At 64.5% G+C, this 194,720-nt stretch carries 183 protein-coding genes, 3 tRNA genes and 2 other RNA genes (1 of these 188 running past the window's edge); 72 read left to right on the plus strand and 116 right to left on the minus strand.

Annotated features, from left to right (window positions below; all coding sequences use genetic code 11):
- The 13 genes from murC to rsmI all read right to left on the minus strand — a co-directional run.
- On the minus strand, positions 1-68 hold the beginning of the coding sequence (gene murC / locus ACYVGS_RS04235) for a UDP-N-acetylmuramate--L-alanine ligase (protein WP_460587390.1). The gene continues 1,366 nt to the left of window position 1, outside the view; 68 of the gene's 1,434 nt are visible here — the first part of the coding sequence; its start codon is at positions 66-68; the stop codon falls past the left edge of the window.
- A complete protein-coding gene (gene murG, locus ACYVGS_RS04240) occupies positions 61-1,158 on the minus strand; it encodes a UDP-N-acetylglucosamine--N-acetylmuramyl-(pentapeptide) pyrophosphoryl-undecaprenol N-acetylglucosamine transferase (RefSeq protein ID WP_460587391.1) in 1,098 nt (365 codons plus the stop codon). Before murG ends, murC begins: the two co-directional genes overlap by 8 nt.
- Positions 1,155-2,303, minus strand: coding sequence for a peptidoglycan glycosyltransferase FtsW (gene ftsW, locus ACYVGS_RS04245; protein ID WP_460587392.1), 1,149 nt, complete (start codon positions 2,301-2,303; stop codon positions 1,155-1,157). The genes murG and ftsW overlap by 4 nt, the downstream gene beginning before the upstream one ends.
- On the minus strand, positions 2,300-3,658 hold the full coding sequence (gene murD / locus ACYVGS_RS04250; protein ID WP_460587393.1) for a Mur ligase family protein: 1,359 nt from the start codon (positions 3,656-3,658) through the stop codon (positions 2,300-2,302). The genes ftsW and murD overlap by 4 nt, the downstream gene beginning before the upstream one ends.
- A gap of 16 nt (positions 3,659-3,674) precedes the next feature.
- Positions 3,675-4,757: an MraY family glycosyltransferase gene (mraY, locus tag ACYVGS_RS04255; RefSeq protein ID WP_460587394.1), complete on the minus strand. Its 1,083-nt coding sequence runs from the start codon at positions 4,755-4,757 to the stop codon at positions 3,675-3,677.
- A gap of 1 nt (position 4,758) precedes the next feature.
- A complete protein-coding gene (locus ACYVGS_RS04260; protein ID WP_460587395.1) occupies positions 4,759-6,126 on the minus strand; it encodes a UDP-N-acetylmuramoyl-tripeptide--D-alanyl-D-alanine ligase in 1,368 nt (455 codons plus the stop codon).
- On the minus strand, positions 6,123-7,601 hold the full coding sequence (locus ACYVGS_RS04265; protein WP_460587396.1) for a Mur ligase family protein: 1,479 nt from the start codon (positions 7,599-7,601) through the stop codon (positions 6,123-6,125). Before ACYVGS_RS04265 ends, ACYVGS_RS04260 begins: the two co-directional genes overlap by 4 nt.
- The gene (locus tag ACYVGS_RS04270; RefSeq protein ID WP_460587397.1) at positions 7,598-9,337 is read right to left on the minus strand and encodes a peptidoglycan D,D-transpeptidase FtsI family protein; all 1,740 of its coding nucleotides are present in this window, start codon (positions 9,335-9,337) and stop codon (positions 7,598-7,600) included. The genes ACYVGS_RS04265 and ACYVGS_RS04270 overlap by 4 nt, the downstream gene beginning before the upstream one ends.
- A complete protein-coding gene (ftsL, locus tag ACYVGS_RS04275; RefSeq protein ID WP_460587398.1) occupies positions 9,334-9,633 on the minus strand; it encodes a cell division protein FtsL in 300 nt (99 codons plus the stop codon). The genes ACYVGS_RS04270 and ftsL overlap by 4 nt, the downstream gene beginning before the upstream one ends.
- 1 nt (position 9,634) lies before the next feature.
- Positions 9,635-10,561 carry a 16S rRNA (cytosine(1402)-N(4))-methyltransferase RsmH gene (rsmH, locus tag ACYVGS_RS04280; protein ID WP_460587399.1) on the minus strand — a complete coding sequence of 309 codons (927 nt, stop codon included), beginning with the start codon at positions 10,559-10,561 and terminating at the stop codon, positions 9,635-9,637.
- A complete protein-coding gene (mraZ, locus tag ACYVGS_RS04285; RefSeq protein WP_460587400.1) occupies positions 10,562-11,017 on the minus strand; it encodes a division/cell wall cluster transcriptional repressor MraZ in 456 nt (151 codons plus the stop codon).
- Positions 11,018-11,368: 351 nt separating this feature from the next.
- Positions 11,369-11,713, minus strand: an RNA gene (gene rnpB / locus ACYVGS_RS04290) — RNase P RNA component class A.
- Positions 11,714-11,775: 62 nt separating this feature from the next.
- The gene (gene rsmI / locus ACYVGS_RS04295) at positions 11,776-12,612 is read right to left on the minus strand and encodes a 16S rRNA (cytidine(1402)-2'-O)-methyltransferase (RefSeq protein WP_460587401.1); all 837 of its coding nucleotides are present in this window, start codon (positions 12,610-12,612) and stop codon (positions 11,776-11,778) included.
- Positions 12,613-12,690: 78 nt separating this feature from the next.
- Here rsmI and ACYVGS_RS04300 point away from each other — a divergent pair, with 78 nt between their 5' ends.
- The 4 genes from ACYVGS_RS04300 to ACYVGS_RS04315 are packed head-to-tail and all read left to right on the plus strand — an operon-like array spanning position 12,691 to position 16,142.
- Entirely contained in the window at positions 12,691-14,505 is a 1,815-nt protein-coding gene (locus tag ACYVGS_RS04300) for a penicillin-binding protein activator (protein ID WP_460587402.1), read from the plus strand.
- Between the two features lie 42 nt (positions 14,506-14,547).
- On the plus strand, positions 14,548-14,910 hold the full coding sequence (locus tag ACYVGS_RS04305; protein ID WP_460587403.1) for a YraN family protein: 363 nt from the start codon (positions 14,548-14,550) through the stop codon (positions 14,908-14,910).
- A 54-nt stretch (positions 14,911-14,964) separates the two neighbouring features.
- Complete coding sequence (locus tag ACYVGS_RS04310) at positions 14,965-15,567, plus strand: D-sedoheptulose-7-phosphate isomerase (protein ID WP_460587404.1); 603 nt, start codon at positions 14,965-14,967, stop codon at positions 15,565-15,567.
- A 2-nt stretch (positions 15,568-15,569) separates the two neighbouring features.
- Entirely contained in the window at positions 15,570-16,142 is a 573-nt protein-coding gene (locus tag ACYVGS_RS04315) for a BON domain-containing protein (RefSeq protein WP_460587405.1), read from the plus strand.
- A gap of 68 nt (positions 16,143-16,210) precedes the next feature.
- Here ACYVGS_RS04315 and ACYVGS_RS04320 read toward each other — a convergent pair whose 3' ends face one another.
- The 7 genes from ACYVGS_RS04320 to zapE all read right to left on the minus strand — a co-directional run bounded on the left by ACYVGS_RS04320 (position 16,211) and on the right by zapE (position 22,274).
- Positions 16,211-16,621 carry a ClpXP protease specificity-enhancing factor gene (locus ACYVGS_RS04320; protein WP_460587591.1) on the minus strand — a complete coding sequence of 137 codons (411 nt, stop codon included), beginning with the start codon at positions 16,619-16,621 and terminating at the stop codon, positions 16,211-16,213.
- A 31-nt stretch (positions 16,622-16,652) separates the two neighbouring features.
- Positions 16,653-17,285: a glutathione S-transferase N-terminal domain-containing protein gene (locus tag ACYVGS_RS04325; RefSeq protein WP_460587592.1), complete on the minus strand. Its 633-nt coding sequence runs from the start codon at positions 17,283-17,285 to the stop codon at positions 16,653-16,655.
- A gap of 86 nt (positions 17,286-17,371) precedes the next feature.
- The gene (locus ACYVGS_RS04330; protein ID WP_460587406.1) at positions 17,372-19,411 is read right to left on the minus strand and encodes a ubiquinol-cytochrome c reductase; all 2,040 of its coding nucleotides are present in this window, start codon (positions 19,409-19,411) and stop codon (positions 17,372-17,374) included.
- Entirely contained in the window at positions 19,411-20,007 is a 597-nt protein-coding gene (petA, locus tag ACYVGS_RS04335) for a ubiquinol-cytochrome c reductase iron-sulfur subunit (protein ID WP_460587407.1), read from the minus strand. Before petA ends, ACYVGS_RS04330 begins: the two co-directional genes overlap by 1 nt.
- Before the next feature lie 241 nt (positions 20,008-20,248).
- Positions 20,249-20,641: a 30S ribosomal protein S9 gene (gene rpsI / locus ACYVGS_RS04340; protein WP_460587408.1), complete on the minus strand. Its 393-nt coding sequence runs from the start codon at positions 20,639-20,641 to the stop codon at positions 20,249-20,251.
- A gap of 12 nt (positions 20,642-20,653) precedes the next feature.
- Positions 20,654-21,082 (minus strand): large ribosomal subunit protein uL13, encoded by a 429-nt coding sequence (gene rplM / locus ACYVGS_RS04345; RefSeq protein WP_460587409.1) that lies wholly within the window; start codon positions 21,080-21,082, stop codon positions 20,654-20,656.
- A 91-nt stretch (positions 21,083-21,173) separates the two neighbouring features.
- Positions 21,174-22,274, minus strand: coding sequence for an AFG1/ZapE family ATPase (gene zapE, locus ACYVGS_RS04350; RefSeq protein ID WP_460587410.1), 1,101 nt, complete (start codon positions 22,272-22,274; stop codon positions 21,174-21,176).
- Between the two features lie 143 nt (positions 22,275-22,417).
- Here zapE and ACYVGS_RS04355 point away from each other — a divergent pair, with 143 nt between their 5' ends.
- A complete protein-coding gene (locus ACYVGS_RS04355; RefSeq protein WP_460587411.1) occupies positions 22,418-22,888 on the plus strand; it encodes a Z-ring associated ZapG family protein in 471 nt (156 codons plus the stop codon).
- Positions 22,889-22,919: 31 nt separating this feature from the next.
- On the opposite strand, the gene ACYVGS_RS04360 is transcribed toward ACYVGS_RS04355, so the two are convergent.
- Positions 22,920-23,681 carry a Nif3-like dinuclear metal center hexameric protein gene (locus tag ACYVGS_RS04360; protein WP_460587412.1) on the minus strand — a complete coding sequence of 254 codons (762 nt, stop codon included), beginning with the start codon at positions 23,679-23,681 and terminating at the stop codon, positions 22,920-22,922.
- A gap of 80 nt (positions 23,682-23,761) precedes the next feature.
- Between ACYVGS_RS04360 and ACYVGS_RS04365 the strand changes: the two genes are divergently transcribed.
- Positions 23,762-24,883, plus strand: a complete 1,122-nt coding sequence (locus tag ACYVGS_RS04365) for a S1C family serine protease (protein WP_460587413.1) — start codon at positions 23,762-23,764, stop codon at positions 24,881-24,883.
- Positions 24,884-24,896: 13 nt separating this feature from the next.
- Here ACYVGS_RS04365 and hisD read toward each other — a convergent pair whose 3' ends face one another.
- The 5 genes from hisD to ACYVGS_RS04390 form a co-directional block, all read right to left on the minus strand.
- Positions 24,897-26,198, minus strand: coding sequence for a histidinol dehydrogenase (gene hisD / locus ACYVGS_RS04370; protein WP_460587415.1), 1,302 nt, complete (start codon positions 26,196-26,198; stop codon positions 24,897-24,899).
- Position 26,199: 1 nt separating this feature from the next.
- Positions 26,200-26,835 carry an ATP phosphoribosyltransferase gene (gene hisG / locus ACYVGS_RS04375; protein ID WP_460587416.1) on the minus strand — a complete coding sequence of 212 codons (636 nt, stop codon included), beginning with the start codon at positions 26,833-26,835 and terminating at the stop codon, positions 26,200-26,202.
- A gap of 5 nt (positions 26,836-26,840) precedes the next feature.
- Positions 26,841-28,103 carry a UDP-N-acetylglucosamine 1-carboxyvinyltransferase gene (gene murA / locus ACYVGS_RS04380; RefSeq protein WP_460587417.1) on the minus strand — a complete coding sequence of 421 codons (1,263 nt, stop codon included), beginning with the start codon at positions 28,101-28,103 and terminating at the stop codon, positions 26,841-26,843.
- 49 nt (positions 28,104-28,152) lie between these two features.
- Positions 28,153-28,392 (minus strand): BolA family protein, encoded by a 240-nt coding sequence (locus ACYVGS_RS04385; RefSeq protein WP_460587418.1) that lies wholly within the window; start codon positions 28,390-28,392, stop codon positions 28,153-28,155.
- A gap of 103 nt (positions 28,393-28,495) precedes the next feature.
- Positions 28,496-29,173: an MlaC/ttg2D family ABC transporter substrate-binding protein gene (locus ACYVGS_RS04390; protein ID WP_460587419.1), complete on the minus strand. Its 678-nt coding sequence runs from the start codon at positions 29,171-29,173 to the stop codon at positions 28,496-28,498.
- Between the two features lie 224 nt (positions 29,174-29,397).
- Here ACYVGS_RS04390 and ACYVGS_RS04395 point away from each other — a divergent pair, with 224 nt between their 5' ends.
- The 11 genes from ACYVGS_RS04395 to yjgA all read left to right on the plus strand — a co-directional run bounded on the left by ACYVGS_RS04395 (position 29,398) and on the right by yjgA (position 36,809).
- Positions 29,398-30,378 (plus strand): KpsF/GutQ family sugar-phosphate isomerase, encoded by a 981-nt coding sequence (locus ACYVGS_RS04395; protein WP_460587420.1) that lies wholly within the window; start codon positions 29,398-29,400, stop codon positions 30,376-30,378.
- On the plus strand, positions 30,379-30,906 hold the full coding sequence (locus ACYVGS_RS04400; RefSeq protein WP_460587422.1) for a KdsC family phosphatase: 528 nt from the start codon (positions 30,379-30,381) through the stop codon (positions 30,904-30,906).
- On the plus strand, positions 30,906-31,457 hold the full coding sequence (lptC, locus tag ACYVGS_RS04405) for an LPS export ABC transporter periplasmic protein LptC (protein ID WP_460587423.1): 552 nt from the start codon (positions 30,906-30,908) through the stop codon (positions 31,455-31,457). The genes ACYVGS_RS04400 and lptC overlap by 1 nt, the downstream gene beginning before the upstream one ends.
- Complete coding sequence (gene lptA / locus ACYVGS_RS04410) at positions 31,438-32,076, plus strand: lipopolysaccharide transport periplasmic protein LptA (protein WP_460587424.1); 639 nt, start codon at positions 31,438-31,440, stop codon at positions 32,074-32,076. The genes lptC and lptA overlap by 20 nt, the downstream gene beginning before the upstream one ends.
- Positions 32,054-32,779 carry an LPS export ABC transporter ATP-binding protein gene (gene lptB / locus ACYVGS_RS04415; protein WP_460587425.1) on the plus strand — a complete coding sequence of 242 codons (726 nt, stop codon included), beginning with the start codon at positions 32,054-32,056 and terminating at the stop codon, positions 32,777-32,779. The genes lptA and lptB overlap by 23 nt, the downstream gene beginning before the upstream one ends.
- A gap of 159 nt (positions 32,780-32,938) precedes the next feature.
- Positions 32,939-34,444 (plus strand): RNA polymerase factor sigma-54, encoded by a 1,506-nt coding sequence (locus tag ACYVGS_RS04420; RefSeq protein ID WP_460587426.1) that lies wholly within the window; start codon positions 32,939-32,941, stop codon positions 34,442-34,444.
- 72 nt (positions 34,445-34,516) lie between these two features.
- A complete protein-coding gene (gene hpf, locus ACYVGS_RS04425; RefSeq protein ID WP_460587427.1) occupies positions 34,517-34,804 on the plus strand; it encodes an HPF/RaiA family ribosome-associated protein in 288 nt (95 codons plus the stop codon).
- Between the two features lie 11 nt (positions 34,805-34,815).
- Positions 34,816-35,280 (plus strand): PTS sugar transporter subunit IIA, encoded by a 465-nt coding sequence (gene ptsN, locus ACYVGS_RS04430; protein ID WP_460587428.1) that lies wholly within the window; start codon positions 34,816-34,818, stop codon positions 35,278-35,280.
- Positions 35,281-35,286: 6 nt separating this feature from the next.
- Positions 35,287-36,141 carry a RapZ family nucleotide-binding protein gene (gene rapZ, locus ACYVGS_RS04435; protein ID WP_460587429.1) on the plus strand — a complete coding sequence of 285 codons (855 nt, stop codon included), beginning with the start codon at positions 35,287-35,289 and terminating at the stop codon, positions 36,139-36,141.
- Between the two features lie 11 nt (positions 36,142-36,152).
- Positions 36,153-36,422 carry an HPr family phosphocarrier protein gene (locus ACYVGS_RS04440; RefSeq protein WP_460587430.1) on the plus strand — a complete coding sequence of 90 codons (270 nt, stop codon included), beginning with the start codon at positions 36,153-36,155 and terminating at the stop codon, positions 36,420-36,422.
- Positions 36,423-36,425: 3 nt separating this feature from the next.
- Positions 36,426-36,809 carry a DarP family protein gene (yjgA, locus tag ACYVGS_RS04445; RefSeq protein WP_460587431.1) on the plus strand — a complete coding sequence of 128 codons (384 nt, stop codon included), beginning with the start codon at positions 36,426-36,428 and terminating at the stop codon, positions 36,807-36,809.
- On the opposite strand, the gene ACYVGS_RS04450 is transcribed toward yjgA, so the two are convergent.
- The 6 genes from ACYVGS_RS04450 to ACYVGS_RS04475 are packed head-to-tail and all read right to left on the minus strand — an operon-like array spanning position 36,749 to position 45,218.
- On the minus strand, positions 36,749-40,681 hold the full coding sequence (locus tag ACYVGS_RS04450) for a YhdP family protein (RefSeq protein ID WP_460587432.1): 3,933 nt from the start codon (positions 40,679-40,681) through the stop codon (positions 36,749-36,751). The two genes, yjgA and ACYVGS_RS04450, sit on opposite strands and share 61 nt — an antisense overlap.
- A gap of 15 nt (positions 40,682-40,696) precedes the next feature.
- On the minus strand, positions 40,697-42,163 hold the full coding sequence (gene rng, locus ACYVGS_RS04455) for an Rne/Rng family ribonuclease (RefSeq protein ID WP_460587433.1): 1,467 nt from the start codon (positions 42,161-42,163) through the stop codon (positions 40,697-40,699).
- Complete coding sequence (locus tag ACYVGS_RS04460) at positions 42,156-42,749, minus strand: Maf family protein (RefSeq protein WP_460587434.1); 594 nt, start codon at positions 42,747-42,749, stop codon at positions 42,156-42,158. Before ACYVGS_RS04460 ends, rng begins: the two co-directional genes overlap by 8 nt.
- 3 nt (positions 42,750-42,752) lie before the next feature.
- Positions 42,753-43,235, minus strand: coding sequence for a rod shape-determining protein MreD (gene mreD / locus ACYVGS_RS04465; RefSeq protein ID WP_460587435.1), 483 nt, complete (start codon positions 43,233-43,235; stop codon positions 42,753-42,755).
- A gap of 2 nt (positions 43,236-43,237) precedes the next feature.
- Positions 43,238-44,137 carry a rod shape-determining protein MreC gene (gene mreC / locus ACYVGS_RS04470; RefSeq protein ID WP_460587593.1) on the minus strand — a complete coding sequence of 300 codons (900 nt, stop codon included), beginning with the start codon at positions 44,135-44,137 and terminating at the stop codon, positions 43,238-43,240.
- 43 nt (positions 44,138-44,180) lie between these two features.
- Positions 44,181-45,218 (minus strand): rod shape-determining protein, encoded by a 1,038-nt coding sequence (locus ACYVGS_RS04475; RefSeq protein WP_460587436.1) that lies wholly within the window; start codon positions 45,216-45,218, stop codon positions 44,181-44,183.
- A 219-nt stretch (positions 45,219-45,437) separates the two neighbouring features.
- Between ACYVGS_RS04475 and gatC the strand changes: the two genes are divergently transcribed.
- The 4 genes from gatC to ACYVGS_RS04495 are packed head-to-tail and all read left to right on the plus strand — an operon-like array spanning position 45,438 to position 48,993.
- The gene (gatC, locus tag ACYVGS_RS04480; protein WP_460587437.1) at positions 45,438-45,725 is read left to right on the plus strand and encodes an Asp-tRNA(Asn)/Glu-tRNA(Gln) amidotransferase subunit GatC; all 288 of its coding nucleotides are present in this window, start codon (positions 45,438-45,440) and stop codon (positions 45,723-45,725) included.
- Positions 45,726-45,752: 27 nt separating this feature from the next.
- Positions 45,753-47,225 carry an amidase gene (gene gatA, locus ACYVGS_RS04485; RefSeq protein ID WP_460587438.1) on the plus strand — a complete coding sequence of 491 codons (1,473 nt, stop codon included), beginning with the start codon at positions 45,753-45,755 and terminating at the stop codon, positions 47,223-47,225.
- Entirely contained in the window at positions 47,222-48,673 is a 1,452-nt protein-coding gene (gene gatB, locus ACYVGS_RS04490) for an Asp-tRNA(Asn)/Glu-tRNA(Gln) amidotransferase subunit GatB (RefSeq protein WP_460587439.1), read from the plus strand. Before gatA ends, gatB begins: the two co-directional genes overlap by 4 nt.
- Before the next feature lie 5 nt (positions 48,674-48,678).
- A complete protein-coding gene (locus tag ACYVGS_RS04495) occupies positions 48,679-48,993 on the plus strand; it encodes a PA4642 family protein (protein WP_460587440.1) in 315 nt (104 codons plus the stop codon).
- 26 nt (positions 48,994-49,019) lie between these two features.
- Here ACYVGS_RS04495 and smrA read toward each other — a convergent pair whose 3' ends face one another.
- Positions 49,020-49,631, minus strand: coding sequence for a Smr/MutS family protein (gene smrA, locus ACYVGS_RS04500; protein ID WP_460587441.1), 612 nt, complete (start codon positions 49,629-49,631; stop codon positions 49,020-49,022).
- A 40-nt stretch (positions 49,632-49,671) separates the two neighbouring features.
- Between smrA and ACYVGS_RS04505 the strand changes: the two genes are divergently transcribed.
- Together ACYVGS_RS04505 and cysZ are read left to right on the plus strand one after the other, a co-directional pair.
- Positions 49,672-49,896, plus strand: coding sequence for a cysteine-rich CWC family protein (locus ACYVGS_RS04505; protein WP_460587442.1), 225 nt, complete (start codon positions 49,672-49,674; stop codon positions 49,894-49,896).
- Positions 49,883-50,617 (plus strand): sulfate transporter CysZ, encoded by a 735-nt coding sequence (cysZ, locus tag ACYVGS_RS04510; RefSeq protein WP_460587443.1) that lies wholly within the window; start codon positions 49,883-49,885, stop codon positions 50,615-50,617. The genes ACYVGS_RS04505 and cysZ overlap by 14 nt, the downstream gene beginning before the upstream one ends.
- Before the next feature lie 57 nt (positions 50,618-50,674).
- Here cysZ and rhlB read toward each other — a convergent pair whose 3' ends face one another.
- The 5 genes from rhlB to hemA are packed head-to-tail and all read right to left on the minus strand — an operon-like array spanning position 50,675 to position 56,184.
- The gene (gene rhlB, locus ACYVGS_RS04515) at positions 50,675-52,075 is read right to left on the minus strand and encodes a DEAD/DEAH box helicase family protein (protein ID WP_460587444.1); all 1,401 of its coding nucleotides are present in this window, start codon (positions 52,073-52,075) and stop codon (positions 50,675-50,677) included.
- 33 nt (positions 52,076-52,108) lie between these two features.
- The gene (locus ACYVGS_RS04520; RefSeq protein WP_460587445.1) at positions 52,109-52,897 is read right to left on the minus strand and encodes a HesA/MoeB/ThiF family protein; all 789 of its coding nucleotides are present in this window, start codon (positions 52,895-52,897) and stop codon (positions 52,109-52,111) included.
- Positions 52,887-53,714: a peptide chain release factor N(5)-glutamine methyltransferase gene (gene prmC, locus ACYVGS_RS04525; protein WP_460587446.1), complete on the minus strand. Its 828-nt coding sequence runs from the start codon at positions 53,712-53,714 to the stop codon at positions 52,887-52,889. Before prmC ends, ACYVGS_RS04520 begins: the two co-directional genes overlap by 11 nt.
- A complete protein-coding gene (gene prfA / locus ACYVGS_RS04530; RefSeq protein ID WP_460587447.1) occupies positions 53,714-54,802 on the minus strand; it encodes a peptide chain release factor 1 in 1,089 nt (362 codons plus the stop codon). Before prfA ends, prmC begins: the two co-directional genes overlap by 1 nt.
- Complete coding sequence (hemA, locus tag ACYVGS_RS04535) at positions 54,799-56,184, minus strand: glutamyl-tRNA reductase (RefSeq protein ID WP_460587448.1); 1,386 nt, start codon at positions 56,182-56,184, stop codon at positions 54,799-54,801. The genes prfA and hemA overlap by 4 nt, the downstream gene beginning before the upstream one ends.
- A gap of 192 nt (positions 56,185-56,376) precedes the next feature.
- On the opposite strand from hemA, the gene ACYVGS_RS04540 reads away from it, so the two are divergent.
- The 11 genes from ACYVGS_RS04540 (at position 56,377) to ACYVGS_RS04590 (ending at position 65,406) form a co-directional block, all read left to right on the plus strand.
- Positions 56,377-58,137, plus strand: coding sequence for a tetratricopeptide repeat protein (locus ACYVGS_RS04540; RefSeq protein WP_460587449.1), 1,761 nt, complete (start codon positions 56,377-56,379; stop codon positions 58,135-58,137).
- Position 58,138: 1 nt separating this feature from the next.
- A complete protein-coding gene (gene lolB, locus ACYVGS_RS04545; RefSeq protein ID WP_460587450.1) occupies positions 58,139-58,720 on the plus strand; it encodes an outer membrane lipoprotein LolB in 582 nt (193 codons plus the stop codon).
- On the plus strand, positions 58,717-59,574 hold the full coding sequence (ispE, locus tag ACYVGS_RS04550) for a 4-(cytidine 5'-diphospho)-2-C-methyl-D-erythritol kinase (protein ID WP_460587451.1): 858 nt from the start codon (positions 58,717-58,719) through the stop codon (positions 59,572-59,574). The genes lolB and ispE overlap by 4 nt, the downstream gene beginning before the upstream one ends.
- 10 nt (positions 59,575-59,584) lie before the next feature.
- A tRNA-Gln gene (locus tag ACYVGS_RS04555) sits at positions 59,585-59,659 on the plus strand.
- Between the two features lie 155 nt (positions 59,660-59,814).
- Positions 59,815-60,747, plus strand: a complete 933-nt coding sequence (locus ACYVGS_RS04560) for a ribose-phosphate pyrophosphokinase (protein ID WP_460587594.1) — start codon at positions 59,815-59,817, stop codon at positions 60,745-60,747.
- 68 nt (positions 60,748-60,815) lie between these two features.
- Entirely contained in the window at positions 60,816-61,469 is a 654-nt protein-coding gene (locus tag ACYVGS_RS04565; protein ID WP_460587452.1) for a 50S ribosomal protein L25/general stress protein Ctc, read from the plus strand.
- A 26-nt stretch (positions 61,470-61,495) separates the two neighbouring features.
- On the plus strand, positions 61,496-62,089 hold the full coding sequence (gene pth, locus ACYVGS_RS04570; protein WP_460587453.1) for an aminoacyl-tRNA hydrolase: 594 nt from the start codon (positions 61,496-61,498) through the stop codon (positions 62,087-62,089).
- Positions 62,090-62,120: 31 nt separating this feature from the next.
- On the plus strand, positions 62,121-63,215 hold the full coding sequence (gene ychF, locus ACYVGS_RS04575) for a redox-regulated ATPase YchF (protein ID WP_460587454.1): 1,095 nt from the start codon (positions 62,121-62,123) through the stop codon (positions 63,213-63,215).
- A gap of 42 nt (positions 63,216-63,257) precedes the next feature.
- Positions 63,258-64,136, plus strand: a complete 879-nt coding sequence (gene aguB / locus ACYVGS_RS04580; protein ID WP_460587455.1) for an N-carbamoylputrescine amidase — start codon at positions 63,258-63,260, stop codon at positions 64,134-64,136.
- On the plus strand, positions 64,133-65,218 hold the full coding sequence (gene aguA / locus ACYVGS_RS04585; protein WP_460587456.1) for an agmatine deiminase: 1,086 nt from the start codon (positions 64,133-64,135) through the stop codon (positions 65,216-65,218). The genes aguB and aguA overlap by 4 nt, the downstream gene beginning before the upstream one ends.
- A gap of 111 nt (positions 65,219-65,329) precedes the next feature.
- A tRNA-Met gene (locus ACYVGS_RS04590) sits at positions 65,330-65,406 on the plus strand.
- 179 nt (positions 65,407-65,585) lie between these two features.
- On the opposite strand, the gene ACYVGS_RS04595 is transcribed toward ACYVGS_RS04590, so the two are convergent.
- Positions 65,586-66,041 carry a DUF4112 domain-containing protein gene (locus ACYVGS_RS04595; protein ID WP_460587457.1) on the minus strand — a complete coding sequence of 152 codons (456 nt, stop codon included), beginning with the start codon at positions 66,039-66,041 and terminating at the stop codon, positions 65,586-65,588.
- Positions 66,042-66,050: 9 nt separating this feature from the next.
- Entirely contained in the window at positions 66,051-66,209 is a 159-nt protein-coding gene (locus ACYVGS_RS04600) for a YqaE/Pmp3 family membrane protein (RefSeq protein WP_460587458.1), read from the minus strand.
- Positions 66,210-66,414: 205 nt separating this feature from the next.
- Between ACYVGS_RS04600 and ACYVGS_RS04605 the strand changes: the two genes are divergently transcribed.
- Together ACYVGS_RS04605 and ACYVGS_RS04610 are read left to right on the plus strand one after the other, a co-directional pair.
- Positions 66,415-67,473, plus strand: coding sequence for an amidohydrolase family protein (locus ACYVGS_RS04605; protein ID WP_460587459.1), 1,059 nt, complete (start codon positions 66,415-66,417; stop codon positions 67,471-67,473).
- 111 nt (positions 67,474-67,584) lie between these two features.
- Positions 67,585-69,003: a sodium/proline symporter gene (locus ACYVGS_RS04610; RefSeq protein ID WP_460587460.1), complete on the plus strand. Its 1,419-nt coding sequence runs from the start codon at positions 67,585-67,587 to the stop codon at positions 69,001-69,003.
- A 125-nt stretch (positions 69,004-69,128) separates the two neighbouring features.
- Here ACYVGS_RS04610 and ACYVGS_RS04615 read toward each other — a convergent pair whose 3' ends face one another.
- Positions 69,129-71,207 (minus strand): TonB-dependent receptor domain-containing protein, encoded by a 2,079-nt coding sequence (locus ACYVGS_RS04615; protein WP_460587461.1) that lies wholly within the window; start codon positions 71,205-71,207, stop codon positions 69,129-69,131.
- A 143-nt stretch (positions 71,208-71,350) separates the two neighbouring features.
- On the opposite strand from ACYVGS_RS04615, the gene ACYVGS_RS04620 reads away from it, so the two are divergent.
- On the plus strand, positions 71,351-72,250 hold the full coding sequence (locus ACYVGS_RS04620) for a LysR family transcriptional regulator (RefSeq protein ID WP_460587462.1): 900 nt from the start codon (positions 71,351-71,353) through the stop codon (positions 72,248-72,250).
- A 13-nt stretch (positions 72,251-72,263) separates the two neighbouring features.
- Here ACYVGS_RS04620 and ACYVGS_RS04625 read toward each other — a convergent pair whose 3' ends face one another.
- Together ACYVGS_RS04625 and ACYVGS_RS04630 are read right to left on the minus strand one after the other, a co-directional pair.
- A complete protein-coding gene (locus ACYVGS_RS04625) occupies positions 72,264-73,379 on the minus strand; it encodes a PilT/PilU family type 4a pilus ATPase (RefSeq protein ID WP_460587463.1) in 1,116 nt (371 codons plus the stop codon).
- Between the two features lie 83 nt (positions 73,380-73,462).
- Complete coding sequence (locus ACYVGS_RS04630; protein WP_460587464.1) at positions 73,463-74,266, minus strand: glycerophosphodiester phosphodiesterase; 804 nt, start codon at positions 74,264-74,266, stop codon at positions 73,463-73,465.
- 123 nt (positions 74,267-74,389) lie between these two features.
- Here ACYVGS_RS04630 and ACYVGS_RS04635 point away from each other — a divergent pair, with 123 nt between their 5' ends.
- Complete coding sequence (locus ACYVGS_RS04635; protein WP_460587465.1) at positions 74,390-75,442, plus strand: hypothetical protein; 1,053 nt, start codon at positions 74,390-74,392, stop codon at positions 75,440-75,442.
- Here ACYVGS_RS04635 and yghU read toward each other — a convergent pair.
- Positions 75,439-76,293 carry a thiol:disulfide oxidoreductase gene (gene yghU, locus ACYVGS_RS04640; RefSeq protein ID WP_460587466.1) on the minus strand — a complete coding sequence of 285 codons (855 nt, stop codon included), beginning with the start codon at positions 76,291-76,293 and terminating at the stop codon, positions 75,439-75,441. The genes ACYVGS_RS04635 and yghU overlap by 4 nt on opposite strands.
- Positions 76,294-76,425: 132 nt before the next feature.
- Here yghU and ACYVGS_RS04645 point away from each other — a divergent pair, with 132 nt between their 5' ends.
- From ACYVGS_RS04645 to ACYVGS_RS04680, 8 genes are all read left to right on the plus strand, one after another.
- Entirely contained in the window at positions 76,426-77,763 is a 1,338-nt protein-coding gene (locus tag ACYVGS_RS04645) for an aspartate kinase (protein ID WP_460587467.1), read from the plus strand.
- A gap of 121 nt (positions 77,764-77,884) precedes the next feature.
- Entirely contained in the window at positions 77,885-78,928 is a 1,044-nt protein-coding gene (locus ACYVGS_RS04650; RefSeq protein WP_460587468.1) for a DUF2235 domain-containing protein, read from the plus strand.
- A 103-nt stretch (positions 78,929-79,031) separates the two neighbouring features.
- Complete coding sequence (locus ACYVGS_RS04655; protein ID WP_460587469.1) at positions 79,032-80,255, plus strand: cytochrome P450 family protein; 1,224 nt, start codon at positions 79,032-79,034, stop codon at positions 80,253-80,255.
- A gap of 26 nt (positions 80,256-80,281) precedes the next feature.
- Positions 80,282-81,793: an amidase gene (locus tag ACYVGS_RS04660; RefSeq protein ID WP_460587470.1), complete on the plus strand. Its 1,512-nt coding sequence runs from the start codon at positions 80,282-80,284 to the stop codon at positions 81,791-81,793.
- Positions 81,794-81,918: 125 nt separating this feature from the next.
- Positions 81,919-82,701 carry an SDR family NAD(P)-dependent oxidoreductase gene (locus ACYVGS_RS04665; RefSeq protein ID WP_460587471.1) on the plus strand — a complete coding sequence of 261 codons (783 nt, stop codon included), beginning with the start codon at positions 81,919-81,921 and terminating at the stop codon, positions 82,699-82,701.
- Positions 82,698-84,812, plus strand: a complete 2,115-nt coding sequence (locus tag ACYVGS_RS04670) for an outer membrane protein assembly factor BamB family protein (RefSeq protein ID WP_460587472.1) — start codon at positions 82,698-82,700, stop codon at positions 84,810-84,812. Before ACYVGS_RS04665 ends, ACYVGS_RS04670 begins: the two co-directional genes overlap by 4 nt.
- Before the next feature lie 123 nt (positions 84,813-84,935).
- Complete coding sequence (locus ACYVGS_RS04675; protein ID WP_460587473.1) at positions 84,936-85,397, plus strand: cupin domain-containing protein; 462 nt, start codon at positions 84,936-84,938, stop codon at positions 85,395-85,397.
- 47 nt (positions 85,398-85,444) lie between these two features.
- Positions 85,445-85,903 carry a cupin domain-containing protein gene (locus tag ACYVGS_RS04680; RefSeq protein WP_460587474.1) on the plus strand — a complete coding sequence of 153 codons (459 nt, stop codon included), beginning with the start codon at positions 85,445-85,447 and terminating at the stop codon, positions 85,901-85,903.
- 119 nt (positions 85,904-86,022) lie between these two features.
- Here ACYVGS_RS04680 and ACYVGS_RS04685 read toward each other — a convergent pair whose 3' ends face one another.
- The 22 genes from ACYVGS_RS04685 to ACYVGS_RS04790 all read right to left on the minus strand — a co-directional run bounded on the left by ACYVGS_RS04685 (position 86,023) and on the right by ACYVGS_RS04790 (position 114,673).
- Positions 86,023-87,255 (minus strand): cytochrome P450 family protein, encoded by a 1,233-nt coding sequence (locus ACYVGS_RS04685; protein WP_460587475.1) that lies wholly within the window; start codon positions 87,253-87,255, stop codon positions 86,023-86,025.
- A 48-nt stretch (positions 87,256-87,303) separates the two neighbouring features.
- The gene (lpdA, locus tag ACYVGS_RS04690) at positions 87,304-88,707 is read right to left on the minus strand and encodes a dihydrolipoyl dehydrogenase (protein ID WP_460587476.1); all 1,404 of its coding nucleotides are present in this window, start codon (positions 88,705-88,707) and stop codon (positions 87,304-87,306) included.
- A gap of 11 nt (positions 88,708-88,718) precedes the next feature.
- Complete coding sequence (locus ACYVGS_RS04695) at positions 88,719-90,260, minus strand: 2-oxo acid dehydrogenase subunit E2 (protein WP_460587477.1); 1,542 nt, start codon at positions 90,258-90,260, stop codon at positions 88,719-88,721.
- Positions 90,261-90,327: 67 nt separating this feature from the next.
- A complete protein-coding gene (locus ACYVGS_RS04700; RefSeq protein WP_460587478.1) occupies positions 90,328-92,208 on the minus strand; it encodes an outer membrane protein assembly factor BamB family protein in 1,881 nt (626 codons plus the stop codon).
- Entirely contained in the window at positions 92,209-94,761 is a 2,553-nt protein-coding gene (locus tag ACYVGS_RS04705) for a TonB-dependent receptor (protein WP_460587479.1), read from the minus strand.
- A gap of 87 nt (positions 94,762-94,848) precedes the next feature.
- The gene (locus ACYVGS_RS04710; RefSeq protein WP_460587480.1) at positions 94,849-95,862 is read right to left on the minus strand and encodes an alpha-ketoacid dehydrogenase subunit beta; all 1,014 of its coding nucleotides are present in this window, start codon (positions 95,860-95,862) and stop codon (positions 94,849-94,851) included.
- A gap of 10 nt (positions 95,863-95,872) precedes the next feature.
- Positions 95,873-96,868, minus strand: a complete 996-nt coding sequence (locus tag ACYVGS_RS04715; RefSeq protein ID WP_460587481.1) for a thiamine pyrophosphate-dependent dehydrogenase E1 component subunit alpha — start codon at positions 96,866-96,868, stop codon at positions 95,873-95,875.
- Positions 96,869-96,928: 60 nt separating this feature from the next.
- Positions 96,929-98,773, minus strand: coding sequence for an outer membrane protein assembly factor BamB family protein (locus tag ACYVGS_RS04720; protein ID WP_460587482.1), 1,845 nt, complete (start codon positions 98,771-98,773; stop codon positions 96,929-96,931).
- 179 nt (positions 98,774-98,952) lie between these two features.
- Positions 98,953-99,795 carry a Rossmann-fold NAD(P)-binding domain-containing protein gene (locus tag ACYVGS_RS04725; protein ID WP_460587483.1) on the minus strand — a complete coding sequence of 281 codons (843 nt, stop codon included), beginning with the start codon at positions 99,793-99,795 and terminating at the stop codon, positions 98,953-98,955.
- A 36-nt stretch (positions 99,796-99,831) separates the two neighbouring features.
- Positions 99,832-100,416 carry a nuclear transport factor 2 family protein gene (locus tag ACYVGS_RS04730; protein WP_460587484.1) on the minus strand — a complete coding sequence of 195 codons (585 nt, stop codon included), beginning with the start codon at positions 100,414-100,416 and terminating at the stop codon, positions 99,832-99,834.
- Between the two features lie 3 nt (positions 100,417-100,419).
- Positions 100,420-102,675 (minus strand): TonB-dependent receptor, encoded by a 2,256-nt coding sequence (locus tag ACYVGS_RS04735; RefSeq protein ID WP_460587485.1) that lies wholly within the window; start codon positions 102,673-102,675, stop codon positions 100,420-100,422.
- A gap of 89 nt (positions 102,676-102,764) precedes the next feature.
- Positions 102,765-103,250, minus strand: coding sequence for a nuclear transport factor 2 family protein (locus ACYVGS_RS04740; protein ID WP_460587486.1), 486 nt, complete (start codon positions 103,248-103,250; stop codon positions 102,765-102,767).
- Positions 103,251-103,388: 138 nt separating this feature from the next.
- Entirely contained in the window at positions 103,389-105,233 is a 1,845-nt protein-coding gene (locus ACYVGS_RS04745) for an outer membrane protein assembly factor BamB family protein (RefSeq protein WP_460587487.1), read from the minus strand.
- On the minus strand, positions 105,233-106,144 hold the full coding sequence (locus ACYVGS_RS04750; protein WP_460587488.1) for a glutathione S-transferase family protein: 912 nt from the start codon (positions 106,142-106,144) through the stop codon (positions 105,233-105,235). Before ACYVGS_RS04750 ends, ACYVGS_RS04745 begins: the two co-directional genes overlap by 1 nt.
- A 73-nt stretch (positions 106,145-106,217) precedes the next feature.
- Positions 106,218-108,683, minus strand: coding sequence for a TonB-dependent receptor (locus tag ACYVGS_RS04755; RefSeq protein WP_460587489.1), 2,466 nt, complete (start codon positions 108,681-108,683; stop codon positions 106,218-106,220).
- A 102-nt stretch (positions 108,684-108,785) separates the two neighbouring features.
- Complete coding sequence (locus ACYVGS_RS04760) at positions 108,786-110,138, minus strand: aromatic ring-hydroxylating oxygenase subunit alpha (protein ID WP_460587490.1); 1,353 nt, start codon at positions 110,136-110,138, stop codon at positions 108,786-108,788.
- A 66-nt stretch (positions 110,139-110,204) separates the two neighbouring features.
- Positions 110,205-110,600, minus strand: a complete 396-nt coding sequence (locus tag ACYVGS_RS04765; RefSeq protein ID WP_460587491.1) for a Zn-ribbon domain-containing OB-fold protein — start codon at positions 110,598-110,600, stop codon at positions 110,205-110,207.
- A 1-nt stretch (position 110,601) separates the two neighbouring features.
- A complete protein-coding gene (locus ACYVGS_RS04770; protein ID WP_460587492.1) occupies positions 110,602-111,774 on the minus strand; it encodes a thiolase C-terminal domain-containing protein in 1,173 nt (390 codons plus the stop codon).
- A gap of 12 nt (positions 111,775-111,786) precedes the next feature.
- The gene (locus tag ACYVGS_RS04775; protein ID WP_460587493.1) at positions 111,787-112,221 is read right to left on the minus strand and encodes a hotdog family protein; all 435 of its coding nucleotides are present in this window, start codon (positions 112,219-112,221) and stop codon (positions 111,787-111,789) included.
- Positions 112,222-112,226: 5 nt separating this feature from the next.
- Positions 112,227-112,682, minus strand: a complete 456-nt coding sequence (locus tag ACYVGS_RS04780; protein WP_460587494.1) for an HTD2 family dehydratase — start codon at positions 112,680-112,682, stop codon at positions 112,227-112,229.
- Entirely contained in the window at positions 112,679-114,232 is a 1,554-nt protein-coding gene (locus tag ACYVGS_RS04785) for an acyl-CoA synthetase family protein (protein WP_460587495.1), read from the minus strand. Before ACYVGS_RS04785 ends, ACYVGS_RS04780 begins: the two co-directional genes overlap by 4 nt.
- Before the next feature lie 12 nt (positions 114,233-114,244).
- On the minus strand, positions 114,245-114,673 hold the full coding sequence (locus ACYVGS_RS04790) for a nuclear transport factor 2 family protein (RefSeq protein ID WP_460587496.1): 429 nt from the start codon (positions 114,671-114,673) through the stop codon (positions 114,245-114,247).
- A gap of 177 nt (positions 114,674-114,850) precedes the next feature.
- Between ACYVGS_RS04790 and ACYVGS_RS04795 the strand changes: the two genes are divergently transcribed.
- Positions 114,851-115,525 (plus strand): TetR/AcrR family transcriptional regulator, encoded by a 675-nt coding sequence (locus ACYVGS_RS04795; protein WP_460587497.1) that lies wholly within the window; start codon positions 114,851-114,853, stop codon positions 115,523-115,525.
- Here ACYVGS_RS04795 and ACYVGS_RS04800 read toward each other — a convergent pair.
- The 6 genes from ACYVGS_RS04800 to ACYVGS_RS04825 form a co-directional block, all read right to left on the minus strand.
- Positions 115,510-116,520 carry an LLM class flavin-dependent oxidoreductase gene (locus ACYVGS_RS04800; protein WP_460587498.1) on the minus strand — a complete coding sequence of 337 codons (1,011 nt, stop codon included), beginning with the start codon at positions 116,518-116,520 and terminating at the stop codon, positions 115,510-115,512. The two genes, ACYVGS_RS04795 and ACYVGS_RS04800, sit on opposite strands and share 16 nt — an antisense overlap.
- Positions 116,521-116,537: 17 nt before the next feature.
- Positions 116,538-117,344: an alpha/beta fold hydrolase gene (locus ACYVGS_RS04805; protein WP_460587499.1), complete on the minus strand. Its 807-nt coding sequence runs from the start codon at positions 117,342-117,344 to the stop codon at positions 116,538-116,540.
- A gap of 7 nt (positions 117,345-117,351) precedes the next feature.
- Positions 117,352-117,966 (minus strand): TetR/AcrR family transcriptional regulator, encoded by a 615-nt coding sequence (locus ACYVGS_RS04810; protein ID WP_460587500.1) that lies wholly within the window; start codon positions 117,964-117,966, stop codon positions 117,352-117,354.
- A 67-nt stretch (positions 117,967-118,033) separates the two neighbouring features.
- The gene (locus tag ACYVGS_RS04815; RefSeq protein WP_460587501.1) at positions 118,034-119,656 is read right to left on the minus strand and encodes a long-chain fatty acid--CoA ligase; all 1,623 of its coding nucleotides are present in this window, start codon (positions 119,654-119,656) and stop codon (positions 118,034-118,036) included.
- Between the two features lie 10 nt (positions 119,657-119,666).
- Entirely contained in the window at positions 119,667-120,695 is a 1,029-nt protein-coding gene (locus ACYVGS_RS04820) for a phosphotransferase family protein (RefSeq protein ID WP_460587502.1), read from the minus strand.
- A complete protein-coding gene (locus ACYVGS_RS04825) occupies positions 120,692-121,423 on the minus strand; it encodes an SDR family NAD(P)-dependent oxidoreductase (protein ID WP_460587503.1) in 732 nt (243 codons plus the stop codon). The genes ACYVGS_RS04820 and ACYVGS_RS04825 overlap by 4 nt, the downstream gene beginning before the upstream one ends.
- A 157-nt stretch (positions 121,424-121,580) precedes the next feature.
- On the opposite strand from ACYVGS_RS04825, the gene ACYVGS_RS04830 reads away from it, so the two are divergent.
- Positions 121,581-122,882, plus strand: coding sequence for an acyl-CoA dehydrogenase family protein (locus ACYVGS_RS04830; protein WP_460587504.1), 1,302 nt, complete (start codon positions 121,581-121,583; stop codon positions 122,880-122,882).
- Here the strand turns inward: ACYVGS_RS04830 and ACYVGS_RS04835 are convergent.
- The 3 genes from ACYVGS_RS04835 to ACYVGS_RS04845 form a co-directional block, all read right to left on the minus strand.
- On the minus strand, positions 122,879-123,400 hold the full coding sequence (locus ACYVGS_RS04835) for a carboxymuconolactone decarboxylase family protein (RefSeq protein WP_460587505.1): 522 nt from the start codon (positions 123,398-123,400) through the stop codon (positions 122,879-122,881). The two genes, ACYVGS_RS04830 and ACYVGS_RS04835, sit on opposite strands and share 4 nt — an antisense overlap.
- 1 nt (position 123,401) lies before the next feature.
- On the minus strand, positions 123,402-123,851 hold the full coding sequence (locus ACYVGS_RS04840) for a carboxymuconolactone decarboxylase family protein (RefSeq protein ID WP_460587506.1): 450 nt from the start codon (positions 123,849-123,851) through the stop codon (positions 123,402-123,404).
- Between the two features lie 69 nt (positions 123,852-123,920).
- A complete protein-coding gene (locus ACYVGS_RS04845) occupies positions 123,921-124,340 on the minus strand; it encodes a DUF1330 domain-containing protein (RefSeq protein ID WP_460587507.1) in 420 nt (139 codons plus the stop codon).
- A gap of 168 nt (positions 124,341-124,508) precedes the next feature.
- Here ACYVGS_RS04845 and ACYVGS_RS04850 point away from each other — a divergent pair, with 168 nt between their 5' ends.
- Positions 124,509-125,417 carry an NAD-dependent epimerase/dehydratase family protein gene (locus ACYVGS_RS04850; protein ID WP_460587508.1) on the plus strand — a complete coding sequence of 303 codons (909 nt, stop codon included), beginning with the start codon at positions 124,509-124,511 and terminating at the stop codon, positions 125,415-125,417.
- A 51-nt stretch (positions 125,418-125,468) separates the two neighbouring features.
- Here the strand turns inward: ACYVGS_RS04850 and ACYVGS_RS04855 are convergent, their stop codons facing one another.
- Positions 125,469-126,752: an acetyl-CoA hydrolase/transferase family protein gene (locus ACYVGS_RS04855; RefSeq protein ID WP_460587509.1), complete on the minus strand. Its 1,284-nt coding sequence runs from the start codon at positions 126,750-126,752 to the stop codon at positions 125,469-125,471.
- Positions 126,753-126,799: 47 nt separating this feature from the next.
- On the opposite strand from ACYVGS_RS04855, the gene ACYVGS_RS04860 reads away from it, so the two are divergent.
- Together ACYVGS_RS04860 and ACYVGS_RS04865 are read left to right on the plus strand one after the other, a co-directional pair.
- A complete protein-coding gene (locus ACYVGS_RS04860; RefSeq protein WP_460587510.1) occupies positions 126,800-127,216 on the plus strand; it encodes a hemerythrin family protein in 417 nt (138 codons plus the stop codon).
- 25 nt (positions 127,217-127,241) lie between these two features.
- Positions 127,242-127,658 carry a hypothetical protein gene (locus ACYVGS_RS04865; RefSeq protein ID WP_460587511.1) on the plus strand — a complete coding sequence of 139 codons (417 nt, stop codon included), beginning with the start codon at positions 127,242-127,244 and terminating at the stop codon, positions 127,656-127,658.
- On the opposite strand, the gene ACYVGS_RS04870 is transcribed toward ACYVGS_RS04865, so the two are convergent.
- The 4 genes from ACYVGS_RS04870 to ACYVGS_RS04885 form a co-directional block, all read right to left on the minus strand.
- Positions 127,645-129,570, minus strand: a complete 1,926-nt coding sequence (locus tag ACYVGS_RS04870; RefSeq protein ID WP_460587512.1) for a nitric oxide reductase activation protein NorD — start codon at positions 129,568-129,570, stop codon at positions 127,645-127,647. The genes ACYVGS_RS04865 and ACYVGS_RS04870 overlap by 14 nt on opposite strands.
- Before the next feature lie 6 nt (positions 129,571-129,576).
- A complete protein-coding gene (locus ACYVGS_RS04875; protein WP_460587513.1) occupies positions 129,577-130,392 on the minus strand; it encodes a CbbQ/NirQ/NorQ/GpvN family protein in 816 nt (271 codons plus the stop codon).
- Positions 130,393-130,458: 66 nt separating this feature from the next.
- The gene (locus tag ACYVGS_RS04880; RefSeq protein WP_460587514.1) at positions 130,459-131,805 is read right to left on the minus strand and encodes a cbb3-type cytochrome c oxidase subunit I; all 1,347 of its coding nucleotides are present in this window, start codon (positions 131,803-131,805) and stop codon (positions 130,459-130,461) included.
- Between the two features lie 38 nt (positions 131,806-131,843).
- Positions 131,844-132,296 (minus strand): c-type cytochrome, encoded by a 453-nt coding sequence (locus tag ACYVGS_RS04885; protein WP_460587515.1) that lies wholly within the window; start codon positions 132,294-132,296, stop codon positions 131,844-131,846.
- Between the two features lie 181 nt (positions 132,297-132,477).
- Between ACYVGS_RS04885 and ACYVGS_RS04890 the strand changes: the two genes are divergently transcribed.
- Both ACYVGS_RS04890 and ACYVGS_RS04895 read left to right on the plus strand, forming a co-directional pair.
- A complete protein-coding gene (locus ACYVGS_RS04890; protein WP_460587516.1) occupies positions 132,478-133,638 on the plus strand; it encodes an NnrS family protein in 1,161 nt (386 codons plus the stop codon).
- Complete coding sequence (locus ACYVGS_RS04895; RefSeq protein ID WP_460587517.1) at positions 133,638-134,090, plus strand: RrF2 family transcriptional regulator; 453 nt, start codon at positions 133,638-133,640, stop codon at positions 134,088-134,090. Before ACYVGS_RS04890 ends, ACYVGS_RS04895 begins: the two co-directional genes overlap by 1 nt.
- An 8-nt stretch (positions 134,091-134,098) precedes the next feature.
- Here ACYVGS_RS04895 and ACYVGS_RS04900 read toward each other — a convergent pair whose 3' ends face one another.
- Positions 134,099-134,737, minus strand: coding sequence for a GGDEF domain-containing protein (locus ACYVGS_RS04900; RefSeq protein WP_460587518.1), 639 nt, complete (start codon positions 134,735-134,737; stop codon positions 134,099-134,101).
- Between the two features lie 574 nt (positions 134,738-135,311).
- Here ACYVGS_RS04900 and ACYVGS_RS04905 point away from each other — a divergent pair.
- A complete protein-coding gene (locus ACYVGS_RS04905) occupies positions 135,312-136,562 on the plus strand; it encodes a succinylglutamate desuccinylase/aspartoacylase family protein (protein WP_460587519.1) in 1,251 nt (416 codons plus the stop codon).
- 39 nt (positions 136,563-136,601) lie between these two features.
- Here the strand turns inward: ACYVGS_RS04905 and ACYVGS_RS04910 are convergent, their stop codons facing one another.
- Genes ACYVGS_RS04910 through ACYVGS_RS04930 form a run of 5 tightly spaced genes read right to left on the minus strand, consistent with a single transcriptional unit; the run spans position 136,602 to position 145,394 of the window.
- The gene (locus ACYVGS_RS04910; RefSeq protein WP_460587520.1) at positions 136,602-137,816 is read right to left on the minus strand and encodes an MFS transporter; all 1,215 of its coding nucleotides are present in this window, start codon (positions 137,814-137,816) and stop codon (positions 136,602-136,604) included.
- 4 nt (positions 137,817-137,820) lie between these two features.
- Positions 137,821-139,128 (minus strand): HlyD family type I secretion periplasmic adaptor subunit, encoded by a 1,308-nt coding sequence (locus ACYVGS_RS04915; RefSeq protein WP_460587521.1) that lies wholly within the window; start codon positions 139,126-139,128, stop codon positions 137,821-137,823.
- Entirely contained in the window at positions 139,125-140,855 is a 1,731-nt protein-coding gene (locus ACYVGS_RS04920; protein ID WP_460587522.1) for a type I secretion system permease/ATPase, read from the minus strand. The genes ACYVGS_RS04915 and ACYVGS_RS04920 overlap by 4 nt, the downstream gene beginning before the upstream one ends.
- Positions 140,856-140,871: 16 nt before the next feature.
- Complete coding sequence (locus tag ACYVGS_RS04925) at positions 140,872-142,824, minus strand: hypothetical protein (RefSeq protein ID WP_460587523.1); 1,953 nt, start codon at positions 142,822-142,824, stop codon at positions 140,872-140,874.
- Between the two features lie 41 nt (positions 142,825-142,865).
- Positions 142,866-145,394, minus strand: coding sequence for an autotransporter family protein (locus tag ACYVGS_RS04930; protein WP_460587524.1), 2,529 nt, complete (start codon positions 145,392-145,394; stop codon positions 142,866-142,868).
- Between the two features lie 191 nt (positions 145,395-145,585).
- Here ACYVGS_RS04930 and ACYVGS_RS04935 point away from each other — a divergent pair, with 191 nt between their 5' ends.
- Positions 145,586-148,660: a ligand-binding sensor domain-containing protein gene (locus tag ACYVGS_RS04935; protein WP_460587525.1), complete on the plus strand. Its 3,075-nt coding sequence runs from the start codon at positions 145,586-145,588 to the stop codon at positions 148,658-148,660.
- 2 nt (positions 148,661-148,662) lie between these two features.
- On the opposite strand, the gene ACYVGS_RS04940 is transcribed toward ACYVGS_RS04935, so the two are convergent.
- Positions 148,663-149,421, minus strand: a complete 759-nt coding sequence (locus tag ACYVGS_RS04940; RefSeq protein WP_460587526.1) for an enoyl-CoA hydratase/isomerase family protein — start codon at positions 149,419-149,421, stop codon at positions 148,663-148,665.
- A 173-nt stretch (positions 149,422-149,594) separates the two neighbouring features.
- Between ACYVGS_RS04940 and ACYVGS_RS04945 the strand changes: the two genes are divergently transcribed.
- From ACYVGS_RS04945 to ACYVGS_RS04955, 3 genes are all read left to right on the plus strand, one after another.
- Positions 149,595-150,167, plus strand: a complete 573-nt coding sequence (locus tag ACYVGS_RS04945; protein WP_460587527.1) for a DNA-3-methyladenine glycosylase I — start codon at positions 149,595-149,597, stop codon at positions 150,165-150,167.
- Between the two features lie 123 nt (positions 150,168-150,290).
- Positions 150,291-151,589, plus strand: a complete 1,299-nt coding sequence (locus ACYVGS_RS04950) for a TetR/AcrR family transcriptional regulator (protein WP_460587528.1) — start codon at positions 150,291-150,293, stop codon at positions 151,587-151,589.
- Positions 151,582-152,451: an acyl-CoA thioesterase gene (locus ACYVGS_RS04955; RefSeq protein WP_460587529.1), complete on the plus strand. Its 870-nt coding sequence runs from the start codon at positions 151,582-151,584 to the stop codon at positions 152,449-152,451. Before ACYVGS_RS04950 ends, ACYVGS_RS04955 begins: the two co-directional genes overlap by 8 nt.
- 345 nt (positions 152,452-152,796) lie before the next feature.
- Here the strand turns inward: ACYVGS_RS04955 and ACYVGS_RS04960 are convergent, their stop codons facing one another.
- The 11 genes from ACYVGS_RS04960 to hrcA form a co-directional block, all read right to left on the minus strand.
- Positions 152,797-153,504: a histidine phosphatase family protein gene (locus tag ACYVGS_RS04960; RefSeq protein WP_460587530.1), complete on the minus strand. Its 708-nt coding sequence runs from the start codon at positions 153,502-153,504 to the stop codon at positions 152,797-152,799.
- 43 nt (positions 153,505-153,547) lie between these two features.
- Positions 153,548-154,339, minus strand: coding sequence for an SDR family oxidoreductase (locus tag ACYVGS_RS04965; RefSeq protein ID WP_460587531.1), 792 nt, complete (start codon positions 154,337-154,339; stop codon positions 153,548-153,550).
- Complete coding sequence (locus tag ACYVGS_RS04970; RefSeq protein ID WP_460587532.1) at positions 154,339-155,379, minus strand: LLM class oxidoreductase; 1,041 nt, start codon at positions 155,377-155,379, stop codon at positions 154,339-154,341. Before ACYVGS_RS04970 ends, ACYVGS_RS04965 begins: the two co-directional genes overlap by 1 nt.
- Positions 155,376-156,536 carry an acyl-CoA dehydrogenase family protein gene (locus ACYVGS_RS04975; RefSeq protein WP_460587533.1) on the minus strand — a complete coding sequence of 387 codons (1,161 nt, stop codon included), beginning with the start codon at positions 156,534-156,536 and terminating at the stop codon, positions 155,376-155,378. The genes ACYVGS_RS04970 and ACYVGS_RS04975 overlap by 4 nt, the downstream gene beginning before the upstream one ends.
- A 24-nt stretch (positions 156,537-156,560) precedes the next feature.
- Entirely contained in the window at positions 156,561-157,739 is a 1,179-nt protein-coding gene (locus ACYVGS_RS04980) for an acyl-CoA dehydrogenase family protein (RefSeq protein WP_460587534.1), read from the minus strand.
- A 257-nt stretch (positions 157,740-157,996) separates the two neighbouring features.
- Positions 157,997-158,851, minus strand: coding sequence for a thioredoxin (gene trxA / locus ACYVGS_RS04985; RefSeq protein ID WP_460587535.1), 855 nt, complete (start codon positions 158,849-158,851; stop codon positions 157,997-157,999).
- Positions 158,848-159,666: a 4-hydroxy-tetrahydrodipicolinate reductase gene (dapB, locus tag ACYVGS_RS04990; protein ID WP_460587536.1), complete on the minus strand. Its 819-nt coding sequence runs from the start codon at positions 159,664-159,666 to the stop codon at positions 158,848-158,850. The genes trxA and dapB overlap by 4 nt, the downstream gene beginning before the upstream one ends.
- A complete protein-coding gene (gene dnaJ, locus ACYVGS_RS04995) occupies positions 159,663-160,793 on the minus strand; it encodes a molecular chaperone DnaJ (protein ID WP_460587537.1) in 1,131 nt (376 codons plus the stop codon). Before dnaJ ends, dapB begins: the two co-directional genes overlap by 4 nt.
- Before the next feature lie 100 nt (positions 160,794-160,893).
- On the minus strand, positions 160,894-162,825 hold the full coding sequence (gene dnaK, locus ACYVGS_RS05000) for an Hsp70 family protein (protein ID WP_460587538.1): 1,932 nt from the start codon (positions 162,823-162,825) through the stop codon (positions 160,894-160,896).
- 105 nt (positions 162,826-162,930) lie between these two features.
- On the minus strand, positions 162,931-163,527 hold the full coding sequence (gene grpE / locus ACYVGS_RS05005) for a nucleotide exchange factor GrpE (RefSeq protein WP_460587539.1): 597 nt from the start codon (positions 163,525-163,527) through the stop codon (positions 162,931-162,933).
- Positions 163,528-163,632: 105 nt separating this feature from the next.
- Positions 163,633-164,670, minus strand: coding sequence for an HrcA family transcriptional regulator (gene hrcA, locus ACYVGS_RS05010; RefSeq protein WP_460587540.1), 1,038 nt, complete (start codon positions 164,668-164,670; stop codon positions 163,633-163,635).
- Positions 164,671-164,805: 135 nt separating this feature from the next.
- On the opposite strand from hrcA, the gene recN reads away from it, so the two are divergent.
- Positions 164,806-166,473, plus strand: coding sequence for a DNA repair protein RecN (recN, locus tag ACYVGS_RS05015; protein WP_460587541.1), 1,668 nt, complete (start codon positions 164,806-164,808; stop codon positions 166,471-166,473).
- A 43-nt stretch (positions 166,474-166,516) separates the two neighbouring features.
- Here the strand turns inward: recN and fur are convergent, their stop codons facing one another.
- The gene (gene fur, locus ACYVGS_RS05020; protein WP_460587542.1) at positions 166,517-166,939 is read right to left on the minus strand and encodes a ferric iron uptake transcriptional regulator; all 423 of its coding nucleotides are present in this window, start codon (positions 166,937-166,939) and stop codon (positions 166,517-166,519) included.
- A gap of 74 nt (positions 166,940-167,013) precedes the next feature.
- Here fur and ACYVGS_RS05025 point away from each other — a divergent pair, with 74 nt between their 5' ends.
- Complete coding sequence (locus ACYVGS_RS05025; RefSeq protein ID WP_460587543.1) at positions 167,014-167,355, plus strand: outer membrane protein assembly factor BamE; 342 nt, start codon at positions 167,014-167,016, stop codon at positions 167,353-167,355.
- Between the two features lie 37 nt (positions 167,356-167,392).
- Here the strand turns inward: ACYVGS_RS05025 and ACYVGS_RS05030 are convergent, their stop codons facing one another.
- From ACYVGS_RS05030 to ACYVGS_RS05040, 3 genes are read right to left on the minus strand one after another with little or no spacing between them, the layout of a single operon-like run.
- On the minus strand, positions 167,393-167,728 hold the full coding sequence (locus ACYVGS_RS05030; RefSeq protein ID WP_460587595.1) for an RnfH family protein: 336 nt from the start codon (positions 167,726-167,728) through the stop codon (positions 167,393-167,395).
- A 41-nt stretch (positions 167,729-167,769) separates the two neighbouring features.
- Positions 167,770-168,201 carry a type II toxin-antitoxin system RatA family toxin gene (locus ACYVGS_RS05035; protein ID WP_460587544.1) on the minus strand — a complete coding sequence of 144 codons (432 nt, stop codon included), beginning with the start codon at positions 168,199-168,201 and terminating at the stop codon, positions 167,770-167,772.
- A gap of 13 nt (positions 168,202-168,214) precedes the next feature.
- Positions 168,215-169,576 carry an SLC5/6 family protein gene (locus tag ACYVGS_RS05040; RefSeq protein ID WP_460587546.1) on the minus strand — a complete coding sequence of 454 codons (1,362 nt, stop codon included), beginning with the start codon at positions 169,574-169,576 and terminating at the stop codon, positions 168,215-168,217.
- A gap of 95 nt (positions 169,577-169,671) precedes the next feature.
- Here ACYVGS_RS05040 and smpB point away from each other — a divergent pair, with 95 nt between their 5' ends.
- Complete coding sequence (gene smpB / locus ACYVGS_RS05045; RefSeq protein WP_460587547.1) at positions 169,672-170,139, plus strand: SsrA-binding protein; 468 nt, start codon at positions 169,672-169,674, stop codon at positions 170,137-170,139.
- Positions 170,140-170,171: 32 nt separating this feature from the next.
- Here the strand turns inward: smpB and ACYVGS_RS05050 are convergent, their stop codons facing one another.
- Together ACYVGS_RS05050 and ACYVGS_RS05055 are read right to left on the minus strand one after the other, a co-directional pair.
- Entirely contained in the window at positions 170,172-170,927 is a 756-nt protein-coding gene (locus tag ACYVGS_RS05050; RefSeq protein ID WP_460587548.1) for a sulfite exporter TauE/SafE family protein, read from the minus strand.
- A gap of 37 nt (positions 170,928-170,964) precedes the next feature.
- Complete coding sequence (locus ACYVGS_RS05055) at positions 170,965-172,035, minus strand: Ldh family oxidoreductase (protein WP_460587549.1); 1,071 nt, start codon at positions 172,033-172,035, stop codon at positions 170,965-170,967.
- Between the two features lie 161 nt (positions 172,036-172,196).
- Here ACYVGS_RS05055 and ssrA point away from each other — a divergent pair.
- The 4 genes from ssrA to ACYVGS_RS05075 all read left to right on the plus strand — a co-directional run bounded on the left by ssrA (position 172,197) and on the right by ACYVGS_RS05075 (position 174,606).
- Positions 172,197-172,553, plus strand: a transfer-messenger RNA (tmRNA) gene (gene ssrA / locus ACYVGS_RS05060).
- Positions 172,554-172,775: 222 nt separating this feature from the next.
- Complete coding sequence (locus tag ACYVGS_RS05065) at positions 172,776-173,558, plus strand: hypothetical protein (RefSeq protein WP_460587550.1); 783 nt, start codon at positions 172,776-172,778, stop codon at positions 173,556-173,558.
- A gap of 8 nt (positions 173,559-173,566) precedes the next feature.
- The gene (locus tag ACYVGS_RS05070; RefSeq protein WP_460587551.1) at positions 173,567-174,124 is read left to right on the plus strand and encodes a gamma-glutamylcyclotransferase; all 558 of its coding nucleotides are present in this window, start codon (positions 173,567-173,569) and stop codon (positions 174,122-174,124) included.
- 155 nt (positions 174,125-174,279) lie between these two features.
- Positions 174,280-174,606 (plus strand): DUF6482 family protein, encoded by a 327-nt coding sequence (locus ACYVGS_RS05075; RefSeq protein ID WP_460587552.1) that lies wholly within the window; start codon positions 174,280-174,282, stop codon positions 174,604-174,606.
- A 14-nt stretch (positions 174,607-174,620) separates the two neighbouring features.
- On the opposite strand, the gene ACYVGS_RS05080 is transcribed toward ACYVGS_RS05075, so the two are convergent.
- Both ACYVGS_RS05080 and ACYVGS_RS05085 read right to left on the minus strand, forming a co-directional pair.
- On the minus strand, positions 174,621-174,770 hold the full coding sequence (locus ACYVGS_RS05080; RefSeq protein WP_460587553.1) for a DUF2256 domain-containing protein: 150 nt from the start codon (positions 174,768-174,770) through the stop codon (positions 174,621-174,623).
- Positions 174,771-174,793: 23 nt separating this feature from the next.
- Positions 174,794-174,883: transfer RNA gene (locus ACYVGS_RS05085), tRNA-Ser, on the minus strand.
- 162 nt (positions 174,884-175,045) lie between these two features.
- Between ACYVGS_RS05085 and ACYVGS_RS05090 the strand changes: the two genes are divergently transcribed.
- The 3 genes from ACYVGS_RS05090 (at position 175,046) to ACYVGS_RS05100 (ending at position 177,469) form a co-directional block, all read left to right on the plus strand.
- Positions 175,046-175,321: a PepSY domain-containing protein gene (locus ACYVGS_RS05090; RefSeq protein WP_460587554.1), complete on the plus strand. Its 276-nt coding sequence runs from the start codon at positions 175,046-175,048 to the stop codon at positions 175,319-175,321.
- Between the two features lie 4 nt (positions 175,322-175,325).
- On the plus strand, positions 175,326-175,886 hold the full coding sequence (locus tag ACYVGS_RS05095; protein ID WP_460587555.1) for a cytochrome b/b6 domain-containing protein: 561 nt from the start codon (positions 175,326-175,328) through the stop codon (positions 175,884-175,886).
- 251 nt (positions 175,887-176,137) lie between these two features.
- A complete protein-coding gene (locus ACYVGS_RS05100) occupies positions 176,138-177,469 on the plus strand; it encodes a KamA family radical SAM protein (protein WP_460587556.1) in 1,332 nt (443 codons plus the stop codon).
- Between the two features lie 87 nt (positions 177,470-177,556).
- Here ACYVGS_RS05100 and ACYVGS_RS05105 read toward each other — a convergent pair whose 3' ends face one another.
- The 7 genes from ACYVGS_RS05105 to ACYVGS_RS05135 all read right to left on the minus strand — a co-directional run bounded on the left by ACYVGS_RS05105 (position 177,557) and on the right by ACYVGS_RS05135 (position 182,458).
- A complete protein-coding gene (locus ACYVGS_RS05105) occupies positions 177,557-177,913 on the minus strand; it encodes a c-type cytochrome (protein WP_460587557.1) in 357 nt (118 codons plus the stop codon).
- A 64-nt stretch (positions 177,914-177,977) separates the two neighbouring features.
- Entirely contained in the window at positions 177,978-178,460 is a 483-nt protein-coding gene (locus ACYVGS_RS05110) for a YbhB/YbcL family Raf kinase inhibitor-like protein (protein WP_460587558.1), read from the minus strand.
- A gap of 156 nt (positions 178,461-178,616) precedes the next feature.
- Entirely contained in the window at positions 178,617-180,062 is a 1,446-nt protein-coding gene (locus tag ACYVGS_RS05115; RefSeq protein ID WP_460587559.1) for a DNA recombination protein RmuC, read from the minus strand.
- Positions 180,063-180,173: 111 nt separating this feature from the next.
- Positions 180,174-180,716, minus strand: coding sequence for a C39 family peptidase (locus ACYVGS_RS05120; RefSeq protein WP_460587560.1), 543 nt, complete (start codon positions 180,714-180,716; stop codon positions 180,174-180,176).
- 103 nt (positions 180,717-180,819) lie between these two features.
- Positions 180,820-181,116 (minus strand): hypothetical protein, encoded by a 297-nt coding sequence (locus ACYVGS_RS05125; protein ID WP_460587561.1) that lies wholly within the window; start codon positions 181,114-181,116, stop codon positions 180,820-180,822.
- A 97-nt stretch (positions 181,117-181,213) separates the two neighbouring features.
- Positions 181,214-181,546, minus strand: a complete 333-nt coding sequence (locus ACYVGS_RS05130; RefSeq protein WP_460587562.1) for a hypothetical protein — start codon at positions 181,544-181,546, stop codon at positions 181,214-181,216.
- A gap of 75 nt (positions 181,547-181,621) precedes the next feature.
- The gene (locus ACYVGS_RS05135) at positions 181,622-182,458 is read right to left on the minus strand and encodes a hypothetical protein (protein ID WP_460587563.1); all 837 of its coding nucleotides are present in this window, start codon (positions 182,456-182,458) and stop codon (positions 181,622-181,624) included.
- Between the two features lie 448 nt (positions 182,459-182,906).
- Here ACYVGS_RS05135 and ACYVGS_RS05140 point away from each other — a divergent pair, with 448 nt between their 5' ends.
- Together ACYVGS_RS05140 and ACYVGS_RS05145 are read left to right on the plus strand one after the other, a co-directional pair.
- Entirely contained in the window at positions 182,907-183,215 is a 309-nt protein-coding gene (locus ACYVGS_RS05140) for a hypothetical protein (RefSeq protein WP_460587564.1), read from the plus strand.
- 240 nt (positions 183,216-183,455) lie between these two features.
- On the plus strand, positions 183,456-185,936 hold the full coding sequence (locus ACYVGS_RS05145) for a TonB-dependent receptor (protein WP_460587565.1): 2,481 nt from the start codon (positions 183,456-183,458) through the stop codon (positions 185,934-185,936).
- A gap of 148 nt (positions 185,937-186,084) precedes the next feature.
- On the opposite strand, the gene ACYVGS_RS05150 is transcribed toward ACYVGS_RS05145, so the two are convergent.
- Complete coding sequence (locus ACYVGS_RS05150; protein ID WP_460587566.1) at positions 186,085-187,893, minus strand: TolC family outer membrane protein; 1,809 nt, start codon at positions 187,891-187,893, stop codon at positions 186,085-186,087.
- A gap of 301 nt (positions 187,894-188,194) precedes the next feature.
- Between ACYVGS_RS05150 and ACYVGS_RS05155 the strand changes: the two genes are divergently transcribed.
- Together ACYVGS_RS05155 and ACYVGS_RS05160 are read left to right on the plus strand one after the other, a co-directional pair.
- Positions 188,195-188,914: a transglutaminase-like cysteine peptidase gene (locus ACYVGS_RS05155; RefSeq protein WP_460587567.1), complete on the plus strand. Its 720-nt coding sequence runs from the start codon at positions 188,195-188,197 to the stop codon at positions 188,912-188,914.
- Positions 188,915-188,920: 6 nt separating this feature from the next.
- Positions 188,921-190,855 (plus strand): bifunctional diguanylate cyclase/phosphodiesterase, encoded by a 1,935-nt coding sequence (locus ACYVGS_RS05160; RefSeq protein WP_460587568.1) that lies wholly within the window; start codon positions 188,921-188,923, stop codon positions 190,853-190,855.
- A gap of 51 nt (positions 190,856-190,906) precedes the next feature.
- Here ACYVGS_RS05160 and ACYVGS_RS05165 read toward each other — a convergent pair whose 3' ends face one another.
- Both ACYVGS_RS05165 and ACYVGS_RS05170 read right to left on the minus strand, forming a co-directional pair.
- Positions 190,907-191,221 carry a hypothetical protein gene (locus ACYVGS_RS05165; RefSeq protein WP_460587569.1) on the minus strand — a complete coding sequence of 105 codons (315 nt, stop codon included), beginning with the start codon at positions 191,219-191,221 and terminating at the stop codon, positions 190,907-190,909.
- Between the two features lie 68 nt (positions 191,222-191,289).
- Positions 191,290-194,720, minus strand: a 3,431-nt coding sequence (locus ACYVGS_RS05170) for a type I secretion C-terminal target domain-containing protein (RefSeq protein ID WP_460587570.1), incomplete at its 5' end; no start/stop codon positions are given.

Here is a 194,720-nt window from a genome sequence, read left to right on the forward strand (position 1 = left end):
ATGCCTATCATGTGGATCCGGCGGATACGGCGCATCTCGGGCACACTGTAGACGTTGCGCTCACTCATGGTTCAGCAGCTCCTGGACGCAATCGGCAACGTCCGCGGTGGCCCGGGGGCTCGCCGCCGCGGCAGCCGCCGCGGCCATGGCGGCCAGGCGCCGGGGGTTATCGATATAGCCCTTGAGTGCCGCGGCCACACGCTCGGCGCTCAGTTCGGACTGACGCAGCAGTAACGCGCCGCCGCGTTCAGAGAGGCTGCGCGCGTTGGCGGTCTGGTGGTCGTCGATGGCATGGGGCAGCGGCACCAGCAACGCAGGACGCCCCATCACGGCCAGCTCCGCCACGGTCAGCGCGCCGGCACGGCAGAGCACCACATCGGCCCAGGCATAGGCCTCTGCCATATCCTCGATAAAGGGGCTGACACGAACGCCCTGGCCCAGCAGGGCGCCATAGTCCTTCTCCAGACCCGCCGCATGGGCCTCGCCGGCCTGGTGCCAGACCTCTACGGCGCCCGCGCCCGCGCGCTGGCTCAGCTGCCGGACCACTTCCGGCAGCAGCTGGTTGATCGGCTGTGCACCCAGGCTGCCGCCGAGAACCAGCAGGTGCAGTGGGCGCTGACCGTGATAGTCCCAATGGTGCTCCCGCGCCGCCTCTACCAGGGACTCGCGTACCGGGTTGCCCAGTAAGCGCGGCTGCATCGCGTCCCGGAAAGCGCCAGGGAAGCCCGCCACCACGGTGCGCGCCAGGGGCGCCAGCAGCCGGTTGGTGGTTCCGGCAACCGCATTCTGTTCGTGGATCAGCAAAGGCCGGCGCAGCAGCCAGGCCGCCAGGCCCGCGGGGCCAGCCACGTAGCCCCCCATGCCCACCACACAATCCGGCTTCAGACGCCAGACCAGGGACAGGGCCTGTAGCAGTGACCACAGCAGGCGCAGGCCACCCACCAGGGTATGCCAGGGGGTCTTGCCGCGAAGCCCGCGCACCGCGAGGGTGTGCAGGGGGATACCCGCCGCTGGCACCACCCGCGCCTCCAGCCCGCGCTGGGTACCCACCCAGTCGACCTGCCAGTCGCGGGCCTGCAGCACCTGGGCCAGGGCCAGTGCCGGGAAGACATGCCCGCCGGTGCCCCCCGCCATGATCAATACCCGCGGCCGGCTCATGGGCTTGCCTCCCGCGTGGCGGCACCCGCCGGGGCGGGACACTCCATGGCAACACGCAGCACCAGGGCCAGCATGCAGCAGGACACGATCAGGCTGGAACCGCCGTAACTCACGAAAGGCAGCGTCAGCCCCTTGGTCGGCAGCAAACCCGCGCTCACGCCCATGTTGACGAAAGCCTGGCCGGCATACACCAGCGCCACGCCATAGCAGAGATTGGCGCCGAACTCGTGCCCCCCGAGTTGGGCCAGACGCCCCACCTGGAGCACTCGCCAGATCAAGGCGACGAACAGCCCGATCAGCGCCAGGGCCCCGATGAAGCCGGTTTCCTCGGCCCAGATGGAGAACACGAAGTCGGTGTGGGCTTCCGGCAGATAAAACAGTTTCTGCACACTGTTGCCCAGGCCGACCCCAAACCACTCGCCGCGACCGAAGGCAATCAGTGACTGAATCAGCTGGAAGCCACTGCCGTAGGGATCCGCCCAGGGATCGGTGTAGGCGGTCAGTCGCTGCATCCGGTAGGGCGCCGCCAGGACCAGCAGTACCAGCCCGCCCAGGGCCAGGCCAAGCACAGTCAGGAAAGGCGCCAGTCGCGCCCCCGCCAGGAACAGCATGCCCATGACCATGCCACCGATGATGACAGTCGCGCCGAAGTCGGGCTCGGCAAGCAGCAGGAGAGCAACCAGGCCCAGCACACCCGCCGGCTTGATGAAGCCGCTCCACTCCTGGCGCACCTCCCGCGCCTGTCGCACCAGGTAGCCCGCCAGGTAAATCAGGATGGCCAGCTTGGCAAACTCGGAGGGCTGCAGGCTGAACGGCCCGATGGCCAGCCAGCGCTGCGCCCCGTAGACCTCTTTGCCGATACCCGGCAGCAACACGACGACCAGCGCGGCGAGCCCTACCAGCAACCACGCCCAGCCGGTTCTCAGCCAGAAACCCAGGGGCAGGAGCAGAACCAGGCTGGCGGCCGCCAGGGCCACCAGCAAGTACATCAGGTGTCGATGGGTGTGATGCCAGGCGTCCTGGAAGTGCCAGTCCGCGTACTCCACCGAGGCCGAACTGATGGCGACCAGACCGGTGAGCAGCAGCGCCAACCCCAGTCCGAACAGGACGGGCTCAACCCGCAAGTCGCGCCAGGGGCCAATCATTCCCGACCCTCCCGCAGCGCCGCCACGGCGGCCACGAAAGCCTCACCGCGGGCCGCATAGCCGGTGAACATGTCGAAGCTGGCGCAGGCGGGGGACAGCAGAACCACATCCCCGGGCGCAGACAGCTGGGCCGCTGTCGACACCGCCTCCGGCATGTCGGCAACCCGGTGTACCGGGCAGAGGTCGCCCAGGGCACCGGCGAGCTCCTCCGCCGCTTCCCCGAGCAGGAGCAGCGCCTTGCAGTGGCGCTGTACCACGCCGCGCAGAGTGCGAAAATCCGCACCCTTGCCAATACCGCCAGCGACCAGCAGGACATTGCCTTGCCCACCGACACCGCTCAGGGCCGCCTCGGTGGCGCCAATATTGGTGCCCTTGGAGTCGTTGACATAGCGCACGCCATCCACACTGCCGACGTTCTGGCAGCGGTGGGGAAGCCCCTGGAACTGGCGCGCCGCGCGCAGCATGGCCTCCATCGGCAGGCCCGCGGCGTAGCCCAGGGCCAGCGCCGCCAGGGCGTTGCCGAGGTTGTGGCGACCGACCAGACCGAGGTCGCTGGCGGGCATCAGGGGTGTCAGCCCGCGGCAGAGCCAGTCGACGCCGTCCTCGCTGCGCACCCCGAAACCATTCAGGTCCGGCTCGCCCAGTCGCCAGCTGGTCACCGGCACTCCGGGCTCCAGCAAGGGCTGGGTCAGGGGATCGTCGCGATTGACCACCGCGTGGCCGCAGCCGCGGAAGATGCGGTGCTTGGCCTGATGGTACTGCTGAAGAGAGCCGTGGCGGTCCAGGTGGTCCGCGGAAATATTGAGTACCGTGGCCACGGCGAGCGCCAGTCGTCCAGCCCGCTCCAGCTGGAAGCTGGAGAGCTCCAGCACGTACAGTTCACGCCCGGGTGCCAGCAGGTCCAGCGCCGGCACGCCTAGGTTGCCCCCGACACCGACATTGACCCCCGCGGCCTCGGCCATGCAACCGAGCAGGGAGGTCACCGTGGATTTGGCATTGGAACCGGTAATACCCACAACCGGTGCCTCTGCGGCCGCGACAAACAGGTCGATATCGCCGAGAACGCGGGCTCCCGCGGCCATCGCGCGCACGACCAGCGGATCGTCCAGGGCAATGCCCGGGCTCACCACCCAGTCGCCGCCGCTCTCTACCAGGGCGTCTGGCGCGCTGCCCGCGAAGACCGGCACCTCGGGAAACTCGCTGCGCAGTGCAGCCAGTCCCGGCGGGTCTTCGCGAGTGTCGATCACCGCACAGCGATCACCGCGGCGGCGCAGGTAGCGCACGCAGGACAGCCCGGTCACACCCAGGCCGTAGACAACGGTTTGCGCACTGCTGGCAATCAGACTATCGGTCACGGTGCCCCTGTACTCCTTATCGCAGCTTCAATGTCGCCAGCCCGAACAGGACCAGCATCACGGTAATAATCCAGAAGCGCACGATCACGCGCGGCTCCGGCCACCCCTTCAGCTCGAAGTGGTGGTGAATCGGCGCCATGCGGAAGATGCGCCTGCCTGTCAGCTTGAAGGAGGCGACCTGCAGGATGACCGAGACGGTCTCCAGCACGAAAATCCCCCCCATGATGAAGAACACGATCTCGTGGCGGGTAATCACCGCCACGGTTCCCAGAGCAGCGCCCAGTGCCAGTGCCCCCACGTCGCCCATAAACACCTGCGCCGGATAGGTGTTGAACCAGAGGAAGCCCAGCCCGGCCCCGGCAATCGCACCGCAGAACACCGCCAGTTCACCGCTGCCCGCGACGTAGGGAATATGCAGGTAACTGGCAAAATCCACGTGGCCGGTGAGATAGGCGATGACGCCCAGCGCGGTGCCCACCATCACCGTGGGCAAAATGGCGAGGCCGTCGAGGCCATCGGTCAAATTGACCGCGTTACTGGCGCCGACAATCACGAAGTAGGTGAGCAGGATGAACAGCGGGCCCATGCTCCAGGCAAAGTCCTTGAAAAAGGGCACGAAGAGCTGCGTCGTCACCGGTGTGTCAAAGGCGACATAGAGATAGATGGCCGCCGCGAGCCCCGCCACCGACTGCCAGAAATATTTCCAACGTGCGGGCAAGCCACGGGAGTCTTTCTCCACCACTTTGCGGTAATCGTCGACCCAACCCACGGCACCGAACACCGCGGTGACCCCCAGCGCAATCCAGATGTAGGGGCTGCGCAGGTCGGCCCACAGCAGGCTCGCCACGGCGATGGCCACCAGGATCAGCGCACCCCCCATGGTGGGTGTGCCGGATTTGCTCAGATGGCTCTGGGGCCCGTCGCTGCGCACCGACTGGCCGACCTGGTACTGGTTCAGCCAGCGAATCATTGCCGGCCCAACCAGCAGCGAAATCGCCAGCGCCGTACCCGCCGAGAGGATGCTCCGCAGCGTCAGGTACTGAAAGACCTGAAAAGCCCCCTCAAATCGCGTCAGATATTCGGCCAGCAGCAATAGCATCTCAGTCTCCCGCCTCGCTTGAGTCTTCGGCCAGCGCCGTCAGCAGGCGCTCCATGGCGCTGCCGCGGGAGCCCTTGATGACGAGGGTATCCCCCGCCTGTAATTGATCGCGCAGCGCCACCGCCGCGCTGCCGCAGTCGGCGAACCACTGCCCTCCGTCGCCGAAAACGTCGACCGCTCCGCGCAGCGCCTCACCCACCCCGACAAAGGCCTCCAGCCCCTGCTCCCGGGCATATTCGCCAATCTCGCGATGCATGCGCTCACTCTCGGAACCCAGCTCCAGCATGGCACCCAGGGCCAGCCAGCGACGGGGCGCGCAGTCCGTCAGCAGATCGATCGCGGCGCGCACCGAACCGGGGTTGGCGTTGTAGGTGTCATCCACCAGGGTGCAGCCCCGCGGGCCACGGGACAGGGCCCCGCGGCCCGTCACCGGCCTGACCTCGGCGAGACCTGCGGTTATCTCGGCAAGGCCCAGGCCGCAGGCCAGACCGATGGCCATCGCCGCCAGCGCATTGGAAACGTTGTGTCGACCGGGCAAGGCCAAACGCACGGGTGTGTCCCCCGCGGGCGTCGAGGCGATAAAACTGGAGCCGGCCATACCCCGGGAGCGAATATCCCGGGCCCGAATCGCCGCGGTTCCCTCCAGGGCATAATCCAGGATTCGCGCGCCCTGGGCCCGGGCACGCCAGCGAGCCGCCCAGGGCTGGTCGGCGTTGATAATGGCCGTGCCCTGACCGCGCAACCCCTGGTAAATCTCGCCCTTGGCCTCGACCACGTCCTCGAGGGTGCCGAAGCCCTCCAGGTGCGCCGGCATGGCATTCAACAGCAGCGCGACATCCGGCCGCGCAAAATCACACAGCCAGCCGATATCCCCGCGTCGGCCGGCACCCATTTCCACCACCGCAAACCGATGGGACGGCTTGAGCCGCAACAGGGTGAGCGGGACACCGATCTCGTTGTTCAGGTTGCCCTCGGTGGCCAGGGTTTCGCCGCCGCGTGAGAGCACCGCTGCGACCAGGGTCTTGGCCGTGGTTTTGCCACTGCTGCCGGTAATGCCCACCAGGGTTCCGCGGTAGGCCCGGCGATTGTGGGCGGCGAGGTCTGCCAGCGCCTGGCGCGTATCGCCCACCCGAATGATCGGCAATGTTGTCTCCACGTCGCGGCTGACCACCGCGGCGACAGAGCCTGCCGCCGCAACCGCATCGAGGAAGTCATGGCCATCCACGCGTGCACCCGGCAATGCCACGAACAGGTCACCGGGCTCAACCCTCCGGCTGTCGATGGTGACACCCCGCACCGAGGCGTCACCGCCCCGCAACTCGCCCTTCACCGCCTGCGCCAGTTCGCCCAAGGTAAATTCACGCATCATGCCGTCTGCCCTCCCGACAGGGCATCCCGGGCGCAGGCCCGGTCACTGAACGGCACCCGCCGATCACCCAGAATCTGATAATCCTCGTGCCCCTTGCCGGCAATCACGACACAGTCACCCGGTCGCGCCCCGGCGAGCGCCCGGTGAATGGCCCGGGCACGGTCGGGCTCCCGCACAACCGGCCGCTCACAGCCGGCTTCAATGGCATCCAGAATGGCCTCGGGGTCCTCGCCGCGGGGGTTGTCGGAGGTCAGCAGCACCTGGTCGGCGAGCCGACAGGCAACCTCACCCATCAACGGGCGCTTGCCCGGGTCGCGATCGCCACCGCAACCGAATACGACATGCAACTCTCCCTCGACGTGGGGACGCAGCGCGGCCAGGACCTGCGCCAGCGCATCGGGTGTGTGCGCGTAGTCGATGACCACCTGTAGCTGCCGTGTGTTGGCCACCAGCTCCATCCGCCCCGGTACCGGCTGCAGCGCGCTGACGGCCGCCAACACCGACGCGAGCGGGGCGCCGAGACATACCGCGGCGGCGATGGCCGCGGTGACATTGGCCAGGTTGAAATCTCCCGGCAGGGGACTGTCGAAGCTGCCCTCCCCCCAGGGAGTCAGCACGTCGGCGCGCACACCACCGCTGTGGAAGTCGGCGCGAAGCACACGGATGTCCGCCTCCGCACGCCCCGTTGGCGAGTAGGTCCAGGGGCGAACAGCCGCCGGCAGATTCGCCAGCAGCGTCGCCGAGAAAGCATCGTCCAGGTTGATCACCGCGTCGCCCAGCTGCGGGGAAAGGAACAGTTTCATCTTGCTCTGCCCGTAAGCCGCCATACTGCCGTGGTAGTCGAGGTGGTCACGGGACAGGTTGGTAAACAACGCCACGCGAAAGGCCAGACCATCCACGCGCCCCTGGTCGAGGGCATGGGAGGACACCTCCATGGCGACACTGTCCACCCCCGCCTCGCACCAGTCCGCCAGCTGTCGTTGCAGGGCGATGGCATCGGGGGTGGTATTGAGGGCCGCAGCAATATCGTCACCCAGGGTCGCACCGAGTGTGCCGATGACGCCGCAGCGCTGACCGCAGCGACGCAGCAGCTGGGCCACCAGGCGCGTACAAGTGGTCTTGCCGTTGGTACCGGTGACACCGAGCACGGCCAGGGCCTTGGCGGGGTCGCCGAAAAAGCGCGCGGCCAGGCCACCCAGGCGGCGTGCCAGGCCCTCGATGGAAACGACCGGAACGGACCCCGTATCCAGACCCGCCGGGAGCGGGGGCTCGGCAATGACTGCCGCCGCGCCGCCGGCGACCGCCTCGCGAATGAAGTCCCGCCCGTCGTGATGCTGCCCGGGCAGGGCAACAAACAGCTGACCGGGCGCAATCCGGCGACTGTCCAGCTGCAGATCAAAGACACGGACGTCCGGCACCGCCGGAATCAGACCGTCCAGCAGCTCGGGCAGTGACATGCCGCGCGCGCTACTCATCCCTCTACCCCCCGCCGAGCGGTGGTGTCCGCCTGGGCCAGTACGGCCTCGGGCTGATCCGGCGCCACATTCAGCAGACGCAGGGTACCCGCCGCGACCCGCGCGAAGACCGGCGCTGCCGCCGCGCCGCCGCCATAGGCCTCGCCCTGGGGCTCGTCAATCACCACTACCGTCACGAAGCGCGGATTGTCGATGGGGGCCATGCCGGCGAACAGGGCCAGGTATTTCTTGTCCTGGTAACCGCCCGGGCCGACCTTGTGCACCGTACCGGTCTTGCCCCCGACATCGTAGCCATCCACCCTCGCCCGGCGCGCAGTGCCGTGCTCACCGGTCACCCGGTGCAACACGTCACGCACTTCCCTCGCCAGGTCGGCGCTCACTACCGGCACAGCCGTATCCGCGGCGTCGGCATCGGCGACCCGAAGCAGGGATACCTGGGGCAACTGCCCATCGTTGGCAAATGCGCTGTAGGCCCGCGCCAGCTGCAAAGGCGTGGCGGTCAACCCATACCCGAATGCCAGGGTCACCTTTTCAATCGCACTCCAGCGGTTGCGGCTGGGCAGAAAGCCCGCGCTCTCACCGGGGAAGCCGGTGACCATCGGCTGGCCGAAACCAAAGCGCGAGAAGACCTCCAGAATCGGTTCGTGCCCAAGATCCTGTGCCAGCTGCGTGACGCCAACCTGGCTCGACTTCTCGATCACCCGGGAGACACTGATTTCCCCATAGTTGCGCGGATCAGGCAGGGTCTTGCGCCCCACCCGGATATAACCCGGCGAGGTATCGATCATGCTTTCCGTACTCCAGCGACCGCTCTCGAGGGCGGCCACCAGCGTAAAGGTCTTCATCGTCGACCCGGGCTCATACATGTCGGTCATGGCCCGGTTGCGGGTGTGCGAGGGCTTCGGCGCGCTGGTCTGGTTGGGGTTGAAGACCGGGTGATTCACCATGGCCAGCACTTCGCCGGTGCGGGCATCCAGGGTCACGATGGTGCCGCCGCTGGCGCCGGTTACCGCCATCGCCCGCTGCAACTCCTGGTGGTGCTGGTATTGCAGGCGCAGGTCGATGCTGAGGGCCAGGTCGGCACCCGGCCGGGCGGGCTGATCCACGCCGATGTAGCGCACGGCATTGCCGCGCAGATCCTTGATGTAACGCTTCTTGCCCGGGACCCCGCGCAGCACGCTCTCGTATTGCAGCTCGAGACCCGCGATGCCCTCGCCATCGATATTGGTGAAGCCCAGAAGATGTGCGGTCACTTCCCCGGCCGGGTAGTAGCGCTGGTACTCGCGGAAGCCACCCACCCCGGGCACCCGCAAGTCGAGCACCTTGCGCGCCACCTCGGGTACCAGGTGGCGACGCAGATACATGAAACCCTTGCCCTCGAAGCGGTCCAGGCGCGCCTGCAGGTCAGTCAGGGGCATCTCCAGCGCCATCGCCAGGGGCTGGAGATCCTCAACCTCCACCAGCAGTCGCGGGTCGGCCCACAGGGAGATCACCGGGGTACTGACCGCCAGGGGCTCACCGCGCCGGTCTGTGATCAGGCCGCGGTAGGCAGGAATCTCGGCGACCCGCACCGTACGCTGATCGCCCTGTTGCTGCAGGAACTCGCGACCGTGTTCGGTATCCAGCACCTGCAGGGAGAGAATTCGTCCGAGGAGAAGAGCCAGCAATGCCAGCAGCGCCACCACCATCAGGTGAAAACGCCAGGCGGGAACGGCTCGCGTACGCTGCCGGCTCATGGTCGTACCACCCTGACACTACCGGGCGCCGGAGCCTGCATGTCCAGCTCACCGGTGGCAGTGCGCTCAACGCGATAGTGGGAGGCCCAGGTACTTTGCTCCAACAGCAGACGCCCGTAGTCCTCCTGCAGGGCCCACTGCTCGACTTCCAGGCGCTGCAGCTCGGTATGCAGCTCACGGCAGGCATGGGAGGCATGCACCACAGCCAGCGCCGAAGCAAGCAGCAACAGCGTCAGCAGTCCCGCCCACAGCGGTGCCTGCCGCGACCCGAACGAAACCCGGTGCGCCACCGCCATCTCAAGCCACCTTCTCGGCAACGCGCATGATGGCGCTGCGAGCCCTGGGGTTGGCGGCAACTTCCGACTCCCCCGCACGCACGGCCTTGCCGATCAGCCGCAGGCGTCGATTGAGGGCAGCATCCCGCACCGGCACGCCCGGTGGCAGCGCATCGCCCCGGGCCAGGTCGCGCATGTAGCGCTTCACCAGGCGGTCCTCGAGAGAGTGGAAACTGATGACAACCAGGCGCCCACCGATACAGAGTAGATCCAAGGCATCGGCCAGCAGCGCCGAGAGATCGGTGAGTTCGCCATTGACCTGGATGCGTATCGCCTGGAAGGCACGCGTGGCCGGGTGCTTGTGCTTTTCCCAGCGGGGATTGGCCTCGCTGACAATGCGGGAGAGCTGGCTGGTGCGCTCGATCGGGGCCTCGGCTCGGGCGCGAACGATGGCCCCGGCGATGCGACGCGCAAAACGTTCCTCGCCATACTCTTTGAGGACGCGGGCGATCTCCGCCTCGGCAGCGCTGGCGAGCCATTCTGCCGCTGTCGCGCCCCGGCTGGTGTCCATGCGCATGTCCAGCGGGCCGTCGTGCTGGAAACTGAAGCCGCGTTCAGCCTCGTCGAGCTGCGGGCTGGACACACCGAGATCCAGCAGGATGCCATTCACCGAGTCCACACCGCGTGCGGCGAGCGCCGCCGGCAGTTCGGCAAATGAGCCGTGCAGAAACTGAAAGCGGCCGTCGCCGGCCGCCAGATCCTCCGCCACCCGGGCAGCAGCAGGATCCTTGTCGACCGCGAGAAGTCGCCCCTCCTGGCCGAGGCACGAGAGCACCGCGCGGCTGTGTCCGCCGCGCCCGAAGGTGCCGTCCACGTAGAATCCACCGGGTGTTGTCACCAGGGCTTCCACCGCCTCTTGCAACAGGACTGTTTGATGCACGTCGCCCACCTACAGGGTCAGTGACATGAGTTCATCGGGCAGCTCGGCATCTGGCCCCGAGTCCAGCAGTGCCTGGTCACGCTCGGCAAACCACAGTGCCTCGGACCACAGCTCCAGCTTGTTGCCCTGCCCCACCAGTACCAGCTTCTTGTCCAGCTGGGCGTAATCCCGCAGTGGCTGGGGCAGCAGCATGCGACCGTTGCCGTCCAGCTCCATGTCGGTTGCGTAACCGAGCACCAGGCGCTGGAAGCGCTTGACCGCCGGCTTCAGGGCCGGCAGTGCCTGGATCTCGCGCTCGATTCGCTCCCACTCGGGGAGGGGATAGACCACCAGACAGTTGGACTGGGTATCGATGGTTACCACGATCTGGCCGCCGCACTGCGCCAACAATGGCTCGCGCTGACGGGCCGGCATTGCCAGCCGGCCCTTGGCGTCCATGTTGATGTGCTGTACCCCTCGAAACACGGCCCTGATTCTCCACCGGCCTGGCCTTTGCTTCCACAAAAAACCAGTTTTACCCACTTAGCACCACTTTTCGACACTATAGGTCTGCGCGGAACAGGGTGTCAAGCAATTAACCCGCGAAAAACACTGTAATTTCAGGCAATTAGCGGAACTTTGGCAGGTTGGGCAGCCGGTTTTTCGAGTGCAAGACAGGGGCAAAACATGACCCAAAACAGACCCGTGGCGGGACATGCTAAGGATTCACTTTAAGTTACAGTCCGTTTATTTCTTTTGGGAGGCTGTATTTATCAGAAAACAGTCTAAGGGCTGGATCCCGCGCCCCGACTGGACGGCGGCGCGGATCAGGGGGAATAAGTGAGTCGGTCGGTAAGCCGGGTTCTGTCGTGGACGATCATTCATCTGCGACCGGCGTCACCGCCGGCCTGTAGCGACCTACCCGAATCCGCTGTGGGCCACAGCCAATGGATTCCTATTTGGTCTTGCTCCGGGTGGGGTTTACCATCGCCGTGCCTGTTACCAGCCACGCGGTGCGCTCTTACCGCACCTTTTCACCCTTACCCGGCCGAGGCCGGGCGGTATCCTTTCTGTTGCACTTTCCGTAGGCTCACGCCCCCCAGGTGTTACCTGGCACCCTGCCCTGTGGAGCCCGGACTTTCCTCCCCCGGCAGAACCGGGAGCGATCGCCTGACCGACTCGGCGGCAAGACTACCCGCTGTGCGCCCGCACTGGCAAGCGAAACCCGCTGCCGCCCGCCTTTTTCAATCGGGGCGGTGCTGGACCAGGTAATCGTAAAGCACCTTCTTGCGCAGGCCGGTCATATCGGCGACCACGGCGGCGGCACGCTTGGCCGGCAACTCCTCGGCGAGACGCAGCAGCCAGCGCGCCAGCTCTTCGTCCAGCGCCCGCTCCACGGCGGCGGCACCAGCCACCACCAGGACGATCTCTCCGCGCTGCTGATTGGCGTCTACCGCCACCCACTCACGGAGAGCACCCAGGGTGTCGCGACGCACGGTCTCGAAGGTCTTGGTCAGCTCTCGCGCCAGCAGTGCTTCCCGCTCCTCGCCAAATTCGCGGCACAGGGCATCCAGGGTTTCGCTGATGCGGTGGGGCGCTTCGTAGAATACCAGCGTGGCGCTCTCGCCCCGCAGCGACTGCAACTGGCTCGCACGCGCCGCGGGACGCGCCGGCAGAAATCCGGCAAACAGGAAGCGATCGGTCGGCAGACCGGCCACGCTCAGGGCGGCGATGGCCGCACAGGCGCCCGGGATCGGCACCACGCGGTAGCCCGCATCCTGTACCGCCCGCACCAGACGATAGCCGGGGTCGGAGATCAGCGGCGTACCGGCGTCCGAGACCAGGGCGACCACGCCACCCTGCGCCAGCACCTCCAGAATGCGCTGCTGGGCCCGGGCGCCGCTGTGCTCGTGGTAGGCCTGCAGCGGAGCGCGCAAATTGAAATGCTGCAACAACCGCAGACTGTGCCGGGTATCCTCCGCGGCAACCAGCGTGGCGGCTTCCAGCACCTCGAGGGCGCGGCGGCTGAGATCCGCCAGGTTGCCGATGGGGGTCGCCACCACATAGAGTCCGGATTCCACTCGCCGCTCCTGCCCGTATAATGAGGATTGATGCCGGCCGTGACCCGGTCCACTCCCCGACAAACCCGGAAGCATACCATGACCCGCGACCCCCGCGTTCGCCAGCCACTGCCTTCGCTCCTGTGTCTGGCCCTGTTGATCGGCCTCGGCGGCTGCGGCAGCGCCCCGGAACAGCCTGCCCCGGATACGCAAGCCGCGCCGGTCGCGGTGCCCGGCGCCAAACCGGAAACGCCACCACGACCTGCCGCGCCGCCCTCACCCCACGCAGCGCTGCACGCCCGCGTCGAGAGCCTGCTGCTGGCCGGTGAATCGCCGCAGGCGCAGCTCGCCCTGCGGCAGCTTCCCGATGCACTTCCAGCGCCCGAGCAGGCCTGGCGGGATTACTACCTGGGCTGGTCGAAGTGGTTGCAGGGCGAGGTGGTCGACGCCGCATCGATACTCGATCGCGCCGCCACTACGGCAACGGCGCCGCGGCTGCAACAGCGCATCAGTAACCTCGCCCGGCAGATTGCCACCCGGCGCGGGGAGCACCTGAAAGCGGCACAACTGGCGGCCGCACAACTGGAACTCACCCGCTCGCCCGAAGCGCGACTGGCACTCATGCGCGAGACCTGGCGCTCGCTGCTGCGCATCCCCGCGCAAGACCGACAACAGGCCGAGGCTGCCGCCACCGGGCACTGGCGCGGCTGGCTGTCACTTGCCGCCCTGGACCGGCCCGACCGCTCCGGCCAGGCCCTGCAGAAGGGCCTGACAGCCTGGCTCGCACAACACCCGCAACACCCCGCGGCCGCGACACTTCCCGGCGGGCTCGGTTTTCTGCTCCAGCCGCACGCCGAGCCCCGGCAGGTGGCACTGCTGCTGCCGCTCAGCGGCGAGCTCGCCGCCGCCGCGCGGGCAATCCGCAACGGCTACCTGGCACAGCACTATCTCGCCACCACCGAGGGCGGCACGGCCACACGCGTCCGGATTATCGATACCGGCGACGTCAAGGACGTCGAAAGCGCCTACCGGCGGGCTGTGGCAGGTGGCGCGGAGCTGGTTATCGGCCCGCTGGATCGCGGCGCGGTAGACCGGCTTGCCGGGCTGAGCCAACGCCCGGTGCCGGTCATCGCGTTGAATCGCGCCAGCGAGCCACCGAACCAGGTGGGCGCAGCCTTCCTGCAACTCTCCCTGGCACCGGAAGATGAAATGCAGCAGCTGGCAGCCCAGGCCTTTGGCAGCGGCGCGCGGCGCGCCCTGCTGGTACGTGCCGCCGGCGAGCGCGGCGCACGCCTCAGCGAAGCGCTGACCGCGGCCTGGCGGGCAGAGGGCGGCGTGCTCGCTGACACCTTGACCTACAGCAGTCCCGAGGCCTGGTCCGAGGGACTGAAAACAGTCCTGCATCTGCAGGCCAGCGAACAGCGGGCCCGCGAGGTCCGCGCCATGCTGGCCACCGGCATCGAGTTCAGCCCCCGCCGTCGCCAGGACCTGGACAGCGTCTTCCTGCTGACCAGCAGCCCCCAGGAGGCGCGCTCACTGCGTCCCCTGCTGAGCTTCCACTACGCGGGCAACCTGCCAGTCTACGCGCCCTCCAGCGTCTACAGTGGCAGCCCCGACAATCGCGACCGGGATCTCGACGGCGTGCAGATTGCCGAGCTTCCCTGGTTGCTGGGGGCCAATCCCGCGGCAAGAGTGGCACTGACAGCGGGTAGCACCGGGGACGAGCACTATCCCCGGCTGCATGCACTGGGGGCCGATGCCTGGTTGCTGCAATCGCGCCTGGCGCAGCTGCAGGCCGGCCCGGATGCCCTGATCCGGGGCAATACCGGAATCCTCAGCATGGACCCCGAGCTGCGCGTGCTGCGCGAAGCCAGGCCGGCCACATTTGATGGCGGCGACCTGCAGCCACGCTAGGCTACACTGCGGCGACACGGCGCCAGTCAGTGGAGAGCAGGGATGCCCGATGGACGAGAGTACGAGGAGCGCGCGGCTCGCTGGCTGCTGGCCCGGGGCTGGCAAATCCTGTGCCGGAACTTTCTCTGCCGGGCGGGCGAGCTCGACCTGGTGGCGCTGGACGGGAGCTGCCTGGTCTTCGTCGAGGTCCGCGCCCGCAGCCATCCGGGTTACGGCGGCGCCGCGGCCTCCGTGGACCGGCGCAAGCAGCGCAAGCTGCAACGCGCGGCGGCGGTCTTCCTGCGCCGGCACCCGCACTACGCCAAGCTGGCCTGCCGATTTGACGTGATTGCCTGGGAACCGCGACAATTCGCGCCTGACGCGGCACCCCGGTGGATCCGCAATGCCTTTGGCAGCCAACCCTGAACGCAGCGCGCCCCCAGCGAGCGCGCGGCCCTACTATCGGCGATGGAACTCGAGATGGATGACGACTACCCGTTCCTGGCGCAGCGCTGCCAGGAGGCCATAGAGGGCATCGCGTTCGCCGTGGACGAACTCGCACCGCCCCTGGTCGAAGCCGCCGCCTGCATTACCCAGGCCTTCCTCCAGGAGGGCCGCCTGTTCACCTGCGGGAACGGCCCCGATGCCGCCCTCGCCCAGCTGATCGCCTCGCGGATGCTGGCAGGCTTTGAGCAGGAACGCCCCGCACTGCCCGCCATGGCGCTGGCCGCCGACAGCAGCAGCCTGGGCAGTCTGGCCAGCCGGCACGGCCTGGACGAGGTATTTGCCCAGTCTCTGCGTGCATTGGCGCACTCTGGTGATATCCTGCTGTGCATCTGCAGCGGCAGCGTGGGCGGCAATCTGCTGCGGGCGTTGGAAGTGGCCCGCGAGCGCGACATGACCATCGTCGTGCTCTCGTCGGCGCGCGACGGCTCCCTGGCGGACAAGGTCGAGCCGGGCGAAGTGTTGCTGCCCTGCGCCGGCAATACCCTGGCCCGGGTCACCGAGCTGCAGATTCTCGCGCTCCATCTGCTCTGCGAGCTGGTAGAGCGCAACCTGTTTGGACATTACCACGGAAACTGACCATGAAAGTGATAGCCCCTTTTGCCCTGCTGCTCTCCGCCCTCATGCTCACCGGCTGCGGCACCATGCTCGCCAGCGTCGAAGCCAACCCCATTGAAGACCAGCCGGACCGCCGCACCGTGGCCCAACAGGTCGAGGACGAAAGCATTGAAGTCAAGGCGGTGGTCAACATTCACGCCGCGGACAAACGCTTCGATCAATCCCACCTGGCGGTGGTCAGCTACAACGGTTTTGTGCTGCTGGCCGGGCAGGTAGCGACACCCGAACTGAAAACCCTGGCGGCCAACGAGCTGCGCGACATCACCGGTGTGCGACGCATCTACAATGAGCTCGAAGTGGGCGCACCGACCTCGGCACTGACCCGCACCAGCGACGCCTGGATCACAACCAAGATCAAGTCCTGGCTTCTGGGCAATTTCGATACTCCCGGCCTGCGCACCAAGGTGGTCACGGAAAACGGCGTGGTCTATCTGATGGGCCTGGTTACCCAGCGCGACGCCGACCGCATTGCCGATGTCGCGGCCTCGGTGGCAGGCGTCAAGCGCGTGGTTCAACTGTTCGAGATCATTTCCTGACCCCGCGACTCCCGGGCAGCCCCGCCAACGCGGGGCCACAGGGCCAGAGGGGAGCCGGCAGGCCGGGCTTACTTGACCACTTTCAGAGAGGGACGGCCACCGCGCGAACCGGGTCCGGGCCGCTCGTCGGGGCCGGAATCGGGGCTGTCGGGCCCGTCGGGTGAGGGCGGTTCTTCCGGCTCGAACACCATGCCCTGCCCGTTTTCGCGGGCATAGATGCCCACGACGGCACCCACCGGTACCAGAACATCGGTGGGCGTGCCGCCGAAGCGGCCATTGAAACTGATCCAGTCATTGCCGATCTGCAACTCGATCACGGCCGACGGGCTGATATTGAGTACGATTTGCCCGTCCTTGACGTACTGGACAGGCACCTCGACACCCGGCCGCTGCGCATCCACCAGCAGGTAGGGCGTGCAGCCGTTGTCGACGATCCAGTCGTAGAGCGCCCGCATGATGTAGGGGCGGCTGGAATTCATGGTCGGTGGAACAGGAGTCATGCCTCGCCCCTCAGGAGCGCATCTCCCGCTCACGCTCGGTGAGACTTTCCTGGAAGGATTCGCGATTGAACAGCTCGCTCATGTAATTCAGCAGCGGCTTGGTCTGCCGGGTCGACTTGATCTCCACGTCCAGGGAAGGCAGACGCCAGAGGATCGGCGCCAGGCAGCAATCCACCAGGGTAAACTCCTCGTTCATGAAGAACGGTTTCTCGGCGAAGATCGGAGCGATTGCGGTAAGCCCCTCGCGAAGCTCCTTGGTGGCCTTGGACACCACATTGTCGCTGCGGGAATTCTGGATGGAGTCCACCAGCGAACACCAATCCTTTTCGATGCGGTGCATGTACAGGCGGCTCTCGGCCCGGGCCACCGGGTACACCGGCAGCAACGGCGGGTGCGGGAAGCGCTCGTCCAGGTATTCCATGATCACCTTGGACTCCCACAGCACCAGGTCGCGATCCACCAGGGTCGGCAGCGACGCAGTGGGGTTCAGGTCTGCCAGCTCCTGCGGCGGGTGCGCGGCGTCCACATCGATCATGTCGGCGGTGACACCTTTCTCCGCCAGAACGATCCGCACGCGATGACTGTACTGGCTGGTACTGTCGGAGAAGCAGGTCATGGATGCCCGGCGGGCAACCACGCTCATGACATTTTCGTCAGCTCTTTTCATGGGTCGGCTCGGATCTCTTCAGGTGATCGGGGCCGCGCCCGCGGGCGCGGCTCCAGGGGGTCTCAGTGTACGTCTTTCCAGTACTCGCGGTTGAGCAGCCAGGCGAAGACGAAGAAGATGGCGATGAACAGCAGCGCGAACAGGCCAATGCGCTTGCGCTCGGAGGCCATCGGCTCGGCGGTGTAGGACAGGAAGTTGACCAGGTCGTACATCGCGGCATCGAACTCTTCGGGCTCCATACTGCCCTTTTCGGCGATGGTGAACTGACCGCAGGGCTCTTCCAGGATGTCCTCACCGGTCAACGGATCGCGCTTGACGCCACCGTTGTCGGCGCGGGCCGGCCCCATGGCACATTCCTGCATGCCCTGCAGCTCCAGCATCACGTGGGGCATGCCGACGTCCTTGAACACCCGGTTGTTGACGCCGTAGGGGCGACTGTCGTCCCGGTAGAAGTTACGCAGGTAGGTGTACAGCCACTCCGGCTGGCGGGCGCGGGCCACCAGGGTCAGGTCCGGGGGGTTGACCCCGTACCAGACCTTGGCCAGACGCTCGTCCATGGCGTTTTCCATCAGCTCACCGATCTGCACCTCGGGATCAAAGATCAGGTGCTCCTGCATCAGGTCCTCGGGGATCCCCAGGTCCTTGGCCACGCGGTTGTAGCGCGAGTACTGCAGCGAGTGGCAGCCCATGCAGTAGTTCATGTACAGCTGGGCACCGCTTTGCAATGAGGCCTTGTCGGAAGGATCCGCGGTGAACTCGTCACAGGGGATACTGCCACAGGCATGCGCCGACTCCGCACCCACTGCCTTCAGCGGAATGATGGTCAGGGCGGCGATCAGGGCCAGCGCGCCCATGCTGCCCCAGAACCCGATACCGCCGTTGGTGGTCACCCGCTCCGGCACCGGCTTCACCTTGTCCAGGGATGACCAGATGGGCATCAGCAGGAAGAAGGCGAAGTAGAACACCGAACAGATCTGCGCCAGCACCGTGCGCTCCGGAGTCGGCGACTTGACGCCGAGAACACCGAGGATCAGGAACGACGCGACAAACAGCACCAGCATGACCTTGTTCAGGTTGCCGCGGTAGCGCCAGGACTTCACCGGGCTGCGATCCAACCAGGGCAGCAGGAAGGGAATCGCCACCGAGGCGGCGAAGGCCACGAAGCCCCAGAACTTGTCGGGCACCGCGCGCAGCACCGAGTAGAAGGGGGTGAAGTACCAGACCGGCGCGATGTGGTCGGGCGTCTTCAGGGCATTGGCTTCCTCGAAGTTGGCGTACTCCAGGAAGAAACCGCCCATCTCGGGCATGAAGAACATCACCGCGCAGAAGATGAACAGGAAGACACCGATCGCCTGCAGATCGTGCACCGTGTAGTAGGGGTGGAAAGCCACGCCATCCAGGGGCACACCGTCGGGGCCCTTGTTCTTCTTGATCTCCACGCCGTCGGGGTTGTTGGAACCCACCTCGTGCAAGGCCAGCAGGTGCAGGACCACCAGGGCCAGCAGGACGATAGGCAGCGCGACCACGTGCAGAGCGAAGAAGCGGTTCAGCGTGATGCCGGAGATCAGGTAGTCACCGCGAATCCAGGTCACCAGGTCTTCGCCCACCACCGGGATGGCACCGAAGAGCGAAATGATCACCTGGGCACCCCAGTAGGACATCTGGCCCCAGGGCAGCACGTAGCCGACAAAGGCTTCCGCCATCAGCACCACGAAGATCAGCATGCCGAAGATCCAGATCAGCTCCCGGGGTTTCTTGTAGGAACCGTAGATCAGGGCACGGAACATGTGCAGGTAGACCACCACGAAGAAGGCCGAAGCCCCCGTGGAGTGCATGTAACGCAGGATCCAGCCGTACTGGACGTCGCGCATGATGTACTCGACCGAGGCAAAAGCCTGCTCCGCGCTCGGGGTGTAGTTCATGGTCAGCCAGATGCCGGTCAGCAGCTGGTTAACCAACACCAGCAGGGACAGCACCCCGAAGAAGTACCAGAAATTGAAGTTCTTGGGCGCGTAGTACTTGCCCATGTGGGTGTTCCACGCCCGCATGATCGGCAGGCGGTCATCGACCCAGTCGCGCAATCCGGTAAGCATGTTGATCATCAGGCTGCCTCCGCGTCCACGCCGATTACCACGACGGTGTCACTTTCATAGGAATAAGGGGGGACCACCAGGTTGGTCGAGGCAGGCACCCCGGAAAAAACCCGGCCCGCGAGATCGAACTTGGAGCCATGACAGGGGCAGAAAAAGCCGCCCAGCCAGCTGTCGCCACCCAGGTCGGCCGCGCCCACTTCGGGACGAAATTTCGGCGCACAGCCCAGGTGGGTGCAGAGGCCCTCGGCCACGAAGATTTCCGGACGCAGGGCGCGTGCCGCACCTTCGATATACTCGGGCTGCTGGGAAATGCTGGAATCCGGATCCTTGAGCACGTCGGTGAGCTTGTCCAGATTGTCGAGCATCTCCGGGCTGCGGCGCAGCACATAGACCGGCTTGCCCCGCCACTCCACCACGATCATCTGACCGGGCTCCAGCTTGCTGATATCGGCCTTGACCGGTGCACCGGCTGCCTTGGCCTTTTCCGACGGGCTCCAGGACCCGACGAAGGGCACGGCAATACCTACGGCGCCGGCAACGCCAACCGCACTGGTCGCGGCCGTCAGGAAACGTCTCCTGCCGGTGTTCACGCCATCGCTACTCATGCTTCTTTCTCCTGGTTGACGGCCCGGCGACTCGCGCTACCCGACCGAAGGGACCACACTGCAAAAAATGCTGCAAATAGTAATGACTTTGCCCTTTCCTGACAAGGAGAAGGGACATTTTTCACCGCGGACAGCGAATGCAAGCCACTGTTTCATATACAAAAAAAACGCCCGGCCTGAATATGCAGACCGGACGTTCTTCGAGTACGGCGCAGTCGGCACAGGGCCGGCCGCGACACAATCAGCGCTTGGAGTACTGCGGACGCTTGCGCGCCTTGCGCAGACCCACTTTCTTCCGCTCGACTTCACGGGCGTCGCGGGTCACGTAGCCTGCGCTGCGCAGGGAGCCGCGCAGGGCCTCATCGTAATCCATCAGCGCGCGCGCCAGACCGTGGCGAATCGCACCGGCCTGACCGAAGCTGCCACCGCCTTCAACCGTCACGTTGACGTCGAACTTGTCGACCATCTCCACCAGCTCGAGGGGCTGACGAACGATCATGCGCGCCACTTCGCGACCGAAGTACTGGTCGAGGGGACGCTTGTTGACGGTGATGTTGCCGCCACCGGACTTGAGGAACACCCGCGCCGTGGAGGTCTTGCGGCGGCCAGTGCCGTAGTATTGGGTCGCTGACATAGTAGGATTCCGTTAGATATTCAGTACTTGCGGCTGCTGGGCAGTATGGGGATGCTGGTCACCCGCATACACTTTGAGCTTCTTGAACATGGCCCGACCCAGGGGGTTGCGGGGCAGCATGCCCTTGACCGCACCCTGCAGGACACGCTCCGGCGCCTTGTCGATCAGCTTTTCGAACGACATGGACTTGAGACCACCCGGGTACCCGGTGTGGCGGTGGTACATCTTGTCGGTGGCCTTGGCGCCGGTCACGCGGACCTTCTCGGCGTTGATCACCACGATGTAGTCACCGGTGTCCACGTGGGGAGTGTATTCCGGCTTGTGCTTGCCGCGCAGCCGGTGCGCAATTTCGCTGGCCAGGCGACCGAGGGTCTTGCCATCAGCGTCCACGACGTACCAGTCGCGGCTCACCGACTCGGCTTTGGCACTGAAAGTTTTCATGAATAACCGCCTCTTGGAGGGCTCCAATTTCGAGAGCGCGAATACTACTGAAACGCCCTTGGCATTTCAAGCGCACCGGAGAAAGAAAAAATCAGGGCCTGTGTTCCCGCGCCAGGTACTCGTGGGACTGCATTTCCTGCAGCCTGGACACCGTTCTCTGGAACTCGAAGGCCAGACGGCTGCCATCATACAGGGACAGGAGCGGCCTGTCTGCTGCCATGACCAGTTTCACGTTGCGGTCGTAGAATTCATCCACCAGGTTGATGAAACGCCGCGCGGCATCGTCATTGCGCCCCCCCAGGGCAGGCACGCCCGACAACACCACGGCGTGGAACTCCCGGGACAGCTCGATATAGTCATTCTGGGAACGCGGGCCCTCGCACAGCTCGCGGAAGTCAAACCAGACCACGTCATCGGCCATGCGCCGGGGCCGCAGCAGGCGCCCGTTGATCTCCAGGGTCTCGCCCTCCTCGCCCGCGTGCAGGGCCAGGGCTTCAAAGCTGCGCCGCAGACTACGGTCCGCCTCGGCATCGAGGGGGCAGTGATAGAGCTCCGCCTGCTCCAGGGTGCGCAGCCGGTAGTCCACCCCGGCGTCGACATTGACCACGTCGGTGTACTTTTCCAGCAGGGCAATGGCCGGGAGAAAACGCTGGCGCTGCAGTCCGTTCTCGTAGAGCCGCGCGGGCACGATGTTCGAGGTCGCCACCAGGGTCACCCCCCGGGCGAAGAGGGCCTGCATCAGGTTACCCAGGATCATGGCGTCGGCGATGTCGGTGACAAAGAACTCGTCGAAGCAGATCACCCTCGCCTCCTCCGCCAGGCGGTCGGCGACCTTCTCCAGGGGGTTCTTCTCCCCGTCCAGGGCCCGCAGTTCGGCGTGCACGCGCTGCATGAAGCGGTGAAAGTGCACTCGGCTCTTGTCGGCGAAGGGCAGGCTGTCGTGGAAGGTGTCCACCAGATAGGTCTTGCCGCGACCCACTCCACCCCAGAAATACAGCCCCTGCTCGGGCTCCAGCGCCAGGCCGCGCCAGCGCTGCCACCAGCTGCGGCGCGGTCGCGGGCGCTCCACCAGACGCTCGTAGAGTGCCTGCAGCAGGCGTACGGCGTGCTCCTGGGCGGGGTCGTGAACAAAGTCCTCCCGCGCGAGGTCCGCCTGGTAACGCTGCCAGGGTGTCAGCGCCGACTCGGTCACCGGGGTCTCTCCCATTGAAGGCTGAAAAACGCGGCACACTCTATAGCCGCCGCCACGGGAAGGCAACGGCTGCGGGACAGGCCGCGCCGGTTTCCGGTATACTCCTGAGCCTTCCATCCGCACACCGACAATGAGGTACGTTCGTGTACAGTCTGCCAGTTCTGATTGCCGTCGCTGTGGTTACCCTGCTGGTCGGCGCCGGTGCGGGTCTGCTCCTCGGCCGCCGCACGGGTGGCGACGCCCGCCGCCTGCGGGAGGCGGAGCGCAAGCTGGACCAGGTGATGCAGGAGAAACGCGGCTACGAGGCGGAGGTGGTCGAACACTTCTCCCAGACCGCCCGCCTGCTGAACTCGCTCACCGACAGCTATCGCGAGGTACACAATCACCTGTCCGAGGGCGCCGGACGCCTGTGCCAGGATCATGCGCCGGTGTCACTGGGCCGCCTGCAGGACCGCGGCGACGATGCCGCGATACCCGCGCACCTGGCCAATATTCAGCCCCCGCTGGACTACGCCCCGAAAAGCTCGCCCGAGGACAAGGGCATCCTCGCCGAGGAGTACGGCATTGAACGCCCGGCTCCGGAATCCCCACTGCGGGAGCACCGCGACCACTGAGGCCTCGCACGCGAGCGAGCCCTAGGCGCGTCTAGACGGGGTTGTCGATGTCCACAAAGCGGTGCTCCAGGCCGAAGCGCCCGGCCAGGTACTCCCCCAGCGCCTGGACACCGTAGCGCTCGGTGGCGTGGTGCCCCGCCGCGACGAAATGAATCCCCTCCTCCCGGGCCATGTGCACAGTCGGCTCGGAGACTTCGCCGGTGATGAACAAATCGGCCCCGGCAGCCAGCGCCTGGGGCAGGTAGGATTGGGCCGCGCCGGTACACCAGGCGATACGCCGCACCGGCGCCGCGGCATCGCCGATATGCAGGGGCTCGCGGCCGGTCAGCTCGGCCAGTTGTGCCACCAGCTCCCCCGCCGGGCGCGCTGCAGCCAGCTCTCCGATGTCACCCACGGCATCGCTGGCAGCGGGGTCCAGGGGGCGGCTTTCCCGAATGCCCAGGCGCAGCCCGAGTTGGGCATTGTTACCCAGCTGCGGATGCGCATCCAGGGGCAGATGGTAGGCCAGCAAACTGATGTCGTGCCCCAGCAGGGTAGCCAGCCGGCGGCGCTTCATGCCCGTGACCACCGCCGGTTCGCCCTTCCAGAAATAGCCGTGATGGACCAGCACCGCATCGGCCTCCCAGGAGACTGCCGCATCGAGCAGCGCCTGGCAGGCCGTCACCCCGGTCAGGAGGCGCCCCACCTCCGGCCGTCCCTCCACCTGCAGCCCGTTCGGGCAGTAGTCCCGGAAGCGTCCGGCTTCCAGGGTGCTGTCGATGTGCTGAACGAGCGTGGTCAGGGCGACCGGCATAGATGCTTCTCCTCTGGCTGTGATGGAGTGTCCACGGCGCCATCATATACAATACCCAGACAGACGACACGGCACCCGGCATGTTACTCAAGACCCTGCGCTTCATCACCTGGCCGGCCCTCACCGGGTTACTGGCCGCCCTGCTGATCCTGGACCGCTGGGTATTCCCGCAGCCGGGCCCGGTCGAGGCGCAGACCCGTGAGGGCCTGACCACCAGCTACGCCCGCGCGGTCAGCGCGGCATCGCCTGCGGTCGTCAATATCTACACCGCCAAGCTGATCCCGACCCGCCGCAACCCCCTGCTGGATGAGCTTTTCTACCGGCAGTACGGTGTGCCTCCGGCCAACCGCCAGCGCGTCGAACGCTCACTCGGCTCCGGGGTCATCATGAGCGCGGAGGGGCACATCCTCACCAACAATCACGTGATCCACGAGGCCGACGCCATTCAGGTCCTGCTACACGACGGCCGCACGGCGGCTGCACGGGTCATCGGCACCGACCCGGCCACCGACCTCGCGGTCCTGCAGGTGGAGCTTCCCGATCTGCACCCGATTGCACTGGGCGACTCGGATACGGCACGGGTGGGCGATGTCGTGCTGGCGATCGGCAACCCCATGGGCTTCGGCCACTCGGTGACCCAGGGCATCGTCTCCGCCCTGGGTCGCTACGGCCTGCAACTGTCGGTCTACGAGGATTACATCCAGACCGATGCCACCATTCACCTGGGCAACTCCGGCGGCGCGCTGATCAACACCCGCGGGGAGCTGCTCGGCATCAACACCCTGATCTACACCGGCAACGAACAGTCGGCCCGCGGCGCGACCGGCATCGGCATCAGCATGGCCATCCCCGCCAACCTGGCCCTGTTCGTGATGGAGGACCTGATCCGCTACGGCGAGGTCATTCGCGGCTGGCTGGGGGTGAGCGTGGCGCCGGCACGGGGGCTCGAGTCCGGCGCCGGGCGCCAGGTCCTAGAGGTCACCGGGGTTGCCGAAGGCGGACCGGCGGATCGCGCCGGCGTGCAGTTGCGCGACCTGATCACCCACATCGACGAAGAGCCTGTGGTCGACGGTCGCCGCACCATGCACAGGATCGCCCAGCTGCGCCCGGGGGACCGGGTCAGCATCACCGTGGTACGGGACAATCAGTCCATCGAACTGGAGGCCATTGTCGGCACCCTGCGCCAGTCCCCCAGCGTCTGATGCCGCCCCGGGCTCAGTCGGAGGTGGTCAGGCGCATCTCGGCGGAGCGGGCGTGGGCCGTGAGCTGCTCGCCCCGGGCCAGTACCGACGCCACCCGGCCCAGCGCCTGAACCCCCTCGGCACTGCAGTGGATCAGCGAACTGCGCTTCTGGAAATCGTAGACCCCGAGGGGCGAAAAGAAGCGCGCCGTCCTCGCCGTCGGCAGCACATGGTTGGGACCGGCGCAGTAGTCACCCAAGGTTTCCGTGGTCCAGGGGCCCATGAAGATGGCCCCGGCGTGGCGAATCGCCGGCAACAACGGCTCGGGCTCAGCCACCGACAGCTCCAGGTGTTCCGGCGCCAGCCGATTGGACAGCGCCACGGCTTCCACGAGATCGCGGGTGAGTATCAACGCCCCGCGTTCGGTCAGTGACTGGCGGATAATGGCCGCCCGCTCCATCTCCGGCAGCAGCCGCTCGACACTGGCCGCGACCGCATCCAGGTAGTCCGCGTCCGGGCACAACAGCAGAGACTGGGCCTGCTCGTCGTGCTCGGCCTGGGAAAACAGGTCCATGGCTACCCAGTCGGGGTCGGTACTGCCGTCGCAGATCACCAGGATCTCCGAAGGTCCGGCGATCATGTCGATGCCCACCCGGCCGAAGACCTGGCGCTTGGCCGTGGCGACAAAGATATTCCCCGGCCCGGTAATCTTGTCCACCGCCGGCACGGTGGGCGTACCAAAGGCCAGCGCCGCGACAGCCTGGGCGCCGCCCACGGTAAATACCCGGTGCACGCCGGCCAGTGCGGCAGCGGCGAGCACCAGGTCGTTCAACTCACCGTCGGGCGCCGGGACCACCATGACAATCTCGCCCACCCCGGCGACACTGGCCGGAATCGCATTCATCAGTACCGAGGAGGGATAGCTGGCCTTGCCGCCGGGCACGTAGATGCCGACACGATCGAGAGGGGTGATCTGCTGGCCCAGCAGGTTGCCCTGGGCGTCCCGGTAGTGCCAGCTCTCCTGGCGCTGATGCTGGTGATACTCGCGCACCCTCGCCGCCGCGGTTTCCAGGGCCTCGCGGGCCTCCGGCGCAAGACTCTCGAGGGCCTGCTGCAGGCGCTCCCGGGGCACCTCCAGTTCGGCGGCGTTGGCGGGGGAGAGACGATCAAAGCGCGCGGTGTATTCGAGCAGGGCCGCGTCCCCGCGGCGGCGCACGTCGGCGATGATATCGGCAACTGTCCGCTCCACGGTCTCATCCCGGGCGTCTTCCCAGGCCACCAGGGCGTCCAGCTGATCCTCGAAATCCGCATCCCGTGTCGACAGATAACGCAGCACCTCAGCCCCCCTCCACCAGGCTCGCCAGCTGGTCCACCAGCGGCTGAATGCGCCGGTGCGAAGAGCGCATGGCGGCCTTGTTGACCACCAGGCGGGAACTGATGGCGGCGATTTCCTCCAGCGGCTCCATGCCGTTGGCCCGCAGGGTGTTGCCGGTGTCGACGATATCCACGATCAGGTCGGCCAGGTCCATCATCGGCGCCAGCTCCATGGCCCCGTAGAGCTTTATCAGCTCGGCGTGCACACCTCGCGCGGCGAAGTGCCGGCGGGCAATATTGACGAACTTGGTTGCCACGCGGACACGGGCCTTGCCGCCGCGCCACCCCGTCGGCCCAGCTGTCATCAGGCGACAGCGGGCGATACCCAGGTCCAGGGGCTCATACAGGCCTTCGGCACCGTGCTCAAGCAGGATATCCTTGCCCACGACACCCAGCTGTGCCACGCCGTGACGCACATAGGTGGGCACATCCGAGCCGCGAATAATGATCAGCTGCAGGTCGTCGCGGGTGGTGGGAAAAACCAGCTTGCGGCTGCTGTGCACGTCCTCGAGCGGCTCGATACCCGCCCGCGCCAGCAGGGGCAGGGTCTCCTTGAGTATCCGGCCCTTGGTCAGGGCGAGGGTCAGGCGGTCCGTCATGGGCGTCATTCTCTCGAGCGGCGAATGTCGGCACCGAGCTGCTGCAGCTTCTCCTCAATGCACTCGTAGCCACGGTCAATATGGTAGATCCGGTCGATGACCGTTTCCCCCTGGGCCACCAGCGCGGCAATCACCAGGCTGGCGGAAGCGCGCAAATCGGAGGCCATCACCGGCGCGCCCTGCAGTTGTGGCTGCCCGGTGATGATGGCGGTGTTGCCTTCAATCACGATATGCGCGCCCATGCGATTCATTTCATGGGCCTGGATAAGGCGATTTTCGAATACCGTTTCAATCACGGTCGCCGTGCCCTCGGCGATGGCGTTGAGCGCCGTGAACTGGGCCTGCATGTCGGTGGGAAAACCGGGATAGGGTGCCGTCTTGATGCTCACGGCCCGCGGGCGTCGCCCGTGCATGTCCAGGCTGACCCAGTCATCGCCCTCCTCGATATCGGCCCCTGCCTCGCGCAGTTTCTGCAACACCACCTCGAGGGTTTCCGGGCAGGTATGACGCAGATGAATACGCCCGCCAGTCGCAGCTGCGGCAACCAGATAGGTGCCGGTTTCGATGCGGTCGGGCATCACGGCATAGTCGCAACCGTGCAGGCGCTCGACCCCGTCGATCACGATGGTGTCGGTACCGTGACCGCTGATGCGCGCCCCCATGGCCAGCAGGCACTGGGCCAGATCCACGACTTCCGGCTCGCGGGCGGCGTTTTCGATGATCGTGCGACCTTCGGCCAGGGCCGCCGCCATCATGATGTTCTCCGTGCCGCCCACGGTGACGGTCTCGAACAGGATCCGCGCGCCGTGCAGACGGCCGTCGACCCGCGCGTTGATATAGCCACCATCGACGGTGACCTCCGCTCCCATGGCCTCCAGCCCACGCAGGTGCAGGTCCACCGGCCGACTGCCGATTGCGCAGCCCCCGGGGAAAGACACATGGGCGCGACCGAAGCGTGCCAACATGGGCCCCAGAACCAGGATGGAGGCGCGCATGGTCTTGACCAGCTCGTAGGGCGCGGAAAACTCGGTGATGCTGTCAGCGCGCACGTCGATGCGCATCTGTTCATCCATGCTCAGTTTCACACCCATGCAGCCGAGGAGCTCGATCATGGTGGTGATGTCGTGCAGGTGCGGCAGGTTGCGGATGCTGACGGTGTCTTCGGTAAGCAGGGTCGCCGCGAGGATGGGCAGGGCAGCATTCTTGGCGCCGGAAATGCGCAGCTCGCCGTCGAGGCGATGTCCGCCCTGGATGACCAATTTGTTCACGATGACTCCCTGGGGCCTGCTGGCATGATTGTGAGGGCGCGCCGGGGCCTCAGCCCCGGGCCTGCCACTGGGCAGGCGTAAAGGTGCGGATATTGACCGCGTGAATGCTGCCGTTGGCGATCGACTCGCTGAGGGCAGCGTAGACCAGCTGCTGGCGCTGCACCGGGCGTTTGCCCTCGAAGACCTCGCCGATGGCGGTGATGTCGTAGCGATCACCGCCACCTTCAACAAACACTTCACAGCCCTCGAGCTGGGTTTCTAGCAGGGCGGTCACTGTGGCCGCGTCCATGATCTCCTCCTGGCCTCTGGGGATCGGATAAAGCCGCGCATTCTAGGGGAATCGGCGCGCCTTGGCGAGGCCGCGCGCCGAAAGCACCAGGGCAGCAATCGGGTCAGCTGGTCTCCCCGGCGTCATCCAGCTCCACGGCCGACCAGTTGGCGATAACCTGGTCGAGGTTGCCATCATACTTGCGGGCGGCGGATTCAAACTGGCTCTGGTAAATCTTGCCGAGGTTGACATCCTCGATCACCATGTTGCGCAGCTTCCACAGGCCGTCACCGTCGCGCCCCATGTAATAGACCACTTCGTAGGGCGCCTTGTCGCCGGCGTGGATGAACTGCTGCACGGCCACCCGGCTGGCGCCCTCCTCGACCTCCGGTACGGGCACGTCAATACGGGAGCCACCAAAGGCGAGCAGGCCCTTGCCGTAAGTGCGCACCAGGCCCTGGCGCATCACTTCGGTGAAACGCTCGAGCTGCTCCCGCAGCTTTTCGCGCCCGGCCTGATCGAGGGAGCGATAGCGTTCACTGCTGGCATAGGCGCCCATCACGCCGCGGGCGAAACCGCGAAAATCCACTACCGGGTCCAGAATCTCGTCGAGCGCGGAATAAAAGCGCTCCGGATGCTCATCGATGTAGTCATCCGCGGACTCGACCTCCGACATGACCCGTTCGGTCGCCGCGCGCACCACCTCGTGGGCGCTGCCCTCCCCTTCGGCCGCCTTGGCCGCCGCAAACAGCGGCAGAAGAACAAGTGCTAGTGCTGTGACATAACGCGTCAACGTGGTCATACCTGGCTTCCTTTTGACTGGATGCAATGCTCTGCGAAAGCAGACATTATACCTTCTCACTGCCCCCTCCACACCGGCAGTTTGACCACTTGCACCCACAGCAGTTCCCCCGCTGCAGGGGCCTCCGCGACAGCTCTGGGCAACGGCGTGGAGCGCGCAAGGCTGTTGTTCACGCCAATCCCGCCACGGTATCATTACAGGCTACTCTGACTACGGCCCCACCCATGAGCAGACGCCAGCCCGTCGACCACTCCATCTCCGCCCGCCGCACCATCTGCATGGAGCGAGATGCCGTGGACGCGCTGGAGGCGCGCATCGGCGAGGATTTCCAGCGCGCCTGCGATCTCCTGCTGGATATCCGCGGACGGGTCATCGTCACCGGCATGGGCAAATCGGGGCATATCGCCCGCAAGATCGCGGCCACCCTGGCCAGCACCGGCACGCCGGCCTACTTCGTGCACCCGGGCGAAGCCAGCCACGGCGACATGGGCATGATTACCGCAGAGGACGCGGTGATTGCCCTCTCCAATAGCGGCCGCTCCCCCGAGCTGATCACCCTTCTGCCATTGCTCAAGCGCCTCGGCATACCGTTGATCAGCATGACCGGAGCGCCTGACTCGCCCCTGGCCCAGGTCGCGGACGCGCACCTGGATACCGGTGTGGAGACCGAAGCCTGCCCCCTCAACCTCGCACCTACCTCCAGCACGACCACCGCCCTGGTCATGGGCGATGCCCTGGCGATCGCCCTGCTCGAGGCGCGCGGCTTCACAGCCGAGGACTTCGCCTTCTCCCACCCCGGGGGAGCACTGGGCAAGAAACTGCTGCTGAAGGTGGAAGACGTCATGGTGACCGGCAGCGCCATCCCCCGGGTGCTTGCGGGGACGCCCCTGGGCCAGGCACTGCTGGAGATCAGCGGCAAGGGGCTCGGCATGACCACCATCGTCGATGGCTCGGGCCAGCTGGTCGGCATTTTTACCGACGGCGACCTGCGCCGCTCCCTGGACGAGGGGGTCAATGTACACACCACCCTCATCGACGAGCTGATGACACGCTCCCCGAAGCAGGTCACCGGCGGCATGCTGGCGGCGGAGGCACTGCGCATCATGGAGGAAAACCGGATCTCGACCCTGGTGGTGATGGATGAGCAACAGAACCTGACCGGGGTCCTCCACGTCATGCACCTGCTGCACGCGGGGATCGCCTGAATGCAGAAGCCTGAACTGCAGCGCCGCGCGCGCGGCATCCGCCTGCTGGCGCTGGATGTGGATGGCGTCATGACCGACGGCAGCGTGACCTACAGCAGCGACGGCCACGAACTGAAGACTTTCAATATCAAGGATGGCCTGGGGATCAAGCTGGTGCAGCAGGCCGGCATCCGCACCGCCATCATCACCGGCCGGCAGTCCAGCTGCGTGGAAAGACGCGCGCGGGAACTGGGGATCGCCGACCTGGTGCAGGGGCGCGAGGACAAGCTCACGGCCCTGGAGGCCCTGTGCCAGCAGCAGGGCCTCAGTCTGGACGAGTGCGCGTACATGGGGGACGACCTGCCCGACCTGCGCGCAATCCGCGCCGCCGGCCTCGGGCTCACCGTCGCCGATGCGGTTGCCCTGGTGCGCAGGTCAGCGGACTGGTGCAGCGACTTTCCGGGTGGCCGCGGCGCGGTGCGGCAGGCCTGTGAATGGCTGCTGGAACTGCGCCAGCAGCGCGCGGCAGTGGAAGCGGACTGGCTCTGATGGGGGGACTGCGACAGAACGTTCTGCTCGCCCTGCTCCTGCTGGCCTGGTTCTGGGCGCCCAACCTCGACACCCCCCTGGATCAGCGGGGGGCAGCGCGACAGCAGCCAAGCGTGACCACTTACCTGACAGACTCGCGCAGTCAGGCCTACAACGAAGCGGGCCAGCTGGTGGAAATTCTCGCCGCCGAGCGGATCGCCTACCGGGACGCAGACAATATTTCCGAACTTAGCCAGCCGCGCTACTATGCCCACGATGGCGATGACCGCAGCTGGTCCCTGGTCGCCCAGCGCGGCACGCTGCGCCATGCCACCGAAATCCTGTCGCTGCGCCAGGACATTCTGCTGACCAACGACCAGAGTGGTGGCACCTTGGCGACCCGCGCGCTGACCCTCAACCTGCGAAGCAAGACGGCGACCTCCATGGTCCCGGTGACCTTCACCCAGGCAAACAACCAGGTCACTGCCGACGGCATGCGCGCCGACCTGACCACCCAGGTCATTCATCTGGAACCCAACGTGGAGAGCCTGTATGTCCCCCCTGGCCAATAGGACTCGCCACGGCAAGCCCGGCAACCCGCGCGTCCCACCGCTGGTTCTGGCTCTGTTAGTACTGCTTGTCGCGCCCCTAGCGGGGGCGCTGCCGAGCGACCGCGAGCAGGCCATCCGCATCAGCGCCGACAGCGCCCTACGCGACGAAAAAGAAGGCTTCACCGTCTACACCGGCAATGTGAAGTTGCAGCAGGGCAGCCTGCGCATCAACGCCGACAAAGTGACCGTGCACCATCGCGTGGACGCCGCCGAGCGCATTGTCGCCGAGGGCAATCCCGCCCATCTGCAGGAGCAGCCGGAGCCGGACAAGGGGCTGTTGCATGCCCGGGCCAGGGTCATCGAGTACTTCAACAGCGAGGAGCGCGTCCAGTTGCGCCGGCAGGCCAGCATCGAACAGGACGGCTCGCTGGTTACCGGCGACAGTATCGATTACTTCATCGCCGAGCAGCGGGTGCGGGCCAACAGCGACGCCTCGGCCGAAGACGGCCGACGGGTCGAAGTCGTCATCCCTGCCCGCGTGGTCAACCAGGGCAGCGGGGATGGTGCCCCGGCACCGGCCGCCGCAAGCGAAACGGACAGTGAGCAGGAGTCGCGCGATGGCGCTGCTGACCGCAAGTAACCTGGCCAAGGCCTACCGGGGCCGGCGGGTTGTCGAGGATGTCTCGCTGGAAGTGCACAGCGGCCAGGTGGTCGGACTGCTGGGCCCCAACGGGGCCGGCAAGACCACCTGCTTCTACATGATTGTCGGCATCGTAGCCGCAGATGGCGGCCACATTCACATCCACGGCGAGGATATCACCGGGCTGCCGATGCACGAACGGGCCCGCCGCGGCATTGGCTACCTGCCCCAGGAAGCCTCGATATTCCGCAAAATGACGGTAGAGGACAACCTCCTGGCGATTCTCGAGACGCGGCCGGACCTGCGCCGGCACGAACGTCAGACCCACGCCGACCGCCTGCTGGAAGAATTCCATCTCAGCCACCTCCGCGGCAACCTGGGACAATCGCTGTCCGGCGGTGAGCGGCGCCGGGTGGAAATCGCCCGCGCCCTGGCCACCGAGCCGGACTTCATCCTCCTCGACGAGCCTTTCGCTGGCGTGGACCCAATCTCCGTGAGCGACATCAAGGACATTATCAACCACCTCAAACGCCGCGGCATCGGCGTGTTGATTACCGACCACAACGTGCGGGAAACCCTCGATATCTGCGAAAAGGCCTATATCGTCGGCGAGGGGCACATCATCGCCGAGGGCAGTTCCGCCGAAGTCCTGGCCAACGCGCGCGTCCGCCAGGTCTACCTCGGCGACCACTTCCGCCTGTAGCCGCGCGGGCACCTGCGCCAAGCGCCTTCCCGTCAAGCCCTGTTTTCGGCAGGCGCTAGCAAAAATCGCGCCAGGGTGTTGCAGCCCTTCGACACGGGGCGCTACACTGGCAGCTCCAGACAGCTGTCCAAGACGGTATCAGGACCCCTTCCGCTCGCGATGAAACAGTCCCTGCAACTCAAGCTAGGCCAACAGCTGACCATGACACCTCAGCTGCAGCAGGCCATTCGCCTGCTGCAGCTGAGCACCCTGGACCTGCAGCAGGAAATCCAGCAGGCCCTGGACAGCAACCCCTTGCTGGAGGTGGCCGAAGACGACTCCGGCGGGGATACCGAAGTCGACAACACGCAGCGACTGGAACGCGAAGCCCCCCAGCATACCGACGGCCCTCTGGAGAGCCTGGAAGGCACGGCGAGTGGTGGCAGCGGTGAAAATCGCGACGACTGGCAGACCAGCGGCGCCATGCCCGAGGAGCTGCCGGTGGATACCCAGTGGGAAGACCTGATTCCCACCGGCGCCCCTGCCGGCGCCGGCGGCGACGACAGCGACTTTGACCTCGATACCCGCAACAGCCAGTCGGAATCCCTGCAGGACCACCTGCGCTGGCAGCTTAACCTGACTCGCTTGTCCGACACTGACCGGGTCATCGCCCTGGCCCTGATCGACGCCACCGACAGCAACGGCCGCCTGCAGACCAGCGTGGAGGACATCCACGAGGCCTTTCGCGACGATCTCGAGATCGACCTCGAGGAGGTTGTGGCGGTTCTGCACTGCCTGCAGCAATTCGAGCCGGCTGGCGTGTGCACCCGCGACCTGCGGGAATGCCTGCTGGTCCAGCTGCAGCAGCTGCCCGCCAGTACCCCCTACCTCGAACAGGCCAGGCAGGTGATCAGCCGCTACCTCAACCAGCTCGGTAGCGGCGACTACAACCAGATCCTCCGCCGCATGCGGCTCAAGGAAGACCAGCTGCGGGCGGTCCTCGACCTGATCCGCACGCTGGACCCCAGCCCGGGCCAGCAGATCGGCGAGGACAGCACCGAATACATCATCCCCGATGTCTTTGTCAGCAAACGCAGTGGCCGCTGGGTCGTGGAGCTCAACCCCGACGTCGCCCCGCGCCTGCGCATCAATGACAGCTATGCCAGCCTGATCCGGCGCGCGGACAACAGTGCCGACAACAACTACCTGCGCGACAATCTGCAGGAGGCCCGCTGGTTCCTCAAGAGCCTGCAGAGCCGGAACGAAACCCTGATGAAGGTGGCCACACAGATTGTCGAGCGCCAGCGCGGCTTCCTCGAACACGGTGAAGAGGCAATGCAACCCCTGGTGCTGGCGGATATCGCCGAGGCCGTGGAGATGCACGAGTCGACCATCTCCCGGGTCACCAACCGCAAGTACATGCACACGCCGCGGGGCGTTTTTGAACTCAAGTATTTTTTCTCCAGTCACGTCGGCACGGCCAGCGGCGGCGAGGCCTCGTCAACCGCCATCCGTGCCTTTATCCGCAAGCTGGTTGCCGCGGAAAACCCGCGCAAGCCGCTGTCGGACAGCAAGTTGGCAAAGATGCTGGAGGAGCAGGGTATCCAGGTCGCCCGGCGCACCGTCGCCAAGTACCGGGAGATGCTGCAGATCCCCCCCTCCAATGAGCGCAAGCGATTGGTCTAGAATGCAAACTGTGCGGGTCTGTAAACCCGCCGATATTGGGCACCGCGCCCATTCAACGAGAAGGAGTCAGGTATGCAACTGAATATCAGCGGTCATCACGTCGAAGTGACCGATGCCCTGCGGGACTACGTGCAAAGTAAGTTCGAGCGCCTGCAACGGCATTTTGACCAGATCACCAATACCGAGGTCACACTGATCGTGGAAAAACTGGTTCAGAAAGCCGAAGCGACCATCCACGTCGCCGGTGCCGACATCTTTGCCGCCGCTGAATCCGAAGACATGTACGCCGCCATCGACGCCCTGGTCGACAAACTGGACCGCCAGCTGATTAAGCACAAGGAAAAGGCCCGCGGCCACTAGAAGACTCTCTCATGCAAATACTCGCCCAACTACTGACCCCGGAGCGCACCCTGTGTCGCGCCTCCGGGAGCAGCAAGAAGAAACTCTTCGAGACGCTGGCGGAGCTGATCGCCCGCGACCGCAGTGAGCTGTCCCAGTCGGAAGTCTTCACCCAGCTGGTCGCCCGCGAGCGCCTCGGCAGCACGGGCCTCGGTGGTGGTATCGCCATTCCCCACTGTCGCATCCCCGGCTGCCAGGAACCTCTCGCGGCTTTGGTCAGCCTGGAGGAGCCGATCGACTTCGACGCTCCGGACGACATGGCGGTGGACCTGCTCTGCGTGTTGCTGGTCCCGGATCAGGCGCACCAGGAGCACCTGGACATTCTCGCCCGGATCGCAAGGCTGTTCAGCCAGGGCGCCTTCTGCGAGGCCCTGCGCGATGCCGACAGCAACGACAAGCTGTTCCGCGCCGCGACGGAATGGGCTGACGAGGGCTGACGCCGCGTGCAACTGGTCATCATCTCCGGACGCTCCGGGTCGGGCAAGAGTACCGCGCTGCACCAGCTCGAGGACGAGGGCTACTACTGCATCGACAACCTGCCGGCGGCCCTGTTGCCAGCTCTGGTCGCGGAAACCCAGCGGGGCGAATTCGAGCACTTCCGCGGCGTTGCCGTCTGCATTGATGCCCGCAACGCCTGGCGCAACCTGCAGGATTTCAGCGGCATTCTGGATGCCCTGCCCGCCGATGTGCGCAGCGAGATCCTCTACCTGGACGCCCAGGACCCGGTTCTCATCAAGCGCTTCTCGGAGACCCGGCGCAAGCACCCCCTGAGCGGTGACCAGCTGCCCCTGGCCGAGGCAATCGATAGCGAGCGGCAGCTTCTGGAACCCATCGCCAGTGCGGCTGCCCTGGTGCTGGACACCAGCCAGATGACCATTTACGAACTGCGCGATGCCATCCGCCAGCGGGTCGTCGGCGACGGCACCGGCAGCATGTCGATCCTCTTCCAGTCCTTCGGTTTCAAGCGCGGGCTGCCCAACGATGCGGACCTGGTTTTCGACGTGCGCATGCTGCCCAACCCGCACTGGGTGAAGGAGCTGCGCCTACTGACCGGCCTGGACGCCGACGTGGCCAGCTTTCTGGAGGCACAGTCGATGACCGGCGAGCTGTTCGACAGTATCCGCCGGTTTCTCGACCAGTGGCTGCCTCACTACCGCGAGAGCAACCGTAGCTACATGACTGTCGCCGTGGGTTGTACCGGTGGCCAACATCGGTCAGTATACTTGGCCGATCGTCTCTACCAGTACTATCGCCAGCAATACTCCCACGTCCACCTCCGCCACAGGGAACTGCAATAGCAGCGCACGCCGTGATTGAGACCCGGATCACCATCATCAACAAGCTGGGCCTGCACGCGCGGGCGGCGGCCAAATTCGTCGGCTGCGCCTCCGGCTTCCGTTCGTCGGTAAAAGCGGGTCGCGATGGCCAGCTGGTGGACGGCAAGAGCATCATGGCCGTCATGATGCTTGCCGCCGGCAAGGGAACGGAGCTCGACCTGCACGTCGACGGTGAGGACGAACAGGAAGCGCTGGAAGCCCTGTGCGCCCTGATCAACAACCGTTTTGACGAGCCGGAGTAAGGCATGGGCAAGCGCAACCGGGCCCGGGTGGCGGAAGCGGATGAGCCGCGGCCGAGCAAGAGCGCCCGCAAACGTCACATGACAGCCCTGCAGGAGCTCGGCGAAGCCCTCACGCTGCTCAGCGACCGGCAGTTGGCGGCGGTGCCGCTGGATGACGAGCGCCTGTCCCTGGCCGTCCGCGAAGCCCGCAGGATCCGCCAGCACGGCGCCAAGCGGCGCCACCTGCAGTACATCGGCAAGCTGATGCGTGACATTGATGCCACGCCCATCGCGGAGGCCGTGGACAAGCTGGACAGCCCGCCCCCGGGCCTGCACAAGCTGATGCTCTATTGGCGCGAGGAATCCGCCGGAGACGCTGTCTCTTCCGGGGACGCCTGGGAAGACTGAGCGCGCTGCTCCAGGTCAAAAATCCGGTCCAGGCGCAATTGCGGGTCATCCCAGCTTCCCCCCAGCCGGTAGACGGCACTGCTCAGCTGCGAGACCTGCTTCTCAAAGACCTTGCTGACCACGTAGACCCCCGCTGCGGCCGGCAAGCCCCCGGCCAAGGCAGCGACCCAGGGCAGGTTGCTGGCAACGGGCAGGGTCGCCACCAGCTCTCCCGACAGGCTGCGCTCCGCAATCTGTGACTCGCCGCGGAATACCAGAGCAGAGCCGGCGCCAGCCAGCTCCAACTCCGGCACCCGCAATCGTCCCTCGCCCAACAGCAGGTCCCCCTGCAGGCGATCAAAGGAGATGCCGGACTCGAACACCTGGTTCAGGCTCAAGCGCTGTATCAAATCAGCGAGATTGAGAATGCTGACCACCCGCAGGGTACCCGAGGCCGAGGCCGGCGCGTTCAGAAAGCGGCCATCGCGCAGGTCGATCCGCAAGGCACCCTCGCTCCTCGCCAGGGCAAAGCCTCCCGGGGACCCGGGCCAGCGCAGGTCCAGCCCCAGGGCCCCGCCACCCGTCTCGAGAATCCGTTGATAGTCCAGGGCGGCCAGGGTTTCCCCCAGGTTGCCCACCCGCAAGCCCGCTTGCAGACGGGTGCCGTCACGGTCCCAGTGCAGACTGGCGGGCTGGCCCGGAGCCAGTGTCAGGCCGGGCACACTGCCCCGGAGCTGCCGCACATGGACGCCGTCGTCGGCAAAGCCGAGGGCGAATGCCAGCTGGCCAAAGGCGCGCCCCCGGCGATAAAGCTGCAGAATTTCGACCTCAATATCGGGCAGCGACTGCCACTGCCCGGGGTCCGACTCGTCCCCCGGCGGCCCACCTCCCGCAAGCACCGCTAGCTCCAGGCTGTCCAGCGCGAGCTGCGCCGCGCCCGGCCCCTCGGGCAGGCGCAGGCGGCCCTGGACGCCCGCGGCCTCCAGATCGAGCCGCCAGGCGTCGGGCTGCCGGCGCAGGTCAAGCACGACATCCCGCCAGTCGCGTCCCAGTGCGAGCAGGGTATCTAGCTGCAGGCCCTCCACGCTGGGCTGGAGCCCGGAAGCCTGCCCGCTTGGGCCAGACGTTTGCCCTGCGGGGGCGGCGTTGCCCGACACGGTGGGTGGCGCACTCGCCCGGTCGGCCATGCCCCCGGCGAGAAGCCCCTGCCAGGCCGCGAGGCGAAATTCCGGCAACTGCCCCGATACACGCAACAGGCCGGGCAGCAGCGGCAAGGGCCGGTCGCGAAACGCCAGGGAGGCGGCTTCGGCACGGCCACCACGCAGGGACAGTCGCGCGTCGAGCAGGCGCCCCAGCTGCAGGTCCAGGGGCACTGACTCGCCGCCAAGCTCGGCCGACAGGGCCAGTGGCAGGGCACGCTCGCGGGGCTTGTCGAAAGGAAAGGGAAGATCCAGCTGCACGCCACGCAGCGCCGATGTCAGCTCCAGCTTCGGTCGCGCCCCTGACTGAAAGCTCAGGCTGCCCCGGACCTCTGCTCCCCCCTCTGCGGGTAAGTCGCCGGGGAAGCCCAGCCAGTCTGCGAGAGATGCCATGTCCACCCGGCTGGCCATCTCCAGCTGTACCGGCCCGGGAACGAAAGCGTTCGGACTGCCGCGGTCCTGCTTCACGGCAAGCGTCAGGGCTTCCCCCCAGAGTCTCGCGCGCAGGTTGTCACCGGCAAAGCCACTGCCGCTCTCGTAGTGCAGGGTCCCGGACAGTCGGCCGAGATCAAGCCCTCCCGGGCGTACCTGCAGCGCGACGTCGTCCAGGCTGACTGCCACCCCCACTTCCGCGGGCCGGGGGCCGGGGGCTAGGGGCAGGTTCAGTCGCAGGTCGGCTGCCAGCTCACCGCTACCGCGCCAGGCATCCAGCGCGCCCCCCAGGGGCTCCGCCAGGGGCGACTCCCGGAGCAGGCGCAGTCCGTCACTGGCGGGACCGGCGAGGGTGGCACTGACCAGCAGTCGGAGTTCATCGTCCGCACTGCGCCAGGTTTCCGCCGACAGCCGGGTGACCTGGCTGTTGAACAATTGCGCCTGTTCCGACCAGAGGCTCACACGGCTATCATCGATCACCAGGGTACCCGACAGGGCCGAGAGCATCGGCCAGTGCGGGTCAAAACGCAGCCGGGCATCGGCGACGTCGAAAAACAGCTGCACTGTGCGCGCATCCCGCGCGCCCGGGCGCAGGCTGCCGCGCCAGACGAAACCGCCCTTGCGCACCTCCCCGGCCCGCAGGCTGTCGGACAGCCAGGTCAGCAGGCTGTCGGGCAGAATGTAGGGGAGGTACTTGTCGCGATAGCGCGGATCAATGCTTTCGACGCCCACCAGCAACTGCATGTCGACATCGCCCAGTCCGCGACGCAGGGGCACATCCAGCCCGAACAGGGCCCGCGCCGTGCCCTCCTCGCCGGTGGCGCTGAGCAAACCGCTGGAAAGCCGCAGCCAGTCGCTGTCCCAGTGCAGGTCAATGGCACCCGCCAGCTGACGCCATTGCAGGGGCTCTCGGTAGACCGTAGGAAAGTTCAGCGCGACATCCTGGCTATCCAGCACGACGCGGCCATGTCCGGCCCGAAGGTGGAGCTCTCCCGCGGCGCCCTCGACCCCCGGCGCCCCACGCCAGGAGTCCAGCGCAAGGCCCTCGAAACGGCCACTCACTGACCAGCTTTCGCCAGCCAGCGAAAGGTCGTCTAGTCGCAGGCGGAACACCGGCAGTAGGCCGGCGGGCTGAAGTGTCTCCAGCGCTTCACCTAGCCCCTCGGGCAGGGGGCTGTCTGGGCCGGCCAGCAGCCGCAGGGACTCCAGCCGCAGGCCGTGGGCGTTGAGCTGCGCGCTGTCCCCGTGGAGCGCCACCGACAGCGCCGGCAAATACTGATCGAGGGCTCCCTGGCGCAGGTGAAGGTCGCCGACCTGCAACTGCCAGCCGCGGTCCAGGCGCCTGACGCGCGCCTGACCGGCCAGCCGATCAAAGGGAAGACGCCAGGCGCGCGACCCGCGCCCCGACACGCGCAGGTCGGCGGCGTCGAAGCGCACATCCAGCCGCGGGTCGCCGCTCTTCAGGCCCAGCCAGACTTCAAGCTCGGCGCTGCCATCCAGATCAAGCGGCAGGTCTCTGTCGCCGGGCCACCAGCTGGCCAGCCCCCGCAAGTCACGCACCTGCAGCTGCGCATAGACGTCACCACTGTACTCGGCGGTATCAAAGGGATTACCCAGTCCATCGGCAAGCAGGGTCACCGCGGTACCACGCACAGTCTGCAGTTCCGCGCGCAGCTGGCGGCGGCTGCCATCCCGCAGCAGGCTGAGGTCCAGGCTGAGAACCTGTACCGAACCATCTGGCAGGCGCAGGTGGAGTCGATTGTCACGCAGTACAACCCGCTCCAGGTCGAGCAGCAGCTCCTCCACCCAGGCCCCCGAGCCGTTGGGACTGCGCCCCAGCCCCAGCAAGCGAAAATCCCCCTCCCCGGTCAGCTCTCCCCTCAGGTCGAGGCCGGCGAGCTGGGCGCGATTCACCCGCAGCGAACCGCTGCGCAGGCTGGCCCAGACATCGATGGTGGCGCGCCCGGCCTCCAGCGTGACGGCACTCGCCGCACCGGGGCTCTCGCGCAAACTCAGCCCGTGGAACACCAGCTGCGGACGGAAGCCGCGCCAACGCGCCTCAACTGCGCGGGCCTCCAGGTGCACCGGCAGCTGCTCGCTCAGAGCCGCCAGCAGAGGCGCCTGGTAACTGCTGACCATGCCTGTCAGCAGGCGACCCGCGCTGACATAGGTGGCGAACAGGAGCAACAGGCTGACCAGCACGATCCATAGCCCGTCGGCCAGCTTCAACATCCCGCCTCTGTCTTCAACGGTCCCGCTCATGGCCCGCATCGCCCATTAAAGCAACACAATGTCGAACTGTTCCTGACTGTAGCCCGGCTCCACCCGCAGGCTGATGGATTTACCGGTGAACTCCTCGAGATCGGCCAGACTGCCGGACTCCTCATCCAGCAGCCGGTCGATCACCGACTGCCCCGCCAGCACCGCCAGGCACTCGTTCTCCCAGGCCCGCGCATCGCGGATAATCTCACGGAAAATCTCGAAACAGACGGTCTCCGCCGTCTTCAGCTGCCCGCGCCCCTGACACACCGGGCAGGGTTCGCAGAGGATCTGCTGCAGTGACTCACGGGTGCGCTTGCGGGTCATGGCCACCAGTCCCAGTTCCGTGACGCCAGTCAGGGCGGTGCGGGCCGGATCGCGGGCGAGCGCCTTCTCCAGCGCGCGCAGCACCTGGCGGCGGTGCTCGGAATCGCGCATGTCGATGAAGTCGATAATGATGATGCCGCCCAGGTTGCGAAGCCGCAGCTGTCTGGCCAGCGCCACGGCCGCTTCCAGGTTGGTCTTGAAGATGGTCTCTTCCTGGTTGCGGCGCCCGACATAGGAGCCGGTATTGACGTCGATCGTGGTCATCGCCTCGGTCTGGTCAATGACGATATGACCACCGGATTTCAGCTCTACACTGCGCTCCAGGGCACGCTGGATCTCCGCCTCGACACCGTGCAGCTCGAACAGCGGGCGCTCGCCCCGATAACACTCGAGCAGGGGACTGACCTCGGGCACATACTCCGCACAGAAGGCCTGCAAGGCATCGTAGCTTTCCTGGCTATCGATCCGGATGCGCTCCACGCCGGGCCGGGCCAGATCGCGCACAGTCCGCAGATGCAGAGGCAATTCCTCGTAAATGACCGGCGGGCCGTCGCGCTCGACACTGCGCCGGGTAACCGCGGCCCACAGCCGCTGCAGGAAACGCAGATCGGCGCGGATCTCCGCGGCACCCACCCCCTCGGCGGCGGTACGGAGGATGTAGCCGCCGGTGGCATCGCCGCCCTCTTCGGCCAGGGCTTCGGCGAGCAGCGCCTGCAAGCGCCGGCGTTCAGCGTCGTCGTCGATACGCTGTGACACACCCACATGCCGGCTTCGGGGCATGTACACCAGGTAGCGGGAAGACACGGAGAGGTCGGTGCTCAACCTGGCCCCCTTGGTGCCGATGGGCTCCCGCGTGACCTGTACCACCAGTTGCTGCCCCTCCTGCAGGCGGTACTGTATCGGCTGGTCGCGCCCCGACTCGCCTCCGCTCGCCGGCAGCAGGTCGGCGGCGTGCAGGAAGCCGGTACGGCCGGCGCCGATTTCGACGAAGGCGGCCTGCATGCCCGGGAGTACGCGAACCACTTTGCCGCGGTAGATATTGCCGGTCATGCCCCGGCTGGTGCTGCGCTCGACGTAAACATCCTGGGTGGCGCCGTTGTCGACCACTGCCACCCGCGTCTCCCGCGGGGTCACATTGACCAGGATCTCCTCACTCATCGCACTGCCCCAGTGCCGTCTGCACCCGGTGGCGGCACAGCAACTGCCAGGTTTCCGCCAGAGGCAGCCCCACCACATTGCTGTAGCTGCCGTTGATACTCGCCACCAGTGCGCCACCGAGCCCCTGGATGGCGTAGGCACCCGCCTTGTCCCAGGCCTCCCCGCTGTCCAGGTAGCGCTCGCAGGTGGTACGGTCCAGCCCCAGGAAGGTCACCGCTGTCTCCACCGCAATCACCTCTTCCGCGCCCTGCGTGCTCAGACAAACAGCGGTCATCACCTGGTGGGTGCGGCCGCTCAAGCGGGCCAGCATCCCCAGTGCATGGAAGTGGTCACGGGGCTTGCCGAGGATATCATCGTCCAGCACCACGCTGGTGTCGGCCGCCAGCACCGCGGACTCGGCATGCCCGCCCTCACGCACGGCGCGAGCCTTGTCCCGGGCCACGCGGCGCACATAGTCCACGGGGCTTTCACCGGGATGCGGGCTCTCGTCAATATCGGCTGGCACGACCACAAAGCGTACCCCCAGCTGCTCGAGGAGCGCCTGGCGGCGAGGAGAGGCGGAAGCGAGAACCAGGGAGTCTTGCATCAATCACACCATGTGGTAGTAGCGCCGCAGCGCTCTCAGCACGTGCAGGACCACCGGCCAGACCAGCGCACTGGTTAGCGCCGGCAGCAGGAACAGCAGACTGCCTGCCGCGGCGCCCTGCAAACTCTGCACCCACTGATAGATCAACTGGTGCATGCCAATGATCAGAAACACCATAGCCGACTGTTGCCAGAGGCTGAAGACCCGCAGGCGTTTGTAAAGCAGGGCCACCAGCAGGGCCACGGCAAGCAGTGCAAGACCGTGCTGCCCCAGGGGCGCCCCCTCCAGCACATCCTGGAACACGCCGGTTACCGCAGCACTCAGCAGGCCGACCCTGTGTGGCAAGGCCATGCACCAGTAAAGCATCACCAGCGCCACCCACTCGGGCCGGGCCCATTGCAGCCACAGCGGGTTGGGAACAATGGCGAGCACAGCGGCCACCAACAGGGTGAACGCAATGATGCCGTAACCGGCGCGGCTGCGCATGCTCAGCCGGAATCCTGACCGGCGGACCCACCCGCCGGGTCAGCTGAACGCTCTGCCGGCGTTTCCCGGGTCGACTCGGCCTCGGCACCGACAAACACCAGGAGAACATGGCGGCTGCGATCCAGCGCCGCCGAGGGGCGCGCCAGAATCCGCGCGAAAGGCTGCCCCGGGTCGCGATCGACCTGGGTGACGACACCGACGGGGTAACCCACCGGGAAGCGGCCACCCAGCCCCGAACTGACCAGCAGGTCGCCGGGCTCGATGTCGGTGGTCACCGGGATGTGGTGGACTTCCAAGGCATCCAGGGACCCATTGCCCTCGGCAATCGCCCGCACGCCGTTGCGATTGATCTGCACCGGTGTCGAGTGTGTCGGATCGGTAATCAGGAGTACCCGGGCAGTATACTCGGCAACCTCCACCACCTGACCCACCAGGCCCTCGGCGTCGATCAGCGGCTGGCCGATATAGACGCCGTCCTGGGCGCCCTTGTTGATCACCAGCAGGTGGCGCATCGGATCCGGCGAGACACCAATCAGTTCAGCCACCTGGACATCGTTACGCACCAGGGCAGTGGAACCGAGCAAGGCCCGCAGGCGGAGGTTTTCCGCCTGCAACGAGGCCATCTGCTGGGCACGCCCCTGCAGCAGCAGGTTCTCCCGGCGCAGGCGCTCGGCATCGCGAATCAGCGCCGAGCGGCTGCGCAGGTGCTGCCCTGCCCAGTCATCGACCTCGCGGGGGATATCGGCCACCCAGAACACCGGCGTGGCGAGGGTATTCAACAGCGCCCGGGTGCGCCCCAGGCTGTTGAAATGCAGGTCGGCAACCAGCAGACCCGCGAGGGCCAGGACTGCAACCAGCAGGCGCAGGCCCAGATGCGATTCCTTGACGAACAGCGGCTTGATGTCAGCACTCCGCGGTCATGGCAGGCCACCGGCGAAGGCAGGCTCACTCGGTGGAAAGCAGGTCGATGGTATGTCTGTCCATACGCTCCATGGCGTAACCGCCTCCGCGCGCCACGCAGGTCAGCGGGTCGTCGGCCACGATCACCGGCAAGCCGGTTTCCTCGGCAATCAGCTTGTCGAGGTCGCGCAGCAGCGCGCCGCCACCGGTGAGGACAATGCCACTTTCCGCGATATCCGCCGCCAGTTCGGGCGGCGACTGCTCCAGGGCAGTCTTCACGGCCTGCACGATGGATGAAAGCGGGTCCTGCAGTGCCTCGAGAATCTCGTCGCTGTTGAGCGTGAAGCTCCTCGGCACCCCCTCGGCGAGGTTGCGGCCGCGCACATCGATCTCGCGCAGCTCGCTGCCGGCAAAGGCGCAACCGATCTCCTGCTTGATGCGCTCGGCCGTGGCGTCGCCGATCAGGCTGCCGTAGCGGCGCCGCACGTGGGAGACAATCGCCTCGTCAAAGCGGTCACCACCCACCCTTACAGAGTCGCGGTAAACCACGCCGTTGAGAGAAATGATGGCAATCTCGGTAGTGCCGCCGCCGACGTCAACCACCATGCAGCCGGTGGCCTCCTCGACGTCGAGGCCCGCACCGATGGCGGCGGCCATGGGCTCCTCGATCAGCCGCACCTCGCGGGCACCCGCACTGAGGGCCGACTCGCGAATGGCGCGCCGCTCAACCTGGGTGGACATGCAGGGCACGCAAACGAGGACCCGGGGGCTGGGGCGAATGAAGCGGCTCTCGTGCACCCGGGCGATAAAATGCTGGAGCATTTTCTCGGTGACCTGGAAGTCGGCGATAACCCCGTCCTTCAGCGGACGGATGGCGGTGATGTTGCCGGGGGTACGACCGAGCATGCGCTTGGCTTCAGTGCCGACGGCCTCAATGGTTTTCTGACCGTTGTGAAAGCGAATGGCCACTACCGAGGGCTCATCCAGCACAATACCCTTGTCGCGCACATAAATCAGAGTGTTGGCCGTGCCCAAATCGATCGACAGATCGTTCGAGAACACTCCGCGCAGCTTTTTCAACATGTACGATGACTACCTTGTGAGATGGAAAGAGGCCTTTCGCGCCTCATCTGTGCCCCAGAAGAGGCCGGAAGATGGTCCGGTACACGGACTTCTGCTTGTTATCGACAATGGCTCGCAACTCTAGCAACCGCGGGGATTTTGGGCAAGGCGCAAATGTGATAACTTTATGTTCTTGGCCACAGGCCCAGAGACCCACCGGAACACCGACACCGGAGCCCCATGACAGTACACGAGGACGAGATCGCCAGGCTCGCCGAACTGGCGCGTATCCGCATTGCCGACGACCAGGTGCCAGCGGTGACCCGTCGCATTGGCGACATACTCGGCATGGTCGAGCAGCTGCAGGCCGTGGACACCGACGGCATCGAGCCCATGACAAACCCCCTCGACGCGGTACAGTGCCTGCGCCCGGACCGGGTCACCGAACACAACCAGCGCGACGCCCTGCAGGCAGTGGCGCCGGCGGTCGAGAACGGCCTCTACCTGGTCCCCAAAGTTATCGAATAACCGGCGCCCCTGCCGCAGGATTTCCCCATGCACGATCTGACCGTTGCCCAGCTGATTGACGGGCTGCGCAGTAAGCAGTTTTCCAGTACCGAGTTGACGCGCCACTACCTGGAACGCATCCGCCGGCTGGACCCGCAGTTGAACAGCTACATCACCGTGGACGAGAGTGGCGCCCTGGATGCCGCCGCGGCCGCCGACCGGGCTCTCGCCAGCGCCACTGGCAACCTGCCCTCACTGACCGGCATACCCCTGGCGCACAAGGACATTTTCTGTACCCGCGACCTGCGCACCAGCTGCGGGTCGCGCATGCTGGACAACTTCGTGCCGCCCTACGATGCCACCGTGGTCAGCCGTCTGCGGGACGCGGGCGCCGTCACCCTGGGCAAGACCAACATGGACGAGTTCGCCATGGGCTCTTCCAACGAGAGCAGCTACTACGGTCCCTGCCACAACCCCTGGCACCCCGGCCACGTCCCCGGCGGCTCCTCCGGCGGTTCGGCAGCCGCCGTAGCCGCAGGCCTGGCCCCCCTGGCCACAGGCACCGATACCGGCGGTTCGATCCGCCAGCCGGCGGCACTCTGCGGCATCACCGGCCTCAAGCCCACCTACGGGCGGGTGTCCCGCCTGGGCATGGTGGCCTTTGCCTCCAGCCTGGACCAGGGCGGCCCCATGGCACGGACTGCCGAAGATTGCGCCCTGCTGCTCAACGCCATGGCCGGCCACGACCCCCTCGACTCCACGTCGGCGCAACAAGCCGTGCCGGATTTTACCGGCGAACTGGATCAGCCCCTGGCCGGCCTGCGCATCGGGCTGCCTGCGGAGTATTTCGGTGACGGGCTGGACGCAGAGACCGGCACGCGGGTGCGCGATGCTCTCTCTCTGCTGGAACAGGCCGGCGCCACCCTGGTGGATATCCAGCTGCCACACACGGCACTGAGCATTCCCACCTATTACATCCTGGCCCCCGCCGAGGCGTCCACCAACCTGGCGCGCTACGATGGCGTGCGCTATGGCCACCGCTGCGAAGATCCCGCCGACTTGCGGGACCTGTACACCCGCACCCGGGAGGAAGGCTTCGGCGACGAAGTGAAACGGCGCATCCTGGTCGGGACCTTCGCCCTCTCCGCCGCCTCCTATGACGCCTACTACCGCAAGGCACAGCAGGTTCGCCGGCTGATTGCCCGGGACTTCCAGGACGCCTTTTCCCAGGTCGACATCATCGCCGGCCCCACCACACCGGGGCCCGCTTTCGCCCTGGGTGCCAAGACCGACGACCCGCTGTCCATGTACCTCGAAGACGTCTATACCCTGGCCGTCAACCTCGCCGGCCTGCCCGGCCTGTCCGCGCCCGCAGGTCGGGTCAACGGCCTGCCGGTGGGCCTGCAGCTGATCGGCAACCATTTCCAGGAGTCGCGTCTGCTGAACGTGGCCCACCAACTGCAGCAGCGTTCCGACTGGCATCTGCAGACACCCCCGGAAACCGAAGGAGGCGCGCCATGAGCTGGGAAGCCGTCATCGGCCTGGAAGTGCACTTGCAGCTGGCCACCGACTCGAAAATCTTCTCCGGCGCCGCCACCACCTTTGGCGCCGAGCCCAATACCCAGGCCTGTGCCGTGGACCTGGCCATGCCGGGCATGTTGCCGGTACTCAACGAGCAGGCCGTGCGCTATGCGGTGATGTTCGGCCTGGGTATCGGCGCGGAGATCGGCACGCGCTCGATTTTCGACCGCAAGAACTACTTTTACCCCGACCTGCCCAAGGGCTATCAGATCAGCCAGTTCCACCACCCCATCGTCGGCCGCGGCCGCTTCGAGATCACACTGGAGGATGGCAGCACTCGGGAGATCGGCATCACCCGGGCCCACCTGGAGGAGGACGCTGGCAAGTCCCTACACGAGGACTTCCATGGCCAGAGCGGCATCGACCTCAATCGCGCGGGCACGCCCCTGCTGGAGATCGTCACCGAGCCCGACCTGCGCAGCGCCGAGGAGGCGGTCGCCTACCTCAAGGCCCTGCACAGCCTGGTCACCTACCTGGGCATCTCCGACGGCAACATGGCCGAGGGTTCGATGCGCTGCGACATCAATATCTCCCTGCGCCCCACCGGCAGTGACCAGCTGGGCACCCGCGCGGAGATCAAGAACGTCAACTCCTTCCGCTTTGTGGAGCGCGCCATCCGCCACGAGATCGAGCGCCAGAGCGATATCCTCGAGGACGGCGGCAAGGTGGTACAGGAGACCCGCCTCTACGACGCCGAGCGCGACGAAACCCGCTCCATGCGCAGCAAGGAAGTGGCCAACGACTATCGCTATTTCCCCGAGCCCGACCTGCTGCCGGTGGTACTCGACGACGCCTGGATCGAGGAGATCCGCGCGGGGCTGCCGGAGCTGCCGGTGGAGAAGCGCCAGCGCTTTGAACAGCAGTACAGCCTCGGCGCCTACGACGCCGGGGTCCTCTCCGCCAGCCGTCCGCTGGCGGACTACTTCGAGACCGTGGCCGGCGGCTGCGGTGACGCCAAGCTCGCCGCCAACTGGGTACAGGTCGAACTGCTCGGCCAACTCAATCGCAATGACCTGGGTCTGGCGGACAGCCCGGTTTCCGCAGAAGCCCTGGCGGGACTGCTGCAACGCATTCAGGACAACAGCATCTCGGGCAAGATCGCCAAACAGGTCTTCGAAGCCATGTGGCAGGGCGAGGGAAGCGCCGACGAGGTGATCGAGGCTCGCGGCCTGAAACAGGTCAGCGACAGCGGCGAACTGGAGGCCATGGTGGCCCGGGTCGTCGCCGACAGCCCCGACCAGGTGGCCCAGTACCGGGCCGCCGACGAGGGCAAACGCAAGAAACTGGTGGGTTACTTTGTTGGCCAGGTGATGAAACTCTCCCGCGGCCAGGCCAACCCCAAAATGGTCAACGACCTGCTCGCGCAGGCACTGGACGAGACGGATTGAACAGCGTGAAAAAAGACAAGGAAAAGGTTATTGACGAAGTCTGGACCGAAGAGCGGGTGCGCAGCTTCCTGCAAGTGCGCAGCCACGACGGTACCGACGCGGATTTCCACCGCCTGCTCAAGGCCTACCAGAGCATGCGGGCCGAGGATTTTGCCGACTTTGTCGGCTTCTTTGTGGAAGAGGGCTACCGGCTTGACGCCACCGACCGAGAGGGTCGTAGCGTGCTCGACATTGTCAGCCAACACCGCCACGGCAAGCCCTACGCAGACATTCTCCGGGCCGCCGGGGCCGGCAAGACCGAGACCGACGCACCGGCCTGAGCTGTCCGCCGCCGCGCTGAAGCGACTTACTGTGGCGGCACGCGCCCTTTCATGAAGCGCTCGCGATTCTTCTGCTTCTGGGCCTGACTCTTGCGCAACAGCACATAGACAGCGCCGGTGCCCCCATGCTGGGGACGGGCGCTGTGGAAGGCCTGTACCGCGGGCAACTCCCGCAGCCAGACATCCACACAGCCCTTGAGGACCGCACAGCGCTCGCGCTCGGGCTTGCGTTCGCCCTTGCCGTGCACCACCAGAACACTGCGCAGGCCGAACTCCTCGCACTGCTCGACGAAGCCGAACAGCTCCTCCCGGGCACGCCGTACCCCCATGCGGTGCATGTCCAGGCGCGCCTCGTGCTCGTAACGTCCCTGGCGAAGCTTTCGGTAAACACCGTTCTGCACCCCGGGGCGCTTGAAGTCCAGTACATACCAGGGATCCAGGGGCGCAATTTCGCGGTCAGTCAGGATGTTCCGGTCCGTGGCGGCGGAGGTCACCGCCGCATCCCGGCGCGCGGCCAGCGACATATCGTCGGCTGCCGCCGCACCGCCCCTGCGGGCCACCCGGCGCTCCCCGCGAAGGGGCTTTACATCCGAAAACTCCTGCCAGAGCAGCTTCAGGTCGTCTTCGTCGTCCGCCATACACTCACCACCTGCGTTCAGTGCGCTATTATAACGCCCCATGATTCTGCAATTCGACCCGACAGCCACCACGCAACACCATTGCCCGGCCTGCGCTGGCGACAATCGATGCGCCGTCGCCAGGGGCCTGCCCGGCGACCAGTGCTGGTGCCAGGGGGTCAGGCCCGCGCCAGGCGCCCTGGCCGCACTGACACCCGACGCTGCGGGCCGCTGTCTGTGTCGAGCCTGCCTCAGCCAAGAGGAGAAACCGGATGCCAAAAGGTAACCTGCTTCACGGCGCGGACTACCTGGCCCGGGGCGCCCGCATGCTCACCCACCCGGCGCTGCGCACCTTCGTGGTGGTACCGCTGGTGGTCAATATCCTGATTTTTGCCTCTCTCTGGGGAGTCGCCTTTAGCTGGCTGAGCGAGGTTGTGGACGGCTGGATGGCGGCCATGCCGGAGTGGCTGGGCTTTCTCGAATGGCTGCTGTGGCCCCTGCTCATCGCCCTGTTTGCGCTGATTACCGGCTATCTGTTCACCGCCGTGGCCCTGCTGATCGCCTCCCCCTTCAACAGCCTGCTGGCGGAAAAAGCCGAAGAGCTGACTACCGGCCAGCCGGTCGCCGGTCTCGAGGGCCTGGGCCAGGCGCTTTTGTCCGTGCCCCGCGGCATGTGGCGGGAGGTACAGAAGCTCCTTTACTATCTGCCCATGGCGCTGCTGGTCCTGGTACTGACCTTCATTCCGCCAATCAGCGCCCTGTCACCGGTACTGTGGTTCCTGCTCGGCGCCTGGATGATGAGCCTACAGTTCATCGACTACCCCATGGACAACCACCAGCTCAGCTTTGCCCGGGTTCGGGAGGCCGCGCGCTCGCGCCGCCTGAGCAGCCTGGGCTTCGGCGGTCTGGTGGCGATTTGTGCGGGGATTCCGCTGCTGAACTTCTTCGTGGTGCCGGCGGCGGTGGTCGGCGCCACCCTGCTCTGGTGCGAGGAACTGCGCCCCTGACGCCGGCGCGGGAAAGACGGGCATCCCGGGCCAGCGCGACGCGCCGGCCGGGGGGCATCAGGCCAGCAACTCCTTCGGCGGGTGGGTGCACTCCAGGCGCTCGCCCAACAGGGCCTCGATATCCGGCAGCAGGAAGGCATCGTCCTCGCTGGCGAAACTGATCGAGGTGCCAGTGGCCCCGGCACGACCGGTGCGGCCGATGCGGTGCACGTAATCATCCGGGTCTTCCGGCAGGTTGTAATTGACCACGTGGCTGACGCCATCCACGTGGATGCCACGCCCGGCCACATCGGTTGCCACCAGGACCTTGATCCGCCCCTGCTTGAAGGCTTCCAGCGTGCTGGTGCGCTTGGACTGGTGAATCTCCCCGGAGAGGATACCGGCCGCCACGCCGGCCTTGCGCAGGCGCTCGTGCAGGCGACGCACCTGGTCCCGGCGGTTGGCGAAAACGATCACGCTGTTCGCCTCGTCGCTGCGCAGGAGGTTGGTGAGGACCCGGAAGCGCTCCTCGCTGCTGACCAGGTAGACCTTCTGGTCCACCGAGTCGGTGGCCACGTGGTCCGGCTCGATCTCCACTGTCACCGGATGGTAGGTCCACTGCTGGGCCAGGTTGAGAATATCCTGGGTGAAGGTGGCCGAGAACAGCAGGGTCTGCCGGCAGTCCTTCTGCGGGGTGGCTCGGACGATGCGCTTGACCTGGGGAATGAAACCCATGTCCAGCATGCGGTCGGCCTCGTCCAGCACCAGGCTCTCCACCCGGTCCAGGTAGAGGTCGCGGCGCTGCAGGAAGTCGATCAGGCGCCCCGGCGTGGCAACCACCAAATCAACAATATCGGTATGCAGACGATTGAGCTGCTTCTGGTAATCCATCCCGCCAATCAGTGTCACCACCTTGAGCCCGGTGTGCTTGCCCAGGTCATCCGCGTCCGCGGCGATTTGCATCACCAGCTCGCGGGTGGGTGCAATCACCAGGCCGCGCGGCTCGCCGAGGAAGCGCTCGCCTTCCGGGGGGTGGCTGAGCATGTCGTTGAACAAGGTGATAAGAAAGGCAGCCGTCTTGCCGGTACCGGTCTGGGCCTTGCCAATAGCATCGTGTCCCTGCAGCGTCTGGGGCAGGATGGCCGCCTGAATCGGCGAGCAGTACTGGAAGCCGAGATCCGCGATGCCGTGCATGATTTCGTCGCGCAGCCCCAGGTCATGGAAACGGGTCTTGCCCTCGACCGGCTCCACCTTGAAATCCTCGGGGCTCCAGGGCGCAGGTGGCTCGGCGGACCTGGAGGCGCGCTTGCGGCGCGGCTTGCCGGCGCCGCGGTCGCTGTGTCCGTGGGAGCGACCGGGTTGCCGCTCCTGCTGCGGGGCGTCCGCTGCGGGGCTGGCGGATGCGGGCGTGGGAACCGTGGGGGTGTCGGGAGTGGTGGCCTTGTTCCTGCTGCCACCACCGAGGAGGCGTTTGATCAATGCCGGACTCCTGGTCGCGAAAATCGGCCTAGTCTAACACTCTTTGTCGGCTCTGGCCGAGCCTCCGCCGAATGGACCGGTCGCGCAGGCAGGACAGTTGGCGCGCCGCGGTAATGACAGCCGGGTAAATTCCAGCTGACCCAGGTCGACCAGCAACAATCCGCGATCCAGGGGCGGCGCCAGCCCGCTCAGCCACTTCAATGTTTCCATGGCCTGCAGGGCACCCAGCACGCCGACCACCGGGCCCAGCACGCCGTTCTCGCTGCAGCGCAGAGCGCTGTCATCCACCGGTTCGGGATAGAGGCAGCGGTAGCAGGGGCCGCCGCGGGCGGTGTCGAACACCGCCAGCTGCCCTTCCAGGCGGATCGCGGCGGCCGAGACCAGGGGCTGCCCGCTCTCGATACAGGCCTGATTGAGGGCACAGCGCGTGGCGAAATTGTCCGTGGCATCCACCACGATATCCACCTGTCGGCACAGCTCTGGCAGCTCCTGGGGCTCCAGACGGCGCGGCAGCACCGACAGCGAAACCTCCGCGTTCATTGCCGCCAGTGTTTGCGCGGCGGACTCTGCCTTGTTCCGCCCCACCCGGGCCTCGCTGTGCAGTACCTGCCGCGGCAGGTTGGACAACTCGACCCTGTCGCCATCCGCCAGCACAAGCTGCCCCACCCCGGCACCCGCCAGGTACTGTGCGCAGGCACTGCCCAGGCCGCCCAGACCGACCACCAGCACCCGCGCCGCGGCCAGGGCCTGCTGGCCGGCCACATCCAGGCCCGGCAGCATGATCTGCCGGCTGTAGCGCAGCAGCGCCTGGTCAGTCAGCACGGCAACCCCCGGTAACCCGCGGCTGGCCGGCCAAATCGCAACGGGTCGCCACCGCGCTGTAACCTGCCGCCTCCAGCAGACCGCGCACCGCCTCCGCCTGCTCAAAACCGTGCTCCAGCAGCAACCAGCCACCGGGATGTAACCATTCGGGGGCATCGGCAATCAGGCGCCGGATATCCGCCAGGCCATCATCGCCCGCCGCCAGAGCCTGGCGCGGCTCGAAGCGCAGATCCCCCCGTTGCAGATGTGGATCCGCCGCCGCTACATAGGGCGGGTTGCTCACCACCAGATGGAAGCGACCGGCGGGGAGCAGGGCGAACCAGTCGGAGCAAAACCAGTGCACGCGACCCGGCAGCAAGCGCTCGCCATTGCTCCGCGCGACTGCCAGAGCGGCCTCGCTGCGGTCGGCGGCGGCGACCCGCCAGTGCGGTCGCTCACTCGCCAGCGCCAGGGCTATCGCCCCGCTACCGGTACCGAGATCCAGCACTGCCGCCGCCCCGGGCAGGGGCAGATCCAGCGCCCACTCCACCAGGGTTTCGGTGTCGGGCCGGGGAATCAGGGTGTCGGGGGTCACCCGCAGTGACAGGCCCCAGAATTCGCGCTCGCCGACCAGGTAGGCCACCGGTTCTCCCGCGGCCCGCCGCGCCAGCAGCTCGCGAAAATGTTGCGCAAGCGCGGCTTCGACCGGGTGTTCCGGCCAGGTGTAGAGCCAGCTGCGCGAGCGCTGGAGGACGTGCCCGAGGAGGATTTCCGCCTCGCGCCGGGACTCCTCGCCGGTCAGCTCGGCGGCGCGCAGCAACTCGCTGACCGAAGCCATCACTGCCCGGCCAGGGCCGCCAGCTGGTCCGCCTGGTATTCCTGACGCAGCGGCCCGATGACCGCATTCAGGTCGCCGGCCATGACCTCGTCCAGCTTGTACAGGGTCAGGTTGATGCGGTGGTCAGTGACCCGGCCCTGGGGAAAGTTGTAGGTGCGAATGCGGTCGGAGCGGTCCCCCGTGCCCACCAGGTTGCGCCGCTGCTCTGCTTGCTCGGCGGCGGCCTTGTCCTCGGCGCTGCTGAGCAGTTTGGCCTGCAGCAGGGACAGCGCCCGGGCACGGTTCTTGTGCTGCGAGCGCTCGTCCTGGCATTCCACCACGATACCCGAGGGCAGGTGGGTAATACGCACGGCGGAATCGGTCTTGTTGACGTGCTGACCGCCAGCGCCGGATGCGCGAAAGGTGTCGACGCGCAGGTCGGCCTTGTTCAGCTCGACCTCATCCACCGCTTCGGGCTCGGGGAGGATCGCCACGGTGCAGGCCGAGGTATGAATGCGTCCCTGGGATTCCGTCTCCGGCACCCGCTGGACCCGGTGGGCGCCCGATTCGAACTTGAGCCGGGCGTAGACATCCCGGCCCTCGACACGGGTGATGATCTCCTTGTAGCCCCCGTGTTCGCCGGGCCGCTCGGAAAGCACTTCGATGCGCCAGCCCTGCTGCTCGGCGTAGCGGCTGTACATGCGAAACAGATCGCCGGCAAAGATCGCCGCCTCGTCACCCCCGGTGCCAGCCCGGATTTCCAGAAACACGTTGGCCGCGTCCTGCCGATCGCGGGGCAGCAGCAAGGTCTGAAGTTCGCGCTCCAGCTCGGCCAGCCGCTGCTCATCGGCGGCCACCTCCTCCTCGGCCATTTCCAGCAGCTCGGGGTCGCTCTCTTCCGCCTGCATCTGGCGGGCGCCACTGAGATTGGACTCGATACGCCGGAACTCCCGGTAACAGCCAACCACTTCCTCGAGCTCGGCAAACTCCCGGGACAGCTCCCGGAAGCGCGGCTGGTCGGCAATGGTTTCGGCATCACCCAGGAGCGCCGAGACCTCCTCATGGCGTTCCGCGAGGGTGTCCAGCTTGTTCAACAGGGACGATTTCATTGCAGCGTGTGCTTCCCGGTCAGGGTGTGGGGTGGCAGTGACTTGGCCTTGTCGTCATTCGCTCCGGGCTGGCGCTCTTCGGCCACGGCACGGGACTCGCTGGCAGCCTCCCCGTCGTGGTGCTCCAGCCCCAGCAGGCGCCTGGCACTGGCCAGCAGGTCCTGCCGCCCATCCACGCTGGCGCGCTTCAATCCGGCCGTCGGCGCGTGGATCAGCTTGTTGGTCAGGGTGCGGGCCAGCTGGGCCAGCACCTGCTCGGGATCGTCGCCCCGGCTGAGGGCTCGCAGGGCGCGCTGCAGTTCCTGTTCGCGCAGGCGTTCCGCCATGTTGCGGTACTCCCGCACGGAGTCCACTGCCGCGATACTGCGTCGCTCCTCGAGGTAGAGGCGGACGCCGTCTTCAATCAGCAGGTCGGCCTTGCGCGCCTCCTGCTGCCGACTGCGCAGGCTGTCATCGACGATCTCGCGCAGGTCATCCACGGTGTACAGGTAGATATCGGCCAGCTCACCCACCTGGGGCTCGATGTCCCGGGGCACGGCGATATCCACCATCAGTATCGGTCGGTGCTTGCGGGCACGAATGGCGCGCTCCACCGCCCCCTTGCCGAGGATCGGCAACTGGCTGGCCGTGGAGCTGATGACGATATCCGAGGTCGGCAGCTGCTCGGGGATATCCGCCAGCATGACGGCCTCGGCGCCGAATTTCTGACCCAGTTCGCGGGCCCGCCCCAGGGTGCGGTTGGCGATGACGATACGCTGCACCCCCGCCTCCAGCAGGTGCCGGGCCACCAGCTCGATGGTCTCGCCGGCACCGACCAGCAGAGCCGAACAGCGCCCCAGGTCGGCAAAGATATGCTTGGCCAGATCCACTGCCGCGTAGGCCACGGAGACCGGGTTCTCCCCGATCGCGGTGTCCGTGCGCACCCGCTTGGCGATGGAGAAAACCCGCTGCAGGGCGCGCTCCAGCTCGCCTCCGAGGGTGCCCGTCTCCCCCGCCACCGCGTAGGCGGACTTCAGCTGCCCGAAGATCTGCGGCTCCCCCAGGATCATCGAATCAAGGCCACTGGCCACTTTGGCCAGGTGCTGCAGGGCCGCCTCGTCGCGGTAGAGGTAGGCGGCCTCGGCCAACTCCCCGGCGGACAGGTGATGGTAATCCGCCAGCCAGCCAGCCAGTCGCGTCAGCGCCTCGCCCGCAGCCGGATCCGGCAGGCAGGCATAGACTTCCGTGCGGTTGCAGGTGGAGAGGATCATCACCTCATCGAGGTCGAGGCGCTGACGGGCGTCCTGCAGCGCTTCCGGAACCTGCTCGGGGGCGAAGGCAACGCGCTCGCGCACCTCGACGGCGGCCGATTTGTGATTGATGCCGAAGGCGATGAGCTGCATGGGGTCGGGTGGGCGCTCCGCTCAGGTTTCGGGGCACCACACAGGCCGGCGCCCCACATTGCCGCGAATTCTATCAAGATCGGCGCAAAAAGGCAGGCAAATACGGAACCCGCTTGGGCCGAACCGGTCCATGCACTTGGGAGTCACCAGGGGAATGTGTCACTATTATCGACCCCGCTGGACCGGAAGCCTATGCCCACCCGAATCATGCTGCACCGATTGCTGCCCCTGCTGCCGGCACTCCTGCTCGGCTGCGCCGAGTTGCCGCAGGCCCCCGATGACGCCGACCCCAGACCCGAGTCGGTGGCTGCCCCGGCGGCGAGCGGCGCCGCCCAACCCGCGCCCGAACGCGCCTTCCCGGAGGACAGTCTCGAGGCCCTGATGGTCGCCGAATTTGCCCTCCGGCGGCGCGCCTACGAACCGGCGCTGGAAATTTACCTGGAGCAGGCCGAAAGCCTGCGCGACCCGGGGGTAAGCGCCCACGCCACGCACCTGGCCCAGTTCCTGCGCAATGACGACGCGGCGCTTGCGGCGGCCCGACTTTGGGCTGAGCTGGAGCCCGAACACCCCGAAGCCAACTCCACCCTCGCCGCCCAGCTGGTGCGCCACGGACAGCCCGCTGCGGCTGTCACACACCTGGCGCGCATTGCCCGGCAGGGCAAATCGGTGAATTACCCGCTGCTGCTGGGGGGCATACGCCAGGCCTCGGTAACCGAGCAGGCGGACCTGGCCTCGGCACTGGCGGAATTGTCCAGCGAGTTCCCCGACGACACCGACTTGCTGCTGACGCGCGCCCTGCTGCTGGACGAGCTGGACCGGGCGGGGCCCGCCCGCGAGGTTCTCGACCACCTGTTGACCCTGGCCCCCAACCAGCAGCAGGCGCTGATGCTGGATGCCAAACTGCGTCTCGAGGCCGGCGAAGACGCCCCCTTCCGTCGCATCGAAGCCTCGCTGGAGGCCGACCCCAGCCAGTCCAGCCTGCGCCTGCAATACGCGCGACTGCTGACCCGCAACGACCTCAAGGCCGCGCGGGAGCAGTTCGAGCGACTTTCCGCCGGCTCGCCACAGGACGCGGATCTGCTCCTCTCGCTGGCCCTGATCAACCAGGAAAACGGCGACCTGCTGGCCGCCAAGGCCTACCTGCGCCAGGTGCTGGCCCTCGGCGAGCGCCGCGATGAGGCGCACTACTACCTGGGCCGGATCGCCGAGGAGGAGGGCCGCCCGGAAGACGCCATCAAGGCCTACCGAAAGGTGGGCGACCAGGAAAGCCAGGAGTTCTTCAATGCCCGCGGTCGCATCGGCCGCATCCTGCTGGAAAACGGCGACAACGCCGCCAGCGCCCGCTTCTTCGCCAGCCAGCGCCTTGACTACCCCGAACACCGCGAACAACTCTACACCCTCGAGTCGGAACTGCTGACGCGCGCGGGGCTGATGGAGGAAAGCCTGTCACTGCTGAACCAGGCGCTGAATGAACTGCCCGACTCCACCTCCCTGCGCTACAGCCGCTCCATGCTCAGCGAGCAGATGGACGACCTGGGGCAAATGGAAGCGGACCTGCGGGCGATTCTGGCGCGGGAACCGGACAACGCCACGGCACTGAATGCCCTCGGCTACACCCTCACCGACCGCACCGATCGCCATCAGGAAGCCTTCGAGCTGATCCAGCGGGCACTTGAGCTACAGCCCGGCGAGCCGGCGATACTCGACAGCATGGGCTGGGTGCTGCATCACCTGGGTCGATCAGAAGAAGCGGAGGACTACCTGCGCCGCGCCTACACGGCCATGCCCGACCCGGAAGTCGCGGCCCACCTGGGCGAGGTCCTGTGGACCCTCGGTCGCGAGGAGGAGGCCCGGGGCATCTGGCAGGCGGGCCTGCTGCAGAATGCCGGACATCCGGTGCTGCGCTCGACCCTGCGACGCTTTGGCATCGATCCCGCAGAGCTGGCACTCTGACATGCGCGCAAGCCTCCTGTGCTGCTGCCTGTTCTGGCTGGCCGGGTGCGCAGTGACCCCCGCCACGGTCGATGTGGGCTGGGAAGCCCACCGCCAACAGGTGTCGGCCCTGGATCACTGGACCGCGCGCGGCAAGCTGGCGGTGCGCAGTGGCGAGGAAGCCGGCACTGCCAGCCTCGACTGGCTACAGATGGGCCGGCACACTCACCTTGAAATCAGCGGCCCCCTGGGCCTGCAGGCCACACGCATTCACAGTGACGGCGAGCAGCTGCACATCAGCCGGGGCGAGGAGGAGGCCCGCGTGGACCTGAGCAGCCCCGGCGCCGTGCGCGCCTACACCGGCTGGGACATACCCGTCGACGCACTGAGCTGGTGGCTGCGCGGCCTGCCCTCCCCGCACAGCCCCGCCCGGCAATCCATCGACCAGGGCCTGCTGCGGACCCTGCATCAGGACGGTTGGAGCATCCGCTTCGACAGCTATGTCGAGAGCGGCGAACTCAGGCTGCCCCAGCGCCTCGAGCTGGAGCGCGGCGATACCAGCGCGCGCCTGCTGATCCGGGACTGGCAGACGGACATGCCATGAGAACAGCACCCCTGGAACTGCTGTCACCGGCCAAGCTCAACCTTTTCCTCCACGTCACCGGGCGCGGAGCGGATGGCTACCACCACCTGCAGACGCTGTTCCAGCTGCTCGATTGGGGGGACCACATGACCTTCCGCGCCAACCACTCCGGCAAGGTGCAGCTGCAACTGGAGGGCCTGGCAGTGCCGCCGGGGGACAACCTGATCCTGCGAGCGGCCGCCCTGCTGGCCCGGCCCGGCTACGGGGTGGACATTCATTGCCGGAAGCGCATCCCCCTTGGCGGCGGCCTGGGTGGCGGCAGCTCCAATGCCGCCACAACGCTGCTGGCACTCAACCACCTCTGGCGGCTCGACATCTCGCAGGCAGAATTGCAGACTCTGGGCCGCAGCCTGGGGGCAGATGTCCCGGTTTTTGTCGCCGGCCACACCGCCTGGGCAGAGGGCATCGGCGAGGTGCTGACCCCGGTAACCCTGCCGGAGTGCTGGTACCTGATCATTCATCCCGGCTGCCATGTGCCCACGGCTGAAATTTTTTCCGCGCCGGAATTGACACGCGACAGTCTCCCCATCACAATAGCCGCCTTTTTCGGGGATACCTCCCGGAACGACTGCGAAAAAGTCGTTACCCGGCGCTTCCCCGAAGTGGAAAAGGCACTGAATTGGCTGTCTCCACACGCCGAAGCGCGGCTGACCGGAACCGGCGCCTGCGTCTTCGCCCGCTTTGCCAGCGAGGCTGAAGCACAGCGTGTTGCAGCGACAGTTCCGAGGGAATGGCAGCACTTTGTCGCCCGCGGAGTTGATCAGTCGCCCGTCCACACCAGACTGCAGGCCCTGCAAGAGGCCGACAGTCACTGACCTTTTTTATTGGGGTGTCGCCAAGTGGCAAGGCACCGGGTTTTGATCCCGGCATTCGTAGGTTCGAATCCTACCACCCCAGCCATATTTTGAGGCTTTGCAGCCGAATCGCGTTTTGCAGCGGTTGCGAAGTCTTACGAAACGGCCAACCCGCTGGCACCCGGCACGCCGGCCTGGGTTGGCCTTTGTTTTTGTGAGCAACAATCTGACCCGGGAGTGAGAGCCGTGTCCTCCAAGTTGATGGTCTTTACGGGCAACGCCAACCCCGAGCTTGCCCAGAAAATCGCCAACCGGCTCTACCTGTCCCTGGGCAAGGCCAGCGTCGGCAAGTTCAGCGATGGCGAAGTCGCCGTCGAACTCAACGAGAACGTCCGCGGTCGCGACGTGTTTGTCGTGCAGTCCACCTGCGCCCCCACCAACGACAACCTCATGGAACTGCTGGTGATGATCGACGCCCTGCGTCGCGCCTCGGCAGCCCGCATCACCGCGGTGGTCCCCTACTTCGGCTACGCCCGCCAGGATCGTCGCGTACGCTCCGCCCGGGTACCGATTACCGCCAAGGTCGTCGCGGACATGATGGTCAATGTCGGTGTCGACCGCGTACTGACCGTCGACCTCCACGCCGAGCAGATCCAGGGCTTCTTTGGCTGCCCGGTGGACAACGTTTACGGCTCCCCGGTGCTGAATACCGACATCCTGGCCAGCAACTACGACAACCTGATGGTGGTCTCGCCGGATATCGGCGGCGTGGTACGCGCCCGGGCCATCGCCAAGCAACTGGATGATGCCGACCTGGCGATCATCGACAAGCGCCGCCCCCAGGCCAACGAGGCACAGGTGATGAACCTGATCGGGGAAGTGGAAGGCCGCACCTGCCTGCTGGTGGACGACATGGTCGATACCGCTGGCACGCTGTGCAAGGCCGCCGACGCCCTCAAGGAGCGCGGCGCCACCAAGGTCGTCGCCTACTGCACCCACGCGGTGCTGTCTGGCCGCGCCCTGGACAATCTTCGGGAATCCCGGCTCGACGAGCTGGTGGTAACCGACACGATTCCTCTCAGCGATGCGGCAGCCAGCATTGGCAAGATCCGCCAGCTGACCATCGCGGACCTGCTTGCGGAGTCCATCCGCCGGGTGTCCAACGAGGAATCCATCAGCGCGCTGTTCCAGTAGGAGCAGACAACCACAACCCACTGCTGCGTCGGTCGCAGGCAAGGCAGTGTTAGCCAGGAGTCAAGACAATGTCTGACCAGTTTGAGCTTTACGCAGAAGTGCGTGACGACATGGGGAAAGGTGCGAGCCGCCGCCTGCGTCGTCACGCGGAAAAAGTGCCCGCCATCGTCTACGGTGGTGAAAAGGCGCCCAAGGCCGTGTCCCTGATCCGCAAGGACCTGGAAAAGGCGCTGGAAAACGAGGCTTTCTTCTCCCACGTGCTGACCCTGAAAGTTGGCAATGACGTGGAAAAAGCCATCCTCAAGGACCTGCAGCGTCACCCCGCCAAGGGTTTCCTGATGCACGCCGACTTCCAGCGCGTGAACGAAAACGTCGCCATCAAGGTGCATGTGCCGATTCACTTCCTCAACGAGGAAAGCTGCCACGGCGTGAAGATGCAGGGCGGCATGATCCAGCACCAGGAAACGGATATCGAAGTCTCCTGTCTGCCCAAGGACATCCCCGAATACATTGAAGTCGACATGGCGGCCGTGAAGTCCGGCGAGATCGTGCACCTGACCGATGTGAAGCTGCCCGCAGGCGTCACCGCCGTGGCCCTGACCCTGGGTGAGGACCACGACCTGGCTATTGCGTCCGTGGTACCGCCGAAAGGTGGCGCTGGCGACGACAGCAGTGAAGCGTCGGACGAGGACGAGTCCTCCTCCGATAGCAGCGAGGACTGATCGGCCCTGACGACAAGACACCGGCGTTGACGACAACATCCATCACACTGATTGTCGGGCTGGGTAACCCGGGCAGCGACTACCGGGATACCCGCCACAACGCCGGTGCCGACTTCGTCGAGGCACTGGCGAGGCGCCACGGCGCCACGCTACAAAGCGAATCGCGTTTCCACGGGCTCACCGCCCGCCTCAGCTGCCACGGGCACGACCTGCGGCTGCTGATCCCCACGACCTTCATGAATCGCAGTGGCCAGGCCGTCGGCGCCATGGCACGCTTTTTCCGTATCCCCCCCGAACAGATCCTGGTGGCCCACGACGAGCTGGACCTTCCCCCGGGCACCGCGCGCTTCAAACGCGGCGGCGGGCATGGCGGACACAACGGTTTGCGGGATATCATTCCCGCCCTCGGCAACAGCCGCGAGTTTGCCCGACTGCGAGTGGGCATCGGCCATCCCGGCCACGCTTCCCGGGTAACCGGGCATGTGCTGGGCAAGCCCAGCACCAAAGAGCGCGAGCTGATCGAGGCCAGTATCGACGCCGCCCTGGATGCCCTGCCCCTGCTGCTGGACGGGGAGGACACCCGGGCCATGACGCAATTGCACAGCTTCCGCGCCGCCTGACGGGCGGCGCCCACAGACACAGGACATCTCCATGGGTTTCAAATGCGGCATCGTCGGACTGCCCAACGTCGGCAAGTCCACCCTCTTCAACGCCCTGACCCGGGCCGGGATCGACGCGGAAAACTTCCCCTTCTGCACGATTGAGCCAAACGCCGGCGTAGTGCCGGTACCCGACCCGCGCCAGCAGGCCATCGCCGACATCGTCAAGCCACAGAAAGTGGTGCCGACGACCATGGAATTCGTCGATATCGCCGGCCTGGTGGCGGGCGCCTCCAAGGGCGAGGGCCTGGGCAACCAGTTCCTGGCCAACATCCGCGAAACCGACGCCATCGCTCACGTGGTGCGCTGCTTTAATGACGACAACGTGATCCATGTGGCCAACCAGGTGGACCCGAGGAGCGACATCGGCGTCATCAACACCGAGCTGGCCCTGGCCGACCTGGAAAGCTGCGAGAAACAGCTGCAAAAGGTCATCCGCACCGCCAAGGGCGGTGACAAGGAAGCGATTGCACTGAAGGCCCTGCTGGAAGACAAGCTGCTGCCCCAGCTGAACGAGGCCCTGCCGGTGCGCGCCCTGAGCCTGGACGACAACGAACGCGCCCTGGTCAGGACACTGCACCTGTTGACCGTCAAGCCGACCATGTACATCGCCAACGTCGACGAGGACGGCTTCGAAGACAATCCTCACCTGGAGGTGGTCAAGTCTGTCGCCGCCGAGGAAGGTGCGGTGGTCGTCGCCATCTGCAACAAGCTGGAATCCGAGATCGTCGAACTGGCGGACGACGAGCGTCTGGAGTTCCTGCAGGACCTGGGCATGGAAGAACCCGGCCTGGACCGGGTGATCCGCGCCGGCTACAAGCTGCTCAACCTACACACTTACTTCACAGCAGGCGATAAGGAAGTGCGCGCCTGGACCGTTCGCGTTGGCGCCACCGCGCCGGAGGCGGCCGGCGTGATCCACACCGATTTCCAGCGCGGTTTCATACGCGCCGAGGTGATCAGCTACGAAGACTTTATCGCCCACAAGGGCGAACAGGGCGCCAAGGATGCCGGGCGCTGGCGCCTGGAAGGCAAGGACTATGTGGTGCAGGACGGCGACGTGATCCACTTCCGCTTCAATGTGTAGAATGAGAAGCAGGCGCACAGCAATCGCCCGGAGGAGATGATCATGCCCCGCACCGTTACCGTCGCCGCCACCCAGATGGCCTGCAGCTGGGACCGCGAGGCGAACATCGCCCGCGCCGAATCCCTGGTGCGCGCCGCCCACGCCGGCGGTGCGCAGATCATTCTGCTGCAGGAGCTGTTCGAGACGCCCTACTTCTGCCAGACACCCAACGAAGACTACATGCTGCTGGCGACACGGCCGGAGGAAAACCCGGCCATCCAGCATTTCCGCCGCATCGCGGCGGAGCTGGAGGTGGTGCTGCCCATCAGCTACTTCGAGCTGGCCGGCCGTGCCCGCTTCAACTCGATCGTGATCATTGACGCCGATGGCGAAGTACTGGGCAATTACCGCAAGAGCCACATTCCCGATGGCCCCGGCTACCATGAAAAGTTCTATTTCAACCCGGGCGACACCGGTTTCCGGGTCTGGAACACGCGCTACGCTCGCATTGGCGTGGGCATCTGCTGGGACCAGTGGTTCCCGGAGAGCGCCCGGGCCATGGCCCTGCTCGGCGCAGAACTGCTGTTCTACCCCACCGCCATCGGCAGCGAGCCCCACGACCCCAGCATCCACAGCCGCGACCACTGGCAGCGGGTGCAGCAGGGTCACGCCGGCGCCAACCTCACCCCACTGATTGCCAGCAACCGCATCGGCCGGGAGGTCCAGGAGGACTCTGACATCACCTTCTATGGCGGGTCCTTCATTGCCGACGAGTTCGGCGCCAAGGTCGAGGAAGCCGACGGCGAGTCGGAGGCTGTACTGGTACACAGCTTCGACCTGGATACGGTGGAGAAACACCGTACGGCCTGGGGGGTGTTCCGCGACCGCCGCCCCCAACTCTACAGCCCCATCAACACCCTCGATGGTGAACACAGCGAATGAGCACGCCCCGCGCCGACGGTTTTTACATGCCCGCCGAGTGGGCCCCCCAGAGCCAGGTCTGGATGATCTGGCCAGAGCGCCCCGACAGCTGGCGCTCTGGCGCGCAGCCCGCACAGCACGACTTTCTCGCCGTCATTCGCGCCATCGCACGCTTCACCCCAGTGACCCTGTGCACGTCCGCCGCCAGTTTTGTGGCCGCCAGCGAGGCACTTGCCGACGACAGCGGGGTGCGGGTGGTGGAACTGTCCAACGATGACGCCTGGATGCGCGACTCCGGCCCGACCTTCCTGATTGATGGTCAGGGGGGCCTGGCCGGTGTCGACTGGGACTTCAACGCCTGGGGTGGCGACCAGGGCGGCCTCTACCCCACCTGGGATGTGGACGCCCTGGTCGCCCGCAAGGTGCTGCAGATGGAGCGCGTTCGACGCTATGCGACGCCCGGCTTCATTCTCGAGGGCGGCTCCATCCACGTCGACGGTGAAGGCACGCTACTCACCACCGAGGAGTGCCTGCTCAACCCCAACCGCAACCCACACCTGGGCCGCGAAGCCATCGAAGGCATGCTGCGGGATTACACCGGGGCGGAGCAGATCATCTGGCTGCCCCGGGGCCTGGATGGCGACGAAACCGACGGCCACATCGACAATTTCTGCTGCTTTGTGCGCCCCGGGGAAGTCCTCCTGAGCTGGACCGACGACGCCAACGACCCCAACTACCACTATTGCCGCGAGGCGCTGGCAGTCCTGGAGACCAGCACCGACGCCCGCGGCCGCCGCCTGGCGGTGCACCGGCTGCCGCTGCCCGCACCGATACACGCGATCCTGGAAAGCGAGGGCGGTGCCGAGGGCATCGAACCGGACGAGCACGGCAACCCGCCGCGCCTGGCCGCCTCCTATGTCAACTTCCTGGTCAGCAATGGCGGCATTATCGTGCCGGGTTTTGACGACCCCATGGATGCAGAAGCGCTGGCTATACTGCGACGACTTTTTCCCGAACACGAGGTGGTAATGTGCCCCGGACGGGAGATCTTGCTGGGCGGCGGCAACATCCACTGTATTACCCAGCAACAACCCCTGCCGTAGAGGCAACGCCGCAGTGCCCGCGGGCTGCAAGTCCGGGCCACCCAAGGCTTGACAGAAGCGGCCCAAGTGGGGAAAATGCGCGCCTCTCCGGTACCCGGTACCGAGTTTTGTGGCTACGTAGCTCAGTTGGTTAGAGCACAGCATTCATAATGCTGGGGTCGCTGGTTCAAGTCCAGCCGTAGCTACCACCCCTTCTTCCAGCAACATCCATCAACGCCCCCAAGTCGGCGGCTCTACCCCATTAACGGGGGACGGACATCCATCCGTACTCGATTGATAACGCCAGGCTCTCCTTACTTAATGGGGGATGCACCGATATTCACCAATCCCGTGAATGATGAAGAGCCTGAAGAGCCAAACGCGGCGCTCAGAAAGCCCCTAGCACGGCCTTCAGCAATGCAATGCCCGCGTACAGGATGATCGCGATCAAGCCCAACAGCGCGAGCACCACCGCAAGCACCAAGAACCTCGACCTAAAGCTCTCGCCGCCCGGATTGTCCAAATAGCGATCCAGTAGCGCAACGTTGCGCTGATTGGCGTGCCAGGCAAAGTCAAAAATATCCCCCACCACCGGGACCACCCCAACCACCGCATCAATGGTGACATTGCCGAGCATGCGTAGTACCAGGCTCAGGGGTGCCCCGAGTCGGACCCCCTCGAGAATGATATAGCCCGACAGGGCGAGCCCGGCAAGATCGCCCAGGCCCGGAATCAGGCCCAGCAGGCCGTCCAGCCCGATGCCGAAGCGCCGAGAGCCTGGCAGTTCTATCGCATTGTCCAGCAGCTTGGCGAGACGCTGCAGCCGCTGGCGACGGGCCGGCACCGACACACCTCAGCGCCGCGCGATAATCCAGACAGCGTGGACAATCCCCGGGATGTAGCCACACAGGGTCAGGAGTATATTCAGCCAGAAATGACCACCGATGCCGACCTGGAGAAACACCCCCAGCGGCGGCAACAGGATCGACAACAAGACACGTATCAAGTCCATTTCTTACCCCTCTCTGCAGTTTGCGACTGATTCATTTAACAGACTGGGCCATCTAGAGCTTCCGGTCAAAGCCAGTTTTGTCAATTCCGCTGCAGCGCGGGTACACGCCGGAGCCCGGCGAGATGGCTCTCGCCCGCGCTTGATTCAGGCTGTGAGAATTCGCTGCTACACTTTGCCGAGTCCCTTTTCAGGAGCTATTGACCTCGTGCCAACATCGGCAAAATTCTGCAGCGCCCGCCTAGTGCGCTGCCTGGCAGTCGGCGCCACCTTGGTGTCTGTCGCCATTCACGCCGCGGAAGAAAGGCGCAATTACCGCTACAGCGACGCCCACCTGCACAGTGTCGATTTCTTCCAGCAGGGTGAAGACCTGTCGCAATTGCTAAGCGCGATGGACGCGACAGGTGTGGACCACGCCATAATCAGCGGCATGTCGCTGATGAAAAAATGGCAGGAGGACGAACCCAAACGGCCCGACACCTACGCCGGTGATGACGCCGCTGTGTACTGGTTCAGCGCCACCGACGCTTATCTCGCAGCCGCCCTGAATGCGCTAGACCCCGCTCAACGACAACGCCTGCACCCTTTTCTCAGCGGCTTCAATCCCACCGACAAGAATGCCGACCTGCATCTGCAGAAAATGGTCACCCTGCACCCAGGGCTGTGGCGGGGTATCGGCGAGATCATCACTCGCCACGATGACCTGACTGCCTTGACGGAGGGCGAAGTGCCCAGGGCCAACAGTGAGGCCATGTTCCGCGTGTATGCCTTCGCAGAAAAACACATGCTGCCGGTGCAGCTGCACAGCAACATCACATCCAAACGCGAGCGCAATCCTCTCTACGTCAAGGAGCTGGAAGATGCCCTGGCAGAATTCCGGGAGGTGCGTTTCATCTGGGCCCACGCCGGCACCAGCAAGACGCTGCACCGGTTCCAGGGAAAAATGGACTTTCTGCTGCCGGAGGTCACTCGCCTGTTGTCAGAACATCCCAACCTGAGCATTGATCTTTCCTGGACAGTACTGGACACCTATTTGCTGGACGCCGAGGGCGAGCCCGATCCGGATTGGCTCGCCCTGGTCGATCGCTACCCCACGCGCTTCATGATTGGCTCCGATCTTCTGGGAAGATACGCGAAGCTGGAAGAGAAATTGCACAGCTTCGACGTCTTTCTCAACGCACTGCCCGCCGACACGGCGCGGAAAGTCGCGCGCGACAACTTCCTCGCACTCCTGCCCAGCGAGGGCGCCCGGCCTCTCCCCGAGTAAGCCGCACCGGCGTTTCGCGGGGCCACTGCGGCAGTCCCGGGCGAAAAGCCCTTTTGAAGCCCAGCGCCAGCAGGGGTAGCCTATGGGGCATGCTTCGAGGAGGGCCACGCCATGACTGCCACGGTTGTCGCTTTTCTGTCCTGCCTGGCGGGCTTTGTCATCATCGGCATGCTCTCCCACCGGCGATCCCGCGGCACCTCCAGCGACTACCTGGTCGCCAGCAGTTCGGTCAAACCCTGGCTCGCCGGCCTGTCGGCGGTAGCGACCAACAACAGCGGCTACATGTTTATCGGTGTCATCGGCTACACCTACAGCACCGGTTTACCGGCGGTCTGGCTGATGGTTGGCTGGTTGCTGGGGGACTACATCATGTCCTCCTTCGTCCATCGCCGGCTGCGGGAGCAGACCGCCATCACCGGGCAGAACACCTTTCCCGGCGTGCTGGCCAATTGGCACGGCACGCACTTCCGCCACTATCGCAGGCTGGCGGGCCTGGTATGCCTGATCTTTCTCGGCGCCTATGCAGCGGCACAGCTCAACGCCGGCAGCAAGGCACTGCACGTGCTCTTCGATTGGCCCATCTGGCTGGGCGCGGTTATTGGCGCTGGAATCGTTGTCGCCTACTGCTTCGCCGGCGGCATCCGCGCAGCCATCTGGACCGATGCGGCCCAGGCCTTCGTCATGATCGGCGCCATGTTCCTTATGCTGGCGGTCGCCGTCGACCACCTGGGTGGCCCGGCATCCGCCTGGCGCCAACTGAATGCGGTATCCCCGGAGTACATGAGCCTCTGGCCCGGCGCGGTGAAGGGACTGGCCAGTCCCTGGGGGCCGCTGCTGTTCATCGTGGGCTGGTTGTTCGCCGGCTTCAGCGTTATCGGCCAACCGCATATCATGATTCGCTTCATGTCGCTGGACTCCGCCGGCAGCACCAATCGCGCGCGCTTTTACTACTACGCCTGGTACCTGGCCTTCTACGCCGCGGCCAATGCCACGGGTCTGTTGTCGCGCTTGCTGCTGCCGGAGACCGAAAGCTTTGATCCCGAGCTGGCCCTGCCCACCATGGCAATGGAGCTGCTGCCACCGGTGCTGGTCGGCCTGGTGCTGGCGGGGGTTTTCGCGGCCACCATTTCCACCGGCGATTCACTGGTACTGGCCTGCTCGGCAGCGGTCACAGAGGACGCCATGGGCAAGCCACAGACGCTCTGGCGCGTGAAATCCGCGACCCTGGTCGTGGTGGCACTCGCCCTGGCCATTGCCCTGGTCGGCCCGCAGAGTGTGTTCGATCTGGTCGTCGTGTCTTGGGGGGTACTGGGTGCCGCCTTTGGCCCGCTTCTGCTGGTCTACGTCCTCGGCTACCGCCCCTCGGAGAAATTGGCCATTGCGATGCTGCTCTCGGCTCTGGCGGCAGTCTTCCTGTGGACGCGCCTGCCGCTCCTCAGTGCCTATTATGAGGGTATTGCCGGGATCATTACCGGTCTCGGAGTATTCGCCCTTGCCCACCGGCACGACAGAGCAGGCGGGCGGGGCTGAATCGCCAAACCAGGCGCCCACCGCACCAACCGTAACGCAGCCCCCCGGTTGCCAGCAGTCGCAAGCTGGCATCCAGGGCACTGGCTCGGGTTGGCTGGGGTTTTGCGCTCGATACCATCGGAGAATCAGAAGTCCAGACTGAAGCTCAGATTGAGACGACGACCGTCCAGCACGACCCCGTAGGTATCGTTGGTGATCGCCTTGTCGGCGACATTGAAAAGGCCTGCCATCAGCTTGAGCCGCGGCGACAGTTGCCAGACCGCCCCCAGATCCACAAGGGTGTATTCGGGCGTGCCGTCGCTCATCGAGGTGCGCCCCAGGTAGTCGGAGGTTTCCCCGCGGTAGTTGGCCCGCGCCCAGAAGTTCACCTGCGCCGATGCATCCCAGCTGAGACTGAGGTTGGCCATCTGTTTGGGCATCTTGTTGAGGGGCTCGCCGGCAAACTCACCGGTTTTCTGCTCGGAATCAGTGAAGGTGTAGTCGGCCTTGAGCTGCAGGCTATCGGTCAGCCAGTAATTGATCGAGGCCTCCACACCCTGCATCTCCGCCTCCGCGATGTTCTTGCGGGTGCTCAGGAAGTAGTAGGTGTTGCCGCCAAAGAAGCAGGTGTAATTGGCGTAGTCGTCGCGATCCACACCCTCGCTTTCGCAGTAGCGGTCCTCGGCAATCTTGTCCTTGAACTGGGTGTGGAAGGCCATCAGCCCCAGATTCAAGCCGCGTTCGCGATCATCGTAAATAAAACCGAGCTCGTAATTGACACTGGTTTCCGGCTCCAGATCCGGGTTGCCGATGATCAGGGCGCGGGAGATCGGGTCGCCATTGGGAGACAGGTTGGGTGACCCCCTGCCACCGGTGCCGCGACCGAAGCCCGCGGTGGCATTGGCCAGTGAGGGTTGTGTGTAGCCCGTGGAGATACCGCCCTTGAAAGTCAGCCTGTCGGTGATGTGCCAGTTGGCGTAGATACGCGGCGATAACTGGCCACCAAACTGTTCGTCATCGTCGTAACGCAGGCCCGTGGTGATACCCAGGTTGTCGATGAAGTTCCACTCCGCCTCGGCGAAGACCGCGACGATCCAGCGGTCAACGGTATCCACGGCACCTTCGACACTGGCATCCAGCAGACCGTTGGTCTCGTCGACGAACTCCTCTTCCTTGTAGCGCCCACCGAAGGTATAGATGTGCCGCTCACCCACGTAATTGGCCTGGGCGTTGAGCGTCAGCACCTCCTCTTTTTTCTCGGTCTCCACCCGATCCGAAATATCCTGTTGCAAGTAGCTGCCGGTGCTGAGCTGGCCGTACTTCCCGTCATGGGTAATGGTGTACAGCTTTTTCTGATACTCATAGCCCGAGGCCTCGTCCTCGGCGGGAATCGATTTACCCGGCGTGCGATTGAACTCCATGTCCGCCTGATCGTAGGCAAAGCCCATGCGATTGGCCTCGTCGATACGCCAGTTCAGCTTGCCACCGACCCGGGTCGTCTCCGCCTCGGGCTCGCTGGCCGCGGCGTCGCCGCCACCTGCGAAATCGCTCTCGTCGGTATGCTGGTAACTGCCGGTCATTTCGACACCCAGTACCCCATCGACGAGCGGACCCCCGAGGTAGAAGTCGCTGTTGTACGCATCGTTGCTGACATCGTTGTCGGCAAGGGTGTAGTCACCGGCGATATTCCCGGTCCAGGACTCCGGTGCCGCGCGGGTAATAATATTGATCACGCCGCCCATGGCCTCAGAGCCGTAGAGGGAAGACATCGGTCCGCGAATCACCTCCACCTGCTCGATCTTGGCGAGGGGAGGCAGGCCAATCTGCTTGCCGCCGTCGCTGCCATTGGTATTGACCGCGCGCCCGGCAGAAATGGGACGGCCATCAACCAGGTACAGCGTGTAGGTATCGTCCATGCCCCGGATACTGATGTCCTGCATGTTGCCGCCACCGGTCACATAGACACCGGGAATGTCGCGGACAGCGTCAACAATGGTGGTGTAGGCCTCCTTCCGCAGCTCCTCGCGGGAAATCACCGATATTGACGCCGGTGCATCAATGATCCGCTGCTGATAGCCCGCGGCAGTGACCACCACCTCCTCCAGCTGCCTGCCAGCATCCTGTGCCAGGCTGGACGCTGCGGACACCGCCAGCGGCAAGACACAGAGCAGCGCGTTGGCAGCGGGACGGCGTGCCGCCGATCCCTTCACATATGAACCCACCATGAAATCCCCCCTTGTTGATGCCGAAAAAACAGGACGCGAATGATAACGATTGTCATTAGCGGACATAAGGCTACAATGGCGGGACATGCTGTTGTCGAATGCGCAACAGGGCGCCTGTCTATTTACCTGGAAAGGATTCCGGTGTGTACCATCTGAACGAACTGCAGAGCTTCGTCGCAATCGTTGAGCACGGCAGCCTGACTGCCGCGGCGCGCCAGCGTCAGCTACCCAAATCGACCCTCAGCCGACATCTCGCGAGGCTGGAGGATTCTCTCGGCCAGGCGCTGTTCCTGCGCGAGGCCAATCGCCTGATTCCCACAGAGACCGGCAGGACCTTCCGCGACTACGCCAGAGGTATCCTCGAGCTGGCCAGGGAGGGGCTGGAAGACATTGAGCGCCTGTCAGAGGAACCCCGTGGAGAGCTGCGCCTGTTCGTCGACAACGGCCTGATCCGGGGCTGGCTGACCGGGGTCCTGGACTCCTTCATGCAAGGCAACGCCCACCTGCGCTGCACGCTGAATACACAACTGCCCCAGGACCCCGCCGACTGCCGCGACGCCATTGTGCTGTGGATGGGCGATTTGCCCGAACTGCCCCTGCGCCAGGAACGGCTTTGCCAATTTACCCAGGGCATCTACGGTCAGCGCGCCTACCTGGAAGAAACCGGTTACCCCCGGCGTCCAGCAGACCTCGAGCGCCACCGCTGGGTGGACCTGCTCGCGGGAGAGCCGGCCCCCCTGCAATTGACGTCAAAGCACGGCGAGCAGACACAGGTCACACCGCCACCCTTCCGCCTGCGCGCCGACCAGCTGGTGATACAGGCCGACGCCATTGCTGCGGGCCAGGGCCTGGGGCTGATGCCGACCTGGCAAGCCGCGATGCGCATCGCGGCGCACCCGGGCTGCTTCGAGCGCTGCCTGCCCGAATGGCGGGGCCCCGCGGTGCCACTATGGCTGGCCTACCCCCACGGCAGACCTACGCGCAAGCACCGCGCCTTCCTGGCGCATCTGCGGGCCTCGCTACCGGAGGAATGGCTCCAGTAGCCGGGTCGCGGCTTCAGATCCTCTCCAGCTCGACGTCTCCCAGCCCGCCGAGGTCCTGGTTGCGGTTCATGCGGATGTGCAGGGAAACGTTGTTGCGTGAGTCCGCGTACTCGACCGCCGTTTCGGCACTGATGCGCCCCTGCTCGAAGAGTTCGATCAGTGATTGATCAAAAGTGTGCATGCCGTAGCTGTGCCCGGCCTTGACGGCATCGTGAATATCGCCAAATTCATGTCGTTCGATGAGGTCCTTGATTCTCGGCGTGTTGATCAACACTTCCGTGGCGGCTGTCTTCTTGCCATCCACCGTGGGTACCAAGCGCTGACACACGATGGCGCGCAGGTTGTCGGCGATACGCAGCAGCTCCTGACTGTAGGTTTCCACCGGGAAAAAACTGATCATGCGCTCAATGGCACTAATCGCATTGTTGGAGTGCAAGGTGCTCAGGCAAAGGTGACCGGTATTGGCAAATTTGAGCGCGTATTCCATGCTCTCGGTGTCGCGCACCTCCCCCACCAGGATCACGTTGGGTGCCTCGCGCATCGCCGAGCGCATGCCGGTACTGAAGGATTCCGTATCCACGCCAATTTCCCGCTGTGCCACCACGGACTTCTTGTGGTGGTGCAGGTATTCGATAGGCTCTTCCAGGGTCAGGATATGACCGGCGGCATTCTCGTTGCGGTGATCAATCATCGCAGCCAGCGTCGTCGACTTGCCGCTGCCGGTGGCCCCCACGACCAGTACCAGACCGTTCTTCTGCATCACCAGGTCGCGCAGAATCTGCGGCAGGTTCAGCGATTCAATCGTGGGGATTTCACTGTGGACGTGGCGGAACACCAGGGACACTTCCCCGCGCTGCCGGAAGGCGTTGGCACGGAAGCGCCCCACCTTGGCAATACTGACACCGAAATCCACCTCACCACTCGCTTCGAACTCGGCGATCTTGCGGTCGTTGGCCAGTGACCGGAAGATGCGTTCCACATGACCGGGCTCCAGCTCATCGCCCATCCAGGCAAAACCACCGGGCCCCTTGAACAAAATGCGTGCGCCGGTGTGCAGGTACATGTCCTCGCCGCCTTTCTTCACCATGACCGCGAGATAGGGGCCGATTTCCAGATCCTTGACTGACATGCCGTTTTCCTTTCCTGTGCGGGGCCCGCTGCGAGGGTGCGAGCATAAAGTCGCAGTCTAGCAAGACCCCATGACATGTACAGTCAGCGCGCTTCGCGGCAAGGCTCGAGGTGATTCAGGTAGGACTGCAGCGCCACGACCCTGTCGGTAAACAGCCAGTCCGCACCGCGCCAGACTTCCCGCCGCAGGGCGCGCGGATTCTCCAGAAAGCCTGTACCCACCTGGCGGCCGGCATCCCTCAGCTGTTGCAGCCGGCGCCTGCCAAAGAGCAGGAAGGAGCCGGCCACGGCGCCGTGGCCCAGGGCCAGGTTGGCGCGAATGATCTCCGTCGCATTCATCCAGGCAACATCGACGAAGGCCGCACGCGGTATGTCGGCAAAGCCCTCCAGATGATCAGGTACCAGGGACAGCAAGTGATAATCCTCGCCGGGCTCAAGGTTGGCAAGCGCCCGGGACACCCTCGCGGGCACTGCGGGGCGCTCGCGCCAGGACTCCTTGATCTCGAGCATCAAGTGCACCTTGCCCGCCGCCAAGGCCAGAACCTCCTCGAGATGGGGAATCTCTGGCAGCTCGCGCCGCAAGGACGCAAAGGTGGTCTCCTCTATGACAATATCCGGGCGCCCCCAGAGCCGACCGGCATCCGCGTCGTGGTGAATCACCGCTTCGCCATCCGCGGTGAGGCGGATATCCAGCTCGACGCCCCAGACACCGAGCGCTACACAACGCTGGATGGCGGGCAGGGTGTTTTCCACCTCCCCCCCCGGCCCGTGGGCACCGCGATGCGCGACCAGCTTGACCGCGCCGCCGCCCAGCTCTGTCCCGGAGCCCGGGGCCAAAGCCCAGAGCAGGTTGGCCGCATGGTTGGTCCAGGTGGTCAATCGCGCCATCAGCCGTCTCCTTTTACTGGGCTTTACTCTACAAACCACCGGGCAAAACATTGCATTCCGGCGGATCGCGGCTAGGGTAAACAGAGAGGATAACAAGCAGAACCCCCGGAGAGACCCGCCATCATGGACTTCAGCCTCACCAGAACCTTTTCGCTGCTGACTCGCACGGCTCCCTTCATCGGCCTGCGCCTGCTCATCTACTTCGGCATTACCCTCGCCTACGTGATCGGCACCGGTGGTGGCGCCGGCGTGGGCTACCTGGCAGGCAAGGTGGGCGACAATCCCGGAGGCTTCGCGTTCTGGGGCGCCTTCGGGGGCTTCGGCCTGGTCTCGGGCATCCTCTACTTTTTCCGGGAATACCTGCTGTACCTGGTCAAGGCGGGTCACATTGCCGTGCTGGTCCATCTGATCGACGGCAAGCCGATCCCTGGCGGGCGCAGTCAGATTGATTTTGCCACGGCAGAGGTGAAATCGCGCTTCGCCGAGAGCTCCACGCTGTTTGCCATCGACCAGGTCATCAAGGGTGTCATCAAGACGGTCAATGGCCTGCTGCTGACCATTGGTCGCTTTCTGCCCATCCCCGGCCTCGAGCCGGTGCTGCGTTTTGTGAACCGTGTTGTGGAGCTGTCACTGACGTATGTTGACGAGGCGATCCTCGCCCACAATATCCGCACGCAATCAGAGAACCCCTGGGCCTCGGGCCGCGACGCCCTAGTGCTCTACGCCCAGAACTACGGGCGCATGGTCAAGAATGCCCTGTTCCTCGCCGTGATTGTCTGGCTGGTCACATTCGTCCTCTTCCTGGTGGTACTGGGCCCGGCGGCGGCACTGGTCACCGCCTTCCCCGGCCTGGCCGGCTTCTGGACGGTGGTCGTCGCCCTGGTCTTCGCCCTGGCCCTGAAAGCGGCACTGGTGGATCCCTTTGCCATGGCCTCGCTGCTGCAGGCCTATTTCAAGGTCGTCGAAGGCCAGCAACCCAACCCCGAGTGGGTCGCCAAGCTGGAGAACGCCAGCGACAAGTTCCGCGAGATGGGCCAGAAGGCGCGGGACTGGGTTCCCCTCGGGCGTGGGGACAGGAAGCCTGCGGACCCCGGGGCGACCGAGAGCGCCCCTGCGACTTCCAGCACGAGCGACACGGAGCGCCCGGCGGGCACCTCGGGCAGCGACCCGGTCTAGTCGAGATCGCTGGCGCTGTGTCGCTCGGGGGCGCGCTTATCCTCGTCCCCCCAGATGCGATTGACCCGCCTGCCGCGCTGCACCGCCGGGCGCTCGGCAATCATCCGCGTCCAGCGGTCGAGGTGCCGATAGGAAGCGACATCGAGGAATTCCCCCGCCTCGTACAGGTTGTCGAGAATCAGCCCGCCGTACCAGGGCCAGACTGCCATGTCCGCAACGGTATAGGTGTCGCCGCAGAGGAACTCGCGCTCCGCCAGCGTCTTGTCCAACAGGTCCAGCTGGCGCTTCACTTCCATCGTGTAGCGGTTGATCGGGTACTCCAGCTTCTCTGGCGCGTAGGCATAGAAGTGCCCGAAGCCTCCGCCCAGGAAAGGCGTGGCCCCCATCTGCCAGAACAGCCAGGACAGGCACTCCGCCCGGGGGCCTGCCTCGGTGGGAAGGAAGGCTCCGTACTTCTCCGCCAAATGCACCAGGATGGCGCCGGACTCGAAGACCCGCGCCGCCGGCTCCAGACTGCGATCGAGCAGGGCTGGAATCTTGGAGTTGGGGTTCACGGCGACAAAACCGCTGGAAAACTGCTCCCCCTCGAGGATATTGACCGGCCAGGCGTCGTATTCGGCATCGTGACCCGCCGCAAGCAATTCTTCCAGCAGGATGGTGACCTTGACCCCGTTGGGGGTGGCCAGGGAGTACAGCTGCAGGGGGTGCTCGCCCACCGGCAACTCCTGCTCGTAGCGGGCGCCTGAGACGGGGCGATTGATACTGGCAAAACGGCCACCGGTTTCGGTGTCGGGGCTCCACACCCGCGGCGGCGTGTATGTCTGCGCGTCGGAATCGTTCTGCTGAGTCATGCGACCTTCACCTGTTGTGGAAAATCAGGCTGCCAAGGCTAGCACAGGCGGCACAAAGTTGCTTCTCAAGAGGGCTGTGAATTCAGTACACTGCCGCGCCAGTCCCGGCGCGACAATTCAGGAGACAAGCGGGTGAGTGATTCCAGACAGGGGCAGCGCATTGTCTGCAAGTTCGGCGGTTCCAGCCTGGCCAGTGCGCAGCAGTTGCGCAAGGTCCGGGCGATCATCGAGGCGAATGATCAGCGGCGCATTATCGTGCCCTCGGCCCCCGGCAAGCGGGATGGCAGGGACACCAAGATCACCGACCTACTCTACCTCTGTCAGCACGCCGCCAGTGTAGACGCGGACTTCAGCGAGCCCTTCCGCCAGATTGTCGAGCGTTTCACCGGCATCGAAACCGAGCTGGGCATCACCCCTTTTATCGCGGAACATCTCGAGCGCTTTCGCGCGGACCTGGCTGATGGCGTCAGCCCAGACTATGCAGCATCCCGGGGCGAACACTTCAACGGGCTGCTGCTGGCCGCCTGGCTGGATGCAGACTTCATCGACCCGGCCGAATGCATCGTGATAGGCAGCAATGGTGTGGTGGACCCGCACACCTGGAACCTGCTGGGCGAGCGTCTGGCCGCAGAAGATCGCCGCTTCGTGGTACCCGGTTTCTATGGCCGCGACGCCGCGGGCCATGTGCGCACCTTCTCCCGCGGGGGCTCCGATGTCACCGGCGCAATAGCAGCCCGGGCGGCCGGTGCCGCCCTCTATGAGAACTGGACCGATGTCTCAGGCCTGCTGATGGCGGACCCGCGCATCGTCGAGCATCCACGGCCGATGGAAGAAGTGACCTACGCGGAAATCCGCGAGCTGGCCTACATGGGGGCCAGTGTCCTGCACGACGAGGCCATGGCACCGGTTCGCGAGGTGGGCATTCCCGTCAACATCCGCAACACCAATGCCCCCGATCACCCCGGCACCCGGATCGTTGCGCGGCTTTCCGACGCGGTGATTCACAACACCCAGATCGCCGGTGTTGCCGGCAAGACGGGTTTTTCCATGATCACCGTAGGCAAGAACCTGATGAACCGGGAGGTCGGCTTTGTCTACCGGCTGCTGGGGGTGCTGGAGCACAACGGCATTCCCTTCGAGCACTGCCCCTCCAGCATCGACAGTGTCAGTGTCATCGTCGAGTCCCGCTGGCTCGAAGACCGTGTGGAGGAGATCCTCGGCGAGATCCGCCGGACACTGGAGCCCGACGACCTGGATTTCGTGCCCGACATTGCCCTGATTGCCATTGTCGGCGAGGACATGGCTCGCACGCCCGGCATCGCGGCCAAGGTCTTCGGCGCCCTGGCCAACGACGGTATCAATATCCGCCTGATCAACCAGGGTGCGTCCGAGCTCAACATCATTGTCGGCGTGGCCCCCGAGGATTACCCCGGCGCCGTGCGCGCCATCTACGCCGCCTTCGTGCATTGAAGCGATTGGGCCAGCACAGCTGGGGCCCTGACGCCGACTCGGCGGCCCGCTCCTGCGGGGCGCCGCCAGCCAGGCCCGAAGCAAGGTCTATACTGCGGGGAGCACACCGCAGGAGACGAGCATGCCCAGGCAGTCCAATAGCAGCCCCCGCAAGCATCTGGTCATCTGTGCCGACGGCACCTGGAACCGGCCGGAAGAAGACCTGGCCAGCGACAACCCTACCAATGTGCTGCGCCTGGCGCGAGCGGTTCGCCCCCGCCACCGCGACGGCACAGCGCAGCAGATATTCTACGACTGGGGCATCGGCGCGGGGCACGACCGCCTGATTGGCGGTATCACTGGCCGCGGCATCCACAAGAACATCCTCGACGCCTACCGATACCTGGTGCAGAACTACAGCCCGGGTGACCGTATCTTTCTGTTCGGCTTCTCCCGCGGCGCCTACACCGTGCGCTGCCTGTGTGGCCTGCTCAACAACTGCGGCCTGGTCAAACGTCCCGACGCTCCGCTGATACAGCAGGCTTTTGACATCTACAAACGCCCGGGCAAGGCCTGGGCACCCCATGGCGAAGGCGCCAGGGCCTTCCGCCGTGATCACAGCCACAGCGCCAGTCAGGCGGTCCACTTCGTCGGCGCCTGGGACACGGTGGGGGCCCTGGGCATTCCCTTCTCCCTGATGGGACTGTTCGACAAGAAGGACGAGTTCTACGACACCAAGCTGGGCAGTAATGTGCGCATCGCCCGGCATGCCCTCGCCATCGACGAGCGTCGTCTGGATTTCGAGCCCACCCTGTGGCTGCCCCGGGACGGGCTGGACCTGCAGCAGGTGTGGTTTGCCGGCTCCCACAGTGACATCGGCGGCAGCTACCCGCCGGACTCAGGCGGGCAGCTGGCCTCGGACTACCCGCTGCAGTGGATGATGGACGAGGCGCAAGCGGCCGGTCTGGCGCTGGAAGTCCACCTGAAACAGTCCCTCAAGCCCCACCCGACAGCGTCCCTGCATAACTCCCGCCGGCATGTCTTTCGCTTGAAAGGGCCCCGGGTACGGGAACTGCAGAAACCCGGTTTTCCGAGCACCCTGCACCCCTCGGTCCTGGAACGCTGTCGCGCCGACCCCGATTATCGACCGCGCAATCCCGGATTCGCCGAGATGGCAAAAGCCTGAGCGTCATCGCCCGGCGGTACAAACCCCTGTTCCGCGTCCGGTCGAAATCCCCGGGGGCAGCGGTATCATGGGCATCGACCCACAATAACAGCAGGATGCCGCCATGCGAGGATGCCCCTTCCAGAACGACCTTCTCGACCTGGGCAATTTTGAACAGGGCACGCCCCGGGACGCCATCGCGGCGCTGCGGGCGGAGCAGCGGGTGGCCCACCAGCAATCACCCTCCGGTGACAGCTACTGGCTGGTTTTGCAGAAGGCGGACATCGACCAGGTACTGCGCGACCCGACCACCTTCTCCAGTCGCAACGGTCCCCTGCTGGAAGACATACCGGAGCCGCTGCTGAGCAACCTGCGCCAGGCCATGACCTTCATGGACCCGCCCGCCCACCGGGCCAAGCGCGCCCTGGTCGACCACGCTTTCCGTCCCGACGTGCTGGAGGCACGGCGCGACATGATGCAGCGCAAGGTGACGGAGATCGTCGACACCATCGCCGGACGGGGCCAGTGCGAGTTTGTCAGCGAGGTGGCCATGCCGCTGCCGGTGCATGTCATCTTCACTCTACTGGGCTTCCCCGACAGCGAACAGAAGCACCTGGTCGACCTGGTCAACAGCATGACCCTGGCCAATGACCCCGACTATGCGGGCAGCCGGGAGGAGGGCTTCGCCGCCTCCGCCGGGCTGATCGAGTGGGCGGCGGCCTGGGCCGCCCGGCGCCGCGGCGAGGCGCCACGGGACGACATGACGCAGCAGCTGCTGGAGGCTGAGATTGATGGCGAGCGTCTCTCCGACGAGGCCTTCGGCGCCGTGGTGCAGGGCGTCATGGTGGGCGGTACCGAGACCACGCGCAACACCCTCTCCTGGCTGTTCCATGAACTGATTCGCCACCCGGAGCAAATGGCGCTGTTGCAGGCCGAGCCGCAGCGAATCCCGGCCGCGGTCGAGGAAATCCTGCGCTACCGCAATACCGTGGTCTACACCCGGCGCACGGCCACCCGCGACGTGGAACTGGCGGGACAGACCCTGCGCGAGGGGGACAAGGTGGTCTGCCTGCTGTCCTCGGTGGCGCGGGATCCGGCCCTGTTCGAGGACCCGGACCGTTTCGACATTACCCGGGACCCGCTGGCCACCCGCCGCAAGCTGCGCAGCTTCGGCTTTGGCCCCCATGTCTGCCTGGGCCAGCACCAGGCCCGGCTCAACCTGGAAATGATGACGCGGGAGCTGCTGGCCCGGCTGACCGACTTCCGCCAGCTGGCGCCTCCCACCCACTTCCGCTCCAACTTCATGGACGGATTCAAACACATGCCGGTCGCCTTCAGCGAGCGGTGACAAGCACCGATTTTGGAGAGTGTTCCATGAGTGAAATGAATCGACGCGACGTACTCAAGAGTGGCCTCGCCCTCGCTGTTGCCGGCGCCTCGGGCCAGCTTGCCAGCGCAGCCAAGGGGCTGAGCTTCGAGGATTACCGTCGCCTCGACGGGCTGGCCCTTGCGACACACGTCCGCCGCGGGGATTTCACCGCGCTGGAGGTCCTGGAAACTGCCATTGCCCGCGCCGAGGCGGTCAACCCCAAGATCAACTGCCTGGTCGAGAAACTGTACGATCGCGCCCGCGCCAGCGTCCGGGCGGGGCTGCCCGAGGGGCCCTTTACCGGTGTCCCCTTCCTGCTCAAGGACCTCGGCATGATGCTGGAAGGTACCGTGACCACCGAAGGGTCGCGCTTCTTCCGCGATGCCGTCGCCAATCACACCAGCACCGTGGTCGAGCGCTACCAGCAGGCGGGCCTGGTCATCTTCGGCAAGAGTGCCAGTCCCGAGTTCGGCGGCACCGGTACAACCGAGTCGATCCTGTTCGGCGATACCCGCAACCCCTGGGACCTGGAACACTCCGCGGGCGGCTCTTCCGGCGGATCCGCCGCAGCCGTGGCGGCAGGTATCCTGCCGATTGCCAATGCCACCGACGGCGGCGGCTCGATTCGTATCCCGGCCTCCGCCTGCGGCCTGTTCGGCATGAAGCCCAGCCGCGGCCGCGTGCCCCATGGCCCGGTAGCGCTCTCCTCGGTAATGTCGGTCACCCACGCCGTCTCCCGCAGCGTCCGCGACAGCGCGGCACTGCTGGATGCCACCCACGGAGCCGAGCCGGGACAAACCCTGGTCGCGCCGGCGCCAGCACAAAGTTTCCTTGAAGCCAGCCGGCAGGCACCGCGACCCCTGCGCATCGGCCTGGTGACCACTCCCATCACCCAGACGCCGGTGCATCCCGAGTGCCTGGCGGCGACCCGCAAGGCGGCAAAGCTGTGTGAGGATCTAGGCCACAGCATTGAGGAAATCCAGCTGCCCGTGGACCCACGGGAATATTTTGGTGCCTTCGGGCCGGTGATCGCCGCCTCCACCGTACACCGCATCCAGAGCCGGGAGCGGGAGCTGGGCCGAAAAGTCACCGAGAATGACCTGGAGCCGCTGATCTGGGAGCGCTACCAGGCGGACAAAGACAACAGCGCCGCCCTCTACTACCGGGCACAGCGCACGCTGGAGCAGATCACCCGGGAAATCGCCCTGCTGCAACAGCGCTTCGACGTTCTGCTCTCCCCCACCCTGACCAAACCGCCGGTGGAGATCGGCAAGCTGAGCCTGAACCAGGACAAGGCCGCCTACGAGCGCGAAGCGATCAGCGTTTCCGCCTTCACCAGCCTCTACAACAGTACCGGGCAACCGGCGATGTCCCTGCCACTGCACTGGACCCCGGAGGGCCTGCCGGTAGGCGTGATGTTTGCCGGACGCTACGGTGAGGAGGCTCTCCTGTACCAGCTGGCGGGACAGGTGGAACAGGCCAGCCCCTGGTTTGAGCAGGTGCCGGAACTCCTCTAGGCGCACCGCGCCAACAGCCAACCGACACGATCAGGGGCGTGACACGCGCCCCCCTAGTCGCTATCATGCTACTTGTTAGACGCAAGCAAGCTAAATAAAAAATACCCGCGACACAGGACAACAGCATGACACCTGCCTCGACTCAGCGAGCCCCTGGAGGCACCATTGCCGTGGCCGGCGCTACCGGCGGCCTGGGAGCTGCCATTTGCGAAACGCTGGCCCAGGGAGGCAGCCCCCTGCTCTTGGGCTACCACCACAACGCCGCCAAGGCCGAAACACTGCGCAACAGGCTGGCAGCCTTGGGGGCGCCCGTCGCAACCTGCCCGGTCGACCTCCAGGATGCAGCCAGTGTCGACCGCTTTCTGGAGGAAGCCTCCGCCCTCAGTGGCGGACTGTGCGCTGTTGTCAATGCCACGGGGCCAGCCATTCCCCTGAGGCCATTGACCGAGATCCCAGCGGCCGAATTCCAGCGAATCCTGCGCTGCGACGTGGAGGGCGCCTTCAACCTGCTCACTGCGGCGGGCCGGCAGCTCGCTGCCAGCGGCGGTGGCAGTCTGCTGCAGTTATTGACCACGGCAGTCCTGCGAACCCTGGAAAACGACGCAATGTCCGGGGTGCCAAAGACCGCCGCCATGGGCCTCGTGCGCCAGCTGGCGCGCGAGCTCGGGCCCGCCAATGTGCGCGTTAACGGTATTGCCCCCGGGGTAATCGACGCCGGTATCGTGCACAGTTCCTTTACCACCGACCCGGTCGCCGAAGGCGTGATCAGCGAATGCCTGGCGCGCACGCCGATGCCCCGTATGGGCAAACCGGAGGAAGTGGGCGCACTGGCGGCGTTTCTGCTCAGTGAGCCCGCCAGTTACATCAACGGTCAGATCATCGGTATCGATGGAGGATACAGCGCATGAAGCCCCTCACTGGTCTCAAATTCTGGCAGGCTCTCGCCGGCTCATGGGTCGCCCTGGGTGCGGCAATGTCGCCCCTGTCGGCAACCGCCAACAACGAACTCGCCGCTCGCGGCAAGGCGCTGTACGGCGAATATTGCGCCGTCTGTCATTCCCTCAATCTACGCGGCTCCGCCCATGGCAGCACCCTGCGGGGCGCCGCCTTCCTGGACAAATGGGCCGCCCAGGAAGCCATGGCCCTCCTCGCCTGGAATCGGGCCAACATGCCCCCGGGAGGCAACGCGGCACTGGATGATGCCGCGCAGGCTGCCATCGCCGCCTACATCATTGAAGAAAATCGCGCCGCCGGCGATGGCGGAGCCCCGCTTTTCGCGACGGCGGAAGGGCTGTCACAGGCGGTAGGCGCGGATGCCGATGTCGAATGGGAAAACTGGGGCGAGGCGGGCTCGATTGACGAGGCCGCGCGGGGCCGCGGGGGCTTCGCCAATCGCCGCGTGGAGAATTACCGCCCGGTGACCGATGCCCTGCTGGCCTCGCCCCTCGCCGCCGACTGGCTCAGCTGGCGGCGCACGCTGGACGGCCAGGGCTACAGTCCACTCAAGCAAGTGAACCGCGACAACGTCGGCGGGTTGAAACTGGCCTGGTCCCTGACCATGAAGGAAGGCAGTAACCAGGCCACACCGCTGGTCAACGACGGCATCATGTACCTGACCCACCCGGGCAACGTGATCCAGGCCCTGGACGCGGCCAGCGGCGAGTTGATCTGGGAATACAGTTACCGCTTCCCGGAGGCCTCGCGCACCCTGGGCGGCCCCACCCGCAACATTGCCATCTACGGCGACAAGCTCTACATGGCCACCTACGATGCCGCCATCGTCGCCATTGACGCCCGCAACGGCGAAGAAGTCTGGCGCACGCCCAAGGCCAACTTCGAACAGGGCTACACCCATACCGCCGGCCCCATCATCGGCGACGGTGTCGTACTCAGCGGCATCAACGGCTGCGAATGGTACAAGAAGGATGGCTGCTTCATCACCGGCCACGACGCCGATACCGGCGAGGAGCTCTGGCGCACCTCCACCATCGCCCTGCCCGGCGAGCCAGGCGGCGACACCTGGGCCGGCCTGCCCGCGGAAATGCGCGCGGGCGGTGACAACTGGATCGCCGGCTCCTATGACCCCGACCTGAAGCTGTTCTTCGTCGGCACTTCCCAGGCCAAACCCTGGGTCGCCGCCAGCCGGGGCATGTCGGCCACCGATGAGGCGCTCTACACCAACGCCACCCTGGCCCTGCGTCCGGATACTGGCGAGCTGGTCTGGCACTATCAGCACGTACCCGGCGAAACCATCGATATGGAAATCGGCTTTGAGCGCGTGCTGCTGGACGTGGACGGAGAACCGCTCCTCTACACCATCGGCAAGGACGGTCTGCTGTGGAAACTCAACCGCGCCACCGGTGAATACATCAACGTCGTGGAAACGCTGGAGCAGACCATCTACGCCAAGATCGACAAGGTCCGGGGCCGGGTGCACTACCGCGAAGACATCATCGCGGCGGAAGTCGGCGACACGATCAAAGCCTGCCCGGGGATATACGGCGGCCACAACTGGCAGGCCATGGCCTACAGCCCAGAGACGACCAGCCTGATCATTCCCCTGCACCAGTTGTGCTCGGACATGGTCGGTCGCGCGGTACCCCAGAAGCCCGGCTCGGGCGGCTACGGCGCCGATTCCCGCACCTACCCCATGCCCGGCGTGAACGGCATGCTGGGCCGTCTGGCGGCCTGGGATGTGCGCACGCTGCAAGAGCGCTGGGCCCACGAGCAACGCGCCATGTTCCTCACCGGCGCCCTGACCACCGCGGGCGGCCTGGTATTCATTGGCGACCTGGACCGCTACTTCAAGGCCTTTGATGTCGCAACCGGGGAGCAACGCTGGCAGACACGCCTGGGAGCGCCCCTGCACGGCTATCCGATCACCTACGCCGTGGACGGCAAACAGTACATTGCGGTCCCCACGGGCATCGGCGTGTTCCGCGCCATGACCGCCGTGGTCAGTCCCGAGATCTATCAGCCGACCGGCGGGCAGGCACTGTACGTGTTTGCGCTGGATTAGTAGCTGCGGTGGCAGCGCGACGCAGTCGCACTGCCAATGCTTGCTTGGCCTAACAGTGCATCGACACAGGTCAATTATTGAATTATATTAAATTAAATAACTGAAAGAAGAGCGAGGTATCCGATGTCCACACGCCACAACCCCGGTAAAACCGGCGATCTGATTGTAAATCTCAAGGATGTTGAATCCGTCGAGCTGGGCAGTGGCACACGCATCAAGCTCCTGCGCTACAGCGAGGAAACCGGCGACTGGGTACTTTGGGTCAGCATGCAGCCCGGCGCCACTTTTGCGCCCCACTGGCACCTTGGACACGGGCAATACTTCGTGACCCGAGGCGAACTCATCTATGACGTGGGTTCCGCCCCCGAGGGCACCTACGGGTACGAGCCCATCGGTTCCAGGCATAACGAAGCACGCTGCGAAGTGCTCACGGAATATCTGTTCATGGGCCACGGTGCGGTGGCCTTCACCGATGAGGCAGGTGAGATACGCTTCGTACTCAACCACGAGTTCCTGCGCGACCTCGACAGCCAGACCATCAGCGCCGATGTGTCCAACGACGGACTCAAAGCCGGCGAGCGCTAATGTGCCGGATACCAGACACCGACAATCGATAAAACAAGGAGTCAATCATGTCCTACGGCAGAATTCCCGAACAACACAATCCCACAGTTCGCGGCGCCATGCTCGCCGATATCAACCAGATTGACTGGGTGCCCCTGGCCGAGGGCGTCAAGTTCAAGTTGCTTCGCTACTGCGATGTGACTGGCGACTGGGTGCTGTATGTACAGCTGCAGCCGGGCGTGAAATTCGCCCGGCACAAGCACATCACACCGGCCGAGTTTTTTATCACCAAGGGTGTGCTGAAGTTCGAGCGTGGTGAGGCAGGGCCCGGGGTATACGGCTACGAGGAGATCGGTGAGATCCACGAGGAGGCCTCAGGCGAAGGTGAAATAACCGAGTTCCTGTATATCGGCCATGGCCCGGTGTCCTACATCGACAAGGACGACAACCTGCAATTCCTAGGCGATGGCGAGTTTTTCAAGCAGGCCTGGGAGGGCAAGCTAACCCAGAACATCGTTGAAGCATAGCCACGCAGCGCTTTGTCGAGGATAGCGATGAGCACCTCAGCTCCCCTCTCGACAAAGCGCCGTACCGTCGCTTCGTCAGTACAGCTGGCACCACCCGTGACAATACACTGTCACATCTGCTATCCCCCCGTTGGCTCAAAGGTAATCTCCAGAGACTCCAGATTTCTTCCAAAAAAACTGGGCGCATACTCAAGCGGAACCTCGGGGTGCTCCAGGCTGACATTTCGCAGCCGCCGCGCAATAACCTGGAAACTGGTCAGCATCTCCTGACGGGCCAGTGGCGCGCCCACACAGTGGTGCCTGCCAACGCCAAAAGCCAGATGGTTTCCTGCCTTCTTGCGATGCAAATCCACCTGATCGGGATTCTGGAAAACCGTCTCGTCTCGATTCGCTGCGCCAAAACGCAGGCTCAGTACATCACCTTTCCGCAAGACCACGCCACCTACAGTCGTGTCGCGCGTCACTTCACGAAACATACCTTGGGCGGGAGATTCAAGCCGCAAGACCTCCTCCACGAAGTTAGGAATCAGCCCGGGATCGTCCTGCATTGCCGCCAGCAGTTCAGGCTGTTTAGCGAGCAGAAGCATTCCCGAGGATATGCCGGCAGTCGTGGTTTCATTCCCCGAAGCCAGAAGGTCAATGGTCACGATAGTCAGAAGTTCATTCATCGGGATCTCTTCGCCACCGTCGTATTTGGCGTTGGCCAACTGCGAGAGGATATCGTCCCTGGGTTCCTGGCGGCGAAGATCTATCTGTTTCTTGAAGAAGTGCTGCATGTCAACGACCGACTTGGCACACTCAATTTCACGTTCTTTGCTGATCATCATGCCGAAGGGCTCAACGATCGCATCAGACCAACGCTTGAACAGTTCCAGATCTGTCGCATGCACACCAATCTGCTGGGCAATGACCATCATCGGCAGCGGATGCGAAAACGCCTTCACAAATTCACATTCACCCGAAGCTGCGAATTCCTCAACCAGGCTATTCGCGGTTTGTTCAATGTAGGGCGTCATGGATCGCACTTTCGCCATCGTAAACAGCCGTGACAAAAGACCCCGAACCTTCGTGTGACGCGGTCTGTCGGACGTCGAGCAGGACGCAGCCGGCACCCAACCCCGCTGCTGGTAGATGTCCATCACATCCCTGGAGGGGCCCTCACTGTTCAAGGCCATGGGCGAAACACCGCTTATGAAAAGGTCGGGCTGCCGGATTATCTCGTGGCAAAGATCAAAGCTTGTGACCAGGTAGAACCCTGTGTCCGGCATGCGATAGATGGGAGACTCCGATCTCAACCGCTGATAGAGCGAATAGGGGCAAGCCTGCACGGCAGGATCCATCAGGTTCTGCAATTGTAATCCTCCCGTTATTATGACTTTCGCAATAATCCTGACATTAGCTTAGTGGTGAATGGCTCGCCCGAGCGCATCCAGCACCGATTCGTGCATGGCCTCCGATAACGTGGGGTGAGGGAATACCGTATCCAGCAGGTCATCCTCGGTCGCCTCGAGCTGCCGGGCCACGGTAAAGCCCTGCACCAGCTCGGTGACTTCGGGCCCGATCAGGTGGGCGCCCAGCAACTCGCCACTCGACGCATCGAACACGGTTTTCACCAGGCCATCTCCCTCCCCCATCGCCAGCGCCTTGCCGTTGGCGTACAAAGGCGCATGGCCAATCTTCAGAGGGCGCCCCAGGAGACGGGCCTGCTCCTCACTCAGCCCGACGCTGGCAATCTGCGGCCGACTGTAGATGCAGGCGGGAATCCGCGAGTTTTGCAGTGGCTGTGAACGGCCAACGCCGGCAATATGCTCGACACATTGCACACCCTGTTGGCTCGCCTTGTGCGCCAGCCAGGGAGGACCGGCAACGTCACCCACGGCATACAAGCCGGCCACACCGGTCCAGCCCCACTCGTCGGCAACCAGGAAGCCCCGGGAAAGGGTGGCACCCAGAGCCTCGAGACCCAGCCCCTCGACATTGCCAGTCACGCCGACGGCGATCACCGCCCGCTCGGCCTCGACCTGATAGGGCGGCGCACCGTTCGCGGCCTGCAATGTCGCCCGCAATGCCTCATCGTGCTCAGTGTCCACGGATTCCAATGTGTGCCCGACCAGCACACGAATGCCACGCTGTTCCAGCGCGCACTGTGCCCTGACGGCAATCTCGGCGTCGCACTCCGGTAGGATCCGCTCCGCCATCTCCACCAGTGTGACCTGGCTGCCCAGGTCCGCGTAGAGACTGGCGAACTCCACGCCAATCGCACCGCCACCAATCACCAGCAGGCGCTCCGGCAACAGCGTGGGCGTCATCGCCTCGCGGGCACTCCAGATCCGATCATCCCTCAGGGGAACGCCAGGCAGCTCGCGAGCACGGGCCCCGGTGGCCAGCACAATATGATCGGCGCGAAAGTCGCGGCACGCGTCCCCGTCGTCAACCCGAACAAGGCCCTTGTCCAACAACTCGCCGCTACCCACGACATGGGAAACGCCGTGCTTGCGCAGCAGCTGCGCGATCCCCCCGCTGAGCCGGCCGGCGACGGCACGACTGTGCTCGACTAGCGCTTCGAGATCCAGACGGGTTTCGCCGGTGGTAAAGCCGAAGTGGTGTGCACTGCGCAGCGTATGCGCGATCTCGGCACCGCGCAGGAGGGCCTTGGTCGGAATACAGCCCCAGTTCAGGCAGACTCCGCCAAGTGCATCGCGCTCCACCAGGGCGGTCTGGAAGCCCAACTGGGCCGCGCGGATGGCGGCGACATAGCCACCCGGACCGCCGCCCACCACCATCAGATCATAGCGTGTATCCAAGACAGATCTCCTCAGGCCAGCATGCTGGCCGGGGTTTCCAGGAAGCCGCGCAGGGCGGACAGGAAGCGCGCTGCCAGGGCTCCATCGATAATCCGGTGATCACTCGACAGGGAAAGTGTCATCACTGTAGCGACGGAGAGCTCACCGTCCCGGACCACGGGGCGCTGCACCGCGGCGCCCACTGCCAGGATTGCCCCCTGCGGGCTGTTGATGATGGCATCGAACTGATCCACACCAAACATGCCCAGGTTGGACACGCTGAAACTTCCACCCTGGAACTCGTCGGGCTTGAGTGTGCCCAGCCTGGCACGCGTCGCCAGGTCGCGGACTTCGCTGGAGAGCGCCAGAAGCCCCTTGCGATTCGCGGAGCGTACAATCGGTGTTATCAGACCCTCCTCCAGGGCTACGGCGACCGCAATATCGGCGTCGGGAAAATAGTGCAGCGTTTCGCCGTCGAACTGGACATTGACCTCGGGTACCGCCACCAGGGCACAGGCGCAGGCCTTGATCACCAGGTCATTCAGCGACAGTTTCGCCTCGCGGTAGCGCTGGTTGAGCTGCTCCCGGAGCGCCAACAGGGCGTCCACTTCAACATCCACCTGAACGCGGAAATGGGGCGCCTCGCGCTTGGAAGCCTGCAGGCGTGAGGCGATGGTGCGGCGCATGCCCGACAAAGGCCGGGAGTCTACCGGGGCAGCCACCGCATTCGGCGCTGTCGAGGCCGGGGCCGACCCGCTAGCGGTAAAAGCTGCGAGTGCTTCCACATCTGCCTTGCTCACCCGTCCGTGGCGGCCGCTGGCTCGGCAATCCAGCAGGTTGATCTTGAGCTCGCGCGCCAGCCGGCGGGCGACAGGCGTCGCCGGTACACCGCTATCGTCCCGCTCGAGACGCAGATCCGGCCTGGCGGCGGCGCGGGGCTTTTCCAGTTGCCGGCCCGCTGACTGCAGGCTTTCCTCGAGGTCGGCCAGGGTCACGCGCCCGTGCCGCCCCGAAGCCTTCACCTGGTGCAGGTTGATCCCGTATTCGCGGGCCACCCGCCGCGCCACCGGCGTCGCGGCGACGCCGGCATCGTCCGGCCCCTCCGACAGGGTCGAGGAATCCCGGGACGCATGGACGGGCTCTGCCCTTTCGGCCGCACCGGCTGACGCGACCGGTTGCCCCCGCGGGCTGGACGCCGTGGTAGTTGGGGCAGGTGACTCGGCGCCGGATCCGGCTGATGGCGTTTCGCTTGCGGCCCGGTCAGCCGGCGCTGGCGCCGCCGAGGCAGGGGAACTGCCGAGGTACTGCTCGATCGCCTCTTCGTCCACCTCCTTGTCACTGATCACCGCCATGACCTGGCCCACCGGTACCATGTCACCGGTTGCGGCCAGCAGTCTTCTCACCACGCCGCCCTTGGGCGCCGTCACGGTGTTGACAATCTTGCTGGTCTCCACGTCCACCAGGTCATCGCCCGCCGCAATGCTGTCGCCTTCGCTGACATGCCACTCGGCGATCTCGCCCTCGACCATCTCCATACCCCACTTGGGCATGGTGACTGTTGTGATACCACTCATTCAATGCTCTCCGCCATCGATAGCCCGCCGGGCTGGCACCCGGGCGAAGCGTTTGCGTCATTCGGTTTCACTGCTCGTCTTCCGCCAGTTCAAAGGCGAGCAGTACATTGCCCGGCATGTGGTGCACCAGCATGTAGCCGGAGTTCATGAACAGCATGTCGCCATCCAGCACAGCTCCCGAGCCACCCGCCATGGCACCACCACGGGCTTTACCACCGCCTGGCGTCGAATACTCCTGCGCGGTATTCCACCGCCAAAGCAGCTCTCCACTTTGCAGGTGATGTATCCGGATATGACCGTCGAGACTCCCGGTGATCACCAGATCCCCTGCCACCGTGGCCGGGGCACTGTGGCCAGGCTTGCAGAGAGGGCGGTCACCACAGATGTCCTCGGCGGGCCAGGACCAGCGCGACTTGCCGCTTGTGATATCCAGTGCATAGACACCCGGGCGCTGCTCCCCGGTCCAGCGACTGCCTTCTGCAGAGTCGCTCAACTGGACATCTTCATCGTTGATCGGCACCACCACGGTCCCATCGCTCGCCGCCATGCCGAAGTGAACGCCACCCAGCATGCCCCCGCGCCCCAGCTTACGTTGCCAAACGACCTCGCCACTTTCCGGGTTCAGAGCCCACACATGGCCCGACTTCTGGCCGGCCAACAGGTAGTCGGCACCATAATCACCGCGGGCGAGGATCACGGCGGCACCGATATCCATGTCGGAATCGTCCCCCGCTTCCGCCGGACAATTGGTCTTGTCCGCCAGCTCGCAGGCGGTATTCCAGGCATCGCGTCGCGTCTGGAAAACCCAGCGGATATCCCCGGTCTCCAGCGAAACGGCCAGTACCGAATCGCTGGTTGCCGAGGTCGGCGAGGAGTAGTTTTGGCCGGTACCCACATAGAGGACACCGCGAGCGGAATCGATAGTGGGCGCGTTCCAGATACCGGCACCCGAAGGGGCGTAACGAGCCACACCTGCGGCATTCTCACCCACCTGCCGTGGTGTTTCGGCAATGCTGTAGGTTTTCCAGCGTCGATCGCCGCTGCGCCAGTCATAAGCCACCAGAGAGCCGCGGAAGGTGCAGCAGGCGTAGTCCGGGCGCGCCGCTGTGGCCACCTCCAGAGAGGTGACAGGCACATACAGCGTGTCCCCGTGCAGGGCGGGCGTACCGGTGATCGTGGCAGCCGGGTGGGCGTCCGCGCGATCATCCCAGCGGAGTTCACCGTCGCGCGCATCGAGTGCATAGACGTAGCCGAGATAATCGCCAAACAATAGCAGAGGCCCGCCGTCATCGTCCGACGCCAACACGATGCCTGTACGCACCTCACTGCGCGCCAGGAAGCGCCAGTGAACACAGCCCGTTTCGCGATCCAGTGCGTACACCGTGCCATCCTGGCTTCCCACGAAGACACGCGCGCCGGCCACCAGGGGCTGGGAGCGCGCGCGTACAGCACCGGGGAAACCAAAGGCCCACTTGAGCTGAAGACGATCAACGTTACCGGTGTTGAGATCACTCTGTGCTGATGAGTAGGCGCGCGTATTGGCTGCGGTCACGCCCCAGCCCGAAACAGAGGGCTCGAGATCGGGGCTGACGCCGGCCTGCTCCTGGCAGTACAGCAGCTTCGACTCCCCCGTGTCGCCGGTGAACGCCGTGCCACTCACAAAGCCCGCGATGCGCTGCTTTTCCTCGGCGGATAAGTGCGCCGCCATGGGTCGCATGACGCCCTCGTCAATTACCCGGTAGAGCGCTGCCGGTGCCATGTAGCCCATCATCTCCAGGCCAGGGGCCTTGGGAATATTGCCGGCATGACAACTCGCGCAGTGTTCGGCAAACAGAGCGCGGCCGGGATGATCCGCCGCGGTGGTCTCACGCTCCAACGGGGATGCCAGGAGCGGGCCTGCAAGCAGCAAGGCAAGCAGGCCCACCAGCCAATGTCTTTGGCGCCCCATTTACAGGGCACCAAAGTTGTAGCGCAATTTCACCCCGTATGAGCGCGGCGCGCCGTACTGGGTGAAATTGAACAGCCCGGCCACGGGCAGCGCGGAGATGCGATACTCCTCGTCGAGCGCGTTGGCCACAAAGGCGCTGACCATCCAGCGCTCACTGGCATCCTCGAAGCTGACACCCAGGTCCACCAGGGTACGCGCCTCCATTTGCGAATTGGGAGCGTTGAAGACATCGGTCTCCGCTTCGCTCTGGTAGTTCGCACTGCCACTCAAGGTCACAATGCCCGCGCTGACCGGGATCTGGTAGTCCACACCCAGCATGACCTTGGTCTCCGGCGAGAACGGTACGTCGAACTGCTCAAGGTCGACCGGCTCGTTGGTGCCCCGCAGGTCCGGCAGAATTGCCGTCTTGTACTGGTGATCCATCAGGTTCAGCGCGGCAGTAACCCGGAGGTTGGTGGTGGGTACCCAGGTCGCCTCGATGTCCAGCCCCCAGAGCTCGGATTCACCGGTATTAACCGTCACTGTCTCTTGTTGTTGGGTGCCGTCCGCTGCAGTGTAGGCCGCCACGGCTGCACGCTGGAGGTTCTCGTATACGGTGTAATAGACCGCCGCGTTCAGACGCAATTCGCTATCAAAGAGATCCGCCTTATAGCCAAGTTCGATATTGCTGTTTGTCTCCGGATCATAGGAGCAGCGGGAGACGGTGGCGCAGGTCTCCGAGAAGCCACCCGACAAAAAGCCCGTCGCATAGCTCAGATACGCCATTTGCTGCGCACTGGGATAGTAATTCAGCACCAGCCGGTGGGTCATTTCCTCCCAGGTATCCTCCGCGTCGACCAGCGTGCCAAACTGGTCATAGGAGAAGGGAATCTCGCGACTGTATTCGCTGGAGTCGAGCCCCGCGCGGCTGATGTACTGGGAGCGGGTATCCCGACAATCACCGTCCACGAACACGCGATCACGGTCCTCGGTGAACTGGTTGCAAGGCGCACCGCCATCCACGCCACGCAGGAACTCCTTGGTATCGTGGCTATAGCGCATGCCGGCACTGAGGGCCCAGCGCTCGTTGAATTCGTAAGTACCATCCACGTAGAGGCCGTACTCGTCGCGATCCTGGCGCGTCCCCTGGAACTGATAATCGGTGAAGGCACGGGTATCCAGGTTGACGAAACCGTCGCTGTCAATGAAGGAGCCGGTGGTCTCGTTCAGGACCGGCAGCAGGGACGTCACGCCCACCGAGAAGAATGAGTGGAAGTCCAGCTCATCCTTGTAATAGCTCGCACCGGACGAAAAGTTGAAGGGACCATCAAACTCGGAGACAAAGCGAAACTCCTGCTGGAAGGTCTCCCGGTCAGTCTTGCGGGTGGAGTCAAACAGGGTGTAGAAAGCCTCACCCGTATAGGTGCTTGGGAAGTACTGGCTTTCCTCGCGATAACCACTGATCGACTTGATCGTGCCGGGGCCAATCCGCCAGTCCATGTTCAGATAAATACCGTCGACATCGACCTGGTGGCCGTCATCCATGTTGATAATCTCGTTGCCAGTGAGCAGCGTCTCGAAAACATCGGTACTGCCTTGCGCATTCTGGATTCCGGGGAAGCCAAGCAGCGATATCAGATCTTCCTCGCCGCTCTCGTTGACACCGGGTGGCGAGTCGGACTCGTCCTTGACGTACTCGTAGACCAGGTAGGCCGAAAAGTCATCGGTAGGCTCCCACAGCAACTTGGACTTGATTGCCAGGACGTCCTTGCCACCCAGCTGACTGCCATCACCCCGGGTATTGGTATCGACTTCGGGGGGCGGCTGTGTTCCCGGGGGAATTCCAAAGGCCCCCCACAGCGGTACGGTGTCGGGGAAGGTCGCCGTGGTCTTGCTGTTGCGGTAGTAACCATCGTCCTGGTCGTAGATGGCCGCCGTGCGGAAGGCCAGATTGTCAGTTATCGGCAGGTTGATTGCCGCTTTCACACTGCCGTAGTTCCCATTGCCAACGCTGTCATGCTGGCCGTAGGTCAACTCGAGTTCGCCACTGGTCTCCCCCTGTACGGGCTTCTTGGACGTCAAGGAGATAACACCCCCGGTGGCGTTCTTGCCGAACAGGGTCCCCTGGGGCCCGCGGTAGACTTCAACCTGCTGGATGTCGAACATGTTGAGGAATTGCGAGGTAACGTGGCTCAGGGCAAACTCGTCCATCAGGAAGCTAACCGGCGCATCCTGGGTAACCAGGATGATATTGGTGCCGGTACCGCGCATGCCGCCGCCCGCGGAATTGAAGCCGGAGGGGTTGGAAAGCACCAGGCCGGGGGCCTTGGCGCCCAGCGCCCGTATATCGTTGAACTGCGACCGCGAGAGGTCATCCTCGGTCACGGTAGAGATCGAAATCGGCACGTCCTGGGCATCGGCGGCACGTTTGGTACCAGTCACGACGACCTCTTCCAGTGCCCCGATAGAGCCACCCGACTGCTGGCCGCTGGCAACAGATGCGGAAAGCGCACCGACAACAGCTATTGCCAGGCGCGTGTGCCGGAACAGTTCGCTTGTATGCTTCGTTTGCATGGTTTAATTCCCCTATTATGTTGTTACGTGGTCAATCAATAACTTGCCGCTGACCGGGTTTAAAACAGTAATGCTGACCGGCGTGCATCAGCGCTGGTATGCCAACACCTCGCGTACAGCGCGTTCGATATCGTCTTCACTGGGTATATACAGGTCTTCCAGCGCCGGACTGAACGGTGCCGGCGTATGCGGCGCAGTCACTGTCATCACCGGCGCCTGTAGCGCACCGAAGGCCTTACGCGCCACAATGCTGGAAATATCCGCGGCCACACTGCATCGCTCCCAGGCCTCGTCGACTATCACTACCCGCCCGGTCATTTCGACGCTCTCCAGAATGGCTTCCTCGTCGAGCGGCGAGGTGGTACGAGGGTCGATAACCTCGACAGAAACACCTTCCTCCCTCAACTTGTCGGCCACGGCCACGGCTTTCTGCACCATCGCCGAGATAGCCACGATCGTGACGTCGGTCCCCTCGCGGGGAAACGCGGCCTCGCCAAAGGGAATCAGATACTCCTCGTCCGGAACTTCGCAGGCGTTTTCAAATTGCAGCTTGTGAAGCAGGAAGATCACCGGATCATCGTCCCGAATTGCGGTAAGCAGAAGGCCCTTGGTGTCGTAGGCATTTTCCGGCATGACCACTTTCAGCCCCGGTACCGCAGTTACCTGTGGGTGCAGGCTCTGGGAGTGCTGAGCACCACAGCGAAGGCCGGCACCCACCAGAGACAACATGACCAGTGGAGTATCCGACTTGCCGCCAAACATATAGCGGACCTTGGCCATCTGGTTGTAGACCTGATCGAAGCAGACCCCCAGAAAATCGAAAAACTGCAGATCCGCGATTGGTCTCAGTCCCGTCATCGCGGCCCCGGCGGCGGCACCAATGTAGGCTGCTTCAGAGATGGGTGTATCGATAACCCGCTCGCGCCCGAATTCACCGACCAGCCCCTTGTAGAAGCCGAAGGCACCGCCAAAGGCATCGTCCTCCCCGCTGCAGCCAGCGCCACCGGCAACATCCTCGCCCATCAGGATAACGTTGGGGTCACGGCGCATTTCGCTCTGCACTGTGTCGTGAATGACTTCTCGTATTGTCTTCTGTGGCATGAATCAGCTCTCAGTAGGTTTTGTAGACGTCTGTGTGGAGTTCCTCGGGAGCGGGGTACGGTGCCGCCAGGGCTTCCTCAACAGCCTCGTCAATCAGGAGATCCACTTCCGCATCGATGGCTTCCAGGGCCTTGCGCGTGACCGACTTGGACTTGGTGATGCGATCCACAAAAACCGGAATGCAGTCCATCTCGCGGCGCTGCCGTTCAACTTCGCCTTTTTCGCGATAAAGTTGCGGGTCACCGACAAAGTGGCCACCGAAACGCGTCGTCATGGCCTCGATTGCAGAAGGCCCCTCGCCATCTCGGGCACGCTGTACGGCCCTCTGGACTGCCTCGTAGACGGCGAAGAAGTCGAGCCCGTCCACCTTTTCAGCCGGCATCCCGAAGCCCGCAGCACGACCGGCGATATCGCCCGATCCCACGGCGTAACTGAACCCGGTGGCCTCGCCGTAACCGTTGTTTTCGTACATGAAAAGGACTGGCAACTTGAGTACGACAGCCAGGTTCATGGACTCAAAGACCACCCCTTCGTTGGACCCACCATCGCCAATAAAGGAGACGGCAACCCCGCCGGTACCCCGGGTCCTTGCACTCAGGCCGGCGCCAACACAGAGGGGAGCGGAGCCACCGACAATCCCGTTGGCCCCGAGCATGCCCTTGCTGAGGTCGGCGACATGCATTGATCCGCCTTTACCCTTGCACAGCCCAGTGGACTTCCCCATCAGCTCGGCAACCATGCCCTTGACGTCGCAACCCTTGGCGATGGAGTGGCCATGACCGCGATGTGTACTACCGATGTAGTCGTTGTCATCGAGGTTCATGCACACCGCTGTGGCGATTGCCTCTTGCGCCGAGTAAAGGTGAGTGAACCCCGGAACAGTGCCCTTTTCGAACTCCTGCCCCATGCGTGTTTCGAAAGCGCGAATCGTACGCATCGTACGGTAGGCCTGGAGCAGCTGCTCCTTGCCCAGTGAATGTCCGCGTGCGGTTTTTCGTGGTGTCATTGCTTCAACCTGTTTGAATGCTGGAGTAATGGGTTGCCGGGGTCGCCCCCGGGGCGTAGGTCACTGGTCAACGCGAAAGCGCAGGAGAACATTGCCAGGCAAACGTCCCCCCCAGAGGTAGCCGGAGTTGATCAGCAGGTTGCCATCAACCAGGACCGGACCATCCGATTCAATCGCACCGCCACGCCCGGCGATGCCGGAAACACTTTGGTAATCGCGGACCGTGTTGTACTCCCAGATCACTTCACCGGTGCGACTGTCGTAAGCGCGCAGCGTGCCATCCAGGGCCCCGGCGAACACAACGCCTTCTGTCGCGGTAACCGATGCGGAAAGTCCGGGATCACACATGGGCGAGGCCCCCTCCTCGCAGGCGAGTGCTGTCGGCGCCTCCCAAAGGACTTCGCCCGTGGCGATATCCAGGGCGTAGAGACCCGGACGACGCTGCCCCTCGAAGCGGTCATTGATATCGGTATCAGCAATGGGTGCATAGAGCACGTCGCGGTTTGGGTCCACTGCCATGCCCCAGTGCACGCCGCCATAGAACCCGCCCCGGCCGACTGCGGTCTTCCAGAGCAACTCGCCACCGGCTGCAGGGTCGAGGGCAAATACATCGCCGGATTTCTGGCCCACCAGCACACGGTCGCGGCCTTCACTGTCACGGTGCAGAATGGTCGCCGCACCGATATCAAAGTCCGGACCGTCCTCCCGTGGACAGTTGTCGCGCTGGGCAATGTTGCAGCTCATGTTCCAGGCATCGCCGGCCAGTGCCTGGTGAACCCAGCGGCGCTCGCCAGTTTCCAGGTCGAATGCCACGACCGCATCGCTGGCGCCGTGTGCCGGGGACGTATACGCCTCGCCGGTACCGACGTAGAGCGCGCCACGCGCTTCATCAATCGCCGGGGAATTCCAGACCGGTGCCCCAGAGGGCGCCAGAATGGGTGTACCGCGGGGAGTTTTCTCCCCCGTCTCGGACGGCTCGGGCTCGACGACATGGTTTTTCCAGCGGATATCGCCAGTGTTACGATTGAACGCTACGACACCGCCCCGGAACGTGCAGCATGCGTAAAAAGGATCCGCAGCGGTAGCCCACTCGCGAGAGGACATCGGAACATAGAGTGTGTCGCCGTGCAGCTTGGGGCTGCCAGTGATGGTGACATCGGGATGGTCATTGACATCGCGCGTCCACTGCGACTGCCCCGTCGCCCCATCGACGGCGTAGACATTCCCATTGAAGTCGCCAAAGTAGAGTGCCAGCTCTCCGGATGCCGACTCGTGCACCGACACGGAAGACCTGACTTCGGCTTTGGCGCGAAACACCCAGTGTGTGCAGCCGGAATCCAGGTCAATCGCGTACACGCGCCCATCCTGACTGCCGGTGTAGATTACGCCCCGGTGGACGGTAGGCTGGGAGCGAACTCGGGTGGACCCAGGAAAAGCATAGGCCCACTGCAGTGTGAGGGAGGCGGCGTTATCGCGGTTGATGCCCGAGACAGCGTTTGGCACGCTGCGCGGATTGGTGGCCCCCATACCCCAGCTGGTAATGGAAGACAGCTTGTCGGATTCGGTTCGTTCATCCTGGGAAACGTCCTCCGAACAGAAATTGCTGACTTCTGCGACCTTCTCCCGGATGGGTCTTCCGCCAAGGTATTCAGCAATGGCGACCTTGTCGGCTTGCTGAAGGTGAGCCGCCTGCGCTTTCATGGCACCAGATACCAAGGCCTCCAGCAGACTTTCCGGGCTCATCACTTGCAGAATCACCACATGCGGCGCCTTGGCAGCACCACCGTCGTGACAGCTCAGGCAATGCTGCGCAAAGAGCGCCTCCCCGTCTGGCGTTGAGGCATTTACCAGCTGCGAGGCCATGAGACCGAGGGCGGCAGACAAGCCAGCTAGCACTCTGTACATGGTGTGTTCTCCTTGTTATCGATTCCGGGATGCCCGGGCAACACACTTTAATTTTAATTAAATACAACTTATATGGCGCACTTGGCGCGTTTGAACCACGCCAGTCCGCCTGCCTTGAAACCGGACACCAAACCAGGTTCAGGCCTGGGGTATTTCCTCCAGGCCGCGGCAGAGCCGAGTCAATCTTCGGTCGGCAACCCCGCCTGACCAGCCTCCCGAATCATCGGTTGATACTCCGCAAACGCTGGCCCTTCTACAGTGGCACCGATGGTGAAGCCGGCGTCGGTGGTCAGGGTATGCCCGGTGGTGTAACCCGACTCGTCACTGGCTAGCCACAACGCGGCATTGGCCACATCTTCGGCCAGGCCTGGCCGACCGCGCAGCGGCGACGCCTCTCCCAGCATTTCCTTGGCTTTCTCGATATTGCCGGGATCGCCGGTAAGCACGTTGGCCACCATGGGTGTGGCCATCGACGCCGCAGCGATGGCATTGACCCGGACATTGCTGCCCGCCAGCTCGCAGGCGACGTTCTTGGTCAGACCGACTACACCGTGCTTCGCCGCGGTATACGCATGGGGGCCAAGTCCTCCCATCAGACCGGCCGTACTCGCCATGTTGATAATCGAGCCCGTGCGCCGCGGCTGCATGACCCGCGCTGCGTGTTTGGTGCAGTAGAACGCCCCGTTCAGCAACACCTCAATGCTGAAGCGCCACTCGTCTCCGGGTGTGGTGGCCACAGGCCCCACCGCACCGACGATGCCTGCGCTGTTGAACAGGATATCCAGTTGCCCGAAGCGCTCCACCGCAGCGTCGACCGCGGCGGCCACGCTGTCTTCCCGAGTGACATTGCAGTGCACATACATGGCTTGCTCGCCCAGGCGTTCCGCCAGGGCCTTGCCCGCATCGTCCTGGATATCACAGAGACAGACCGAACAGCCCTCGGCCAGGAACCGCTCGACCGCGGCAGCCCCGATGCCACTGGCGGCACCGGTAATCAAGGCAACCTTGCCCTTCAAACGCATGAAACTCTCCTCGCAATCATGATCTGGCGCCAGGCCTCAACCCGCCGATGACGGACCTTTCCAGCGATACAGCAGGTCGTCGGGATAATACTGGCCGACGGTTTCCGCCGCGATATCGGCAAAGCCCTGGGTCGCCGGCGTCTCCAGCCGGGTCCAGTCAGTCATGCCGGTGCGGCGAACAATACGCCACTCGCCCTCGCGCTTCTCGAAATGGTCGAGATAACGCCCACCTACAAAATAGTCCATCTCGGTATCCCAGGCATTGGGTGCTGCCTTGGGGTCACCGATCGGTCGCATGCGGTGGTAGGCGGTGAAATAGGTTTCCGCCACAGCCTCTTGTGCGGACTCCAGCTCAATCAGGATATTCCCCAGCTGGTGATGGGTCCTGTTGTGCGTACTGATCACGCCCAGGGCGAATTCGACGAAATCCCGCGGGCCGCCGTCGGCGGGTCGCGGGGCATCCGGGGCCGACGACGGCCCCTGATAGAAGTGGTGATGCCGCGAACCCGGATGGAAGACACTGCGCAGCAGTGCCTCGTCCATCCGGTCCAGGGCGCGGGCGTAGCGGACGATCACCTCGGTGATCGCCTGCTTCGCCAGCAGTTCCTCTAGCGCGTCCACGACTCAGTTGTTGAAGCTGTAAACAACTTCGAAGCCGTAGGTCCGCGGCGGACGGGTTGCCGCGTAGGACCAGAGCCCGGCGACTTCATAGCCATGGGTGTAGGCATCCTCATCGGTGAGGTTGCGGCCGAACAGGCTGAACTGCAGGTTGTTGATCGAATAGTTCACCGAGGCATCCACCAGGTGCTGGGCGTCGTTGGCGAGCTCGACATTGTTGGTGGCATTGGTGAAGTGGTCATCGATAAAGCGATAGCCACCGCGGATCCACGCCGTGCCACCCGCCATGTCCCACTCGTAGGTGGCGTCCAGGGTCCCGGTCAGCTCCGGTGCGCGACGGAACTCCAGGCCGCTGAGGTCGGTCACTGAACCTTCGACATCGGTGTAGACGAAGTCGTCGTACTCGGAATCCAGATAGCCCAGGTTGGCACGCACGCTGAAGTTTTCGTTCAGGTAGGCCTGCAACTCAAGCTCGATACCCTGGATGGTGGCCTCGGAGGGGTTGATGACCACCGTCTTCTGACCGGTGTCGGTCTGGTTGGAGGGCAGCTGCAACTCTTCCTGCTTGTCCTTGTACTGCATGTGGAAGACCGTGGCGTTCAGTCGCAGGCGACGATCCATCAGCTCGGATTTCACACCGATCTCGTAGTTGTCGATGGTTTCCGGCTCGTAGGGCTGGATGGCTTCCTCCAGGCTGGCGACGCGGCCGTTGAAACCGCCCGCGCGGAAGCCCTTGGAGTAAGTCGCGTAAAACATGACGTCATCGCTCATGTTGTAGCGCACCCCCACCTTGGGCGTGAACTCGCTCCACTCGTCACTTGGGTGCGTGGTGCGCCCCTGATCCAGAGTGTTCACCTCACCGAACTGACGGGATTCCTTCTCGTCCTCGGTGTAGCGGCCACCCAGGGTCAAGGTCCACTGCTCGTTCAAGCGATAGTCTGCCTCGAAGAAGGCTGCCACCGACTCGGTGGTCTGGTTGGTGGTCTGGGGGATATCGAGAATCAGGCCGGGTACCGCAAAACCGATGTAGCTGCGCATGCGGCTCTCATACTCGGAATCCCAGAAAAACAGGCCGCCGACAATGTTCAGGGCGCCGCCGGCATCATAGGTCAGACGCATCTCGTGGCTGTCCTGCTCCCACTCGCCAGGGCGCTGGGTGTGGTAGAGCAGCTCGGGTGTACCATCCCAGTCCTGCAGGCTATCCTCGTCGGACTCCCAGCGACCATAGATGTAGTCGAAACGCAGGGTGTCGGTCAGCTCCCAGCGGGCCTCCAGGATATGCGTCTTGGTATCGAAGAAGGCGTCCATGAAGGCCGGTTCGATCTGGTCCACCGTGGTGATATTGGTCTCGAACGACGGCGGCGCCGGCGGACGGCCACCGCCACCGGCGACACCCCAGCGATCCCCGGTTATGGTGGTATCCAGGCTGTCCGCACAGTAGCCATAGGCGATACAGAACACCTGGTCAGGTCGGGTAGCGTTCACCAGTGCCGGGGTGTCCTGGTCCAGGTCCTCCTGGTGATAGGTGTACTCCAGCTCCAGGGTGTCGGTGGCATTCCACAGGAAGTTGGCCCCCAGGGCCTGGAAGTCAGAGCGCCCCTGGTCACCGCGGACAGTCACGTTGTCGTAGTAACCTTCCTTCTGCTCGCGTTTGGCTGCGGTCAGCTTGACGGCAAGGTCATCGGTAACCGCGAAATTGAAAATGCCATCCAGATAATAGGTGTCGTAGTTCTCGACACCGGCGCGGAAGCGACCGCCCAGTTCACCGGTGGGCTGGGTGCGGGTGATGTTGATCAGACCGCCCACGGTGTTGCGGCCGAACAGCGTGCCCTGGGGTCCGCGCAGCACTTCCACCCGGGCAATATCGATGCCGCGCAGCAGCGCACCGGCAGTGGAGCCGATAAACACACCGTCGACGCTCACGCCCACGGCGGGGTCGAAGTTCTTCTCGAGGTCCGCCACACCGACGCCGCGGATGTAGATGGCCGCTGTGCCGCCCGGGCCCTGCCCGGTGTCATCGATGATGGTATTGGGGGAAATGTTGGCCAGGTCCTGGATGTCCCGGGCAAACTGGCGCTGGATTTCCGTCTCGCTGAGGGCACTGACCGCCAGGCCCACATCCTGCATGCTTTCCTCGCGCTTGCGCGCGGTCACGGTGATTTCTTCCAGCACACCCGGCGCGGCCGATACGACCTGGGGCACGGAGGCCCCGACCGTGAGGGCGGCGAGAGCGGCAAACATCTTGCTGCGTTGGGTTTTCATGGTGCGTCTCCTGCGGATTTCACTAATGATTATTGAAGACTTGCCTTTTCTTGTTGTCGGGCTTTTTCGCAGAGTGGCCTTTGCCAGCGTCAGCCGGCTGGGGCCTGCAGTACCGTACCGGCCACTGCATTGAAGTAATGGATAGTCACGTCGCGCTGTACGATCTGCCACCGGCCATTGCGTCGCTGCAGACGATCACTGTAGGTCGCACCCACCATCTGGCACTCCGGCCCCGAGGTCAGGGTCCCGATGCAATCGACGTCACAGACACAGGTGGCATCATCGATACCCTGGAACTCGACAAGGTGATTGGTGCTGAGGTGATGGGATTCCGCCCAGGCCGGCCAGAGCACCTCGTGTACGGCCTCGCGGATACCGGAATGTCCGCTGAAGCTGCCGAAGGGGGGGCCTATGTTCCAGACACAGTCCTCGCTCCAGATGGACAGGAAGAGGTCAAAGTCCCGGTTGTCGAAGCCGTGACAGTAGGCTGTGGTGAGGTCGATGATGGCAAAGCGGCTTTCGAGCTGATCGAGCCGCGCGGCCAGGGACTCACTGCCTGCAGCGCTGTTACTCATGATGACACCTGCTTGTTATTTACCCCTGCCGACCGTGACCGAACGAGGCACTTTGTTTGTTTGCGTCTAGCAAGTGTAGTGACTTTTGACAGTGAGTCAATAGGCCCGGGCGGCATTTTGCACCCGGGCCAAGGGGTTTCAGGGTGCCGATTCTTCCTCTAGCCCGAAGGCCAACAGCACGTTGCCGGGCATGTGGAAGTAGATGCCGTAGCCGGAATTCACATACATCATGCCGTCGTCAAACACGGGACCGGCACCGCCCCCGAAAGAACCGCCGCGGCCGGATCCTCCGCCCAGCACCGGGTACTCGCGGGCCGAATCAAACGACCAGAGCACCTCGCCCGAGTCCTGTTCGTAGAGACGCAACACGCCGTCCATGCCGCCGGCCATGACCCCGCCGTCAATCGCTGTGGACGCGGCCGACAGGCCCGGCTGACAGAACTCGCGACCCGCACAGACATCCTCGGGACTGGGGGTATACCAGCGCACTTTTCCTGTCGGAATATCCACCGCGAACATCCCCGGGTAGGCTTTACCCGGCCAGCGTGGGCCACCATCAAAATCGGACATGGGTACGTAGAGCGTGTCCCCCTGTACCGACATGCCGAAGTGCACCCCGCCCTGGATACCGCCGCGACCCAGCTTGCGTCGCCACACAAACTCGCCGCTGTCGGGATCGAGGGCGAAAATTTCCCCAGACTTCTGCCCCGCGAGCACCAGGTCGCGCCCCTCGCTGGTGGTCATGCGAATCGTCGCCGCCCCGAAGTCGTAGTCGGGACCGTCCTCGGGCGGGCAGTTGATGCGCTTTTCTGTTTCACAGCCCATGTTCCAGGCATCACCGGGGGTCATCTGCTGACTCCAGACGATTCGACCGTCCTCCATGCTCAGGGCCAGCACCGCGTCGCTGGTTTCGTTCGCCGGCGAGGAATAGTTCTCCCCGGTGCCCACAAACATCAGCTTGCGTCCGGGGTCGAGTGCCGGCGTATTCCAGACCGGGGACCCCGAGGGCGCGATGCGCTCGGTGCCGATGGCATTGCGGCCCACGACGGTTGGCGGCTCGTCGATGGTGTAGCTGGTAAAAAGGTGCTCCCCGCTGTGGGCGTCGTAGACCGCCACCCCGCCGCGGAAGGTACAACAGGCATATTCCGGGTCGGCGGCCGCGGTGACTTCCAGCGAAGACAAGGACACATAGAGGCGCCCATCGTGCAGCGCTGGCGCTGCGGTGATGGTCAGGCTGGGGTGATCATCCGGCCGATCGCGCCAGACCAACTCCCCCGTCACGGCATTCACCGCATACACGTTGCCGATAAGGTCACCGAAGTACAGCAGAGGCTCGACCTCGGCGCCAGCCTCCCAGGGCTCGACCACGATACCGGTGCGAATCTCGGCCACCGTGGAGAAGGTCCAGCGCACACAGCCGGTCTTCTTGTCGAGCGCCCATAGAGTGCCGTCCTGACTGCCGACGTACAGCGCACCGCCGGCGATAGCGGGCTGGGAGCGTGCGCGCACCGCGCCGGGAAAGGCGAAGGCCCACTTCAGCTCCAGGTCCTGCGCCTCGGCGGCGGTCATGCCCGCGATATCCGCGGGAAAGAAGCGCTGATTGCCGCGATCCACGCCCCAGCCCCGGGTTGTTGGCGGCGCAGCGACATCGAACTCGGCGGCCGCGCCGCTACAGACAGGCGCCGGATTCACCGCGTGAGCGTCCAGTGACTGCCCCGCCAGGTGCTCCGCCAGAATCTCCTGCTCTCGCGACGACATCGCCGACGCCTGAACCTGCATCACCCCCGACTGCATGGCGCGCAGGATGGACTGGGGCGACATGATCTCCAGCAGACTCATTTGCGGCGCCTTGGAGACCCCGCCACCATGGCAGGCCTCGCAATGCTTCTGGTAAAGCTGTTCGCCGTCGGGCAAATCATCTGCGTAGGCCAACGACCCCACCAGGGCCAGCAGCGCGACACAGCGCAACGCGGCATGTTTCATCAGGTTTTCTCCACGTGATAGCCGGCGCGAGGAAAGTGCACAACCACCTCACCGACTCGCTCTCCATGCCGCCGCAGGGCGACTTCCGACACCGTCAGTGATTCCAGCACACCCTCCACGGGCACCGCGCCGTAATCCTGCGATGTCACTCGTATCGGGTCCCCCCGGCGCAAACCCAGGGGGTCGCGTTCATCGACCTCTCCACCACTGGCCGGCACGGCGCTCCGGGCGATGGCCAACGCTTCCTCCGCGCTCAGCTCCTGCCGGCTGCCGTGACCCAGTGCGTTGACCCGCTTCTCCCAAGCGACGAGCCGGGCGAACTCCGCCAGCAACGCGTCGCCGTCGCGAATATTTCCCCGGCACATCCACACCGGGAAAACCCCGAGGATATCGGCCCAACCAGGCTGCTCACCGAGCAGGAAGGCACGCCCGTCCGACAGCATGTCGTCCAGCAGCGCCAACTGGCTGCGAAATTCCGCAAGGTAATCGGGAATCGACTGGGGCAGGCTTTCAAAGTCGATAAAACTGAAAAAGGCCCGGCGGTCGCGCAGGATGTCCTCGGGCAGTGCGTCGTTGGTTCCCAATGACAGCGCCGCCCCGGACCGGAAAAAGGCCACGTCGCTCCAGTGGGCCAGCGCAAGGCACAGGCCCCGGCTTTGCCCGGGAAACAAAGAGGGCTGGGGGAAGCGTCGCTCCAGCTCCAGGGCGATTCGCTGGGTATCGCAATAGATATCGGCCCCGACCTGCAACACCGGCGTCTTGCGATAGCCGCCGGTCAATTCCGTGAGATCGGGCTTGGGCATGACCATGGGTATCTGTACCGATTGCCAGGCCAGCTGTTTCAGCCCCAGCGCCAAACGTATCTTTTCGGCAAACGGCGAGATGTCAAAGTGATGCAGGATAAGATCCATGTGAACCCCGTGCGTCAGGCAAAAAAAGGGCCGACAGAATCGGCCCAGGAGACGTCACAGCACGTCGAGAAACTCAGTTACCGCCAAAGGTCATGCCGACCTCGAGACCGTAGGTGCGCGGCTGGCCGTAGTAGGTCATGGTCCACAGGTCGGCCACCGGCAGCTCACCGATGCGATAGGTCTCGTCGGTCAGGTTGCGACCGTAGAGACGCAGGAAGAACTTCTCGCTGGCGTCGGTGTAGGTGACGCTGGCGTTGAGCAGGGTGCGGTCGTCGGTCTTGCCGTGATATTCCGGGCCGACCTGCGAGTAGACGAAGATCGCCTCGTCCTCATAGGCCACATTCGCCACCCAGGACAGGTCACCTTGCAGGAAGTTGTGGGTGTAGATCGCGTCCACGCTCCACTGCCACTCGGGCGCTCGGTTGACATCCTCGTCACTCAGATCGACGTCGGTGACCCCGTCGAAGTCGGTGTCGGCAACGAACTCGTCGTACTCGCTGTTCAGGTAGCCGAGATTACCGCGCACGGTAAGCCGGTCGGTCAGGGCCGCCGAGACTTCCGCCTCAAGACCGTAGGAGGTCATGTCCGCTGCGTTGAAGAAGCGGGTTTCCTGGAAGTTGCCGCCGAAGGGGTTGCTGAACTGGGCCACCAGGTCCCTCTGGGCGTCGGAATACTCGACATAGAAGGTCGCCAGGTTCACCCGCAGCTGGTTATCCATGAAATCGCCCTTGAAGCCCAGCTCGAGGGAGTCGGCGATTTCCGGGTCCGTGGGAGCCGCCGAACGCGCGGTAATCGGCGAGCCCGAGGTACCGGTCTGATCGTTGTAGGCGCCACTCTTGAAACCGCGAGAGTAGTTGAAGTAGGCGAACAGGTCATCCGAGAAGGTGTGGCTGACGGTTACCCGCCAGGTCGGCTCTTTCCAGGTCTCCGAGTCCTCGAAGACACCGGTGGAGTAAGTGTTGAAGTTGGCCGCATCCAGTCCACTGCCGAAGTCACGCCAGGTCAGGTTGGGGTCGAAGCCACCGGTGAGCTGCTGGAAGAACACCTGGTTGCGACCAATCCAGCTCTTCTTCTCGTTGGTGTAACGGAAGCCACCCGAGATGCTCCACTTCTCATCGATATCGTAATTGCCGTCGACAAACAGCGCCCAGTTTTCCGCGTCCTGGGCGTTACACATGACCTGGGGGTTATTGTTCCACCAGGTGGGGTCGCCGAAGGCCTGAGTGCCCACACCCAGCAGGTCGAGGAAGCCGAGCACCTGTACCACGCAGAAGGTGGTCTCATCTTCCTGGTAGAAGCCGCCCGCCACGAAATTGAAGGGGCCGGCAAAGTCGGAGGCGATGCGCACCTCCTGCTGGAAGGTCTCGCGATCATCCAGGCGGTTGGCGTCAAACAGGGAATTGGGGCCCACCTCACCCGTGTAAGTGGAGGGCAGCTGGCTCTCCTGCTCGCGCAGGCCGGTCACCGAGCTGATGGTGTAGTCGCCCACTGTCCAGTCGAGGTTGAGGTAGTAACCGTCCACATCGACCTGGTGGCCGTCGGACATATTCATCAACACATCGTCGCGGTTCGTAATACCGGCGCGCTTGTAGGGGTCACTGCCACCGTCGTTGGTCAGACCCAGCGAATTGAACACCACCGGGGCGTCCGGGGGCGTGCCGTTGACCACGGGCGGGGAGTCGCCGTTGTCGCGGATGATCTCGTACTGCAGCAGGGCCGAGAAATTCTCGTTGGGTTCCCACAGGGCCTTGATGCGCCCGGAGATCACATCGTCGCCGCCCTGCTTGCTGCCGTCGCCCTTGCCGGTCGTACCGAGGGAAGGATGCGTGGGATCAAACGCGGTAACCGGGCCGTATTCGGCGTTGTTGCGGTAGAAGCCGTCGGACTCCATGTACATCCCGGCGGCGCGCAGGGCAAAGGTGTCGCTGACCGCGAGGTTGGCAGCGACCCGCGTTTCGAAGCGGCCAAAGTTCTCGACCTTGCCCTGGACCTCCAGGGAGTTGCTGTCAAACTCGGGGCGCCGCGTCTTGACGTTGATCACACCACCGGTGGTGTTCTTGCCGAACAGCGTGCCCTGGGGGCCGCGCAGGACTTCGATCTGCGCGATGTCGAACATTTCCAGCAACTGGGTCTGGATATTCGGAATGACGAAATCGTCCACCGTGACACCGACCTGGGGATCCTGGTAGACAATGATCGAGGTCTGGCCCACGCCGCGCATGGCAAAGGAGGCGGCGTTGAAACCGGCCGGCTTTGCCGCGGAGAAGTTGGGCACCATGCTGGCAATGTCACCCAAGTCACGGGGCGTCATGCGCTCGATGTCGTTGCTGGTGATGGCGCTGACCGACACGGCGGTGGTCTGGATATCGGTTTCGGAACGGCGGGTGGCCGTCACCATCACCTCTTCCAGGGCCGGGCGGTCCTGGGCGATCGCCGCGGGCATCCCCGTCGCCAGCAAAACCGGGGTCAGGCCAAGGCCGAGGGACTGACGGAAGCGCTGCCAGCGGGTGACACTGCGATTACGTGCAAAGGGAATCATGGCTGTTCTCCGAAGCGTTATAAGTATTTTGAAAGTGCTTCAAAAATGTAAACAGTGAACTTGTTTATGTCAAGCAAGTTCACTGTTACTTTTTTTTTTACCTCACCGCGCGAGACGACGCTCGAGTTCAACGTGGAAATGCCGCAGGCGCTGCTCCTGCTCGCTCCACAGCTGGCCGTCGAATCCGCGGGAACGCATGCCCTGCTGAACCACCGGCAGCAGCGAAGCATCCTGGCTCAGCACGAGGCCGAGACCCGCGTCCTCTTCGATGCTGTAGTACTCCATTTTGGGCCGTACTGCAGCGGTCATGTCGGTATCTTCCGGCAGCCCCATCCAGTCCGGCGGGCAGTAATTGGGATCCTCCACCGGGAACACCAGGGTCATGGTGTCGTAGTAGAAGCGCTCCGGGTCCGACTCGTGCGGCAGGAAGCGCATCAAAAAGACCGCCTCGGGATGGCAGCCAATCTGTACGTTGGGGAAGATCCCGGTGGCCCAGCTGTCCGACAACTGTCCATCTGTAAAGCGCGAGTAATCCAGACCCAGGCGCTCGGCGCGGGCGCGCTTGCCCTGCTGAATGGCCCGTCGCACGTCCTCGGCGGTGCCGTCAAAACCCTGGGGATCCACACCGGCGTCCTCGAGCATGGCCTTGAGGCCCTCGTTCACCGTCTTCTGGTCCGCAACCCGCGGCGAGGGCTGCCCCAGGGGTACGATCATGCGGCTGGCACCGTTGGGATAGAGGTCGTACTGCACATTGAGGTCACCCATCACACCGCGGGTTTCCGGATGCACCGCGTGCAGGTGATAGCTTTCGTAGAAGGCCTCCACGCCCACCTTCCAGTTGGCGCCCCATTCGCTGCGCACGTGGCGCACGACCTTCATACCTTCGATCCTGTAGGCTTCCAGATACCCCTCGGGCAGGCCGATGGACTCCTTCAGGGGCGGGGGGTTGGTGTCCATGTTGACGAAAATGATGCCGGCGTGTTCCTCGCAGGCCAGGGGCTTGAGTCCCGGACGGTGCGCGATGACTTCCGGCTTGAAATACTCCTCGTCAGTGATCCGGCGCAGCTCCCCCGTATGGTGAAAGCTCCAGCTGTGAAAGGGGCAGACAAAGACCTTGCGATTGCCGCGCTCCTCGTGCACCAGTCGCGCGCCGCGGTGGCTGCAGACGTTGTAGAAGGCCTTTACGCCCTCTTCCGTGCGGGTCACGATGATGGATTCTTCGCGGATATTGAACAGGAAGTAATCGCCGACCTTTTCCAGGTCGGAGCTGACGCCCGCGATGAGCCAGCTGCGGGTCCACATTTTCTCCCACTCCAGCGCCATGAACTCGCGGCTGAAGTAGCCATCCTTGGCGGCCACGTCCACGCCGTTGTCGACGTCAGGCTGCTTGGCCTCCAGGGATTCCGGCGGGGCGTCCGGGTTGATGATGGCTACGGGTACACCTTTGGCATTCATGTCGACTCTCCTTATAAGCTTTATAGATGCAACAACGGGTCTGTCAATCGACTCAATCCACAGCGTTCATCCTTGAAGCTGGAACACTGGCATGGTCAGGGTCTCGGACCAGTTCTCGAAACTCACCTGGACCGGCTGCCCGACGCGCACGGCCTCCGGGTCGCAGTTGACGATATGACTCATCATCCGCGGCCCTTCCTCAAGATCAATCAGGGCAACCACATAGGGGGCCTCATAGGCAGGCGACACCGGCTGGCGCACGACGGTAAAAGTGGCGATATGCCCCTTGCCGCTCGCTTCCCGCCAGGCCAGCTCGCGTCCGCCGCAATGACTGCAGAGTATCCGCGGATAAAACTGTGGCTGCTGACAGTCACGGCAATACTGGAGCAGCAGTTTGCCCTCGCGGCAGCCCGCGTAATAAGCATCCGAAAGTGCGGAGGATGTCGGAAACGTGCGCTCCATGTCAGTTGGCCTCCCGCCCGAGAATCAGTGTGCAGTGGCTGGAGAGGATGCCGCCCTGGGCGTGCAATAGTCCCACGTCGGCCTTGCCCAGCTGCCGCTCGCCCGCGGTGCCGCGCAACTGCCAGACCGACTCCGTCAGCGCAAACATCGAACCCGGATTACCCGGATGCGAGTGGGACAAGAGGCCACCGTGTGTATTCACCGGCAATTGACCACCGGGTCCAATGCCCTGGTCGACGATGAACGGGCCGCCCTCGCCCTTGGCGCAGAAGCCCAGATCCTCCAGCTCGATCAGCACCGTCGGCGTGAAGCAGTCATAGAGCTGGGCAAAATCCATGTCCCGCGGCCCGAGACCGGCCATGGCATAGGCGCGCTCTCCCGCCTCCTTCGCCGCCGATGTGGTCAGGTTGCGAGCCTGACTGATGTGCTCGTGACTGTGCCCTTCGCCCATGCCCAGCAGATACACCGGGGCGTGGGGGAAGTCCTTTGCGCGCTCGGCGGAGGTCAGCACAATGGCCGAGCCGCCATCGGACACCAGGGAGCAATCCAGCAGGTGCAGCGGGTCGGCAATCATGCGCGAGTTGAGCACGTCTTCGACGCTGATCGGGTCGCGTTTCTGTGCCGCCGGGTTGAGCGCCGCGTGGGCACGGCAGGCCACCGCGACCTCTGCGAAGTGTTCCGGGCGAGTACCGTATTCGGCCATGTGCGCCTGACCCGCGAGGGCATAGTAGGCCGGCACAGTCAGCCCCCAAGGCTGCTCATACTGGGGGTGGCCGGTGGATGACTGGACCAGCATCGCCTGCTGGCGCGACAGCCCGCTGCGCAGGCTGTCCGCCATGGCCACCACGACAACATCGGCCATGCCGGTGGCAATTGCCGAGGCCGCGTGGTGAATAATGGAAAAGGTGGTGCCGCCACCGGCACCCACCGCCATGCAATAGCGGGGAAACATCTGCAGATACTCGGCCATTGCCTCCGCGTGGTAGAGCAGCGGCATGGACATGCTGTTGCAGGTAATCAGGCCGTCGACATCCTCCTTGCGCAGGCCGGCGTCCGCCAGCACCCGCTGAATCGCGTCAGCGCACAGCTCGAAGGCATTGAGTTCCGGCACCTTGCCCACCGGCGTATCCGCCGCACCGACAATCGCCACTTTTCCGCGCAGGTTCTCCCCCATGCAGTCGTCTCCTTATCCTGCCGTGTTCAATACCGCCACGGCGGTACCGGGGGTAATCACATCGCCCGCCTCGTTGCGCACGAAGAGCTCGAGCTCAATCTCGCCACTGGTCGGGTCGAAAGCCAGTACCTTGCCACCGGTGGTCAGGGTCTCGCCGATATAGGAGGCCTGGCGATTGGAGTAATCAATGGAGACCAGCCGGCCGTCGTCCCCCAGCCACTCCTCGACGCACTGGTTGAGCCAGTCACCCAGCATGGGCCCGGCGATAACCAGACCCGGGTAGCCTTCCACCTCCTTGGCGTAAGGGGCGTCGAAATGGATGCGGTGAGCGTTGAACAGGACCGCGTTGTAGAGGAAGAGCTGCACGTTGTCCGGGGTGAACTGCCGCTCGGGCAGCGCCTCGCCAACACTGACGCTTCGTTGCTGATTTACCTGTTTCTGTTGCACCTTGCTTACCTCAGAATCCGGGTGGTTTTCTCGCGAATGACCAGGTTGCCGTCGTCATCGACGATATCCATGTCCACCTCGTAGAAAATCAGCGGGCCGGAGCGACCGATCTTCTCGTAGATATTGCTCAGGGTCCGGGTCGCGGTCAGCCAGTCTCCGGGACGGACCGGCCGGTGATATTCAATATGCAGTCCCCCCGCCATCGCCTTCTCGAGCGGGAACTTCGGCAGCAGACGATCGATGGACACCCCGTCGGGGCTCAGTTCGTCCAGCTCTACTACATCCCAGAACAGGGCCACGTGAAACATGGGTGGCGCCTGGTCACCGTCCAGGTATTTGCGCTGGCGGTTGCCGGTGGCAATGGCGTACTTGCGAATCTCGCGGCGCGTCACCAGCTCCCTCACCGGCTCGCTCTGGCGGCCAATATTGGCCAGTAGTGCATCGTTGAGCACAGATGTCATACCTTGCGTTCCCCCTTGTCCCAATACGGATCGCGCAACACGCGCTTGAGAATCTTGCCCGTGGGCGCCTTGGGCAGGCTGTCCACGAAGTCCACGGATTTCGGTTTCTGGTAGGAGGCCAGATGCTGTGCCGCCGTGGCGATAATGTCCGCCTCGCTGGCCTGCATTCCCGGCTTCAATACCACCACGGCCTTTACGGCTTCCCCCCACTCGGGGTCCGGCACACCAAAGACCGCGGATTCCAGTACGGCGGGGTGCTCGTGGATGGCCGCCTCGACCTGGGTGCTGTAGATGTTTTCACCACCACTGATAATCATGTCCTTGGCGCGGTCGACGATGAACAGGTAACCCTCCTCGTCCCACACCGCGACGTCCCCGGTCCACATCCAGCCATCCCGCAGGGTTTGCGCGGTCAGATCGGGTCGACGCCAGTAGCCGATCATGTTGGCCTCGGAGCGCACCACAATCTCCCCGGGTGTCTTGCCATCCCGCGGCACCGGCTTGCCCTCGGGGCCGACGACGTTGATGGTGGTCATGAAACCCTCTCGCCCGCAGGAATCCAGGCGTTCGGGGTGAATGCCTTCCAGCGCACGGGCATGGTCCTCCTGGGACAGGAAGCTCATGGTCATGCCCTCGGTCTGGCCGTAGCCCTGGATCAGGGTGCAGGGCAGCGAGGCCAGGGCCGCCTGTACCACGCTGTGGGGCATGGGTCCGCCGCCATACTGGATATTGCGCAGGCTGCTGAGGTCGTAGTCGGAGAAGTTGTCCACCGCCATCATCCAGTTGAGCATGGTGGTGATGCCAAGGAAGGCCGATACACGCTCGCGCTGGATGACTTCCAGCGCAAGCTTGGCGTCAAAGTTGATCAGGACGACCGGGCAGCCGTGGGCCATGTAATTGATGGCCAGCCCCACCGGAATGTGGAACATCTGGCCGGTCAGCATGTATACGTCCGTGGGCACCACACGCTCGGCGACCGTCTGGTTGATCATGCCGGCGAACAGCGAATGGTGGGTGTGGAGTGCGCCCTTGGATTGACCGGTGGTGCCGCCGGTGTAGAGAATCAGCATCGGATCGTGGCCGCCCACCTCCGCGGAGCGTGCAGGCTCCTCCGTGCCAGCCCCCGCCAGTAGCTTTTCGTAACTGCCGTCACTGTCGACGCCGAAGCTCAGAAGATGCACATCGCTGGCCTGCCGCACCAGTGCGGCGGCCTGGTCGGCGTATTCTGCCGAGTATGCCAGCGCCGCGGGCTCACCGTCGTCGAAGATGCGCTGCAGCTCGACCTCACCGAGACGCCAGTTCAGGGGCTGGGCGATCAGACCCACGCGGCCACAGGCAAAATAGAGCTCCATGTATTCGATGCAGTTGCGCGAGAGCACTGCCACACGATCCCCCTTGGCCAGTCCGAGACCGACCAGGCCGTTGGCCAGCCGGCGCACGCGCTCGTCCAGCTCGCCATAGGTCATGCGCCGATCGTTGGGGATATCGATCAGGGCTTCGCGGCCGGGCGCGAGACGCGCGGTCTTGGCCGGGATCATTCCCAGGTTCATGCGTGTTCCTTATTAGTAGGGTTTGTCGAGTTCCAGATGCCGGCCAAGCAAGCGCCAGTCGCCGCCCTGCTGTATGACACGGTCGTGGTAGACACCGGCCGTGAGGAGACGAATCTCGCCGTCCTCCGTCGCCAGCAGGGTCAGGTTGGAGGTGACTTCCACCACCCCGGAGGCATCCCGCTCGCCGAAGAAAACATTGGAAACCACGTGCCGCCGCTTGTCGGTCTGGGCGGACACCGCAGCATTCATCATGTCCATGATTGCGGCCCGCCCCTCGAAGGGACCCGCCAGCTCGCCGCCGGCGATGCGCATCGAAAAACGGGCGTTTTCGGCAAACAAGCCGGCGAGATCTTCCATCGCGTGTTCGTCCAGCGCGAAGGCTGCCCGGGACAGCAGCTCCTGGACCGCCAGTTTTTCTTCCACCGAAACGTGTTGGGTCATGTCCTGCTCTCGTGGCACCTCGGGGTGCCTGTTGTTATCAACAGGATTGCATTGTAGTCGCAACTTGAACTTCCCTCAAGTTGTTGCAAACAAGTTTTTAAATTTTGTCCAAAACTGGACAGACACCCCCTTAACGTCGTACAACTCGTCTGGAAGAACCTGAATATGGTTTAAGTTGTGAAATCATCCGAATCCTCGCCCAAATCCCGGGCCGGCAGCTCCCACAGAAAACCCTCTCGCGCGAAGAGCACTGTTTCGCCGCGGGGCGACACCCGCGGCGAGCGACGCCGGCGAAAGATTTTCAAGTCCCTGCACGACTGCATCATTCGCAAGGGCTATGTGAAGACCACCCTCGCGGACATCGCCGAGGGGGCGGACATGACCGCCAGCCACCTGCTCTACTACTTCAAGGGCAAGGAAGACATCCTGGAGCAGTACTTCCAGAATGTGTCAGTGCGCTTCCTCGAGCGCATCGAGACCTTCGGCGGACACGATACCGAGGAGCAGATCGACCTGCTGGCGGATTTCTGGTTCAAGGGCGAGACCAGCACCCGGCAGGAAATCGGCTTCATGCTGGAGTGTTTCGGTGCGGCGGTGAATGACGATGTGCTCAAGGTGACCAAGGCGGACTTCGATGCCCGCTGCAAGGCCTACCTGGTGGACCTTTTCGACGGCGCCGGAGAAAGTCTTTTCACCAACAGCCGCGATGCCGCCGAGCTGGCCTATTCCATGATGATCGGCCTGCGCTCGGCGGTGTACTTCGACGATGACATCACCCTGGAACACGCCCACCGCTTGTTCCGGCAGGCGCTGTTCAGGATGAGCGGCCTCAGCCGTCAGGCTGCGGCCTGACGCAGCCTCGGCAGGACCTTCTCGGCGATGTAATCGAGCCGTGCGTTGCCCGAGGCAACCGACTCCCCGGGGAACTGGGCCCAGAAGTGGATATCGCAGATCTGCGGATAGGTCTTCACCATCTCCGTAAGCCGCGACACCGCGGTATCGGCATCCCATAGTTCGTACAGGCCGTTTTCCACCACGTCCTTCCAGTTGTCGTAGACCGGCGCCTGATCGGGGGGGCCGAAGGCGCCCCACTGGCTGTAGGCATTGGTCTGGTAGATCAGGTGGTCGCCAATGCGGGCCGCCTCGCGCTCCGGATCCTCGGCAATGATCGCCCAGCAACCCAGCACGATGCGCCCCTGGTCGGCCTTGCCCTGCTTGTCGAGAAACTCACAATAGCTGTCCATGCCGATGCCCCCGGTAGAAAGGAAGCCATCGGCCACGCGGGCGGCGCGCTCGATCGCCGGCGGCGCCATGCCCCCGAGATAGACCCCCGGGGTATGTACCGGCGCCGGCGTAACACAGAGGTCGCCCACCTCGAAGCGCTTGCCGGAAAAGTTGACCGGCTTGCCCGACCAGGCGCGACGCAGCACCTCGATGCCCTCCTCCATCAGGCTGGGCCGGTGCGAAAGCTTGCGGCCGAACTGATCGAACTCCATCTGGCGGTAGCCAATGCCCACCCCGAGATCGAAGCGCCCGCCGCTGATCAGCGACAGTGTGGCCGCGTCCTCGGCGACCCGGATCGGGTCCGCCAGGGGCAGCAGCATCAGGTTGGTGCCCAGGTGCATCTTGCGCGTCTGGGCGGCAATGGCACTGGCAACCACCAGCGGCGAAGGGGTGTAACCATCGTCGCAGAAGTGGTGCTCGGTCAGCCAGACCGAACTGAAGCCCTTGTCCTCGGCCTCGCGGATTTGCTGCAGGCGCTCGCGATAGAATTCCTCGAAATCCTGGCGCCACTGCGCCGGATTGCGAAAGTCGTACCAGAGTCCGTAATTAACATCTTGGCGCATGTTGCCTCCCGGACAACTCAGGAATGGGTGGCCAGGAACCGCAACAGCTCCCGGTTGTAGTCTTCAGTCACTTCGATGAAAGGCGCGTGCCCGACACCCTCGAACTCGATCACCGTGGCTCGGGGGTGGTTATCACCCACCCAGCGCCCAATTGCCGGATCGACAAAGGCGTCCTGGGAGCCCACAAAGGACAGTACCGGGCAAGGCAGGGAGGCCAGCATCTCGCGCTGATCCAGGGGCTCCAGCTGGGCAATGGTCTCTATCGCCCGCGGGGAGGCCTGGCAGAACACCTGCCATATCCACTCCACCACCGGGGGCGGCACCTCCTTGGCACAGACCGCCTGGGACAACCCGTGAAGGAAGGCGATGCGGTCGGCCTTGAGCCCCGCCACCGTCGCGGCCATATCCTCCGGCTGCCCGCCCAGGGGAAGATCGGGCTTCTGGATGTAGATCGGCGAAGCGCCACCAGTCAGCACGACCGCACGACATGACTCACCCAGGCGGCTGGCCGCTTCCACGACGACCGCTCCGCCCAGGGACCAGCCATTCAGCACAACGCTGCTCAGACCCAACTGCTTCACCAGCGCCACAACGTCGCCGGCAATCGCCGAGATGCCCGGGTCGTCGAAGTCCTTGTCGCTCTGGCCGCAGCAGCGGTGATCCAGCATCACCACCCGGTGGCCAGCGTCCCGCAGGGCCGGCAGGACGTTGTCCCAGGCCCGCACATTCATGCCCCAGCCGTGCACCAGCACGACGGCGCTGCTGCCCTGCCCGTGGCTCTCGTAGTACACCTGCCGTCCGCAATCGGTCGTCATGTATGCCATGTTATGTTTACCTCCTGGTCAGAATCCGCCGGATGGTTGCTTCGTAATCGTCGAATACGGCCATCAGATCCAGCGCGCCGGGATTGACCAGCCACTGGTAGATGGTGCCGAAAATGAAGGAGTTGAACTTGACCCCGAAGAGCTCGGGATTGACCTCCGGATCAATCTCCCCCGCCTCGATCCCCAGGCGCACCCAGCGCGCGGCATCGTCGCGGTAGATGCGGTGGTGGTCGGCCAGCTTGTCGCGGATCTCCGAGTCGTGTCCGAGTGACTCGTACCAGAGAATGTACATCGCACGCATGTAGCTGGCCTCGGTGTTGAGGAAATCGCGCACCGCGTGCAGGGCAGAAATAATCGCCTCGATACCGGTCTTGCCACCAACGTATTCCCCCAGGTGGGACTTCCAGCGCCCATCGAAGCGGATGAACATCTGGTTGAGGAAGCCCGCCTTGGAGCCGAAGCGCGAGTGGGCCAGCCCCCGGCTGTAGCCCGCCATCTCGCCGATCTCCTTCAGGGTCGTACGCTCGGTACCCCGCTCGATGATCAGCTTGATCGCCGCCTCGAACATCCGCTTGTCGGACAAAGCCGTGCGCTCTGCCTGGGTACGGCGCCGGTTGGGCACTGATTTCCCGCCCTTCTTGGCCCCAGTGCGCGCCTCGGCAGCCTTTACCGGCGCCCCCGCGGCACTGTCATTTGATGTGCTGTACGTCGAACTCTCCGCTTTCATGCATCACCCGCAAACGTTTCTTGTCGATTTTTCCCACGCTGGTCTTGGGTATCTCGCCAACAAAGGCCCAGTATTCCGGAATCCAGAATCGCGCGACCTTGTCCTCGAGAAACTCCCGCAGCGCAGCTCCACCCACGGCATCCTTGCCCGCCAACACAATGGCCAGGGGCCGTTCCTGCCAGCGCTCGTCGGGGGTGGCAATGACCGCTGCCTCCACCACATCGGGGTGAGACAACAGGGTATTTTCCAGGTCGACCGACGAAATCCACTCACCCCCGGACTTGATGACGTCCTTGGTGCGATCAGTCAGCTGCACGAAATGTTTTTCATCGATATGCCCGACATCACCGGTGCGCAACCAGCCATCGCTGGTAAAGGAATCCGGCGATTCACCCCCGTGGTACCCCCCGGTAATCCAGGGGCCGCGCAATTGTAGCTCACCCACGTCCTGGCCGTTGTGGGGCAGCGGATTGCCATCGGCATCCACCACCCGCACCTGCACGCCCGGCACCGGGCGGCCACTCTTGGCGCGCCAGGGGGTTTCCCCAGCTGGACCGGGGTCCCTGGGCGGGTGAGACAGGTGGCACAGCGGGCTGGTCTCGGTCATGCCCCAGCCCTGCAGCACCGGAACACCCCAGCGCTCGCGCACCGCATCGATCATGGCCGGCGCCACTGCCGCGCCCCCCGATACAAGCATACGGAAGCAGCTCAAGTCCAACTCGCGCTGCTGGGAGACCCGCAGCAGATCCCCCAGGATGGTCGGCACCATCGCGGTGAAGGTCGGGCGCTCCTGACGAATCATGACCTCGATGCCCGCGGGCTGCAGGTGGGGCCCGGGCATGATGAAGTCGCTGCCACTGAACCAGCCGGAATACGGCAGGCCCCAGGCATTGGCGTGGAACATGGGCGGCAGCAGCAGAATACGGTCGCGTTCGTTGATGCCGAAGGTATCGGTAGCCCGGGAGGCCAGCGAGTGCACGAAGGTGGTGCGATGACTGTAGACGACGCCCTTGGGATTGCCGGTGGTGCCGCTGGTATAGCAGATGGCCGCAGCGCGCGTTTCGTCGATATCCGGCCAGTCGTAGTGGCGCGGCTGGCTGTCCAGGGCGCTCTCGTAGTCGACCACCGGCAGCTGCTCCAGGTGGCCACTCTCACCACCCACCAGGAGAATGTGCGTCACGCTCTTGAGCAGGGGCACAACCGGGGCGAACATCTCCTGCAGGCTGGCATCGAGAATCACCACCTTGTCCTCGGCATGATTCAGGATATAGGCCACCTGCTCGACCGACAGGCGGATATTCGCGGTATGCAGAATCGCCCCCATGGAGGGCACAGCCAGATAGGCCTCCATGTGAGCCTGGTTGTTCCAGCTGAAGGTCGCCACCCGGTCGCCCTGCTGCACACCCAGTTCATGCAGCACATGGGCCAGCTGAGCAGCGCGCTGGGCAGTCTCACTGTAGCGGGTATAGTGGGTCGACGTGCCGTCAAAAACCCCGATACGGCTATCGGGGAACACCGCGTGACCGTGCTCCATGAGCATGCGCACAGTCATCGGCATGTGCATCATGGTGGCGTGCATATCCATTATTGTCTCCTTACCAGTTTCCCTTGGCGGCCGCGGCGGCCTCTTCCAGTAACGCGGGAACATCGTATTCCAGGCCCCGGGCGTAGTCCGAGTCGACCTTGCCGGCGCAGTAGAGCTCCCAGGCACCCTCGACAATGGCCGCCAGTCGCCAGAAGGCAAAGCACATGTAGAAATCCATGTCGCGCAGGGGCAGCCCGGTTGCCGCCGACCAGCGCTCTGCCAGCGCGCGGCGGCTGTGCGCACCGGGGCGTCGACTGACCGCCTGAATATGGCGAAAGCCCGGGGGGTCGAGCTCTCTCGGCCCCCAGAACATCAACAGCAGCGCGAGATCCGCCAGCGGGTCGCCGATGGTCGCCAGCTCCCAGTCGATGATGGCCGCCACCTCGGGTCGCTGCGGGTGCGACAGGGTGTTGTCCAGGTGATAATCGCCGTGGATCAGGCTGGCGTGGGTCTCCGCTGGCAGGTTTTCCAGCAACCAGCCGGCCAGCTCGTGCAGCAGGGGCAACTCACGTACCGGGGCTTTGGCCCGGGTGTCCCGCCAGCGGGTAATCTGCCGCTCCAGGAACTGCTCGGGGCGACCGAAGCGCTCCAGGCCCAGGGATTCCCAGGGCAGGCTGTGCACCACCGCCAGCTCGTCGACCAGAGACTCGCCCAGACGATTGACGGTTTCCGCGGTATCCGGGTAGGTGTCGGGAAGCGCATCGGTAATGGAGACGCCCTCGACGTGGCCCACGACCAGGAAGGGGCGCCCGATCACCTCGGTGTCCTCGCACCAGGCCACCATTTTCGGCACCCGGGCCCGACCGTCCAGTGCCCTGAGCACCTTGGACTCCCGCTCGATGCCGCGGTGTGCGGTCGGCGAGATCGCGTTCTCCGGCGGCGTACGCAGCACCAGGGGACCGCTGTCACTGTCCAGCTGGAGCGTCAGGTTGGCATTGCCGCCACTGAGTCGACGCGCCACCTGCACGCCCGAGACCCCCGCGTGCTCCGCCAGCCAGCGGGCCAGTGGCGGATTCATGGCATCCAGCGCATCACTCATCCCGGCACCCCGAAACTGCTCATCAGGCCACCATCGGCGGGGATAAAGGCGCCGGTCATGTAGGTCGAATTGGCCACCCAGAAAGCCACCTCGGCGACTTCCTCGGCACGGCCGTAGCGCCCCAGGGGAATGGTCTTGCGCATGCCTTCCAGGGCCTTCTCCGACAGACCGCCGGTCATCTCGGTCAGCACCAGGCCCGGAATCACCAGGTTGACGCGAATGTCCCGCGCCGCATACTCGATGGCCAGCGCGCGGGTCAGGCCGGACAAACCGGCTTTCGAAGCAGCATAGGCGGAATCCCCGGGGAAGCCCCGGAAACCCACGACCGCCCCGACGTTGAGAATGGCCGCGCCAGACTGCAGGTGCGGATCGGCGGCGCGGATCACGTTGACCGCACCCTTGAGGTTGGTGGCCAGGACCGCATCCCAGTCCTCGGCGGAGATCCGCCCGATGCGACCGCCACGGTGCAGCCCCGCATTGTTGACCAGGACATCGATCCGCCCCCAGTGCGCGATCACCCGATCCACCGACGCCTGCACCGACGCGGTATCACAGACGTCCGTCCGACAGGCCAGGCAGGCATCACCGAGCTCCCGCGCCAGATCTTCTATACTGTCACTGCGGGCGAAGATCGCCACCCGGTCACCCGCCGCCAGCGCCTGCTCGGCAATGGCACGCCCAATGCCCCGCGAAGCGCCGGTGACAATCCAAACTTTCTGATCAGCCATGATTTCACTTCTGCTGGTTGGTGAGTAAAGAATTATTTGCTTGTTTGCATCTAACAAGTCTAAACTGGGCGTCGCCGAAGTCAAGCAAAACCATGTGTTGGCGGGCAAGACAGCGAAACCAAAACCGCATTGCTTATCAAACAAAGAAGGTGTCACCGTGAGCTGGAGCTTTGAAACCGACAGCGAATTCCAGAAACAGTTGGACTGGATCGCTACTTTCACCCGTGAAGAAATCGAACCCCTGGACCTGGTCTTCCGCGGTCCGGGCGATCCCTGGGACCCGGACTCCCCGGCAGCGAAAGCCATGGAGCCCCTCAAACAGATCGTCAAGGAAAAACGCCTGTGGGCCTGCCACCTAGGCCCCGAGCTCGGCGGTGAAGGCTACGGCCAGGTCAAACTCGGCCTGATGAACGAGATCCTCGGGCGCAGCCGCTTCGGACCCAGCGTGTTCGGCTGCCAGGCCCCCGATTCCGGCAATGCCGAAATCCTCGCCCACTTCGGCACCCCCGAGCAGAAAACCAAGTACCTACAGCCTCTGCTGGATGGCAAGATTGCCTCCTGTTATTCCATGACCGAGCCCCAAGCCGGCGCCGACCCCGCCGAATTCACCTGTACCGCGACCCGCGACGGTGACGAGTGGGTGATCAACGGCGAGAAATGGTTTGCCTCCCACGCCCGATTCTCCGAGTTCCTGCTGGTGATGGTGGTCACCAACACCGACGTTCCCATCCACGAAGGCGCCTCCATCATTCTGGTGGAAAAAGGTACGCCGGGGATGGAGATCATCCGCAACTCCGCCGTCGGCCCCTTTGTCGAACAGGGCGACGGTGTGCACGCCTATATCCGCTTCAACAACTGCCGGGTGCCCGCCGACAACTTGCTGGGCGAAGAAGGCCAGGGTTTCCTGGTGGCGCAGACCCGCCTCGGCGGCGGCCGCGTACACCACGCCATGCGCAGCGTGGGCGTGCTGAAGAAAGCCATGGACATGATGTGCGAGCGCGTGGTCAGCCGCACCACCAAGGGCGAGCCACTGGCCAAGAAGCAGCTGACCCAGGAAAAAATCGCCGACAGTTACACGCAGATCATGCAGTATCGCCTGCACGTGCTGTATACCGCGTGGCTGATCGACAAGTACAAGGAATACAACCGCGAGGTGCGCAAGGAGATCGCCGCGATCAAGGCCGCCACGCCCAAGGTGCTCCAGGAAGTGATCTACCGGGCCATGCACCTGCACGGCAGCATCGGCGTATCCGATGAAACGCCGCTGATGACCATGTGGGCCAACATCCCCGAGCTGGGCATCGTCGACGGGCCCTCGGAAGTCCACAAGATCACCGTGGCGCGGACCGTACTGCGCGATTACGAGCCGGTGCAGACACTGTTCCCCAGCTACCACACCCACACCCAGCGCGAAGCGGCCATGAAGAAGTACGGCCACTTCCTGGAGGGAAACAGCTAGCGGGGAATGGCGATCTCGGTGCGGGGCATGCTCTCGGGCATCCCCCCCAGCGCCACGGCGCAGCGCGAGCTGCCGCAGAAGTAGGCTACCGCCATGGACAGATGCAGCAGCTCGGCTTCCGTGAACGCTGCCTTGAGTTCAGCCTGTAGCGAGGCCGGGATGCCCGCCGGGTCCAGGTGGAACTGGCGGGTGAAGGCCACGATCAGGCGCTCCCGCTCGCTCAGGACCGCCTCATCGGCACCCTCCTGTATCACCGCCACCTTTTCCTCGCTGAAGCCATCGGCCACGGCGACGTCATAGCGCACCGCGCGGCACATCACGCAGCCGGTGAACTGCGCGTTCTGCAGGCGCGCCAGCTCGACCTCCGCGGGGGACAGTTCGCCCGCGTCCCAGACTGCGCCATTGAGGGCAATCAGGGATTCGACCACCTCGGGCACCATGCCCAGGGCCGAGTCGCGAATCACGTTGCCACTGCCGCCCTGCCCTTCCGGGACCTGCACTCTCGCCACACTGCTCATCTCATGCCTCCTGTTTCGATGTCTGCCAGATCAGGCCCAGGCGCTGCAGGCCGTCAAATACGCCGAGGGATTGCACCAGCGCAACCAGGCCGACATCGCCGTAGTGTGACTTGACCGCTTCCGCCTGCGCGTCCGTGATCGCCAGGGCATCCATGGCATAGATTTCGGTAAATTCCAGGCATGCCCGCTCGGCCTCGGTAAACAACGGCGAGCGGTGCCAGTCGCGCAGGGCCGAGCGGCGCGCGGCGTCCACCGGCACCACGGCCAAGCTCTGATCACCCTCGCTGCGATGCAGCTGGGCCATACGCAGGCGGCACAACTCCAGCACCGGTCCGGGTACATGGGGTTGCTCCCAGAGGCTCTCGTACATGGCCAGGAAAGGTTCGCCCAGCTGTGGCAGCCGCGCCATGATGGCCTCCCGGGATGAACACTCTTGCACGATCCAGCTCACGTCAATCTTCTCCTGATTTCAAATGGTTGCCGTTACCGGCGGCTCCCTTTGAGCGCCCCGCTGTCCGCGCTACCCGCCGAAACCCTCGCCCCCGGCCGCCTCGCCCATGCGAACCAGCCGGCTGTCGGCGACCGCGAGCTGACGATGCAGCACTGCCTCCTTGTACGCCGGATCGGTGACCATGGCCATGAAGGCCCTGGCGTTCGGGTAATGGGCGATAAAGGCGATGTCCCAGTACTCGTCGGCGGGGCCGATCACCATGGCTTCCGGTCGCCCGCGCCAGACGATGCTGCCACCGAGGCGTCGAAACACGGGGCCACTGTCGCGACCGTAGCGGGTGTAGGCCTCAGCGCCCGAAACCTCCTCGCCGTCCGGATAGCGGACGCGTGCATTGAGTCGGATCAGATTGAGCATCCAGATCGGGGTATCCCGGGGCAGGGACTTGAAGTGGTCGAATTGTTCGCGGGTGGGGTCGACATTGCCGCTCATTGCAAGCCTCCTGTTATTGTTCTGGCAGCTTACCGCCAAAGGCTGCATAGGTATACCCATTCGCCGGATGTGGCGGCGCCCGGCAGGCACTGCGCCACGACTATAGTATGCTCGGCCACCGCAATAAACGGACGGAGCCCTGCGCTCCCCACCCTAGAGGAGAAAACCATGAAAGTGATCGTGATTGGCGGATCCGGCCTGATTGGCGGCGACGCCGCACTGGAACTGCAAAGCCAGGGGCATGAGGTCACCATCATGTCCCGCAAGGGCCCGCAGGCCCCGGCCCTCGCCGCATTGCCCTGGGTACAGGGGGATTACATCAACGATGACCTCGCCGATGGCCGCCTGCAGGGCTTCGAGGCCATGGTCTTCGCCGCCGCCGCGGACATCCGCAACGTGCCCCAGGACGGCTCCGTCGACCCCGCCGAGTTCTATCGCCAGGCCAACGACATCGCCGTACCGCGCGCCTTCGAGGCGGCCCGGGACGCCGGCATCCGCAGCGCCGTGTACATCGGTTCCTTCTACTCCCAGGTGGCCCCCCACCGCGTCGGCGAATGCCCTTACGTCACCTCCCGTCACAACACCGACAAGGCCATTCGCGCCCTGAACACCGACACTTTCCGCGTGGTCAGCCTGGACTGCCCCTTCGTGCTGGGTCACATCGATGGTACGCAGGTGGACTACATTGCCGCGGTTGTCGCCTATGCGCGCGGGCAGCTGGAAGGCGTGCCGGTATTCGCTCCCGAGGGCGGCACCAATCACATCAGCTCCCGCTCGGTTGCACAGGCGGTGGCCGGCGCCCTGGCCAATGGCGAAGGCGGCAAGGCCTACCTGGTGGGTGATGAAAACCTGACCTGGAAAGAATACCTGGAATTATGGTTCCGCCTCGCGGGCAACCCGCAGGATATCGAGGTACGCGGGGACGACCACCCGCTGTTCCCCAACGCGATCATGTTCGCTGGCCCGGGAGCCACGGTGTCCTACGAGGTGGATCCAGCGGACCACGAGGCCCTGGGCAGTTTCGATCGCCAGCAGATCGAACCGACCATCAAGCGCATTCTCGCCGCCTACAGCTGACCGGCGCGGCCGGGCTGCGGCGGGCACGCCTGCCGCGGCGCCAGCACCTGACTACACACGCACACCCATGGTGTCCCGGGCCTCCCGCGCCAGGGACTCCTGGAAATCCGGATGCGCCACCGCCACAAGGGCCCGGGCCCGCTCGGCGATGGAGCAGCCACGCAGCCTCGCCACACCGTATTCCGTCACCACATAGTCCACCTGCGCCCGTGTGGTGACGACACCCGCGCCACTGGCCAGATGGGGCACCAGGCGCGACAGCGTGCCACCCCGGGCGGTGCTGGGCAGGGCAATAATCGACTTGCCGCGCTCGGAATAGCTCGCGCCCTGCACAAAATCCACTTGCCCGCCCACGCCCGAGTAAATCCGGTGGCCGATGGAATCCGCACAGACCTGGCCAGTGAGGTCGATCTGCAGCGCACTGTTGATTGACGTGGCCCGGGGATTCTTGGCGATCACCACTGGGTTGTTGACGAACTCCACGTCCAGGAACACCACCTCCGGGTTGTCATTGACATGGTCATAGAGTGACTGACTGCCCATGGCGAAGGAGGTGACCGTGCGCCCCCGGGAAATCTTCTTGCGCGCATTGTTGATCACGCCGCTGCGCAATAGCGGCAGCACGCCGTCGGCGAACATCTCCGTGTGAATACCCAGGTCGCGGCGGTCCCCCAGGCAGGCCAGTGCCGCGTCGGGGATGGCGCCGATACCCATCTGCAGGCAGTCGCCGTCCTCGATCAGGCTGGCCACGTGCTCGCCGATGGTTCGCTCCACCGGGGAAATCTCGCGCTCGCCGTGCAACAGCAGCGGCTCGGGCCGGGTATAAGCCACATCGATGTCCCGCAGGTTGATGAAGCTGTCGCCGTGGGTCCGCGGCATCTCCGGGTTGATGTGGGCGATGATGCGCCCCGCAACATCGCAGGCCGCCTTGCTGGCCTCGACGGAAATACCCAGGGAGCAATTGCCGTGCCGGTCCGGGGCGGAGACCTGGACCAGGGCCGTATCCACGCGGGCGTCACCGCGCCGGAACAGCTTGGGGATCTCGGAGAGAAAAATCGGCACATAGTCGGCGCGGCCCTGGTTGATCAGGTCGCGGGTCACCTGTCCGGCAAAAAAGCAGCGGTTGCGCAGGTGCCCGTCCAGGGCCGGGTCCGCCAGGGCCTCCGCATGCTCCAGGTGCAATTGCATGATGGTCACATCCTGCAGCGCCCGCGCATGCTCTGCCAGTGCCTCCAGCAGCACCGTGGGTGTGGCCGCCATGGAGTGGCACCACAGGTTTTCCCCCGAACCAATGACCGACACCGCTTCCAGCGCAGATTCGACAAACAGCGTCACAGACCCCCCAAACTTGCTGCAATTCAGTACTTTATACCACAGCCGGGATGGGTCTTCCGGCACGGGCAAGCGGACGCAGCCTGGTCTACACTTCCGGCATGATCCCGCGCACCAGTGACATACTCTGGCAGGACGCCCAGCACCAGGCCCTGTTCGAGATCCTCGACCTGCTGGCGGAGCCGGACTCCGACAATGAAGTGCTGCAGCGACTTTACGAGTATACGGAGATCCATTTCCGTCTGGAGGAGTACTACATGGTGGCGCTGGACTACCCCGACCTGGAGACGCACCGGGAATCCCACGACCGCTTCCGGGAAGAGATCGCCTGCCTGCTGGAGGGGGGTATCGACGAACCCGGTTTCCGCAACGCGGTAACCATATTCCTTCGCGAGTGGCTGCAGCGCCATGTTTTCGGGGTCGACAAGGATCTCGAGGCCTTTATCCTGGCCGCTGACGCCAAGTGAATCGAGCCGACTCTGGAACCGCGAAATGAATGAACTGCGCAACAAGGATGCTCCGGGCCGCGGCGTCGCCGTCATCGTCTACGGCCTGTACCTGGGAGCCATCATGACCTTTGTGACCCTGCCCCTGGGCGCGCTGCTGGCCGCGTGGCGGCTGCGACACAGCGCCGACTGGGTTGCCTCCCACCTGCGCTTCCAGCTGTGGACCTTCGCCGGTCTCGCGGCCAGTGGCATCGCCGCGCTGCTGCTGTGGCGCGTGCTCGGCCAGATGGCGGCGCCGCCGATGTCCGCCTGGGCCTTCGGCTACCTCTACTTCACCCTGGCTGTCGGCTGGATGATTGGCCGCTGTGGCGTGGGTATTCATCGCCTTACCGCCAACCGCCCCATCGAGCGTCCTGACAGCCTGCTGTTCGGCGGGGTGAGCCCGGCCTTCAGTGACGGATGATCTGCCGGTAGATGGCCGGTAAAGCCACCGCCAGGTGCTCGGGGCGCTGCACGATGCTGTAGCCGCCGCGGCTGAAGATGCGCTGGAAGTACTGCTGGGCCTCCTGGTCGATGGTCACCGCAAACACCCGCACCCCGCTCTGCCGGGCATCGAGCACCGCGCGCCGGGTATCCTCCACCGCATAGCGACCCTCGTAATAGTCGGTATCGTTGGGTTTGCCGTCGGTGAGCAGCAGCAGTAGCCGGTGACGCTGGGGCTGCTTTGCCAGCCCCGCAGCCAGGTGGCGGATGGCCGGCCCCATGCGGGTGTAGGAGCCCGGCTGCAGGGCCTGAATGCGCTGTTCCACAGTACGGTCCATTCCCTCCGCCCAGTCTTTCAGGGTATTCACCCAGACCTTTTCCCGACGACGCGAGGTAAAGCTGTGGATGGCAAAGGCATCGCCGCAAGCGGCGATGCCGTGAGCCAGCACCAGCACCGCCTCCTTCTCGACATCCAGCACCCGGCGATCCTCCAGCCAGGCCTCGGTCGACAGGGACACATCCACCAGCACCGAGACCGCCAGATCGCGATCCTGCTCGCGGGTCGCCTGGTAGAGCCGGTCGCTGCTCTGCCCACAGGCGCGCTGGTCTGCCGCCGCGCGCACCACCGCGTCGATATCCAGCTGGTCGCCATCGGGCTGGCCGCGCAGCAGCAGGCGCCGGGGCTGCAGGGCCTCGAACTGACGCCGCACCTGGCGGATTCGACGACGCATGGCCAGATCCGGCTGCCAGCGCTCCCCCTCGCTTTCCTGGACCCCCGCCAGGACCACGCAGTGGTCCTGCAAATAGCGACGCTCGCGGTAGTGCCATTCCGGGTAGCTCAGGCGTGCCGCCAGCGGTGCCCCGGTGGCCTCAGCCGCCGGCAGATCCAGCTCCAGGCGCAGTTTGGCCGCCGCCTGCTGGCGGTGGGGACTCAGGGTGATCTCCTCCAGCTGTTCCGCATTGCGGGCGGCATGCTCGTCTTCCTCGTCATCCACCAGGCGATTTACATTGACCATTTCGGCCATGGAAAGCAGTTTTTCAAAGCGGTTGAACACCAAGGGGTCCTCCCGCTCGGCCTGGTCCTGACGCCGGCGCTGTGCCTTGCGTCGCCCGGGACGGGCCTGGTCGCTGGTTGCGGCGGACTCGGTGGATTCCGGCTCCGCATCCGGCCGCACCACCCCGCCTGGCTGGACGGCAAAGGCGTTCGCCCACAGGGGCACCGGGAGAGGCGGCCGGTAAGCCCGGGGCGCATTCGACGGAAAGCGCGGCTCGCGGACAAGCGACTGCCAGCGCTCCGGGATGGCCTCACCGGCCCCCTGGGCCAGTGCCGCGACAATCAGTGACTCGAGCGCCTGCTCCACGGGTGGCAGCGAGCGCTGCGGGCGCAGGGGCAGCAGGGCCCCGGCGAGACGACGGTAGCGCGGCGCCAATCCGGGAAACTGTGCCAGGGCCCTATCCACTCCCTCCAGGGCGGCCTGCAGGGCCAGCAAATCCCGATGCAGCGGGTCTTCGACAGAAGGTACGACGGGGAGACAGGCGGCGTGGGCCGCCAACCAGAAATAGAGATCGCGATTCAGCGCCCGATCGGGAAATACCGACAGCTCCGCGGGCAGCAGAAGATTCTCCTGGTCGCGACGGCTGACCACCTGTCGCTCCCGGGACTGCCCCAGCCACTGGCGAAAGTTGAGACGATGGGCCGATTCCTCGGCGGCCACCGCATTGACACCCAGGGCGGGATCCCCCCCCGCGGCGCGGAAAAATACGCCGAGCACCGGGAGCACGCTGTCCAGGCTCACCGCCGCTTGCGGGAAGCTCGGCCAGCTCGCCGAACGGGAAGCCCAGCGGTGCCAAAAGCGGCCGGTGACCTCCTCGATTTCCAGCCACTCCCACACCGCGATTCAATCCTCGCCGAAGCCGATGCGGACAATCTCCAGCAGGGCCTCCTGTACATCGGGCTCGTCGGTGAGCGGCTCCACCAGGGTTGCCCGCGCCGCCTCCAGCAGGGGCAGATCGGCCTTGATCAGGGTGGCACAGTAGATCAACAGGCGAGTGGATACGCCCTCTTCCAGGTCCTGTCCCTTGAGGGCACGCAGCCGCTGCGCGAGGTTGACCAGGGTATTGCAGCGGCGCTCGTCCAGGCCACTCTCCCGGGCGACGATGCGCCGCTCCTGCTCGGGGGGAGGAAAATCGAAACTGGCGGAAACAAAGCGCTGGCGGGTACTCGGCTTGAGGCTCTTCAACAGGTTCTGATAGCCGGGGTTGTAGGACACCACCAGCATGAAGCCCGGGGGCGCCTGCAGCATCTCGCCGGTTCGCTCAAGGGGCAGCATGCGCCTGTCGTCGGTCAGGGGATGCAAGATGACAGTCACATCCTTGCGTGCCTCCACCACCTCGTCCAGGTAGCAGATTCCACCCTCGCGCACCGCGCGGGTCAGGGGGCCGTCCACCCAGCGGGTCTCCCCCTCCAACAAGAGGTGGCGACCGGTCAGGTCCGCGGCCGCCAGGTCGTCGTGACACGACACCGTGTACAGGGGCAGGCCCAGGCGCGCCGCCATATGCGACACGAAGCGTGTTTTCCCGCAACCCGTGGGGCCTTTCAAAAGCAGTGGCAGGCGGTGCTGCCAGGCCTGCTCGAAGAGCTCGCATTCATTGCCAATGCTTTCATACCAGGGCCCACGGCCCTGCTCGCCGGCTTCGGTGGCTGCGTCGATCAAGGGTCACCTCTTGTGCTGTGTTCCGGGGCGAGTGGCACTCTGCCCCGGGGCTGGGTAGATCCCGGTTCAGGGCTGGGTCAAGGCCGTACCGGCGCCTTCGGGCACTTCCTCCCGCGCCGGCCCAAAGATCGCAATCAGGAACATCACGGCGGCCACGGCCACCACGGCTCCCGCGCCGAGTCGCATCCAGTAGAACAGGTCAAGCTGCGACTGCACCTCCATGTAATTCATGCCCAGCACCCGCTGCAGGTGGGTCTGTACCACACCGGCAAAGGTCAGGGTAAACGTCATGAAGCACATGGCTGAGGTCATGACCCAGAAACTCCACATGTTGAGAATCTGGTTGAAAGGCTGTCGTCCGCGCAACTGCGGCATGGCGTAGGTGATCACACCGAGCACCATCATCACGTAGGCCCCGTAGAAGGCCAGGTGGCCATGAGCGGCGGTCACCTGGGTGCCGTGGGTGTAGTAGTTGACGAAGGACAGGGTGTGCATGAAGCCCCACACACCGGCGCCAAAAAAGGCCACCGTGGCGCTGCCCAGGGTCCACAGCATGGCGCTCTTGTTGGGGTGATTGCGCCGTCCTTTCCAGAACATGAAGAAAGCGAACATGACCATGGCGAAGAAGGGCGCCACCTCCAGGGTCGAGAAAATGCTGCCGATGGGTTGCCAGTAGCCGGGCGCCCCAATCCAGTAGTAGTGGTGGCCGGTGCCGAGCAGGCCGGAAAACAGCGCCAGGCCGATGATCACATAGAGCCACTTCTCGATGATCTCGCGGTCCACCCCGGTCAGCTTGATCAGCAGGTAGGCCAGCAGGGAGGCCATGATCAGCTCCCAGACGCCTTCCACCCAGATGTGCACGATCCACCACCAATAAAGTTTGTCCAGCGCCAGGTTGGCCGGATTGTAGAAGGCGAACAGCCAGAATATCGCCGCCAGCCAAAGACCCAGCATGAGGATGGTGTTGATCGCCGTCTTGCGACCTTTCCAGAGGGTCATGCTGGTGTTGTAGAGGAACATCAGGAAGGCGACGGTGATCAGGATCTTCGACCACAGCGGCTGCTCCAGGAACTCGCGCCCCTCGTGGATACCGAACTGGTAACTGATCAGGGCGCCCGCACCGGCCACCGCAAAAATGGCCAGCTGCACATACGCGATCATCGGGCTGTGAATCTCGGTTTCGGCCTCCTCTGGCAAGAGGAAGTAGGTGCAGCCCATGAAGCCCATCAGCAACCAGACGATCAGCAGGTTGGTGTGGCTCATGCGCATGATGTGGAAGGGCACCACATCCACCAGGAATTCGGGCAGCACGTAGACCATTGCGGCCAAAATGCCGAAGGTCACCTGGAGGGCAAACAGGGCCATGGCCAGGGCAAAAAAGGGCAAAGCAACCCGCTGCGTCGCATATTTCATCGCTTATTCTCCTGCCTGTCGGGGGCGCAACCTGCGCGTTATCCTACCGGGTGGGGTGGCCAGTTCTGGGTGTTGATGCTGTCCGCCCAGCGAAAGAAGTCGACCAGCTGATCGAGTTCCTGCTCGCTGAGATCAAACGCCGGCATCTGCCGGCGGCCGGGAACATTCAAGGGCTGCGCACGAATCCAGCCCTTGATACCGGCACGTGCGGCCTCGGGGTTCTCGCGGCCGCCGTAGCGATGCCAGACATTCCCCAGCTCCGGAGCAAAGTAGGCTCCCTCGCCGAGAAGGCTGTGGCAGTTGATGCAGCTGTGTTTTTCCCAGACATGCTTGCCGGCGGCCACACTCTCGGTCAGCCCCTCACGGTCCGTGGAGACGTTGACCATGTACCAGTGGCTGTGGGCGGTGAGAGCCGCAAAAACCAGAAAGAAAAACAGCGAGCCGCCAAAGAAAATATTGCGGGCTGCCGATCGAGTCAGTGATTCCACCATACGGTGTCTCCCTGTCGCTGATGGCGCCGCGGAAAAGACAGCACCTAATCATGCATATGTTATACTTGTTTTGAGATTGTGCAGTGGCGTCGCAAGCCGGTCAAGGCCCGACCACGACTCCGCCGCCATTTCTTTGCTCGACGGTAGTACTACTAGATCACAGCCAGATACAGGTCAAATAATGCGACATCCTGTTCTCGCCTACCCGTTTCGTCCGTTTTTCCTGTCCTGCGCCTGGGCAGCCACATTACTGGTGCCCCTCTGGGTATTGATGGTGAGCGGGGCGATCGAGCTGTCGCCCGCCCTGCCGGCGCTGCACTGGCACCAGCACGAGATGCTGGCGGGCGTGCTCTACAGCGCCATTGCGGGCTTTGTGCTGACGGCTGTCTGCGCCTGGACCGGCAGCCCGCCGCTGCGCGGCGCGTGGCTGCTTGCGCTGTGGCTGCTGTGGTTGCTGCCCCGGATCGCACTGCTGTTGGGTCTGGCGCCCGCGCTGGCCCTTCTGCTGGACCTGCTGTTCCTGCCAGTGGTCTCGGCAATCGTCACTGCGCGGGTCCTACCCGCCCGGCAGTGGCGGCAATTGCCCCTGGTCGCACTGCTGCTCCTGCTCTGGGGTACGGACCTCGGCTTCCACCTCAGCGCCGAGGTGCGCTGGCTGCATGCCACCGTGCTGGCAACAGCTCTGCTTATCCTGCTGGTGGGAGGTCGGATAACACCGGCATTTTCGCGCAACTGGCTGCAGCGTCAGGGTCGGGAAGCCGCAGGGGTCGCGGAATTTCCCGGCCTCGAGCGCGTCACGGCGATCTCCTGCCTGGCATTGTTCGTCCTGCACGTCGTCGCCATGCTATGGCCGGCTGCGGTTTCTCAGCTCGCTATCGCGGTGATTGCCGCCGCTGCCGGTCTGGCCTCGCTGTGGCGCCTGGCGACCTGGCGCGGCTGGCTGGTGCGCGAGGAGCCCCTATTGTGGATCCTCCACGCCGGGCTACTCTGGGTATCCGTCGGACTCCTGCTGCGGGGAGCCGCGGCGCTGGGGTGGGTCAGCGACACGGTCTGGTTGCATGCCCTGGGCAGCGGTGCCATCGGCACCATGATACTCGGGGTCATGGCGCGGGTGGCATTGGGCCACACGGGGCGCCCCCTGCGCCCACCCGCTGGCATGCTGACCGCATTCTGGCTAGTATTGGCAGCTGGTTTGCTGCGGATCCTCACGGCCTTGAATACCCTCGACTGGCAACTCGGCGTCACCCTCTCCAGCCTCGCCTGGTCGGCGGCCTTTGGCCTGTTCCTCTGGCGCTACACAGGGATACTCCGCTCGCCCCGCGTTGACGGCAAGCCGGGCTGATGCGCCTTACACTACACACCGATTATGCCCTGCGGGTCCTCATCTACCTGGCGGTGAACACCGAGGAAAGAACACGCATACAGGCCATCGCCTCGGCCTACGGCATCTCCCATCACCACCTGACCAAGGTGGTACAGCAACTCCAGCACCACGGTTTCGTGCATACCATCCGGGGCAAGGGGGGCGGTATTTGCCTGGCCATGCAGCCGGCCCGTATCAGTGTCGGCGCTGTCACCCGGGCCCTGGAGCCCGCTGACCACATGGTGGAGTGCTTTCACGAGCCGGGCCAGTGTGCGATCGATGGCCAGTGCATTCTGGCGGGCGCCCTGCGGCGTGCCACGGAGGCCTTCTTCGCGACACTCGACACGATTTCCCTGGAGCAGCTGGTGCGCAACCGCGGCGAAACGCTGCGCGAGCGCCTCGATCTACCACTGATAGCGGTATCCGGCTGAACCCGGAATCAGGCGGCGTCGTCTTCCAGCACCGGCCGTGCAGCGACACAGACCCGGTTGCGACCCTCGGACTTGGCCTGATAAAGCGCCTGGTCCGCCGCCAGCAACAGGGCATCACCCCCCTCGCCCGCTCTGTGTTCCGCCACGCCGATACTGCAGGTCACACCCAAACCGGGGTACATGCCGCCAAAATCGAGGCGTTCCACAGTCTGGCGCAGACGTTCAGCGATCGCTGTGGCCGCGGGCAGCGGTGTCATCGGCAGCAGGACACCAAACTCTTCACCCCCGAGACGGCCGACGAGGTCCGCCTTGCGCAGTTCATCCCGCAGTACGCCCGCCACCCGGACCAGCACCCGGTCGCCTCCCCCGTGACCGTAGCGATCATTGACGCGCTTGAAGTGGTCGATGTCCATCGCGAGTACGGAGAGCGGCTGCTGGTAGCGCGACGCCACCGCCACGGCATTCTCCAGCACTTCAAACAGGCAGCGACGATTGGGAATGGCCGTCAGGTGATCGGTGCGTGACTCCTGCCGGAGCAACTCGGTCAACTTGCGCTGACGCCGATACAGCAGCAGGACCACCAGCAGGCACAGTGCCATGGCCATCAGGAGCATGGTCAAGGTGGTCTCGGTCGCCGAACTGCCCACGCAAACTGCTCCTCACCCGCTACGCACTGTCTATACCGGCATTGTGCACCTCATCGCGTGAAAAACAAGTCAATGGCAAATTCGGCCGAGCCTGCTTTCTGCTAGAATGCCGGATTCCAACCATCCCGCGGCAATCGAGGGCACAGCGCGAGCAATGACCGACAGGCTGCACAGGAAACTCCTCGCCATTTGCATAGTGAGCGCAATACTCCTGCCCGCGGCCCCGCTGGTCCCGGCCACCGAAAGCGAGGACCGGCCGGAGGGGGGCTCCCTGTCGACAGTGACGCCAAACCGCCAGGCCGTGGACCCCGCACCCCCGACAGCGCCAACAAGCCACGGCGAACTTCCCATGGCGACCAACGTGTCCCTCGAGGAGCCCGTGGCCCCCGAGGAACCGCCCCAGCCAGGCACCACTGCAACACCCGCCCCGGCCCCAGTCTCCGCTCCGCCACCTGACAGCGATGGGACGGGTGACAGCGGCCCAGGCAGTGAGCTGCCAGCGACAGCAGGCGATGGACTCAGCGACGGCGATAGCGCTGGCGCGCCTGCTGAAGCCAGCGCAGCGGCTCCCACAGTGACAGCCCGCGACCTCGCTTCCGGCTCCACTGAAACGACTTCCACTGAAACGACGCCCGACGCGCAAGCCGCACCCGCGGCCACCAACACGGCGGAAACGGCGGACACCGCAGCCGCGGAGCCACCAGCCGAGCCCTCCGGTCACCTCTTTCTACTCGGGGTGGACGTGCCCCCCGGCACCTCCACGCGGCTGGCCTGGGCGCCCAAACAATCCTTCGAGGGCATCTACATTGCCACCCCGGTACTGGTGGTTAATGGAAGTGAACCGGGGCCGACCCTGTGCCTGACTGCCGCCATCCACGGCGACGAGCTGAACGGGATAGAAACGGTCAGGCGGGTGCTCTACAACCTCGAACCGGAGCGCCTCAAGGGCGCCGTGATCGGTGTACCCATCGTCAACCTGCAGGGCTTCCACGCCAGTTCGCGCTATCTCAGCGACCGCCGCGATCTCAATCGCTACTTCCCCGGTGACCCGGGCGGCAGCTCGGCTTCGCGAATCGCCCACTCCTTTTTCCACGAGGTCATCCAGCACTGCAGCGCGGTCGTCGATCTGCATACCGGCTCGTTCTACCGCACCAACCTGCCGCAGTTGCGGGGCGACCTGAGCAAACCCGAAGTCGTCGATCTTACACGCGGTTTTGGTTCTACCGTGGTACTGCACAGCGAGGGCGCCGAAGGCACCCTGCGCCACGCAGCCGTGGCCGCTGGCATTCCCGCGGTGACCCTGGAAGCGGGAGGCCCCTCGGTGCTCGAGGAGACTGCGGTCGGGCACAGCGTCAAGGGCGTCAGAACTCTGCTCAACCACCTGGGCATGACCTCGCGCTTCAGTCTGTGGGGCGACCCCGAGCCGGTCTATTACAACTCGGTGTGGCAGCGCGCGCCGGTGGGTGGCATCGTCTTCAGCCGGGTCAGCCTGGGACAGAATGTCCGCGAAGGCGAGGTTCTGGGTACGGTAACCAACCCGATTACCAACGTGCGCACGCGGATCGTCTCCAGTCATACCGGCCGGGTGATCGGGATGGCCCTGAACCAGGTGGTTCAGCCAGGCTTCGCCACCCACCACATCGGTATCGCCGCGCCGCGGGGACAGGTTCCCGAGGAACTGGTGGACGAGCGAGAGGCGCAGACCGAGCTCTCTACCACCAGCGGCGACGCTGCCAGCAGCCCCGAGGCGACCGAAAACGGCAACCACATCGAGCTGTCTGCCGACGATGAAAGTGACGAGGGCGGGCCCCTCGCGGATGACTGACAACAGTCGGCCAGCCAGTCGACTGCGCCGCTCAGCCGACTAGTGCCGCGCGCCGCGCCTCACCCGCAACGATGCCTCGCCGGTTTCGTGGTGCAGACACAGATCGCGCCCGGCCAGCAGACCCGCCACCAGTGCCAGACTTACCAGGGCCATCATCGCCAGCCATAGCCCCCGCATGCCGACACCGGCCTCGAGCATCAACCCGACGCCGAGGGGCCCCAGCGCCGCCAGGCAATAGCCGAAACCCTGGGCCATGGCGGAGAGCCGCGCCGCCAGAGCAGGCGTCGAAGTACGCAGCACCAGCAGGGTCAGTGCCAGGCTGAAGCTGCCCCCCTGACCGACCCCCAGGGCCACCACCGCGGCCCAGCGCCACTCGGCCCCCGCGAGCAGCAGGCCCGTGAAGCCCAGCGCAATCATTGCCAACATGCTGACCAGGGCCGGACGCTGGTCGGCACTCAGTCTCGCCAGCCAGGGCGCGGCCAGGGCGGCAAACAGCTGCACAAACACCGAAACCGCCATCATCCAGCCTGCCAGCGCCTCGGACACGCCGCGCTGCTGAAGCAGCGTGGGTAGCCAACCGAATACGATGTAAGCGAGTGCCGACTGCGCCCCCATCAGCACGGTCACCTGCCAGGCCAGTGCAGAGCGACGCAGCCGTGGGCGAAGCCCCACCCCGGGTTCGGCCAGGGCGCTGTCAGACACGGTTCTGCCCCGGTAGAACCACAGCCAGGCGAGCAGCGCGACCAGCGCCAGCAAGGCCCAGCTCGCCAGCCCCGCAGGCCACCCACCGAGCGTATCCGCCAGCGGAATACTCAGCCCCGCCCCCAGGGCACCCCCGAGGCAAAGCGCCATGGTGTAGACACCCGTCACCAGGTCGGAGGCACCCGGCATCTCCCGCTTGACCAGAACAGGCAAGACAGTGCCCCCGACACCGATCGCCGCACCCACCAGTGCGGTGGCGAGGAACTGCAGGACAGCCACCGGCACACTGCGCAGCAACAGGGCCAGCAGGAGCAGGAGCAATGCGCAGCTCAGGGTATGCTCGTAGCCCAACCGGCGCGCCAGCCGCGGCGCCAGGGGAGCAAACAGGCCGAGACAGAAAACCGGGAGCGTCGTGAGCGCACCGATCTGTCCGGCAGACAGCCCGAGGGTCTCCTGCAGGCGCAATAGAACCGGCGCCAGAGAGGACAGCGCCGGTCGAAAATTCAGCGCCACCAGGATCATCACAGCGAGAAAGGCGAGAGGAAAGCGCACCGTGTCAGTCCTCGATCAAGGCCCGCGCCATGACATTCCTCGCCGGCTGCAGCAGATACTGGAGGAGTGTACGCTCACCGGTGGTAATCAACACATCGGCGGGCATACCCGGAACCAGGCGACCGCGATCGTGTGCACTGAGACTTTCGAGCTCCACCGCCACTCTCGCCAGGTAGTAGGGGGAGCCGTCCTCCCGCAGTAGGCGATCCGCGGACAGCGTCTCCACCGTGCCTTCTGCCACCAGCGTGGTGGCCGCCTTGAAGGCGGTGAAGCGAATGCGCGCATCGACGCCGGACTGCACGCGATCAATGTCTACCGGTGAGACCTCCGCCTCGACGATCAACCGCCGCGACTCGGGTACGATGTCCAGCAACGGTGTCCCCGCAGAGATCACGCCGCCGACTGTCGTCACCTGCAAACCGAGTATCAGACCGGCCACCGGAGCCCGTATCACTGCTCGCTCCACCCGGTCCTCAATCACCCGCAAGCGTTCCTCGACGTCATACAGACGCGCCTGCACCGTCTCCAGCTCGTCGGCGATCTGGGACTGCCGGTGGCGCTCCAGCTGGATGATCTCCAGCCGTGTCTCGCCGATGCGAATCTGGTTACCGGACATGCGCGACAGCGCCTCGGCGTTTTCACCAATCAGCTGTGAGCGCTCCCGTTCCAGCTCGGTAATGCGCTGCTTGCCGGTATAGCCCTGCTCCTGCAGGCGGCGCAGGTCCGCCAGTTCCCGGTCAAAGGACTGCAGCAGACTGAGATTGCTCTCGCGAACCGCCTCGATGCCCGCAATTTGCGTCTGCAATTGCTCAATGCGCTGCTCCAGAACGGCCCTCTCGCCGGCATGGGCATCCCGCCGCGCCTGGAACAGGGCTTCCTGGCTCGTCATCGCACTCTGCGCCCGGCGATCCTCTCTTCCACGCAGGAGTTCGGGATAGACAATCCGTTCCAGCTGCTGCCGCTCGGCCTGCAGCCGGGCCTCCTCGGCCAGCAGACTGGCATACTGGCCGTGTAGAAGGCTCCGCTCCGCCTGCCACTGCGTGGCATCCAGGCTGATAAGGGGGTCGCCGGCCGCTACGCGGGCCCCCTCGCTGACATGGATGGTCTGGACGATACCGCCTTCGGGGTGCTGGATGGTCTTGCGCGCCTCCTCGACAGTGACCACTCCCGGGGCCAGCGCGGCGCTGTCCAGGGGTGCCAGTGCCGCCCAACCTCCGAACAGGCCGAAGGTAACCAGCACAATCATCCAGCCAATACGCCGATAGCGACGATCACTGACCCAATCCGGGTTTGCGGCTCCGGCGCCTGTCATGCGCTGCTTCCCGCACTGCGGCCGGGACGCGGGCCCGACAGGCGTGCCATGACGTCCTTCTTGGCACCGTCGAGGACCAGGGCGCCCTCCTTCAGCACCATCAGGCGCTCCACCACTGCGAGAATGGTATTGCGATGGGAAACGATGACAATGGTCGCCCCCCGCTGCTTCTCGCGGCGCAGCGCGGCGATCAGGGCCCGTTCCCCGGCATCATCCAGATTGGAGTTTGGCTCGTCGAGCACGAGCAGCTGGGGTCGACCGTAGAGCGCACGCGCCAGGGCAATGCGCTGACGGAGCCCTGCCGGGAGGGTAGCACCCGCCTCGCCAATGGCGGTGTCGTAACCCGAGGGCAGCTGCAAGAGCGCCTCGTGGACTCCCGCCAACTGCGCCGCGGCAACTACGCGCTGGGGATCAATGTCTCCAAACCGCGCGATATTGGCACTCACCGAGCCATCAAAAAGCTCGACGTCCTGGGGCAGATATCCGACGTGTGGCCCCAACTCCTCGCGATCGCGCTGAAATATCTCGGCGCCGTCAAGCCGCAGTGTCCCGGCCACTGTAGGCCAGACCCCGACCAGCGCGCGGGCCAGGCTGGTCTTGCCCGAGCCAGAGGGCCCGACCAGGCCCACCGCCTCCCCCGGCTCAATACGGAAACTGGCCTGGCGCAGGACCAGGCGCTTTTCACCCGGCGGCGCAAGGGATATTCCCTCCGCGTCCACCCGCCCCTCCGGGGGCGGCAGCGGCATCCTGCGCGGGCGTGGCGGCATCCGCTCCAGGGCCGACAGCAGACGCCAGTACCGCTCCCGGACGTCCACCCACTGGCGCCAACCGCCGATCAGCCCATCCACCGGTGCCAGTGCGCGGCCCAACAATATGGAGGCGGCAATCATGACGCCCGGTGTGACACGCTGCTCGATCACCAGCCAGGCACCGAGACCGAGAATCAGTGACTGCGCCGAGAGCCGAAAAACCCTGGCCAGGGTCGTCAGTGCCTGCCCCCGGCCGCTACCACGTGCCTGGGTTGCCAGTACATTCAGGTGCCGCTCCCGCCACTGTCGGTGCAAATTGCCCCGCATCCCGAGGGCCTCCACCACTTCCGCATTGCGCAGGTTACGCTGCAGGGCAGTGTGGCTCTGTGCAGACTGCATGTTCGCGCGCTGCCCCAGCTCTCCCGTCAGCCTGGCATTCAATACCGCCAATGCGATCAGGATCGCGGCCGCCAGCGCACCCGCCAGGGCAAACAGCGGGTGCAGCAGATACATGACCAGCAGGTATATGGGCAACCACGGCGCATCCAGCAGTGTCACCGGGCCGCCAGTGGCGAGCCACTGGCGCAGGCCCGCCAGATCGGACACGACCTGACCGGGGGAGGTTTTACCGGCGCCGTAGAGTGACTCCCGAAACGCCATATCAAAGGCCCGGGGCTCAAGCTCCAGATCAAGCCGCAGCGCGTTGCGCAGAAGGATCTGACCGCGCACCCATTCCAGCCCACCAATGGCCAGGTAAAGCAGCAGCACCACCAGGGTCAACATCACCAGAGTCGGCAGGCTGCCACTGGTGAGCACACGGTCGTAGACCTGCAGCATGTAGATGGCTGGCGCCAGCAACAGCAGGTTGATACCCCCGCTGAAAACACCCACTACCCACAAAGCGCGGCGGCAGGAAGCGAGCGCTTCCCGCAGCTCCTCGGGCACGGGGCGGCCCGCCGCCCGGGCAGGGAGACGCATGGAAGACAGCACGACCTCAGCCGGCCAGGATATCTTCGCTTACGGGGTCATTGAACCAGAAGCTTTCCTGTGCGGTGTCGAACACAAATATGCCCGTGCCACCACCGGGGTTATAGAGATCTGAAGCCTCCAGATCCACCAGTGCCTCCGAGGGTCGGATATCCTCGAGCAGAAACACCATATCCTGATCAACATTGAAAGATCCATCACCATCCACGTCCACATAGGTCATGGCGGTGTGGATACCGTCATTCAGAGAGCCCGGCAGATATTCGACATGCACCGGCCGATAGAATTCGGCCAGAGGGTCGCGGAAGAAGTCGGTAAGCTCGGGATTCTGTTCCGACAGTGTATCCAGCGAGAAGCCTTCCTGTTGCTGGAAGTCGATCGTGCTGAACAGAATATCGGCAACCTCGCCGGTGGCATTGCCCTGCAGGTCGTGGTCACTCAGCCCCAGCAGCGCGAGATTGATCTTGTCCTGGCCATTGACAGGCCCGGCTTCGCCCTGCCGGGTCACCGACAGGCCGGAAAACACATCGTAGTTGTCCCAGGTGGACTCGATTCCCTGGTGATAGCGCACCTCAAAGGCGGCATCCACCGACAGCTCCTGGCTGGAATCGACAAAGACAAAAGTATCCAGAAACTGGGTCAGGGAAGTATTGCTAGTCTGGTCTACCTGGAGCACGGCGTTATTCCAGGAAATACTGCCCTGGGTGTCTGCCACCTGGTAACTGAAACTGCCCTCCTGGGAGAAATCGACGAACTCGAAGAACGTCGCGCCGCCCTCGTCCTCAAAGCCCTCAAGCAGAAAATTACCGAAGGGGCTCGCGATATTGCCCTCGGAAAGGCCGAAGAGCAGGAGGTCATCGGCCGCGCTGAAGTCCTCGATCACGACCGAGCCCGCCGAGACCTGCCCGGTAAAGCCGAGCAGGAAGGCTTCGCTGAGACCGGGGTCAGCCACGTCCATGCGGGCCCAAACCTCCGCCAGTTCGGCGACGACGAAGCGATCTTGGCCGGCTTCGCCGACCAGGGTGCTGTCGCCTTCGCCCGCGATCAGAGTATCGTTGTCCGCGCCGCCCGACAGCTGCACCGAGCCAAAGCCTGCCAGCAGCAGATCATTGCCCCCTCCCCCCAGCAAGATATCGTCGCCGGAGAAACCATCGATGACATCGTCATCATCGCCGCCATCCAGCAGGTCGGCTGCACCCGAGCCAATCAACAGGTCGCGACCTGCGCCACCCGCGACTTCATTGCCACCCGGCCCGAGCTCGATATTCAGTTCGACAACATCATCGCCATCACCGGCATCGACCCGCGCAACATCCTCCCCGCCCAGGAAGAGGTCATTGCCCGCGCCGAGCAGGTAGGTGTTGCTGCCGGCAAATTGACCCGGGGGCGGGAAATCGCCGAAATAGTTGAAGCCGAACACCTCGTCGTCATTGGCACTGGCGATCAGCTGGTAGCCCGAGAAAGGCACCTGGGGATCGGCGAAGTCGGCGACGGCATTCAGGGATACCGAAAGTGCGATGTCACCGGTGCCGATACCGGAAAAGTCAAAGGTCTGCAGCTGGTTGTCGAAACTCAGGCTACTGTCACTGCCGAAGGAAAACAGTGTGCCCGGCTGAATATCAAAATCGAGATAGGTAAGGCCGTCCTGGCTGCCTTCTGCCAGCGTCGTGGCCTCGCTCAGCTTCAGGGTGCGGAAATTGGTCACCGCAGTCTGCTGCGGATCGAAGCTGGCAAAAGCGCCAACCGTCAGTGTGCTCTGGGCCAGTGGCAGACCGTCGACAGTCAAACCCGCAGCAGTGAGCCCCGTCCGGGTGACCGTCGACAGATCGAGGCTGTCGAACAGGTAATTGATGCCGAGGATCTGGCTGAAGGCACTGGAAATAGCCGCCAGATCGATAGACTCGGTAATCGTCAGACCGAGAGTCCCGAAGGCATTATCCGAAAGCTTGAGAGAAGCCATAGTTCTGTCCTGCTAGCGTCGCTGTGCTGTGAATTCCCGAGTCAGAGCGCCATTTCCCAGCGCATGCCCACCGATACGATCTGTGCATCCAGGTCGGTGTAGCCGCCCAATGTCTGGTAGGCGACAAAACCGCTGATGCCGTGGGCAAACTGTGCCGCCACGCCGGCGCTGTAGACCATGTAACTGGTATCCGGATCGTCGACATCAATGCGCAGGCTGTTTTCCGCACTGCGATCGGCGAAAGGATCATTGGCAAAGCGATAGCGGACCCCGTCTGCGCTGTCCTCGAACTCGTAGGTGTACTCGAGGCGGACGTAGGGTGTAACAACGCCCCAGCTGGGAAGGAAGGTATAGCTAAGCTGGCCACTGGCGGTGAGGCTCATGGATTCGAAGCCCTGATCATCCACCTGCAGGTTCAGTCCCTGTGCGCCGGTTTCCGTGAAGGCATCCACATCCCCGTCGAGGTAGAAGAATCGCACCAGCGGATCCAGTTTGAGGCCGCGGAAATCGAAGGTGTGGCCGGCATTCAGGCTCAGGTAATACTCATTGCCATCGGTGCTGCCACGCGCCGTGCGCTCAACCCGTCCGCCGAAATCGTCGTAGCGGATGTTGCGCCGGGTATCGACGTCGGACCAGCCATAGCTCACCACACCATCCAGATAGCTGCTGCCGCGATAGAGACTGCCATAGAGTGCCAGGGCATAGGTGTCGGAATTGGTATCACCACCACTTTCGGCAAACTCAACCTCGACCTGTCCGGCAGACAGGGAAGCACCCACGAACAGATTGTCGTTCACCCGGTAGTCCACGCCCGCTGTCAGTATCTGGGCGTCGAAATCGTAGCCTGACTCGAGTTCCGTGCGGTCCTGTTCGCCGAAACTCAGGTCACCGCGCAACCACAAACCCAAGCGGCTGCCCGACAGCAGCTCGTCGCCACTGGCACCTGTTCCCAGGGACGACAGGGACTCTCCCAGCACCTGATCCAGCTGTTCACCCGAAACCTGCGAGTCGCCGTAATTGAGGTTGAGGCCCGCCAGGCTGATGCCCTTGGTGCCGCCCTCACGAACACGCGCCATACGCGCGCCAATGCTGCGGAAACGGCTGAAGGACAGGACCCGCACGGCCTTGCCGATGACCGCCAACTCTTCGGGCGTCAGCGCGCGAAGCGCAGCCAGTGCCTGCTCCGCCGTGGTGCCCTGGGCCCGCAGGTTGCTGCAGAGATCGAGAAGATCGGCCTGGTCCTCGTTTTCCGGATCGATGCGGTTGCAGATCGCGTCGATGCGCCGGGACACACGCAACTCGTTGGGGCTCGCGTTGGCGAGCACACTGGTACCGTCGGCGTCGGCTTTGCCGGTCACCCCGTCTTCACCGGACGCCTCGCCATCCACGTCCAGGCTGACCGTGGCAATACCGGACTGCTGCCCGCTGGCTGTTTGCAGTCGGTAGCTGAAACTGTCGGCACCCACGAACCCGGCGAAGGGGCGATACTCAAAGCTGCCGTCCGGTAGCAGGGACAGCGTCCCGCCCTCCGGCGCGGTCACCAGCACGATTTCCAGACTGGTGATATCGGCAAACTGGTCGTTGTCGAGCAGGTTGGCACTGCGCCAGTCACCGCCGAAGTCGTCGTCCACCGCAATGGGCGGCCCGCCCGCGGCGGGCCCGACGCGCAGGGTCACGGTTGCCGCGTTGCTCTCCAGCGCACCGTCCGAGGCCCGGTAACGAAAACTGTCCTCACCCGAGAATCCCGGGTCGGGCGTATAGGTAAACGTGCCATCCTGGCTGAGCTGCAGGGTGCCGCTGGTCGGCCCCTGGGCGAGTATGGCCTGCAGCGCATCGCCATCGGGGTCAGAGTCGTTGGCCAGGACATTGGCACCGGAAAAATCGGGCCCGAAGGTATCGTTAACGGCCTGGGGCGCCCGGTTTGCCGCCACCACCTCCAGGGTCACCGTGGCCAGATTGCTGACCGCCTGGCCGTCACTGGCCCGGTAAGTGAAACTGTCAACACCCACGAAGGAGGAAGCCGGGGTGTAGGTGAACACACCCGAGGGTGACAGTGACACCGTACCGTTCTGGGGGCCGGTCGCCAGCTCCGCGCTGAGGCTGTCGCCATCCGGGTCGCTGTCGTTGGCCAGGACATTGCGCCCGACGTAGTCGCTACCCAGGTTGTCGTCGATTGCCACCGGCGGGCTGTTTGTGGTGGGCAGCTGCACCGTGCCGCAACTGCTGTCGACCGTATTGTGGTAGGTATTGGTGATCGTGACGATGGGCAGGCCCAGCACGTTGTCATTGGCGTCGAACAGCGCCAGCCGCACATCCTGGTCCAGTGTCTGGGCGTCGTCGTAAACGTACACGAGACAGGCATTCTGCCCGGAAAAGCCGGTCACCAGCGCGCCGGCATCGCCGCCGGGGTTGTTTTCCGAGTCCAGGACCTCGACGCGCACAATCGCCGGGTCACTGAACTCGAGACTCTGATCGCGCCCAACAGCGACGTTGGCCGCCTGGACAGAAAATGCCGACGCCGCCCCCGCGAGCGACACCGCGAGTGCGAAAGCCTTGTGCATCGTCTTCATGAAGTCCTGCTCCCCAGAAACGCAGTCATGAAGTATCGACCCTGACCCGGGTATCGTCAATGTAACGATAGCGAATCTGCGGAGTGGTCTGCAGAAGCAGCCATCGGACAGGTCGACTGGCAAACAAGATGCTAGGTTACCAAACTAGCCACACAGCCCACCGGGGTGACCGTCAACCGTGGAGAGCAGGGATGATCACACGGGCAGCACTTTCCTTGAGTCTAGCCATCCTGTCGGCGATAGCCAGCTGCCTGCTCTTCCCCGCGCGGCTGATGGCAGCCAGCGAACCCGAGCTAGCACTGTCCCTGTGGCACACACCGGTCAATCGCCACCTCCATCAGGACAGCATTCTGCATGTCTTGCACCACAGCAGCGACGAAGTCTGGGTTGCCACACTCGAGGGCATTACCCGCTTCCAGGGCGACCATGCGCGCCACTACCAGGCTCTGAGCAGGCGCGCCGGCGACCAGCGCAGACCGCGGGTCACCGGTCTGGCTGAGGCGGCCGATGGCTCGGTACTGGCGGCCACCTTGGGAGCCGGGGTACTTGTGTTTGATCCACAGCGAGACCGCTTTCTGCCCTGGCACTGGGGCGATGATCAGCGCGCGACAGACCGGCTGGTGGCGGAAATGCGTGTCACCGCCGATGGACGAACCTGGCTGGGACTCGAGGATGGCACACTGATAACGCTGCGTCCGGACGGACATTACCAGCGTTTCAGCCCACCTGCGCCGAGCGGCAGGATCAGCGCCATCAGCACCCTGCCGGGGGGCGGCGTGCTAACCAGCACACTCAAAGGGCAGCTACAGTGGCACGCCGCGGATGGCAGCCCGTTGCGTGCGGTCGACCTGCAGGCCCGGTGCGACCTGCACCGTGTCGAGGAAGTCCTGCCACTCGGTGGTGGTACGCTCCTGATCGGCACCCGCGGACGCGGCCTCTGGCTGCTGGAGCAGGGGCAACACTGTCGTCGCCCGAGGGGCATGGACCAGCCGCCACTGTCGGAAGCCAGCATCCACCACTTGAAAGCCAATGCGCGCGGTACAGCCGGCGAGGCACTGATCCTCGCCGGTACCGACCTTGGCCTGCTGGTCACCGACGGACGGCAACTTCTGCAACACCTGAGGCGCGACAACAGTCACCTGCGCGACAACGAAGTGATCAGCCTCGCGCCGGCCCGGCACGGCATGGCCTGGGTCGGCACCTATGACGGCCTGCACCTGCTGGACCGTCAAAGCTTCGAACTCTGGGGTGTTCAGCACCACCCCCGGCTACAGACGATTGCCGGCATGACCAGCCTGCCAAACGGCGAGCTTCTGCTCGGCGCCTACGAGGGGCTGGTACTGCGACAGGGCTCGCGGCATCAGCTTCCCCGCGGCGCAGGCCTGGAGCAGGCCTTGCACAACCGCGCCATCATGGGCGTGTACCGGCATGCCGACAGGCTGTTTGTGGCCTACCGGGAGGCGGGTCTCGACCTGTTCGACCTGGCCAGCGGTGAAACGACCCGCTGGCACACAGGCAGCCGCCCTGCTCTAGCCTCCAATGCGGTGAGCGCAGTACTGGTAACCCGGGCCGGGAACACCCTGATCGGCATGTATGGTGGCGGACTGGGCCAACTCACCGCGGATCAAGAGCTCTTGAGCTTCCGTAAGGGCGAGAGCCGCGGAACTCTCGCGGACGATCGCATCCTGATGCTGTTCCAGTCTGGCGACGGCCAGGTCTGGGTCGGCAGCGAGGGTGGTCTGCAGCGTTTTGATGAAGCGCTCGGAACATTTCACAGCGTCACTTTGGATGGGGACGCGCCAGCGTCCCCGTCTTCACCCACGATCTGGGCCGCGACAGAGACCCCGTCGGGAGAGCTCTGGTTTGGCTCGCTTCACCAGGGCCTTTGGCAAATGCGCGCCGGCGTCCTGCGACCCGCCGGCGGCGACACCACGCAGAACCAGACCATCTATGCCCTGGAAGCCGATGACAGTGGCCGCATCTGGTATGCCTCGAACCAGGGCCTCAATGTACGAACGCCCTCCGGCAACCACCGACAGTTCGGCGGCGGCTTCGGCCTGACCAACCTGGAGTTCGAGCTGGGCAGCTCGCACCGGGATCCCCAGGGTTTCCTCTATTTCGGCGGCAACCGCGGTTATATCCGCTTTCACCCCGAACAGATTCCCCTCGCAGAAACCCGCGCGAAGGTCGCCCTGACCGGCTATCGCCTGGCTGACAACCGTCGCCACACGCTCGCTCCAGAAGCAGGCAGCAATCGCCAACCGGCCATAGCGCTGACCCGGGATGACTACTGGCTGAATATCGAGTATAGCGCCCTGACCTATCGGGACCCCGAGAGCGTACGCTATCGCTACCGGCTGCGAGGCCTGGATCCCGGGTGGATTGACGCCGGCGGCCGCCGCCAGGCCACCTATACCAACCTGCCTGCCGGCACCTACCAGTTTGACGTGCAGGCGACACGCGGAACCCACTTCGACGCAGCGCCGATCACCTCAATCGACGTGCGTGTACCGGTACCGCTGTGGCGCAGCGGCTGGGCATTGTTGGCCTATGCCGGTCTGGCCTCGCTGCTCTGGTTGATACTGCGCTACCTCCATCGACTCTATCGGGGTTGGCGCACGGCACACCGGCATGTGCAGGAGAGCGAGACGGCTGCAGGACGCATGGCCGATAACCTTCGAGAGGAACACGATCACTATCGGCAACTGCTCCTCGCACTCCACACCCAGCAGCGACAGCTGCTGGACTGGTCACTGCCGGTCACACTGACCGGGCTGCCCGAGGAGGATCGCGAAGCGCTGATGCAACTGCTTGAGACGCTGGACCGGCAGACGCTCCATCACCAGACAGAGCTCTACCTGTTACTGCACCGCCTGGTCGACACCGTGCTGGATACAGCGGGCCCAGGTGGAGGGCCCCTGATTGCCATCAACGACTGCCCCGAGCTGCCGCTGCCCTGGCAGGCCGCCATGGCGATGGGAGCGAGCCTGTGGTTGGTATTGCGGTCAGTGGGCGAGGACGACGGCCAAGCGCGGGATTGCCTGATGCTGGCGGCCGACCCGCTTGCCGACAGCGCGATTGGCGGCGCGGGTTGCCAGGTCTATCTCAGCGGCGACTTCCGGCAGGTGGACGACACCCCGGACAGCCGAGGGGCGGGCCTCTGGCGGGTCGCCCGCCAACTCCTGGAGCGCAATGGTGGGGAGTTGTCGACAAGCGCGGACACCCTGGTCCTGCGGCTGCACTGGCCCGGCATAGCGGCCGGATAATCTCAATGCCCTGAAAATCGCGGCTCGCGCTTCTCACGCTGGGCAGCAAAACCCTCGCGAATATCGTCGGAATTCAAACAGCGCTGCACCAGGCGCTCGGCGTCGGCGGGGTCGATACCCCCGCGCGCTGCCTGCTGTATCAAGGCCTTCATGGCCTGTACCGACAGGGGCGCCGAGGCGGCCAGGCGCGAGGCAAGCTCCTCGGCGCTGCGATCCAGCTGCGAGGGCAGTACCAGGTGATCCAGAAAACCCAGATGCAGCAGCTCTTCACCGGAGAAACTCTCGGCCGCGAGCAGGAGACGCTTGGCTGCTGACACCCCGAGCCGCTCGACAAAGCGGGCGATGCCCGAGGCCGGGTAACACAGGCCAATCCGCGCCGCCGGCACCCGCAGCCGCATGCCCGAGACGCCGATGCGGAAGTCGCAGCTCAGTGCCATCTCCACGCCACCGCCAAAAACATCACCGTTGAGGGCACAGATCGTCGGTATCGGCAGACTGGCGAGCTGGTCCGAGACTTCCTGGAAGGCTTCACCACTCAAGTTGCCCTGCCCGAGCTCCTTGAGGGACGCCCCCGCACAGAAGGTACCTTCGCCCCAGCCAGTGAGCACCAGCACACGCACCTGGCTGTCGCCCTGCAGGGAGGCAAGGTGGCTGCGGATGGCACCCAGCTCGGCAAGCCCCAGGGCGTTGTGCACCGCGGGGTTGTTCAGTACCAGCCGGGCAATGTGACCGGTCCGCTCAAAGTGAATTGTCTCGCTCATGGCGCGGAAGTTTCGCACAGCCTCCGGATCTGCGCCAGCACCGCCGGTGGCTATTTGCCGCCAGCCTCTTCCCGCAGGCAGGTATTCACAATGGCCACCGAGTACATGGACAGGCCGGCGGCGCGCCGGGATACTGACCACTCCAGTGACCAGGGGCGATGTCGGGAGGCCTGATGAAACAACGCTGTGACTGGTGTGCGGGCGACGAGCTCTACCAGCGATACCACGACCGGGAATGGGGTGTGCCCCTGCATGACGACCGGCAACTATTTGAATTCCTGCTCCTCGAAGGTGCCCAGGCAGGGTTGTCCTGGATCACCATACTGCGCAAGCGGGAGGGCTATCGACACGCCTTCCACGCCTTCGACCCGGAGCGAGTGGCGCGCATGACAGAGACCGAACTGGAAACACTTCGGGAAAACCCGGACATCATCCGCAACCGCCGCAAGATACAGGCGGCCCGGCAGAACGCACGGGCCTTCCTGGAGGTACAGGCGAGACACGGCAGTTTCGCCGACTACCTGTGGGACTTTGTCGACGGCACGCCGATCCAGAACCACTGGAAAAGCCTCGACGAGGTGCCCGCGAGCACAGCGCTGTCGGAACGCCTCAGTCGCGATCTGCGTCGGCAGGGCTTCAGCTTTGTCGGCCCCACGATTGTCTATGCCCATATGCAGGCCACGGGCATGGTGAATGACCACCTTGTCCAGTGCTTTCGACACGCCGAATGCGCGCAATTGGCCTGAGCCACGGCAGGCCAAACGGCCTGCCGGCAGCGCGGCGACACCCGTCTCCGGTAGACAGCGACAAAAAAAATACTTAAAGTTGGAATTGTCGACTATTTAGTATGGATTTTCGGGGACGGCCCCATGCCCGGCACGGAAAAGCGCCCAGAGCTCTCCCCTTTCAACCGCACGGCGCAGCACGACGCCAAACGCGCCGCCATCCTGTCGCAGGCGGCGCGGCTGTTCAACTCCCGCGGCTCGCGAGCCACCACCCTGAAAGACATCGCCGAGTCCCTCGGGCTCACCAAAACCAGCCTTTACTACTATGTGCGCACCAAGGAGTCGCTGATCCACCAGTGCTATATCGCGGCTCTGGCGCACCAGCATGCCAGTCTCGACCGGATCGAAAAGGCACACGCACTGCCGATGGCGCGGATCCAGGCCTTTGTCTATCTGCAGTTCGAGAACTGGCTCGCCGCCCGAGAGGGGCGCGGGCCACATCTGGCTGCCCTGTTGGAGATCGCCTCCCTGGAGGACGAGAATCAACGGGAGGTTGAAACCCGCTATGTGGCACTGTTCAAGCGACTGCGTGGCTACCTGCGCAGCGCGATCGAAGCCGGACAGGCGCGCCCCTGCGACACCACCTCGGCAACCCGCGCTTTGCTGGGCTCGCTCGACTGGCTGTTTTCCTGGCTACATGCCCACCCGCGTGAACGGGTCATGACCATTGCCCGGGAAGCCTGGGACATACTGGCCCACGGCCTGTACTCCGGGACCGGGAATTACCCGCCCGGCCCCCCGCCACCGCCGGGTGAAGCCGACTTCAGAAGCGGCTTCGATCGCAGCGAGCAGAACCGACGCAAGCAGCGAGCCTTTTGCCAGGTGGCCACCTGGTATTTCAACAAGCAAGGCTTCAACGGCACCTCGCTGGATGAGATCGCAGAGCAGCTGCAGGTCTCCAAGGGGGCCTTCTACTACCACATCCGCAACAAGGAAGACCTGCTCTACCAGTGCTATAACTACTCCCTGGAAATCACCGAGGCCCAGCACCAGGACGTCGCGACCTTCCCCGGCACAGGGCTGCAGAAAGTGGAACAACTGTGCCGGCGCATCTTCCGTGTTCAGAACAGCGAGCAGGGGCCATTGATCCGCTACACCTCGATTACCGCGCTGCCAGCGCCAAAGCGGCGCGAGATTCTACGCCGCACCGATGCCTCCAACCGGCGCTTCGGCGAACTGGTGCGCACCGGCATCGAGGACGGCAGCATTCGCCCGATCGCGCCGGAAATCGCCCAGGAACTCATCGCCGGCGCCATCAATGCCGCCATGGACATTCACCTCTGGCGGCGCATCGACAACCTCGACCACGCCGCAATCGATTATTTCGACCTGTTCTTCAACGGCCTGCTGCCGCGGCAGGACAACCGGAGCGCACATGACTGATGACCTGCAGCAATTGCTCAGCCTCCTGGAGGTCGAGCGTATCGACAAATTCCTGTTCCTGGGCCGCAGCCTGAAGAAACCGCCGCGGGTATTTGGCGGCCAGGTACTGGCCCAGTCACTGAATGCCGCCGGGCGCAGTGTCGAACCGGACCGCCTGTGCCACTCGATGCACGCCTATTTCCTGCGCCCAGGTGACCCGCGCAAGCAGATTATCTACGAGGTGGACCCGATCCGCGATGGCGGCAGTTTCACCACCCGGCGCGTCGTGGCCCGCCAGGACGGCGTGCCGATCTTTATTACCTCGCTCTCTTTCCAGGTTCACGAGGACGGGCTCTCCCACCAGTTTCCACTCCCCGACGTGCCCCCGCCAGAGGCACTGGAAAGTGACTTCGAGTACTGGAAGCAGCTTTCGGAACGCTTCCCCGACCGCTTCCAGGCACCCATGATGCCGGTGATCGAGCGCTACTCGGTAAGCCGCCGGGACTACCTCGACCCGCAGCCGAAGGAGCCGGAGCAGCACATCTGGTTCCGCGTCGCCGCCGGGGCGGATGACCTCGGCGACAACCCCGTGCGCCACCAGACATTGCTCGCCTTCATGTCCGACTACGCCCTGTTGGGGACCGCCCTGCTGCCCCACCCGCTCACCGGCCACAGCCCGGGCATGCAGATCGCCAGCCTCGATCACGCCCTGTGGTTCCACCGGCCGCTGCGCGCCGACGAGTTCCTGCTCTACGTCATGGACAGCCCGAGCAGCTTCGGTGGCCGTGGGATGAGTCGCGGCAGTTTCTACACCCGCAGTGGGGAGCTGGTGGCCAGCGTGGCCCAGGAGTCCCTGATCCGCCAGCGGTCATCCGGAAAATAGTCCGGGCGAGGGCGGGTAACCGTCTCTTGGGACACGCGGTGAATACGTCCCTGTAGCTCGTCGACCGCGTCCATGCGGTCGACGGTCCCAAGAGACGGTTACCCGCCCTCGCCCTCCGTGCTATTCCCGAAGTCCCTTACTGGTAGGTGACAAAATGCCGGGACACACAGTGATGCGTCCCTGTCGCACCCACGTTTCACCGATGGCACGTAGGGAGATACGGCTACAGGCCGGTTTGGGACCGTCGGCGACAGGGACGTCGCCGTCGAGCTTACAGGGATGTATTCACAGCGTGTCCCAAACCGGCCTGTAGCCGTATCTCCCGGGCCCGATCAAAAAGACCGTCTAGCGATAGGTGACGAGGTCTTCGCCGCGCTGGCCGCCGAGGACCTGGAGGAAGGAGCGGTCGTTGAAATAGGACAGCGACACCTTGTCGCCGCTGTAGAAGAACTGGGTGACCGAGGCGTTGAAGATGGGCTCGTAAAAGCGGTAGGTGTGGCTGCCGTCGAGGCCCAGGACCTGGCTGACCGCGGTGGCGATGGTGCCGCCGGAGGTGAAGATGGCCACGGTCTTGCCGCTACCCTGGGCGGCCATCACCTCGCGCAGACCGGCCATCACCTGGTCGCGGTAGTCCGGCCAGCTCTGGATGCGCGGCTCGCTGCATTCGGCGGATGTCCAGTGGGTGAACACCGCTTCGATCACTTTCTGGTAGTCCTTGCTGCGTTTGAGGCCGCTGTTCACCAGGTCCTGGATATGCGGCTGCTGGCGCGCCACCACCGGGGTCAGGTAGTGGATCTGCTCGTCGTTGTTGACCTCGTTGAAACGCGCGTCCACCTGCAGGAGCGGTGCCTCGGGTTGGCTGGCCAGGGCCAGCTGCGCGGTGTCCTGCTGCCGCTGCAGGCTGCCACTGTAGGCGGCATCCAGGTGGATACCGTGGTCGCGAAGGTAGTGGCCCAAGACCTCCGCCTGGCGTCGGCCGAGGTCGGAGAGGCGGTCGTAGTGGTCGGTGCCAAAGGAGGCCTGACCGTGGCGAATCAGGTAAAGCGTTGCCATGGGTGTCCTGTCGAAAAATCGGGAGTTTCGGACCCTGCCCCAGTCAGAGTTCGGGGTGGGGATACTGTCGGCGCAATTTGCGCATGCCGCCGAGCCAGCGGTCGTAGTCGGCCGCCTTGCGGGCGCGGTAGTTTTCCACCTGGGCGTGGGGCAGGATCAGGAAGCGCTCTGCGGCGAGCCCCTGAATCGTGGCCTCGGCCACCTGCTCGGGACTGAGCACACCATCGACGCCGGCCGTGCCGCCGTCCTCAAGACTGCCGATCATCCGGGTCGCGACCGCCTGCGGGCACAAGACCGAAACCTTGATGCCATCGTCGCCATGGGTAATCGACAGCGCCTCGGCAAAGCCGATCGCCGCGTGCTTGGTGGTCGAATAGGCCGCATCGCCGATCTGGTTGAGCAGACCGGCCGCCGAGGCCGTGTTGAGAAAGTAGCCTTCACTGCGCTCCAGCATGCCCGGCAGGCAGGCGCGGGCGGCATACACGTGGGCCATCACGTGGATTTCCCACATGCGCTGCCAGGTGCTGTTGGGCGCGGACGTCGCCCACCAGGGCTCGCCATCACCGGCAATGATACCGGCGTTGCTGCAGAACAGATCGATGCGGCCGTGGCGTGCCTCGACGCCGTGCACCAGCTCGGCCAGCGCGGCCTCATCCGTCACATCCAGTGCGTGGGCTTCGCCGTCAACCTCCCGCGCGACCGCATCGGCACTCTCCTGCTCGAGATCCGCCACAACAACCTGGCGGGCACCTTCCCGGTGGAAGCGTTCACAGAGGGCCCGGCCGATGCCATTGCCGCCCCCCGTCACTACCACCACGCGGTCGGCCAATTGCATCAGAGCAGCTCCTCGGCAAACAGCTCCAGCACCTCGGGATCGTGAACGCCCAGCAGCATGGTGCCCACCTCCCCGCGCTGCCCGGCCGCCTTCCAGGCACCGAGTCGCTCGCGAATGCGGTCCTTTGGCCCCACCAGCGCCACCTCGTCGAGCAGGGCCGTGGGTACCGCAGCCTCCGCCTCGGCCTTCTTGCCCGCCAGGTAGAGCTCCTGGATACGGGCGGCCTCATCGGCGTAACCGAGGCGCGAGGCGTAGTCGTTGTAGAAATTCTTGTCCTTGGCCCCCATACCGCCGATGTAGAGCGCCAGCCAGGGGCGCAGGGCGTCGAAGGCCGCGTCCAGGTCATCGTTCATGGACACCGAGACAAACGGTGCGACATCGAAACCCTTCAGACTCTTGCCATTGCCCGCCTTGTCAAAGCCCTTCTGGAGGTGCTCGCCCAGGATGTCGAACTTGTTCGGGTCCATCCACACCGGAAAAACACCGTCGGCCACTTCGCCCGCGCAGCGCAGGCCCGCGGGTGTAATGGATGCGGTATAGATCGGGATCTCGGGATTGCCTTCCAGGATGGACTTGAGGGGTTTGCCCAGGCCGGTGGTACCGGGGCCGGTGTTCGGCAGCTGATACATCTCGCCGTCAAAGGTAACCGGTCCCTGGCGGGCCATGATCTGGCGCATGATCTGAATGTACTCGCGGGTGCGGGTTACCGGCTTGCCGTAGGGCACACCGTGCCAGCCCTCCACTACCTGGGGACCGGAGGCACCGAGGCCGACAATGAAGCGCCCGTTGGAGAGCTGGTCCAGGGACATGGCGGTCATCGCGCACATGGCGGGGGTGCGCGCCGGCATCTGCATGATCGCCGTGCCCACCTTGATTTTCGTGGTGTGCGCCAGCACCCAGCTCGCGGTGGTGACCGAATCATTGCCGTAGGCCTCGGCGGTCCACACCGAGTCGTAGCCCATGGACTCCGCGCGGCGGATCAGCTCCAGGGGAATATCGATGTGCTTGCCGGAATAGCCCAGCAGAATACCCAGTTTCATGATCTGTTATCTCCATCTCGGGATGCATAGCGCAGGCGATTGAATTGTGCCTGATGCCAGTCGCCATTGCCAAAGGTGGCGATGATCATCATCAGGCGCTTGGCGTAGTGGCCAATGTCCAGCTCGTCCGTGATACCCATGCCGCCGTGGAGCTGTATCGCCTCGCCGTAGATCTGCTTGCCGGCGCGATCCACCATCACCTTGAGTGCATGCAGGTTCAGCCGCGCCTCGGAGTCACCCGCCTCGAGGGCACACACCGCCCGGTAGAGCAGCGAGCGCACCTGCTCACAGGCCATGAAGGTATCCACCATGCGATGCTGCAGGGCCTGGAAACTGCCGATCGGTACGCCGAACTGCTTGCGGGTCTTGGTGTACTCCAGGGTCTTGGCGTTCAGCTGGCTCATGATGCCCAGGGCCTCCGCGCCCAGGGCCACCAGGGCGGTATCCACCACCGGGTCGACGACGGCCATGGCCCGATCGCGTTGCCCCACCAGGGCGTCGGCCGGCACACGCACATTCTTCAACACAAAGTTGGCCACCCGCTGCCCGTCCATCATCGGATAATCCAGACGCTCGAGGCCGGCGGCATCCGCCGGCACCAGGAACAGGCTGATACCCTCCCGCTCGAACTGACCACCGGCGGTGCGCGCCGTGACGATCAGCTGGTCCGCGTTGCTACCGTTCAACACCACGACCTTTTCGCCGTTGAGCCGGAAACCCTCGCCGTCCGCCTCCGCGCGGGTGGCGACATCGGTTATTTCAAAGCGGCTCTGGCGCTCCAGGAAAGCAAAGGCACCCTGGCACCCTCCCTCAATGATCTTCGGCAACCACTCACTGCGCTGTGTCTCCGTGCCGCCGCGCTCCAGCAGGCCGCCAAACAGCAGCACGGTCGCCAGGTAGGGCTCCAGCACCAGGCCCTTGCCCAGCTCCTCCATGATCACCAGCGTATCGACCGGCCCGCCGCCGAAGCCCCCATGCTCCTCGGCAAAAGGCACGGAGAGCCAGCCCAGCTCGGCAAAGGTCTGCCAGACCTCGGGACTGATACCCCGTTCGGAGGCGGCAATTTGCCGGCGGGTATCGAAGGAATAGCTGTCCTGGACAAAGCGCGCCACACTGTCCCGCAGCATCCCCTGTTCTTCAGTGAAATCAAAGTTCATGGTGCTAACCTCGCTTGTCCGGGATCACAGGCCCAGCACGGCCTTGGCAATGATGTTCTTCTGGATTTCGTTGGAACCGCCGTAGATGGTGGCAGCACGACCGTACATGTAGGACTGTCGCGCGGCACTGCCGAAGTCGTGGCCCAGCTGTTCCGGCGTCAGGTCGTTGGGCAACACACCCTGGTAATAGGCCGCCAGCTCCATGCGCAGTTCCTGCACCGACTGCTGCATCTCGGTGCCGCGGATCTTCAGCAGCGAAGACTCCGCACCCGGCGCATGTCCCGCGGCCACCGTCGCCAGCACACGCAGTTCGGTGAATTCCAGGGCCATCAGCTCGATTTCCATATCCGACAGACGCTGCTGGAACACCGGGTCCTCGATCAGCGGCCTGCCGCCATTGACCTCGAGCGCGGCGCTGCGCTTGACCTCGGCCAGGATGCGCTTGCAATCCGCCACCCCGGCGATGGCAGTGCGCTCGTGAGCCAGCAGGGCCTTGGCGTAGGTCCAGCCCTTGTTCTCCTCGCCGATCCGGTTGGCCACCGGCACCCGCACATCGTTGAACTCGACTTCGTTCAGGCTGTGGTGGTTGTCGATGGAGTGGATCGGGTTGACCTTGATGCCGGGGGCATTCATGTCGATCAGCAGGAAGCTGATGCCGTCCTGCTTCTTGCCCTCGCTGTTAGTGCGCACCAGGCAGAAGATCCAGTCAGCATACTGGGCGTAACTGGTCCAGATCTTGGCGCCATTGACCACATACTCGTCGCCTTCTCGCACCGCGCGGGTTTTCAGGGAGGCGAGATCGGAGCCGGCGCCTGGCTCGGAATAGCCCTGGCACCACCAGTCTTCGCTCTTGAGAATGCCCGGCAGGAAGCGCTGTTTCTGCTCGTCACTGCCGAAGGTATAGATGACCGGCCCCACCATGTTGATCCCGAAGGGGATCACATCGCGGATTCCGGCGCTGCTACGCTCGGTTTCGTAGATGTACTTCTGGGTGGCAGTCCAGCCTGTGCCGCCATATTCCTGCGGCCAGTTGGGCGCAATCCAGCCCTGCTCGTAGAGCCGCCGCTGCCAGTCGATTACCGCGTCCTTGAAGGTTTCCTGGTCCTGCAGGCGCGCCTGCAGTTCCTCGTCCCAGGCCTTGTCAAAAAAGGCCCTGACCTCGTCGCGGAAGGCGTTTTCCTCGGGGGTGAAGCGGGTGTCCATGGCATGTCCTCCTGTGGCAGCGGCCAGGCTGAATTTGAACCCTTGGTATGTTTTTCATCACGGGAGCATGTACAGTAGCGAGTTTGCACGGGCAAAACAAGCCGCACGGCGAGTGCCGGGGCCAGGCACAAGGAAGCACCACCCGCGCCAAGGGGTGGCAGCGAGCACGGAGCGTTGCGAGAACCGGAATGGGGCTTGGGAAAAAGGGGTGGCGCGCTGGAGGGCGCCGGCGCTGAGACCGGTGCCCTCCGGGATCCTCAGTACAAGAGGCTGTAGAGCTTGCGCTGGTACTCGGCGGCGAGGGGGTCGCCCTTGCCCAGACTGGCGATGGTGTCCAGCAGGGCCTTTTTGGTGGCACCGTCGGCGTGGTTGAGATCCTGTCTCAGCACGGTGATCAGGTGCTCCAGGGCTTCGCGATAGTAGCCGGCATTGGTATAGACCACCGCCAGTTGCGCGCGAATGTCATGGTTGTCGGGGTCGGCCTCGAGCTGCTGCTCCAGGGCCTCAATCTCGGGAGACTTGCCCGCCTCGCGCTTGACCTTGAGCTGCGCCACCAGCTGCTCCCACTCGGCATCCTGATCCGCCATCAGCACCGTGGACAGGACCTGGTCGGCGTCGTCCAGTCGGTTGGACTCGATCAGGGCATGGGCGTAAGCCAGGGTGATGTCGTGGCGGTGATTCGAATCCTCCCAGGCCTGGCGCAGAAGGCCGAGGGCAGCGCCGAAGTCACCCGCGGTCATCAGCTCCCGCGCCTGCTCCAGCAGGGCATCCCAGGGCTTGGGCAGATATTTTTCCAGCAGCTCGCGCAATTGCGCCTCGGGCTGGGCACCGACGAAGCCGTCCACCGGCTGGCCGCCCTGCATCACCACCACGGTGGGCAGGCTGCGGACCCCGAACTGCTGGGCGATCATGCCCTGCTCGTCGGCGTTGACCTTGGCCAGCAGGAAGGCGCCCTGGTACTCGTTGGCGAGTTTTTCCAGTACCGGCATCAGGCTCTTGCAGGGCCCGCACCAGTCCGCCCAGAAATCCACCAGCACCGGGCGCCGGTGGGACTCCTCGATCAGCAGCGCCGCGGCGTTGCTCTCGTCAATATCGACTATGTTCTCGTTCACGCGCTGTTCCTCAGGCCCAGTACATCCTGCATGTCGTAGAGTCGCGGCTCACGCCCCACCAGCCAGCCCGCCGCGCGCACCGCGCCCCGGGCAAAGGACATCCGGCTGGAGGCCTTGTGGGTGATTTCCACCCGTTCGCCATCGGCGGCAAAAATGACCGTGTGGTCGCCGACGATATCACCGGCGCGCACGGTGGCAAAACCGATGGTCTCGCGCTTGCGAGCGCCGGTCTGGCCCTCGCGACCGTAGACTGCCACTTCGGCCAGGTCGCGGCCCAGGGCATTGGCCACCACGCCACCCATGGACAGCGCAGTGCCCGAGGGAGCATCGATCTTGTGCCGGTGGTGGGCCTCGACGACCTCGATATCCACGTCGTCGCCCAGCACCCGTGCCGCCATGTCCAGCAGCTTGAAACACAAATTGACACCGGTGCTGAAATTGGAGGCCTTGCACACCGGCACGCGGCTCGCCGCCCGGTCGATCACCGCCTGCTGCTCGCCGGTAAAGCCGGTGGTGCCAATCACCAGGGCGACGCCGTGTCGGGCACAGAGCTCGGCGTTGGCGACCGTAGCCTGAGGCACGGTGAAGTCCACCAGCACATCCAGCTGATCGATCACCTGCGCCAGGTCACCGACCACCGGTACGCCGTTCCTGCCCAGGCCGGCCAGTTCTCCGGCGTCCGCGCCGATCAGGCTGCTCTCCGGCTGCTCCACCGCAGCCGCCAGGACCACGTCCGCACCCGACTGGGCAATCGCCTCAACCAGGGTCCGCCCCATGCGCCCGGCGGTGCCGGTTATCCCGATTCGTATGCTCATGGCTTCATGTCTTCAAAAAATTCCTTCACACCCTCGAACCAGCTCTTCTGGCGCGGCGACTGCCCGCCATCGCCCTGACCGAGGCTTTCCTGGAACTCGCGGAGCAGCTCCTTCTGGTGCTTGCTGAGATTCACCGGGGTCTCCACCACCGCACGGCACAGCAGGTCGCCCACCGCGCCGCCGCGCACCGGCTTGACGCCTTTTCCGCGCAGGCGGAACAGTTTGCCGGTCTGGGTTTCCGCCGGGATTTTCAGCTTCACCCGCCCGTCCAGGGTCGGCACTTCCAGCTCACCGCCCAGGGCGGCGTCGACGAAGGTGATCGGCACCTCGCAGTACAGGTGCCGTCCGTCGCGCTCGAAGATCGGGTGCTGCCGCACGGAGATCTGCACATACAGGTCGCCGGTAGGCCCACCCTCCGGCCCTGCCTCGCCCTCGCCGGACAGGCGAATGCGGTCGCCGGTATCGACGCCCGGGGGAACCTTGACCGAGAGGGTCTTGCGTTTCTCCACGCGGCCCTGGCCGTGGCACTTGCCGCAGGGGTCGGTGATCATCTTGCCGCGACCGCGACAGGTGGGGCAGGTCTGCTGCACCTGGAAAAAGCCCTGCTGCATGCGCACCTGGCCGATGCCCCCACAGGTGTTACAGGATACCGGCGAGCTGCCCTTGCGAGCGCCGGAGCCGTCGCACTCCTCGCAGGTGGACAGGGTCGGCACCTTGATTTCCGCCGTGGTGCCGCGAACGGCCTCCTCGAGGGAAATATCCAGGGTATAACGCAGGTCCGAGCCGCGCTGGGGACCGCCGCGGCCGCGGCCGCCGCCACCGAAGATATCGCCGAATACGTCGCCAAAGATGTCGCTGAAGCTCCCGGCGCCACCGCCGAAGCCTCCGCCGCCCATGTTCGGGTCAACCCCGGCATGCCCGAAGCGGTCATAGGCCGCACGCTTCTCCGCGTTCATCAGAACGTCGTAGGCCTCGGTGGCTTCCTTGAACTTGTCGTCGGCCTGGGGGTCGTCGGGATTCCGGTCCGGGTGGTACTTCATCGCCACCCGTCGGTAGGCCTTCTTGATTTCCTTCTCGTCGGCCCCCTGACTGACGCCGAGCACCTCGTAGTAATCGCGTTTGGACATGGTCTGGTGACGCTATTCGCAAATGACAACGCGGGACAGGTGCCCGCGTTGACGTGGTTGATCGGGATCCCCGCCCGAAGGCGGGGGGCACGCGTGCCGCTTACTTCTTGTCGTCCTTGACCTCTTCGAACTCGGCATCCACCACGTCTTCACCCGCGGCTTTGCCGTCGCCCGCCTGCCCGGCGTCATCCGCCGCACCTTGCGCGGCCTCGGCCTGGGAGGCGTACATCTTCTGGGCGATCGGGCCGGTGGCCTCGGTCAGCTTGTTGGCCGCCGCGTCGATGGCCTCCTTGTCGCTGCCCTTGACCGCCTGCTCGGCCTCCTCGATAGCGGCCTCCACAGCTGCCTTCTCGTCGGCAGTGGCGTTGTCACCGGCTTCCTCGAGGGTCTTGCGCGCGGCGTGGATCAGGCCGTCGCAGGTATTGCGGGCCGTGACCAGCTCTTCGAACTTGGCATCGGCGTCGGCGTTGGCCTCGGCGTCCGCCACCATCTTCTCGATGTCCTCCTCGGAGAGACCGCCAGACGCGGTGATGCGAATGGACTGCTCCTTGCCCGTGGCCTTGTCCTTGGCCGAGACGTTGAGAATGCCGTTGGCGTCGAGGTCGAAAGTCACCTCGATCTGCGGCATGCCGCGGGGCGCGGGCGGGATGTCGGCCAGGTCGAAGCGGCCCAGGGACTTGTTCTGCGCCGCCTGCTTGCGTTCACCCTGGACCACGTGGATGGTCACGGCAGTCTGGTTGTCCTCCGCGGTGGAGAAGGTCTGCGACTTTTTGGTCGGGATCGTGGTGTTTTTCTCGATCAGCGGAGTCGCCACGCCACCCATGGTCTCGATACCCAGGGTCAGCGGGGTCACGTCCAGCAGCAGCACGTCCTTGACGTCGCCGGAGAGTACCGCACCCTGGATCGCCGCGCCCATGGCAACCGCCTCGTCGGGGTTGACGTCTTTGCGCGGGTCCTTGCCGAAGAAGTCGGCCACGGCCTTCTGCACCATCGGCATGCGGGTCTGGCCGCCGACCAGGATCACGTCGTTGATTTCGCTCGGCTTGAGGCCGGCGTCTTCCAGGGCCACCTTGACCGGCTCCAGGGAGCGCTTGACCAGCTCCTCGACCAGGGATTCCAGCTTGGAGCGGGACAGCTTGACCACCAGGTGCTTGGGCCCGGTCGCGTCGGCGGTGATGTAGGGCAGGTTGACCTCGGTCTGCTGACTCGAGGACAGCTCGATCTTGGCCTTTTCCGCCGCTTCCTTCAGGCGCTGCAGGGCCAGCGGATCGCTGTGCAGGTCAATGCCGGACTCCTTCTTGAACTCCGCCGCCAGGTATTCGATCAGGCGCAGGTCGAAGTCCTCGCCACCCAGGAAGGTGTCGCCATTGGTCGACAGCACTTCGAACTGGTGCTCGCCATCCACCTCGGCGATTTCGATGATGGAGATGTCGAAGGTACCGCCACCCAGGTCATAGACCGCGATGGTGCGGTCACCCTTGGCCTTATCCATGCCGTAGGCCAGCGCCGCCGCGGTGGGCTCGTTGATGATGCGCTTGACCTCGAGGCCGGCGATGCGGCCGGCGTCCTTGGTCGCCTGGCGCTGGGAATCGTTGAAGTAGGCGGGCACGGTGATCACTGCCTCGGTGACCGTCTCGCCCAGGTATTCCTCGGCGGTGCGCTTCATCTTGCGCAGCACTTCCGCGGACACCTGCGGCGGCGCCATCTTGTTGTCCTTGACCTGGACCCAGGCATCGCCGTTGTCGGCTTCGATGATCTTGTAGGGGACCATCTTGATGTCTTTCTGGACCACATCATCCTTGAAGCGGCGGCCGATCAGGCGCTTCACCGCATACAGGGTGTTCTCGGGGTTGGTGACCGACTGGCGCTTGGCGCTCTGGCCCACCAGGATCTCGCCGTCGTCGGTGTAGGCGATCACCGACGGCGTGGTGCGATCACCCTCGGCGTTCTCGATGACTTTCGCCTGTGTGCCGTCCAGGATGGCGACACAGGAGTTGGTCGTCCCCAGGTCGATACCGATAATCTTGCCCATGTGCTTGTCTCCTCTTCGGCCGGTACGCGCCGGCCGGCTTTGGCTTGAACTTGTGCTCTATATTGGCCCTTCCGGGCGGATTTCAAGGCGGCCTCGCAAAAAGCCTCAACTGGCGGCGGGCGCCTTGCTGACCATGACCATGGCCGGGCGCACCAGGCGCTGGTTCAGGGTGTAGCCCTTCTGCATCACGGCAATCACCGTATTCGGCTCGACCTCCGCGTTCTCCACCATGCTCATGGCCTGATGCAGCTGCGGGTCAAAGGGCTCACCCTGGGGGTCCACCGCTTCGATGTTGTACTTGCGCAGGGCATCCTGGAAGCTTTTCAGGGTCAGCTCGACACCGTCGACAATCGGTTTTACCGACTCGTCGTGGCCGGCGGTCACCTCGAGGGCACGCTCCAGGTTGTCAACGACTGGCAGCAGCTCCTTGCAGAAGCCCTCCAGGGCAAACTTGCGCGCCTTCTCCACATCCTGCTCGGCGCGACGGCGGGCGTTCTGGGCGTCCGCCTGGGCCCGCAGCACCGCGTCGCGGGCCGCCAGCAGGTCTTCCTCGAGTTTCTGGACCAGCTCCTCCTCGGTGGGGCCTTCGTCGTCCTCGGCGCCCGGAGCCTGTTCACCAGCGGCCAGCTGGTCCTCGGCAACTTCCGGCGACTCGCCGTCGATGGCGGGGTCCTTGTCCTGTTTGCTGTCTTGTTCTGCCACGCTGTCCACTCCCTATCCGGCAATAAAGTGACGTGGGCAGGGGTCAAGCGACCCGCGCCCTATCTCTGCTGCGGATATTGGGCCTGGAAACGGAAATTCAAGCGTTCACTGACTGAGGGCGGCGCTCAACATGCGGGCAGTGACATCCACCACCGGAATCACCCGCTCGTAGGCCATGCGTGTGGGCCCGATCACCCCCAGCACACCGAGGGTACGCGCGCCATCGGTATAGGGGGCAGTAATGACGCTGTAGTCACCGAAGACGTCGTAACCCGCCTCCTCGCCAATAAAGACCTGGATACCCTGGGCCCGGGAGCAGCGCTCCAGCAGGTGCAACAGGTCCTTCTTGCGCTCGAAGACATCGAACAGCTCCCGCAGGCGCCCCAGCTCCTCGGGACTGGCCTGGTCGAGAAGTCGCGACTCCCCCGCCACCACATAATCCTCGCCACTCGCCTCGGGCTCTTCCAGGGCCTGACTGGCCAGGTCGAGGGTCGCCTGCAGGTAGTCATCGATGCGGCTGCGCGCCTCGGCCATTTCCCGCAGCAAGTGCTGTTGCGCATGCTCGAGCGCCTGGCCGGAGAAGCGCTGGTTGACCAGCGCCGCGGCCTCGCGCAGCTCGCTCTCGCTGAAGGTGCGGCGGGTGTGGATGATGCGGTTCTGCACCTCCCGCTCGTTGATCACCAGGATCACCAGTACGCGGTCGCCGGACAGCGGCAGGAACTCCACCTGCCGCAGCTGGCGGGCCTCCGGCCGCGGCACGGTGACCAGCCCGGCCTGGGTGGTAATCGCGGAGAGCAGGGAGGAGGCCGACTGCACCAGCTCGCTGGGGCTGCGGTCGGGATTGAGCTGTTGCCGCAGGCTGGCGAGCGCGGCGGCATCCAGGGGCTGCGTCTGCAACAGGCGGTCCACGAACAAGCGGTAGCCCTGGGCGGTGGGGACCCGACCCGCCGAGGTGTGGGGCGAGTGCAGCAGCCCCCGCTCCTCGAGATCCGACATGATATTGCGCACCGTCGCGGCGCTGACCGGGAGGCCGGCTTCTTCCACCAGGGCCCGCGAAGCGACCGGCTGACCGTCGCGGATGTGCCGCTCGACCAGGCTCTTGAGCACGGTGCGGGCGCGTTCGGAAAGTTCGTCTGGGCGCATTGGGCTCCGCCTGTTTAACCTGCCTGATTTATAACCACATGAAGGCGCAGTGACAAGCCGGTGACCACTCCTGCTGTTTATGGTAGGCGGCAACTGGGGTATAACAGGCGGGCATTTCACGAGGCCAACGACGCCATGCTCACCCACCTCAGCATCCGCCACTACACGGTAGTCGACCAGCTGGAACTGGAGTTCAGGTCCGGCATGACTGTGATCACCGGGGAAACCGGGGCCGGCAAGTCGATCATGCTGGACGCTCTCGGTCTCTGCCTGGGCGACCGCGCCGATCCAAAGGCCATCCGTCCCGGCTGCGAGCGGGCGGAGATCACCGCCAGTTTCGATATTGGCAACAACCCCAGCGCCCGCGCCTGGCTGGCGGAACGCGAACTCCTGCATGGCGACGACTGCCTCCTGCGCCGCGTGGTGACCGGCGAGGGGCGCAGCCGGGCCTGGATCAACGGCAGTCCGGCGACCATTCAGGACTGTGCCAGCCTGGGGCAGCGCCTGGTTGACATCCATAGCCAGCACGCCCATCAGTCCCTGCTGCGCAGGCGTGTCCAGCGGGACCTGCTGGACAGTTTTGCCGGCCAGGAGGCACGGGCGCGGGAGGTGGCGGACCTCGCCAGGGAGTGGACGCAAACCCGCGAGGCCCGCGACGCCCTCCGCGATGCCCGAGAGGAGCAGGACGCGCGGGCCCAGCTGCTGGCCTACCAGGTAGGTGAGCTGGAGGAACTGGGACTGGCCGAGAATGAGCTGGAGCAGCTCGAAACAGACCAGCGGCAGCTGGCCAACGCCGAGGAAATTCTGCAGGCCGCCCACCAGGCCCTGGCACTGTGCGAGGAGCCGGCGGGAGCCATTCGCCAGGCCCGGCAACTGCTCTCGGGCCGCCTGCACAGCGGCAAGACCGTGGACAACGCGCGGGAGCTGCTGGAGTCGGTCGGTATCCAGCTGGATGAGGCGCAGCGGGAGATCCAGCGCCACATCGACGGCGTGGAACTGGAGCCGGAGCGCCTGGCTGCGGTGGAACAGCGGCTGGCACAGGTCCACGACATCGCCCGCAAGCACCGGGTACGGCCCGAGGAGCTGCCGGCCCTCACCGAAACGCTACGCGCCGAACTCGACGAACTGGGGGGCGGTGATGAACGCCTCGCCAGCCTCGAGGCCACGCTGGAGCAGCTGGCCGATCGCTACCGCGAAACCGCCGCACAGCTGGGCAAGGCGCGCCGCAAGAGTTCGGCGAAGCTGGAGAAGCAGGTCACCCAGCTGCTCGGCGACCTGGCCATGAGCCAATGCCGCTTCCAGGTGGCGCTACACCCGCGGGAAAGCACCGCCCCACACCCCCAGGGCCTGGAAGACGTGGAGTTCCTGGTCAGCACCAACCCGGGCGCGGAGCCCCAGCCCCTCGGTCGCATTGCCTCGGGAGGCGAACTCTCGCGCATCAGCCTGGCCATCCAGGTGGCCACCGCCAGCCACAGCACCCTGCCCAGCATGGTCTTCGACGAGGTCGATGTGGGGATAGGCGGGGCTGTGGCGGAAGTCGTCGGTCGCCTGCTGCGAACCCTGGCCCGGGATACCCAGGTACTCTGCGTCACCCACCTGCCCCAGGTGGCGGCGCAGGGCGACCAGCACCTGCAGGTCAGCAAGACGGTCAAGCGGGAAGCGGCCCTGACGCAGATGGCGCCCCTCGACGGAGACGAACGTACCCGCGAGATCGCCCGCATGCTGGGGGGGGTCAAGATTACCGAACAGTCACTGGCGCACGCCCGGGAGATGCTGGGCACCCGGGACGTGGCGGACGCCTGAAGCGTACCGGGCACCCACCCGGGGGGCCCCGTCGGGGGCGGAGCTAGTCCTTCTCGCCGATCTTGCGGACGTACAACACGAGGGAGTGATCGACAATCTCGTAGCCGTGGGCCTCGGCGATTTCCCGCTGGCGCTGCTCGATGACCTCGTCGTGGAACTCCACCACATCACCACTCGACATGCAGACCATGTGGTCGTGGTGTTCACCCTTGGCCAGCTCGAAGACCGAGTGGCCGGTCTCGAAATTATGCCGCGTCACCAGACCGGCACTCTCGAACTGGGTCAGTACCCTGTAGACCGTCGCCAGGCCCACGTCCTCGCCCGCCTCCAGCAGCGCGCGATAGACATCTTCCGCACTCAAATGCTGGGAGCTCTCCTCCGTGGACTCCAGGATCTGCAGGATTTTCACGCGCGGCAGGGTCACCTTGAGACCGGCCTTGCGCAGCTCCTGGTTTTCAACGCTCATGATCTCGGGGGTTCTCTGTACAGGACTGTGGCGTTATGATGCCACTCCCTGTTCCGAAGTGGAAGTTCTGGCCCATGCGCATTCTGCTGATCGCCTTCGCCCTTGCTTGTCTCACCGCCTGTGGTGGGATCGGATTCCCGGGGGTGTATCGCATCAACGTCGAGCAGGGCAACCTGGTGACCCAGGACATGGTCGACCAGCTCAAGCCCGGCATGACCCGGCGCCAGGTGCGCTTCATCATGGGCACGCCCCTGGTCGAGGACAGCTTCAATCGCGAGCGCTGGGACTACCCCTATGTCATGCGTCGCGGCGACGACGTCATGCGGGAATCCCAGGTGACCGTCTATTTCGACGGTGACCGGCTCACCGGGGTCAGCGGCGACTTGCAGCCGGCGTGGGCCAACAGCGAATCCTGAATTTCCCCCCGGCACCGGACCCGCGAGGGGCTACCCCCTAGTCTGTGCCTCCCTCCGCCCCATCGCCGGCCTTGGCCTTGCGCTCCTTGACCCGCGCGGCGCGCGCCTTGCGCACTTCCTTCGGGTCCACCTTGAGCGGACGGTAGATTTCCACCCGGTCCCCCGGCTGCAGCACCTGCTCCGGGGCAACCACCTTGCTGAAAACTCCCAGCCGGGCGTTTTCCAGGTCCAGGCCCCCGAAACGCTCGGCGATGCCGGATTGACGCGCGGCCTCCAGGGCCGTGGTGCCCGGGGCCACTTTCAGGGGAATGATCATCTGCTTGTCCGGCAGCGCGTAGGCCACTTCCACATCAATGCTGTCGTCGTTGCTCATCTCACTCATCCATTACACGGTCTGCCGGTGACTTGCGGCACTCACCCGTAAAGCTGCCTGGCGCGCCGGCCGAGGGCATCCACCAGGCTGTTGGTCACACGGTCAAACAGGCGCGTCGCCGCGGCACCGGCAATCACGCTGTTGACCGAAAACTCGAGATCCAGGGTAACCTTGCAGGCCGTCTCGCCAAGCGCCAGGAACTCCCAGCGCCCCTCGAAGCGCTCGAAGGGACCATCCAGGAGCTCCAGGGTGATACGCCGCGGGGCCTCCAGCGTATTGCGGGTACTGAAACTCTGGCGAATGCCGCCCCGCGCGAGATCCAGGCGCGCCTCCACGACCTGGTCGTCGGCCCGCAGCACCTCGGCCCCCACGCACCCCTCCATGAACTGCGGGTAGGCGGGGATATCATTGACCAGGTCGAACATCTGGCGGGCGGGATAAGGCAACAAGGCGTGGCGATAAATGCGGGTCATGGATCCTCGGGGGTCAGTACAGCAACAGCGCGGCGACCAGCACCAGCAGGGCCGCCGGGGGCGCAATATACCGCACCAGGCCATACCAGAGGGAGAAAATCCAGCGCGGCTCCCGCGACAGTTGTCGCCGCAGTACCCGCAGGCGCAGGCCCCAGCCGACCAGCAGCACCAGCAAGAGGGTTGACAGTGGCAGCAGCACCGCACCGGCGAGCCAGTCCATGCCGTGGAACAGCACCCCCCGTCCCCATTCGCCGGCTTCACCCGGATCCAGGGAGCGCATGCCCTGCCAGGCCAGCCACCAGGCCAGCGCCCCCACGATCACCACTGCGGTGAAGCGGCGCAACCGAAACTGCTGCATCAGCGCCCCGACCAGCGGCTCGAGGATGGCCACGCAGGACCCCAGCGCCACCAGGGACACCAGGCCGAAGAACAGTCCGCTGTAGATGTCTCCCCCGGGCAGGTTACCGTAGGCATAGGGCAGGCTGATGAACAGCAGCTCGGGGCCCATGCTGGGCAGCTGATGACTGGCAAAGATCAGCGGAAAGGCCACCAGCCCCACCGACATGGCAACCACGACGTCGAACAGGGCAACGGCTACCACGGAACGCCCCAGGGGTACCCGGCGGGGCGCATAGGCGCCGAAGCAGACCCCGGTGCCCACCCCGATGCCCAGGGTGTAGAAGGCCTGGCTGAGGGCGACCAGGCCGGCCTCGCGATTGAAATCCAGCAACTGGAAGGCAAACAGGAAATCCCCTGCCTGACGCAGCTCCCCCTCGGCAAAACTGAATTCGAGCAGCAGCACCAGCGCCGCCAGAAGCGCTGGCACCAGCAGCCACACCAGCAGCCCGAGCCCCAGGCGCACGCCACCGAGCAGGAACAGGGCCACCACCACCAGAAAGCCGGTCTGCAGCGGCATCAGCTGCACGCCATCCCCCAGCAGAGCGGCAAAGTAATCGCCGACATCCTTGGCACTCGCGGCGGTGAAGGCACCGTTCACGCTGTCCGCCGCATAGGCCAGCGACCAGCCGGCAATCACGGTGTAACAGGCCACCAGCAACAGGCCGGTCAGGCAGGCCAGCCAGGGCCAGAGCAGCCAGATACGCGACAGCGCCGAGCGCTCGACCACGCGCCCGACGGACTCCACCACCCCGGAGCGCCCCTGCCCCCCGATCACCAGTTCGGCAATCAGCACCGGGATGGCGAGGAGAAACAGGCAGAGCAGGTAGGTCAGGACAAAGGGCGCACCGCCGTATACCCCGGCCAGATAGGAAAAGCGCCAGACACTGCCCATGCCCACCGCTGCAGACGCCAGCGCCAGCAGGAAGGTGGTTCGCCAGCGCCACTCACCCAGGGGGTTGTCCGGAAAATGGCTCACGCTTGTGCTTGTCCAGATTGCATGACTGCAGAGTGCCCCGGATTCACTGCACTGAAAAGAGGGAAAATCCTGTAATCCCCCGTATAATGCCGGCCATGGCCAAGAAACCCAAGACACCCGACAACGTAATCGCCCGCAACAAGCGCGCGAGTTTCGACTATCAACTGCTGGATACCTTCGAGGCCGGCGTCGCCCTGGAAGGCTGGGAGGTAAAGAGCCTGCGGGCGGGCAAGGCCCAGCTCACCGACTCCTACGTGCTGATGAAGAACGGCGAGGCCTGGCTGCTGGGCGCACAGATCACGCCCCTGGACACGGTCTCTACCCATTTCGTCAGCGACCCCACCCGCACCCGCAAATTGCTACTGCACCGCAAGGAGCTGGCGCGCATCCTCGCCGCCACCTCCCAGAAGGGGCAGACCTGCCTGTGCACCCAGCTGTACTGGAAGGGCCACCTGGTCAAGGCGCGCCTGGCGCTGGCGCAGGGCAAGAAGGCCCACGACAAGCGCGAAACCGAGAAAGAGCGCGACTGGAACCGGGAGAAGGCGCGTATCCTGCGCGGCTGAGGTGCTCTCACCAGAGGCCCCGCGACGCAGATTCAGGCGAACATGATACTCGCGCCAATAGCGAACAGCACCAGCAGGGCCACCCGACGGTAAAGCCGTCCGCCGTAGCGATCAAAAAGCCAGAAGCCCAGCTTGTCACCCAGAAACATCGCCGGAAAAGCGAGCAGGAACAGCCAGGGTGCCCGCGTCGTGACAAAGCCGGCGCTGGCATAGGCTGCCAGCGCCATCAGCGCCGCACCCAGGAAGAAGGTCATCAACAGGGCCCGACTGCGCGCCGGCTGCGGCTCCGTGGCCATGGCGTAGACGATCACCGGCGGGCCGGGAATGGCGAAAGCCCCATTCAGCAAACCCGAAGCCATGCCGGTCAACCCGCCCAGCCAGGGGCCGTGCCGGTGATGCCGGGGCCGGTAGAACGCCAACAGCGCACAGGCCGCGATCACCGCCGCACCGATCCAGAAGCGGAACTGTGCCGGCGAGAAACGCTCAAGAAGGTTCGCCCCCACCCAGGTACCCAGTCCCGCCAGTAGCAGCATGGGCATCAACGGGCGCAGAGGAAACACGCCCCAGTAGCTTTTTACCGTCAGCAGGTTGACCGCCAGCGTCAGGCTTGCACTCAATACCACCGCCTCCGTGGGCGGCATCACCAACGCGAACACCGGCATCGCCGCGAGGGCGAAGCCAAAGCCGGTAAACGCGCGCAACACCGCCGCCAGCACCACCACCAACCAGAGCAACAGCACCTCGGGCAGGCTGATGCCGGCGGTCAGGGCCTCCAGCAAATCACGCACGGGTCACCCGCGGCGACAGATGCTGCCAACGCCCTGCTCAGGCACGTGCCAGCGGCTCGGGCAGCGGCACGCCAAAACGCTCGGCCCACGGGGTCAGGTCAGCCAGGATGCTGGGGTAGAGGCTCACCCCCTCCGCCAGCTGGCGCTGCCGCTCACCCCAGGCACGCTGCCCGGGGAAACGTGCCGGGGATTCGCCCTCGGGAACCCGGCTGGCAACAACCAGCTCCTGCAGGGCGGCAAGCTGGCGGCGGAAGGCCGCCGGGTCGCCAAAGGCGCCCGGATCGATCACCTGCAGGAAGACCGAGTTGGCCTCGCCGTCCTCCCGGGCGGAGGCGTCGGCGCGACCATAGCCCCCCAGGGCCATGCTCAGCACCTCGGTGGCGATGGACAGGGCCGCGCCCTTGTAGCCGTGTGTTGCTCCACCGATGGGCATGATGCTTCCCGGAGGCGGGCCCTCCAGTGCCGCGGGGTCGTCGGTGACGCGACCCTGGGCGTCCTTCAGGCAGGGTTCCGGCAGGCGCTTGCCCTCCCGGCGGGCGCGGGCCACGTAGCCACCCGCGGTCACCGACATGCTGATATCGAACAGCAGAGGCATCTCCTCGCCCGGCGCACACAGGGCAATGGGGTTGGCAGAAAACAGCGGATCGATACCCCCGAAGGTACTCACCGTGTTTTCCGCCGGGGTCGAGCACGTCATTATCGCCACCTTGCCAGCCTCGATCACCCGCGGCAGGTAGGCCGCCAGGCAGGCGATATGCTGGCTGCGCCGCAGGGTCGCCGTGACCACACCGTGCTCCGCCACCCGATCCAGGGCTTGCTCGAGGGCTCGGTCCACCACCCAGGGCCCCGGCAGGAAGCCCGCATCCCAGTTAAACACCGATCCGCGGTCCGCCAGCACCTCCGGGTCGCCCTCCACCCGACTGTCGCCGTCCAGCAACCACTGCAGGTTGCTGGCCACCCGGTTCATGCCGTGGGTGGTGAACCCCAACAGATCCGCCTCGAGAAAGACCCGGGCCAGTACCGCCGCCCGCGGTTCCTGCAGACCCGCAGCCACAAACAGGCGGGTAGCGAACTCGGCGAGCCGGGGATGGTCGTAACGAGGACTCATGCTGTCTCCTTGCTGATCGATCGCAGTGACCGCGCGACACCGCCGCGGCACGCACTGCGAACCCCGGGAGCAGCGCCCCGGGCAATGACTGTCGGGGAACTTTAACAAAGAAAGCAGTCTAACTTCTCGAGCAGGATTGATGTACACTCTGCTCAACACTCGGGGGCGATACGGATTCGACGTCAGTAGCGAACCCTGCGGTGCATGCCGTGATGGCAGCCAATCACGTTAATCCAAAGCTGTACCTTAATAGTTGCCAACGACGACAACTACGCTCTGGCGGCATAAACCCCGCTAGCGGTCTTTAGCAAGGTGCCAGTACCGCGTTGAAGACCGTCATACAGAACTGGATCGCAGCAAAGCTCGCCCTGGGCCGCGCTGTTAAAACCTTACAGGGCTCGCCAATCACGTCCTGACCGTTGGGCTGTGTGCGGCTAAATCAATAAACGGAAACTAAGCATGTAGAGCCAAAGGCAGAGTACTGACGGACGCGGGTTCAACTCCCGCCGCCTCCACCAAAACCCAAACCCCGACCCTCCCCGGTTGGGGTTTTTTATGCCCCCTCCACTGCACTTTACCTACTTGCTACCTACCTCGGGCACGCAGGCAGCCCCAGTCCGGGCCCGTTCAGGGTCGGCGTCGCTACAGGGCCGTCGCAAACGGCGATATGCTATGGTTGCCTCAATCAGCGTGAGCGGCTTCCACAGCCGCGCGACCACTTAAGCAAGAGGAAGTCGAGAATGCCACATCGAACAGAACGATACTTTCGCGCGCTACTGGTCGGCATGATCACGCTGGCCACAACCGTGCTCGCGCCCGTGGCCGCGGCAGAAACCACCCTCGCGCCCACGGGGCTGAAGGTGCTGGTGCGGGCGAACGATGCCAAGTTCATCGGCAGCGGGGTGGGCAACCTGAATGTCGTGGTACGCAATGCGGCCACCGGAGAATTGCTCGCGGGTGGTGCGATTACCGGGCCTACCGGCGACACCCGGGCTCTGATGCAGGAACCCCAGACCCGCGGCCACACCGCCGTAGAGGGCGCTCCCGCCAGTTTTCAGGCAGAGCTGGCGCTGGCGCGCCCCACCCGGGTCGAAGTCAGCGTCACCGGCCCCCTGGCGGTGGCCCAGAGCATCCAGGCCACAGCCGTTACCCTGTGGATGATCCCTGGCCAGGACCGGGTAGAACAACCGCTCATCCTGCACCTACCGGGGCTGATCACCCAGCTGCTGGATTACACCCTGGATGCAGGTCGACTGGACCTGCGCGCCAGCGTGACCATGATCTGTGGTTGCCCGATAACCGAAGGGGGTCTGTGGCCGGCATCGGATTTTCGGGCGACAGTACAGCTTTACCGGGAGGATGAGCTACTTGCCGAAGGCCCCCTGGCGTTTACCGGGACGGACAATGAGTTCGCCGGCACGCTGGATCTCCCCGGCACGGGCGATTTCGAGATGGTCATTCACGCCTACCAGGTCAGCACCGGCAACGCGGGCGTCTACGAGCGCGCGCTCCGGGTTGAATAAGCGCCTCCATGGGTAACCGACACACTGCCCGGGCCGGCAGGCACTGGGTTTTTGGCTACGGCTCATTGATCTACAAAGTGGATTTTCCATTCTTGCGACGCGAGTCGGCTGCGGTATCCGGTTGGGAACGCCGGTTCTGGCAGGGCTCTCACGACCACCGGGGTACCGTTGACGCCCCAGGGCGCGTGGTGACCCTGGTGCCCTCTCCCGGCGCAGTGTGCAGAGGCATGGCCTACCTGATCGATGAATCGGTCTTCGAGCACCTCGACCACCGGGAAAAGAATGGCTATCGACGCCACGAAGTGGACATTTCCCTTGCCGCTACCGACACCGCGGTGACAGGGGTTTTGTATGTGGCCGACGAAGGCAATCACGCCTTCCTGGGTCCGGCCTCCGATGCCGAGATTGCGGCCCATATCGCGCGCGCCTCCGGGCCCAGCGGCAGTAACCGCGACTACCTGCTGCAATTGGCCGACGCCCTGCACGAACTCGATGCGTCCGATCCGCACGTGCACGGCCTGGCAAAGCTGGTTCACGAGCTAACGGCGGATGGCGCCAGCTCCTGAACTGGCGCCATCAGAGGCGCTGCCACCCGGAACGCAACTCACGACAGCCTGTTTAAGCTCCGCCCAGCTTTATCCCTGCTCCCGCCAAGGGGAGCTGCCTCGGGTTCCGGCATAATCCACGGCACGGACAGCTGGCAAACGAGGGAGGCCCGGCCATGAAAATCACGCTCCAACAGCTGCAGCGAAGCACGGGCCTCAAGCGCATCGTGATCCATTCCCTGGACTGCAGTATGTATCTCGCCTACGCCGACTTCGGCGGTGACGCCCTGCTGGTAACCGAGCCCGACGGCAAGGCCCTGCGAACCCGCAATGTCACGGCCATGAAGCAGCGGCTGGCGGAAGTTCCGGTAGCGGCGCTGTTCCTGCGTCAGCAGAGCGCCTACGATGAAATGGTGGGGCAGCCGACGCGCGAGGGTGACAATAGCCTGGAGGTTCCACTGGCCAGGGAATGGGGCGATCCAACCTGGGATAAGCGGGACTGACTGACCGAGGCGAATCACCCACCGCCGCGACGTTGGCGACGACATCGCTCACTGCAATAACGCACCTGGTCCCAGCATGCACGCCACTTGCGGCGCCAGCTGAAAGGACGCTGACACACCGGGCAGGTTTTTTCGGGCAACTCGGCTTTGGCGGTTCGTTTCATCAGAACGTCCGACGCGGCAATGATGGCGGAGGGGGTGGGATTTGAACCCACGGTACGCTCGCGCGTACACCTGATTTCGAGTCAGGCCCGTTCGACCACTCCGGCACCCCTCCACGCCCCCGAACGGGGAACGCCATGATACCAGTTTCCGGTCGAGCGCGCTGCTCCCAACAGTGTGCGCAACTGGACAGCTTGAATCCCGTTCCACCGGCATGCTTTACAGCCAGGGGTTGCGTGCCTAGCATGAGTGCCACGTACCCCTGAGGAGAACCGTCATGCGCCAATCTGCCTTCTTCGCATTGCCCGCCGTGATCTTGCTGTCTGCGTGCAGTGGCGGCGAGACCACACAGTGCACAGCCGCACCGCAGTCGGCCTGGCATGACGAAGCGCGCTTTCGACAAACACTTGTCGATCAGGGTTACCAGATCAACCAGTTCAAGGTGACCGAGGGCAACTGCTACGAGATCTACGGCTTCGACCCCGATCAGACCAAGGTCGAGATTTACTTCAACCCGGTCAACGGGAGTATCGTCAAACGCGAAGAAGGCTGACGCGGTGAGCGGGCCGGCGTCCCTCCCGGTCTGGGGCCCCTTCATTCGCATCTTTCACTGGAGCCTGGCGGTTGCCGTGGTGACCAACTACTGGTTTACCGAGGGCGGCAGCGACCTGCATGTCTGGATCGGCTATGCCGCTTCCCTGGCGGTTCTGGCTCGCATCGCAGGGGGCCTGGCTGGCCGGGGCCATGCCCGCTTCGACAGCTGCCCGGTGAATCGCGAGACGATCCGCGAGCATGTGCTGGCATTGCGCCAACGCAATCTACCCCCAGACTCGGGCCACAATCCGCTGGGCGCCCTGATGATCTATCTGATGTTCCTCTTGATCGCCATCCTGGCCATCAGCGGCACGCTGCATGAACAGATTGACGCACTCTACGGGGACCCACTGCTGCAGGGCATCCACGCCTTTGCCGCACAGGTGCTTTGGGTCTGCGCGATGACCCACGTCGCCGCGGTGTTCCTGGTTCAGGCGCTTGGGCGCATACAACTGGTCCGCCCCATGATCACGGGTTATCGACAACTTCGGAACACGCCCGAGCGCCCCGAGGACAGGCAATAAAGCGCCAGGCGCCGCGGCCAGCGCGCCTTAGACGCACCCCGCTTTTTTCTGTACCATTGCCGGCCTTTGTGCGCCCACCACCCTTCTGTGGGCACTTCCGCGCCCCGACGGGGCCGGCACCCTTCGGCTTGTCAGCAGCAATGCAAGCCGGTTGCGCGCAGCCGCCGGCTGCCCATCACTCGCGCCCAGGGCGTGAACCGACAATCGACAATCTGACTGGACGGAGCACGATGCCGACGACGCAGCGAATAGTGTCTATTGCCCAAGAACAGCCCCTGCCCACGGAAACCGAGCAGTTTCCGCCACAACGATTCAAGGTCTATACCGCCCGGCAAATGGATCGCATTCCCCAGTTGGCGGGGCTCCCCGAGGCGCTTCGCTTTGAGATGCAGGTGGTGGCCAGCGTGCTGCCCTTCCGGGTCAACGACTATGTAATCAACGAGTTGATCGACTGGGACCGGGTACCGGAGGACCCGATCTTTCAGCTGCTGTTCCCGCAACGGGAGATGCTCGAACCCGAGGCTTTTGAGCGGGTCGCCCACGCCCTGCGGGAGAACCTGCCCCGGGACGAGCGGGATGCCATCATCGCAGATATCCGGGCCAGCCTGAATCCACACCCGGCAGGCCAGCTGGAAGACAACATTCCGACCGTCAACGGGGAGCGCATCAACGGTCTCCAGCACAAATATCGCGAAACCGTGCTGTTCTTCCCCTCGTCCGGGCAGGTCTGCCACAGCTATTGCACCTTCTGTTTCCGCTGGGCCCAGTTCGTGGGCGACAAGGACCTGCAGATTGCCACCAAAGAGTCCGGCGAACTCCAGGCCTACTTGCGGGAACATCGGGAGGTCACCGATGTACTGGTCACCGGCGGCGACCCCATGGTGATGAAGACCCGCAATCTGCGGGCGCTGATCGAGCCGCTGCTGGAGGAGGAGTTCGCCCACATCCGCACCCTGCGGATCGGCACCAAGTCGCTGACCTTCTGGCCCCAGCGCTTTGTCACCGATGAGGATGCCGACGATCTGCTGTCACTGTTCCGTGAAATCCAGGCAGCCGGCAAACATCTGGCGCTGATGGCGCACTACAATCACTGGCGGGAGCTGGAACCGGCCATTGCCCGGGAAGCCATCCGGCGCGTCCGCGAAACCGGCGCGCAGATCCGGGCCCAGGGCCCCCTGCTGGCCAACATCAACGACGATGCCAATGTCTGGGCACGACTCTGGCAAACCCAGGTGGAACTCGGCATCATTCCCTACTACATGTTCGTGGAACGCGACACCGGGGCGCGCCGCTATTTTGAAGTGCCCTTGGTAAAAGCCTGGGAAATCTACCGCGACGCCATGCAGCGGGTTTCCGGCATCGCGCGCACCGCCCGCGGCCCCAGCATGAGCGCCCACCCGGGCAAGGTGGAGATCCAGGGTGTCACCGAAGTCCACGGTGAAAAGGTACTGGCTCTGCGCATGATTCAGGGCCGGGACCCGGACTGGGTACAACGCCCTTTCTTTGCCCGCTATAACCCCGAGGCAACCTGGCTCAACCACCTCGAGCCCGCCTTCGGCGAGCAAGCTTTTTTCTTCGAGTAACGCCGAGCTGTACCCACGACCCAGGGGCAATACCGCCCACCGACCGGGAACGCGCTGGCGTTTCCCGGTCGGGCGACCTTCTGTCAGTCAGTAGGCCGTCGGGTCCTTGAGGTAGATGATCAGGGCTCGACGCCGCTCTGGGTCGCGAATACCCGTGTAGCCCGGGCACATGCGCGGCGCCAGCTCATGGGGTGCAGCCAGCCAGGCATCGAGCTGCTCCTCGGTCCAGGTCACCTGCGGGTCCGGCATGTTACCGGAGTAGGCGAAGCCCTCGACGGCACCCGAGGGCCTGCCGACCAGCCCCTCGAGATGGGGGCCCCGCCGCTGTCGGCCCGTGGCATCCACGGTGTGGCAGGCGACGCAGTAGAGGAACTGCTTCTTGCCCTTCTCGCCATCGGATCGCGTTTCCGCCGATAACGACTGCGCCAGAACCGCCAAAAGCACCGCGGCGGCCCAAAGCGGACCGCGCGCCAGCCCACAAGCGGGCACGCCGTCGCAGACCGGAAACCTAGGCGTCACGCTGGTAGGTGCCCACCAGGCGGTTCATGCCAATCACGTTGGGTTCAATCCGCTGCAGCAATTCCTGCAAAGACAGACCGGCCGGCAAGTCGAGTGCCTGATCCAGGGCCAGCACCCAGAAATAGTACTGGTGCGGACCGTGGCCGGGGGGCGGCATCGGGCCGCCGTAGCCGGTATTGCCAAAGTCATTGACACCGGCCGTGCCCTGCTTGTCGCCCTCCGCCAACGAGGTCGTCGCGGCAGGCAGGTTATAGAGCACCCAATGCACGAAACCGTAGCTGCCATTGGCGCTGACCAGCGGCGCGTCGGGGTCGTGGCAGATAACCGCCCAGGCCTTTGCACCTTCCGGCGGCTGGCTCCAGGACAGGGCCGGCGATACATCTTCCCCCTCACCAGTATGACGTGCGGGTATGCTTTCCCGCGGCCCGAAGGCCGTGCTGCTTACGGTCAGGTCTGACAGGGCAAATCCCATGGCTTTCCTCCTACACTGGAACAATGGGTGTCATGGAGACGCGAGGGCGTCACAACGATTGAGCGCCATGGTAACACCTTGGGTACGCTCCGTTGGAGCGGTGCGGGAAACCTGACACGCCAGCGGACCTCGCATGCGCGCAGGCGGACCAGAGTGCTATGCGGGCGGCTCCCGCTCCTCGGGCAGGGGCTCCACAATCATGGACAGACGCTCGCTCTCGTGCTCGGGATGCGTGGTTTCCAGTGTGGGCAGACTCCGGTTGACCCGGGCAGAGAGCTGACCGAAGCGTTCCACCTTGCCATAGAGGCCCTGTTGACCGGCCACCGCGGTTACAGCGCTGTTGTAGTGGTTACTGACGGTGTTGAGCGTATTGCCCAGACGCTGCAGACGCTCCGCCACCAGGCAGACCTGGTTGTAGATCTCGCCGGCCCGATCGCTGATTTCCCGGGCCTCGGCATTGCTGCGCTCCATGACCCAGAGGTTGGCCACGGTGCGCAGAATGGGGATCAGGGTGGTGTGCGAGACCAACACTACACCCCGGTCGTAGCCGTAACTGAACAGCTCGCGCTGGTGCTTGAGCGCCTCGATATAGGCCGGCTCGATCGGCATGAACATCAGCACGAAGCTGGGGCTGCGAACCCCGACCAGGCGCGTGTAGTCCTTGCCGGCGAGATCGTCGATATGGCGCTTGACGGCGCGCACGTGGGCGTCCAGGGCCAGGCGAGCGCTTTCGGGAGAATCCGCCGCCACCGCGCGCTCCCAATCGGCCAGGGACACCTTGCTGTCGATAATGATGTGCTTGTCGCCCGGTAGGCGCACCAGGTAGTCGGTCAGCCGCTGGCGCCCCTCGGGGTCGCGGAAGCTGCTCTGGGTGTCGAAATGGTCCCCCTCGATCAGCCCGCTCAATTCCAGGGTACGCTGTAACTGCGCCTCGCCCCAGGCACCCAGCTGCTGCGTGTCCCCCTTGAGCGCAGCACTGAGGTTACCGGCTTCCTCGCTCATCCGGACGCCGACATCCATCACCTTGCGGATTTCCGCCGCCAGCTCCGCATTGCCCCGCAGGGAGGCGTCGTGAACCTCATTGATTCGCCGCTGAAAGCCTTCCACCTGCTCCCGGAAGGGCTTCAGCAGCACCTCGAGGGAGGACTGGCTGCTGGCCGTGAAACTCTTGCCTTTTTCCTCGAAGATTCTGCTTGCCAGGTGCTCGAACTCCCGACTCAGTGCCTTGCGGGTATCCGCCAGCAGGTCGAGCTGCTCGCGCAGGTGAGTCTCGCGCTCCCCCGCCCGGGTTTCCAGGGCGGCATAGTCGCTGCCGAGGGTCTGGTAACGTTGCTGCAGGGCATCGAATCGCCGGCGCGCCTCCAGCTCCGATTGCTGTAGCTCGACAATGCGTTGCTCCAGGTCTCGCATGCGCTGTTGCTGGCCCTTCACATGTCCGACCAGCTTCTGTTCATTGAGCGCCTGCTGGTGGCTGATGCGCCGCAACGCAGACAGTTTTCGGCTGGCGATCAGGAGTGCCGGCACGGCCACCAGGGCCGCGCCGAGAAACAGGGCGAGCAACAGCAATGGCAGGTCAGCCAGTGCGGGCGAGTATTGAGGCATCGAATCTCATCTGCCGGAAGAGTACGCGGAACATGAACCGGCGGGACGAGAATGTCAACGCACGGCTGCGCATTGCCGACCATCCCGCCAGGCAGCACGGGTCCGCACTGCTCACAAAGCCGGCGGCGGCAGCCTGACGGGCAGCGGGCGCACTCCGAAGTAGCCCGGGTCGGCCCTGAAGGTTTCATCGTTCGCCGCTCGAAACAACATGATCGTGCCCCGCTGCCCCTCCAGTGCCCAGAGCGACACGAAGGCATCGCGACTGAGCACCTGGTTTCCCCATGACGGATCAGCGAGCTGCACCCGCCCGTGGGAGTCCACGCCGCGCAGTACGCTGAAATGAGCCTGGCCGCGCACCACCAGGCGCACCAGAACGGGAACCCGCAGGGACATCAACAGATCCACCGGCAAGGACAGCGCCGCCGCCTGCAGGCCTCGGTCGGCGGCAAGCTGCTCCAATACGCGCCAGGACACCCCGCGCGACTGCCAGTCGGCGGGTAACTGCCAGCTGTCGCCCTCCTCCACCAGGCGCTCCAGCAGAGCCTCTTCGGAAACCGGGCGCTGCCAATAGTGGCTGATATAGGTGGCCAGCGCCGCGACGCCGCAGGAATAATCGAGCCCCTGACGCACCACCCCCTCGTCGCGGCGCGCCACCCAATCGGAAAAGGCTCGTGCCGGTTGCGGGGAAAGCGCCACTAGCGCAGCCAGCCCGACCGCCAGCAGATACCGTCCCTTATGCGGCAGTGCTGGTAGTTCGCTAGCCCACGCGACCGCGCGGCTCATAGTCGCTGCCCGGTGGCAGCTCCTCGCGCAGCGCCGAGAGCGCCCGGGAGCGGCTCATCCAGGTAGCAACCCCGGAGACTACCGCGAGACCCGCGCAGGCAAAGACCACAAACAGCGGTGCCTCCCAGCGCCCGCGAAACAAGGCCACCAGCAATGCCATGACACTCGTGAGGGCAATCAGCCCCTGCAGAAAACTCCGGCGCCAGTAACGTGACCAGAGTTGCTCGAAACGCATGTCCCGCAGTTTTTGCTCCAGCGGTGGATACTTCATGTACTGTCCCCCCCTCCATGGTTGGCACCTCCCTTGCAGTGTAGACCAGATCCAGAAAGCTGCTCCGGCCAGCACGCGGCCGGAGCAAGGGATGGCGTCAGTGCTGACTGATCAGGGCACTATTGCACCCCGAGCAGCTGCCACCGCCACTGCTGACGGTGGGGATGTAGTAGCCCCAATAGAAGCCCATCAGCGCCAGGTCCAGCCCCGCGATACCGGCGACCACACCAATCAGGGGGGCCATTTCCCCCCGGTTTTCGACCATTGCCTGGTCACCCAGGGGCCGAGCCTGCTCCAGGGAGACATCGCCAGCGAAGGCACTAGCCAGCCATGGCTCCGCCGCCGACTCCGAGGCGGCCGACGCCAGGGCAGGCTGCCCCATGGCAACCGTGAAGACCAGACTTGCAGTAAGCGTTTGCAGTGTTTTCATCGTACGACTCCTTGTACGTCACAAATGGTATGAAGTTGCCCGCTTCCCAGGGCGGGCGGTTTGACCACTCCCAGGTCAAAACCGGTACAGCCATTCGAAGCTAAGCGACGCGCCATCTCCACCGCTGGTAGTAATCTGGGTGTCGGCAAACAAGGTGCTGCGCTCACCGACCAGCAGGCCCAGACCCAGGTTCAACGCCGACAGGTAGCTGGCACCAGCCAGCGTTTGCTCCGCCAGGCGATCCCGCCCCCGGTGCTGCAAGGTGACCCCGCCGACCAAGGTGACGCGATAGTTCACCGCGAAGTTCACCTGCGGCCTGAGTACCCACTGGGAACCGGGGCGGTAGTCACCGAGCGCCGTCCGCTGCGCCAGCTGGTGCTGGTATTGCGCGGCAACCGACAGCACCAGCGGATCAATGGCCCGGTACAGGGTCGCGCCCAGGCGCAAGCTGCGCCCCCACTCCCGCGTCGCCCCGGGCAGTGCCCCCCGCCCAAGCAAGTCCACCGAACCCTGGAGCAGCAACGCCGGGGTACGCGTGTCCGGGGAAACCAGCCAGTTGGCCCCCAGGGACAGGTCCCAGGTATCGCGGTCCGGCTGCCGGTCACCAGAGAGACGCGAGGCATTGGCGCCAAGATGGACCTCCAGCTGCCGGGCCAGACCGTGGCGCAATCTAACGGTACTCACAGTGCCCTGTTGCTGTGTATTGGACGGGGCGAGGACAGCGCGCTGACCGGGGCCCGGGGGGACGGTCAGCACCACCCGGTCCTGGTTACTGAAACTGACGCTGCCCTGCAGCTTGGTCACTCGCTCCTCCACCAGCAGCTCATCAATCGACAGGGGTAACTGCGCGTGCGTCACACCGCTGACGACGAGACAGCCTGTGCAGATGGCCCACCTCAGTCTTCCTGTCATTGCTGTCCCTCCCTGCGCTACCGGAGTCGCTCATCGCTGTGTAAACAGCATGCGTCAAAGGCTCGAGGATCCAAACGTCGCATGCAGGCAGGAACCATCCCCACACTCCGAAATCCGTGCAGGAACGGCCAATAGCCACTTTTTTCCTGAATGCACCACATTGGTTAGCCGGCCTGACGGCATCTCGCCCACGCCCCGCCGCTGTGCAAGTTGACGGCGGAACAGGCCTTTTTTGCACTGCAGCGGGGATTGGGTATGACCAATTTGTTACATGGTGTAACAAGGTAGTGCAGCAGGAGGCCATCTCGGCGTGGTAACAGGCTGTTCACACAAAATTTTTAGGCTGATGGCTCACCACACGCTTGCAGGAGAAACACACTGTGTGCATATTAGTAACACGCCTGGTAACAAACCCGGCGAACTGACCCGACACCACGAGGATACCGCCATGAAAGCTCTGATGACTCTCCCCGCCCTGCTCCTGGCCGCCAACACCTGGGCAGCCTGCCCTGCCGCCAAGCCGGAAACCGCGCCCGTCGTACCGGATGGCGCCACTGCCAGCTTTGAAGACATGGCTGCCGCGCAAGAAGCCGTGAAAACCTACGTCGCCGACATGGAAGCCTGGCTCGAGTGCCGCAGCAACCTGCACCCGCTGATGCACAACCGCGCCATTGCCCTCGCGGAAGCCGCCGCCGAGAGCTACAACATGGAACTGTCCAGCTTCCGCAAGCGCGACCAGCTGCTGGCCAACAACTGAGTTGTCTTTCGTCCAACCAGCCGGAGAACCGCCGATAACCATAACCAGGCGGTGCCAGCTCGCTCCTCGCTTCAATTTCCCGCCCAGCTCTCTCCCGCAGTAATCCGCTTCCCAAGCCCCTGATCACGGTCACACAGCGTGTGGTTGTGTCGACAGAAAGATTTCCCCTACTATGGACAGGCCACCGTGTTGACGGTGTCGACATAATTTTAATAACGCCATTCAGGTAAGGATGTTCCCATGCCCCAGTGTTTCCGGCAGTTACCCCTGGCTTGCGCCCTCTCTCTCCTTTCCGCCGCTTCCCAGTCCCAGGTCCTTGAGGAAGTGATCGTCACGGCGCAGAAGCGCGCCGAGAGCCTCCAGGACGTTCCGATTTCGGTGTCCGCGATGCAGGGCGAGAAACTGCAGAGTGCCGGCATCCCCAATATGCAGGCGCTCTCCGACCATGTCCCCAACCTGTATATCGCCGCTGCGTCGATGAACACCAACATCTACATGCGCGGGGTCGGCTCCGGCAACAACCAGGGCTTCGAGCAGTCGGTCGGCATGTACGTCGACGGGGTCTACATGGGCCGCGGCCGGCAGTACCGGGCCGGCTTCCTCGACCTGGAACGGGTGGAAGTACTGCGCGGCCCACAGGGAACCCTGTTTGGCAGGAATACCGTGGCGGGGGCCATTAACGTGATCTCCGCCTCCCCCGACCCGGGCGGCGACCTGGAGGGCGAAATTGCCCTCTCCGCCGAATCCCACGATGGCCGTATCGCCGAGGGCTTCGTCCAGGGCTCCCCCAGCGACACCCTGGCCATGCGCCTGGGCTTCAAATACCGGGAAACCGACGGCTACATGGACAACGAGTTCCTGGACACCAGTGAGGGTCAGATCGAGGAGAGCGGGCTGCGGCTGACCACGGTGTGGGAGCCAAGCGACGACCTGACCATCAACTTCAAGTACAGCACCATGGAGCACGATCGTGTGGGCTCCCCCTCCACGACCAAGCTCTACCTGGCGGACCCGGCGGCACGGGACGCCCTGTTCCCCAATCGCTCGGCCTTCGCCACCATCGGCTACCTCCTGACTGACACTTTCTTTCCCGACTTCAATGAGATCACGCAACGCGATTTCGTGGCCTACAAGGACAACGGCTATGGCAACAGTCGCGCGGATGGCCAGGGGCTGGGTCAATATCCCGATGGTACCGATGAAGAGTACGACACCCTGGTGCTGAACGTGGACTACGAGCTACCCGGGGGCACCCTGACCTCGGTCACCGGCTGGACCACCTATGAGTTCGTGGACGGCGTGGATGTGGACTGGCTGCCCCTGCAGTTCATCCACCGCGACGACGTCCAGGAGTTCGAGCAGTTCAGCCAGGAATTCCGCTTTGCATCCCCGGGTGGCGACTTCTTCGACTATGTCGTGGGCGGCTATTACGAGACCAACGACCTGGAGATCGACCGCCGCGTCACCATCGACCTGAACGCCGATGGCCTGGTACCGCAGCTGCTCGGCGTCAACAGCCTGTTTACCCTGCTCACCGGGGGCGCTTATACGGCCAACCAGCTGGCGCGCAACCATTATCACCAACAGGATGCCGAGTCCTGGGCCGTGTTTGGCCAGGGCACCTTCAACCTGCGGGACGACCTGCGGGTCAGCGTCGGCCTGCGCTACACGGAAGAGGAGAAGGACGTGGTCAGCACCCAGTTTGTCAGCGATGACCTGACGGGACTGGGCACGCCTACCGACAACTACTTCGCCCTGCAAATCGAGGCCACCAACTTCAACAGCTATCCCTTCGATTTCCGCGAGGACCGCAAGACCGACAAGTGGATCCCCTCGATCAACGTCCAGTGGGATGTCACCCCGGACAGCATGCTCTATGCCAGCTTCTCCCAGGGCTTCAAGAGCGGCGGCTTCACCGACGCCGACGACCAGGAGCCCGGCCAGCTGGCGCCAGGCAGCTTCCCCTGCGTCCCGGGCCAACCCCTGGAAGCCTGCTACGACCCGACCGTACCCAACGATGACTTCGAGTTCGAGGACGAGGAAGTCGATGCCTTCGAGATCGGCGGCAAGCACATGCTCTTCGGCAGCCAGCTGATGGTGAACTGGGCCGCGTTCTACACCCTTTACGACAACCTGCAGACCTCGATCTTCAAGGGCATCAGCTTCGGCGTCACCAATGCCGCCAAATCGGAGATTCAGGGGGTCGAGGTCGATCTGCTGTGGCAGGCCACCGACCGCCTGCGTCTGGGCCTGAATGGCGCCTGGCTGGACGCCACCTACGACGAGTTCCGCAACGCGCCCTGCACCGCCATCCAGCTCGATGTGGACCCGGACTGCGGTACCGAGTTCGGCTTTACCAACAACGACCTGTCCGGTGAGCGCACCATGTTTGCGCCAGAATACACCGCCTCGCTGACCTTCGATTATGCCCTGCCCCTGGACAACGGCCTGGAGCTGTTCTCATCGGGCGAGGTCAACTACCGGGATGACTTCGAGCCGGGTGGTGACAATGACCCCCTCGACCGCATCGACAGCTACTCGAAGACCAACCTGCGGCTGGGGATCCGTGGGGAACAGTGGGAGCTGATGGCCTATGGACGCAACATCTTCGACAAAGAGATCTATGTCCAGAGCTTCGATACGCCGGTGCTGGCGGGAACCCACAGCCAGTTTATCGACGAGGGCCGCATCGTCGGGGCGCGCATCCAGTACCGCTTCTAGCGGGACGCGCAGGCCGCGGGTGACGATCAACCATCACCCAGGGAGCAAGTGATAAAAAAGCCCCGCCGACAACCGCCGGCGGGGCTTTTTTCTTGCCGGGCCGCTCACCAAAGGCAGCTACCCGGGCCAGGTTGGCAACGCACCGGACTCAGACGCCGCTGCTGTCGAGAACCAGATCAACCCGGCGATTCTGAGCCCGGCCCTCGGTAGTCGCGTTGCTGGCAATCGGCTGCGTTTCACCAAAACCGAGCGCCGAGATCTGCGCAGGGTCGACACCGTGCTTGCTGATCATCATGAGCCGCACGGCCTTGGCCCGCCGGTCGGACAGCCACAGGTTGTACTCATCGGTCCCGGAACTGTCGGCATGCCCCTCAATGATCGCCTTGACCGCCGGGTTTTCCTTGAGGAAAGCCGCCGCCCGCTGGATCTCGACATCGTAGTCCTGGGTGATCACGGAGGAGTTGTGGGCAAACTGCACATTCAGGGACACGGCAATGCGGTTCTCGCCCGCATCCCGGTAACGGCCGTTGCTGGCACTGGCCAGGTTGGCCAGCAGGGCCTCCTTGTCGACCGTCACCTCGCGGGGCGCCTCCGGGGGACACAGGGGCTGACCATTCTCGTCATCCCCCCGTGCCAGCTCGAGATTCATCTCATTGATCTGTTCCTGATTGAGACCATCGACACTCAGCGCCGACAGCAGCAACCCCATATTGGCCAGGGTGCGTGCCTTGGCCGTGCGCAGGGTCGCTTCGGCCGTCACATAGGCACGCTGGGTATCGAAGTACTCGTTCTGCGAATCCAGCAGGTCGAGTAGCGTGCGCTGACCGAGGTCAAACTGATCCTGGTAGGCACGGCGGGTCTTGTCCTGGGACAGCCGATTGCGGTCCAGATAGACCACCTGTTGCTCCAGGGCCTGGATATCGTTGAAGGCAATCATGGTTTCCTGACGCACGTTCAGGCAGGCCTGCTTGCGCTCCTCCACCGCGGAGTTATAGCGGTTGTAGAACTCCCGCTTGCGGGCACTGTCGGCACCGCCACGGAACAGGTTGTAATTGAAGACCAGCTCCAGGGCCTGCTCGTCGTAACGCCCCTCCAGCCCGTCGGTATCGTGCTCCACCTCATTCCGATAGCGCAGATCCACCTGCGGCATGAAGGGGGCATTGGTCTGGTTGAGCTGCGCCTGGACCGAGCGCAGGTTCTCGATCGCCGCGTTGATCTCCGGGCTGCGCTCGTAGGCGATGTTCAGCGTCGCACTGCGCTCCGAGGGGATCAGGCTGGTCGGCATGCTGGGAAGCTCCAGCTCGCTGGCAGGCAGGTCACCCACGACCCGCTGGAAGCGGGTCTGCACATCGTGCAGGTTGGTCATCTCGGTCAGCAAGTTGGACTCCGCGAGTGCCACCCGGGCCGCCGCCTGATCCAGATCCACCCCCTGGCTGACACCGCCGCCGGTTCTCTCGGCGATCTTGTCATAGACTTCCCGGTGGAAAACGTAGTTTTCCTCGGCAAACTTCACCAGCTGCTGGTAGCGCACGGTATCGAAATAAGCCTGGGCCGCCTCCAGGGCAACCTGCTGGGAAGCACGCTGGAGCTCGTAGTACTGGTTCAGCTTCTCAAAACCCAGGCTGCGCACTTCCTCGCGGGTCTGGAAGCCGTCAAAGAGCATCTGGGTGATCGTCAGGCGCGCGGCGTCGCGCGTATATCGGCCCAGGTCGACCAGCGGCGTCTCCCGCTCTTCCCGGCCAATTTCGGCACTCACGTCAACACTGGGGAGGTAGCCCCCCACCGCCGCACGCTGGGCTTCCGCCGACGCGGCAAAGTTATACCAGGCGGCGTTGGTACGCGGGTTGGTCATCACCGCCTGGGTCACCGCAGACTGAAAATCCTTCACGGGCTGGGCATTGGCCTGCATCCCCACCGCCATCACCGCGGCCCCGATCGCTGCTGCTAGTCGTTTCATACAGAGTTCCCTTATAAAGATACTGCTTCTACGCACCTGGGTGCCGGCTCCCACCACAGTGACAGCAAGCCTGCCATGACTATAGTAAGCGCGAAGCACTGTGCAATGACCCCGCAGGAGTATAGGCCACAGCGGGCGCGACAAGTGCGCCCTGTGGACTAATACCATGACGTGGTTCACAGAATAAGGGGCACGGACCGAGCCGAGCGCTGCCCCTGCCACGACGATGCCTGCTATCCTCACCCTTTAAGGTGCATGGAGCACCCGAACCCCCTTACACAATAGACCAGAATTGGCTTCCATGCGCATTCCACCGCAACCGTTTCCCCTGATGCGCCCTGCCTGGCAGGCAGCCGCGCTGCTGACCGTGGCGGTGGGACTGGCTCTGGGCGTGGTAGCGGATTCCGACCTGAACCGGATGGAACGGCTGGCAGATGCGCGTTACGGCCCCGCTACCGGTGATCTGGTCGCCCGCTGGCGGGATCTGATCAATGAGACCTCCGGCATGCCGACCGCGGACAAGCTGGCACGGGTAAATCGCTTTTTCAATCGTCAGGTACGCTGGCGACAGGACGTCGACATCTGGGGACAGAACGACTACTGGGCCACGCCGCTGGAAACGCTCGGCCGGCGTGAGGGCGACTGCGAGGACTTCAGTATCAGCAAATACATGACTCTGGTTCTCGCCGGCGTACCCGTGGAACAGTTGCGCATCACCTACGTCAAGGCCGCCATGGGGGCCCCTGGCAGCGGACTGAGCCAGGCCCACATGGTGCTCGCCTGGTACGAGAGCCCGGGCGCTGAACCGCTCATCCTGGACAACCTTGTGTCGGAAATCCGGCCCGCATCCCGTCGCCAGGACCTCAAGCCCGTATTCGGCTTCAACACCCAGGGACTCTGGGTTGGGGCAGCCACCCGGGCTGCCACCAATGATCCCGGGGCCCGCCTGTCACGCTGGCGAGACCTCCTGCAGCGCATGGCCGATGACGGCCTGTCGCCTGGCCCGCTAACCACGGAGTAAGCATCCATGTCACTTTACAAGCAACTCTGGCTGGCAATCATCTTCCTTCTGACGCTCGTCTTTGGTGGCAGCTTCGTGGTCAGCAGCCTCTCGGCCAAGAACTACCTGGAGCAGCAGTTGTTCATGAAGAATACGGACAATGCCGCGGCCCTGGCCCTGTCGCTGACCCAGCAGGAGGCGGACCCGGTGCTGCTGGAGCTGGTGCTCTCGGCCCAGTTCGATACCGGCCACTACCAGTTGATCGAATTGCGCGGCCCGACCGGCGAGATTCTGGTCCGCCGGGAAGATGACAGTCGCCCGGCCGAAGCACCGGCCTGGTTCACGCGCCTGCTACCGATTGATGTTGAGCCCGGTGTGGCCCAGGTGCAGAAAGGCTGGCAGCAGATCGGTACCTTGACCCTGCGCAGCCACTCCCGTTTCGCCTATCGCGAACTCTGGGAAAGCACCCAGAAGCTGGCCCTGGTGTTCCTGATTGCCATGCTGGCCGCAGGCCTGTTGGGCAGCTACCTGCTGCGGATCATCCTGCGCCCCCTGGGCGACGTCGTCGCCCAGGCAGAAGCGATCGGCCAGCGCCGCTTCATCACCACGCCAGAGCCCCGCACCCGGGAGTTCCGCCAGGTGGTAAGTGCCATGAACACGCTGTCGGAACGCGTCAAGCAGGCACTGCGCCAGGAAGCAGCGCGACTGGAGAAATGGCAGCGCGACAGCCATGTCGACCGGGTTACCGGCCTACTCAGCCGGGATACCTTCATGCAGGGACTGGAAACCCTGCTGGAAGACGACGACGTCAATGCTACCGGGGCCGTCACGCTGTTGCGACTGGTCGGGCTCGCGGAGCTGAACCAGAACTACGGGCGCAAGGCTATTGATGCGGTACTGGCAGAAATCGGCACCGCCGTGGGCAACATCGTCGGCAGTCACAGCCGCTGGAGTGCCTCGCGACTGAATGGCTCCGACTTCGCGCTGGTGGCCCCCCGCGCCACCGACCCCAGGGCCATTGCCGAGGAAATGCGCGACGCCATTGCGGAAGTCCTGGAATCACGCAGCCTGCGCAGCGAAGTCAAACTGCCCTGCGCCAGTACTATCTATGTGCATGATGACAACATCACCCGGCTGATGACTCGTCTCGACGGTGCCCTGATCGCCGCCGACCGCGAAGATCACGGCGAGGTCAATGTGACCTATGCCGGCGACGTCCAGATGATGCCCGTGCGCGAACAGATGGCCTACTGGAAGAATGTGCTCGAGCTCGCCTTTCTGGACAACAAGTTCTCCCTGGACAGCTACCCCGTGGTTGGCCTCAATGGCAGCCTGCTGCATTTCGAGGCGCCGGTGCGACTGCAGGCTGATGGCGAGCAGCTGATGGCCGGGGCATTCCTGCCCTGGATCAACCGCCTGGAGATGTCCGGGGAACTGGACAAGTATGTCGTGGACCTGGCACTCAGGTTGATTCCTGTTCGCGAGCAGCCGATCTGTATCAACCTCTCCGTCGGGGCACTGGTGGAGCCGGCTTTCCTGCTCTGGCTGAGCGATCGGCTTGCCGGCGCCGGCAAGGCCGGCAACCGACTCTGGATCGAACTGCCGGAAGCCATGGCTTTCCGCCACCTGGAAGCATTCAAGCGGCTGAGCGCCCGGGCAAAATCATTTGGCTGCAAGGTGGGCATCGAGCACGTCGGACATCAACTGTCTGACCTGAGCAAGCTGCACGATGTCGGCCTGGATTACCTCAAGGTCGACGCAAGCTTTATCCGACATATTGACAGCAATCCCGCCAATCAAACCCTGCTGCGGACACTTTGCACTGTGGGCCATTCGATTGGCGTCATGGTGATTGCGGAAGGCGTGCGCAGCAGCGAGGAATGGCGTCAGCTGGAGGACTTGGGCCTGGATGGCGCCACCGGCCCGGGTGTCACCGAAATGCGCGACAAGGGCGGGCAGTAAACCGCCCCAGCACCCCATCGATGTGGCGCCAGACCGGCGCCGGGGCTCCTGTCAATCCTCGCCCAGAAGGTCCAGCCGGTTACCCAGGCGACTGCGCAGTTGCTGACGCATCAGCATCTTCTCCTGCGCAGAGGGCGGCAGCTCGGTAAACAGGATGACACCCTTGTCGATCAGCAGCTCCACCACGTCTTCCAGCACCCGCACAAAGTCCTGGTCAGTGGCACTGAGTTCCTCGGCATAACCGCCAATACCGCGCAGAAAACCATGCATTTCCGGGTCGTCGGCCGCCACAAGCTCAAGGCCCTCGCCGGGCACCTGACTGACAGCGACAATACTTCCATCGGCATCCCGTCTGACAAAGGGCATATCGCCTCCCCCAATAAAAAATCCCCGCTATCCTTGCGGACAACGGGGATTGATCATAGCCGAGTTGTTTACTGGTCGATAGTCAACTTGCCGGAATCCAGCATGCTCTGGATCACGGAACTCATGTCATCGTAGCCAGTCACCAGGTCCACGCCTTCCAGTGTCACCGTGTAGTCGACAAAGTTGGCATCACTCGGGTTGCCCTTGAAGCCGCCATCCGAACTCACCTCGATGACCGTGTCGGCACCATCCAGGGAGACCTTCAGGTAGCTAGTCAGATCGACACCTTCGGCCTCTTCACCCTGCAGCAGATCCCGCAGGTCGAGGGTGTCGGTGCCGCTGTCACCAAAGCCCACGATCGTGGCCGGCTCATCCGCACTGGCATCCGAGAGCGCAAAGGCGAATACATCGTCACCTTCCGTGGCAAGAAGCGCACCCTCGGTAGCGGATTCGGACTCCAGCTCCGACCCGGATTCAGTGCCCGCCTCGGGCTCGGATTCCGGCTCCTGCTCGGGTTCCGGGTCCTGCTCGGGCTCAGGTTCAGGGGCAAAGGCCACCGTCGTTTGTTCGGCGCCACCGAAAGACTGAACCGAGACACTGTTCGGATCGACCTCCTGGTTCTCTTCACCATTGAGATTGATCGTCAGTGTCTTGGTCACCCGGTCGCCACTGGCATCGACAAAGCTGTACTCGAAGTTCTCCGAGAGCTGCTCCTGGGCATCCATGCCATCTCGCGTCGCCCGGCTGACCTCGTAGGTGTAGCCACCATTGGCATCCACCACCAGGGTACCGTAATCCCCCGCCACGGTATTGCCAGCCGCTCCGGTCCAGACGATACCACCGCCCGCTGCCGGGCCATCGGCACCAAATCGGCCGGTTACCGTGCCGGAAAGCTCGGGCAGGTCGTCCGTAGAAGCCACCTCGGCAAACAGCTTGAAGCTGGTCGCGCGGTTCTCCTGGGTCCTGATCGAGCTGACCAGGTTGCCATTGCCGTCGAGGAAGCCGCGGACACGCACCTCGTAAACCCTGTCACCCACCGTCACCTGCTGTACCAGGCTCGGGTTGGTGATGGTGATGATGTCATCACTACGCGGGTCACTGTAACCATAGTCATTGGGGGTTTCATTGTGGCCCAGCGCAACGACGGTGGAAACCGGCACCACCACCCCGTCAATCACCAGGTTGAATTCAACCTCGAGATCAACCGACTCGAGCGAACGGCTGCCACTCTGAATCGGGAAGTTGAGGTGCGTCAGCTCTCCGACCTCGAAGAGGGAGTCCACCTCGACCGGGGTGCCACCCGAAACATTCGGGTTGTAGCTGAAGTTGTATCCCGACTGTCCGTTATTCGTGGCCGGCGTGCCCCAGCGCAGGTAGACACCATTGCTGTTGGAACTCTCGTTGATTGATGGGTAGTAACCGCCAGTACCGTCTATGTCGGTCCAGTCCGCGCCCAGGCCACCGACCTGAACATCGCTGACCGGGACCGACAGTGACAGCGGGGCAATGTCATCGACTACCGGTATGTCGTCGTCGATCGAGATCACGAAGCTCGCAGTCCCCGGGTCCCCGTCGGCATCCGTGACAGTCACATCGACGGTGACATCGACGTTGTCCTCGAAGTCATCGCCCGCGTGACGCACTGGCTGGAGCAGCGTGACCTGATAGTCCGCGGAGTCACCGTCGACATTGGCGAGCTGCACCGTGAACACCTGGTTCGCGGCCTGACTGGCGTCGGTACCCGCGATATAGGCTATCAGGGTTTGCGTTCCTTCCACCCAGACTGTATCAACGCTCTGACCAGCCAGGGTCTGCAACGCCGTGGTGTTTCCGTCCGTGGAAAGCGCAATACTCCCCAGCGGCTCATCCGTACCCAGGTTGAAGTTGATCGTGCCGGAGGTTACCGGGTCATCATCACCCGGTGCCGTATCATTGTTGCCAAGTCCGGCGATGTCATCTTCATCGACAATAATATCGTTGCTGGTCGTGACCGTCGGAACCGTGTCAATCTCCTCGGGGGGCAGGGCCTCTACCGGCGCTACCTGGACATTGATGGCACCCGTCACCGCGTCACCGTCGCCATCAGTGGCACCGACGGTAAAGGGCAGTTCCTGCCCGGGCGCTGTGATCAGGTCGATCGTCTGCATCGACTGGATCTTGAGGTCAGCCGGGCTATCCGTGACGATCAGCTCGATCGCCGTGAAAGCTCCCGGCGCATTGATGACCAGATCGGCATCCCCGTTCGAGGATACCGAGCCCTCGCCCACTACCGTAGCACCATCATAGAAGACATAGTTGAAAGTGCCGCCTTGGGGTGCTTTCAGGCCAAATACCACCTGATCGGTTTCAACCTGGCGCACGTCGTAGGTGAAGGTAATTGCTTCGCCTACGGCCAGGCTATTGCCATCGCCCGCAAGGCCCTGATTGCTCGGGTTGACTTCATCATTGATACCGGTGGGTGTCGCGACGACATCACCGAAATCATAACCAGTAGTCGGGCTTCCGGCGTCAGTATTGCCGAATTGCACATCGGTCTCGACCGTACCGGCCTCGGCCTCCAGCAGGACAAATTCGTAGTTGCCATCCGGGCTCAGGGACAGTGTGAAGATATCCTGCGTGCCATCATTGGCCGTCAACACGACGGTGCCGTTGGCCAGCGTGGCGCTGCTGTAGGTCACGCCCTCCAGCTGCGGCCCGGTCAGGGTGATATCACCCCAGCCGTCGGCGCCGGGCAGGAAGCCGCTGTTGGATCCGCTATCGCTCGCACCGTCGACATTGTCCACCTGGAGGTCGGCGAAGCTGCCGATGACCGGCGTGTCGTCATCAATGGTGAGATTGAAGCTGGTGCTGGCTTCCGAGCCGTCCGAGTCAAAGACCGAGACGTTGATCGGAACCACCAGGTCACCTTCCACATCATCGGCATTCTCGGGCAGGTGATGCTGGAGCGGTTGCAGCAGGGTCACGTCGTAGTCAGCACCGGAGTCCGTGATATTGGTCACCGCGATGGTGAATACACGATCCGCAGCGGTATTGGCGTCACCATCGGCACGGTAACCGATCAGCGTATTGCTGTTGGCATCCCAGGTGGTCAGTACCGCGGTACCGTCGAGCGTTACCACATTGGTGGTGTTGCCGGTGGTGGAGAGCTGCAGGTTCTGCAGCGGAATGTCTGTCGACAAATCAAAGGTGAATGTGCCGCTAGTATCCGGGTTGGTCAGGTCATCCGGACCGCCCGGGTTACCCACAACAGACTCGATATCATCTTCGTCGACAGAAATATTTTCTGCGGAAATTGTCGGGTTGTCGGCGTCATCGATAATGGTCGAGGTGACCACGCCGTCGTCCAGCTCCACCGTCTCGTACACGCTCTGGGTAAACGACTGGTCTGCACCCGTCGCCAGCGCCACGGTGTACTGCTCACCGTTGTCGGCAAAGGCATCATCCACCAGCGCCGCACTGAACACCGCGCCGATCTGTACCGTGGTGCCCGAGGGCGTGT

This window comes from Haliea atlantica (assembly GCF_054779855.1).

What these genes read in the sequence shown, in the direction of transcription:
- ACYVGS_RS04930 (WP_460587524.1), bottom strand. Translation starts at nt 145,394, where the DNA reads ATGAAGACGATGCACAAGGCTTTCGCACTCGCGGTGTCGCTCGCGGGG.
- ACYVGS_RS04460 (WP_460587434.1), bottom strand. Translation starts at nt 42,749, where the DNA reads ATGCAAGACTCCCTGGTTCTCGCTTCCGCCTCTCCTCGCCGCCAGGCG.
- ACYVGS_RS04940 (WP_460587526.1), bottom strand. Translation starts at nt 149,421, where the DNA reads ATGAGCGAGACAATTCACTTTGAGCGGACCGGTCACATTGCCCGGCTG.
- ychF (WP_460587454.1), top strand. Translation starts at nt 62,121, where the DNA reads ATGGGTTTCAAATGCGGCATCGTCGGACTGCCCAACGTCGGCAAGTCC.
- ACYVGS_RS04675 (WP_460587473.1), top strand. Translation starts at nt 84,936, where the DNA reads ATGTCCACACGCCACAACCCCGGTAAAACCGGCGATCTGATTGTAAAT.
- hisG (WP_460587416.1), bottom strand. Translation starts at nt 26,835, where the DNA reads ATGACGGACCGCCTGACCCTCGCCCTGACCAAGGGCCGGATACTCAAG.
- ACYVGS_RS04315 (WP_460587405.1), top strand. Translation starts at nt 15,570, where the DNA reads ATGAAAGTGATAGCCCCTTTTGCCCTGCTGCTCTCCGCCCTCATGCTC.
- cysZ (WP_460587443.1), top strand. Translation starts at nt 49,883, where the DNA reads ATGCCAAAAGGTAACCTGCTTCACGGCGCGGACTACCTGGCCCGGGGC.
- ACYVGS_RS05135 (WP_460587563.1), bottom strand. Translation starts at nt 182,458, where the DNA reads ATGACAGGAAGACTGAGGTGGGCCATCTGCACAGGCTGTCTCGTCGTC.
- ACYVGS_RS04945 (WP_460587527.1), top strand. Translation starts at nt 149,595, where the DNA reads ATGAAACAACGCTGTGACTGGTGTGCGGGCGACGAGCTCTACCAGCGA.
- ACYVGS_RS04305 (WP_460587403.1), top strand. Translation starts at nt 14,548, where the DNA reads ATGCCCGATGGACGAGAGTACGAGGAGCGCGCGGCTCGCTGGCTGCTG.
- ACYVGS_RS04560 (WP_460587594.1), top strand. Translation starts at nt 59,815, where the DNA reads ATGGTCTTTACGGGCAACGCCAACCCCGAGCTTGCCCAGAAAATCGCC.
- ACYVGS_RS04785 (WP_460587495.1), bottom strand. Translation starts at nt 114,232, where the DNA reads ATGAACCTGGGAATGATCCCGGCCAAGACCGCGCGTCTCGCGCCCGGC.
- ACYVGS_RS04710 (WP_460587480.1), bottom strand. Translation starts at nt 95,862, where the DNA reads ATGCCACAGAAGACAATACGAGAAGTCATTCACGACACAGTGCAGAGC.
- ACYVGS_RS05150 (WP_460587566.1), bottom strand. Translation starts at nt 187,893, where the DNA reads ATGAAACGACTAGCAGCAGCGATCGGGGCCGCGGTGATGGCGGTGGGG.
- ACYVGS_RS04760 (WP_460587490.1), bottom strand. Translation starts at nt 110,138, where the DNA reads ATGAATGCCAAAGGTGTACCCGTAGCCATCATCAACCCGGACGCCCCG.
- ACYVGS_RS05110 (WP_460587558.1), bottom strand. Translation starts at nt 178,460, where the DNA reads ATGGGATTTGCCCTGTCAGACCTGACCGTAAGCAGCACGGCCTTCGGG.
- ACYVGS_RS04980 (WP_460587534.1), bottom strand. Translation starts at nt 157,739, where the DNA reads ATGGACACCCGCTTCACCCCCGAGGAAAACGCCTTCCGCGACGAGGTC.
- ACYVGS_RS04420 (WP_460587426.1), top strand. Translation starts at nt 32,939, where the DNA reads ATGAAACAGTCCCTGCAACTCAAGCTAGGCCAACAGCTGACCATGACA.
- ACYVGS_RS04820 (WP_460587502.1), bottom strand. Translation starts at nt 120,695, where the DNA reads ATGAGTGATGCGCTGGATGCCATGAATCCGCCACTGGCCCGCTGGCTG.
- ACYVGS_RS04360 (WP_460587412.1), bottom strand. Translation starts at nt 23,681, where the DNA reads ATGCCGGTCGCCCTGACCACGCTCGTTCAGCACATCGACAGCACCCTG.
- mraY (WP_460587394.1), bottom strand. Translation starts at nt 4,757, where the DNA reads ATGCTATTGCTGCTGGCCGAATATCTGACGCGATTTGAGGGGGCTTTT.
- ACYVGS_RS04975 (WP_460587533.1), bottom strand. Translation starts at nt 156,536, where the DNA reads ATGAACTTTGATTTCACTGAAGAACAGGGGATGCTGCGGGACAGTGTG.
- ACYVGS_RS04540 (WP_460587449.1), top strand. Translation starts at nt 56,377, where the DNA reads ATGCCCACCCGAATCATGCTGCACCGATTGCTGCCCCTGCTGCCGGCA.
- hemA (WP_460587448.1), bottom strand. Translation starts at nt 56,184, where the DNA reads ATGCAGCTCATCGCCTTCGGCATCAATCACAAATCGGCCGCCGTCGAG.
- ACYVGS_RS04615 (WP_460587461.1), bottom strand. Translation starts at nt 71,207, where the DNA reads ATGGTGGGTTCATATGTGAAGGGATCGGCGGCACGCCGTCCCGCTGCC.
- ACYVGS_RS04390 (WP_460587419.1), bottom strand. Translation starts at nt 29,173, where the DNA reads ATGACCACGTTGACGCGTTATGTCACAGCACTAGCACTTGTTCTTCTG.
- rng (WP_460587433.1), bottom strand. Translation starts at nt 42,163, where the DNA reads ATGAGTGAGGAGATCCTGGTCAATGTGACCCCGCGGGAGACGCGGGTG.
- rplM (WP_460587409.1), bottom strand. Translation starts at nt 21,082, where the DNA reads ATGAAAACTTTCAGTGCCAAAGCCGAGTCGGTGAGCCGCGACTGGTAC.
- ACYVGS_RS04805 (WP_460587499.1), bottom strand. Translation starts at nt 117,344, where the DNA reads ATGGCATACATGACGACCGATTGCGGACGGCAGGTGTACTACGAGAGC.
- ACYVGS_RS05035 (WP_460587544.1), bottom strand. Translation starts at nt 168,201, where the DNA reads ATGACCCGCATTTATCGCCACGCCTTGTTGCCTTATCCCGCCCGCCAG.
- murG (WP_460587391.1), bottom strand. Translation starts at nt 1,158, where the DNA reads ATGAGCCGGCCGCGGGTATTGATCATGGCGGGGGGCACCGGCGGGCAT.
- ACYVGS_RS04815 (WP_460587501.1), bottom strand. Translation starts at nt 119,656, where the DNA reads ATGGATATGCACGCCACCATGATGCACATGCCGATGACTGTGCGCATG.
- ACYVGS_RS05165 (WP_460587569.1), bottom strand. Translation starts at nt 191,221, where the DNA reads ATGCCCTTTGTCAGACGGGATGCCGATGGAAGTATTGTCGCTGTCAGT.
- dapB (WP_460587536.1), bottom strand. Translation starts at nt 159,666, where the DNA reads ATGAGCATACGAATCGGGATAACCGGCACCGCCGGGCGCATGGGGCGG.
- ACYVGS_RS05070 (WP_460587551.1), top strand. Translation starts at nt 173,567, where the DNA reads ATGGGTAACCGACACACTGCCCGGGCCGGCAGGCACTGGGTTTTTGGC.
- ACYVGS_RS04655 (WP_460587469.1), top strand. Translation starts at nt 79,032, where the DNA reads ATGCGAGGATGCCCCTTCCAGAACGACCTTCTCGACCTGGGCAATTTT.
- ACYVGS_RS05160 (WP_460587568.1), top strand. Translation starts at nt 188,921, where the DNA reads ATGTCACTTTACAAGCAACTCTGGCTGGCAATCATCTTCCTTCTGACG.
- ACYVGS_RS04670 (WP_460587472.1), top strand. Translation starts at nt 82,698, where the DNA reads ATGAAGCCCCTCACTGGTCTCAAATTCTGGCAGGCTCTCGCCGGCTCA.
- hpf (WP_460587427.1), top strand. Translation starts at nt 34,517, where the DNA reads ATGCAACTGAATATCAGCGGTCATCACGTCGAAGTGACCGATGCCCTG.
- lptC (WP_460587423.1), top strand. Translation starts at nt 30,906, where the DNA reads ATGGGGGGACTGCGACAGAACGTTCTGCTCGCCCTGCTCCTGCTGGCC.
- ACYVGS_RS04920 (WP_460587522.1), bottom strand. Translation starts at nt 140,855, where the DNA reads ATGCGTCTCCCTGCCCGGGCGGCGGGCCGCCCCGTGCCCGAGGAGCTG.
- ACYVGS_RS04720 (WP_460587482.1), bottom strand. Translation starts at nt 98,773, where the DNA reads ATGTACAGAGTGCTAGCTGGCTTGTCTGCCGCCCTCGGTCTCATGGCC.
- ACYVGS_RS04365 (WP_460587413.1), top strand. Translation starts at nt 23,762, where the DNA reads ATGTTACTCAAGACCCTGCGCTTCATCACCTGGCCGGCCCTCACCGGG.
- ACYVGS_RS04740 (WP_460587486.1), bottom strand. Translation starts at nt 103,250, where the DNA reads ATGAGTAACAGCGCTGCAGGCAGTGAGTCCCTGGCCGCGCGGCTCGAT.
- ACYVGS_RS04330 (WP_460587406.1), bottom strand. Translation starts at nt 19,411, where the DNA reads ATGATCAACATGCTTACCGGATTGCGCGACTGGGTCGATGACCGCCTG.
- ACYVGS_RS04895 (WP_460587517.1), top strand. Translation starts at nt 133,638, where the DNA reads ATGCGCCTTACACTACACACCGATTATGCCCTGCGGGTCCTCATCTAC.
- ACYVGS_RS04755 (WP_460587489.1), bottom strand. Translation starts at nt 108,683, where the DNA reads ATGATTCCCTTTGCACGTAATCGCAGTGTCACCCGCTGGCAGCGCTTC.
- ACYVGS_RS04915 (WP_460587521.1), bottom strand. Translation starts at nt 139,128, where the DNA reads ATGACAGGCGCCGGAGCCGCAAACCCGGATTGGGTCAGTGATCGTCGC.
- ACYVGS_RS04935 (WP_460587525.1), top strand. Translation starts at nt 145,586, where the DNA reads ATGATCACACGGGCAGCACTTTCCTTGAGTCTAGCCATCCTGTCGGCG.
- ACYVGS_RS04745 (WP_460587487.1), bottom strand. Translation starts at nt 105,233, where the DNA reads ATGAAACATGCCGCGTTGCGCTGTGTCGCGCTGCTGGCCCTGGTGGGG.
- ACYVGS_RS04800 (WP_460587498.1), bottom strand. Translation starts at nt 116,520, where the DNA reads ATGCGCCAAGATGTTAATTACGGACTCTGGTACGACTTTCGCAATCCG.
- ACYVGS_RS04790 (WP_460587496.1), bottom strand. Translation starts at nt 114,673, where the DNA reads ATGACCCAACACGTTTCGGTGGAAGAAAAACTGGCGGTCCAGGAGCTG.
- ACYVGS_RS05130 (WP_460587562.1), bottom strand. Translation starts at nt 181,546, where the DNA reads ATGAAAACACTGCAAACGCTTACTGCAAGTCTGGTCTTCACGGTTGCC.
- dnaJ (WP_460587537.1), bottom strand. Translation starts at nt 160,793, where the DNA reads ATGTCCAAACGCGATTACTACGAGGTGCTCGGCGTCAGTCAGGGGGCC.
- dnaK (WP_460587538.1), bottom strand. Translation starts at nt 162,825, where the DNA reads ATGGGCAAGATTATCGGTATCGACCTGGGGACGACCAACTCCTGTGTC.
- ACYVGS_RS05055 (WP_460587549.1), bottom strand. Translation starts at nt 172,035, where the DNA reads ATGAGTCCTCGTTACGACCATCCCCGGCTCGCCGAGTTCGCTACCCGC.
- ACYVGS_RS04475 (WP_460587436.1), bottom strand. Translation starts at nt 45,218, where the DNA reads ATGTTGAAAAAGCTGCGCGGAGTGTTCTCGAACGATCTGTCGATCGAT.
- ACYVGS_RS04635 (WP_460587465.1), top strand. Translation starts at nt 74,390, where the DNA reads ATGGACTTCAGCCTCACCAGAACCTTTTCGCTGCTGACTCGCACGGCT.
- mreD (WP_460587435.1), bottom strand. Translation starts at nt 43,235, where the DNA reads ATGCGCAGCCGCGCCGGTTACGGCATCATTGCGTTCACCCTGTTGGTG.
- gatA (WP_460587438.1), top strand. Translation starts at nt 45,753, where the DNA reads ATGCACGATCTGACCGTTGCCCAGCTGATTGACGGGCTGCGCAGTAAG.
- petA (WP_460587407.1), bottom strand. Translation starts at nt 20,007, where the DNA reads ATGAGTAGCGATGGCGTGAACACCGGCAGGAGACGTTTCCTGACGGCC.
- ACYVGS_RS05155 (WP_460587567.1), top strand. Translation starts at nt 188,195, where the DNA reads ATGCGCATTCCACCGCAACCGTTTCCCCTGATGCGCCCTGCCTGGCAG.
- ACYVGS_RS04660 (WP_460587470.1), top strand. Translation starts at nt 80,282, where the DNA reads ATGAGTGAAATGAATCGACGCGACGTACTCAAGAGTGGCCTCGCCCTC.
- rpsI (WP_460587408.1), bottom strand. Translation starts at nt 20,641, where the DNA reads ATGTCAGCGACCCAATACTACGGCACTGGCCGCCGCAAGACCTCCACG.
- ACYVGS_RS04450 (WP_460587432.1), bottom strand. Translation starts at nt 40,681, where the DNA reads ATGAGCGGGACCGTTGAAGACAGAGGCGGGATGTTGAAGCTGGCCGAC.
- ACYVGS_RS04970 (WP_460587532.1), bottom strand. Translation starts at nt 155,379, where the DNA reads ATGAAACTGGGTATTCTGCTGGGCTATTCCGGCAAGCACATCGATATT.
- ACYVGS_RS05080 (WP_460587553.1), bottom strand. Translation starts at nt 174,770, where the DNA reads ATGAAACGAACCGCCAAAGCCGAGTTGCCCGAAAAAACCTGCCCGGTG.
- ACYVGS_RS04965 (WP_460587531.1), bottom strand. Translation starts at nt 154,339, where the DNA reads ATGCAATTGGCCGACCGCGTGGTGGTAGTGACGGGGGGCGGCAATGGC.
- prmC (WP_460587446.1), bottom strand. Translation starts at nt 53,714, where the DNA reads ATGGCTTCGGTCAGCGAGTTGCTGCGCGCCGCCGAGCTGACCGGCGAG.
- gatC (WP_460587437.1), top strand. Translation starts at nt 45,438, where the DNA reads ATGACAGTACACGAGGACGAGATCGCCAGGCTCGCCGAACTGGCGCGT.
- ACYVGS_RS04735 (WP_460587485.1), bottom strand. Translation starts at nt 102,675, where the DNA reads ATGAAAACCCAACGCAGCAAGATGTTTGCCGCTCTCGCCGCCCTCACG.
- hrcA (WP_460587540.1), bottom strand. Translation starts at nt 164,670, where the DNA reads ATGCGCCCAGACGAACTTTCCGAACGCGCCCGCACCGTGCTCAAGAGC.
- ACYVGS_RS04960 (WP_460587530.1), bottom strand. Translation starts at nt 153,504, where the DNA reads ATGGCAACGCTTTACCTGATTCGCCACGGTCAGGCCTCCTTTGGCACC.
- ptsN (WP_460587428.1), top strand. Translation starts at nt 34,816, where the DNA reads ATGCAAATACTCGCCCAACTACTGACCCCGGAGCGCACCCTGTGTCGC.
- fur (WP_460587542.1), bottom strand. Translation starts at nt 166,939, where the DNA reads ATGAGCGTTGAAAACCAGGAGCTGCGCAAGGCCGGTCTCAAGGTGACC.
- ACYVGS_RS04260 (WP_460587395.1), bottom strand. Translation starts at nt 6,126, where the DNA reads ATGATGCGTGAATTTACCTTGGGCGAACTGGCGCAGGCGGTGAAGGGC.
- ACYVGS_RS04600 (WP_460587458.1), bottom strand. Translation starts at nt 66,209, where the DNA reads ATGGACTTGATACGTGTCTTGTTGTCGATCCTGTTGCCGCCGCTGGGG.
- ACYVGS_RS04320 (WP_460587591.1), bottom strand. Translation starts at nt 16,621, where the DNA reads ATGAATTCCAGCCGCCCCTACATCATGCGGGCGCTCTACGACTGGATC.
- lolB (WP_460587450.1), top strand. Translation starts at nt 58,139, where the DNA reads ATGCGCGCAAGCCTCCTGTGCTGCTGCCTGTTCTGGCTGGCCGGGTGC.
- ACYVGS_RS04385 (WP_460587418.1), bottom strand. Translation starts at nt 28,392, where the DNA reads ATGGACGCGGCCACAGTGACCGCCCTGCTAGAAACCCAGCTCGAGGGC.
- ACYVGS_RS04505 (WP_460587442.1), top strand. Translation starts at nt 49,672, where the DNA reads ATGATTCTGCAATTCGACCCGACAGCCACCACGCAACACCATTGCCCG.
- ACYVGS_RS04630 (WP_460587464.1), bottom strand. Translation starts at nt 74,266, where the DNA reads ATGGCGCGATTGACCACCTGGACCAACCATGCGGCCAACCTGCTCTGG.
- ACYVGS_RS05115 (WP_460587559.1), bottom strand. Translation starts at nt 180,062, where the DNA reads ATGCCTCAATACTCGCCCGCACTGGCTGACCTGCCATTGCTGTTGCTC.
- recN (WP_460587541.1), top strand. Translation starts at nt 164,806, where the DNA reads ATGCTCACCCACCTCAGCATCCGCCACTACACGGTAGTCGACCAGCTG.
- yghU (WP_460587466.1), bottom strand. Translation starts at nt 76,293, where the DNA reads ATGACTCAGCAGAACGATTCCGACGCGCAGACATACACGCCGCCGCGG.
- ACYVGS_RS04310 (WP_460587404.1), top strand. Translation starts at nt 14,965, where the DNA reads ATGGATGACGACTACCCGTTCCTGGCGCAGCGCTGCCAGGAGGCCATA.
- ACYVGS_RS04885 (WP_460587515.1), bottom strand. Translation starts at nt 132,296, where the DNA reads ATGGTGGAATCACTGACTCGATCGGCAGCCCGCAATATTTTCTTTGGC.
- ACYVGS_RS04770 (WP_460587492.1), bottom strand. Translation starts at nt 111,774, where the DNA reads ATGGGGGAGAACCTGCGCGGAAAAGTGGCGATTGTCGGTGCGGCGGAT.
- ACYVGS_RS04565 (WP_460587452.1), top strand. Translation starts at nt 60,816, where the DNA reads ATGTCTGACCAGTTTGAGCTTTACGCAGAAGTGCGTGACGACATGGGG.
- ACYVGS_RS05145 (WP_460587565.1), top strand. Translation starts at nt 183,456, where the DNA reads ATGCCCCAGTGTTTCCGGCAGTTACCCCTGGCTTGCGCCCTCTCTCTC.
- ACYVGS_RS04610 (WP_460587460.1), top strand. Translation starts at nt 67,585, where the DNA reads ATGACTGCCACGGTTGTCGCTTTTCTGTCCTGCCTGGCGGGCTTTGTC.
- ACYVGS_RS04865 (WP_460587511.1), top strand. Translation starts at nt 127,242, where the DNA reads ATGAATGAACTGCGCAACAAGGATGCTCCGGGCCGCGGCGTCGCCGTC.
- ACYVGS_RS04835 (WP_460587505.1), bottom strand. Translation starts at nt 123,400, where the DNA reads ATGAGCAGTGTGGCGAGAGTGCAGGTCCCGGAAGGGCAGGGCGGCAGT.
- ACYVGS_RS04765 (WP_460587491.1), bottom strand. Translation starts at nt 110,600, where the DNA reads ATGGAGCGCACGTTTCCGACATCCTCCGCACTTTCGGATGCTTATTAC.
- ACYVGS_RS05140 (WP_460587564.1), top strand. Translation starts at nt 182,907, where the DNA reads ATGAAAGCTCTGATGACTCTCCCCGCCCTGCTCCTGGCCGCCAACACC.
- ftsL (WP_460587398.1), bottom strand. Translation starts at nt 9,633, where the DNA reads ATGGCGGTGGCGCACCGGGTTTCGTTCGGGTCGCGGCAGGCACCGCTG.
- gatB (WP_460587439.1), top strand. Translation starts at nt 47,222, where the DNA reads ATGAGCTGGGAAGCCGTCATCGGCCTGGAAGTGCACTTGCAGCTGGCC.
- ACYVGS_RS04395 (WP_460587420.1), top strand. Translation starts at nt 29,398, where the DNA reads ATGAGCAGACGCCAGCCCGTCGACCACTCCATCTCCGCCCGCCGCACC.
- ACYVGS_RS04300 (WP_460587402.1), top strand. Translation starts at nt 12,691, where the DNA reads ATGACCCGCGACCCCCGCGTTCGCCAGCCACTGCCTTCGCTCCTGTGT.
- yjgA (WP_460587431.1), top strand. Translation starts at nt 36,426, where the DNA reads ATGGGCAAGCGCAACCGGGCCCGGGTGGCGGAAGCGGATGAGCCGCGG.
- ACYVGS_RS04715 (WP_460587481.1), bottom strand. Translation starts at nt 96,868, where the DNA reads ATGACACCACGAAAAACCGCACGCGGACATTCACTGGGCAAGGAGCAG.
- ACYVGS_RS04270 (WP_460587397.1), bottom strand. Translation starts at nt 9,337, where the DNA reads ATGAGCCGGCAGCGTACGCGAGCCGTTCCCGCCTGGCGTTTTCACCTG.
- ACYVGS_RS04695 (WP_460587477.1), bottom strand. Translation starts at nt 90,260, where the DNA reads ATGAGTGGTATCACAACAGTCACCATGCCCAAGTGGGGTATGGAGATG.
- ACYVGS_RS04725 (WP_460587483.1), bottom strand. Translation starts at nt 99,795, where the DNA reads ATGCGTTTGAAGGGCAAGGTTGCCTTGATTACCGGTGCCGCCAGTGGC.
- ACYVGS_RS04925 (WP_460587523.1), bottom strand. Translation starts at nt 142,824, where the DNA reads ATGGCTTCTCTCAAGCTTTCGGATAATGCCTTCGGGACTCTCGGTCTG.
- ACYVGS_RS04890 (WP_460587516.1), top strand. Translation starts at nt 132,478, where the DNA reads ATGCGACATCCTGTTCTCGCCTACCCGTTTCGTCCGTTTTTCCTGTCC.
- aguA (WP_460587456.1), top strand. Translation starts at nt 64,133, where the DNA reads ATGAGCACGCCCCGCGCCGACGGTTTTTACATGCCCGCCGAGTGGGCC.
- ACYVGS_RS05125 (WP_460587561.1), bottom strand. Translation starts at nt 181,116, where the DNA reads ATGAAGTATCCACCGCTGGAGCAAAAACTGCGGGACATGCGTTTCGAG.
- ACYVGS_RS04850 (WP_460587508.1), top strand. Translation starts at nt 124,509, where the DNA reads ATGAAAGTGATCGTGATTGGCGGATCCGGCCTGATTGGCGGCGACGCC.
- ACYVGS_RS04860 (WP_460587510.1), top strand. Translation starts at nt 126,800, where the DNA reads ATGGGTCTTCCGGCACGGGCAAGCGGACGCAGCCTGGTCTACACTTCC.
- ACYVGS_RS04750 (WP_460587488.1), bottom strand. Translation starts at nt 106,144, where the DNA reads ATGGATCTTATCCTGCATCACTTTGACATCTCGCCGTTTGCCGAAAAG.
- lptB (WP_460587425.1), top strand. Translation starts at nt 32,054, where the DNA reads ATGGCGCTGCTGACCGCAAGTAACCTGGCCAAGGCCTACCGGGGCCGG.
- ftsW (WP_460587392.1), bottom strand. Translation starts at nt 2,303, where the DNA reads ATGATTGGCCCCTGGCGCGACTTGCGGGTTGAGCCCGTCCTGTTCGGA.
- ACYVGS_RS04705 (WP_460587479.1), bottom strand. Translation starts at nt 94,761, where the DNA reads ATGCAAACGAAGCATACAAGCGAACTGTTCCGGCACACGCGCCTGGCA.
- ACYVGS_RS04680 (WP_460587474.1), top strand. Translation starts at nt 85,445, where the DNA reads ATGTCCTACGGCAGAATTCCCGAACAACACAATCCCACAGTTCGCGGC.
- ACYVGS_RS05030 (WP_460587595.1), bottom strand. Translation starts at nt 167,728, where the DNA reads ATGAGCAACGACGACAGCATTGATGTGGAAGTGGCCTACGCGCTGCCG.
- ACYVGS_RS04955 (WP_460587529.1), top strand. Translation starts at nt 151,582, where the DNA reads ATGACTGATGACCTGCAGCAATTGCTCAGCCTCCTGGAGGTCGAGCGT.
- ACYVGS_RS04665 (WP_460587471.1), top strand. Translation starts at nt 81,919, where the DNA reads ATGACACCTGCCTCGACTCAGCGAGCCCCTGGAGGCACCATTGCCGTG.
- prfA (WP_460587447.1), bottom strand. Translation starts at nt 54,802, where the DNA reads ATGAAATCGTCCCTGTTGAACAAGCTGGACACCCTCGCGGAACGCCAT.
- ACYVGS_RS04825 (WP_460587503.1), bottom strand. Translation starts at nt 121,423, where the DNA reads ATGGCTGATCAGAAAGTTTGGATTGTCACCGGCGCTTCGCGGGGCATT.
- ACYVGS_RS04780 (WP_460587494.1), bottom strand. Translation starts at nt 112,682, where the DNA reads ATGACATCTGTGCTCAACGATGCACTACTGGCCAATATTGGCCGCCAG.
- ACYVGS_RS05075 (WP_460587552.1), top strand. Translation starts at nt 174,280, where the DNA reads ATGAAAATCACGCTCCAACAGCTGCAGCGAAGCACGGGCCTCAAGCGC.
- smrA (WP_460587441.1), bottom strand. Translation starts at nt 49,631, where the DNA reads ATGGCGGACGACGAAGACGACCTGAAGCTGCTCTGGCAGGAGTTTTCG.
- ACYVGS_RS04950 (WP_460587528.1), top strand. Translation starts at nt 150,291, where the DNA reads ATGCCCGGCACGGAAAAGCGCCCAGAGCTCTCCCCTTTCAACCGCACG.
- ACYVGS_RS05065 (WP_460587550.1), top strand. Translation starts at nt 172,776, where the DNA reads ATGCCACATCGAACAGAACGATACTTTCGCGCGCTACTGGTCGGCATG.
- ispE (WP_460587451.1), top strand. Translation starts at nt 58,717, where the DNA reads ATGAGAACAGCACCCCTGGAACTGCTGTCACCGGCCAAGCTCAACCTT.
- ACYVGS_RS04265 (WP_460587396.1), bottom strand. Translation starts at nt 7,601, where the DNA reads ATGAGTAGCGCGCGCGGCATGTCACTGCCCGAGCTGCTGGACGGTCTG.
- ACYVGS_RS04845 (WP_460587507.1), bottom strand. Translation starts at nt 124,340, where the DNA reads ATGAGCGGCAATGTCGACCCCACCCGCGAACAATTCGACCACTTCAAG.
- ACYVGS_RS05090 (WP_460587554.1), top strand. Translation starts at nt 175,046, where the DNA reads ATGCGCCAATCTGCCTTCTTCGCATTGCCCGCCGTGATCTTGCTGTCT.
- smpB (WP_460587547.1), top strand. Translation starts at nt 169,672, where the DNA reads ATGGCCAAGAAACCCAAGACACCCGACAACGTAATCGCCCGCAACAAG.
- ACYVGS_RS04400 (WP_460587422.1), top strand. Translation starts at nt 30,379, where the DNA reads ATGCAGAAGCCTGAACTGCAGCGCCGCGCGCGCGGCATCCGCCTGCTG.
- lptA (WP_460587424.1), top strand. Translation starts at nt 31,438, where the DNA reads ATGTCCCCCCTGGCCAATAGGACTCGCCACGGCAAGCCCGGCAACCCG.
- ACYVGS_RS04650 (WP_460587468.1), top strand. Translation starts at nt 77,885, where the DNA reads ATGCCCAGGCAGTCCAATAGCAGCCCCCGCAAGCATCTGGTCATCTGT.
- ACYVGS_RS05025 (WP_460587543.1), top strand. Translation starts at nt 167,014, where the DNA reads ATGCGCATTCTGCTGATCGCCTTCGCCCTTGCTTGTCTCACCGCCTGT.
- ACYVGS_RS04880 (WP_460587514.1), bottom strand. Translation starts at nt 131,805, where the DNA reads ATGAAATATGCGACGCAGCGGGTTGCTTTGCCCTTTTTTGCCCTGGCC.
- aguB (WP_460587455.1), top strand. Translation starts at nt 63,258, where the DNA reads ATGCCCCGCACCGTTACCGTCGCCGCCACCCAGATGGCCTGCAGCTGG.
- ACYVGS_RS04625 (WP_460587463.1), bottom strand. Translation starts at nt 73,379, where the DNA reads ATGTCAGTCAAGGATCTGGAAATCGGCCCCTATCTCGCGGTCATGGTG.
- ACYVGS_RS04325 (WP_460587592.1), bottom strand. Translation starts at nt 17,285, where the DNA reads ATGAGCGTGGTTGCCCGCCGGGCATCCATGACCTGCTTCTCCGACAGT.
- ACYVGS_RS04700 (WP_460587478.1), bottom strand. Translation starts at nt 92,208, where the DNA reads ATGGGGCGCCAAAGACATTGGCTGGTGGGCCTGCTTGCCTTGCTGCTT.